At 60.9% G+C, this 226,888-nt stretch carries 216 protein-coding genes, 5 tRNA genes and 3 pseudogenes (2 of these 224 only partly in view); 103 read left to right on the top strand and 121 right to left on the bottom strand.

The window, feature by feature from the left end:
* From ABNP46_RS03635 to cysG, 4 genes are all read right to left on the bottom strand, one after another.
* Window positions 1-130 carry the 5' end (the start) of an SLC13 family permease gene (locus ABNP46_RS03635; protein WP_349921075.1) on the bottom strand. It extends 1,595 nt beyond the left edge of the window, so 130 of the gene's 1,725 nt are visible here — the first part of the coding sequence; its start codon is at window positions 128-130; its stop codon lies off the left edge, out of view.
* 4 nt (window positions 131-134) lie between these two features.
* The gene (cysN, locus tag ABNP46_RS03630) at window positions 135-1,562 is read right to left on the bottom strand and encodes a sulfate adenylyltransferase subunit CysN (protein WP_349921074.1); all 1,428 of its coding nucleotides are present in this window, start codon (window positions 1,560-1,562) and stop codon (window positions 135-137) included.
* An 11-nt stretch (window positions 1,563-1,573) separates the two neighbouring features.
* The gene (cysD, locus tag ABNP46_RS03625; protein WP_349921073.1) at window positions 1,574-2,482 is read right to left on the bottom strand and encodes a sulfate adenylyltransferase subunit CysD; all 909 of its coding nucleotides are present in this window, start codon (window positions 2,480-2,482) and stop codon (window positions 1,574-1,576) included.
* Between the two features lie 97 nt (window positions 2,483-2,579).
* A complete protein-coding gene (gene cysG / locus ABNP46_RS03620) occupies window positions 2,580-4,007 on the bottom strand; it encodes a siroheme synthase CysG (RefSeq protein ID WP_349921072.1) in 1,428 nt (475 codons plus the stop codon).
* A 198-nt stretch (window positions 4,008-4,205) separates the two neighbouring features.
* On the opposite strand from cysG, the gene ABNP46_RS03615 reads away from it, so the two are divergent.
* Window positions 4,206-5,123, top strand: coding sequence for an SPFH domain-containing protein (locus ABNP46_RS03615; protein ID WP_349921071.1), 918 nt, complete (start codon window positions 4,206-4,208; stop codon window positions 5,121-5,123).
* Window positions 5,120-5,575 carry an NfeD family protein gene (locus tag ABNP46_RS03610; RefSeq protein WP_349921070.1) on the top strand — a complete coding sequence of 152 codons (456 nt, stop codon included), beginning with the start codon at window positions 5,120-5,122 and terminating at the stop codon, window positions 5,573-5,575. Before ABNP46_RS03615 ends, ABNP46_RS03610 begins: the two co-directional genes overlap by 4 nt.
* A gap of 106 nt (window positions 5,576-5,681) precedes the next feature.
* Here ABNP46_RS03610 and ABNP46_RS03605 read toward each other — a convergent pair whose 3' ends face one another.
* The 3 genes from ABNP46_RS03605 to ABNP46_RS03595 form a co-directional block, all read right to left on the bottom strand.
* A complete protein-coding gene (locus tag ABNP46_RS03605) occupies window positions 5,682-5,927 on the bottom strand; it encodes a hypothetical protein (RefSeq protein WP_050719122.1) in 246 nt (81 codons plus the stop codon).
* A gap of 308 nt (window positions 5,928-6,235) precedes the next feature.
* Window positions 6,236-7,285 carry an oxidoreductase gene (locus ABNP46_RS03600; RefSeq protein WP_349921069.1) on the bottom strand — a complete coding sequence of 350 codons (1,050 nt, stop codon included), beginning with the start codon at window positions 7,283-7,285 and terminating at the stop codon, window positions 6,236-6,238.
* Between the two features lie 155 nt (window positions 7,286-7,440).
* Window positions 7,441-8,607 (bottom strand): multidrug effflux MFS transporter, encoded by a 1,167-nt coding sequence (locus tag ABNP46_RS03595; RefSeq protein WP_349921068.1) that lies wholly within the window; start codon window positions 8,605-8,607, stop codon window positions 7,441-7,443.
* Window positions 8,608-8,840: 233 nt separating this feature from the next.
* Here ABNP46_RS03595 and ABNP46_RS03590 point away from each other — a divergent pair, with 233 nt between their 5' ends.
* Both ABNP46_RS03590 and hemW read left to right on the top strand, forming a co-directional pair.
* Window positions 8,841-9,437 carry an XTP/dITP diphosphatase gene (locus ABNP46_RS03590; RefSeq protein WP_349921067.1) on the top strand — a complete coding sequence of 199 codons (597 nt, stop codon included), beginning with the start codon at window positions 8,841-8,843 and terminating at the stop codon, window positions 9,435-9,437.
* Between the two features lie 171 nt (window positions 9,438-9,608).
* A complete protein-coding gene (hemW, locus tag ABNP46_RS03585; protein WP_349921066.1) occupies window positions 9,609-10,754 on the top strand; it encodes a radical SAM family heme chaperone HemW in 1,146 nt (381 codons plus the stop codon).
* A 113-nt stretch (window positions 10,755-10,867) separates the two neighbouring features.
* Here the strand turns inward: hemW and ABNP46_RS03580 are convergent, their stop codons facing one another.
* Window positions 10,868-11,083, bottom strand: coding sequence for an alternative ribosome-rescue factor A (locus tag ABNP46_RS03580; RefSeq protein ID WP_349921065.1), 216 nt, complete (start codon window positions 11,081-11,083; stop codon window positions 10,868-10,870).
* A gap of 109 nt (window positions 11,084-11,192) precedes the next feature.
* Window positions 11,193-11,633: a Zn(2+)-responsive transcriptional regulator gene (zntR, locus tag ABNP46_RS03575; RefSeq protein WP_349922366.1), complete on the bottom strand. Its 441-nt coding sequence runs from the start codon at window positions 11,631-11,633 to the stop codon at window positions 11,193-11,195.
* Window positions 11,634-12,050: 417 nt separating this feature from the next.
* Between zntR and purH the strand changes: the two genes are divergently transcribed.
* From purH to ABNP46_RS03545, 6 genes are all read left to right on the top strand, one after another.
* Window positions 12,051-13,643 carry a bifunctional phosphoribosylaminoimidazolecarboxamide formyltransferase/IMP cyclohydrolase gene (gene purH / locus ABNP46_RS03570; RefSeq protein ID WP_349921064.1) on the top strand — a complete coding sequence of 531 codons (1,593 nt, stop codon included), beginning with the start codon at window positions 12,051-12,053 and terminating at the stop codon, window positions 13,641-13,643.
* 101 nt (window positions 13,644-13,744) lie between these two features.
* Complete coding sequence (gene purD, locus ABNP46_RS03565) at window positions 13,745-15,034, top strand: phosphoribosylamine--glycine ligase (RefSeq protein WP_349921063.1); 1,290 nt, start codon at window positions 13,745-13,747, stop codon at window positions 15,032-15,034.
* Window positions 15,035-15,293: 259 nt separating this feature from the next.
* The gene (locus tag ABNP46_RS03560) at window positions 15,294-15,668 is read left to right on the top strand and encodes a cytochrome b562 (protein ID WP_349921062.1); all 375 of its coding nucleotides are present in this window, start codon (window positions 15,294-15,296) and stop codon (window positions 15,666-15,668) included.
* Window positions 15,649-16,182 (top strand): cytochrome b/b6 domain-containing protein, encoded by a 534-nt coding sequence (locus ABNP46_RS03555; protein WP_349921061.1) that lies wholly within the window; start codon window positions 15,649-15,651, stop codon window positions 16,180-16,182. Before ABNP46_RS03560 ends, ABNP46_RS03555 begins: the two co-directional genes overlap by 20 nt.
* Before the next feature lie 680 nt (window positions 16,183-16,862).
* Window positions 16,863-17,552, top strand: coding sequence for a heavy metal response regulator transcription factor (locus tag ABNP46_RS03550; RefSeq protein WP_434476173.1), 690 nt, complete (start codon window positions 16,863-16,865; stop codon window positions 17,550-17,552).
* On the top strand, window positions 17,542-18,897 hold the full coding sequence (locus tag ABNP46_RS03545; RefSeq protein ID WP_349921060.1) for a heavy metal sensor histidine kinase: 1,356 nt from the start codon (window positions 17,542-17,544) through the stop codon (window positions 18,895-18,897). Before ABNP46_RS03550 ends, ABNP46_RS03545 begins: the two co-directional genes overlap by 11 nt.
* Window positions 18,898-19,103: 206 nt before the next feature.
* Here the strand turns inward: ABNP46_RS03545 and ABNP46_RS03540 are convergent, their stop codons facing one another.
* Entirely contained in the window at window positions 19,104-19,694 is a 591-nt protein-coding gene (locus ABNP46_RS03540) for a cupredoxin domain-containing protein (RefSeq protein WP_349921059.1), read from the bottom strand.
* A gap of 60 nt (window positions 19,695-19,754) precedes the next feature.
* Window positions 19,755-20,081: a hypothetical protein gene (locus ABNP46_RS03535; RefSeq protein ID WP_349921058.1), complete on the bottom strand. Its 327-nt coding sequence runs from the start codon at window positions 20,079-20,081 to the stop codon at window positions 19,755-19,757.
* Between the two features lie 401 nt (window positions 20,082-20,482).
* On the opposite strand from ABNP46_RS03535, the gene ABNP46_RS03530 reads away from it, so the two are divergent.
* From ABNP46_RS03530 to ABNP46_RS03460, 15 genes and pseudogenes are all read left to right on the top strand, one after another.
* Window positions 20,483-23,059 (top strand): alpha amylase C-terminal domain-containing protein, encoded by a 2,577-nt coding sequence (locus ABNP46_RS03530; protein ID WP_349921057.1) that lies wholly within the window; start codon window positions 20,483-20,485, stop codon window positions 23,057-23,059.
* 345 nt (window positions 23,060-23,404) lie between these two features.
* The gene (locus ABNP46_RS03525; protein ID WP_349921055.1) at window positions 23,405-24,859 is read left to right on the top strand and encodes a DASS family sodium-coupled anion symporter; all 1,455 of its coding nucleotides are present in this window, start codon (window positions 23,405-23,407) and stop codon (window positions 24,857-24,859) included.
* Window positions 24,860-25,020: 161 nt separating this feature from the next.
* On the top strand, window positions 25,021-25,491 hold the full coding sequence (locus ABNP46_RS03520; RefSeq protein WP_349921054.1) for a tetratricopeptide repeat protein: 471 nt from the start codon (window positions 25,021-25,023) through the stop codon (window positions 25,489-25,491).
* Window positions 25,492-26,004: 513 nt separating this feature from the next.
* On the top strand, window positions 26,005-27,432 hold the full coding sequence (locus ABNP46_RS03515) for a site-specific integrase (protein WP_349921052.1): 1,428 nt from the start codon (window positions 26,005-26,007) through the stop codon (window positions 27,430-27,432).
* A 15-nt stretch (window positions 27,433-27,447) separates the two neighbouring features.
* Window positions 27,448-28,389 carry a DUF6387 family protein gene (locus ABNP46_RS03510; protein ID WP_349921050.1) on the top strand — a complete coding sequence of 314 codons (942 nt, stop codon included), beginning with the start codon at window positions 27,448-27,450 and terminating at the stop codon, window positions 28,387-28,389.
* A 98-nt stretch (window positions 28,390-28,487) separates the two neighbouring features.
* A complete protein-coding gene (locus ABNP46_RS03505; protein ID WP_349921048.1) occupies window positions 28,488-28,718 on the top strand; it encodes a helix-turn-helix domain-containing protein in 231 nt (76 codons plus the stop codon).
* 17 nt (window positions 28,719-28,735) lie between these two features.
* A pseudogene (locus ABNP46_RS03500) lies at window positions 28,736-28,948 on the top strand (ogr/Delta-like zinc finger family protein); the annotation flags it as partial.
* Between the two features lie 104 nt (window positions 28,949-29,052).
* Window positions 29,053-29,691 carry a GPO family capsid scaffolding protein gene (locus ABNP46_RS03495; protein ID WP_349921046.1) on the top strand — a complete coding sequence of 213 codons (639 nt, stop codon included), beginning with the start codon at window positions 29,053-29,055 and terminating at the stop codon, window positions 29,689-29,691.
* A gap of 13 nt (window positions 29,692-29,704) precedes the next feature.
* Entirely contained in the window at window positions 29,705-30,670 is a 966-nt protein-coding gene (locus ABNP46_RS03490; RefSeq protein ID WP_349921045.1) for a P2 family phage major capsid protein, read from the top strand.
* Between the two features lie 4 nt (window positions 30,671-30,674).
* Window positions 30,675-31,388: a hypothetical protein gene (locus ABNP46_RS03485; RefSeq protein WP_349921044.1), complete on the top strand. Its 714-nt coding sequence runs from the start codon at window positions 30,675-30,677 to the stop codon at window positions 31,386-31,388.
* An 81-nt stretch (window positions 31,389-31,469) separates the two neighbouring features.
* Window positions 31,470-31,790, top strand: a pseudogene (locus ABNP46_RS03480) (ash family protein); the annotation flags it as partial.
* 36 nt (window positions 31,791-31,826) lie between these two features.
* Window positions 31,827-32,024: a host cell division inhibitor Icd-like protein gene (locus ABNP46_RS03475; RefSeq protein ID WP_349922610.1), complete on the top strand. Its 198-nt coding sequence runs from the start codon at window positions 31,827-31,829 to the stop codon at window positions 32,022-32,024.
* A complete protein-coding gene (locus ABNP46_RS03470) occupies window positions 32,021-32,371 on the top strand; it encodes a hypothetical protein (protein WP_349921042.1) in 351 nt (116 codons plus the stop codon). The genes ABNP46_RS03475 and ABNP46_RS03470 overlap by 4 nt, the downstream gene beginning before the upstream one ends.
* A complete protein-coding gene (locus ABNP46_RS03465) occupies window positions 32,368-32,619 on the top strand; it encodes a hypothetical protein (RefSeq protein ID WP_349921040.1) in 252 nt (83 codons plus the stop codon). The genes ABNP46_RS03470 and ABNP46_RS03465 overlap by 4 nt, the downstream gene beginning before the upstream one ends.
* Window positions 32,616-35,324: a DUF927 domain-containing protein gene (locus ABNP46_RS03460; protein ID WP_349921038.1), complete on the top strand. Its 2,709-nt coding sequence runs from the start codon at window positions 32,616-32,618 to the stop codon at window positions 35,322-35,324. Before ABNP46_RS03465 ends, ABNP46_RS03460 begins: the two co-directional genes overlap by 4 nt.
* Window positions 35,325-35,348: 24 nt before the next feature.
* Here the strand turns inward: ABNP46_RS03460 and ABNP46_RS03455 are convergent, their stop codons facing one another.
* From ABNP46_RS03455 to rpsU, 7 genes and pseudogenes are all read right to left on the bottom strand, one after another.
* Window positions 35,349-35,900 (bottom strand): hypothetical protein, encoded by a 552-nt coding sequence (locus ABNP46_RS03455; protein ID WP_349921036.1) that lies wholly within the window; start codon window positions 35,898-35,900, stop codon window positions 35,349-35,351.
* Window positions 35,897-36,829, bottom strand: coding sequence for a hypothetical protein (locus ABNP46_RS03450; protein WP_349921034.1), 933 nt, complete (start codon window positions 36,827-36,829; stop codon window positions 35,897-35,899). The genes ABNP46_RS03455 and ABNP46_RS03450 overlap by 4 nt, the downstream gene beginning before the upstream one ends.
* A gap of 1,383 nt (window positions 36,830-38,212) precedes the next feature.
* Window positions 38,213-38,289: transfer RNA gene (locus ABNP46_RS03445), tRNA-Ile, on the bottom strand.
* Between the two features lie 187 nt (window positions 38,290-38,476).
* Complete coding sequence (gene rpoD, locus ABNP46_RS03440) at window positions 38,477-40,330, bottom strand: RNA polymerase sigma factor RpoD (protein ID WP_349921033.1); 1,854 nt, start codon at window positions 40,328-40,330, stop codon at window positions 38,477-38,479.
* 222 nt (window positions 40,331-40,552) lie between these two features.
* Window positions 40,553-42,341, bottom strand: a pseudogene (gene dnaG / locus ABNP46_RS03435) (DNA primase).
* Between the two features lie 83 nt (window positions 42,342-42,424).
* Window positions 42,425-42,868 carry a GatB/YqeY domain-containing protein gene (locus tag ABNP46_RS03430; RefSeq protein ID WP_349921031.1) on the bottom strand — a complete coding sequence of 148 codons (444 nt, stop codon included), beginning with the start codon at window positions 42,866-42,868 and terminating at the stop codon, window positions 42,425-42,427.
* A gap of 15 nt (window positions 42,869-42,883) precedes the next feature.
* Complete coding sequence (rpsU, locus tag ABNP46_RS03425; RefSeq protein ID WP_005309452.1) at window positions 42,884-43,099, bottom strand: 30S ribosomal protein S21; 216 nt, start codon at window positions 43,097-43,099, stop codon at window positions 42,884-42,886.
* Window positions 43,100-43,278: 179 nt separating this feature from the next.
* Between rpsU and tsaD the strand changes: the two genes are divergently transcribed.
* On the top strand, window positions 43,279-44,292 hold the full coding sequence (gene tsaD, locus ABNP46_RS03420) for a tRNA (adenosine(37)-N6)-threonylcarbamoyltransferase complex transferase subunit TsaD (protein WP_349921029.1): 1,014 nt from the start codon (window positions 43,279-43,281) through the stop codon (window positions 44,290-44,292).
* A gap of 68 nt (window positions 44,293-44,360) precedes the next feature.
* Here the strand turns inward: tsaD and rpoS are convergent, their stop codons facing one another.
* The 14 genes from rpoS to rlmD all read right to left on the bottom strand — a co-directional run bounded on the left by rpoS (window position 44,361) and on the right by rlmD (window position 59,016).
* A complete protein-coding gene (gene rpoS / locus ABNP46_RS03415) occupies window positions 44,361-45,344 on the bottom strand; it encodes an RNA polymerase sigma factor RpoS (protein ID WP_349921027.1) in 984 nt (327 codons plus the stop codon).
* A 46-nt stretch (window positions 45,345-45,390) separates the two neighbouring features.
* Window positions 45,391-46,452, bottom strand: a complete 1,062-nt coding sequence (locus tag ABNP46_RS03410) for a LysM peptidoglycan-binding domain-containing protein (RefSeq protein WP_349921026.1) — start codon at window positions 46,450-46,452, stop codon at window positions 45,391-45,393.
* Window positions 46,453-46,461: 9 nt separating this feature from the next.
* Entirely contained in the window at window positions 46,462-47,043 is a 582-nt protein-coding gene (locus tag ABNP46_RS03405) for a YqaA family protein (RefSeq protein ID WP_349921025.1), read from the bottom strand.
* Entirely contained in the window at window positions 47,040-47,657 is a 618-nt protein-coding gene (locus tag ABNP46_RS03400; protein ID WP_349921024.1) for a protein-L-isoaspartate(D-aspartate) O-methyltransferase, read from the bottom strand. Before ABNP46_RS03400 ends, ABNP46_RS03405 begins: the two co-directional genes overlap by 4 nt.
* 4 nt (window positions 47,658-47,661) lie before the next feature.
* Entirely contained in the window at window positions 47,662-48,408 is a 747-nt protein-coding gene (gene surE / locus ABNP46_RS03395) for a 5'/3'-nucleotidase SurE (protein ID WP_349921022.1), read from the bottom strand.
* The gene (gene truD, locus ABNP46_RS03390; protein ID WP_349921021.1) at window positions 48,389-49,447 is read right to left on the bottom strand and encodes a tRNA pseudouridine(13) synthase TruD; all 1,059 of its coding nucleotides are present in this window, start codon (window positions 49,445-49,447) and stop codon (window positions 48,389-48,391) included. The genes surE and truD overlap by 20 nt, the downstream gene beginning before the upstream one ends.
* Window positions 49,447-49,923 (bottom strand): 2-C-methyl-D-erythritol 2,4-cyclodiphosphate synthase, encoded by a 477-nt coding sequence (gene ispF / locus ABNP46_RS03385; protein WP_349921020.1) that lies wholly within the window; start codon window positions 49,921-49,923, stop codon window positions 49,447-49,449. Before ispF ends, truD begins: the two co-directional genes overlap by 1 nt.
* A gap of 93 nt (window positions 49,924-50,016) precedes the next feature.
* The gene (gene ispD / locus ABNP46_RS03380) at window positions 50,017-50,724 is read right to left on the bottom strand and encodes a 2-C-methyl-D-erythritol 4-phosphate cytidylyltransferase (RefSeq protein WP_349921019.1); all 708 of its coding nucleotides are present in this window, start codon (window positions 50,722-50,724) and stop codon (window positions 50,017-50,019) included.
* Window positions 50,717-51,034: a cell division protein FtsB gene (ftsB, locus tag ABNP46_RS03375; RefSeq protein WP_349921018.1), complete on the bottom strand. Its 318-nt coding sequence runs from the start codon at window positions 51,032-51,034 to the stop codon at window positions 50,717-50,719. The genes ispD and ftsB overlap by 8 nt, the downstream gene beginning before the upstream one ends.
* 167 nt (window positions 51,035-51,201) lie before the next feature.
* On the bottom strand, window positions 51,202-52,503 hold the full coding sequence (gene eno, locus ABNP46_RS03370; protein ID WP_349921017.1) for a phosphopyruvate hydratase: 1,302 nt from the start codon (window positions 52,501-52,503) through the stop codon (window positions 51,202-51,204).
* A gap of 89 nt (window positions 52,504-52,592) precedes the next feature.
* Complete coding sequence (pyrG, locus tag ABNP46_RS03365) at window positions 52,593-54,230, bottom strand: glutamine hydrolyzing CTP synthase (protein ID WP_349921016.1); 1,638 nt, start codon at window positions 54,228-54,230, stop codon at window positions 52,593-52,595.
* Between the two features lie 141 nt (window positions 54,231-54,371).
* Entirely contained in the window at window positions 54,372-55,169 is a 798-nt protein-coding gene (gene mazG, locus ABNP46_RS03360; RefSeq protein WP_349921015.1) for a nucleoside triphosphate pyrophosphohydrolase, read from the bottom strand.
* Between the two features lie 65 nt (window positions 55,170-55,234).
* On the bottom strand, window positions 55,235-57,445 hold the full coding sequence (gene relA, locus ABNP46_RS03355; RefSeq protein WP_349921014.1) for a GTP diphosphokinase: 2,211 nt from the start codon (window positions 57,443-57,445) through the stop codon (window positions 55,235-55,237).
* 248 nt (window positions 57,446-57,693) lie between these two features.
* Complete coding sequence (gene rlmD / locus ABNP46_RS03350; protein ID WP_349921013.1) at window positions 57,694-59,016, bottom strand: 23S rRNA (uracil(1939)-C(5))-methyltransferase RlmD; 1,323 nt, start codon at window positions 59,014-59,016, stop codon at window positions 57,694-57,696.
* A 228-nt stretch (window positions 59,017-59,244) separates the two neighbouring features.
* Here rlmD and barA point away from each other — a divergent pair, with 228 nt between their 5' ends.
* The 3 genes from barA (at window position 59,245) to ABNP46_RS03335 (ending at window position 63,430) form a co-directional block, all read left to right on the top strand.
* On the top strand, window positions 59,245-61,992 hold the full coding sequence (gene barA, locus ABNP46_RS03345) for a two-component sensor histidine kinase BarA (RefSeq protein ID WP_349921012.1): 2,748 nt from the start codon (window positions 59,245-59,247) through the stop codon (window positions 61,990-61,992).
* 64 nt (window positions 61,993-62,056) lie between these two features.
* A complete protein-coding gene (locus ABNP46_RS03340; protein ID WP_349921010.1) occupies window positions 62,057-62,536 on the top strand; it encodes a DUF1456 family protein in 480 nt (159 codons plus the stop codon).
* Between the two features lie 21 nt (window positions 62,537-62,557).
* Window positions 62,558-63,430, top strand: coding sequence for an N-acetylmuramoyl-L-alanine amidase (locus ABNP46_RS03335; protein WP_349921008.1), 873 nt, complete (start codon window positions 62,558-62,560; stop codon window positions 63,428-63,430).
* Between the two features lie 160 nt (window positions 63,431-63,590).
* Here ABNP46_RS03335 and pdxJ read toward each other — a convergent pair whose 3' ends face one another.
* The 10 genes from pdxJ to rpoE form a co-directional block, all read right to left on the bottom strand.
* Window positions 63,591-64,328, bottom strand: a complete 738-nt coding sequence (gene pdxJ, locus ABNP46_RS03330) for a pyridoxine 5'-phosphate synthase (RefSeq protein WP_349921007.1) — start codon at window positions 64,326-64,328, stop codon at window positions 63,591-63,593.
* Between the two features lie 163 nt (window positions 64,329-64,491).
* A complete protein-coding gene (gene recO, locus ABNP46_RS03325) occupies window positions 64,492-65,202 on the bottom strand; it encodes a DNA repair protein RecO (protein WP_349921006.1) in 711 nt (236 codons plus the stop codon).
* A gap of 14 nt (window positions 65,203-65,216) precedes the next feature.
* The gene (era, locus tag ABNP46_RS03320; protein WP_011704750.1) at window positions 65,217-66,116 is read right to left on the bottom strand and encodes a GTPase Era; all 900 of its coding nucleotides are present in this window, start codon (window positions 66,114-66,116) and stop codon (window positions 65,217-65,219) included.
* Entirely contained in the window at window positions 66,113-66,784 is a 672-nt protein-coding gene (rnc, locus tag ABNP46_RS03315) for a ribonuclease III (RefSeq protein WP_349921005.1), read from the bottom strand. The genes era and rnc overlap by 4 nt, the downstream gene beginning before the upstream one ends.
* Entirely contained in the window at window positions 66,785-67,708 is a 924-nt protein-coding gene (lepB, locus tag ABNP46_RS03310; protein ID WP_349921004.1) for a signal peptidase I, read from the bottom strand. It lies immediately after the preceding gene.
* A gap of 3 nt (window positions 67,709-67,711) precedes the next feature.
* A complete protein-coding gene (gene lepA, locus ABNP46_RS03305) occupies window positions 67,712-69,505 on the bottom strand; it encodes a translation elongation factor 4 (protein WP_349921003.1) in 1,794 nt (597 codons plus the stop codon).
* A 162-nt stretch (window positions 69,506-69,667) separates the two neighbouring features.
* The gene (locus tag ABNP46_RS03300; RefSeq protein WP_349922363.1) at window positions 69,668-70,129 is read right to left on the bottom strand and encodes a SoxR reducing system RseC family protein; all 462 of its coding nucleotides are present in this window, start codon (window positions 70,127-70,129) and stop codon (window positions 69,668-69,670) included.
* A 102-nt stretch (window positions 70,130-70,231) separates the two neighbouring features.
* A complete protein-coding gene (locus tag ABNP46_RS03295) occupies window positions 70,232-71,212 on the bottom strand; it encodes a MucB/RseB C-terminal domain-containing protein (protein WP_349921002.1) in 981 nt (326 codons plus the stop codon).
* Between the two features lie 21 nt (window positions 71,213-71,233).
* Window positions 71,234-71,821 (bottom strand): sigma-E factor negative regulatory protein, encoded by a 588-nt coding sequence (locus ABNP46_RS03290; RefSeq protein ID WP_349921001.1) that lies wholly within the window; start codon window positions 71,819-71,821, stop codon window positions 71,234-71,236.
* Between the two features lie 23 nt (window positions 71,822-71,844).
* Window positions 71,845-72,426, bottom strand: a complete 582-nt coding sequence (gene rpoE / locus ABNP46_RS03285) for an RNA polymerase sigma factor RpoE (protein WP_349921000.1) — start codon at window positions 72,424-72,426, stop codon at window positions 71,845-71,847.
* A 181-nt stretch (window positions 72,427-72,607) separates the two neighbouring features.
* Here rpoE and nadB point away from each other — a divergent pair, with 181 nt between their 5' ends.
* Window positions 72,608-74,215 (top strand): L-aspartate oxidase, encoded by a 1,608-nt coding sequence (gene nadB, locus ABNP46_RS03280; RefSeq protein WP_349920999.1) that lies wholly within the window; start codon window positions 72,608-72,610, stop codon window positions 74,213-74,215.
* 165 nt (window positions 74,216-74,380) lie between these two features.
* On the opposite strand, the gene ABNP46_RS03275 is transcribed toward nadB, so the two are convergent.
* Window positions 74,381-74,776 (bottom strand): protein YgfX, encoded by a 396-nt coding sequence (locus ABNP46_RS03275; RefSeq protein ID WP_349922361.1) that lies wholly within the window; start codon window positions 74,774-74,776, stop codon window positions 74,381-74,383.
* Window positions 74,777-74,794: 18 nt separating this feature from the next.
* Window positions 74,795-75,064 (bottom strand): succinate dehydrogenase assembly factor 2, encoded by a 270-nt coding sequence (locus tag ABNP46_RS03270; RefSeq protein WP_349920998.1) that lies wholly within the window; start codon window positions 75,062-75,064, stop codon window positions 74,795-74,797.
* Window positions 75,065-75,183: 119 nt separating this feature from the next.
* Here ABNP46_RS03270 and ygfZ point away from each other — a divergent pair, with 119 nt between their 5' ends.
* A complete protein-coding gene (gene ygfZ, locus ABNP46_RS03265) occupies window positions 75,184-76,089 on the top strand; it encodes a tRNA-modifying protein YgfZ (RefSeq protein ID WP_349922359.1) in 906 nt (301 codons plus the stop codon).
* A 13-nt stretch (window positions 76,090-76,102) separates the two neighbouring features.
* Here the strand turns inward: ygfZ and ABNP46_RS03260 are convergent, their stop codons facing one another.
* Window positions 76,103-76,984: a LysR family transcriptional regulator gene (locus tag ABNP46_RS03260; protein ID WP_349920997.1), complete on the bottom strand. Its 882-nt coding sequence runs from the start codon at window positions 76,982-76,984 to the stop codon at window positions 76,103-76,105.
* A 114-nt stretch (window positions 76,985-77,098) separates the two neighbouring features.
* On the opposite strand from ABNP46_RS03260, the gene ABNP46_RS03255 reads away from it, so the two are divergent.
* Window positions 77,099-77,536 (top strand): PACE efflux transporter, encoded by a 438-nt coding sequence (locus ABNP46_RS03255; RefSeq protein WP_349920996.1) that lies wholly within the window; start codon window positions 77,099-77,101, stop codon window positions 77,534-77,536.
* Window positions 77,537-77,609: 73 nt separating this feature from the next.
* On the opposite strand, the gene ABNP46_RS03250 is transcribed toward ABNP46_RS03255, so the two are convergent.
* A complete protein-coding gene (locus ABNP46_RS03250) occupies window positions 77,610-77,951 on the bottom strand; it encodes a hypothetical protein (protein WP_349920995.1) in 342 nt (113 codons plus the stop codon).
* 195 nt (window positions 77,952-78,146) lie between these two features.
* Here ABNP46_RS03250 and cutA point away from each other — a divergent pair, with 195 nt between their 5' ends.
* The 4 genes from cutA to ABNP46_RS03230 all read left to right on the top strand — a co-directional run bounded on the left by cutA (window position 78,147) and on the right by ABNP46_RS03230 (window position 81,279).
* Complete coding sequence (cutA, locus tag ABNP46_RS03245; RefSeq protein WP_349920994.1) at window positions 78,147-78,464, top strand: divalent-cation tolerance protein CutA; 318 nt, start codon at window positions 78,147-78,149, stop codon at window positions 78,462-78,464.
* Window positions 78,461-80,236 (top strand): protein-disulfide reductase DsbD, encoded by a 1,776-nt coding sequence (locus tag ABNP46_RS03240; RefSeq protein ID WP_349920993.1) that lies wholly within the window; start codon window positions 78,461-78,463, stop codon window positions 80,234-80,236. Before cutA ends, ABNP46_RS03240 begins: the two co-directional genes overlap by 4 nt.
* Window positions 80,237-80,758 (top strand): GNAT family N-acetyltransferase, encoded by a 522-nt coding sequence (locus ABNP46_RS03235; RefSeq protein ID WP_349920992.1) that lies wholly within the window; start codon window positions 80,237-80,239, stop codon window positions 80,756-80,758.
* An 86-nt stretch (window positions 80,759-80,844) separates the two neighbouring features.
* Window positions 80,845-81,279: a hypothetical protein gene (locus tag ABNP46_RS03230; protein ID WP_349920991.1), complete on the top strand. Its 435-nt coding sequence runs from the start codon at window positions 80,845-80,847 to the stop codon at window positions 81,277-81,279.
* A gap of 6 nt (window positions 81,280-81,285) precedes the next feature.
* Here the strand turns inward: ABNP46_RS03230 and ABNP46_RS03225 are convergent, their stop codons facing one another.
* The 9 genes from ABNP46_RS03225 to ABNP46_RS03185 all read right to left on the bottom strand — a co-directional run bounded on the left by ABNP46_RS03225 (window position 81,286) and on the right by ABNP46_RS03185 (window position 91,168).
* Entirely contained in the window at window positions 81,286-82,587 is a 1,302-nt protein-coding gene (locus tag ABNP46_RS03225; RefSeq protein WP_349920990.1) for an NAD(P)/FAD-dependent oxidoreductase, read from the bottom strand.
* A 214-nt stretch (window positions 82,588-82,801) separates the two neighbouring features.
* Complete coding sequence (fbaA, locus tag ABNP46_RS03220; RefSeq protein WP_349920989.1) at window positions 82,802-83,881, bottom strand: class II fructose-bisphosphate aldolase; 1,080 nt, start codon at window positions 83,879-83,881, stop codon at window positions 82,802-82,804.
* Between the two features lie 114 nt (window positions 83,882-83,995).
* The gene (locus ABNP46_RS03215) at window positions 83,996-85,159 is read right to left on the bottom strand and encodes a phosphoglycerate kinase (RefSeq protein WP_349920988.1); all 1,164 of its coding nucleotides are present in this window, start codon (window positions 85,157-85,159) and stop codon (window positions 83,996-83,998) included.
* A gap of 63 nt (window positions 85,160-85,222) precedes the next feature.
* The gene (gene epd / locus ABNP46_RS03210) at window positions 85,223-86,233 is read right to left on the bottom strand and encodes an erythrose-4-phosphate dehydrogenase (RefSeq protein ID WP_349920987.1); all 1,011 of its coding nucleotides are present in this window, start codon (window positions 86,231-86,233) and stop codon (window positions 85,223-85,225) included.
* Window positions 86,234-86,279: 46 nt separating this feature from the next.
* The gene (locus tag ABNP46_RS03205; RefSeq protein WP_349920986.1) at window positions 86,280-87,209 is read right to left on the bottom strand and encodes an ROK family protein; all 930 of its coding nucleotides are present in this window, start codon (window positions 87,207-87,209) and stop codon (window positions 86,280-86,282) included.
* A 186-nt stretch (window positions 87,210-87,395) separates the two neighbouring features.
* On the bottom strand, window positions 87,396-88,463 hold the full coding sequence (gene hemE, locus ABNP46_RS03200; protein ID WP_349920984.1) for a uroporphyrinogen decarboxylase: 1,068 nt from the start codon (window positions 88,461-88,463) through the stop codon (window positions 87,396-87,398).
* A gap of 154 nt (window positions 88,464-88,617) precedes the next feature.
* Window positions 88,618-89,397, bottom strand: coding sequence for an NAD(+) diphosphatase (gene nudC, locus ABNP46_RS03195; RefSeq protein WP_349920983.1), 780 nt, complete (start codon window positions 89,395-89,397; stop codon window positions 88,618-88,620).
* 144 nt (window positions 89,398-89,541) lie between these two features.
* Complete coding sequence (locus ABNP46_RS03190; protein ID WP_349920982.1) at window positions 89,542-90,147, bottom strand: TIGR04211 family SH3 domain-containing protein; 606 nt, start codon at window positions 90,145-90,147, stop codon at window positions 89,542-89,544.
* Window positions 90,148-90,346: 199 nt separating this feature from the next.
* Complete coding sequence (locus tag ABNP46_RS03185; RefSeq protein ID WP_349920981.1) at window positions 90,347-91,168, bottom strand: potassium channel family protein; 822 nt, start codon at window positions 91,166-91,168, stop codon at window positions 90,347-90,349.
* Between the two features lie 31 nt (window positions 91,169-91,199).
* On the opposite strand from ABNP46_RS03185, the gene ABNP46_RS03180 reads away from it, so the two are divergent.
* The 3 genes from ABNP46_RS03180 to glnE all read left to right on the top strand — a co-directional run bounded on the left by ABNP46_RS03180 (window position 91,200) and on the right by glnE (window position 96,043).
* Window positions 91,200-92,450, top strand: coding sequence for a methyl-accepting chemotaxis protein (locus tag ABNP46_RS03180; RefSeq protein WP_349920980.1), 1,251 nt, complete (start codon window positions 91,200-91,202; stop codon window positions 92,448-92,450).
* 72 nt (window positions 92,451-92,522) lie between these two features.
* Complete coding sequence (locus ABNP46_RS03175) at window positions 92,523-92,966, top strand: GNAT family N-acetyltransferase (RefSeq protein ID WP_349920979.1); 444 nt, start codon at window positions 92,523-92,525, stop codon at window positions 92,964-92,966.
* Between the two features lie 194 nt (window positions 92,967-93,160).
* Window positions 93,161-96,043: a bifunctional [glutamate--ammonia ligase]-adenylyl-L-tyrosine phosphorylase/[glutamate--ammonia-ligase] adenylyltransferase gene (gene glnE, locus ABNP46_RS03170; protein ID WP_349920977.1), complete on the top strand. Its 2,883-nt coding sequence runs from the start codon at window positions 93,161-93,163 to the stop codon at window positions 96,041-96,043.
* Between the two features lie 73 nt (window positions 96,044-96,116).
* On the opposite strand, the gene ABNP46_RS03165 is transcribed toward glnE, so the two are convergent.
* A complete protein-coding gene (locus tag ABNP46_RS03165; RefSeq protein WP_349920976.1) occupies window positions 96,117-96,851 on the bottom strand; it encodes an SDR family oxidoreductase in 735 nt (244 codons plus the stop codon).
* Between the two features lie 366 nt (window positions 96,852-97,217).
* On the opposite strand from ABNP46_RS03165, the gene bufA2 reads away from it, so the two are divergent.
* The 3 genes from bufA2 (at window position 97,218) to ABNP46_RS03150 (ending at window position 99,217) form a co-directional block, all read left to right on the top strand.
* On the top strand, window positions 97,218-97,484 hold the full coding sequence (gene bufA2, locus ABNP46_RS03160; protein ID WP_349920975.1) for a BufA2 family periplasmic bufferin-type metallophore: 267 nt from the start codon (window positions 97,218-97,220) through the stop codon (window positions 97,482-97,484).
* A gap of 85 nt (window positions 97,485-97,569) precedes the next feature.
* A complete protein-coding gene (bufB, locus tag ABNP46_RS03155; protein ID WP_349920973.1) occupies window positions 97,570-98,448 on the top strand; it encodes an MNIO family bufferin maturase in 879 nt (292 codons plus the stop codon).
* Window positions 98,432-99,217: a DNA-binding domain-containing protein gene (locus ABNP46_RS03150; protein ID WP_349920971.1), complete on the top strand. Its 786-nt coding sequence runs from the start codon at window positions 98,432-98,434 to the stop codon at window positions 99,215-99,217. The genes bufB and ABNP46_RS03150 overlap by 17 nt, the downstream gene beginning before the upstream one ends.
* A 64-nt stretch (window positions 99,218-99,281) precedes the next feature.
* On the opposite strand, the gene ABNP46_RS03145 is transcribed toward ABNP46_RS03150, so the two are convergent.
* A complete protein-coding gene (locus tag ABNP46_RS03145) occupies window positions 99,282-101,420 on the bottom strand; it encodes an AsmA family protein (RefSeq protein WP_349922357.1) in 2,139 nt (712 codons plus the stop codon).
* 197 nt (window positions 101,421-101,617) lie between these two features.
* Entirely contained in the window at window positions 101,618-103,771 is a 2,154-nt protein-coding gene (locus ABNP46_RS03140) for a prolyl oligopeptidase family serine peptidase (protein ID WP_349920970.1), read from the bottom strand.
* Window positions 103,772-103,985: 214 nt separating this feature from the next.
* Here ABNP46_RS03140 and ABNP46_RS03135 point away from each other — a divergent pair, with 214 nt between their 5' ends.
* From ABNP46_RS03135 to ABNP46_RS03105, 7 genes are all read left to right on the top strand, one after another.
* Window positions 103,986-105,197, top strand: a complete 1,212-nt coding sequence (locus tag ABNP46_RS03135) for a threonine synthase (protein ID WP_349920969.1) — start codon at window positions 103,986-103,988, stop codon at window positions 105,195-105,197.
* The gene (locus ABNP46_RS03130; protein ID WP_349920968.1) at window positions 105,194-105,859 is read left to right on the top strand and encodes an amino acid ABC transporter permease; all 666 of its coding nucleotides are present in this window, start codon (window positions 105,194-105,196) and stop codon (window positions 105,857-105,859) included. Before ABNP46_RS03135 ends, ABNP46_RS03130 begins: the two co-directional genes overlap by 4 nt.
* Window positions 105,860-105,951: 92 nt before the next feature.
* The gene (locus tag ABNP46_RS03125; RefSeq protein ID WP_349922355.1) at window positions 105,952-106,614 is read left to right on the top strand and encodes an amino acid ABC transporter permease; all 663 of its coding nucleotides are present in this window, start codon (window positions 105,952-105,954) and stop codon (window positions 106,612-106,614) included.
* Entirely contained in the window at window positions 106,611-107,372 is a 762-nt protein-coding gene (locus ABNP46_RS03120; RefSeq protein WP_349920967.1) for an amino acid ABC transporter ATP-binding protein, read from the top strand. The genes ABNP46_RS03125 and ABNP46_RS03120 overlap by 4 nt, the downstream gene beginning before the upstream one ends.
* Window positions 107,369-108,205: a transporter substrate-binding domain-containing protein gene (locus tag ABNP46_RS03115; RefSeq protein WP_349920966.1), complete on the top strand. Its 837-nt coding sequence runs from the start codon at window positions 107,369-107,371 to the stop codon at window positions 108,203-108,205. The genes ABNP46_RS03120 and ABNP46_RS03115 overlap by 4 nt, the downstream gene beginning before the upstream one ends.
* Before the next feature lie 201 nt (window positions 108,206-108,406).
* A complete protein-coding gene (locus ABNP46_RS03110; protein ID WP_349920965.1) occupies window positions 108,407-108,994 on the top strand; it encodes a sugar O-acetyltransferase in 588 nt (195 codons plus the stop codon).
* Window positions 108,991-109,329 carry a DUF1294 domain-containing protein gene (locus ABNP46_RS03105; RefSeq protein ID WP_349920964.1) on the top strand — a complete coding sequence of 113 codons (339 nt, stop codon included), beginning with the start codon at window positions 108,991-108,993 and terminating at the stop codon, window positions 109,327-109,329. The genes ABNP46_RS03110 and ABNP46_RS03105 overlap by 4 nt, the downstream gene beginning before the upstream one ends.
* Before the next feature lie 383 nt (window positions 109,330-109,712).
* Here the strand turns inward: ABNP46_RS03105 and ABNP46_RS03100 are convergent, their stop codons facing one another.
* The 3 genes from ABNP46_RS03100 to ABNP46_RS03090 are packed head-to-tail and all read right to left on the bottom strand — an operon-like array spanning window position 109,713 to window position 114,327.
* Complete coding sequence (locus ABNP46_RS03100; protein ID WP_349920963.1) at window positions 109,713-111,197, bottom strand: GGDEF domain-containing protein; 1,485 nt, start codon at window positions 111,195-111,197, stop codon at window positions 109,713-109,715.
* 10 nt (window positions 111,198-111,207) lie between these two features.
* Window positions 111,208-112,671 (bottom strand): EAL domain-containing protein, encoded by a 1,464-nt coding sequence (locus ABNP46_RS03095; protein ID WP_349920962.1) that lies wholly within the window; start codon window positions 112,669-112,671, stop codon window positions 111,208-111,210.
* A gap of 3 nt (window positions 112,672-112,674) precedes the next feature.
* Window positions 112,675-114,327: a response regulator gene (locus tag ABNP46_RS03090; protein WP_349920961.1), complete on the bottom strand. Its 1,653-nt coding sequence runs from the start codon at window positions 114,325-114,327 to the stop codon at window positions 112,675-112,677.
* Between the two features lie 389 nt (window positions 114,328-114,716).
* Here ABNP46_RS03090 and ABNP46_RS03085 point away from each other — a divergent pair, with 389 nt between their 5' ends.
* The 3 genes from ABNP46_RS03085 to ABNP46_RS03075 all read left to right on the top strand — a co-directional run bounded on the left by ABNP46_RS03085 (window position 114,717) and on the right by ABNP46_RS03075 (window position 116,285).
* Window positions 114,717-115,406 carry a winged helix-turn-helix domain-containing protein gene (locus ABNP46_RS03085; protein WP_349920960.1) on the top strand — a complete coding sequence of 230 codons (690 nt, stop codon included), beginning with the start codon at window positions 114,717-114,719 and terminating at the stop codon, window positions 115,404-115,406.
* A 1-nt stretch (window position 115,407) separates the two neighbouring features.
* A complete protein-coding gene (locus tag ABNP46_RS03080; RefSeq protein WP_349920959.1) occupies window positions 115,408-115,866 on the top strand; it encodes a hypothetical protein in 459 nt (152 codons plus the stop codon).
* Between the two features lie 206 nt (window positions 115,867-116,072).
* Complete coding sequence (locus tag ABNP46_RS03075; protein WP_349920958.1) at window positions 116,073-116,285, top strand: hypothetical protein; 213 nt, start codon at window positions 116,073-116,075, stop codon at window positions 116,283-116,285.
* 114 nt (window positions 116,286-116,399) lie between these two features.
* On the opposite strand, the gene ABNP46_RS03070 is transcribed toward ABNP46_RS03075, so the two are convergent.
* The 6 genes from ABNP46_RS03070 to argC all read right to left on the bottom strand — a co-directional run bounded on the left by ABNP46_RS03070 (window position 116,400) and on the right by argC (window position 122,824).
* Entirely contained in the window at window positions 116,400-117,026 is a 627-nt protein-coding gene (locus tag ABNP46_RS03070; protein ID WP_349920957.1) for an FMN-binding negative transcriptional regulator, read from the bottom strand.
* Between the two features lie 127 nt (window positions 117,027-117,153).
* Window positions 117,154-118,536: an argininosuccinate lyase gene (gene argH, locus ABNP46_RS03065; protein WP_349920956.1), complete on the bottom strand. Its 1,383-nt coding sequence runs from the start codon at window positions 118,534-118,536 to the stop codon at window positions 117,154-117,156.
* Window positions 118,537-118,786: 250 nt separating this feature from the next.
* Window positions 118,787-120,022: an argininosuccinate synthase gene (locus tag ABNP46_RS03060; protein ID WP_349920955.1), complete on the bottom strand. Its 1,236-nt coding sequence runs from the start codon at window positions 120,020-120,022 to the stop codon at window positions 118,787-118,789.
* Between the two features lie 54 nt (window positions 120,023-120,076).
* Complete coding sequence (locus tag ABNP46_RS03055; protein ID WP_349920954.1) at window positions 120,077-120,988, bottom strand: ornithine carbamoyltransferase; 912 nt, start codon at window positions 120,986-120,988, stop codon at window positions 120,077-120,079.
* Window positions 120,989-121,013: 25 nt separating this feature from the next.
* Entirely contained in the window at window positions 121,014-121,793 is a 780-nt protein-coding gene (gene argB / locus ABNP46_RS03050) for an acetylglutamate kinase (RefSeq protein WP_349920953.1), read from the bottom strand.
* Window positions 121,794-121,816: 23 nt separating this feature from the next.
* Complete coding sequence (argC, locus tag ABNP46_RS03045) at window positions 121,817-122,824, bottom strand: N-acetyl-gamma-glutamyl-phosphate reductase (RefSeq protein WP_349920952.1); 1,008 nt, start codon at window positions 122,822-122,824, stop codon at window positions 121,817-121,819.
* 259 nt (window positions 122,825-123,083) lie between these two features.
* On the opposite strand from argC, the gene argE reads away from it, so the two are divergent.
* The 3 genes from argE (at window position 123,084) to ABNP46_RS03030 (ending at window position 128,932) form a co-directional block, all read left to right on the top strand.
* Complete coding sequence (gene argE / locus ABNP46_RS03040; protein WP_349920951.1) at window positions 123,084-124,229, top strand: acetylornithine deacetylase; 1,146 nt, start codon at window positions 123,084-123,086, stop codon at window positions 124,227-124,229.
* Between the two features lie 216 nt (window positions 124,230-124,445).
* Window positions 124,446-127,079, top strand: a complete 2,634-nt coding sequence (gene ppc, locus ABNP46_RS03035; RefSeq protein WP_349920950.1) for a phosphoenolpyruvate carboxylase — start codon at window positions 124,446-124,448, stop codon at window positions 127,077-127,079.
* A 305-nt stretch (window positions 127,080-127,384) separates the two neighbouring features.
* Window positions 127,385-128,932, top strand: coding sequence for an EAL domain-containing protein (locus ABNP46_RS03030; protein WP_349920949.1), 1,548 nt, complete (start codon window positions 127,385-127,387; stop codon window positions 128,930-128,932).
* Window positions 128,933-128,958: 26 nt separating this feature from the next.
* Here ABNP46_RS03030 and ABNP46_RS03025 read toward each other — a convergent pair whose 3' ends face one another.
* Complete coding sequence (locus ABNP46_RS03025; protein ID WP_349922353.1) at window positions 128,959-130,437, bottom strand: sensor domain-containing diguanylate cyclase; 1,479 nt, start codon at window positions 130,435-130,437, stop codon at window positions 128,959-128,961.
* A gap of 185 nt (window positions 130,438-130,622) precedes the next feature.
* On the opposite strand from ABNP46_RS03025, the gene ybaK reads away from it, so the two are divergent.
* Window positions 130,623-131,093 (top strand): Cys-tRNA(Pro) deacylase, encoded by a 471-nt coding sequence (gene ybaK, locus ABNP46_RS03020; RefSeq protein ID WP_349920948.1) that lies wholly within the window; start codon window positions 130,623-130,625, stop codon window positions 131,091-131,093.
* Window positions 131,094-131,173: 80 nt separating this feature from the next.
* Here ybaK and ABNP46_RS03015 read toward each other — a convergent pair whose 3' ends face one another.
* From ABNP46_RS03015 to ABNP46_RS03005, 3 genes are all read right to left on the bottom strand, one after another.
* On the bottom strand, window positions 131,174-131,902 hold the full coding sequence (locus ABNP46_RS03015; RefSeq protein ID WP_349920947.1) for a GNAT family N-acetyltransferase: 729 nt from the start codon (window positions 131,900-131,902) through the stop codon (window positions 131,174-131,176).
* Window positions 131,892-132,341, bottom strand: coding sequence for a rhodanese-like domain-containing protein (locus tag ABNP46_RS03010; RefSeq protein WP_349920946.1), 450 nt, complete (start codon window positions 132,339-132,341; stop codon window positions 131,892-131,894). The genes ABNP46_RS03015 and ABNP46_RS03010 overlap by 11 nt, the downstream gene beginning before the upstream one ends.
* 99 nt (window positions 132,342-132,440) lie before the next feature.
* On the bottom strand, window positions 132,441-132,908 hold the full coding sequence (locus ABNP46_RS03005) for an OsmC family protein (protein ID WP_349920944.1): 468 nt from the start codon (window positions 132,906-132,908) through the stop codon (window positions 132,441-132,443).
* A gap of 124 nt (window positions 132,909-133,032) precedes the next feature.
* Between ABNP46_RS03005 and ABNP46_RS03000 the strand changes: the two genes are divergently transcribed.
* Window positions 133,033-134,523, top strand: coding sequence for a PLP-dependent aminotransferase family protein (locus ABNP46_RS03000; protein WP_349920943.1), 1,491 nt, complete (start codon window positions 133,033-133,035; stop codon window positions 134,521-134,523).
* On the opposite strand, the gene ABNP46_RS02995 is transcribed toward ABNP46_RS03000, so the two are convergent.
* Window positions 134,510-135,403 (bottom strand): LysR family transcriptional regulator, encoded by an 894-nt coding sequence (locus ABNP46_RS02995; RefSeq protein WP_349922352.1) that lies wholly within the window; start codon window positions 135,401-135,403, stop codon window positions 134,510-134,512. The two genes, ABNP46_RS03000 and ABNP46_RS02995, sit on opposite strands and share 14 nt — an antisense overlap.
* Window positions 135,404-135,528: 125 nt before the next feature.
* Here ABNP46_RS02995 and ABNP46_RS02990 point away from each other — a divergent pair, with 125 nt between their 5' ends.
* Window positions 135,529-135,930, top strand: coding sequence for a CidA/LrgA family protein (locus ABNP46_RS02990; protein ID WP_349920942.1), 402 nt, complete (start codon window positions 135,529-135,531; stop codon window positions 135,928-135,930).
* Entirely contained in the window at window positions 135,923-136,612 is a 690-nt protein-coding gene (locus ABNP46_RS02985; protein ID WP_349920941.1) for an LrgB family protein, read from the top strand. Before ABNP46_RS02990 ends, ABNP46_RS02985 begins: the two co-directional genes overlap by 8 nt.
* 70 nt (window positions 136,613-136,682) lie before the next feature.
* On the opposite strand, the gene ABNP46_RS02980 is transcribed toward ABNP46_RS02985, so the two are convergent.
* Window positions 136,683-139,136, bottom strand: coding sequence for a bifunctional aspartate kinase/homoserine dehydrogenase II (locus ABNP46_RS02980; RefSeq protein WP_349920939.1), 2,454 nt, complete (start codon window positions 139,134-139,136; stop codon window positions 136,683-136,685).
* Complete coding sequence (gene metB, locus ABNP46_RS02975; protein WP_349920938.1) at window positions 139,137-140,306, bottom strand: cystathionine gamma-synthase; 1,170 nt, start codon at window positions 140,304-140,306, stop codon at window positions 139,137-139,139. It abuts the gene before it with no gap.
* A gap of 220 nt (window positions 140,307-140,526) precedes the next feature.
* Here metB and metJ point away from each other — a divergent pair, with 220 nt between their 5' ends.
* From metJ to ABNP46_RS02960, 3 genes are all read left to right on the top strand, one after another.
* On the top strand, window positions 140,527-140,850 hold the full coding sequence (gene metJ, locus ABNP46_RS02970; RefSeq protein WP_349920937.1) for a met regulon transcriptional regulator MetJ: 324 nt from the start codon (window positions 140,527-140,529) through the stop codon (window positions 140,848-140,850).
* Between the two features lie 36 nt (window positions 140,851-140,886).
* Window positions 140,887-141,630: an AraC family transcriptional regulator gene (locus ABNP46_RS02965; protein WP_349920936.1), complete on the top strand. Its 744-nt coding sequence runs from the start codon at window positions 140,887-140,889 to the stop codon at window positions 141,628-141,630.
* A gap of 83 nt (window positions 141,631-141,713) precedes the next feature.
* On the top strand, window positions 141,714-142,052 hold the full coding sequence (locus ABNP46_RS02960) for a tRNA-binding protein (RefSeq protein ID WP_349920935.1): 339 nt from the start codon (window positions 141,714-141,716) through the stop codon (window positions 142,050-142,052).
* Between the two features lie 104 nt (window positions 142,053-142,156).
* Here the strand turns inward: ABNP46_RS02960 and ABNP46_RS02955 are convergent, their stop codons facing one another.
* The 3 genes from ABNP46_RS02955 to nudE form a co-directional block, all read right to left on the bottom strand.
* Window positions 142,157-143,425 (bottom strand): aromatic amino acid transport family protein, encoded by a 1,269-nt coding sequence (locus tag ABNP46_RS02955; protein ID WP_349920934.1) that lies wholly within the window; start codon window positions 143,423-143,425, stop codon window positions 142,157-142,159.
* 412 nt (window positions 143,426-143,837) lie between these two features.
* Complete coding sequence (gene cysQ, locus ABNP46_RS02950) at window positions 143,838-144,650, bottom strand: 3'(2'),5'-bisphosphate nucleotidase CysQ (protein WP_349920933.1); 813 nt, start codon at window positions 144,648-144,650, stop codon at window positions 143,838-143,840.
* A gap of 31 nt (window positions 144,651-144,681) precedes the next feature.
* Window positions 144,682-145,299, bottom strand: coding sequence for an ADP compounds hydrolase NudE (gene nudE / locus ABNP46_RS02945; RefSeq protein WP_349920932.1), 618 nt, complete (start codon window positions 145,297-145,299; stop codon window positions 144,682-144,684).
* A 156-nt stretch (window positions 145,300-145,455) separates the two neighbouring features.
* On the opposite strand from nudE, the gene yrfG reads away from it, so the two are divergent.
* On the top strand, window positions 145,456-146,124 hold the full coding sequence (gene yrfG, locus ABNP46_RS02940; RefSeq protein ID WP_349920931.1) for a GMP/IMP nucleotidase: 669 nt from the start codon (window positions 145,456-145,458) through the stop codon (window positions 146,122-146,124).
* A 29-nt stretch (window positions 146,125-146,153) separates the two neighbouring features.
* Here the strand turns inward: yrfG and ABNP46_RS02935 are convergent, their stop codons facing one another.
* A complete protein-coding gene (locus ABNP46_RS02935; protein WP_349920930.1) occupies window positions 146,154-147,257 on the bottom strand; it encodes an NADH:flavin oxidoreductase in 1,104 nt (367 codons plus the stop codon).
* 115 nt (window positions 147,258-147,372) lie between these two features.
* On the opposite strand from ABNP46_RS02935, the gene ABNP46_RS02930 reads away from it, so the two are divergent.
* On the top strand, window positions 147,373-148,305 hold the full coding sequence (locus tag ABNP46_RS02930; protein ID WP_349920929.1) for a LysR family transcriptional regulator: 933 nt from the start codon (window positions 147,373-147,375) through the stop codon (window positions 148,303-148,305).
* 309 nt (window positions 148,306-148,614) lie between these two features.
* Here the strand turns inward: ABNP46_RS02930 and tyrS are convergent, their stop codons facing one another.
* Window positions 148,615-149,880 carry a tyrosine--tRNA ligase gene (tyrS, locus tag ABNP46_RS02925; protein ID WP_349920928.1) on the bottom strand — a complete coding sequence of 422 codons (1,266 nt, stop codon included), beginning with the start codon at window positions 149,878-149,880 and terminating at the stop codon, window positions 148,615-148,617.
* A 141-nt stretch (window positions 149,881-150,021) separates the two neighbouring features.
* Between tyrS and ABNP46_RS02920 the strand changes: the two genes are divergently transcribed.
* Entirely contained in the window at window positions 150,022-150,855 is an 834-nt protein-coding gene (locus tag ABNP46_RS02920) for a helix-turn-helix transcriptional regulator (protein ID WP_349920927.1), read from the top strand.
* Between the two features lie 44 nt (window positions 150,856-150,899).
* On the opposite strand, the gene exeN is transcribed toward ABNP46_RS02920, so the two are convergent.
* The 12 genes from exeN to exeC all read right to left on the bottom strand — a co-directional run bounded on the left by exeN (window position 150,900) and on the right by exeC (window position 162,455).
* Window positions 150,900-151,658 (bottom strand): GspN family type II secretion system protein ExeN, encoded by a 759-nt coding sequence (exeN, locus tag ABNP46_RS02915; protein WP_349920926.1) that lies wholly within the window; start codon window positions 151,656-151,658, stop codon window positions 150,900-150,902.
* Window positions 151,655-152,146, bottom strand: a complete 492-nt coding sequence (gene exeM, locus ABNP46_RS02910; RefSeq protein ID WP_349920924.1) for a GspM family type II secretion system protein ExeM — start codon at window positions 152,144-152,146, stop codon at window positions 151,655-151,657. The genes exeN and exeM overlap by 4 nt, the downstream gene beginning before the upstream one ends.
* Window positions 152,143-153,327: a GspL family type II secretion system protein ExeL gene (gene exeL / locus ABNP46_RS02905; protein ID WP_349920922.1), complete on the bottom strand. Its 1,185-nt coding sequence runs from the start codon at window positions 153,325-153,327 to the stop codon at window positions 152,143-152,145. Before exeL ends, exeM begins: the two co-directional genes overlap by 4 nt.
* Before the next feature lie 111 nt (window positions 153,328-153,438).
* On the bottom strand, window positions 153,439-154,449 hold the full coding sequence (gene exeK, locus ABNP46_RS02900) for a GspK family T2SS minor pseudopilin variant ExeK (protein ID WP_349920921.1): 1,011 nt from the start codon (window positions 154,447-154,449) through the stop codon (window positions 153,439-153,441).
* On the bottom strand, window positions 154,439-155,026 hold the full coding sequence (gene exeJ, locus ABNP46_RS02895; RefSeq protein ID WP_349922350.1) for a GspJ family T2SS minor pseudopilin variant ExeJ: 588 nt from the start codon (window positions 155,024-155,026) through the stop codon (window positions 154,439-154,441). Before exeJ ends, exeK begins: the two co-directional genes overlap by 11 nt.
* A 164-nt stretch (window positions 155,027-155,190) precedes the next feature.
* Window positions 155,191-155,517: a GspI family T2SS minor pseudopilin variant ExeI gene (exeI, locus tag ABNP46_RS02890; protein WP_349922348.1), complete on the bottom strand. Its 327-nt coding sequence runs from the start codon at window positions 155,515-155,517 to the stop codon at window positions 155,191-155,193.
* 44 nt (window positions 155,518-155,561) lie between these two features.
* A complete protein-coding gene (gene exeH, locus ABNP46_RS02885) occupies window positions 155,562-156,149 on the bottom strand; it encodes a GspH family T2SS minor pseudopilin variant ExeH (RefSeq protein ID WP_434476172.1) in 588 nt (195 codons plus the stop codon).
* A 125-nt stretch (window positions 156,150-156,274) separates the two neighbouring features.
* Window positions 156,275-156,706, bottom strand: a complete 432-nt coding sequence (gene exeG / locus ABNP46_RS02880; RefSeq protein ID WP_349920920.1) for a GspG family T2SS major pseudopilin variant ExeG — start codon at window positions 156,704-156,706, stop codon at window positions 156,275-156,277.
* 86 nt (window positions 156,707-156,792) lie between these two features.
* On the bottom strand, window positions 156,793-158,013 hold the full coding sequence (gene exeF, locus ABNP46_RS02875; RefSeq protein ID WP_349920919.1) for a GspF family T2SS innner membrane protein variant ExeF: 1,221 nt from the start codon (window positions 158,011-158,013) through the stop codon (window positions 156,793-156,795).
* 1 nt (window position 158,014) lies between these two features.
* On the bottom strand, window positions 158,015-159,520 hold the full coding sequence (gspE, locus tag ABNP46_RS02870; protein ID WP_349922344.1) for a type II secretion system ATPase GspE: 1,506 nt from the start codon (window positions 159,518-159,520) through the stop codon (window positions 158,015-158,017).
* The gene (gene exeD, locus ABNP46_RS02865) at window positions 159,517-161,580 is read right to left on the bottom strand and encodes a GspD family T2SS secretin variant ExeD (RefSeq protein WP_349920918.1); all 2,064 of its coding nucleotides are present in this window, start codon (window positions 161,578-161,580) and stop codon (window positions 159,517-159,519) included. Before exeD ends, gspE begins: the two co-directional genes overlap by 4 nt.
* A 20-nt stretch (window positions 161,581-161,600) precedes the next feature.
* Entirely contained in the window at window positions 161,601-162,455 is an 855-nt protein-coding gene (gene exeC / locus ABNP46_RS02860; protein ID WP_349920917.1) for a GspC family type II secretion system variant ExeC, read from the bottom strand.
* 212 nt (window positions 162,456-162,667) lie between these two features.
* Between exeC and hslR the strand changes: the two genes are divergently transcribed.
* From hslR to ABNP46_RS02820, 8 genes are all read left to right on the top strand, one after another.
* Window positions 162,668-163,066, top strand: coding sequence for a ribosome-associated heat shock protein Hsp15 (gene hslR / locus ABNP46_RS02855; protein WP_349920916.1), 399 nt, complete (start codon window positions 162,668-162,670; stop codon window positions 163,064-163,066).
* Between the two features lie 105 nt (window positions 163,067-163,171).
* The gene (hslO, locus tag ABNP46_RS02850; protein ID WP_349920915.1) at window positions 163,172-164,056 is read left to right on the top strand and encodes an Hsp33 family molecular chaperone HslO; all 885 of its coding nucleotides are present in this window, start codon (window positions 163,172-163,174) and stop codon (window positions 164,054-164,056) included.
* 149 nt (window positions 164,057-164,205) lie between these two features.
* Window positions 164,206-165,831, top strand: a complete 1,626-nt coding sequence (gene pckA, locus ABNP46_RS02845; protein WP_349920914.1) for a phosphoenolpyruvate carboxykinase (ATP) — start codon at window positions 164,206-164,208, stop codon at window positions 165,829-165,831.
* 171 nt (window positions 165,832-166,002) lie between these two features.
* The gene (locus ABNP46_RS02840; protein ID WP_349920913.1) at window positions 166,003-166,668 is read left to right on the top strand and encodes a GntR family transcriptional regulator; all 666 of its coding nucleotides are present in this window, start codon (window positions 166,003-166,005) and stop codon (window positions 166,666-166,668) included.
* A gap of 33 nt (window positions 166,669-166,701) precedes the next feature.
* Window positions 166,702-168,504: an aminopeptidase P family protein gene (locus ABNP46_RS02835; RefSeq protein ID WP_349920912.1), complete on the top strand. Its 1,803-nt coding sequence runs from the start codon at window positions 166,702-166,704 to the stop codon at window positions 168,502-168,504.
* A gap of 108 nt (window positions 168,505-168,612) precedes the next feature.
* Window positions 168,613-169,008: a nitrous oxide-stimulated promoter family protein gene (locus tag ABNP46_RS02830; protein WP_349920911.1), complete on the top strand. Its 396-nt coding sequence runs from the start codon at window positions 168,613-168,615 to the stop codon at window positions 169,006-169,008.
* A gap of 90 nt (window positions 169,009-169,098) precedes the next feature.
* Window positions 169,099-169,551, top strand: coding sequence for a GNAT family N-acetyltransferase (locus tag ABNP46_RS02825; protein WP_349920910.1), 453 nt, complete (start codon window positions 169,099-169,101; stop codon window positions 169,549-169,551).
* Window positions 169,552-169,679: 128 nt separating this feature from the next.
* A complete protein-coding gene (locus ABNP46_RS02820) occupies window positions 169,680-170,150 on the top strand; it encodes a glycine zipper 2TM domain-containing protein (protein WP_349920909.1) in 471 nt (156 codons plus the stop codon).
* A 92-nt stretch (window positions 170,151-170,242) separates the two neighbouring features.
* On the opposite strand, the gene ABNP46_RS02815 is transcribed toward ABNP46_RS02820, so the two are convergent.
* A complete protein-coding gene (locus ABNP46_RS02815) occupies window positions 170,243-171,205 on the bottom strand; it encodes an inorganic triphosphatase (protein ID WP_349920908.1) in 963 nt (320 codons plus the stop codon).
* Window positions 171,206-171,374: 169 nt separating this feature from the next.
* On the opposite strand from ABNP46_RS02815, the gene ABNP46_RS02810 reads away from it, so the two are divergent.
* Together ABNP46_RS02810 and ABNP46_RS02805 are read left to right on the top strand one after the other, a co-directional pair.
* Window positions 171,375-172,055, top strand: coding sequence for a TIGR00153 family protein (locus ABNP46_RS02810; RefSeq protein WP_349920907.1), 681 nt, complete (start codon window positions 171,375-171,377; stop codon window positions 172,053-172,055).
* 25 nt (window positions 172,056-172,080) lie between these two features.
* Window positions 172,081-173,346: an inorganic phosphate transporter gene (locus ABNP46_RS02805; protein ID WP_349920906.1), complete on the top strand. Its 1,266-nt coding sequence runs from the start codon at window positions 172,081-172,083 to the stop codon at window positions 173,344-173,346.
* Between the two features lie 107 nt (window positions 173,347-173,453).
* On the opposite strand, the gene ABNP46_RS02800 is transcribed toward ABNP46_RS02805, so the two are convergent.
* Window positions 173,454-174,692 carry a multifunctional CCA addition/repair protein gene (locus ABNP46_RS02800; protein WP_349920905.1) on the bottom strand — a complete coding sequence of 413 codons (1,239 nt, stop codon included), beginning with the start codon at window positions 174,690-174,692 and terminating at the stop codon, window positions 173,454-173,456.
* Between the two features lie 220 nt (window positions 174,693-174,912).
* Between ABNP46_RS02800 and ABNP46_RS02795 the strand changes: the two genes are divergently transcribed.
* The 5 genes from ABNP46_RS02795 to mltC all read left to right on the top strand — a co-directional run bounded on the left by ABNP46_RS02795 (window position 174,913) and on the right by mltC (window position 179,860).
* Complete coding sequence (locus ABNP46_RS02795) at window positions 174,913-176,532, top strand: ExeA family protein (protein WP_349920904.1); 1,620 nt, start codon at window positions 174,913-174,915, stop codon at window positions 176,530-176,532.
* Window positions 176,532-177,218: a GspB family T2SS assembly factor variant ExeB gene (gene exeB, locus ABNP46_RS02790; protein WP_349920903.1), complete on the top strand. Its 687-nt coding sequence runs from the start codon at window positions 176,532-176,534 to the stop codon at window positions 177,216-177,218. Before ABNP46_RS02795 ends, exeB begins: the two co-directional genes overlap by 1 nt.
* Window positions 177,219-177,289: 71 nt before the next feature.
* Complete coding sequence (mutY, locus tag ABNP46_RS02785) at window positions 177,290-178,351, top strand: A/G-specific adenine glycosylase (protein ID WP_349920902.1); 1,062 nt, start codon at window positions 177,290-177,292, stop codon at window positions 178,349-178,351.
* Between the two features lie 21 nt (window positions 178,352-178,372).
* Window positions 178,373-178,645, top strand: a complete 273-nt coding sequence (locus ABNP46_RS02780) for an oxidative damage protection protein (protein WP_139433930.1) — start codon at window positions 178,373-178,375, stop codon at window positions 178,643-178,645.
* A gap of 114 nt (window positions 178,646-178,759) precedes the next feature.
* Window positions 178,760-179,860: a membrane-bound lytic murein transglycosylase MltC gene (gene mltC / locus ABNP46_RS02775; RefSeq protein WP_349920901.1), complete on the top strand. Its 1,101-nt coding sequence runs from the start codon at window positions 178,760-178,762 to the stop codon at window positions 179,858-179,860.
* A gap of 63 nt (window positions 179,861-179,923) precedes the next feature.
* On the opposite strand, the gene ABNP46_RS02770 is transcribed toward mltC, so the two are convergent.
* Entirely contained in the window at window positions 179,924-180,304 is a 381-nt protein-coding gene (locus ABNP46_RS02770) for a YgiW/YdeI family stress tolerance OB fold protein (RefSeq protein WP_349920900.1), read from the bottom strand.
* 232 nt (window positions 180,305-180,536) lie between these two features.
* Between ABNP46_RS02770 and ABNP46_RS02765 the strand changes: the two genes are divergently transcribed.
* Both ABNP46_RS02765 and ompA read left to right on the top strand, forming a co-directional pair.
* Window positions 180,537-181,544, top strand: coding sequence for an SGNH/GDSL hydrolase family protein (locus tag ABNP46_RS02765; protein WP_349920899.1), 1,008 nt, complete (start codon window positions 180,537-180,539; stop codon window positions 181,542-181,544).
* Window positions 181,545-181,828: 284 nt separating this feature from the next.
* The gene (gene ompA, locus ABNP46_RS02760) at window positions 181,829-182,860 is read left to right on the top strand and encodes a porin OmpA (protein ID WP_349920898.1); all 1,032 of its coding nucleotides are present in this window, start codon (window positions 181,829-181,831) and stop codon (window positions 182,858-182,860) included.
* Between the two features lie 63 nt (window positions 182,861-182,923).
* Here the strand turns inward: ompA and ABNP46_RS02755 are convergent, their stop codons facing one another.
* From ABNP46_RS02755 to ABNP46_RS02745, 3 genes are read right to left on the bottom strand one after another with little or no spacing between them, the layout of a single operon-like run.
* Complete coding sequence (locus tag ABNP46_RS02755; protein WP_349920897.1) at window positions 182,924-183,493, bottom strand: PqiC family protein; 570 nt, start codon at window positions 183,491-183,493, stop codon at window positions 182,924-182,926.
* Complete coding sequence (gene pqiB, locus ABNP46_RS02750; protein ID WP_349920896.1) at window positions 183,493-185,139, bottom strand: intermembrane transport protein PqiB; 1,647 nt, start codon at window positions 185,137-185,139, stop codon at window positions 183,493-183,495. The genes ABNP46_RS02755 and pqiB overlap by 1 nt, the downstream gene beginning before the upstream one ends.
* Window positions 185,132-186,376, bottom strand: coding sequence for a PqiA/YebS family transporter subunit (locus tag ABNP46_RS02745; protein WP_434476171.1), 1,245 nt, complete (start codon window positions 186,374-186,376; stop codon window positions 185,132-185,134). The genes pqiB and ABNP46_RS02745 overlap by 8 nt, the downstream gene beginning before the upstream one ends.
* Window positions 186,377-186,578: 202 nt before the next feature.
* Between ABNP46_RS02745 and hfq the strand changes: the two genes are divergently transcribed.
* Window positions 186,579-186,938, top strand: coding sequence for an RNA chaperone Hfq (hfq, locus tag ABNP46_RS02740; protein WP_349920894.1), 360 nt, complete (start codon window positions 186,579-186,581; stop codon window positions 186,936-186,938).
* 135 nt (window positions 186,939-187,073) lie between these two features.
* Here hfq and ABNP46_RS02735 read toward each other — a convergent pair whose 3' ends face one another.
* The 3 genes from ABNP46_RS02735 to dapA form a co-directional block, all read right to left on the bottom strand.
* On the bottom strand, window positions 187,074-187,664 hold the full coding sequence (locus ABNP46_RS02735; protein WP_349920893.1) for an HAD family hydrolase: 591 nt from the start codon (window positions 187,662-187,664) through the stop codon (window positions 187,074-187,076).
* A 143-nt stretch (window positions 187,665-187,807) separates the two neighbouring features.
* Complete coding sequence (locus ABNP46_RS02730) at window positions 187,808-189,472, bottom strand: GGDEF domain-containing protein (RefSeq protein ID WP_349920892.1); 1,665 nt, start codon at window positions 189,470-189,472, stop codon at window positions 187,808-187,810.
* Window positions 189,473-189,566: 94 nt separating this feature from the next.
* Entirely contained in the window at window positions 189,567-190,439 is an 873-nt protein-coding gene (gene dapA / locus ABNP46_RS02725) for a 4-hydroxy-tetrahydrodipicolinate synthase (protein ID WP_349920891.1), read from the bottom strand.
* 275 nt (window positions 190,440-190,714) lie between these two features.
* On the opposite strand from dapA, the gene rsmC reads away from it, so the two are divergent.
* The 8 genes from rsmC (at window position 190,715) to ABNP46_RS02685 (ending at window position 195,547) form a co-directional block, all read left to right on the top strand.
* The gene (gene rsmC, locus ABNP46_RS02720; RefSeq protein ID WP_349920890.1) at window positions 190,715-191,743 is read left to right on the top strand and encodes a 16S rRNA (guanine(1207)-N(2))-methyltransferase RsmC; all 1,029 of its coding nucleotides are present in this window, start codon (window positions 190,715-190,717) and stop codon (window positions 191,741-191,743) included.
* Window positions 191,744-191,880: 137 nt separating this feature from the next.
* Window positions 191,881-193,098, top strand: coding sequence for a glucose-1-phosphate adenylyltransferase (gene glgC, locus ABNP46_RS02715; RefSeq protein WP_349920889.1), 1,218 nt, complete (start codon window positions 191,881-191,883; stop codon window positions 193,096-193,098).
* Window positions 193,088-194,554, top strand: coding sequence for a glycogen synthase GlgA (gene glgA, locus ABNP46_RS02710; RefSeq protein ID WP_349920888.1), 1,467 nt, complete (start codon window positions 193,088-193,090; stop codon window positions 194,552-194,554). The genes glgC and glgA overlap by 11 nt, the downstream gene beginning before the upstream one ends.
* A gap of 110 nt (window positions 194,555-194,664) precedes the next feature.
* Window positions 194,665-194,750: transfer RNA gene (locus ABNP46_RS02705), tRNA-Leu, on the top strand.
* A gap of 55 nt (window positions 194,751-194,805) precedes the next feature.
* Window positions 194,806-194,891: transfer RNA gene (locus ABNP46_RS02700), tRNA-Leu, on the top strand.
* A 45-nt stretch (window positions 194,892-194,936) separates the two neighbouring features.
* A tRNA-Leu gene (locus ABNP46_RS02695) sits at window positions 194,937-195,022 on the top strand.
* Window positions 195,023-195,092: 70 nt separating this feature from the next.
* Window positions 195,093-195,178, top strand: a tRNA-Leu gene (locus tag ABNP46_RS02690).
* 102 nt (window positions 195,179-195,280) lie between these two features.
* Window positions 195,281-195,547: a late competence development ComFB family protein gene (locus ABNP46_RS02685; RefSeq protein ID WP_349920887.1), complete on the top strand. Its 267-nt coding sequence runs from the start codon at window positions 195,281-195,283 to the stop codon at window positions 195,545-195,547.
* A 12-nt stretch (window positions 195,548-195,559) separates the two neighbouring features.
* Here the strand turns inward: ABNP46_RS02685 and ABNP46_RS02680 are convergent, their stop codons facing one another.
* Window positions 195,560-195,769, bottom strand: a complete 210-nt coding sequence (locus ABNP46_RS02680) for a hypothetical protein (protein ID WP_349920886.1) — start codon at window positions 195,767-195,769, stop codon at window positions 195,560-195,562.
* A gap of 302 nt (window positions 195,770-196,071) precedes the next feature.
* On the opposite strand from ABNP46_RS02680, the gene nhaC reads away from it, so the two are divergent.
* The 7 genes from nhaC to ABNP46_RS02645 all read left to right on the top strand — a co-directional run bounded on the left by nhaC (window position 196,072) and on the right by ABNP46_RS02645 (window position 204,368).
* Window positions 196,072-197,481, top strand: a complete 1,410-nt coding sequence (gene nhaC, locus ABNP46_RS02675) for a Na+/H+ antiporter NhaC (RefSeq protein WP_349920885.1) — start codon at window positions 196,072-196,074, stop codon at window positions 197,479-197,481.
* Between the two features lie 97 nt (window positions 197,482-197,578).
* Complete coding sequence (locus tag ABNP46_RS02670) at window positions 197,579-198,502, top strand: LysR family transcriptional regulator (RefSeq protein ID WP_349920884.1); 924 nt, start codon at window positions 197,579-197,581, stop codon at window positions 198,500-198,502.
* 177 nt (window positions 198,503-198,679) lie between these two features.
* The gene (locus tag ABNP46_RS02665; protein ID WP_349920883.1) at window positions 198,680-199,825 is read left to right on the top strand and encodes an ABC transporter substrate-binding protein; all 1,146 of its coding nucleotides are present in this window, start codon (window positions 198,680-198,682) and stop codon (window positions 199,823-199,825) included.
* Window positions 199,826-200,112: 287 nt separating this feature from the next.
* Window positions 200,113-201,120: an ABC transporter ATP-binding protein gene (locus tag ABNP46_RS02660; protein ID WP_349920882.1), complete on the top strand. Its 1,008-nt coding sequence runs from the start codon at window positions 200,113-200,115 to the stop codon at window positions 201,118-201,120.
* Window positions 201,117-202,085 carry an ABC transporter permease gene (locus tag ABNP46_RS02655; RefSeq protein WP_349920881.1) on the top strand — a complete coding sequence of 323 codons (969 nt, stop codon included), beginning with the start codon at window positions 201,117-201,119 and terminating at the stop codon, window positions 202,083-202,085. Before ABNP46_RS02660 ends, ABNP46_RS02655 begins: the two co-directional genes overlap by 4 nt.
* Entirely contained in the window at window positions 202,075-202,908 is an 834-nt protein-coding gene (locus tag ABNP46_RS02650) for an ABC transporter permease (RefSeq protein WP_349920880.1), read from the top strand. The genes ABNP46_RS02655 and ABNP46_RS02650 overlap by 11 nt, the downstream gene beginning before the upstream one ends.
* Window positions 202,909-202,937: 29 nt before the next feature.
* Complete coding sequence (locus ABNP46_RS02645; RefSeq protein WP_349920879.1) at window positions 202,938-204,368, top strand: gamma-aminobutyraldehyde dehydrogenase; 1,431 nt, start codon at window positions 202,938-202,940, stop codon at window positions 204,366-204,368.
* 81 nt (window positions 204,369-204,449) lie between these two features.
* On the opposite strand, the gene cyoE is transcribed toward ABNP46_RS02645, so the two are convergent.
* Genes cyoE through ABNP46_RS02625 form a run of 4 tightly spaced genes read right to left on the bottom strand, consistent with a single transcriptional unit; the run spans window position 204,450 to window position 207,641 of the window.
* Window positions 204,450-205,355, bottom strand: coding sequence for a heme o synthase (gene cyoE, locus ABNP46_RS02640; RefSeq protein ID WP_349920878.1), 906 nt, complete (start codon window positions 205,353-205,355; stop codon window positions 204,450-204,452).
* Window positions 205,352-206,362: a COX15/CtaA family protein gene (locus tag ABNP46_RS02635; protein ID WP_349920877.1), complete on the bottom strand. Its 1,011-nt coding sequence runs from the start codon at window positions 206,360-206,362 to the stop codon at window positions 205,352-205,354. Before ABNP46_RS02635 ends, cyoE begins: the two co-directional genes overlap by 4 nt.
* A complete protein-coding gene (locus ABNP46_RS02630; RefSeq protein ID WP_349920876.1) occupies window positions 206,359-206,844 on the bottom strand; it encodes a hypothetical protein in 486 nt (161 codons plus the stop codon). The genes ABNP46_RS02635 and ABNP46_RS02630 overlap by 4 nt, the downstream gene beginning before the upstream one ends.
* Window positions 206,841-207,641: an SURF1 family protein gene (locus tag ABNP46_RS02625; RefSeq protein ID WP_349920875.1), complete on the bottom strand. Its 801-nt coding sequence runs from the start codon at window positions 207,639-207,641 to the stop codon at window positions 206,841-206,843. Before ABNP46_RS02625 ends, ABNP46_RS02630 begins: the two co-directional genes overlap by 4 nt.
* On the opposite strand from ABNP46_RS02625, the gene ABNP46_RS02620 reads away from it, so the two are divergent.
* The gene (locus ABNP46_RS02620) at window positions 207,613-207,822 is read left to right on the top strand and encodes a DUF2909 domain-containing protein (RefSeq protein WP_349920874.1); all 210 of its coding nucleotides are present in this window, start codon (window positions 207,613-207,615) and stop codon (window positions 207,820-207,822) included. The genes ABNP46_RS02625 and ABNP46_RS02620 overlap by 29 nt on opposite strands.
* 8 nt (window positions 207,823-207,830) lie before the next feature.
* Here ABNP46_RS02620 and ABNP46_RS02615 read toward each other — a convergent pair whose 3' ends face one another.
* From ABNP46_RS02615 to ABNP46_RS02590, 6 genes are all read right to left on the bottom strand, one after another.
* Complete coding sequence (locus ABNP46_RS02615) at window positions 207,831-208,712, bottom strand: cytochrome c oxidase subunit 3 (RefSeq protein WP_349920873.1); 882 nt, start codon at window positions 208,710-208,712, stop codon at window positions 207,831-207,833.
* 2 nt (window positions 208,713-208,714) lie between these two features.
* On the bottom strand, window positions 208,715-209,269 hold the full coding sequence (locus ABNP46_RS02610; RefSeq protein ID WP_349920872.1) for a cytochrome c oxidase assembly protein: 555 nt from the start codon (window positions 209,267-209,269) through the stop codon (window positions 208,715-208,717).
* A 9-nt stretch (window positions 209,270-209,278) separates the two neighbouring features.
* The gene (ctaD, locus tag ABNP46_RS02605) at window positions 209,279-210,877 is read right to left on the bottom strand and encodes a cytochrome c oxidase subunit I (protein ID WP_349920871.1); all 1,599 of its coding nucleotides are present in this window, start codon (window positions 210,875-210,877) and stop codon (window positions 209,279-209,281) included.
* 9 nt (window positions 210,878-210,886) lie between these two features.
* Complete coding sequence (gene coxB, locus ABNP46_RS02600; protein WP_349920870.1) at window positions 210,887-211,948, bottom strand: cytochrome c oxidase subunit II; 1,062 nt, start codon at window positions 211,946-211,948, stop codon at window positions 210,887-210,889.
* A 499-nt stretch (window positions 211,949-212,447) separates the two neighbouring features.
* A complete protein-coding gene (locus ABNP46_RS02595; RefSeq protein ID WP_349920869.1) occupies window positions 212,448-214,517 on the bottom strand; it encodes a tRNA(Met) cytidine acetyltransferase TmcA in 2,070 nt (689 codons plus the stop codon).
* Window positions 214,514-214,828, bottom strand: coding sequence for an HlyU family transcriptional regulator (locus tag ABNP46_RS02590; RefSeq protein ID WP_349920868.1), 315 nt, complete (start codon window positions 214,826-214,828; stop codon window positions 214,514-214,516). The genes ABNP46_RS02595 and ABNP46_RS02590 overlap by 4 nt, the downstream gene beginning before the upstream one ends.
* Window positions 214,829-214,966: 138 nt before the next feature.
* On the opposite strand from ABNP46_RS02590, the gene ABNP46_RS02585 reads away from it, so the two are divergent.
* The 3 genes from ABNP46_RS02585 (at window position 214,967) to ABNP46_RS02575 (ending at window position 216,501) form a co-directional block, all read left to right on the top strand.
* The gene (locus tag ABNP46_RS02585) at window positions 214,967-215,173 is read left to right on the top strand and encodes a bacterioferritin-associated ferredoxin (protein WP_349920867.1); all 207 of its coding nucleotides are present in this window, start codon (window positions 214,967-214,969) and stop codon (window positions 215,171-215,173) included.
* Between the two features lie 142 nt (window positions 215,174-215,315).
* Window positions 215,316-215,795, top strand: coding sequence for a bacterioferritin (bfr, locus tag ABNP46_RS02580; protein WP_349920866.1), 480 nt, complete (start codon window positions 215,316-215,318; stop codon window positions 215,793-215,795).
* A gap of 247 nt (window positions 215,796-216,042) precedes the next feature.
* The gene (locus ABNP46_RS02575; protein WP_349920865.1) at window positions 216,043-216,501 is read left to right on the top strand and encodes a methylglyoxal synthase; all 459 of its coding nucleotides are present in this window, start codon (window positions 216,043-216,045) and stop codon (window positions 216,499-216,501) included.
* Window positions 216,502-216,561: 60 nt separating this feature from the next.
* On the opposite strand, the gene ABNP46_RS02570 is transcribed toward ABNP46_RS02575, so the two are convergent.
* The 10 genes from ABNP46_RS02570 to ABNP46_RS02525 all read right to left on the bottom strand — a co-directional run bounded on the left by ABNP46_RS02570 (window position 216,562) and on the right by ABNP46_RS02525 (window position 225,560).
* A complete protein-coding gene (locus ABNP46_RS02570; RefSeq protein ID WP_349920864.1) occupies window positions 216,562-217,149 on the bottom strand; it encodes a superinfection exclusion B family protein in 588 nt (195 codons plus the stop codon).
* A gap of 119 nt (window positions 217,150-217,268) precedes the next feature.
* The gene (gene ansB, locus ABNP46_RS02565) at window positions 217,269-218,327 is read right to left on the bottom strand and encodes an L-asparaginase 2 (protein WP_349920863.1); all 1,059 of its coding nucleotides are present in this window, start codon (window positions 218,325-218,327) and stop codon (window positions 217,269-217,271) included.
* A 128-nt stretch (window positions 218,328-218,455) separates the two neighbouring features.
* Window positions 218,456-218,650, bottom strand: a complete 195-nt coding sequence (locus ABNP46_RS02560) for a heavy-metal-associated domain-containing protein (RefSeq protein WP_349920862.1) — start codon at window positions 218,648-218,650, stop codon at window positions 218,456-218,458.
* Between the two features lie 63 nt (window positions 218,651-218,713).
* Window positions 218,714-219,676, bottom strand: coding sequence for a LacI family DNA-binding transcriptional regulator (locus ABNP46_RS02555; RefSeq protein WP_349920861.1), 963 nt, complete (start codon window positions 219,674-219,676; stop codon window positions 218,714-218,716).
* Between the two features lie 129 nt (window positions 219,677-219,805).
* Window positions 219,806-220,945 carry a carbohydrate porin gene (locus ABNP46_RS02550; protein ID WP_349920860.1) on the bottom strand — a complete coding sequence of 380 codons (1,140 nt, stop codon included), beginning with the start codon at window positions 220,943-220,945 and terminating at the stop codon, window positions 219,806-219,808.
* Window positions 220,946-221,146: 201 nt separating this feature from the next.
* Window positions 221,147-222,076 (bottom strand): ROK family protein, encoded by a 930-nt coding sequence (locus ABNP46_RS02545; RefSeq protein WP_349920859.1) that lies wholly within the window; start codon window positions 222,074-222,076, stop codon window positions 221,147-221,149.
* Between the two features lie 11 nt (window positions 222,077-222,087).
* Window positions 222,088-222,399, bottom strand: a complete 312-nt coding sequence (gene chbA, locus ABNP46_RS02540; RefSeq protein WP_042641204.1) for a PTS N,N'-diacetylchitobiose transporter subunit IIA — start codon at window positions 222,397-222,399, stop codon at window positions 222,088-222,090.
* A gap of 48 nt (window positions 222,400-222,447) precedes the next feature.
* Window positions 222,448-223,833: a glycoside hydrolase family 1 protein gene (locus ABNP46_RS02535; RefSeq protein WP_349920858.1), complete on the bottom strand. Its 1,386-nt coding sequence runs from the start codon at window positions 223,831-223,833 to the stop codon at window positions 222,448-222,450.
* 55 nt (window positions 223,834-223,888) lie between these two features.
* A complete protein-coding gene (locus tag ABNP46_RS02530; protein ID WP_349920857.1) occupies window positions 223,889-225,214 on the bottom strand; it encodes a PTS sugar transporter subunit IIC in 1,326 nt (441 codons plus the stop codon).
* 40 nt (window positions 225,215-225,254) lie between these two features.
* Entirely contained in the window at window positions 225,255-225,560 is a 306-nt protein-coding gene (locus ABNP46_RS02525) for a PTS sugar transporter subunit IIB (RefSeq protein ID WP_349920856.1), read from the bottom strand.
* A gap of 265 nt (window positions 225,561-225,825) precedes the next feature.
* On the opposite strand from ABNP46_RS02525, the gene ABNP46_RS02520 reads away from it, so the two are divergent.
* A protein-coding gene (locus tag ABNP46_RS02520) for a PTS sugar transporter subunit IIC (RefSeq protein WP_349920855.1) crosses the window boundary here: on the top strand, window positions 225,826-226,888 show its 5' portion. The gene runs 233 nt beyond the window's last position; 1,063 of the gene's 1,296 nt are visible here — the first part of the coding sequence; its start codon is at window positions 225,826-225,828; its stop codon lies off the right edge, out of view.

Genomic DNA, 226,888 nt, shown 5'->3' with positions numbered 1-226,888 from the left:
CCGCCAGCCCGCTCAGGTAGGTGATGAGCACGGCGCCCGAGAAGAGCAGCGCCGGACGGAGTTTGCCCTGGATCAGCAGGACCACGAGGGCAGCCAGCAGACCCAGCACCAGGGATTGTTGCCAGGTCATGGGCCTACTCCTTGCTTGTGTCGTTACCGATGGCAAGTGCCTGCCAGTGGGGGAAGTGCTTGCGCACCAGGGCGTTGAGCTCGATTTCAAACTCGCTGTACTGCCCTGCTACCACCTTGGCGGCCAGCCCTTGCACTATCATGCCGGCGCCGACGGTAACGTTGGAGAGACGGTCGATCAGGATGAAGCTGCCGGTGTCGCGGATCTCCTGATACGGGTCGAACGCCACCGGGTCGGTCAGGCTCAGCTCGCACAGACCGATCTCGTTGAGTTTGAGCTCGGAGGCTGGCAGCTCGTCCAGCTTGTTGATCTCGACGCGGTGGCGGATGGCTTCCACCTGGCCGCGGCTCTTCTTGGTGGCCAGCTTGACGTCATAGGCACGGCCCGGCTGCAGGGACTCCTCCCCCATCCAGACGATGTGAGCCAGCACGTTCTGGGTCACCTGGGGCTGATGGGCGGCATCCACCAGCAGATCGCCGCGGCTGATGTCGATCTCGTCGGCAAAGGTCACGGTAATGGCCTGACCCGGCAGGGCGTATTCCAGATCCCCGTCGAAGGTGACGATGCGGGTCACCGTGCTCTGCTTGCCGGACGGCAGCACCGCCAGCTTGTCACCCACCCGCAGCACGCCGGAGGCCAGCGTCCCCGCGAAACCGCGAAAATCCAGGTTAGGACGGTTCACGTACTGCACCGGCAGGCGCACCGGGTGGCGCTCCAGCTCGCGCTCCAGCTCGGCGGTCTCCAGCAAGGAGAGCAGGGTCTCACCCTGATACCAGGCCAGCTTGTCGCTCTGGTTGACCACGTTGTCCCCGTCCAGCGCCGAAACCGGCACGATGTGGATGGTGTCGACACTGAGCTTCTTGGCGAACTCACGGTATTCGGCACTGATGCGCTCGAACACGGCCTGGCTGAACTCCACCAGATCCATCTTGTTGACCGCCACCACGAACTGCTTGATACCGAGCAGGCTCGCGATAAAGCTGTGGCGACGGGTCTGATCCAGCACCCCCTTGCGGGCATCGATCAGGATGATGGCCAGATCGCAGGTAGAGGCGCCGGTGGCCATGTTGCGGGTGTACTGCTCATGGCCCGGGGTGTCCGAGATGATGAACTTGCGTTTCGCCGTAGAAAAATAGCGGTAGGCCACGTCGATGGTGATGCCCTGCTCGCGCTCGGCCTGCAGGCCGTCGACCAAGAGCGCCAGATCCAGCTTCTCGCCGGTGGTGCCGAGCTTCTGGCTGTCAGATTCCAGGGCTTTGAGCTGATCTTCATAGATCTGCTGGGAGTCGTGCAGCAGGCGGCCAATGAGCGTGCTCTTGCCGTCATCCACGCTGCCGCAGGTGAGAAAGCGCAGCAGGCTCTTGTGCTGCTGGGCGTGCAGGTAGGCTTCGATGCCCTGTTCCGTGATGGCGGTTTGAATGTGGTTGTTCATGTGTCGATTCCTTAGAAATATCCCTGACGCTTCTTCTGCTCCATGGAGCCCGCCTGATCGTGGTCAATCAATCGCCCCTGCCGCTCGCTGGAGGTGGTCACCAGCATCTCCTCGATGATCTCGGTCAGGGTGGTGGCATTGGATTCGATGGCCCCGGTCAGCGGGTAGCAGCCGAGGGTACGGAAGCGCACCAGCTCATGCTTCACCTCGTCTTCCGGCCCGATGGGCATGCGCTCATCGTCCACCATGATCTTGATGCCGCCTTTATCCACCACCGGGCGCATGGCCGCGAAGTAGAGGGGCACGATGTCGATGTTTTCCAGATAGATGTATTGCCAGATGTCGAGCTCGGTCCAGTTGGAGAGCGGGAACACCCGGATACTCTCCCCCTTGTTGACCTGGCCGTTGTAGACGCGCCACAGCTCGGGGCGCTGGTTCTTGGGATCCCAGCGGTGGGACTTGTCACGGAAGGAGTAGACCCGCTCCTTGGCGCGGGATTTTTCCTCGTCCCGGCGCGCGCCGCCGAAGGCGGCGTCGAAGCCGTATTTGTTCAGCGCCTGCTTGAGCCCCTCGGTCTTCATGATGTCGGTGTGCTTGCCGCTGCCGTGCACGAAGGGGTTGATGTTCATGGCCAGACCGTCCGGGTTCTTGTGGACGATGAGATCCAGCCCGTATTTCTTGGCGGTCTCGTCCCGGAACTTGATCATCTCCTTGAACTTCCAGTTGGTATCCACGTGCAGCAGCGGGAAGGGGATCTTGCCCGGGTAGAAGGCCTTGCGGGCCAGGTGCAGCATGACGGAGGAGTCCTTGCCGATGGAGTACATCATCACCGGGTTTTCAAATTCGGCAGCCACCTCGCGGATGATGTGGATGCTCTCGGCTTCCAGCTGCTGCAAATGCGTCAATCTTTCACGATCCATGTCTGGGTCCTCTGTCATTGCCAGCACGCCTCGGCGCGCTTCGGGTTCAGTGCGGCGCAGCCTGGGCTGCGCCAAAAAATCGATGGGGTGAGCGGCCTCAGGCCAGGCTCACCAGTTTCAAATCCGTGCTGCCGAACTCATCGCTCAGGGGGCTTCCCCCTTCGGCAAACCAGGCGAGCTGCTTGCGCAGGGCCACCACCTCGCCGATGACGATGAGAGACGGGCTCTGGGCCTGGCTCGCCAGGCTCGCCAGCTCATCCAGGGTGCCGGTCAGCACCCGCTGACTGGCCTGGGTGCCCCGCTCTATGATGGCGAGCGGGGTTGAGCCGCTGCGGCCATGGCTCACCAGCTGCTGTTGTATGTGCTCGGAGCGCATCAGCCCCATGTAGATGACCAGGGTCTGGTTGGTGGCGGCGAGTTGCTGCCAGTCCGGCTCCTTGCCCTCGCTCTGGCAGTGGCCGGTGATGAAGACGGCGCTCTGGGCATGGTCACGATGGGTGAGTGGAATGCCTGCATAGGCGGTGGCACCGGCGGCGGCCGTGATGCCGGGCACTACTGAGAAGGGGATGCCTTCCGCGGCCAGCACTTCCAGCTCCTCGCCACCGCGGCCGAACATGAAGGGATCGCCCCCCTTGAGGCGCACCACCCGGTTGCCTGCCTTGGCGTATTCCACCAGCAGGCGATTGGTCTCTTCCTGCGGCACGCTGTGGGCGCCCGCCTTCTTGCCGACCGACACCAGGGTGGCGTCACGGCGCACCAGATCCAGGATCTCGGGGGAGACCAGCTGGTCATAGAGCACCACTTCCGCCTGCTGGATCTGTTGCAGGGCCTTGAGGGTCAGCAGGCCCGGATCGCCGGGACCGGCACCGACCAGTACGACTTCGCCCAGCTCGCTCTGCGCCTTGTCCAGCCCCTCGTTCAGCCAGTGTTCTGCCCCCTGCCAGTCCTGCTTCTCCACCAGGCTGCCGAGGGTATTGGAGGCAAAGGCCCGCTCCCAGAAGCGGCGACGATCAGAGATAGACACCAACACCCGCTTGGCCTTGCTGCGCACCCGGCCGGAGAGTTCGGCCAGGCCGCCGAGATGGCGGGGCAGCAGGCTCTCGAGCCGCTCGCGCAGCAGGCGCACCAGCACCGGCGCCTTGCCGCCGCTGGAGACGGCCACCACGATGGGGCTGCGATCGATGATGGAGGGGAAGATGAAGCTGGAACGCTCGGGGTCATCCACCAGGTTGACGAAGAGCCCGCGCTGGTTGGCGCTCTGATAGACCAGGGCGTTGACCTCGGCATCATCGGTGGCGGCCACCACCAGTTGCTGGCCTGCCAGATGCTCGGGGCTGAAGCGCTCCGCCAGATGGGTGAAGCGGCCGTGGAATTCGTTGAAGGCGGCGTCGATGACCGGGGAGACCAGGGTCAGCCGGGCACCCGATGCCAGCAGCAGGCGCGCCTTGCGCAGGGCGACCTCGCCCCCGCCCACCAGCAGTACCGGGCGGCCTTCCAACTTGGCAAACATAGGTAAATAATCCATCTCGGCCCATTCCTCGGCATACGGCGACAACTGGGGCGACTATAGGCAGGCTGCTTATTCCTTCAAAATAATAAAAAATGCTCTTTAATGCGTTTTAGTAATTAGTAAACCTGCACAATGGCAAAGGCGAGTGAATGTCCTTGTGGTGCTGCGCACCAGACTCTAGGCTAGTGAAAGTGTTTCATAAGGAGCTTAATAATGAATGAGTCATTGATTGTATTGGGGATCTTCGTGTTCCTGGTGCTCGCGACCCTGAGCGCCGGCATCAAGATAGTGCCCCAGGGCTACAACTGGACGGTGGAGCGCTTCGGCCGCTATACCCGCACCCTATCCCCCGGCCTCAACCTGCTCATTCCCTACGTGGACAGGGTCGGCCACAAGATCATCATGATGGAGCAGGTGCTGGACATCCCGGCTCAGGAAGTGATCTCCCGGGACAACGCCAACGTCACCATCGACGCCATCAGCTTCGTGCAGGTGGTGGATGCGCGTAAAGCGGGCTACGAGGTCAACGATCTCACCAGCGCCATCCGCAACCTGACCATGACCAATATGCGGACCGTGCTCGGCGCCATGGAGCTGGACGAGATGCTCTCCCAGCGTGACACAATCAACGAGAAGCTGCTGCGCACCATGGACGCCGCCACCGCCCCCTGGGGCATCAAGGTGACCCGGATCGAGATCAAGGATGTGCGCCCGCCGATGGCGCTGATCGACGCCATGAACGCCCAGATGAAAGCCGAGCGCCAGAAACGGGCCGAAGTGCTGGAAGCCGAAGGGGTGCGTCAGTCACGGATCCTCAAGGCCGAAGGGGAGAAACAGTCCCAGATCCTCAAGGCCGAGGGTGAGCGTCAGGCCGCCTTCCTCGCCGCCGAGGCGCGGGAGCGGGCCGCCGAGGCGGAAGCCAAGGCGACCCATATGGTCTCAAGAGCTATCGCTGAAGGGGATATGCAGGCCATCAACTACTTCGTCGCCCAGAAATACACCGAGGCTCTCGCCCGCATCGGCGAAGGCCCGAACAGCAAGATCGTCATGATGCCGCTGGAGGCGGGCAGCCTGATAGGCTCGGTCGCCGGCATGGCCGAGCTGTTCAACAAGGCTGGCAAGCAACCATGAGCGCCCTGCTGGAGGGGCTGACCCACTGGCACTGGCTGGGGCTGGGCTTCGCCCTGCTGGCCATCGAGGTGATGGGGTCTGTGGGCTTTTTGCTCTGGACCGGCATTGCCGCCCTGGAAGTGGGCATACTGCTGCTGCTCTGGCCCTTCGGCTGGCAGGTACAACTGCTGCTGTTTGCGGTGCAGTCCCTGCTGACCACCTGGGCCTGGTGGCGCTGGCAGCACAGGCGGGATCGCTCACTGCAGGATGCCGCCGCCCCCATCAACGAGCGGATGCAGAGCTATCTGGGGCGGGAGCTCACCTTGCTCGACGAGGTGAGCCAGGGCATGAGTCGGGTCCATCTGGACGACACCGTCTGGACGGTGCGCTGTGCCCAGCCCTTGCCGGCAGGCAGCCGGGTCAAGGTCATCGGTGCCGACTCCCATATCCTGTTGGTGGAGCCGCTGGCCTGAGTCGATTCAGCGGGCTGATGCAGGCAACCTGCCACTTTTCAAAACACGGCCATAAAAAAACGGGCCCGACGCTAGCGTCGGGCCCGTTTTCAGATGAGGTGCAGGCTTAGTTGGCCTTGGCATCGCTCACTGCAGCGTCGACCTTGGTGGCCACGTCTTCGGCAGCTTTCTCTACGGTAGCAGAGGCTTCAGAAGCAGCCTTCTCTACGGTGGCAGAAGCGTCGGAAGCAGCCTTCTCAACGGTTGCAGCAACGTCGGCGGCCGGAGTAGCGGCCGGAGCGGCGGCTTCTTCTTTCTGACCACAAGCGGTCAACATCAGACCCAGGATACCGGCTACCAGTACTTTGTTCATGTACATATCCTCAAATAAAGATGGAGAGACGGCCGTCAGGGCCATCACTGTGCCCCTTGTCCCCGTGAAAAAACCATCAGAACGGGAGCCAAGAGACGCGCGAAATATAACGCCATACACAGCCGATGAAAACGCGTATCACAATGATATTTTCTCGTGGGCTGGATAAAAATAACTGCTATAGCGACAAAAATTAATATAAAAGCCAATTAAAAACGCAATTTGGCACAATAATCATCCAAAAAATGGCCGACCCACAGTGGTTGGCCGCTATTGAATACCATCGAATTCTGCGTGAAAGCCCGGGATCAGTCAGACAACTTCTGACAACTCAGCCGACGGCCCTGGCTGTCGCTCTCCCGGGCCAGATCCAGCAGCGCCATCACCGCCAGCGCCTCGTCGGCCGGCACCGGATTGCCTGCCTCGCCACGGATGGCCGCACAGACGCCGCTATAGTAGGTGCCGTAGTTGCCCGCCTCCCCCTTCACCGGCTCCTGCCCGGGCAGCCCTTCCACCATGCGGCTGATCTGGCCCGGCGCGGGATCCACTCCCCAACCCGCCACTGGAGGACGCAGGCCCTCTTTGAGCTGCGGCTCCTGCACATCCATGCCGAACTTTATGAAGGAGCCGCGGCTGCCGTGGATGACGAAGCGGGGCATGTCGGCAGAGACCAGGCAGCTGCCGTGCAGGATCACCCGCAGCGGCCCGTAGCCCAGCACCACGTGGAAGTAGTCATCGCTCAGGGCACCGGGACGCTGCGCCGCCAGATCGGCCTGGATCCACTCTGGCTGGCCGAACAGCTGCAGCGCCTGATCCAGGATGTGAGGGCCGAGATCGAACCACAGGCCCGAGCCCGGGCCGCCCGCCTCCCGCCAGCGCTGGCGCACCTCGGGACGATAACGGTCGAAGTGCGACTCGAACTGGGCGATCTGTCCCAGGGCATCTTCGGCGAGCAGGCGGCGCACCGTGAGGAAGTCCCCGTCCCAGCGCCGGTTGTGGAAGATGCTGAGCAGCCGCTGCTGCTTCTGCGCCAGCTCCACCAGCGCCTTCGCCTCGGCGAGATCCAGTGCGAACGGCTTGTCGATCACCACGTGCTTGCCGGCCAGCAGGGCCTGACGGGCGATGGGGGCATGGGTATCGTTCGGGGTGGCGATGACCACCAGATCCACGCTCTCATCGGCCAGCACCTGCTCCAGCGTCCCCACCTGGCTGCCCGGCAGCTCGGCGTGCACCTTGGCGGCATCCCGGCTCACCACCCAGCGCAGGGTGAGGCCCGGCGTGGTCACCAGGAAGGGGGCATGAAAGGTTTGGCCTGCATAGCCATAGCCCACCAGGGCGGCATTGATTGTCTGGCTCATCCGCTGTTCTCCGCTGAAGTCATCCGTATAAAGGGGCACAGACGAGTGCGTCCCAAGAAGAAAGGGGCCCAAGGCCCCCTGATTGTGCCCATCAGAGCACAGGATTTATCGCCAGTACAGGGGCCTTATCCATCACGGATGCACGCCCCCGGCACTCAAGGCTGCAGGCAGAGACGGCGGCCGTGGCGCGTCAGCAGCACCAGCAGGGGCGGCAGCAGCAGCCACATGTGCAGCGCCAGCTGATTGAGGGGATCCGCCACCAGGGCACCGGTGATCCCCACCAGGGCGCCGGCGCCGCTCATCTGGAACAGACCGAGCAGGGCTGCCGCCGTGCCGGCGCAGTGGCCGAAGGGCGCAAGCGCCATGCCGGCAGCCGCTCCCAGCACCATGGCGAAGCCGATGCTGGAGAGGAACACGGGGCCCATCATGGCGAGCGGGTGCTCGATGTGCTGCACCAGGGTCAGGGCGATGGCCGAGAGCGAAATCACCAGCAGGCCGATGCGCAGGGTGCGCCTTGGGCCAACCCTGGCAATGAAGCGCGGGGCCAGGAAGCAGGCCAGGATATTCAGTGCCGCATTGGCGGTGAACCAGTAGCTGAAGCCGTTCATGTCCAGACCCAGCTTCACCATCAGTTGCACGGGGGCCGCGGTGACATAGGCCAGGATCACCGCCATCGACAGCATGCAGAGGCCGGCGTTGAACAGGAAGCTGGGGGAGCGCAGCACCGGGCTGTAGCGGGACCAGCTGATGAGCGGACCGGCGCTGCTGGTCTCCTCCGGACGGGTCTCCGGCATGCGCCACAGCAGCCAGCTGCCGACGATGACGGCATAGCCCGCCATAAACCAGAAGTTGGCCGACCAGCCCGCCTTGGCGGTGAGCCAGCCACCGAGCAAGGGGGCCAGGGCGGGGATGAAGCAGATGGCACCGTTCAAGTAGGAGATCATCTGGCCGCTCTTCTTGGGGCCATAGCTGTCACGCACCACGGAGAAGGCCGCCACCGAGGTGGCGCAGGCGCCGAAGCCTTGCAGCACCCGGGCCAGCATCAGCTCCCCCAGACTGGCCGCGAAACCGGCGGCCAGGGCGCTCAGGCCGTAGAGCAGCACGCCGCCGAGCGCGATGGGTTTGCGACCGTAACGATCGGCGAGCGGCCCCACCAGCAACTGGCCCAGCCCCATGCTGAACAGGAACCAGGTGATAGTGCCCTGCATCAGGGTCACCTCGGCGCCGAGTTGCTCCGCCATCTGGGGGATGGCGGGCAGATAGATGTCGATGGCCAGCGGGCTGAACAACACCAGGAGTACGAGCAAAAGGATCAATGGCATCAGTTCACCTCAAGACCAGGGGATTGAATTGGTGCGCGAGTCTACTGACTCAGAGTAATGAATTGAAATGGCATTTAATCACTTTGGTTATTCCACTGAGGAAAGATGTATTTTTACCACAGCTCCGAGCAGCGCATCCCAGCCCCGGCCAGTTCCGACGGGAGCTAATCAGCGCTTTGCCTAAACGCCTGCCCCGCATAGAATGCGCAGATTAATTTTTGCGGAGGTGCGTGATGAGCAAGCTTGTCCTGGCAACAGGTAACCAGAAGAAGGTGAAGGAGTTGGCCGCCATGCTGGCCGATATGAAGATCCAGGTGATCCCCCAGAGCGAGTTCGCCGTCACCGATGCCGAGGAGACCGGCACCACCTTCGTCGAGAATGCCATCATCAAGGCCCGTCACGCCGCCCGCATCACCGGTCTGCCCGCCGTCGCCGACGACTCCGGTCTGGAGGTGGACTTGCTGCACGGCCGCCCCGGTGTCTACTCCGCCCGCTTCGCAGGCCCGGGTGCCAGCGACAAGGAGAACATCGACAAGCTGCTGGCAGAGCTTCAGGGTGCCCCCGACTACCTCAAGAGCGCCCGCTTCTGGTGCGTACTGGTCTACATGCGTCACGCCGACGACCCCACCCCCATCATCTGCCAGGCGAGCTGGGAGGGGATGATCCTGGACGAACCCCGCGGCCAGCACGGCTTTGGCTATGATCCCGTGTTCTTCGTGCCGGATCACGACTGCACCTCGGCCCAGATGCCGAGCGAGCTGAAAAACCAGCTCAGCCACCGGGGCCAGGCCCTGGCCAAGTTGAAGGCCGCCCTGGCCGCGGCCCACTGAGGCCACACCTGGCACCGGCATACGCCGCAGCGCGTTTCATCTACAATGGGGGCCATCGGCCCCCGTTTTGCTCATCGTTCCCAGCTTGTGCCACAACCATTGCCAGCGATGGCGGGGAACAGTAGAGTTGGCCCCCGTTTTGATCCCTGATTGCTGAACACTGGAATACCCATGCTGCAACTGCCGCCTCTCTCCCTCTATATCCACGTGCCCTGGTGCGTCCAGAAGTGCCCCTACTGCGACTTCAACTCCCACGCCCAGAAGGGAGAGCTGCCCCACCTCGAGTACGTGGCCGCCTTGCTGGAGGATCTGGAGCAGGATCTGCACTGGGCCCAGGGACGACCGCTCTCCTCCATCTTTATCGGTGGCGGCACCCCCAGCTTGCTGAGCGTGGAGGCCATGCAGGCCCTGCTGGACGGGGTGCGGGCGCGCATCCCCCTGACCCCGGACTGCGAGATCACCATGGAGGCGAACCCGGGTACCGTCGAGGCGGACAAGTTCGCCGGCTTCCAGAGTGCGGGCATCAACCGCATCTCCATCGGGGTGCAGAGCTTCCAGCAGGAGAAATTGACCAGACTCGGCCGCATCCACGGGCCAGAGGAGGCGCGCAAGGCCGCCGAGCTGGCTCACGCCATATCACTGCCCACCTTCAACCTGGATCTGATGCACGGCCTGCCGGATCAGAGCCTGGAGGATGCGCTCTATGACCTGCAGCAGGCCATCGACTGTGCGCCGCCGCATCTGTCCTGGTATCAGCTCACCATAGAGCCGAACACTGCATTCGCCTCCAAGCCCCCCACCCTGCCGGAGGATGACACCCTGTGGGACATCTACGAGCAGGGTCACGCCATGCTCACCGCCCAGGGCTACCAGCAGTACGAGATCTCGGCCTACGCCAAGGCGGGCTATCAGTGTCGTCACAACCTTAACTACTGGCGCTTCGGCGACTATCTCGGCATCGGCTGCGGCGCCCACGGCAAGGTGACGGATCTCGCCAGCCAGCAGATCCTGCGCACCGCCAAGGTGAAGCACCCCAAAGGCTACCTGGATCCCGCCCGCGCCTATCTGGACAGCCAGTGGACGGTGACCGAGGACGATCTGCCGCTCGAGTACTTCATGAACCGGTTCCGGCTGTTCGAGCCGGCCCCCAAGGCAGAATTCGAGGCCTATACCGGCCTGGCGCTGGAGCAGGTGGAGACCATGCTCGCCATCGCCCAGACCAAGGAGCTCATCCTGGATCTCGGCGACAGCTGGCAGCTGACCTCCCTCGGTCATCGCTATCTCAACGTCTTGCTCGAGCTTTTCATGGACGAGTGAGAAAGCGTTCACACATCTTGCAGCGAAGCCGTGAGCAAACGGCCGCTTTCGCAACAACAATCAGGGCGCCATGGGCGCCCTGATTGTTTTGAGATGAAGGGGTGGAAACCCGCTCAGCAGCAGACGCGTTGCATCCGCTGTTGGCCGGGCTCCCACCGCTTGCCGTGCTTGGCCTTGCGCTGATAGCTGCCCTTGCCCTTCTTGCTCGCCTCGACCCGCGCCTGGAACAGGGGGGAAGTCACCAGGGCTTTCAGATGATTGTCCTGGATGATGCCACGCTGATGATCGTGGGCCTGGTCGATGATATCGACCCGTCTCTTCTTGGCCATATAGACTCCTGCCTTGGTCATTAAATGTGGCGATAAAATCGCCACATGTGATAAAAACGCGCCGATTGTGCGCCTGTTTGGCTCCCGCCGCAAGGGGTCCGGGCCGGGTTTATGAGTGCTCGTGATCATGGTGCTCGTGGCGGGACGGCACCCCCGACTCCAGGGTCTCCAGGATGGCGCAGTGCTCGGCCGAGCGCGGCCCGCCGCAACAGATGTTGGAGAGCTGTTTCAGGTTCTCGCGAAAGCGGGTCAACTCGAGGATCTTCTGCTCCACCTGGGTGAGCTTGGCATCGGCCACCGCCTTGACCTCCTGGCAGGTGACCCTGGCCTTGTTGGTATCCAGATCCAGCAGCTCGCCGATGTCCGCCAGGGAAAAACCCACCGACTTGGCGCGGATGATGAACTCCAGCCGTCGCCGGTCCTGCTCGCCATAGACACGATAGCCGGAGTCGTTGCGCAGACCCGGCGAGAGCAGCCCGTTCTTCTCGTAAAAGCGCAGGGTATCCGCCTTCACCCCGCACGCCTTGGCCAGTTCCCCGATGCGATACATCATCACTCTCCTGCTGGAATGGGTACTCAATATAAACCGGCTCTCACTATCACCCCTTTGCTCACCGATTACCAGCCAAAGGCAGGAAAGGGGCAGACAAGGGGAGGCCGACGTGACTTTTCCTGCCAAAACACTGAAAAGACAAACGTTTCACACAATTTGACCAGAAAACGTTTAACACCGCGCCAGACAAGGGTTTGTGAATGTAAAAAATCCACCACGGCTCACATTTTTTGTGTAGAATACGCGCCCACAAGAGAGCGTCGCATCAAACGGGCATTTCCTAAAATGCTGTTGCCGGCCCAGGCCTGGCGAGAGTGGTTTGTGAAATCCCCCACTTCCATTTATTTGGGGACTCTCTGTGCTGAGCCTCGCCTCTCATGGACCTGTCCCCGTTATGCTGAGGACGATAGTGTGATGGAACAAGCTCGACCCATTCGCCGTGCACTGCTGAGTGTGTCTGACAAGACTGGCATCCTGGAATTTGCCAAGGCACTCAACGAGCGTGGCGTCGCCCTGCTCTCCACGGGCGGCACCGCCAAGCTGCTCGCCGAAGCGGGTCTGCCGGTGACCGAGGTCTCCGATTACACCGGATTCCCCGAGATGATGGATGGGCGCGTCAAGACCCTGCATCCCAAGGTACACGGCGGCATCCTCGGCCGTCGCGATCAGGATGACGCCATCATGGCCCAGCACGCTATCTCCCCCATCGACATGGTCGTCGTCAACCTCTACCCCTTCGCCGCCACCGTCGCCAAGCCGGGTTGCACCCTGGCCGATGCGGTCGAGAACATCGACATCGGCGGTCCGACCATGGTGCGCTCCGCCGCCAAGAACCACAAGGACGTCACCATCGTCGTCAAGGCCGCCGACTACGGTCGCGTCATCGCCGAGATGGACAGCAACGGCAACAGCCTGACTCTTGCCACCCGTTTCGATCTCGCCATCGCCGCCTTCGAGCACACCGCCGCCTACGACGGCATGATCGCCAACTACTTCGGTACTCTGGTGCCCTCCTACGGCGACAACAAGGAAGGAGACGAAGAGTCCCGCTTCCCGCGCACCTTCAACAGCCAGTTCATCAAGAAGCAGGACATGCGCTACGGCGAGAACAGCCATCAGGCTGCTGCCTTCTACGCCGAGGAACAGGCGGCCCCTGGCTCTGTCGCGAGCGCTATCCAGCTGCAGGGCAAGGCGCTCTCCTACAACAACATCGCCGACACCGACGCGGCGCAGGAATGCGTGAAGGAGTTCGATGAACCCGCCTGCGTCATCGTCAAGCACGCCAACCCCTGCGGTGTGGCCATCGGCAGCGATCTGCTCGGCGCCTACGAGCGCGCCTGGCAGACCGACCCCACCTCGGCGTTTGGCGGCATCATCGCCTTCAACCGCGAACTGGATGGCGCCACCGCCAAGGCCATCGTGGATCGCCAGTTCGTGGAAGTGATCATCGCCCCCAGTGTCAGCAAAGAGGCCCGCGAGGCCGTGGCCGCCAAGCAGAACGTGCGTCTGCTCGAATGCGGTCAGTGGACGGCACCGGCGCAAGGCTTTGATCTCAAACGCGTCAACGGCGGCCTGCTGGTGCAGGAGCGCGACCTTGGCATGGTTTCCCTCGGGGATCTCACCGTGGTCAGCAAGCGCCAGCCCACCGAGGCGGAACTGAAAGATCTGCTGTTCTGCTGGAAGGTCGCCAAGTTCGTCAAGTCCAACGCCATCGTCTACGCCAAGGCGGGCCAGACCATCGGCGTCGGCGCCGGTCAGATGAGCCGGGTCTATTCCGCCAAGATCGCCGGCATCAAGGCCGAGGATGAAGGGCTGGTGGTGGCGGGCTCCGTCATGGCCTCCGACGCCTTCTTCCCGTTCCGCGACGGCATCGATGCTGCCGCCGCCGCCGGTATCGCCTGCGTCATCCAGCCGGGTGGCTCCATGCGGGATCAGGAAGTGATCGACGCCGCCGACGAACACGGCATGTGCATGGTGTTCACCAACATGCGCCACTTCCGTCACTGATACCTGGGGCCGCGCCGTGCGGCCCTGCCTTCAACGGACTCTTTTCAACCGGCCGCCCCCACAGGCGCGGCCGGTCAGCACGAACAGCAGCGAGGAACAGGATGAAAGTACTGATCATCGGCAACGGCGGCCGTGAACACGCCCTGGCCTGGAAGGCCAAGCAATCCCCCCTGGTGACCCGGGTGTTCGTCGCCCCCGGCAATGCGGGCACAGCCCATGAAGGCAGCATCGAAAACGTGGCCATCGCCGCCACCGACGTGCCTGCCCTGCTGGCGTTTGCCAAGGAGCAGCACATCGGCCTCACCATCGTCGGTCCCGAAGCGCCGCTGGTGAAAGGGGTGGTGGATGCGTTCCGCGCCGAGGGGCTGGCCATCTTCGGCCCGACCGCCGCCGCCGCCCAGCTGGAGGGCTCCAAGGCCTTCGCCAAAGACTTCCTGGCCCGCCACGCCATCCCCACCGCCGAGTACCAGAACTTCACCGAGGTGGAACCGGCGCTCGCCTACCTGCGCGAGAAAGGCGCCCCCATCGTCATCAAGGCCGATGGCCTGGCCGCCGGCAAGGGGGTCATCGTCGCCATGACCCTGGTAGAGGCCGAGGAAGCGGTGCGGGACATGCTCTCCGGCAACGCCTTCGGTGACGCCGGTGCCCGGGTAGTGATCGAAGAGTTCCTCAGCGGCGAAGAGGCGAGCTTCATCGTCATGGTGGATGGCGAGCACGTGCTGCCCATGGCCACCAGCCAGGACCACAAGCGGGTCGGCGATGGCGATACCGGTCTCAACACCGGCGGCATGGGCGCCTACTCCCCCGCCCCCGTGGTGACCGATGCGGTACACCAGAAGGTGATGGAGCAGGTGATCATGCCCACCGTGCGTGGCATGGCCGCCGAGGGCAACGTCTACATCGGCTTCCTCTACGCCGGTCTGATGATCGACGAGCAGGGCAACCCCAAGGTCATCGAGTTCAACTGCCGCTTCGGCGACCCCGAGACCCAGCCCATCATGCTGCGCATGCGCTCCGATCTGGTGGAGCTGTGCCTGGCGGCCTGCGCCGGCAAACTGGATCAGAAAGAGGCCATCTACGATCCCCGTGTCGCCATCGGCATCGTGCTGGCGGCCGGCGGCTACCCCGGTGACTACCAGCAGGGCAAGGCCATCAGCGGTCTGCCGGTGGAAGAGGCAAGCGGCGAGAAGGTGTTCCACGCAGGCTCCCGCCTGGTGGGAGATACCGTGGTCACCGCCGGTGGCCGGGTACTGTGCGCCACCGCCCTGGGTCACACCGTCGCCGAGGCACAGAAGCGCGCCTACCAGCTGGCTGGCCGCATCCAGTGGGACGGGGTCTTCTATCGCAATGACATCGGCTGGCGCGCCATCGAGCGGGAACAGGCCCGCTAAGTCGGGCTCGTCACAGCCAATTTATCATCAGGGCCTGCGGGCCCTTTTTGCTGTTCATTCCCCGGGGATCCCGACCCTCCTCCCGCAGCACATCCTCACTGATTGGCTACATCTCGTCAGCACAATGGGCACATTTTGTCACAATTGGTCGCACTTTATTCATACAAGTGCCCCTTGAACGTGGCATCATGCTGTATGATAACGCACTCAAATGAGTGCCATAAGAACCCACAATGTCGTCGTTTCATAAGGAAATCCCATGTTGCAAACCGTGCGCCCCTTGCTGTTGCCCCTGATGTTCGGCCTGCTGACTCTGCCCGCCCTGGCCGGTGAGCTGGAGCAACCCATGAAGAAGATCGGCTTCAACTACAAACAGGCCCTCAAGGCCGATGATGCCGCCACCATGGAGAAGCACATCAAGGAGATGAAGGCCCAGCTCGACATCGCCAAAGAGAGGAAGATGCCGGAAGCCAAGAAGGCCAAGTTCCTGGAAGGCATGAACGAGGTGCAAGGTGAGCTGGACGCCAGCCTGGCGGCCCTGCAGGCCGGCGATCAGGAGAAGGCCCGCGCTCACCTCGCCAAGGTCAATGACCTGAAGAAGGAGTATCACACCTATGCCAAGCAGAAAGGCTGAACCCTTTCGCTGGGATAAGCTGGTCCGCCTCACCCACTGGGGTGTGGCGGCCGCCTGCGTCGCCAACCTCTGGTTCAACGAGGCGGGGGAAACCTGGCACGAGCGGCTCGGTTACCTGGCGATCATTCTGATCAGCGTCCGTCTCGGCTGGGGACTCTCCTTCGCCAGGGGTCACGCCCGCCTGAGCGCCCTCATCCCGAGGCGGGGTGAATTCGACCAGCAGGCCCGGGCCCTGCAAACCCGCGCGCCCGCCGCCCCCGGCCACCACGGCAGCGGCAAGCTGGCGGTCTGGGCACTCTGGCTCATCATCCTCGCCACCGCAGGCACCGGCTGGTTCCAGAATACCGAGATGGGCTTCGAGCTCGGCGCCGACGACTGGCACGAGTGGTGCACCTGGGCACTGCAGGCCATGATAGCCCTGCACCTGTGCGCCATCGTCCTCACCTCCTGGCGCCAGCGCAGCAACCTGGTGGCCCGCATGTTGCCCCACGGAACGCTTCGCAAGAGTGAATAAGATCATTTCATCTTCTTGAGATCAGAAAGCCACCAAACTCGGGTGGCTTTCTCATTGCTGCCCCGCTACCACGGGACCCTCCGATATCGGTGTCAAACCAGAACCCCACTCCCTCTTGGTGCGAGCGCTATCCATTCCCTGGATGACGTTTGAATGCCCTTCCCAGTCACAATGGCTGTAGACCGATTCATGGCGGACATCAGCGGTGCTTTGCCATGCATTCATCAGATCGCGGCAATAGCCATCTGGAGAGGCATGTCATCCATGACAGAAATGTAATTTTACTGGTGGCGTTATCCGGTGTTAAGGTTCACCGGGTGTTTGTCGGCGAGTTCACTGTCGGTATTGACAGCAAGAGCCTGCATTTTTTCACTGTGAATGTTTCATGGCTCAGCACAGACCATGACGTTCAAAATACATATCATGTATGACCGACTAGAAAAGTAATTCATGCCATGGTGTTTCATTCTTTTATTTCTTTCAAACAGGGTTGCAGACGACCGCTTATGGCACCATCAAGGCCGATGTATATTCTCATCGGAAACCAAGAGACAGCTCACGGCAACCTGGATACCAGGGTGACTGGTATCGACTCAGGCGGGAAAATTTCCATCCAATATACGATGGCGTAGAGTAGCAATGGATGGCATTGCCGATAACCTTGCCTTGTCGAGGGGGACATGATGAATATTCTGGTTGTCGAAGACGAGCCCAAAATTGGTGAGTATTTGAAGAAAGGTCTCATGGAGTCAGGCTATGTCGTGACGCTGGCGACCGATGGCATGGATGGCCAGTTTTATGCACTGAACCATGAATTTAATCTGATCATATTGGACATCATGCTGCCGGGGATGAATGGCTGGCAACTTCTTGAGGAAATAAGGCAGGTCAACAATCAGGTCCCCGTCATGTTTCTGACGGCAAAAGATGGCGTGGGGGATCGCGTAAAAGGATTGGAATCCGGTGCTGATGATTACCTTGCAAAGCCATTTTCATTCGCTGAATTACTGGCAAGAATAAAAAACCTGTTACGAAGAACCAAAGACAATCATATCGAAGAGATAATTGTCATCGCAGACATGGCCATCAATATCAAATCGAGGGTCGTCAGCCGTGCAGGTAAAAAACTGTATCTGACACCCAAGGAGTATTTGCTATTGGAGTTGCTGGCACGTCGCCGTGGAGAAGTCTTGCCTCGCAGCCTGATTGCCTCTCAGGTGTGGGATATGAATTTCGATAGCGATACCAATGTCATTGACGTAGCGATCAGGCGACTGCGAGCCAAGGTTGATGATGACCATCATGTGAAGCTCATCCATACGATACGCGGGATGGGATATAAGATGGAAGGAAACGGTGATGAGGGATAATGCATCCATCATTCTACGCACCATGCTGCTGGTCTCTGTCGCGATCACGCTCAGCATGATGGCGTTGCTTTTTTTGGTAGAGAGGTCGCTCAAAAACCATTTCATGGAGCTTGATGAGGATATCGTCAGCAACAAGGCATCCATCATCCTCTCTCTTTCCAAGCAGAAAGATGCCCTGTCAAAGATAATGGCCTGGGATGCAGCCAATTCTGATGAGGGATTTTATATAAAACTATTGGATGATGAGCGTCTTGTATATAAAAGCAGTCGTCGCCGACTCTCCCCCGGGAACAATGCCGGCACATTTATGTCCATATCAGAAACTGAGCCCCCGTCCAGCCATAACTATATCGTCAAGACAATCCATGTAGATATCGACAAGCAACGTTACTCCGTCATGATTTATCTCGATGCCAGTGTCCACTCTCATTTTCTTGCTGACTTCAGAGTCCAGTTATTGATCATTTTCTGCGGGGCATGGCTCATTATCATATTGTCGACTTACCTGGGTATAAAGAAAGGACATAACCCCATCTATTCATTGAGCAAGCATATGTCAACCATCCAGGCCGAAAAACTGGAGGCGACGCTGGCAGTCGATAAATACCCCGGCGAACTGAGGGAACTGGTCGAGTCATTCAACGGGATGCTGACCAAGTTGAATGGCAGCTTCATCAAATTGTCGGATTTCTCCAACGATGTGGCCCATGAACTGCGGACTCCCTTGACCAATATCATCATGCAGGCACAGGTTGGCTTGAGCCAGGAGCGCAGCATTCCAGAGTATCAGGAACTGATGTACTCGATATTGGAGGAGCTTGAGCAGCTGGCCAAAATGGTGGGTGACATGCTTTGGCTAGCCCGGACTGACAACGGACTTATTTCAGCGGATAAGGAGCCGTTGAGCCTGGCGAGCGAGCTTTCATCCTTATTGGACTTTTTCACCTACCTGGTGGAGGAGAAAGCATTAACGTTTGAGCTCATTAACAATGAAGACCACGTCATGGCGGATAAAATCATGTTTCGCAGAGCGATATCCAATGTCATTTCCAACGCCATCCGATATTCGGATCATGGCTCCCCCATCGGCATATCACTCTCCCGCGGCTCATCCCACGGCACCCTTGTTTCAGTCACAAACAGATGCACGGGTATATCGGGTGAGCCTATCTCCAGGATGTTCGATCGCTTGTATCGTGGGGATATATCACGCTCGGGTAGCAGTGATGGTGTTGGCCTGGGTCTTTCCATCGTCAAGTCGATAATCGAGGTTCATGGTGGAAAAGTGTGGAATGAGGTGGATGGTGAACACATCACATTCCATTTGTTATTCCCGGCGCGATGAATGGACTGGTTGTATTTTCATGGGCACTAAACATCTCATCCACTCGACTCTGTATATTTTGATGGCGATATAAAAGATCGGATAATTCACATGAAAGAAGATTGACCTGACAGTTTGGGGTCTGAATAAAAATGTCTGCCAGGTCAATTCCATTTAGAACATGGATAAACACTCATTCGTGTTTCAGGCAGGAGTGATAACCCGCATCATTGAACAACGATCTCACCAACCATACCCGCTTCCATATGCCCCGGGAGCAAGCAGGCAAATGACACAGTCCCGGCTTGATCAAATTTCCAGACCATATCGCTCTTCTTGCCTGGCGCAAGGGAGATCATATTGGGCATATCGTGCTCCATCTCCATTCCTTGTTGCTGCATCATGCCGGCATGTGCCTTCAACTCCGCAGGACTGCCCAGTACAAGTTCATGGGCAACCTTGCCGTCATTCTTTATTGAGAATCGCACCGTTTCACCCTGTTTGACGGCGATAACGTCGGGTGTGAACCGCATGGTATCATTCATGGCAATTTTCAGGGTGCGAGAGACATCCCCCGCCATGCCCGGAGAGCCCACCGCAACATGCTCCGATTGGGTGGCCTCCCCTTGATGGGCGTGCACCTGATGGTCTTTCTCTGATGCCGTGGCACCCCATGTCATCAACATAAAAACAGTCGCAATCATCTTTACTGCCATGTGCATTCCTCTTGCAAAATCAATAATACGTATCGGGTAAAAAATATAACCAGAGATAATAAGAATGAGCATCATCGCAACATATAGCATGATGCTCATCATCTCTTTCTATATTGCTCGGCAATGGTCTTTACCTGATGGCAAACAACCCTATCTGACGGTTTATCTGTTGCTACCACTGCCCATGCCATGTTGAAGCGATATCACATGGACATCACCGTTATAGTTCACATTCACAGCATTGATATTTTCCCCTGCAGGAAGTTGCAGTTGAGCCGTTTTACCCGGGATGGCCGTCATCATGCCCAGCTCGATACCATCGCTCGTGGAAATGGTCACTCTGTCGGTACTGCGTGCATCGGTGCTCCAATCCATGTAGATGATATTATGCCCAGCACGCACCGTATAAGGCGCAGCCGTTTGTGCAAAAGCCGAGAAACTGCCGACCATGAGTACACACGCCATAATGGCACCCGTATTGACCTTCATATACCACCTCTTCTTTTCATGATTGGGATGATATGAAGACTATAAGAGGCCGATGATTACCCCAGGCTGTCTTGAATATTACAAAATGGTCATCTAGGTACGGCAATGCCATGCCATCGAGCCGCCGACGCAGGTCACCAGCCCGAGCCATACACCAGGTTCGACGAGTTTTCGGTTCATCACTGACAGACTAATGCCCCCTCCTTTCCCCCCCCTCACTCGTGCCGACAGATTAGAAGGCCTTATATGAAAACATTTTCATTCACAATTCTTAATTAAATTCGCCTGTTCGATTTTCAACCACCTCGATTTCATCAATGCTACTGGCCGAACGAGGTTGTTTGTCGTCCGTTCGATAGCAGGCAGTGATAACCAATAACAACGTCGAAGGGAAAATCGTCATGCATCACACACTGTTGCGAACCGCCCTGCTCGCCGCGGCACTCGGCTCATTCAGCCAGAGTGCCAGCGCCGAAGGAGTCATGGTTCACCTGTTCCAATGGAAGTTCAACGATATCGCCAACGAGTGCGAAACCGTGCTCGGCCCCAAGGGCTTTGGCGGCGTCCAGATCACCCCACCGGCCGAACACAAGCAGGGCAGCGAGTACTGGTGGACCGTCTACCAGCCGGTCAGCTTCAAGAATTTCAACAGCTTCGGCGGTAGCGAGGCGGAACTCCGGAGCATGATCGCCCGCTGCAATGCCGCCGGGGTCAAGATTTACGCCGACGCCGTCTTCAACCAGCTCGCCTCCGGCAGCGGCACCGCCACAGGGGGCGGCAGCTACAACTCGGGCCAGTTCCAGTATCCCCAGTTCGGTTACAACGACTTCCATCACAACGGCGACATCACCAACTACGGCGACAGCTACAACGTCTGGAACGGCGCCCTCTACGGCATGCCGGATCTGAACACCGGCTCTGTCTATGTGCAGGACCAGATAGCGACCTACATGAAGACCCTGCTCGGCTGGGGGGTCGCCGGTTTTCGCATCGATGCGGCCAAACACATGGCGCCCGCCGAGGTGAAGGCGATCCTCGACAAGGCAGGCAACCCCAAGGCCTATCTGGAAGTGATCGGCGCCGGCGGTGAATCCGCCGACATCCAGCCCAATCGTTACACCTACATAGACCGGGTCACCGACTTCAAATACGGCACCGATTTGGCGGCCAACTTCAATGGCCAGATCAAAAACCTCAAGACCCTCGGCGAGAGCTGGGGCCTGCTCCCCACCGACAAGGCCTTCATCTTCGTGGTCAACCACGACCGCGAGCGCGGCCACGGGGGCGGCGGCATGCTCACCTTCATGAACGGCGCCCGCTATGAGCTGGCCAACACCTTCATGATGGCCTGGCCCTATGGCTGGAAGCAGGTGATGTCCGGCTACCGCTTCGCCGACATGGGCAAATACGAGACCGACAAGGGGGCACCGGCCAGCACACCCTGCTCCGACAGCCAGTGGAACTGCGAGCAGCGCCGCCCGACCATCATGAACATGGCCCTGTTCCACAACCGCACCGAGGGCACGGCGGTCAGCAACTGGTGGGACAACGGCAACAACCAGATAGCCTTCAGCCGGGGGGACAAAGGCTTCGTCGCCATCAACAACGAGAGCGGCAGCCTGGTCGCGGCGGTGCAGACCGGCCTGCCGGCCGGGGAGTATTGCAACATCCTGAGCGGCAACGACTACTGCAGCGGCGCCTATATCCAGGTCGATGGCAGTGGCAAGGCCAGCCTGAACCTGGCGGGCATGAAGGCCGCCGCCATCGTCGCCGGTTGTACCAAAGCCAGCCCCTGTGGTGGCACCACCCTGCCCGGCAACAAGTTCAGCAGCCTGAACATTCGCGGCACCCACAACGCCTGGGGCAACACCCCCATGCAGGTTGATGCCAACCGCGTCTGGTCCGCCACCCTCACCCTCAGCGGTGCCGGTGACGCAACGGGAGCCCAGCGCTTCAAGTTCGACGTCTTTGGCAACTGGGCCGAGAACTACGGCGACACCGAGGGAGATGGCATCGCCGACAAGGGCAGCAACAAGGACATCCTGGTCAGCGGCGTCGGCCAGTATCGCGTAACCCTGAACGAAAGCGATCTGCGCTACACCATCACCCCCCTCACCACCAATCAGGCACCGGTCGCCGTCCTCACCCCCAAGGCCATCACGGTCAAGCCGGGGGATAGCGTGGTGTTCGATGCCTCCGCCTCCCACGACGATGCCGACGGGCTCAGCTACGCCTGGTCCAGCGGGGGCAACGGCACGACGGAAACGGTGCAGTTCGATACCCTGGGCAGCCACACCATTACCCTCACCGTCACCGATGCCGAGGGGCTGACCGCCAGCGCCAGCGCGACCGTCACCGTCACCGACGGCAACGGCGCCTACGCCAGCGTGCTGCCGACCCTGAGCTTCCGCGGCATCCCCAATGGTTGGGGGGCACTGGCCATGACCCTGGTAGCCGACAACCAGTGGGAAGCGCAGGTCACCTTCGATGGGCAAGCCAACCAACGCTTCAAATTCGACGTCAAAGGGGACTGGAGCCAGAACTACGGCGACAACAATCAGGACGGGGTGGCCGAATCCGGGGGCAATGACATCACCACCACAGTGACCGGGCTCTATCGGGTGCGTTTCAACGACCTGACCCGGGCCTACAGCCTGACTCCGGTGAATGTCGGCTACGCACACACCTTCCCCAGTCTGCATCTGCGCGGTACCCCCAACAGCTGGGGCAGCGCGCCCATGGCGCTGGTGGGAGACCACCAATGGCAGGTCAGCGTCAACTTCAGCGGCGCCGGGGATGCCAGCGGCAGCCAGCGTTTCAAGTTCGACGTCAAGGGTGACTGGAGCCAGAACTACGGCGACACCAACAAGGACGGGGTGGCCGAATCCGGTGGGGCCGACATCACCACCACGCTGGTCGGTACCTATCTGGTGCGCTTCAACGACCAGACCCTGGCCTACAGCCTGAGCGCCCAATAGGAAATGACCCTGCCGGAGGTCAGGCAACCGGCAATCGTCATTCTGGCCTCCTGCCCGACTGGGTGGGAGGCCTTTTTCATGCCGGTGAAAATTGTGACCATTAAAACTTTATTCTCGCTGCATCGAGATATAACACCAACAAACACAAAAACTACGGAGCAATATTTCACCAACAAATAGATCCTCAATCACTACTACTGCCTCAGCCCGGAAAACATGCATATCGCTCACATGTTGACCGAAAACCTAACGTTTAAACCATTGATTAATATCAAGATGCTTTCCCCTCCTCGCCCCAAATATGAGTGCAGTCATTTCACTCTTCCTATTTCACAGGGCATCAGCATGAATGATCGAACCCAGACAATACCGGTACAACTGGCATTTCCCCTCTGGAAGGGGGTGCTCACTTTGCTATTTGGCGCCATTCTCTGGCTGATCCCCGCCCCTGACGGGCTCGCGGACAATGCCTGGCATATGTTTGCCATCTTCGCGACCACCATCTTCGCCATCATCATCAAAGTCATGCCGATGGGTGCCGTCACCATGATTGCCCTCATCGTCTCCGCCCTGACCGGCGTCACCCCGTTGAATGGCAAGGGCGATCAGGTCGCCGCGCTGTCGGGCTTTGCCAATGGCACCATCTGGCTCATCGGCATCGCCATGTTCATCTCCCGGGCCGTGATCAAGACAGGGCTCGGCAAGCGGGTCGCCCTCTGGTTCATCTCCAAGTTCGGATCCAACATGCTGGGGGTTGCCTACGGCCTGGCCCTCTCCGATCTGGTGCTTGGCCCGGGGATCCCGTCGGCCTCCGCCCGGGGCGGCGGCATCATGTACCCCATCACCCAGTCCATCGCCACCGCCTACCAGTCTGAACCCGGCCCCACCGCGAGACGGGCTGGTGCCTTCCTGATGCTGTGCGTCTCCCAGATCGATGCCATCGTCTGCACCATGTTCCTGACCGCCATGGCAGGCAACCCGCTGGTAGCTGAGCTGGCCAGAAGCCAGGGGGTCGACATCAGCTGGACCACCTGGTTTGTCGGTGCCATCGTACCGGGCATTGCCTCTTTGCTGCTGCTGCCTCTCGCCCTCTATTTCTTCTATCCCCCCGAGCTGAAGAAGACGCCGGCCATTCCCGGGCTCGCCCGCGAGCAGCTGCAGAAGATGGGCCCCATGTCCCTCGCCGAGAAGATCCTGGCGTTCGACTTCGTCTTGCTGATCCTGCTGTGGACCGTGGGCGATATGCTGTTCGCCATCCCGGCCACCCTCTCGGCCTTCATCGGTCTGGCGATCCTGCTCGTCTCCAACATCATGTCCTGGAAGAACATCATCGAAGAGCATACCGCCTGGGATACCATGTTCTGGTTTGCCGTGCTGGTGATGATGGCCAACGCCCTCAACAAATACGGCATGATCAACTGGATCTCGGGATATATCGTCAGCTATGTGGATCATCTGGACTGGCTGACGGTCTTCGCCATCCTGGTGCTGGTCTATTTCTATACCCGCTACTTCTTCGCCTCGGCCATGGCCCATATTTCCGCCATGTATCTGGCCTTCCTCGCCGTCGCCATCTCGGTCGGGGCGCCCCCCCTGTTCGCCGCCCTGGTGCTGGGTTATACCTCCAACCTCTCCATGGGGCTGACCCAGTACTCCGGCGGTCCGGGCCCGGCACTCTTCGGCTCTGGCTACAACAGCACGGGCCAATGGTGGGGCGTCAGCTTCCTCGTCTCCATCGTCTCCCTTCTCATCTGGATCGTGCTCGGCGGCGCCTGGATGAAGCTGGTCGGCTTCTGGTAAGCCAAGGGCTCGACCTGTCTGACAACGCGACCGGGCCCTGTGCCCGGTCGTGTTCTTTATTTCCCTGCATCGCACTCTTTCACCGACTCCCTCCTCATCTTTCATATCCCCGTCACCCGCGCACGGGCATACTGCATTTCGGATCCCATGCAGGAGCGCATATGAAACAACTGGAAGCCCTCAAGGCCGAGGGAAGGATTGAAGAGGCCAGACAGCACGGATTGCTGCAGATAGCGGAGCACCCGAAACACGCCGAACTGCATTACGAGGTGGCGGGTCTGCACGATCTGCTGGGGCGCGAGCAGCAGGCCATTCCCCTGTATCAGAGGGCCATCGCATTGGGACTGAGTGAGGATTCACTGCGCGGGGCCTGGCTCGGTCTTGGCAGCTCCTATCGCACGACGGGACATTATACCGAGGCGCTGGCCGCCTTCGAACAGGGCCTGGCCCGCTTCCCCCATGCCCACGAATTCAAGGTCTTCGGAGCCATGGCCCGCTACAACCTGGGGCAGCACAAGGAGGGGATGGAGACCCTGCTGGCGGTGCTGGCCGAGACAGTCACGGATCCCGCCATTGTTCCCTATAGACGTGCCATCGCCCTCTATGCCGAAGATCTGGACAGACGCTGGTGAGGCGCCAGAAACGACAAAGCCGCTCATGATGAGCGGCTTTGTTTTGAATGTGGTGGCCCCTGCCCGACTTGAACGGGCGACCAATCGATTATGAGCGTGGAAAAACGACATTTTACTGTGTTTTTGTACAGTATATGATGTTATATAAATCAACACGTTACATCACACCGGTCATTTTATGACCTTCCCTGTTCTTCCCCCATATTCTCCCTCTGGCGTATCCTATAGGAATCCTAGATCCGACCAATCGATTTACAGGATACCCGGATCGATTGGTCGGCCAAGAGCAGGCTAGCCAGGGAAAGGAGTGGCACACACCCCTCCCCCTTGGGCCAAAAAAGCTCGCATAGGGTTTCATTATTGAGGTTACAGAGGTTACAAGGTTACATCTCTCTACAGGCCCCGGTTTGACTGGGTTTGTTTGTAACCTCATCTGAAATAGTCAGAGGTTACAGGGGTTACAAGCCTGTCTTGCCTGCCCTTCCTCTGGCTAGCCGGTTTTGTGGGAGGAAAATGAAGACGTTCAAGTTCACCAAAGCCACGATCGATGCGCTGCCCCTTGCCCCAGAGGGAAAGCAGGTCGATTACTGTGATGCCATGGTGCAGGGGCTACGGCTCCGGGTCGGGGCCAGCGGCATCAAGTCGTTCTGCGTGGCCAAGAAGAAAGAGGGCCGCTTTATCCGGGCCACCCTAGGGCGCTATCCGGCCCTGACCATCGACATGGCCCGCGCCAAGGCGCTGGAGATCCTGGGCGATGTCGCCATGACCGGCCACAACCCCAACGTGATCCGCCGTGACCAGGACAAGCTGAAAGTAACCCTGGGCGAGGCCATTGATGCCTACCTGGCCAGCCGTGGCGACCGGATCAGGCAGGAGACCGCCAAGCACTACCGCGCCGATCTCACCAACTACACCGGGGACTGGATGACGATCCCCTTGCTCAAACTCACCCGGGAAAAGATCGAGGTACGGCACAAAGCCATCACCGAGGGGTTGCCCGGTGCCTGGCACGGAGCCGCCCGTGAGTTTCGCAAGGCAGGCACCGGCAAGGGGAGCAAAGCCCAGGCCGACCGCTGGGCGCGAACCCTGCGGGCCGTCTGGCGTTTTGCCCGCGACCACTATCGGGACGCCAATGATCGGGTCATGCTGCCTGAGCCACCGACCGAAGTCCTGAGCAGCAAGCGCCTCTGGCACAACACCCCCCGGCGCAACGACCGGATCCGTACCCACGAGCTCAGACGCTGGCTGGATGCCGTGGAGCAGGTTCGGCAACACGCCATCGACTGGCGGGACGACACCACGGCCACCGTCTGTGACGCCATCGACATGGCCCTGTTTACCGGTCTGCGCCGCGCCGAAGTGTTCCAACTGACCTGGGATCGGGTCAGCATGAGCGGCGGCTACTTCTGGATCGATCAGACCAAGAACGGCGACCCGCTGGAGCTGCCGATCACCGAAACTCTACTCGCCATCTTCCGCCGCCGCTGGCACTGGAACCTCAAGCAGAGCCAGTTCGTGTTTCCTGGCCGTGACCCCGACCGCCCAATCCATGAACCGCGCCGGGTCATTGCCAAGATCTGCGCCGCTACTGTTCCCCACCCGAACCCCGACGGCCTGCCGCCGCTGGAGTTCAAATGCCACGACGCCCGCCGCACCTTTGGCACTGTGGCCGAACTGGCCGAGGTCGGCCAGTACACCATCAAGCGCCTGATGAACCACCGCACCCTGCGCAGTGCCGACGTGACCCAGGGTTATATCCACTTCACGGCGGACGAGCTGCGTAAACCGGCGACCAGGATCGAGCGGGATATTTTGGAATATGCGGGGCGCCTGGGCAGTGAACAGAATGCCAATAGCAATTTGCTGACTATTTTTGCCACCTTGCCAGAAGAGGAGCAGCGTCGATTGCTTTTAAGCATTAGCAATACTCGCATTAATTAAAATAGGACTTAGATAATGACGATGATCATGGATATTGGTGAACTGATTCGGCAAGAAGAAAACAGCAATAGTAATAAAGGGTACAAAGAGATATTCCCAAGGATATATAAATCCGGTAAATACGAAAAGGTTGGCAATCTTAGCGCCTTGAATTTCATTATGCAGTTGCGCATGAGAGCTGACATTGTTGAAATGTTTGACATTGACTCTCCTTGCTTACCCCATTATCTGCCTAATTGGTTGGAGGTATATTTATCCGATGATATTTACATCACTGAACCAGAGGGACTACTTATTGATGTATCCTCAATGCTATCACCTACTGCGACATCAGAAATGGTAGAAAACGAGTTTTCATTTAACCCTAACACCCCTGGCGATAAATTATCATCGCTTGATAGCATCACCCCATTGAGCATTCGAAACATCATTGCCATGTCAGAAATAGCAAAGAGTGATGGTTTTAATGATAATGACTCTTACAGCCACAGGATGCCCAAGATGCCTTTAGCTAAGCTATTCTCTGATGCTTATAAAGAGATCATGCCAACGCTAGTAGCCTTAAACGTAAATATTGAGGATTTTACCGACAAAGAAATTCTCGACGACATGGCGAACCTGCTTAAAAAATGGCGTAACGAATTATCTATCCATCAGGAGGAAGACTGCAAAGGCGTTAGTTCAAATGCACTAAGGAAAGCCATAAACAATAAGTACCTACCGTTATTAGATGCCATTATTGCAAATAAAATATTTAATGGCGCAGTGAGTGATGCAATTATTTTGGATGCTCTCTATCCATCGCTTGATATTGAGCTGGATGCGCTGAGGAAAACATACAAACACCAAGCAATGAAATTTTCTGATGTTCGTCATGTCTCAGCTTGGAAGCGGATCCTGACTAAGTCCGGAGTGGCGCATCTAACAATAAAAGAGGCGATAACAAAAAAATTCTAATATCGCAAGGGTTGTTTACTGCTTGCCAGTTCTACCTTAATTTCTAATAGCCCCCCAGAGAAAATCAGCACCATCAAAGCAATACTGGGGGTGCCAAGATGAAATCCGCAATAAACCAGAACACACCGAAACGCCTCACCCGCCGTGAGGCTGCCGCCTATCTTGGGTTGTCAGAGAAGACCCTAGGGGTCTGGGCCAGCAATGGCCGCTATGAGATCCCGTACTACAAGCTAGGCAACCGTACCCTCTACGAACGCACCGATCTCGATGCGTTCCTCGCCTCCCGCAAGATGCTGCATTCCAGCAAACCAGCGAACCCCATCCAATAACCTTGGAGGAACTCCCTATGCGCGTGATGTGCACCGAGTGCGGCCAACTGGGCCGCATCACCAAGACCAATCGCATGACAGCGGGGGTCGCCAACCTCTATTGCCAATGCACCGATGCTCGCTGTGGGCATGCCTGGGTATCCACTCTGGCCTATAGCCACACCCTGAGCCCTTCGGCCAAACGGGCCAGTGACATGGCCATGAACCTCGCGCGGGGTCTGTCGCCGGAGGCGCACGGCTCGCTGTGCGAAAGCGTGAACGAGCGGCAGCAACAGCTGAACGTGCTGGCCGCGCAAGAGCTGGAGAAACCGGTTGTGACCGTGCGGAGGGCAGTATGAGCAGTCAGGTAAAAACAGGCTGGGTCTGTATCGCGACCTCGGGGCCCACCCTGGACGGGCGGAACATCAGCCCTGAGTTTTTGCACCAGATGGCGGAGGTCTACGACCCGAGTTTCTACGTGGCCAACCTCTGGCCGGAAGGTGTCCGCGCTCGCCCGCTTGGGTCTGTGGATGCGCTGAAGGTGCAAGAGGAAGGCGACCGCCTCAAGTTGCTGGCGGTGCTGTGCCCCACCCTGGAGCTGATTGACCTCAACACCAACGGCACTCACGGCTTTTGCACCATTGAAGCCTGCGAGAATTTCGCAGGCACGGGCAAGTGGTATCTGGCTGGCGTCACGGTCACTGACCAACCCTGTCTGACGGGGCTGACCAAACTGCAATTCAGTGCCAAGCCACCGAGTGCCCGCCCGTTGCTGGTGCCTGCCGCTGTGCCGACGCCAGCCCCCGCCAATCCGGCTTTCCGTACATCAAAACCGGAGCAGATGTTTAGTCAATTAGAGGCCCTGTCCGCTGGACTGACAGCGCTTAGCCAGAAGCTGGACAGCTTTACTCCCTATCACCCCAGTCAGCCGCCCGCACCCGCCGCTGACCATCGCGACGACCCCACTCACGCCAATCACTACCGTCCCCACTAAGGAGCCCCGCCCGATGAACTTATCTGACCTGCTGCGCGATGTACGCCTGAGCTTTACCCCTGTGCCCCAAGCCAGCTTTGGCAACCTGGACGAGGCCACGAGCATGGCCCTGACGGCAGCCCTGGTGCAGGCCGTCCCGTTTCTGTGGATGGTGTCCATTCAAGGGATAGATGACCCTACCGCGCCCCGCTTTGACCCACTCAAGCCAGGGCTGCGCAGTGGCCGCAAGGCGCAAGGGCGCTTCCTGGTACAAGCCGACCCGAGCAAGCGCCAACACGAGTATGAAGAGCTGGACAGCAGCGTGATGTGGACATGGCAACAGCTGGCCCAGATGTTGGCGGGGCTCGACCAGCGACAGGTCAACAACCTGCTCGAAGAGCTGGCGCTCGCCGCCTTTGGGGATGACCTGATTCGGGTCGGCTTCCATGGCCAATCTGCCGCCCCCAACACAGACCCCGTGGCCAACCCGAACGGGGAAGATGTGATGGTGGGCTGGCCCGCCCTGGCCAAGGCCGCTGACCCCGAGGGGCTGCGGGTGCTGCGCGATGCGGTCACCTTCGACCCGAGCGGCAAAGGTGATTACACCGACCTGGATGCGATGGTGTATTCCCTGGTTGAGAAGCTGCCAGAGAGTTACCGCCAAGACCCGCGCTTAATCGTGATGGTCGGCGGCGACCTGCTACGGGCTCACCAGCAAGCCCACCTCAAGCCAGGACAGGTACGGGACAAGCAGCAGCGCATGAAGATTGCCGACCAGCCCTTTATCTCGCACCAGCACATGCCCAGCACTTACTTGGCCATCACCCTGGTCGAGAACCTGCAAGTGCTCACCGTCAACCGCACCCACCGCCTCAACGCGGGGGACATTGATGACCTCGCCAGCTGGGGTATCCGCTACAACCGTGCCCAGTCCTATGCCTTGGGCATTCCCACCGCCTACGCCGCCTTTGATGCCATCACTATCGCCACCCAGGAGTAACCCCATGCAGCAGCAATCAACCTTGCAAGTCGTCCCCAATGCCCCCGTCGCCACCCGTGCCAGCCGCCTGGATGAACATGTGGCCCTGTTCCAAAGTGAGCACACCAAGTTGATGAAGCTCGATAGCGAGGTGCTGACCCTGCGCGAGCAGCGCAAAGCCATGTTGGCCCAAATCCCTGCCGCCAAAGCCCGCCGTGAAGAGCTACGCCAGGGGCGGATTAATCAGCTGATGGGCGGGGTGGTGTCACTGGAAGCGGCGCGGGAATACCGCGAGCTGACGGAGCTGATCGAAGACGCCAAGGAAGCTGCCACCCTGTCCGAGCGGCAAGAGCGGCGCTTGGCCATGCCGCTCTATCAGACCCAAATTGCCGTCAACAGCGCCCAGAGCATGGTGGCCGGAGGCTATGAAAGCTATCTCGAACACAAGGTGATGCCATCCATCCTCAAGCCGCTCAAGGGGCATCTTGTCGAGCTGGCGGCTCTGACCCGTGCCAAGGCCAGCCTGATGGGGTTGGAAGGTGCGCGCAAGTGGGCGCACAACGAGCTGGCTCATGCCCTCAAAGAGGCGATGAATGGTGAACTGGTCGCGCTAGAGGGCGACAACCCCGCCGCCCGTGAGGTGCTGGCCACCTCGACCCGCCCACAAGCGGCGGACTTGTTGGAGCTGTGTAACAGCCCAGGCAAGCGCCAGTGTTTGCAGCGAGAACTGGGAGAGTAGCCCACCCCAAAATACAAAAGGGAGCCTGCCAGGGCTCCCTATTTGCTTACCCCACCCCCACAATTCCAGAGGAGCAAGCCCATGCACCATAGCAAAGCCCCAGATCCCCGGCAAGAGTTGCATCCATGGATCAATTCGGATAGCCTTTGTATCGCAACGGCAAAATCCGTTGCCGGGATTGGAACCCCGAGATCGCATTCAGAGCCAATCCACGCTCTTGCGTGGTTTTTTGTTGGCACTCGACCCCCTTTTCTTGGGGCACTGCTGGCCTACCTGGTCGGCGGGGCCTACCGTGTAATGGTGGCTCGGGCGGGGCAGCCTTCGGGCTGGCCGGTTTCCTCTGGATGCGCCGGTAGTTCCAACCCCGCTCGGGCTACCGCCATGAGTTTGGAACCTCTGTGTGGTAGCGACAATCTATCGCATCCGGAGGCTGCCATCATGGCTACTATCCCCACCCCTGCTGTATCCAAAACTTATACTTTCCTGATCGCACAGCGCTCCTGCCGCTTGGCCACCCTGCGCCGACTTCGCACTGTTTCCACCATCGCCCATAGCGAAGCCGAGGCCCGCGCCCATCTGCCCGGCCTGCCGCTGGTGTTCCTCTCCCGTCGTCCGTCAGAGGAGGTGGCAGCATGAACCAACTCTCCCACCTGCTCACCCTGCAATGCACTGCCGGTAACCTGTCCTGTCAGCTCACTGCGCTGCAACAGCGTTGCAACTCCCCCCATATCCACGACCTGCCCGAACTGGTGGATCAGATCCTGACCCCCATAGCCCAGCAGATCGATGAGCTGGAAGTATTGAGCGCTGGAACGGCCCTAAACGAGCCACTCGAACAGGCCAACCGCTACACCACCACATTGCAGACCTTGCTGGCGAACTGCCCCAACACTCTGACCCCCGCCGAACTGGCTCCGATGCTGAGCCCCACGATCCGCCTGCTGACCGAGGTAGAGCACAAGACTATGGAGGTGGGGGCATGAGCAACCAACTGGATAATTCCCGCGAGCTCACCCGAGTGACTGCGGAGCTCGATAGCTCTGCCTGCGCCCTGAATACCCTTTCACGGCTGCTTACCCACAGCGTGGATTGGGAGCGTAAGAACCGCATAGACCATGAAGAGTTTACCTATGGCCTTTCTGGCCTGCTTCAAGCATTGGCTAAAGACCTGGACAGCAACTCGTGTCGTATCAGTGAGCTGAATGATCGGTTGCCAGGAGGTGAGTCATGACCTCTCTACGCATTGTCTCTGATGTATCCCTGGCTGCCCGTGGTCGGTGGCCCACCATCTTGACTGAACTTGGTCTATCCATTCCCAAACGTGGCCAACATGGCCCCTGCCCGGCCTGCGGTGGAAAAGACAGGTTTCGCCTGGATGACAAGGAAGGACGGGGCACCTGGATATGTTCGCAATGCGGGGCCGGTGATGGCTTAACTCTTCTGGCCAAGGCCACCCGCAAAAGCACCAAGGAGGCCGCCCAAGAGGTGGCCACCTTGCTCGGGTTATCCCCAGCGGGTTTGGATGCGCAAGAGGTAGCCGCCCGCCGACAGAACGCTGAGCAAGTAGCGACCAAAGCCAGACAGGACGAAGAGAAAGCCAACCGTAAAGCCTGCACCAGGGCCGCCTCAATCCTACGCGATTGCATCAAAGGGCATACCTCCTACCTAGCCAGCAAGCACTTACAAGATTGGCTGGCAGACACCAATCAGACCTTGCTCCGGGAGGCGCGGCATAACTTCCCCCCGGGCTCTCTGGTGATCCCGCTCACGGATGAAAATGATCAGCTGGTCAACGTCCAACTCATCGACTCCCAGGGGGAAAAGCGCTATTTGGCCGGCGGCCAGAAAGCAGGGGCATTTCACCGGTTAACCGGCGGCCTACAGGTGGCCATCTGTGAAGGCTATGCAACGGGCGTCTCTGTCCACTTGGCCACGGGGGCAACCGTCTATTGCGCCATGGATTCAAGCAACCTGCAGGCGGTGGCAGAGATTGCCCAACGCAGAGAAGGCAAAAGCCCAATCCTAATCGCAGGGGATAACGACCTCCACATTGATGGCAACCCCGGCCAAGCCAAAGCCCAACAAGCGGCAGCAGTGATCGGGGGGTTGGTCAGCCTCCCCCATGAAGCCGGTGACTGGAACGATTACCACCAAGCCCATGGGCTGCTCGATACCAAGAAGGCGATCATGATTTCCTACGCAGACACTAAGACACCAACAGAGCAGACCCCCACCGTCCAGGAGCTGCCGGACAACTACAGCATGAGCAAAGAGCGACTCTTTGCCATGGAATGGCGCGGCAAAGGAGAGGATGCCGAACGGGTGCCGGTGCCTATCTGTTCCCCGCTGCATGTCACAGCGATCACCCATACCGAGCAAGGACAGGGCTTTGGCCGCTTGTTGGAATGGCGGGATACCAACGGCAAGACCCGCCGTTGGGCGATGCCAATGCGAATGCTGGTTCACAAGGGTGGAGAGGAAGTATTCGGCCAGTTGGCAGAAAGCGGGCTCAGTTACATCAACATGAGCAAAAAGAACCTGCTGCGTGATTACCTGATGAGCTGCCAACCGCAAGCCAGGATCACCTGTGTCGAACGTACCGGCTGGCACAAACAGGCTTATGTGCTGCCAAACGGCAACCTGGGGCCGGACGCCAACGAGGTGATCTTGCAAACCACCGGCTATGTGAATAATGACTTCACCACGTCCGGCACCTTAGCCGAATGGCAAGCCCAAGTGGCCGCTCTTGCTGTCGGTAACAGCCGGTTAGCTTTTTCCCTGTCCTGTGCCTTTGCAGCCCCCCTACTCTCCCTGATTGGGGTCGAGGGGGGAGGCTTTCACCTGAAAGGCGAGAGTACCGACGGTAAGACCACCGTCATGATGGCCGCCGCCAGCGTGTACGGCCCCGAGGCATTCGCCCACACATGGCGGGCCACCGGTAACGCCATAGAAGGGATCGCCAGTCGCCGCAATGATGCCTTGCTTTGTCTGGATGAGATCAAGGAGGTGGATGGACGAGAAGCGGGTCTGGTGGCCTATATGCTGGCTAACGGACAGGGCAAGGGCCGAAGCCGCCAGGATGGTGAACTGCGTGAGCGCAAGCAGTGGCGCTTGCTGTTCCTCTCTACCGGTGAGCTTTCCCTGGAAGACCACGCCGAGCAGGCAGGCCAGCGTACCTTTGCCGGTATGGAGATCCGCACTATCCAGATCCCGAGTGATACCGGCAAGCACGGCGCGTTTGAGGAACTGCACGGCATGACCGATGGCCGCCAGTTCGCCGATACCCTGCGCGAACGCCTGCACTGCCAACACGGCACCGCTTTTCGCGCCTATGTCGATGCATTGGCCAATGACCTGAACGGGCACAGCGCATGGATGAAGGGCGAGATCCGCCGATTGATCACCACTATGACCCCCGAGGGCGCCGGTAATCAGGTAGGGCGCGCCATTAACCGCTTTGCCCTGGTCGCTGCGGCCGGTGAGTTGGCCACCCGTCTCGGGATCACTGGATGGGCTGCTGGAGAGGCAACCAAAGCCGCTCGAGCTTGCCTTGATGCGTGGCTGGCCGACCGCGGTCACCTAGGCAATCAGGAGGATGCTGCGACCCTACGCCAGATCCGTCAGTTCTTTACCGCTTACCAGTACAGCCGCTTTGCTGATTGGGACGATCCTAATCACCGGCCGACACAGATGGTGGGATATCGGAAGAACCCTAAAATGGGAAGTGATGAAGGGGTTTTGTTCTATATTTTGCCGGAAGGATGGCGAGAGATAAATAAAGGGCGTGATTACAAAAAGGCAACGCAGCTGATATTAAAAATGGAATGGCTTCATACATCATCAACCGGGAAAGTTCAGATGTTGGCAAGATTGCCAGGCATGAACCAAAAACCTAAACGAGTTTACATTTTAAACGATTTAGTCCTAGGCCAATAAAACTAAGCAGGGGGGATCCCCCCCTCACTTAGCAGTCAACAAAGTATGCATTCTTTTTATTATCATCAACAAAGTTAATATCACATGAGCAATCAGGAAGAAAACTAAAGGTGAAAGTATCCACCCATGAATTATTCTAACAAAAGCCCCAGATGCAATATCTATTGCAACAGGCCGTATCATTTGCTCTAAAAAACACGTTGCAACTAATGATACAGATATTATTGTTGCATAACATATGTTGGAAAATAGTTGACTAAGCACAGTTTGTTTTAGTAATAGCAATGTATTACTTGATTTTTCACTTAAGACTTTATCGTCAATTTTATTTCTTTGGTCGTAAACCAAAACTAAAACACTAAGCAATAAGGCGGTTATAATTGAGCCGAAGTTAACTAAAAGTCCAACTAGTTCATTTGTTAATTTTATATCAGAATAGAAAGAAAGTGCTGCAATCATAAATGGGATAACTACAAATGTAATCATGTCAGGAAATGAATATTTCCCGCTTACAGGATCTCGCAATGAGTCATAATGCTCTGAAATAACACAGCATATATTGATTTTTGAACTCATGGCAGATTCCCCATAGGTAGGCCAGGATAGAGATCTTTGACATATTCCTTAACCAAAACTCTAGCCCAGGCAACAACAGAATCAAGCTTCGGTACGCCTTCAGAATACTCTATATCTTCATCAAATTCAATTTCACATACGGTATTGGTTGCTTTACTGCCAACAGTAAACGTTCTTTTCTTTCCATCAATTTCAATTACAGTCTTTACTTGCGAACCAAATTCATTAAGTAGTTCTACCGATTCATGCTGTTTTGATGAAGTATCCAAATAATCCCTAAGCTTCCCCAATGAACCTTTGCGAGGAGGTTTTATAATTAACTCTTGTTCGTTATGTCCGAGCTTCTTAATTGCATCAGAAGGATCATTAAATCCAGAAAACTTTACAATCTTCACTTCTTTAGCTGCACCATCTAGCCAAGCCCTTACACCATTTTCATATGCAAGAGGGTTCATCTGCAAGCATAGCTTAGTTTTTTCATCAAAGTATTTACCCATCAGATTGTGAAAGAGTGTCTTTATTCCATTGCCTCTAAAAGCATGAGTGAAGACTAATCCTTCATTAAACCCCGTAGGGATGAAAAAATAAATGAAATGTTTAATTATTTCAGCATTTTTTTCTGCTTTTTCGAAGTCTACATCGCCAGTGTCAACATTTATGATGTCAGTTTTCATCCCATATGAACCAACATTAAAATATGCATAACCCTCGCGTGTCCGATCGTCAAAAAACATATGACTAAACATATATACTTGTTTTTCATTTTCCATAACAGTATATTTTTTAGAGTTATCCTCCATAAAGTCTGACAACATTTTAAAAAGATCATAGCCTTTTATATTATCGAGAGAGCTATATCTCTGCTCTCGTTTTTTAGCGGCACTATGCTGATTATAACATCTGAAAAGATAAGGAGATAGAGAATGCATATTTATTCACAAAATTGAGTTTTAATTAAAGTATTTTAGTATGCCCATATGGGTATGTATAGCGCTTTGAGGTACTCGATATGTGATGCACTCATGGAAATCTGACGAAAAGCCTATAAGGAGGTTGGCCACTCCACCTCAGGGAGCCCACACTTGCCTCTCACTGGTGCTACCGGTATTCGCTGCAAGTAGGTCTGCTCTTATCCAATTATGCTGCAGTGCTGTATAGACTATCCATTTTGCCGACATCAGCTGCCGAAAGAACTTTTTACTGTTTACTGAACGCCCCATAGATATCTGCCAATAGTTCCCAGAACGAAAATCTATACAGACAACGTCCTTATCCTTTAGACCATAGGAAAGAGCTACGGACAGAGTTACATCACGGAATCCGCGCTCATCCGCTCCCGCCTGCGGGCCGCGTTAAGAAAATATTTTGCAAAAATGGATTACCGCAGTTTCCTAGCTCTAGGCCGCGCCGTTCTTGGGGTTTGGGAGAACGGCAGGAATTGCACGAAGTGAAAGGAATTTCAGCTTTTTGCAAAAATACGCCCCATTCACGGGCCAAATATAAAACGTAACCATCTGATTTATAGATGAAAACCGTACTTTCCGTGGCCATTTCACCATCGCCCAGATTTTTATGTTTGCGGACTGAGATCACCTCTTCTCATTTAAAAACAATGACCTATGAGTATTTATCCGATTTATGGGATCTGACAAATTTCAGTTTCCTACTCGTGCTAGTGAGCATGCCCACCAAAGGGCCGCATACGGCCGCTAAACGCGTCCTGGCCTTCGCTGAGGGTCAAAGCACGCCCTCAAGGTGGGATAGGCACATGGAGCGATAGAGGCGCTGACCAAAGAGCGCTATTTGATGGGGGAGGAATCGGCGGGTTCCGCCCTGGGGTTACATGACAAGTTGTGGGACGCTGAGATTTGTAACCTCTCGGGGTTACAGGTTACACCATCACGAAAAATGGCTGTATCCCGCACCAGACAAGGGCTACAGGCTTGTAACCTCATTCCTTTTTCAGTGCGTGTAACCTCTACCCGCTTTTAGTGCACTGAGTGGGGTTACAGCGCAAAGCCGCGCCAATACTGGGCTAGAGCCGAGTTGTAACCTCGTAACCCGTGTAACCCCGGTTTTTTCGACATATAGAGATAAAAGGGAAAAAGTTGGGTCATGTGAGAGAGATCCAACAGTTGGCCTCAAATGTGTCTTTTAGAGAGAGCCAGGATCATTTTTCTAGGTGAGGGGGAAAAATTTATTCGGAGGGAGTCAGGGCTATTTTAGAGTGATTACTCTACCCTCTGCGGAATCCTATAGGAATCCTAGTGAAAAGAGGGTTGGCGAGTACTAACTCGCCAACCCTCTGGAATTGGTGGCCCCTGCCCGACTTGAACGGGCGACCAATCGATTATGAGTCGACTGCTCTAACCAACTGAGCTAAGGGGCCAGAATCTTGGTTTTGCGGCGTGGATTATAGGGGATGAGGCAGGGCTCGTCCATAGGCAGATCAACCACTTGCCGAGTTTTTGTCCAACCCTGGCCTCCCCTGTCTAGGCGCCGATCCCAGCCCGTCGCCCCTAAAACAAAGCCCCGCATGGCGGGGCTTTTGACAAGGTTTGTCGGCGACCTCAGGACTATTCGTCCAGGAAGCTGCGCAGCACTTCCGAGCGGCTCGGGTGGCGCAGCTTGCGCAGGGCCTTGGCTTCGATCTGACGAATACGCTCACGGGTGACGTCGAACTGCTTGCCCACTTCCTCGAGGGTGTGGTCAGTGTTCATGTCGATACCGAAACGCATGCGCAGTACCTTGGCTTCGCGGGCGGTCAGACCGGCCAGCACTTCGCGGGTGGCGTTGCGCAGGCTCTCGCTGGTAGCCGCATCCGCCGGCAGCGCCAGGGTGGTATCTTCGATGAAGTCGCCCAAGTGGGAGTCTTCATCATCACCGATGGGCGTCTCCATGGAGATGGGCTCTTTGGCGATCTTCAATACCTTGCGGATCTTGTCTTCCGGCATGCCCATGCGCATGGCCAGCTCTTCCGGGTTCGGTTCACGACCCATCTCCTGCAGCATCTGGCGGGAGATACGGTTGAGCTTGTTGATGGTCTCGATCATGTGCACCGGGATACGGATGGTACGGGCCTGATCCGCGATGGAGCGGGTAATGGCCTGACGGATCCACCAGGTGGCATAGGTCGAGAACTTGTAGCCACGACGGTATTCAAACTTGTCCACCGCCTTCATCAGACCGATGTTGCCCTCCTGGATCAGGTCCAGGAACTGCAAGCCGCGGTTGGTGTATTTCTTGGCGATGGAGATAACCAGACGCAGGTTTGCCTCGACCATCTCTTTCTTCGCACGGCGGGCCTTGGCCTCACCGATGCTCATGCGACGGTTGATGTCCTTGATCTGGGCAATGGAGAGGCCAGTCTCTTCTTCGATCTGTTGCAGTTTGCCGATGGCACGCAGCACGTCTTCGTCCATCTCCACCAGACGCGGTGACCACGCCTTGCCGGCCTGCTTCTGGTATTCAAACCAGGCAGTCTCGCACTCGTTGTTGGTGAAGGCCGCGACGAAGGTTTTCTTCGGCATCTTGGCCTGCTCAACGCAGAGTTTCATGATGATGCGTTCCTGCACACGGACCCGCTCCATCATTTCACGCATGTTGTTGACCAGGCGATCGAACTGCTTGGGCATCAGGCGGAATTGACGGAACACATCGGCCAGCTGGGCAATCGCGGCCTGGGTGTCGTCGTGGGCACGGCCATTCTTCTGAATGGAGAGACGGGTTACTTCGTACTGGGCACGCAGCTCGCCGAATTTCTCGCGGGCGACTTCGGGATCCGGACCACCGTCTCCGTCGTCATCGCTGTCGCCGTCTTCATCTTCGTCTTCGTCTTCGTCTTCATCTTCGTCAGCCAGGTCATCTTCGCTGAGCTCGGAACCGATGTGGGTGGCGGTCGGCGCCACATCGTCCGTTTCATTGGGATCGATAAAGCCGGAGATGATGTCAGACAGACGCAGCTGCTCGGCTTCGTACTTGTCGTACTGTTCGAGCAGGTAAGTGATGGCTTCAGGGTACTCGGCAACGGAGCTTTGTACCTGGTTGATACCGTCTTCGATCCGCTTGGCGATGTCGATTTCGCCTTCGCGGGTCAGCAGTTCGACGGTACCCATTTCCCGCATGTACATGCGGACGGGATCGGTCGTGCGACCAATCTCAGATTCAACAGATGCCAGAGCCTGGGCCGCTGCTTCGGCAGCGTCCTCATCGGCAGTACCACCTTCAGCCATGATCAGGTCATCGGCATCCGGGGCGTTTTCCACCACCTGGATACCCATATCGTTGATCATCTGGATGATGTCTTCGATCTGGTCGGAGTCGACGATGTCTTGCGGGAGGTGATCGTTCACCTCGGCATAGGTCAGGTAGCCCTGTTCTTTACCTTTGGCAACGAGGAGTTTAAGCTGAGACTGCGGGGTTTGCTCCATAGAACTCATCCGGTTGGTGTTGCTAGGTTGCGCGTACAGTGCGCTGCTGCGCAAATAGCCAATTCTAATAGAAAACCGCCAGACATGCTATGTCTGGTTGCGGCGTCGGTCATGAGAAACCCCTGCCCGCAGTATTGTCGGGGCCAGGCGGTTATAAAGTGTTTGCTTTTAATCCCGTCCATTCGGGCAACGGTATTTATATTGAGACTAATCACTCAAATATCAAGCCCCAGTCTCATTTCTTTTCTCCAATCTGCACCTCTCTGATCAGCATCATCAGCTCCTGGGTCTCTTCACTGCTGAGCCCTTGCTGGGCCACCTTGGCCTGCAGCTCCTCGATTCTCTGCTTGAGAAACTGGTTGATGAAGCCGACGAAGGTGTCCTGCAACTCCCCCAGAATGTCCGGTTCCTGATCGAGTTTGATCTCCTCGAACAGATCGTGCATCGCCAGTTGGGCAAGGATCTCTCCCTCCTTGGTGCCGCGCCAGTGCTCCAGCAGGATGCCGGTGGTGATCCCCGGTTGGGAGAGGATCTGCTGGTGCAGCTGCAACAGGAACTGGATGCCCTGTACCCGCAATCCGGCGAGCTCCGGCATGGCGGGCAGCTCGGCCGTGACCGCCGGGTATTGCAGCATCAGCGCCAACGCCCGGCGTATGGGGGTCAGCTTGGTAGCCTTGGGCTTGATGACTTCGGCCTTCGGCTGGCTGCCGCGGGCAAACAGCTCGGCAATACGCTGCTTGTTCTCTCCCCAGCGCATCATATTGGAGAGCCGGGTGATGAGTCCCTCCCGGGTGAAACCCTCCGGCACCCGGCGGATCAGCTCGGCCGCCTTGTTGGCCACCTCGAACTTGCCCGCTTCGCCGGAGAGCGCCGCATCCCGCCCGAGGCGCTCGAACATGAAGTCCGCAAAAGGCTGAGCCTCGTCCAGCAGAGCTTCGAAGCCCTCCTTGCCGATCTGGCGCACCAGGGAGTCCGGATCCTCGCCATCCGGCAGGAACACGAACTTGAGCTCGCGCCCGTCCTGCAGGTGAGAGAGCGCATTGTCCAGCGCGCGCCAGGCCGCCTCGCGACCGGCGTTGTCGCCGTCATAGCAGCACACCACCTCGGCCGTGGTGCGAAACAAGGTGTGGATATGGTCGCTGGTGGTCGCCGTGCCCAGCGCCGCCACCGCATAGTCGATGTCGTACTGGCCGAGTGCCACCACGTCCATGTAGCCTTCCACCACCAGGATCCGGCGCGGATCCTTGTGCGCCTGCTTCACCTCATAGAGGCCAAACAGCTCGCGTCCCTTGTGGAAGATGGGGGTCTCCGGCGAGTTCAGATACTTGGGGGTACCGTCCCCCAATACCCGGCCACCGAAACCGATGACGCGGCCACGCTTGTCACGAATGGGGAACATGATGCGATCGCGGAAACGATCATAGCTGCCAGGCCCGCTGTCACGGGGGATCAGCATGCCGCCCGAGATGAGCAGTTGCTCGTGCTCCCGGCTACCGCCAAAGCGTCGTCTGACCTGATCCCAGTCGCCCGGGGCATAACCGATGTTGAAGCGCCTGACCACTTCCCCAGTCAGACCGCGTCCCTTCAGGTAATCCACCGCCTGGGGAGCACTCTTGAGATTGCTCTCGTAGAAGCGGGCGATCTGGTTCATCAGTTCATAGAGATCCTTGCTGACGGCAGGTTGCGCCTTGTTGGCACCACCTGCGCTCTGTTCGCGGGGCACCTGCATCCCTTGCAGATTGGCCAGTTCTTCGATGGCATCGGGAAATTCGAGTCCGTCGTACTCCATGACAAAACCGATGGCATTGCCGTGGGCACCGCAACCGAAGCAGTGATAGAACTGCTTCTCCTGACTGACGGTGAAGGAGGGGGTTTTTTCGTTATGAAACGGGCAGCAAGCCTGATAGTTCTTGCCGGCTTTTTTCAACCGCACTCGCGAGTCGATCAGCTCGACGATGTCTGTGCGTACGAGCAGATCATCGATAAAGGATTGTGGGATCCTGCCTGCCATAACCGTCCTGTTTCATTGAAAATAAAAAAGCCGCGCATTCACAGGGAAGCACGGCTTCTTTCGACTAACAAGAGAAATGCCTGTTACGCCAAGCGGGTTTTCACCTGCGCACTGACGGCGCCGACATCGGCACGCCCCTGAATTTTCGGCTTCAAGACAGCCATGACTTTACCCATATCGCCCATGACGGCAGCCCCACTTTCAGTGATGGCTTGCTCGATCAGGCTGGCAACCTCGTCTGCGGTCAGTTGTTGTGGCAGGAATTCCTGCAGCACCTGGATCTCGGCAAACTCTTTGTCGGCAAGATCCTGACGACCGGCAGCTTCAAATTGGCTGATGGAATCACGGCGCTGTTTGACCATCTTGGTCACGACAGCGAGGATATCCTCATCATTGAGCTCGACACGGGTATCAATTTCACGCTGTTTGATTTCTGCCATCAACAAACGGATCGTCCCCAGTCTGGCCTTGTCTTTGGCCAGCATGGCGAGTTTTTGTTGATCCTTGAGTTGATCCTTCAGAGACACGGCATGATCCCCCGATTAGTACAGGCGGATACGACGTGCGTTTTCGCGGGACAGCTTCTTGGCGTGACGCTTGACGGCGGACGCTTTGGCGCGCTTGCGAATGGTAGTCGGCTTCTCGTAGAACTCACGGCTACGAACTTCAGACAGGATACCGGCCTTTTCGCAAGAACGCTTGAAGCGACGCAGAGCAACGTCAAACGGCTCATTTTCACGGACTTTGATTACTGGCATGTGCCTTTCACCTCAGTGATATTTGGTTAGCTGACCTTCAATCGATCAGCATGTCTTAAAATGGTGCGAAATTATACTCTGGACAGGGAATGAAAGTAAACCCGCAGAGATCGCTCTGGTTTAAAAAACCCGCGAAGGTTACCATAGCCGTCTCATTTTAGCAGTGAAATTTTTTAGCAATGCGTGTATTGGGCATAGAGACATCCTGTGACGAAACCGGGATCGCGATCTTCGACGATCAAAAAGGGATCCTTTCCCATCAGTTATACAGCCAGGTCAAGCTGCATGCGGACTACGGCGGCGTGGTTCCCGAGCTCGCCAGCCGGGATCATGTGCGCAAGACGATCCCCTTGATCCAGGCCGCCTTGAAGGAGGCCGGGCTCGGCAAGGATGACATCAACGGCATCGCCTATACCGCGGGCCCGGGCCTGGTTGGGGCCATCCTGGTGGGAGCCACCATAGGTCGCTCCCTGGCCATGGCATGGAACAAACCGGCGGTGGCCGTGCACCACATGGAGGGTCACCTGCTGGCCCCCATGCTGGAAGAGCGATCCCCCGCGTTTCCCTTCGTGGCGCTGCTGGTCTCCGGCGGCCACTCCATGCTGGTGCGGGTCGATGGCATCGGCAGCTATGAGCTGCTGGGGGAATCCATCGACGACGCCGCCGGCGAGGCCTTCGACAAGACCGCCAAGCTGATGGGGCTGGACTATCCGGGCGGCCCCCTGCTCTCCCGTCTGGCCGAGAAAGGCACCAAGGAGCGCTTCACCTTCCCCCGTCCCATGACCGACAGGCCGGGCCTCGACATGAGCTTCTCCGGTCTCAAGACCTTCGCCGCCAACACCATCGCCGCCAACGGTGACGACGAGCAGACCCGCGCCGACATCGCCCGCGCCTTCGAAGATGCCGTGGTCGATACCCTGGCCATCAAGTGTCGTCGCGCCTTGAAGGAGACCGGTCTCAACCGTCTGGTGGTGGCCGGCGGTGTCAGCGCCAACCGTCACCTGCGGGCCCAGTTGGCCGAGCTGATGGAGAGCCTGCATGGCGAAGTGTTCTATCCGCGTACCGAGTATTGCACCGACAACGGCGCCATGATCGCCTACGCCGGTATGCAGCGCCTGAAGGCGGGGGTATTCGAGCCCCTGGTGGTCAAGGCCGTGCCACGCTGGCCGCTGGACACCCTGGATCCGGTGTGATCCACAGGATCCGTTACCATATAAAAAAGGGGCCGATGGCCCCTTTTTGTTGCTTCTGACTGCTTTGATTAGTTGGTCCGGAACAAGGCCTCTATCGAAAGCCCCTGTCCCAGCAGGATCTCCCGCAGGCGGCGCAACCCCTCAACCTGGATTTGGCGCACCCGCTCCCGGGTCAGGCCTATCTCGGCACCCACGTCTTCCAGGGTCGCCGGCTCATAGCCGAGCAGGCCGAAGCGACGGGCCAACACTTCCCGCTGCTTGGGATTGAGCTCCTCCAGCCAGTGCACGATGCTGGCGCGCATGTCGTCGTCCTGGGATTCCAGCTCAGGGCCCATGCCGCGCTCGTCGGAGAGCACGTCCAGCAGCGCCTTGTCCCGATCGCCGCCGATGGGGGTATCCACCGAGGTGATCTTCTCGTTGAGCTTGAGCATGCGGTTCACGTCGTCCACCGAGCGATCCAGCGCATGGGCGATGTCTTCGGCGGTGGGCTCGTGATCGAGGCGGTGGGAGAGCTCCCGGGCGGTACGCAGGTAGACGTTCAGCTCCTTGACCACATGAATGGGCAGACGGATGGTGCGAGTCTGGTTCATGATGGCCCGCTCTATGGTCTGGCGGATCCACCAGGTGGCATAGGTGGAGAAACGGAAGCCGCGTTCCGGGTCGAACTTCTCGACCGCGCGGATAAGACCGAGGTTGCCCTCTTCGATGAGATCCAGCAGCACAAGGCCGCGATTGTTGTAGCGCCTGGCAATCTTTACCACTAGGCGCAGGTTGGATTCGATCATGCGCTTGCGGGCGGCTTTGTCACCCCGCAAGGCACGACGAGCGTAGTAGACTTCCTCTTCGGCCGTGAGCAAGGGGGAGAATCCTATCTCCCCCAGATAGAGCTGGGTGGCATCCATCACCTTGTTCAGTTCAGGTACCAGCAGCTCGTCGGAGATCGTCTCCTCGGCTTCTGCAGTCACCTCCTGAACCTCTTCTTCCTCCTGGGTTTCCAGCTCTTCGTCGAACTCTAACTCTGCATCCTGCATTACCAGTTGTTCTTGGCTCATGTTATGTCTCCCTGAACTGAACCAGAGTAAGACCTAGCTCTCTGGGTTAACGCTTTGGCAAATAACCCATCGGGTTGATTGACTTGCCTTTGTACCGGATTTCAAAGTGCAAGCGCACATCCGGTGCATCCGTGCTACCCATATTGGCGATGACGGCTCCGCCCTTGACGGAGTCTCCCTCCTTCACCCGCAACTCGTCGTTGTGGGCATAGGCAGAGAGGTAGTCATCGTTGTGCTTCAGAATGATCAGCTTGCCGTAACCTCGCAGTGCACTGCCCGCGTAAACCACCTTGCCACCGCTGGCGGCGTAGATGGGTTGCCCCTTCTGACCCGAGATGTCGATGCCCTTGTTGCCCTGTTCAGCCACAGAGAAGCCTTCGACGATTCTGCCTTGGGTCGGCCAGTGCCACGCGAGTGTCGACGAGGAACTGCTGGTTTTTTGTTCTTTCGGCTGAGCGTATGCTGTTGAAGATGCCGGAGCAATGCTTTTTTGCGAGATGAACGGAGTGGTCGTACCTGTTGGTGCCGTGGCCAGGGGTTTGGGTCCCGAACTGGTCACTGCCGTGCTGGCCACCATCTGGCTGCTGCCCGTGCTGGCGGCCGTCGGTACGCTCAGCACCTGACCGACATGGAGTCCGTACGGAGCCTGCAGATTGTTGCGCTGGGCCAGGGTCTGGTTGGAGACGTTGAACTGGCGGCCAATGCTGCTCAAGGTGTCGCCGCGACGCACCTCGTAGGTGCCGTTGCCGGTGGCAACCGGGCGGCTCACCGCCATGCCGGTGCTGGCCACGGCACCAGAGGAGCCATCCAGTCGCAGCTGCTGACCCGGATAGATGTTGTAGGGAGGACTGATGCCGTTGAGGCTGGTCAGCGATGCGACATCCATGCCGGAGCGGAAGGCGATGGAGTAGAGGGTATCCCCTCTGACCACAGTGTAACTGCTGCCCTGGATGCCCGGCTTGGCCATGGCCTGACGGGTCGGAATGGTCGAGGCAATGGGGTCATTGCCCAGACTCTGCACCGGAGCAGCTGTCTTGCTGGAAGAGCAGGCAAGCAGCAGCCATGACAACACGACGACACTGCTACCTTGCCAAACACGCGAACGCATAGTGGATCCTTAACGACTAAACCAGAAATAGGCCACAACGGCCAAACCAATACAGAGCCAGCCCAGCACATCCACATAGTGCATCAGCTTGCGCTCCATCTTCTCACCGCCCCAGCGCATCAGGCCCGCGACGAGGAAGAAGCGCATACCACGCCCGATCAGCGAGGTCAGGATGAAGGGCAACAGTGCCATGTGGAGCAGTCCCGCCGTGACGGTAAACACCTTGTAGGGGATCGGCGTGAAACTGGCAATAAAAATCACCCAGATCCCCCATTGCTCAAACCACAGCTCGGCCAGGGCAATCTTGTCCTCATAACCGACCGAGACCACCAGGGGCTGCACCACGGGATCCCAGAGGGCATAGCCCAGCAGATAACCAAACAGCGCCCCCAGCACGGAGAAGAAGGTCGCGAGGCCGGCGTAGTGCCAGGCCCGTTGCGGCTTGCCGAGCGCCATGGGCGCCAGCATCACATCCACCGGAATGGGCCAGAAGATGGATTCGATAAAGGCGGTGATGGAAAGATACCAGGGGGCATATTTGTGGCGAGCCCACTGCATCACCAATACATAGAGGCGGGAAAACAACTTCACTCAACATCTCCGTCGATAAGGGGAACAAAACGCACCGGCTCCAGGATCCGGCTGGTCAGCTGGGAGCCGGATCGCTCGATCAGTTGCAGGGTCTGCTGGCTGTCACCCACCGGCAGCACCAGTCGACCCCCCTCGGCCAGCTGATCGGTCAGGGCCTTTGGCACCTCGCTCGCCGCCGCCGTCACCAGAATGGCATCGAAGGGGCCCTTGTTGGGCCAGCCCAGCCAGCCGTTGCCATGCTTGGCCGACACATTGTGCAAGTCGAGCTGACGCAGCCGACGCCGGGCCTGGAACTGCAGCGACTTGATCCGCTCCACCGTGTAGACATGCTCCACCAGATTGGCCAGCACGGCAGTCTGATAACCCGAGCCAGTGCCGATCTCCAGCACATGGGCCGGATCGTTTTGCATCAGCAGCTCGGTCATCCGCGCCACCATGTAGGGCTGCGAGATGGTTTGGCCGTGGCCGATGGGCAGGGCCGTGTTGTCCCAGGCCTTGTGGGCCATGGCCTCATCCACGAACAGCTGGCGCGGCACCTTGGCGATCGCCGCGAGCACGCGAAAATCCCGCACATCCTGGGCGATCAGCTGATTTAACAAGCGCTGGACTATCACAGCATCAACCCTGCAAATCCAGCCAGGCGCCCAGACCGGCCAGACTGTTGTAGGCCGTCATGTCGATGGTCAGCGGGGTGATGGAGACATAACCCTGCTCGATGGCGGCGAAGTCCGTGCCCTCCCCCGCATCCTGCTGGCTGCCCGGTGGGCCAATCCAGTAGATGGGCTGGCCACGGGGATCCTCGGTGCGGATCACCGATTCGGCGCGGTGGCGATTGCCAAGGCGGGTCACCTTGATGCCCTTGATCTGCGCCAGGGGCAGATCCGGCACATTGACGTTGAGGATCTGATCCGCCGGCAGGGGGTGCACCATCAGGCCCCGCACCAGCTGGGCCGCATAGTGGGCAGCGCTGGCGAAATGAGTCTTGCCCACCAGGGAGATGGCGATGGACGGGAAGCCCAGATGACGCCCCTCTGTCGCCGCCGCGACCGTGCCGGAGTAGATGACATCATCCCCCAGATTGGCGCCGTGGTTGATGCCGGCCACCACCATGTCGGGCTCCGGGCGCACCAGTTCGTTGACCGCCAGGTGCACGCAGTCCGTCGGCGTCCCCTTGACCGCATAATACCCGGTCTCGCTGATGCGGGTGACCCGCAACGGCACTTCCAGCGTCAGGGAGTGACTCGCCCCGCTGCGGTTGCGATCCGGCGCCACCACGATGACCTCGGCACAGGCCGCCAGCGCAGTGCTGAGGGCACGAATGCCCTCGGCGTGTACTCCATCGTCATTACTGACCAGAATTCGCATCGGTTGAATCCCTGAAACCGTGATCGGCCTCTTCGGCCTGCATTAACTCGCGCACCAGGCTGGTCGCAAAGGCGCCAGCCGGCAGGAAGAATGACAGGGTCAGCACCCCGGCTTCCTGCGTCCATTCCATCGCCTCTGGCTTGAGCAGCAGCGGACGCCTGTCCTGATCCAGCCCGGCTTTCTCGAGCCCCTCGCACCACTCGCGATAGGGGGCCAGCACGGATTGCTCGAACTCGGCGGCGGCGCCCTGGCTCGCCAGCCGGCCACGCCCCCACTGGGGCGCGGTGAGCTGCACATCGCCGGAGGCAAGACGCGCCTCAAGCTCCGGGGTCAGCGTCTCTTCGCTGAAGATGGAGTGGCTGCCTTTTAGCATCACGCAGTCACCGGCCAGCAGCTGATGGGCCAGGCCCTGCTCGATGCGGGCGCTGACGATGGCGTTGAACAGCATGCTGCGGGCGGCGGAGAGATACAAAGAACGCTTGTTGCGATCCTTGATCCGCTTGCCGCCAAACATCGCCTTGGCCGCCTCCAGGTTGTTGCCGCCCCGACCGAAACGCTGCTCGCCATAGTAGTTCGGCACCCCCTGGGTGGCGATGGCGTGCAGCCGGGACTCCAGCCCCTCGGAGTGCTCCAGCCCGGTGAGACGCAGGCGGAAGTGGTTGCCCTTGAGGTAGCCGACCCTAAGTTTCTTGTTGTGGCGCCTGGCTTGCAGGATCTGGATGCTGTCGCTCTCGATGACCGACAGGTCCGGCTCCCCCTTGCCCGGCAGGTGGATGCCGAACCACTGCTCGGTCACCGCGTGGCGATCTTTCAGCCCCGCCCAGGTCACCGCATGGCGGGCAACGCCGGCGGCATCCGCCAGCAGGCCCGCCACCCAGGCGGTGTTCTCGCCAGTCTTGCGCACCCGCACGAAGATGTGTTCCCCCTCGCCGCAAGGCTCGAAACCGAGATCCTCGACCACCACGAAGTCACTGGCCTCGGCCTTGAGAATACCGCGGGCGGTCGGCGCCCCGTGCAGATAGCTAAGCTGTTCCAGCATCATTGTTTCACCAGTAAGACGACGGCTTCGGTGGCGATCCCTTCCTTGCGCCCCGTGAACCCAAGCTGTTCCGTGGTGGTCGCCTTGACATTCACCCGGTTCAAATCACATTGCAGATCCGCCGCCAGCACGGCGCACATGGCCTCGATATGGGGGGCCATCTTGGGGGCCTGGGCGATGATGGTCACGTCCAGGTTGCCGATGGCATAACCCGATTTCAGCACCCGGGCATAGACGTCCCGCAGCAGGATGCGGCTATCGATCCCCTTGAACTCGGCGGCGGTATCGGGGAAATGGCGGCCGATGTCGCCGGCACCGATGGCCCCCAGCAGGGCGTCGCTCACCGCGTGCAGCACCACGTCTCCGTCGGAGTGAGCCAGCAGACCCTGTTCATAGGGCACGGCGACCCCTCCCAGCATGCAGGGGCCGACACCACCAAACTTGTGTACATCAAACCCGTGTCCAATCCGCATCATGTCCGGCTTTCCCTCATGTCACAAAAATCGGTTTCATCACTACTTGTCCAACGAGGAGCCTGTCGGCGCTCATTGGGTGAATCTGCTTGCCCGCTAGGGCGCAGCCTGTTGCTGCAGGAAGAGCCTGGCCAGGGCGAGATCCTCGGGCCGGGTCACCTTGATGTTGTCGGCCCGCCCTTCCACCATGCGCACCGTGAAACCGGCACGCTCCATGGCGGAGGCCTCGTCGGTGATGGCCGCCCCCAGGGCCAGCCCCTCTTCCAGCGCCCGCGTCAGGGGGGCGGTGGGGAACATCTGGGGCGTCAGGGCATGCCAGAGCTGCTCGCGCTCCACCGTCGCCAGAATGTTGCCGGCGGCGTCGGTGCGCTTCATGGTATCCCGCACCCGACTGCCGAGGATGGCGCCATCACACGTCAGCGCGCAGGCGATCAGGGCATCGAGATCCTCATGGCGCAGGCAGGGGCGAGCGGCATCGTGCACCAGTACCCAGGGGGTCTTGACGACTCGCAGGGCATTGAGCACCGAGAAGGCGCGCTCGGCCCCCCCTTCGACGCGCAGGATGCGGGGATCCGCCGCCACCGGCAGTCGTTCGAACCACTCATCCCCGGGTGAAACAGCGACAATAACCTGTTCAATCGCAGGATGGCACAATAAAACACCAAGGGTATGCTCGAATATGGTCTTGTCTGCCAGCGGCAGGTATTGCTTGGGGCAGTCGGCACCCATCCGGCTGCCGACACCGGCGGCCGGCACGATCGCCGTCAGGCCGCTGACGCTCAGCTCCTGAGGCAGATCAGTCATCGTAGGGCACTCCGTCCGGTTCCGTGACCTGGTCTTTTTCCTTGGGAATGATCCGGTAGAAGGTTTCGCCCTGTTTGATGTAACCCAGATCGTTGCGAGAGAGCTCCTCGATGGCCTCGAGGCCCGAGGTCAGATCGTCGATCTCGCGGTAAATCAGGTTGTTGCGGTCCTTGAGAACCAGGTTGTCCTGCTGCTGCCGATCGATGGCGCCGGAGAGTTCCCGATAGTCGGAGAGGCCGTTCTTCCCCAGCCAGAAGTCATATTGCAGCCCTCCCAACAGGAGGAGCAGGATTAGAGTGAGTAGCCGCATGCACTGAGTCTCCTTCAAGCGGCCTAGTTTCCCATATTCGCAGGCAAGACAAAAGAAAGCCGAAGCGCCAGATGGGCAAGGGAAATGAAAAATAGCGGGCTCGCCGCCGGATATGAAAAAGCCCCGCCAGATGGCGGGGCTTTCAACAGCACAAGTGCAGTCAGGCATTAAGCCTGGTTCTTCACTTCTTTCAGACCGCGGAACGGAGCCTTGGCACCCAGGGCTTCTTCGATACGGATCAGCTGGTTGTACTTGGCAACACGGTCAGAACGGCTCATGGAACCGGTCTTGATCTGGCCAGCAGCGGTACCCACGGCCAGGTCGGCGATGGTCGCATCTTCGGTCTCACCGGAGCGGTGGGAGATGACGGCGGTGTAGCCAGCGTCTTTGGCCATCTTGATGGCGTTCAGGGTTTCGGTCAGGGAACCGATCTGGTTGAACTTGATCAGGATGGAGTTGGCGATGCCGTTGTCGATGCCGCGCTTCAGGATCTTGGTGTTGGTTACGAACAGGTCGTCACCCACGATCTGGATCTTGCTGCCCAGTTCCTTGGTCTGGTAGGCGAAGCCTTCCCAGTCGGATTCGTCCAGGCCATCTTCGATGGAGACGATCGGGAACTTGGTGGTCAGGTCGGCCAGGTAGTCAGAGAACTCGTTGGAGGTAAAGGTACGACCCTCGCCCTTCAGGTTGTACTCTTTCTTCTCGGCGTCGTAGAACTCGGACGCGGCGCAGTCCATGGCCAGGGTGATGTCGGTGCCCAGCTTGTAACCGGCAGCGGCAACGGCTTCGGCGATCACTTCCAGCGCTTCGGCGTTGGACTTCAGGTTCGGCGCGAAGCCACCTTCGTCGCCCACGGCGGTAGCGTAGCCCTTGGCCTTCAGAACCTTGGCCAGGTTGTGGAACACTTCGGCACCCATGCGGATGGCTTCTTTCAGGGTCTTGGCGCCAACCGGCTGGATCATGAACTCCTGGATGTCGACGTTGTTGTCGGCGTGCTCACCACCGTTGATGATGTTCATCATGGGCAGCGGCATGGAGTAGACGCCCGGGGTACCGTTCAGCTCGGCGATGTGAGCGTACAGCGGCAGGCCCTTGGAGGCAGCGGCAGCCTTGGCGGCAGCCAGGGAAACGGCCAGGATGGCGTTGGCGCCGAACTTGGATTTGTTCTCGGTACCGTCCAGATCGATCATGATCTGGTCCAGAGCGGCCTGTTCCTTGGCATCTTTGCCCAGCAGAGCCTGAGCGATCGGGCCGTTGACGGCTTCGACGGCTTTCAGCACGCCTTTACCCAGGAAACGGCTCTTGTCGCCGTCACGCAGTTCCAGCGCTTCGCGGGAACCGGTGGACGCGCCAGACGGAGCGGCTGCCATACCAACAAAACCACCTTCCAGGTGAACTTCGGCCTCAACGGTCGGGTTACCACGGGAGTCGATGATTTCACGACCGATCACTTTAACGATCTTGGACATGTGTATTTCCTCAGGTTTCGTAAAAAAACAACAAAAATATGCCAAAAAAAGCGGCTGCGGCACAGGGCCTCAACCGCATTTATTTTCAATTACTTCAGATTGCGCTTCTGGTACTCACCGGCAGCCTTCACAAAACCGGCAAACAGGGCGTGTCCATCACGAGGAGTCGAGGTGAACTCCGGGTGGAACTGCGCGGCAACAAACCAAGGGTGATCCGGGATCTCGATAATTTCCACCAGTTTCTTGTCGGCGGAGAGACCGGTCACCTGCAAACCGGCTGCTTCAATTTGCGGCAGCAGCTTGTTGTTCACCTCATAGCGGTGACGGTGACGCTCGTAAATGGTCGGGGAACCGTACATCTGGCGCACCTTGGAGCCTTCCACCAGGTGGCAGAGCTGGGAGCCCAGACGCATGGTGCCGCCCAGATCGGACTTCTCGCTGCGGGTCTCGACGTTGCCTTCCTCATCCACCCATTCGGTGATGAGACCGACTACCGGGTACGGAGAGTCTTTCTTGAATTCGGAGGAGTGGGCGCCAGTCATGCCCGCCACGTTGCGGGCGAATTCGATCATGGCAACCTGCATGCCGAGGCAGATACCCAGGTAGGGGATCTTGTTCTCACGGGCATACTGGGCGGCCTGGATCTTGCCTTCCACGCCACGCTCGCCGAAGCCACCCGGTACCAGGATCGCATCCAGACCTTCCAGCAGCTCGGCGCCACGGGTCTCGATGTCCTGGGAATCGATGTACTTGATGTTGACGGACAGACGGGTCTTGAGGCCACCGTGCTTCAAGGCTTCGTTGACGGACTTGTAGGCATCCGGCAGGGAGACATACTTGCCCACCATGCCGATGGTCACTTCCGCGGTCGGGTTGGCCTCTTCGTAGACCACCTGTTCCCACTCGGACAGATCTGCCTCTTTGCACTCCAGGCCGAAACGGGCGATGAAGTAGTCATCCAGATTCTGGGACTTGAGCAGGGCCGGGATCTTGTAGATGGAGTCTACGTCCTTCATGGAGATGACGGCGCGCTCCGGCACGTTGCAGAACAGGGCGATCTTGGCGCGCTCAACGGCCGGGATGGCGCGATCGGAGCGGCAGATCAGCACGTCCGGCTGGATCCCGATGGAGAGCAGCTCCTTCACGGAGTGCTGGGTCGGCTTGGTCTTCACTTCGCCGGCGGCAGCCAGGTAGGGAACCAGGGTCAGGTGCATGAACATGGCATTGTCGCGGCTCACTTCGGCGGCCAGCTGACGAATGGCTTCGAGGAACGGCAGGGACTCGATGTCGCCCACGGTACCGCCCACTTCGACGATGGCCACCTGATGGCCTTCGGCACCGGCAATCACCCGCTCCTTGATGGCGTTGGTGATGTGCGGGATCACCTGGATGGTGGCGCCCAGGTAGTCACCACGACGCTCCTTGCGCAGTACGTCGGCGTAGATGCGGCCGGTGGTGAAGTTGTTGCGGCGGGTCATCTTGGTGCGGATGAAACGCTCGTAGTGACCCAGATCCAGATCGGTCTCGGCCCCGTCCTCGGTAACGAACACTTCACCATGCTGGGTCGGGCTCATGGTGCCCGGATCCACGTTGATATAGGGGTCCAGTTTCATGATGGTCACATCCAGACCACGGGCTTCCAGAATGGCTGCCAGAGAAGCTGCGGCAATGCCTTTGCCGAGGGATGAAACAACGCCACCAGTCACAAAAATATATTTGGTCGTCATGCTGAACCTGAAAGAAGTTTAGGGAATTTTAAGGGGTGCTTCGGGGATGAAGCAGGACGGGGAAACAGTATACCAAAACCCCCACTCCCAAACAATGAACAAAAATCTATCAGGCTCCCCGCCCCCCCGTCTTGCGCCAAATCAACTTTGTTCGGTTTCTTTGGCCCTGTCCCAGGCGGCGTCGAGCTTCTCCAATGAGCAATCGGTCATTTTCAGCCCTTCGGCGGCAATAAACTGCTCAACCTGTCGAAAACGACGTTCGAACTTGGCATTGGCGGCCCGCAGTACCTGCTCCGGATCCTTGCCGAGATGGCGCACCAGATTGACGGTGGCAAACAGCAGATCGCCAAGCTCATCGCTCACCCGCTCCTCGTTCACATCCACCATCAACGCCTCCTCCATCACCTCGTCGATCTCCTCGTGGATCTTGTCCACCACAGGGCCGAGGGTCTTCCAGTCAAAGCCGACGGTGGCGCAGCGCTTCTGGATCTTAGCCGCCCGGGTCAGGGCAGGCAGCGCCAGCGGAATGTCATCCAGCACGCTCTCCTTGTCCAGCGCCGCCCGCTCCTTGGCCTTTTCCGCCTCCCAGTTCACCTTGACCGCCTGCTCGTCATCGAGGTCGGCATCGGAAAACACATGGGGATGACGGCGAATGAGCTTCTCGCTCACGGTGTCGACGATGTCGGCGAAATCGAACAGCCCCTGCTCCTTGCCGAGCTGGGCGTAGAACACCACCTGGAACAGCAGATCCCCGAGCTCCCCCTTCAACCCTTCCCAATCCTGAGTCTCGATGGCATCGGCCACCTCGTAGGCCTCCTCCAGGGTGTGGGGCACTATGGTCTGGAAGCTCTGTTTCAGGTCCCAGGGGCAACCCCCGTCCGGATCCCGCAATTGGGCCATGATGTCGAGCAGCTTGGGGAGGTCATAAGGTTGGGTCATGGTCGTGTCACTTCATCAAATGGGGTCATCAAGAACAACCGGCCACAGGGGCCGGTTGGTGTGTATCACAGGCGCTTGGCGCTGATCACGTCGTTGAGCTGGCTGAGCTTGGCGAGCGCCCGGTTGAAGGCGTTGATGTTGTAGATCTCCAGCTCCATGTCGATTTCGGCGGTCTGTTCGCGCACGTTGGAGCGTGAACGCACCCCCATGACGTTGATCTTCTCGTTGGCGAGCACGGTGGTGATATCCCGCAGCAGACCGGATCTGTCGTTGGAGAGGATGCGGATGGTGAGGCCATAGCCGCCGGAGTAGTTCTCCCCCCAGACCGCTTCGATGAGCCGCTCCGGGTTGCGACGGGAGAGCTCCTTGAGCTGCTCGCAATCGTCCCTGTGGATGGAGACGCCGCGCCCCATGGTGATGAAGCCCTGGATGCTGTCCCCCGGGATGGGCTGGCAGCAGCGGGCGATGTGGGTCATCAGGTTGCCGACCCCTTCCACCACGATGTGATCCTTGGGTTTGGGGCGGAACGGCACGTTGGCCTTCTGCTCCAGCTTCTCCAGCAGGCGGCGGTCTTCCTCCTCCGCCGTCGGCTTGTTGTAGCGGGTATCCAGGTAGTTCAGCAGCTGGTTGATGCGGATGTCGCCACTGCCGATGCCCGCCAGCAGATCCTCGAGCTCCTCCGCGTGGAAGCGCTCCAGCACCACCTTGTCCACCTTGGCGAGGGTGAGGTTGTGCCTGTCCAGTTCCTTTTCCAGCAGCTCCTTGCCGGCGGCGATGTTCTTGTCCCGATCCAGCTTCCTGAACCAGGTGGCCACCTTGGCCCGCGCCCGGCTGGAGCGCAGGAAACCGGCGTTGGGGTTCATCCAGTCGCGGCTCGGGTTCGGCTCCTTCTGGGTGATCACCTCCACCTGGTCACCGGTCTGCAGGGTGTAGGTGAAGGGGACGATGCGGCCGTCTATCTTGGTGCCGATGCAGCGGTGGCCGATCATGCTGTGAACGTGATAGGCGAAGTCCAGCGGGGTGGCGCCGGCAGGCAGATCGATCACATCCCCCTTGGGAGTGAAGACATAGACTCTGTCCTCGAACACCTGACTGCGCAGATCGTCCAGCAAGGAGCCACTTTCCGACAGATCCTCCTGCCAGGCGAGGAGCTTGCGCAGCCACTCGATCTTGTCCTCGAAGGTGTTGGTCTTGGCTGCGGCCTGGGCCCCTTCCTTGTAGCGCCAGTGGGCGGCGACGCCGAGCTCCGCATCCTGATGCATCTGCTCGGTGCGGATCTGGATCTCTACCGTCTTGCCCTCTTCCCCCACCACCACGGTGTGGATGGACTGGTAGCCGTTGGGCTTGGGGTTGGCGACATAGTCGTCGAATTCACGGGGAATGTGGTGGAAGTGGGTGTGGACGATGCCGAGGGCCGCGTAGCAATCCTGCAGCCGCTTGGTCACCACCCGCACCGCGCGCACGTCGAACAACTCGTTGAATTCGAGGTGCTTCTTCTGCATCTTGCGCCAGATGCTGTAGATGTGTTTCGGTCGGCCATAGACCTCGGCCTCGACTCCTGCCTCCGCCAGCGCATCGCGCAGGGATTGCACGAACTCGCGGATATAACGCTCCCGATCGAGACGCTTCTCGTCGAGCTGCTTGGCAATCTGCTTGTAGGTATCCGGGTGCAGGTAGCGGAAGGCGAGATCCTCGAGCTCCCACTTGAGCTGACCGATGCCGAGCCGGTTGGCCAGCGGTGCATAGATGTTGGAGATCTCCTGGGCCATCAGCACCCGGGTCTCTTCATCCGCCTTCTTGGCTTCCCGCAGGCAGGCGATCCGCTCCGCCAGCTTGATCACCACGGCGCGCACGTCCTCGACCATGGCGAGCAGCATGCGACGCACATTGTCGACCTGCTCCGGCGAGGTCTCGCTGCGATGCAGGGTCTGCAGGGAGCGGATGGCCTCCATCTCCAGCACCCCTTCCACCAGCTTGGCGATCTTGGGGCCGAAGTCCTCCTCCACCTTCTCCTGCTTGATGAGACCGGCTTCGACGAAGGGGTAGAGGATGGCGGCCTTGAGGGTGGCGAGATCCATGCTGAGCATCAGCAGTATGCCCACCATCTCGACACCGCGAACCAGCAGGCGGTTGGTGAGGGCCTCATCACCCAGGGTCAGGCAAAACTGGTAGACGGTTCGCAGCTGATTCTTGTCGCTTTCACTCAGACCGAGTGAATTGACCCACTCTTCGAGGGTGAAGTTGTCCTTCAAATGAATATCGCGTACCGCAACCATGGTATCAATCCTTAAAAAGTGTGGGGCCAGGAGCCGTCGCTCCCGCCCCTCATCAGCTGACGATTGCCTCAAATGGGGATAAATGGTCGACTTTTCAAGGCGTATCACCCATCAGGGCAACAGGAGCCTCCCACCTGTCCGGCCAATTTTCGACGCTCTAGATTACCCTAATCACCCTGCACACACAGCATCCGGCATTCAGGAACAGGGAGATAAGTCTGCCTGCCCCCCTTCCCGAATAACGTCGCTCAGCCTCGCTCAAACAGCGCCATGGACTCCAGATGGCCGGTGTGAGGGAACATGTCCAGCATGCCCAGGCGGGTCAGTCGATAACCCTGCTTCACCAGCACCTGGCTGTCACGGGCCAGGGTGACCGGGTTACAGGAGACATAGACCACCCGCTTCGGGGAAAGTGCCGCCACGTGGCTCATCACTTCCAGGGCGCCGGGGCGAGCCGGATCCAGCAGTACCAGATCGAAGCCTTCCCGCGCCCAGGACATGCCTTTGATGTCACCACTCAAGTCCGCCTTGAAGAAACGGGCGTTGTCGATGCCGTTGCGACGGGCGTTTTCCTGGGCCCGGGCCACCATGGCGAGATCCCCTTCAACCCCCACCACTTCCCGGGCCTGACGGGCCAGGGGCAGGGTGAAGTTGCCGATGCCGCAGAACAGATCCAGCACCTTGTCATCCGGGGTGGCACCGAGCCAGTTCAGGGCCTGATTGACCATGGCCTGGTTGATGGGGCCGTTGACCTGGATGAAGTCCCCCGGGGCAAATGCAAGAGACAGGCCATCGAGAGAGTAGCTCGGCTGGAATTGTTGACGCAGGGGTTCTATCTGTTCGTCCGCGGCCTGCAGGTAGAGATCGATCCCCTGATCTTGCGCGAATTCGATCAGCATGGCCCGGTCGGTCTCGTTCGGCCGGCCGGTGTGGCGCAGCAGCATCAGGATCCCCTGCTCCGCCTGAATGAGCTCCGCATGGCCCAGTTCACGCTGGCTCTTGAGGCGATTGAGGCAGTCGCGCAGCGGGTTGATGAGGGCGGAGAGAGGCTCGGCCAGCACGGGACAGCCCTGGATTTCCACCAGGTCGCTGGACTGGCGGCGACGGAAACCGACCCGGGTACAGCGGCCATTCTTGTCAAACTTGATGGCCAGCCGGCAGACCCGGCGGTATGAGCGGGACTCCCCGTTGAGAGCGGGTTCGAGGGGCGGCGGCTGGATGTTGCCGAGACGTTCGAACAGGCTGACCAGGCCGGCCTCCTTGGCCCCTTGCTGATCCGCCTCGGACAGGTGCTGGGCGCTGCAACCACCGCATTCCCGGTAATGAGCGCAGAAGGGGTCGATCCGATTGGCCGCCGGGGTGACGATCTGCTGCAGGGCACCGTGGGCGTACTGCTTCTTGTCATCCAGGATGCGAACCTTGACCCGTTCACCGGGCAGCGCCCCTTCGACGAAGATCGCCTTGCCCTGATGACGGCCGACGCCAACACAGTGATGGTCCAGACTGTCTACCGTAAATTCAATACGTTGGGGCTGGGTGGATTTCTTTTGGGGCTTGAAAAACTGGGCCATAAAACTTGGTGCCTATAGGTGGCTATGTCATGATTGTGAGGTCTGCAGCAGGTCATTGTCCCACAAGAATAATAGTATGACCAAATGCGGCCTCGGGGCCCGTGCTGTCATGACCTCACCCTATGTCAGTCCTCTTCGTCGGCGGTTTATCAGCATGACCAGATATGGCCTTCACGCCAGTGCGGCAATGACCCTCGTATCCGCCCTCATCCCCAACGGGTTATCAGCATGACCAGATATGGCCTCAGAGCCAGGGTGCTGGCCTTCACCATCTTGCCCACCCTCATCATCGGCGGTCTGATTGCCGGTTATTTCACCTTCCACCGCTACCAGCAGTTGGAAAGCAGCCTGATCGATCAGGGCATCAACATCATAGAACCCCTGGCGATTGCCAGTGAGTACGGGATGACCCAGCACAGTCGCGAATCCCTCAAGCGGCTGATCGGGCTCACCCATCGCAAGAATTCCCCCTTCATCAAGTCCATCGCCGTCTTCACCCAGGACAACCAGCTGTTCGTCACCTCCAACTACCACAGGGACTTCGGCCAGCTGCGCCTGCCCGATGGCAGCGCCATCCCGGAGCTCACCAGCGTCTCCTTCAACGGCGATGACATCATACTGCGCACCCCCATCCAGGCGGAGACCAGCCTAGACGGCTTCCCGCTGCCGAGCGATCTGGAGCCGCCGGTGATCGGCTACATCTCCATGCAGCTTGCCACTGACAGGGCCATCGTCCTGCAATATCGCGATGCCTTCTTCGCCGTGGTCATGGTGCTCATCGGCCTGGCCATCAGCACCCTGTTCGGGTTCAGACTGGTCAAGAGCGTGACCCAACCCATCACCGACATGGTGCAAGCGGTGCACCGGATCAGGGAGGGGCGACTCGATACCCGGGTCAGCGGCCAGCTCACCGGCGAGCTGGACATGCTGAAAAACGGCATCAATGCCATGGCCAAGGCGCTCTCCGAATATCACGAGGAGATGCAGCAGAACATCGACCAGGCCACCTCGGATCTGCGGGAGACCCTGGAGCAGATAGAGATCCAGAACGTCGAGCTCGACATGGCGAAAAAACGTGCCCAGGAGGCCGCCAGGGTCAAATCCGAATTCCTGGCCAACATGTCCCACGAGCTGCGCACCCCCTTGAACGGCGTCATCGGCTTCACCCGTCAGCTGCTCAAGACCAGCCTGACCCCGAGTCAGACCGACTACATGCAGACCATCGAGAAGTCGGCCCGCAACCTGCTCGGCATCATCAACGACATCCTCGACTTCTCCAAACTGGAGGCGGGCAAGCTGCAGCTCGAGCATATCCCGTTCAGCCTGCGCGACACCCTGAACGAGACCATGCACCTGCTGGGCCCGAGCGCCCACGACAAGCAGCTGGAACTCTCCCTGCAGGTGGATGCCGAGGTGCCGGACTACCTCACCGGCGACCCCATGCGACTGCAGCAGGTGCTGACCAACCTCACCGGCAACGCCATCAAGTTCACCGAGCGCGGCAACGTGGATGTCCGCATCGAGCAGCTCGAGGCCGGCAATGGCCTCCATGCCGGCAAGAAGGTGCGGCTCCGGGTGCTGATCCACGATACCGGCATCGGCATCTCGGAGGAGCAGCAGCGCCAGCTGTTCCAGGCGTTCAACCAGGCCGACTCCTCCATCTCCCGCCGCTATGGCGGCACCGGCCTCGGCCTCGTCATCACCCAGAAGCTGGTGCAGCAGATGGGGGGGCAGATCCGCTTCGAATCCGAACTTGGCAAGGGTTCCATCTTCTCCTTCAACCTGGAACTCGACGTCTCTCCCCTGCCCCAGACCGAGCGGCTGCCACTGGATCGCATCCAGGGCAAACGGGTCTGGCTGCTGGAGCCGGATCCCTTCGCCCACGCCTCCCTGCACGCCCTGCTGGCCGAATGGCAGCTGGATGTGCACTCCCTCGGCATGGACGACGACTGGCCCGACATGAGCCGCCAGGATGTGGTGATCATCGGCAGCAGCACCCAGCATCCTCCCCAGCAGGTGATCGCCCGCCTCGATGGCCTCGGCGATGCCCAGAACACCATAGTGGTGCTGAGCAGCCACGAACCCGCCCTGTATGACGCCATGCAGGCTCACGGTGCCCAGCACTGCCTCTCCAAGCCCATCAACCATCGCAAGTTGCTGCACGCCCTGCTCTCCCCCGAGACCGCCAGAGACGCCCGGCTGCCCGTCCCCGTCACGCCTCCCGAGCCGGCTATCAAGGTGCAGGAGGTCAAGGTACTGGCGGTGGATGACAATGCCGCCAACCTCAAGCTCATCGCCGCCATGCTCAAGGAGATGGTGAGCCAGGTGGTGGTGTGCAAGAACGGCAAGGAGGCGGTCAGCCTGGCCCAGAGCCAGCCGTTCGACATCATCTTCATGGACATACAGATGCCGATCATGGATGGCATCAGCGCCACCCAGGCCATTCGTCGCCACTCCCTCAACATGGAGACCCCCATAGTCGCGGTCACCGCCCACGCCATCCCGGGGGAGCGGGAGCGCTTGATCCGCCAGGGCATGGATGACTATCTGGCCAAGCCCATCGACGAGAGCATGCTGGCCCAGCTCATTACCGACTTCGCCCATCGTCGCCACCAGAATCACGGGGACGAGCAGATAGACTGGGCCCTCGCCGTGCGCCAGGCCGCCGGCAAGACGGAGCTGGCCCAGGAGATGCTGACCATGCTGCTGGCCAGCTTCGACGAGGTGGAGCCCCTGCTGGAGTCCGCCCTCGCGGGGCAGGCCGACGATGCCGAGGTGCTGGCCCAGTTGCATCGCCTCAACGGTGGTTGCGCCTACTCCGGCGTCCCCGGCCTGCAGCGCCTGCTCTCCCAGCTGGAGCAGCAGTTGCGGGACGGTGTGCCGGTGAGCGAGCTGGAGCCCGAATTGCTGGAATTGCAGGATGCGCTGGCGCAGGTGCGTCAGGAGGCGCCACGCTATCTCGATGCGAGCGAATGACGCGCTTTTTCTGACGCACAGCCCGGTAAATGGTAGAGTTGCGCCGTTTTTTACAGGAGTCAGCATGACCAACAACGATATTCTGCGCCGTCTGCGCTACGCCCTCACCATCAGCAACGATCAGATGGTCGAGATGTTTGCCAAGGGCAACCTGACCGTCACCCATGCCCAGTTGCACGGCTGGCTGCTGAAAGAGGCGGCGGAAGGCGAAGCGCAAGAGCCGGGCTTCATGGCCTGTCCGGATTCGGCGCTGAGCCAGTTCCTCGACGGTTTCATCGCCCTGCGTCGCGGCGTGCGCGAGGATGCACCGCCCCAGGTGATCCCGAACCGGATCAACAACAACCTGATCCTGCGCAAACTGCGCATCGGCCTGAACTACAAGGAAGAGGACATGCTGGGCACCCTCAAGCTCGCCAACTTCAACCTCTCCAAGTCCGAGCTGAGCGCCCTGTTCCGCGCCAAGGATCACAAGCACTATCAGGATTGCGGGGATCAGATCCTGCGCAACTTCCTGATTGGCCTCACCGCCAAGCATCGCGCTTGACATAGCTGCCACGCCTGAGCCATGGACCAGCGCCTCCGCTCACCCTCAGCCCTCATCAGGATGGCCGGTGAGCTGCGCTGGTCGCTCTGCCTGCTGCTTCTACTGCTGACCGCCTGTCAGCCCGCCCCCTACCATCTCGATACCCGCCATACCAGCGCCAGCCAGAATGGCCGCATCGCCTTTCTTATCCTGCACTACACGGACGAGGACGATGCCCACTCCCTGCGCCTGCTGACGGAACCTCAATACAAGGTGAGTGCCCACTATCTGGTGCCACGGGATATCGAACAGAGCCCGCTGCCGGTCTACCAGCTGGTGCCCGACGATAGGCGTGCCTGGCATGCCGGTCGCAGCCGCTGGCACCAGTATGCCGGCCTCAATGCCAGCTCGCTCGGCATCGAGATCGTGAACCTCGGCTATGACGAAAAAGAGGCCGCGCTCCCCGCGCACCTGCGCCACTGGCAGCCCTTCACCCGGGCCCAGATCGCCGCCGTCGGCGCCCTGGCGCGGGATCTGGTGACGCACCATCAGATCCCGCCGACCCAGGTACTGGCCCACAGCGACATCGCCCCCGATCGCAAGCAGGATCCCGGCCCCCTCTTTCCCTGGCGCGAGCTCGCCCTGGACTACGGGGTCGGCGCCTGGCCAGACGAAGCCAGGGTCACCGCCCTGCGCCAGAGCGCCCTGCCAGCCTGGGGTGCTCTCCAGTGGCAACAGCAGCTCGCCCGCTACGGCTATGGCATTGCCCCCAGCGGTGACTGGGATGAGCAGAGCCAGGCCGTGCTGCGCGCCTTCCAGCTCCACTTTCGCCCGACGTTGGTGACCGGCGAGCCGGATGCCGAGTCTCAGGCCATTCTGATGGCGCTGCTGGAGCGTTACTTCCCGTCCCCCTGAATCCTCCTTCCCCCTCACCGGATGCAGAGTGCCAGCGAAATGCCTGATGGCATTGCGAAAACCTGACTTTCCGATGTTCGGGATCCCACCCAACGCCGCGCCAAAAAACGACAAGGGACGCCGTGGCGTCCCTCGTTGATCCCGCTCTGGCGAGCAGACATCAGATCCCCTGACGGGCTTCCTGCATCAGCAGACGCATGTCGCTGACCGCCTTGGCCAGACCGTCGAAAGCGGCGCGGCCGATGATGGCGTGGCCGATGTTGAGCTCATAGAGCTCGGGGATGGCGGCGATGGCCTTGACGTTGTGATAGTGCAGGCCGTGGCCGGCATTCACCTTCAAGCCCTTGCCGACGGCATAGGAGGCACCGGCGGCGATCCGTTTGAACTCGGCGTTGCGCTCCGCATCCGTGGTGGCGTCGGCGTAACGGCCGGTGTGGATCTCGATGAAGGGAGCCCCGCTCGCGGCGGCGGCATCGATCTGCAGATAATCCGCATCGATGAACAGGGAGACCTTGGCACCGACGGCGGCCAGGCGCGTGGCCGCATCGGTCACCTTGTCCAGCTGACCGGCCACGTCCAGCCCCCCTTCCGTGGTCACCTCGGTACGCTTCTCCGGTACCAGGCAGACGAACTGGGGCTGGATGCGGCAGGCGATGCCGATCATCTCTTCGGTCACCGCCATCTCCAGGTTCATCCTGGTCTGGATGGTCTGACGCAGGATCTCCACGTCACGGTCGGTGATGTGGCGGCGATCTTCCCGCAGGTGAACCGTGATGCCATCGGCACCGGCCTGCTCGGCCACGAAGGCGGCCTGTACCGGATCCGGGTACTGGGTGCCGCGGGCATTGCGCAGGGTGGCGATGTGATCGATGTTCACGCCCAGGTAGATCTCGCTCATTGCATACTCCTTGATACAGGTCATCTGTTCATTGTGGGTTGGCGCCAGCGCCAGTCCCGGTTGTCCATGAGCCACCGGATGCGGGTTTTCCCTCCCATGTGGCAGCGATATATTCTTTAAAATTCAGACAGGCCTACAGTAACTATCGAGAATATCGAATTTGTTAGCCTGAAATACTGCCCCTGCGCTTTAAAAACAGCTCCCGGCTCTTCAGCTGACGCTTGCCCAGATAGGGTTGCAACGCCAGTCGGCTGAAACGCTTGGCCGCCTGCAGCAAGGGAGGGGTGTCGAAGCGCCCTTCGGCGAAGGCCAGCAGGTGAGCGCCGAGGAACAGGGTACGGGGATCCGGCGCCCGCTCGCAAGCCACAAAGCCGAGCTCCCGCTCGAAGCCGTACAGCAGCTCGGGTTGAATGGGAGACTCGTCGTCGGCGGCATACTCGAAATCCACCGCATAGCCGAGCGCCTGCAGCAGCAGGAACTCGAAACGGCGCAGGGGCAGCTCCGGGGTTTCACCATCCGCCAGCGCCATGATGGCGCGGGCATAGGCGTCGAACACCTCGGGGAAAGGGGTATGGGCTTCCAGCAGGTAGTAGACCAGCTCGTTGAGATAGAGGCCGTAGAACAGCCGATCGCCACCGAGCCGCAGGGAGTGATCCGGGCACTCCACCTGGGTGAGATTCTTGAGATCCCCCTTGCCACGCCAGGCGATGGTAAGCAGGGAGAAAGGCTGCAACAGCCCCTTCAGAGGGGAGCGTGGCCCGCGAGAACCGCGAGCCACCAGGGTAAAGCGACCACTATCCTGGGTGAAAACCTCGACCAGCTGGCTGGTCTCCCGATAGGGCCGGCTGTGGATGACGAAAGCCGGGCTCAGCAACCGCTCGGCACCACTTAATCGTCGCCATAGCCGAGACTGCGCAGGGCGCGCTCGTCATCGGCCCAGCCGGATTTGACCTTGACCCAGAGCTCCAGGTGCACCTTGTTCTGGAACAGGCGTTCCATGTCGAGGCGTGCCTCGGTGCCTATAGTCTTGATCTTCTCGCCCTTGTTGCCGATGACCATCTTCTTCTGGCCATCGCGCTCCACCAGGATCAGGCCGTGGATGTGGTACAGACCGTTCTCCTCCACCTTGAAGCGCTCGATCTCCACGGTCACCGAGTAGGGCAGCTCCTCACCGGTGAAACGCATCAGCTTCTCGCGGATGATCTCGGAGGCCATGAAGCGGGAGGAGCGGTCGGTCACGTAATCTTCCGGGAAGAAGTGGACGTTTTCCGGCAGCAGATCCTTGGCCCACTCGCGGATCTTCTCCACGTTGGTGCCCTTCTCGGCGCTGATGGGCAGGATATGGGCGAAGTTCATCTGCTGGCCCAGCCACTCGAGGTGGGGGAGCAAGTCTTCCTTCTCCTTGACGTTGTCGATCTTGTTGACCGCCAGCACCACGGGGCACTTGAGGTGGCGCAACTTGCCGAGCACCATCTCGTCGTCCTTGGTCCAGTGGGTACCGTCCACCATGAACACCACCATGGCCACGTCCCCGAGGGAGCTGGTGGCGGCGCGGTTCATCAGGCGGTTGATGGCCCGTTTCTCTTCGATGTGCAGACCCGGGGTGTCCACGTAGATGGTCTGGTAGTTCTCCTCGGTGTCGATCCCCAAAATCCGGTGACGGGTGGTCTGGGGTTTCTTCGAGGTGATGCTGACCTTCTGGCCAAGCAGCTTGTTGAGCAGGGTGGACTTGCCCACGTTGGGGCGGCCCACGATGGCGACGAAGCCGCAGTAAGTGGTATCTGTCATGACAATCTTTCCAATGCTTGCTGCGCGGCGGCTTGTTCAGCCTTGCGGCGGCTGGTGCCGATCCCGACCAGGGGACCATCCAGGCCATCCACCTCGCACTGGACGGTGAACTCCTGATTGTGGGCCTCGCCCTTGACGTTGGTCACCGTGTAGGTCGGCAGGGATTTACGGCTTCCCTGCAAAATTTCCTGCAGCCGGGTCTTGGGATCCTTCTGCTCGATGCCGGGCTTGATCTCCTCCAGGCGGCTGGCGTACCAGCCGAGCAACAGGGTTCGCACCGTCTCCAGATTGGTATCCAGATAGATGGCGCCGATCACCGCCTCGACCGTGTCGGCCAGGATCGACTCGCGGCGAAAACCGCCGCTTTTCAGCTCACCCGGCCCCAGGATCAGGTGATCCCCGAGATCGAACTCCCGGCCGAGTTCGGCCAGGGTCTTCTCCCGCACCAGGGTGGCGCGCATCCGGCTGAGATCCCCTTCCGCCGCTTGCGGGAAGCGGTGGAAGAGGTCATCGGCAATCACCAGACTCAGGATGGAGTCACCCAGGAATTCCAGTCGCTCGTTGTGACGGGAGCCGGCGCTGCGGTGAGTCAGCGCCCGGGTCAGTCGTTCTTGATCCTGAAAGACATGCCCGAGACGGGACTGCAGTCTGTTCATCTTGATATTCATTTACTTGATTCCGCCAATGCGGTTGAAGCGCACACCGGTCGGCACCCAGCCTGGCAAGCTGGAACCTTCCTCGCGCTCGAATTCGAAACTGATCCAGATGGCGACCGCCTTGCCCACCAGGTTCTCCTCGGGCACGAAGCCCCAGAAGCGACTGTCGGTGCTGTTGTCGCGGTTGTCACCCATCACGAAGTAGTGGCCTTCCGGCACCACCCACTCATCGGGGTAGGTACCCGGCTGACGATAGTAGCGATCCACCAGATCCGGCATGAGCGGATTGCGCAGGGTCTCGTGAGAGACATCGCCCAACTGCTCGGTATAGCGATCCAGCGGGATCCCCATCTGGCTGAACTCACCACGTTGTTCAAACTTGACGTCGAGCTTCTTGAAGCCCGGGCACGTTTTCCCTGCCTGCTCGTCACACTTGGGCCGGATCATCAGCTCCTTGTTGCGATAGATGACCCTGTCTCCGGGCATGCCGACCACACGCTTGATGTAGTCGACCCGGGTATCCAGCGGATACTTGAACACCACCACATCCCCGCGCTTGGGAGAGCCAGTCTCGAGGAACTTGGTGTTGCTCACCGGATCCTTGAGGCCATAGGCAAACTTCTCCACCAGGATGAAGTCTCCCACCAGCAGGGTGGGCATCATGGAACCGGAGGGGATCTGGAACGGCTCGAAGATGAAGGAGCGCAGGATCAGCACCAGGGCAATGACCGGGAAGACCCCGCCGGTCTGTTCGATCCAGACCGGCATGGGGGCCACCTTGGCCAAGGTTTTCTCATCCACATTCGGGCCGGCATTGGCACGGGCAGCCGCTATCTTGGCCGCCCGTTGCTTGGACCAGACCAGCTTGTCGACGGTCCAGATGATGCCGGTCAGCAGGGTGACGACAACGAGGATCAGGGAAAAGGTGCTTGCCATCGATTAGTCCTTGCCTACGTGGAGAATCGCGAGGAAGGCCTCTTGCGGCACGTCGACACGGCCGAGAGACTTCATCCGCTTCTTGCCTTCTTTCTGCTTGTTCAGCAGCTTCTTCTTACGGCTCACGTCACCACCGTAACACTTGGCAGTCACGTCCTTGCGCAGGGCCTTGACCGTGCTGCGGGCGATGATCTGGTTGCCGATGGAAGCCTGGATGGCGATGTCGAACATCTGGCGCGGGATCAGCTCACGCATCTTCTCCACCACCTGGCGACCGCGGAACTGGGCGTTCTCCTTGTGGGTGATGATGGCCAGGGCGTCGACCCGCTCACCGTTGATCATGATATCCAGACGGACCATGTCGGAAGTTTCGAAGCGCTTGAAGCCGTAATCCAGAGAGGCGTAGCCGCGGCTGGTGGACTTCAGGCGGTCGAAGAAGTCGAGCACCACTTCCGCCATCGGGATTTCATAGGTCAGCGCCACCTGCTTGCCGTGATAGACCATGTTGGTCTGCACGCCACGCTTCTCGATGCAGAGGGTGATGACGTTGCCCATGTACTCCTGCGGCAGCAGGATGTGACACTCGGCGATGGGCTCGCGCATCTCTTTGATGTTGTTGACCGCCGGCATCTGGGCCGGGCTGTCGATGTGGATGGTCTCGCCGTTGTTCAGCTCGATCTGGTAGACCACGGTCGGCGCCGTGGTGATGAGGTCCAGATCGTACTCCCGCTCCAGCCGCTCCTGGATGATCTCCATGTGCAGCATGCCGAGGAAGCCACAGCGGAAGCCAAAGCCGAGCGCCGTGGAGCTTTCCGGCTCGAAGAACAGGGATGCATCGTTCAGGGAGAGCTTGTCCAGCGCGTCACGGAAGGACTCGTAGTCGTCGCTGGAGATGGGGAACAGGCCCGCATAGACCTGCGGCTTCACCTTCTTGAAACCTGCCAGCGCCTTGTCGGCACCGTGCTTGGCCTGGGTCAGGGTATCGCCCACCGGCGCGCCGTGAATGTCCTTGATGCCGCAGACGACCCAACCTACCTCGCCACAACCCAGGCCCTGGGTATCCACCTGCTTGGGGGTGAAGATACCGATGCGATCCACGCCCCACACCTGACCGGTGCTCATGACCTTGATCTTGTCGTTCTTCTTGAGAGAACCGTTCTTGATCCGCACCAGGGAGACGACGCCGAGATAAGAGTCGAACCAGGAGTCGATGATCAGCGCCTGCAGCGGTGCATCGGGATCCCCTTCCGGCGACGGGATACGGGCCACGATCTCTTCGAGCACCAGATCCACACCGAGACCGGTCTTGGCGGAGCAGCGTACCGCGTCCATGGCATCGATGCCGACGATGTCTTCGATCTCTTCGGCGACACGCTCGGGTTCGGCTGCCGGCAGGTCGATCTTGTTCAGGACCGGTACCACTTCCAGATCCATTTCCATGGCGGTGTAGCAGTTGGCCAGAGTCTGTGCCTCAACCCCCTGACCGGCATCCACCACCAGCAGCGCCCCTTCACAGGCAGCCAGGGAGCGAGAAACCTCGTAGGAGAAATCCACGTGGCCCGGGGTGTCGATAAAGTTCAGCTGATAGGTGTTACCGTCTTGTGCCTGGTAGTTCAGGGTCACACTCTGTGCCTTGATGGTAATGCCGCGCTCGCGCTCCAAATCCATGGAGTCCAGCACCTGAGCCTGCATCTCGCGGTCGGACAGGCCGCCACAAGTCTGGATCAGACGGTCCGACAGGGTCGATTTACCGTGGTCGATGTGCGCAATAATCGAGAAGTTACGAATGTGTTTCATCGAGCAAGAATCACTCAAAATTAAGTTAGGGTCGGATATGAGGGCAGGATTTTACTGGATAACCCGGTCGACGGCCAATCTTTAGTCGACACAGGCCCGGAAATAGCGCCCTGGCGGCCATTTATCGCGCCAGGACCTGTATCTGCAGTAATCTCTTGCCAGTCAGGAGAGATGGCGGGTGCTCAGCACCACACCGAGCATGCGGGGGCCATACTCCCCCTGCTCAAGCCTTGCGGAAAAGTAACGAACCAGTAAAAAGCCCAGAGAGCCCCCCAGCAGGCAGCTGAGGATGGTGACCCCTTCCCCCGCCGAGAGCAGCGGCGCCAGCCAGAGCTGGCCGAGCAGGGCACCGAGCAGCAGGCAGAACAGCGGCAGCACATAGACCAAAGCGGCTCCCCGCAGAATGCTCGCCTGGGGAATGCCGAGGCGGATCTGCTGACCCACCCTCACCTCGCCATTGAGGGCCACCTTCAATCGCTGGGACTTCATGGGAAACGCCTTGGCCACGGTGCCGGTACCGCAGTTGGACTGCTGGTGACAACCGCTGCAGGCAGAGTGCCGTTCACACTCCACCCAGGCGTAATCCCCTTCGATGGCCACGACAGTCGCCAGCTCTTCACTCATGTTACTCACCTGACGACTCCAGATTAACAGCCATGGATTTATGCAATCTGAACACGCCCGCCTCGCCTCGGCAAGGGGAATGAGCACGGCTCGCCATGGGGATTACTGCACGGCCTCGTTGCGGGCCAGGGGTTGCACCGACTCGGCGATGCGTTTGGCGGTTTCGGCCGGCACCTCGCCCACGACGGTGATCTCGACCCCGACTTCGTTGACATAACTCACCAGGGAAGTGGCCCCTTGCCGAATAAGCTGCTGGCGCACCGTCTGCTTGGGGTCGACCCGGGCGACGTAGACGGAGAGATCCACCACGCCGTCTGACAACATCATGTAATCCACCGGCAGGCCGGTACTGACCAGCTGGTGCCTGTCCTGAGAGAGCACTTTAAAGCCGCTCGGCAGCCAGGTGAGGTGCCAGGCCAGGGTCTGCTGGGGGGTGGGGTAGGCATCCTCCAGGGTCAGTGCCTCCGGCAACTTGCTGTTGGCCAAGGCCACCAGCCAGGGGGCCGGCGCCGACTGCCTGTCCAGATCCACCCCCAGCACCTGTTCTACCAGGTTGCCTTCCCGATCGACCATGTCGATGCGCAGCAGCAGGTGGCTCTGCTCGTCAATCCAGAGCACGAAGCCGTACTTGTCAGCTTCTTTCGGGACCAGTCTCACCACCTGAGCCACCAGACCGGCGACCCGGCTGCGACCCGCCAGCACGGGATCATAGCTCTCCAGCACTCGGGTCAGCGGCATCTTCACCAGGGTTGACCAGACACCGGGGAAGCGGGCGCCTTTCAGGGTGTAGGGCTCGTGGGTGTTCTCGAAGAAGGTGTATTCATTCTGGCGCTGCAGGTACTCCACCGTCTTGCCGTCGAGGTAGCTCAGATGGGCGACCTCCTTGCCATCGATGACCCCATGGCTGATGCGGATGGGTTCGAGACGCCCCTGGCGGGCCTTGACCATGGATAACTCAAAATTCTGTTGTGAAACGGCACTCTGCATCTGCTGCAACAAGGCCTCGGCCGACAGATCGTCGGCCGAGGCCTTGGCACAAATCAACAGAAGAGAGGCCAGCAGGATACGGCTGGACTGGCGCACGGTCTGATCCCTAAAAATGCGTTATTCCTGAATCTGCTTGTCTTGCAGCAGACGTTGTTGCAACTGGTGATCACGCAGGAAGGCGTTGACCCGTTCGCGCTGCTCTTGCATCTGTTGCTCGTTCAAGCCTTGCTGGCGAGCCGTGGCGCGGTTGCCCTCTTGCGGATAGTGAACACTTACGGGAGCGGCGCTGCCACCGACGGGTATGGTATTGAGTACCGGATTGCTCGGCACACCGTCCTGACCCTGATACTGCTGTACCCCGAAGATGACGGCGGCAGCCACGGATGCAGCGATGGCATATTGCCCCACCTGCTGGCCGAAGCGGCGGATAAGCGGTATCACCTTGGCACCGGTTTTCACCTCGATAACGGTCGATGGTGTCGGCACGGGAGCCAGTATGGTGGGCTCATCTTCCAGCGCCAGCATGATGCTGTCGCTGAGATCCAGTTGCAGATTGACCGGCAGGTCACCCCGCATGGCATCACCGATCAGATGGTAACGAGACCAGGTGTCCTGCATGGAGGGATCCGTTCCCAGCTCATTCAGTACCTTTATCTCGCTCAGGTCGCCATCCATCAGGGCTGAGATTTGCTCTTTATTTGCCATAAGTTTGCCTGTCTTTCCCCAGTTTAATTCTCGATCAGAGGTTGCAGCTTTTTATCGATTGCTTCCCTCGCCCGGAAGATACGGGATCTCACCGTTCCAACCGGACAATCCATGATCTCTGCAATCTCTTCGTAGCTCAGCCCTTCCAGTTCACGAAGGGTGATCGCTGTTCTCAAGTCTTCCGGCAAGGCTTCTATGGCGGTAAACACGGTGCGCTTGATCTCATCAGTCAGCGTCAGGTTTTCCGGGGTGGCCACCTCTTGCAAGGCTTCGCCCCCACCATAGTATTCAGCCTCATCGGCTTCGACATCACTGCTGGGCGGTCTGCGCCCCTGTGAGGTCAGGTAATTTTTGGCCGTATTGACGGCGATCCGGTACAACCAGGTGTAAAACGCGCTCTCGCCACGGAATGTCGGCAACGCACGGTAAGCCTTGATGAAAGCCTCCTGCGCCACATCCGGCACATCGCCCGGATTGTTGACATACCTGGCCACCAGATTGACCACCTTATGCTGGTATTTTTTTACCAACAGGTTGAATGCATTTTTATCGCCACGCTGGACCCGTTCAACCAGCTGTTCGTCCAGTAGATTCTGGTCGCTCATCAGAGCCGTAAAACCCCCATCAGGTTATCGTTTTTCTTTTCCGGCCCTTTCTAAGCGCACAAGTTCAGACAGGAGGAATCAGAGAAAGTTCGCTTGTATCGAAAAAAATGTGATGCGGGCTGCATCACAACCCCCCTTGGGCTACCATGGGGCCAGTTCTTAATCCAGGCCAATGATACTTATGAAAGCAAGTGTTGAATACCTTTGCGACGTACTCATCATTGGCAGCGGTGCCGCCGGTTTGTCCCTCGCATTGCGATTGGCAGACCAGGCCAAAGTCCTGGTTCTGAGCAAGGGGCCCATCAGTGAGGGGGCCACTCTCTATGCGCAAGGAGGCATCGCTGCCGTGTTCGACGAGACCGACAGCATCGAATCCCACGTGAGCGACACGCTCAACGCCGGGGCCGGGTTGTGTGATCCGGCCGTGGTCGAGTTCACCGCCCGCAACGCCCGCGAATCCATCCAGTGGCTGATCCAGCAAGGGGTTCCCTTCGATCAGGAAGAGGATGCCGAAGGGGAATCCCACTACCACCTGACCCGGGAGGGGGGCCACAGCCATCGCCGCATCTTCCACGCGGCCGATGCCACCGGCAAGGCGGTCCAGCTCACCCTGATCGATCAGGTCCGCGCTCACCCCAACATCCAGTTGATGGAGCGCTTCAACGCGGTGGATCTCATCACCACCCGCAAGCTCGGCCTGCCGGGCAACAAGGTGCTCGGTGCCTATGTCTGGAACCGCAACGTCGAACAGGTCGAGGTGATCCGCGCCCGCTTCGTGGCGCTGGCCACCGGCGGCGCTTCCAAGGTCTATCAATACACCTCCAACCCGGATGTGAGCTCGGGCGACGGCATCGCCATGGCCTGGCGCGCCGGCTGCCGGGTGGCGAATCTGGAGTTCAACCAGTTCCACCCCACCAGCCTGTTCCACCCGGACGATCCCAACTTCCTGCTGACCGAAGCCCTGCGCGGTGAAGGGGCCTATCTGCGTCGCCCGGATGGCAGCCGCTTCATGCCGGACTTCGACGAGCGGGCGGAGCTGGCCCCCCGCGACATCGTTGCCCGCGCCATCGACCACGAGATGAAGCGTCTGGGTGCCGACTGCATGTATCTGGACATCAGTCACAAGCCGGCGGACTTCATCATCAAGCATTTCCCGACCATCCATGAGCGCTGCCTCGCGGTGGGCATCGACATCACCAAGGAGGCCATGCCCATCGTGCCGGCGGCCCACTACACCTGCGGTGGCGTGATGATCGATGGCAACGGCCAGACCGATATCCCGGGCCTCTACGCCATCGGCGAGGTGACCTACACCGGCCTGCACGGCGCCAACCGCATGGCCTCCAACTCCCTGCTCGAATGCGTAGTCTTCGCCCATCAGGCGGGGGCCGACATCCTGGCCAAGCTGCCCATGAGCGTGGCGCCACCGCGGCTGCCGGCCTGGGACGAGAGCCAGGTGGACGACTCGGACGAGCAGGTGGTGATCCAGCACAACTGGCACGAGCTGCGGCTGATGATGTGGGACTACGTGGGCATAGTGCGCACCAACAAGCGCCTCGCCCGTGCCAAGCGCCGCATCGATCTGCTCAAGCAGGAAGTACAGGAGTACTACGCGAACTTCCGGGTCTCCAACAACCTGCTGGAGCTGCGCAACCTGTTGCAGGTGGCCGAGCTCATCGTCAACTGTGCCCTGCAGCGCAAGGAGTCCCGCGGTCTGCACTACAACCTGGACTACCCGGACATGCAGCCGGACTCCAAGCCGACGGTGCTGACCCCGGAACGGGACTGACTCTGCGTTTCTGATGAGCCAAAACAGAGCCCGCGGACTGCACCTCTTATCCCGGACGACCCGGGACATGCAACCGGACTCCAAGCCGACGGTGCTGACCCCGGAGCGGGACTGAATTCCCACTCGTGCCCATCCAGATGACCCCGCCCCGGCGGGGTCATCTGTTTATGGTCGCCGGGTTGTGCCCTTATCGGAGGGAGTGAGGTGGATGGCGCGGGCCAGGATACGATAGTGTTCGGGAGCCAGGGCATCGGCGAAAAGCCAGAGCCGGGTGGCGGGCGCCCCTTCTGCAGTGAGGTAAAGCCCAAGCACCCCGGGCAGGATGCGGCTACGAGGATCGAGCCGATAGCGACGGCCCCGCCACTCCAGCCATTCCCCATCGTGGATCACTTCACCACAGACGGCACTGGCTCGCCCCCGGGCGAGCCAGAACCCCAGCAGCCAGCAAGGCAGGAACAGCCCCCACTGCCAGCCCTGAACAAGGCTGGCGGCAGGCCAGAGCAGCAACAAAAAGAGAAGGGACAGCAGGCGCAGCTGCTGGCGGGAGACGAGCACGGGCATGCTCACCCGCATGGAGGATCAGCCCTGGCGGTCGTGGCGGGCCTGGTTGCGCTCCAGGATCAGCGGGATCATGGCGGCGAAGGCAGGATCTTCCGGCACCCCGTGACCCATGCTCCAGCGAAACAGCTCGGGATCCTCGCGCTCCAGCAGGCGGATGAAGGTCTGCTGCTGCTCGTCACTCAGGCTGTCGAACTCGTGTTCAAAAAAGGGCATAAAGATGACGTCCAGCTCGAGCATGCCACGGCGGCAGGCCCACTTCAGGCGGGACTTTTCAATTGGGCTCAACATGGAACTCTCCTTACAAAGACTCGGGAATGGTAGCAGCTGGATTTTCCGGCTGACAAACATTCCTTACGTCTTTACCATGCAGGTCACATACTTTATGCCTTTGGACCACCACCGTGAGCCTGCTGACCCCTGTTCTGCCTGCCGAACCCAGCCTTTTCTCCTTGAGCGATCTCGCCATCACCCGTTTACGCGGCACGGATCGCGCCAAGTATCTGCAAGGCCAGGTCACCTGCGACGTCAACGCCTTGCAACCGGGCCAGAGCACCCTCGGCGGTCACTGCGATCCCAAGGGCAAGCTATGGAGCGATTTTCGCCTGCTCTGCCTGGAAGAGTCCCTGCTGCTGCTGACCAAGCCCTCGGTACTGGCACGCCAGTTGCCGGAGCTCAAGAAGTTTGCGGTCTTCGCCAAGGTGGAGATCGACGACTACCCGGGCAAGACGGTGGGCGTTGCGGGTCTGGGCAGCGATGCGTGGATCTCGGCCCAGTACGGCCTGCAGGAGACCGGCCTCATCGAGGGTGGCATGGCGGTGCGTGTGGAGGCCGATCGCTGGTTGCTGGTGAGCGAGCAACCCCTCGCCATCGCCCTGCCTGCGGCCGACGAGGCCCTCTGGTGGGGGCTGGATGTCAAGGCGGGGATCCCCCATCTGGAAGCCGTGCATCAAGGGGAATACATCCCCCAGATGTTGAACCTGCAGGCACTGGATGGCATCTGTTTCACCAAGGGCTGCTACATGGGCCAGGAAATTGTGGCCCGCGCCAAGTACCGCGGCGCCAACAACCGCGCCCTCTTCGTGCTGGCAGGCACCGCCACCGGCCCGGTCGCCAGCGGCGATACCCTGGAGATCCGGCTCGGTGACAACTGGCGCCGTAGCGGCATGGTGTTGAACGCCTGGCAGCAAGGTGGCCAGCTCTGGCTCACCGCCGTGCTGCCCAAGGACACCGAGGCCGATGCCGAGTTTCGCCTCAAGCAGGATGAGAGCGCTCATCTCACCCTGCAACCCCTGCCCTACTCCCTCGCCGACTGAGCCGCCATCCTGATCAACGGGGCACGCGCGCCAGCAGTGCCTCTTTGAGCCAAGCCCCCGCCTGCCCCAGCGGGCGGGCGCGATGCCACTGCAGCTCCAGCATCAACTCGGTCTGGCTGGCGAAATCCGGCTGCAACACCACCACTTCTCCCCGTGCCAGCGGCCGATGCAGCAGGAAGTCCGGTACGGATGCCCACCCCAGCCCCAGCTTGACCAACTCCAGGATCCCCAGATCCCCCTCGACCCACCACACCTGGGAAGAGAGACGGAAGCGGTTGCGCTCCGTCCCTTCTCGCCGCCCGGTCACCATCAGCTGGCGCGCCCCCTGCAAATCGCTCTCCCGCAGCGGCTCCTTGTGGGCAAGGGGGTGATCCGGGGAGACCACCAGCGGCATGCTGACCGCCCCCAGGGATCGTGCCACCAGTTCCCGCGCCGGCTGCATCTGTTGATAGCAGATGCCGAGCTGGGCCCGCCCGCTCTTGAGCAGTTCGGTCACATCATCCATCAGGGGAAACAGCAGCTCCAGCTCCACCGCCGGGTAGCGAGTGGCAAACTCCTCCAGCACGGCGCCGAGCCAGGGCAGGTGGGAGTCATCGTCGATGGCCAGGGTGAGGCGCGATTCGATGCCCACCGCCAGCTCGCCGGCGATGGCTTGCAGCCGCTCGCTCTGGGCCAGCAGGATCAATGCCTCCTGCTGGACCCGGCGGCCCGCCTCCGTCAGCACCGGGTAGCGGCCGCTGCGATCGAACAACTCGAGCCCCAGATCGATCTCCAGATTGGCGATGGCGGTGCTCACCACGGATTGGGCCTTGCCCAGACGACGGGCGGCACCGGAAAACGACCCCGTTTCCACCGCTGCCAACAGTGCCTTGAGTTGCTCCAGGGAGAGATTCATCAGCTTATGCCCTCATTCATCTATCTGTTTTAGCGATAGATACCAACGAGCATCCATGGCTTTTAGCGATTATAGTCGCCGTCATCATCTCAACCAACACAGAGGGACACACTCATGCGCAACACTCGCGATCGCCTTCGTCACGCCATCGGCTTCGAATTGATCGGCCTGTTGATCGCCGCCCCCCTGGCAAGCTGGGTCACCGGGGTCGGTCTCAACCACATGGGGCCCCTGGCCCTGTTCTTCTCGGTGGTCGCCACCGTCTGGAACTATGTCTACAACATAGGGGTGGATAAATTACTGCTGCGTTATCAAGGCCATACCCACAAGGTACTGTGGCAGCGAGTCCTGCATACGCTGGGTTTCGAGGGGGGATTGCTGACCGTGGCCCTGCCGGTGATGTGCTGGTGGCTCGACATCGGGCTGCTGGAGGCGCTGGTACTGGATATGGGCTTCGTGCTGTTCTACCTGGTCTATGCCTTCGTCTACAACTGGAGCTATGACAAGGTGTTCCCCATTCCGGGCCAACCGGCGCAGCGGGTACTGAACTAAAGAAGGGATTGAAAAGAAGTGACGAGGCACCATCATGCGGCAGGCATGATGGTGCTGATGGGGAGGTTGGGGCTCAGGCCCCGGCCTTTGCCTCTTCGACGGGTGTTTCGTCTTCCCCCGCTTCCTGTTTCAGCATGGCCTCGAGATCGCTCTGGTACTGGGTCAGCATGCGCTGGGCAGCCGTCATGTCGCCCTTGTGCAGGCGCTCAAACAGATGATGTTGCACCACACCACTCAGATACTCCACCGTGATGGGCAGTTCCAGAGCCCCCAGCAGCTCTTCTTTCTCCAGCTCGGCGTTGATCTCATCGGCACTGGTACGCAGCAGACCGGACAGTTGCACCAGCATGCGGCGCTCGCCCTCACGCAACAGGCTCAACATCCGGTTTCTCTGCTGCTCATTCTGTTGGGTCATACATTTCCTTACGTAAAAATGGGAATAAGCCAGCCCATTTTGCCCTCTCCTTTTCACAGCGTCTATCTCGGGCGCACCACTAATTTTCGTCCCCGGCGAAAGAGGCATGGCGGGTGCTATTTATCCCGGCGCTAGGTATAGTAGCCCTCTGGTTTATGGGCCTGTTTCACCCCTTTATGACGAGATTTTCACGCCATGACCGACGCTATTTTAGTGCTCTGCACCTGTCCAGATGAGGCCGCTGCCGATCTCATCTGCGATCAACTGCTAAGCCGGCGCCTCGCCGCCTGCATCAATCAATTGCCGGGACTCACCTCTGTCTATCGCTGGCAGGGGCAGATTGAACGAGCCCGGGAGATCCAGCTCATCATCAAGTCCAGCGCCGCCCTGTTCGAGCCCCTGCGCGAGTGCATCCTCGCACTGCATCCCTACGAGGTGCCGGAGATCCTGGCGCTGCCGGTCAGTCTCGGCCATCAGCCCTATCTCGACTGGCTCGCCGGGGAGACCGCATGAGACTGACCGCCCTGTTTACCCCTCTGCTGCTCCTGCTCAGCCTGCTGGCCAGCCCGGCGCAGGCCGCCAGCCAGGATCTGCTGAGCAGCCTCGGCATCGACACCGGCAGCCAGCCCCAGTTTCTGAAAGTCGATGAGGCCTTTCGTCTCGAGAGCAGCCAGCAGGGCAACCAGCTACGGCTGATCCTGCGCATCGCCGATGGCTACTACCTCTACCGCCACCGTTTCAGCTTCAAGGGAGAAAATCTCAGCTTCCAGCAACCCGGACTGCCCGCCGGCACCGAGCACGAGGACAACTTCTTCGGCAAGACCCGGGTCTATTACCAGGAGGTGCAGATCCCGCTTACCCTGACTGAGGTGGGCCAGGGGGCCAGCCTCACCATCAGCTATCAGGGTTGTACCGAGGGTCTCTGCTACCCGCCGACCGACAAGCGGGTCGAGATACAACCCCTCGTGAGCGAGGCCCCTCAAGATGGCATCAGGGACACCAGCCCCGCCGTCGACCAGCCCGCCAGCCAGCAGGATCAGCTGGCGGCCGCCCTTGGCAGCCAGGGTTTCTGGCTCAGCATCGCCGCCTTCTTCGCCCTGGGGCTGGGGCTCGCTTTCACTCCCTGCGTCTTCCCCATGTACCCCATACTGACCGGGATCATCGCCGGTGTCGGTGAACGCCTCTCCACCCGGCGCGCCTTTTTGCTCTCCTTCGTCTACGTACAGGGCATGGCCATCACCTACACCCTGCTTGGCCTAGTGGTCGCCTCGGCGGGACTGAAATTCCAGGCAGCCCTGCAGCACCCCTATGTGCTGATCGGTCTCTCGGTCATGTTCGTGCTGCTGGCCCTCTCCATGTTCGGGCTCTATACCCTGCAGCTCCCAAGCGGCCTGCAGACCCGGATCGTAGGACTCTCCAACCGCCAGCAAGGGGGCTCGGTAGTCGGGGTCGGCATCATGGGCATGATCTCCGGCCTGGTCTGCTCCCCCTGCACCACGGCCCCCCTCTCCGGCGCCCTCATCTACGTGGCCCAGAGCGGTGACCTCTGGCTCGGTGGCGCGGCCCTCTATGCCCTCTCCTTAGGGATGGGGCTGCCCCTGCTGCTGATCGGCACCTCGGGGGGCAAGCTGCTGCCCAGAGCCGGTGCCTGGATGGATGTGATCAAGCAGCTGTTCGGCTTTGCGCTCTTGGCAGTGCCCCTGCTGCTGCTCTCCCGACTGTGGAGCGACGAGACCAGCACCCTGGCCTGGCTGGTATGGGGACTGGCGCTATGCGCCTACCTCTATCACCACAACCAGCATCGCACCCATTCGCTGGGCAAGAGCCTGTGTGGCTTCGCCCTGCTGCTCGCCATGATGGGAGCCGTGGTGGTGGCAAAGGATCTGCTGTTGCCGAGCCAGGATGCCGCCGCGAGCACCCAGCGCGAAGTACCGCAGTTTATCCGCATCAAGACCCTGGATGATCTCAAGATCCAGCTCGCCGCCGCCCGCGGCAAGCCGGTGCTGCTGGATCTCTATGCCGACTGGTGTGTGGCCTGCAAGGAGTTCGAGCACAAGACCTTCAGCGACCCGGCGGTGCGTGCCCGCTTCGCCGACATGGTGCTGCTGCAGGCGGATGTCACCGCCAATGACGATGCCGACGTTGCGCTGCTCAACGGCCTCAACGTGCTGGGGCTGCCGACCCTCATCTTCTTTGACCGGGATGGCAACGAAGTGAACGGCCAGCGGGTGACCGGCTTTATGGGCCCAGCGGAATTCCTGGGTCAGCTGGACAAGCTGCGCTAGATGGAGTTGCGCCGCCTGTCACCGACGAACCCAGACCACCGTCAGTGGCTGGAAGAGGTCGTGCTGGCGACGCCCGCCTACAGCTGGCTGACCGAGGGCAAGGCACCCGACCCTGCGGATGCCCTGGCGATCCTCAAGGTCTGCCCACCCGGCATCTGGGAAGACGACAAGTTTGTACTCGCCGTGCTGGAGGGAGAGGAGCTGCTTGGCTGCGTCGATCTTGTCCGCGGTTATCCGGATGCGCAGACGGCCTACCTCGGCCTGCTGCTGTTGAAGGAGTGCTGGCAGGGACAAGGGATCGGCAGCAAACTGGTCGCACGGCTCATGGAAAGGGCGGCCGGCTGGGGTTGCAGCGCCATGCGGCTCGGGGTCATCGAAACCAACCTGCCCGCCCTGCATTTTTGGTCCAGGCACGGCTTCCAGCAGGTGAATCGCAAGCGGATCTCCGGGTTCAGCGGCGATACCCTGGTCATGAGCCGCACCGTCAGCCATCCCTGCCCCCTCTCCTCAGGCCAGCCATAGCGCGCTGATTTTTCTGAGCATCCCTTGTATCTCGCCCTCACCGTGGCAAACTTTGCCCCTTGTGTCTCGTATCATCCGGAGTTTCGATGAAAAAGTGGTTCATCCCCCTGCTCGCCTGCTGGCTCTATGGCTGTGATGCAGGCCCTGGTGAAGAGGCCATCCAGCGTCAGGTCACCGCCAAACTCCAGTCAGATGCGGACGCCAATCTGTTTGATATCAGTGACTTCGCCGTACTTGGCAAGGAAGAGCGGATGGAAGGGGTCTATCTGGTCAAGGTCGGCTACCAGCTGCATTTCAAGCAGGGACTGGCACAACTCCAGATCCTGCACGACGAAGATCTCGTCTATGACAGAGTCGGTCCCTTTCAGCAGGAAATGGGGCTGATGGAGCTGGAGCGCAAATACGGCGAGTTCGAAGCCGGTCAGGCGCTGGCGCAGGAGCGCGAAGTCTGGATGATGAAAACGGAGCAGGGCTGGCGCCTGGCCGAGCCCGGCCAGCCTCAGGACAGCCCCGCCTCCTGATCCCCCTTACAGCAGGTCTTTCAACCGATACCACAACATCCCCAGCGCCAGCAGGGGTGAACGTAAGGACGGCCCGCCCGGGAAGGTGATGTGGGGCACCTGGCTGAACAGATCGAATCCCCGACTCTCCCCCCTGATCGCCTCCGCCACCAGCTTGGCCGCCATGTGAGTGGCATTGAGACCGTGCCCCGAATAGGCCTGGGCGTAGAACACATTGGGGTGACCCGGCAGGCGCCCTATCTGGGGCAGTCGATTCGCCCCTATGCCTATCATGCCCCCCCACTGGAACTCGATGGCGGTGCCCGCAAGCTCCGGGAACACCCGCAGCAGCTTGGGCAGCATAAAGGCCTTGATGTCCTTAGGGTCACGACCGGAATAGTTGCAGGCGCCACCGAACAGCAGACGACCATCGGCGGAGAGCCGGTAGTAATCGAGCGCCACGTTCTGATCGCACACCGCCATATTCCGGGGCAGCAGGCGCTGACGCAGCCGCTTCTCCAGCACCTCGGTGGCGAGGATGTAAGAGCCCGCTGGCAGCACCTTGCCCCCCAGTTCCGGGTTGAGATCATTGAGATAGGCGTTGCAGCCGATCACCAGATAGCTGGCACGGCAGCGACCATGGGCCGTGGTGACCTGCACCTTGTCCCCATAATCGATGTTGAGCACTCTGGACTGCTCGAACAGAGAGACGCCGAGGCTGGCAGCGGCGCGCGCCTCCCCCAGGGCCAGGTTGAGAGGATGCAGGTGGCCCGAGCCCATGTCGATCATGCCGCCGATGTAGCGGTCCGATCCCACCACCGAGTGCATTTCATCCTTTGGCACCAGCCTGGTCTCATGCTGGTAACCCAGGCTCGCCAGATGGGCCAGCTCCTCCTCGAAGTCTGCCAGATGGCGCGCCTTGGTGGCGAGATCGCAATAGCCCCAGCGCAGATCGCAGTCGATATTGAAGTGCTCGACGCGATCACGCACCAGTTGCACCGCCTCCAGCCCCATCAGATCCAGCTCCCGGACCCCCTCCTCCCCGATCCAGCGGGCAAACTGGCTGGTGTCATGGCCGATGCCGCGAATGAGCTGACCACCGTTGCGTCCCGAAGCCCCCCAACCGATACGGTTCGCCTCCAGCAGCACCACCTTGTAGCCCGCCTCGGCCAGGTTGATGGCGGTGTTGAGGCCGGTGAAGCCGCCACCGATGATGCAGACATCGGCATCCAGCTCGCCGCCGAGTTCGGGCCACTGCTGATGATCGTTGCGGGTCGCCGCGTAATAGGAGGCCACGTGCTCCTGATGTCCATGTCTTCCTGTCTGCATGCTCAGCATCCTGCCTTGGTTGCATTCGTTTACTAAATTAAACGTTTCGTCATCGATAATACCCAGCCCCAGGATGCCATGCCAGCCCGCCCGGATCACAGAAATGCAAAAGGTGTCCCGAAGGACACCTTTGTGCGAGGCCGGCGATCCGCCCTGCCAGCCGCGCAATAAAAAAGGCGCCATGAGGCGCCTTTTTCTGCGATCTCGGTACTGATTACAGTACGTTGATGGCGTTCAGGTCGGAGAAGGCTTTCTCCAGACGCGCGATCATGGAAGTCTGACCGGCACGCAGCCATACGCGCGGATCGTAGAACTTCTTGTTCGGCTTGTCGGCGCCTTCCGGGTTGCCCAGCTGGCCCTGCAGGTAGGCTTCGTTGGTCTTGTAGAAGCCCAGAATACCTTCCCAGGTCGCCCACTGGGTGTCGGTGTCGATGTTCATCTTCACCACGCCGTAGGAGATGGATTCGCGGATCTCTTCCAGGGTGGAACCTGAGCCACCGTGGAATACGAAGTCCAGGGACTTGGCCGGCAGACCGAACTTCTCGGAAACGTATTTCTGGGAAGCGTCCAGAATGGACGGGGTCAGCTTGACGTTACCCGGCTTGTAGACACCGTGCACGTTGCCGAAGGAGGCAGCGATGGTGAAGCGCGGGCTGATCTTGGACAGACGCTCGTAGGCGTAAGCCACGTCTTCCGGCTGGGTGTACAGGGCGGATTGATCCATGTGGCTGTTGTCCACACCATCTTCTTCGCCACCGGTGCAACCCAGTTCCAGCTCCAGAGTCATGTTCATCTTGGCCATGCGTACCAGGTACTCACAGCAGATGTCGATGTTCTCTTCCAGAGACTCTTCGGACAGATCCAGCATGTGGGAGGAGAACAGCGGCTTGCCGGTCTCGGCGAAGTGCTTCTCACCGGCGTCCAGCAGGCCGTCGATCCACGGCAGCAGCTTCTTGGCAGCGTGGTCGGTGTGCAGGATCACGGGAACACCGTAGGCTTCGGCCACGGCGTGTACGTGCTTGGCACCGGAGATGGCACCCAGGATGGCAGCTTGCTGGCCTTCCAGCTTCAGGCCCTTACCGGCAGTGAACACGGCACCACCGTTGGAGAACTGAACGATGACCGGCGCTTTTACCTTGGCGGCCGCTTCCAGTACAGCGTTGACGGAGTCGGTACCGACGCAGTTGACGGCTGGCAGAGCGAAGCCGTTCTCTTTAGCGATGGCGAACACTTTTTGTACGTCATCACCGGTCAGTACGCCGGGTTTTACGAAGTCGAAAATTTTCTTAGACATGTTAAATCGTCCTGTTCTCGTATGCCGTTAATAAAAATGGGGGTTCATCACGAACCGGCACAGCGGTCACATGATAAACGAAACGGGAGGCTTTTGCCCCCCGCTTCGGGTCAATTAGGCTTTGGCGCGCTGTTCCAGAATCGCCACGGCCGGCAGTACCTTGCCTTCTACGAACTCCAGGAAGGCGCCGCCGCCGGTGGAGATGTAGGAGACCTTGTCGGCGATGCCGAACTTGTCGATGGCGGCCAGGGTGTCACCACCACCAGCGATGGAGAAGGCCGGGGAAGCGGCGATGGCTTCGGCGATCACCTTGGTGCCTGCGGCGAACTGGTCGAACTCGAACACGCCGACCGGGCCGTTCCACAGGATGGTCTTGGCGTTCATGATGATGTCGGCCAGGGCCTTGGCGGAATCCGGGCCGATATCGAAGATCATGTCGCCATCAGTCACGTCTGCGACAGATTTGATGGTGGCAGGGGTGGATTCAGAGAATTCTGCACCAACAACCACGTCGGTGGTCACCGGAATGTTGGTCTCGGCAGCCAGCTTCTTGGCGGTGTCGATCAGGTCGTGCTCGCACAGGGACTTGCCGACGTTGTGACCGGCAGCAGCGATGAAGGTGTTGGCGATGCCACCACCGACTACCAGCTGGTCAGCGATCTTGGAGAGGGATTCCAGCACGGTCAGCTTGGTGGAGACTTTGGAGCCGCCGACGATGGCAACCATGGGGCGCTCAGGCTTCAGCATGGCCTTGCCGAGGGCTTCCAGTTCACCGGCCAGCAGGGGACCAGCACAGGCAACGGGGGCAAACTGGGCCACACCATAGGTGGAACCTTCGGCGCGGTGAGCGGTACCGAACGCATCCATCACGAAGACGTCACACAGGGCGGCGTATTTTTTGGCCAGCTCTTCGGTGTTTTTCTTCTCGCCCTTGTTGAAGCGGCAGTTTTCCAGCACAACCAGCTCACCGGCGGCGACGTCGACGCCATCCAGGTAGTCTTTGGCCAGACGGACCGGGCAGGACAGTGCGTCTTTCAGATAGTTGACAACCGGAGCCAGGGAGAATTCTTCGTTGTATTCGCCCTCGGTCGGACGACCCAGGTGGGAGGTGATCATCAGCTTGGCGCCCTTTTCCAGAGCCAGCTTGATGGTCGGCAGGGTAGCGACGATACGTGCATCGGAAGTGACCTTGCCGTCTTTTACCGGCACGTTCAGGTCAGCACGGATCAGGACGCGTTTACCCGCCAGATCCAGGTCGGTCATCTTGATAACAGACATATTCAGTCCTCTATATTTTCAGGTAATGTTAAAAAAACAGTAACCTTGCACCCGTGCAGGCTCTCAGCCTGCGGCCATCATGGCCCGGGTGGTATCCAGCATCCGATTCGCGAAGCCCCATTCGTTATCACACCACATCAGCATCTTGACGAGGTTGGCATCGCTCACTCGAGTCTGGGTACCATCAATGATGCAGGAGTGTGCATCATGATTAAAGTCTACGGAAACCAATGGCTCTTCCGTGTAATCCAGAATACCGCTTAATGTACCTCTGGATGCCCGTTGCAGGGCTTGATTTACGTCACTAACTGTCACTTTTTTACGAACAGTGATGCTGAGATCCATCGCCGTGACGTTAATGGTCGGCACCCGCACCGCGATCGCCTCGAACTTGCCGGCGAAGTGGGGAAGGATACGCTCCAACCCCTTTGCCAGCTTGGTGTCCACCGGGATGATGGACTGGCTCGCCGCTCGCGTTCTGCGCAAGTCACTGTGGTAGGCATCGATGACTTGCTGATCGTGCATGGCCGAATGAATTGTCGTAATAGTACCACAATTGATCTCGAATTCTCGATGCAATGTTTCGATGACGGGCACCACGCAGTTGGTGGTGCAGGAGGCATTGGAGACGATCCGCTCCCGCCCCGTCAGGGTCTGGTGATTCACCCCGTAGACGATGGTGGCATCCACATCCGCATCCGCCGGGTGGGAGAACAGTACCTTGCCCGCCCCCGCCGCCAGATGCAGCTCCGCATCGGCCCGTGAACCGAACACCCCGGTACAATCGAGCACCACGTCCACCCCCAGCGCCCGCCAGGGCAGCCTGGCCGGATCCCGCTCGGCGAACAGGGGGATGAGATCCTCCCCCACCAGCATGCTGTTGCCCGCAAGCTGTACCGGATGGTGGAAGCGGCCGTGGCTGGTGTCGAAGCGGGTGAGGTGCACCATGGCCTCGGGGGCCGCCAGCTCGTTGATGGCCACTATCTTGATGTTGTTGTCGCGGCCGCTCTCGTAGAGGGCACGCAGCACGTTGCGGCCGATGCGGCCATATCCGTTGATGGCAATCTTGATCATGAAAACTCCGTGTCCTTGACGACAGGGGATGGGGTCGATGGCTGGCTCACGACAGCAGGGCATCCTTGAAGACGCCGCGAGCCAGCAGCGCCGCCCCGAACACCCCGGCGCTGTCCCCGAGGGAGGGCGCGATGATGGGGGTGGCGAAGCGGGGGTTGAACAGGAAGGGCAAGACGGTCTCTCGTCCGGCGGTATAGAGGCTCTGCACGTTGCCCACCCCGCCACCGATGACGATGACGTCCGGATCCAGAATGTTGACCACGTTGGCCAGCGCCTTGCCAAACAGCAGGTGCAGCCGGTCTATGGTGAGCTTGGCCACGTGATCGTGGGCGGTTGCCGCCGCAATCTGGGCCAGCGACAGGTGGCGCCTGGCCTTGGCCTCGTACCAGGCCTCCAGGGCCGGGCCGCTGATGAAGGTCTCGACGCAGCCACGCTTGCCGCAGTAGCACTCGGGGCCGTCCGGCGAGAGCACGTTGTGACCCCACTCCCCGGCGATGCCGTGGTGGCCGTTGAGGATCTGGCCGTTGATGACGATGCCGGAGCCCACCCCCGTCCCCATGATGATGCCGAACACGACTCTCGCATTCGGGTGGTGCTGGCGCACGGCGCCGAGGTGGGTCTCCGCCAGGGCGAAGCAGTTGGCGTCGTTGGCGATGAGCACGGGCACGCCCAGCCTGCGTTCCAGATCTTCCTTGAACGGCTTGTCGTTGAGTTCGGTGGTGTTGCAGTTCTTCATCAGCCCGGTCTGGGGATCCCGCGCCCCTGGCGTGCCCATGCCGATGATGCTGGGGCGTTGACCGAGTTTCTCGGCACATTCATCCACCAGCTTGGCAATCTGGCCGATCATGTGCTGATAGCCACCGCGACGCTCGGTGGGGATGCGATGTCGCAGCAGCACCTCGTCACCGTCCAGCACCACGCACTCACACTTGGTCCCGCCAAGGTCGATGCCCCAATCCCAAGAACCCTTGCTCATTCTGCCTCCTGCCATGGCCCGGCCCCCATTCAGGGCTCGCCGGCTGTCTTGTGTGTGACCCAGGGTCACCGATGGCGCAGTGTAACCCGAGCCAGGGCCCGGGTGTAATCCCCACGCATGACGGCGCCCAGTCGCGGATAGCAAAACGGGGCCAGCAGGCCCCGTCGTCATACGCATGTGACGGCCTCAGCGGCCGTGATACTGGGCAGAGAGCTCGTGCACCGCGTTCACAAAGACGCCGGCGTGCTCGGGATCCACGTCCTGGTGGATGCCGTGACCCAGGTTGAAGACGTGGCCGTTGCCCTGACCGAAACCGGCCAGGATGGTGGCCACCTCTTCACGGATGCGTTCGGGGGCGGCGTAGAGCATGGAGGGATCCATGTTGCCCTGCAGCGCCACCTTGTCACCGACCCGGCGCTTGGCGTCGGCAATGTCGGTGGTCCAGTCCAGACCCAGCGCATCACAGCCGGTAGCGGCGATCTGCTCCAGCCACTGGCCGCCGTTCTTGGTGAACAGGGTGACCGGTACCCGGCGACCGTCATGCTCGCGGATGAGGCCATCGACAATCTTGTGCATGTACTGCAGGGAGAAGTCGCGGTAATCCCGCGGGGTCAGCACGCCACCCCAGGTGTCGAACACCATGACCGACTGGGCGCCGGCCTTGATCTGGGCGTTGAGATACGCGATCACGCTGTCCGCCAGCTTGTCCAGCAGGAGGTGCAGGGTCATGGGTTCGGCGTACATCATCTGCTTGATCTTGGTGAACGCCTTGGAGCTGCCGCCCTCCACCATGTAGGTGGCCAGGGTCCAGGGGCTGCCGGAGAAACCGATGAGGGGCACTTCCCCCTTGAGCTCACGGCGAATGGTGCGCACCGCATTCATCACGTAGCCGAGCTCGTCTTCCGGATCCGGGATGGGCAGGGCCTGCACATCCGCCATGGACTTGATGGGGCGCTCGAAGCGCGGGCCTTCGCCGTGCTCGAAGTAGAGGCCGAGCCCCATGGCGTCGGGCACGGTCAGGATGTCGGAGAAGAGGATGGCGGCATCGAGCGGATAGCGGCGCAGGGGCTGCAGGGTGACCTCGCAGGCCAGCTCGGCGTTGCGGCACAGGGACATGAAATCCCCCGCCACGGCGCGGGTCGCCTTGTATTCCGGCAGATAACGGCCGGCCTGACGCATCATCCACACCGGGGTCATGTCCACTTCCTGGCGCAGCAGGGCACGCAGGTATCGATCGTTTTTCAGCTCTTTCATCCCAGTTCCTGAGTCATATCCAGCATAAAATGGCGGATATGATACCACTTTGTGTGGGGCTTAGGGCGGCTCAAACACAGAGTGGGGCCATCGGTGCACAAAGATGTGAAGGGGCGCAAACAAGCGCCCCTCATCCTCTTGGTCCGGACGTCGGTCAGGCGTCGCCGGCGAGGCACTGCTCAATCAGGCTGCGCGCTATGGTGCCGTGAGGGGGCAGGCGGGGCAGGCGGTCGGCTTCGAAGAAGTCGGCGGCCACCAGCTCCTCGTCCTGCACCTTGATCTCGCCGCTCTGGTAATCGGCGGTGAAGCCCATCATCAGGCTGTGGGGGAAGGGCCAAGGCTGGCTCGCCACATAGCGCACATTGTGCACCCTGATGCCGCTCTCCTCGAATACCTCCCGCGCCACGCACTGCTCCAGGTTTTCACCGGCCTCGACGAAACCGGCGAGCACCGTATACATGGGATCCTCCGCCTGATAGTGACGACGGTGGGCCGCCAGCAGGATGGCCGCTCCCTTGCGCACCGCCACTATGATGCAGGGGGAGATGCGCGGATAGACCACGTGCCCCTGCCCGCAGGCCATGGCCCACTCCCCCGCCTTCGGGACCATGGCGGCGCCGCACTCGCCGCAGAAGCGATGGCTGCGGCGGAAGGTGGCGAGCTGCCAGGCGCGACCCGCGAGGCGAAAGCCCTCCTCGTCCCCGGCCACCATCAGCTGGCGCAGGCCCGTCATGGCCGAGGTGTCGGCCTCTTCCCCCAGATCCAGCAGGTGGCAGGGCAGGCCCTCCCAGTGATCAAAGGGCTCGAAAGGGGCGTCCTGCAGCTCGGCGGGCAGCTGGCTACGACAACCCTGTGGGATCTGCCCCTGCCCGTCCAGCAGGACGAGGTGATCGCCCCCCAGCACGAACCAGCGGGCCTGTTCGGTCGATGACATAAGATGAAGACTCTCGTTGAGAAGAAGGTGCAGGGCACGGACGCATGCGCTCCATCTTACGGCCGCCCATCCCCGCTGGCGACCCGCCCCTTGAAAAAAGAGGGCCGCTTTCGCGGCCCTCTTTCATCCAACCCATGATGGTCGTCAGTTCATCCAGCGTTCGCTGCTCTTGCGACGACGGGGCAACATGGGGAGCAGAATGCCCAGCAGGATGCCGCCGCCCACCATGGCGCCGCCACGGATGAACCAGTCCATCTGCATGTCGTGCTCCTGGTTGTCGTAGCTCTGGGTCAGGGCCTCGTTCTGCTCCTTGAGGTTCCCCATCTCGTCACCCTGGCTGGCCAGCTGGGCCTTCAGGGTGGCGATCTCCTGGGTCTGCTCGGCAAGCTTGCCATCTTTTTCGGCGAAGCGGCGCTCGTTGTCGCCATTGAGGTTCAGCAGACGGGCCTTGGCCTCTTCCAGCTCCTTCTCCACCTGGGGCAGGCGCTCGCGCAGGCTGATCTGGCTCTGCAGCTCGCTGTTCTTGATCCAGCCCTCACGGCCACGACCGTCCACTATCTGGGTGAAGCCGGCCTCATTGTTGACCGTCTTGACCTCCAGGGACTCACCGGCCTTGACGCTGCCGAGGATCCGGTACTGGGTACCCGGGCCGTTGTGGATATAGGTAAAGATGTTGTCTGAAACATAACGGGTGTCGGCCAGTGCCTGTTGGGCACACAAGCAGATCAAAATCCCGAGAAGGGCGCGCATGGTCGATCGATTCTCTTCGTTGAGTTAGGTGACAGGCGGAATGTTAAGCTGCTGGCGGGTCAAAGGACAAGCAAAGAAAGATACCCTCCCCCGCCCTGAGCGCTGGCTCGCATCTTGTGCCTAACCCCACGCGACCATTCCAGACGCCGCCCCGGGGGTCGAACCGGGATCCGCCCCCCATTGGCTTCAATGGGGCCGCCTAGCGTTGCTGCAGCGCCTTTACCTCTTCCCGCAATGCCTTGATCTCTTGCAGCAACTGCTCCTGCTGCTCGTGCTGCCTGCGCCGCCACTGGCTGTCGTCCTCGCTGGTGCGGCCCGGATGAACAAACAGGCTGGCCATGAAACCACTGATGGCACCGAACAACCCGACCCCGAACAGGATCAGCAGGCTGGCGACGAAACGCCCCTCCTCGGTCTTGGGGACCAGGTCCCCGTAGCCCACGGTAGATAACGTGACGAGCGTCCACCAGAAGGCGTCATAGGGCGTCTCTATCTGGCTGCCGGGATGGCCCGACTCCAGCCAGAACATGACGCCAGAGCCGACCCCCAGCAACAGGAAGAACAGAAACAGAATACCGGAGATCGTCGTCTCGTTGCGCTCGCGGCGGAACATGCCGAGCAAATCTGGCCCGTCACGCAGCAGTTGATAAACGCGCCACAGCTGGATCAGCCGCGCCCAGCGCAGTTGCTCCACCATGGGCAGGCTGCCCGGCAGATAGAACCAGTTGGCCTTGAAGAAGGCCATCCGATCGGATGCCCGCACCCAGCCATAGGCAAAATGGGCGAGGAAGAAGTAGCAGATCAGGCTGTCGAGGTCATAGAAGAGTTGTCGGGTCTGGGGGCTCAGCTCCCCATACCCCCACCAGCGGGCGCCCACCAGGATGACGGAGATCACCGACAGAAACGCCATCAGCAGATCCGTGGCGCGCAGGTGACTTAAGTGATGTCGCATACATTTTCCAACTTTAAACGCAGTACCAAGTAACAAAAAGGAAGATAATGCCGATAGCCATGATGACAAAGGAAAAATGGACGTTGAAAGGAGAAAGATTATGCAGTTGAACTCGCTGGAACGGCGCATGAGCAATATCCGTCTGGTGCCCAAAGTGGTCCTGCTCATGGTGTTCAGCACCCTGTTGTTGCTGGTCAAACTCTGGTTCGATGCCAGCAACCTGGAGGCCACCCTGCTGGCCGAAGGCATCGAGGCCGCCAAGGCCAATGCCATCTCCGATCGCCTGCTCTGGACCGGCCTGATGGAGACGGCCCTGATGGGGGTGATCTTCGTCATCCTGCTGCTGACCGGCTCCCGCCTCATGGTCAAACAGGTGCACTACCTGGTGGGGCTGCTCGAGCGCTTCGCCCGCAAGGATCTCAGCCACAGCGTGCTGCTCAAGTCCCGCGACGAATTCGGTGACATCGCCAAGGCGGTGGCCCACTCCCAGGAGAATCTCAAGGAGGTGTTCGGCACCCAGCGTGTCGCCTGCAAGGAGCTCAACGACATCGCCTCCCAGGTGACCCTCTGCATGGAAGAGGCCAACGAGGCGATCAACGAGGAGTTCACCCAGATTGAACAGCTGGCGAGCGCCATGAGCCAGATGGTCGGCGCCATTCGCGAGGTGGCCGCCCATGCGGAGCAGGCCTCCCATGCCACCTCCGATGCCAGTGCCCTGGCCGAGGAGGGCAGCCGCTGCGTGGCCGCCACCGTCAGCACCATCGATACCCTGTCCGACAACATCCAGCGCTCCTCCACCGTGGTCAACGAGGTGGAGCACGGGGTGGATCGTATCGGCTCAGTAGTGGACACCATCCGCAGCATCTCGGAGCAGACCAACCTGCTGGCCCTGAACGCCGCCATCGAGGCCGCCCGCGCCGGTGAGGCGGGACGCGGCTTCGCCGTGGTCGCCTCCGAGGTGCGGGAGCTCGCCAACCGGGCCCAGGCCGCCACCGTCGAGATCCAGAAGATGATCGAGCAGTTGCAAGGCAATGCCCGCCAGGCCGTCGGCCTGATGGCCCAGAGCGTGCAGCAGGCGGACAAGGGGGTGGAGCAGGTGACCCAGGCTGGCGATCAGCTCGCCACCATAGTGCAGCGGGTACAGGGCGTGGCCGACATGAACCGCCAGATCGCCGCCGCCTCCGAGCAGCAGAGCTCGGTGGCCGAGGAGATGAGCGCCAACCTGGAGCAGGTCAAACAGGTGGTGGAAGGATCCGTGGTGGTGCTGCGGGAGCTGAAAGATGCCTCCGAACTGGTGGAGCACCACAGCCAGACGCTGGACAACCATATCCAGGCCTTCAAACTTGCCTGACCGGCACATGCTGGTATGTTGAGAGGCTCCGCAAGGAGCCTTCTTTTTTGAACGCCACGGCAAGGAGCCAGGATGCAACTCTGCGACAAGACCAGACTGGAGATCAGCGACGACAAGGGGCGGCTCGACGTGCCGCTGATCCACCGCTTCCTGTCCGAAGAGGCTTACTGGAGCCCCGGCATTCCGTTTGCCACCGTGCAGCGGGCCATCAACCATTCCCTCTGCTTCGGCGGCTACCTGGACGGTCAGCAGGTCGCCTTCGCCCGGGTGATCACGGATCGGGCCACTTTCGGCTATCTCTCTGACGTGTTCGTGCTACCGGCCCATCGCGGTCAGGGCCACAGCAAGACGCTGATCGCCGCCATCCTCGCCCATCCCGAGTTGCAGGGGCTGCGCCGTCTCATGCTGGCCACCGCCGATGCCCACGGACTCTACGCCGGCTTCGGCTTCACCGCACCAGCCCGGCCAGAGAGCCTGATGGAGCAATACGACCCCGATATCTACCGGCGCCCCTGAGCTCCGCGGACTGCGGTTTCTCACCGGTCAACATCTCTTGCCCCCGACCGGTGACGGTACGTCACCGCGACACCGGATGGGATCGCCGGCACGCCGATCGCCCATCCCACTGTGCCGAGCCCCGCGGCGATGATAGATTGGCTGCCGGCGTTTCCCTTTTCTTCGCAGACCCGTTAATCACAAGGACGGCAACCGTGGCCCAGCATGATTCTCTCTCTCCCGCGTCTCTCCCCTCTCTCCCGCCCCTGCTGCACGAGCAGGCCAGCCGCCAGTGGCAGCGGCTGCTCGCCCTGGTGCCGGCCTACGGGGAGCTGCCCGCCGGGCAGCAGCAAACACTGCTTGTCTTGCTCGGGCTCTCGGATTTCATCGCCGATTCCCTTATCCAGCAGCCGAGTCTGCTAAAAGAGACCCTGGAGAGCGGCGATCTTGCCAAGGCCGAACGCTGGCCCGCCTACGAGGGGGATCTCGCCTCCCTGCTCGCCGAGATCCAGGACGAGGAGGCGCTCAAACGGGTGCTGCGCCAATTCAGGCGCAGCCGCATGCTGGTGATCGCCTGGCGCGAGCTGCTGGGGCTGGCGGCGGTGGAGGAGAGCTTCATCCATCTGACCAAACTGGCGGATGCCCTCATCTGCTCGGCCCGCGACTTGCTCTATGCCAAGCAGTGCAGCGAGCTCGGCACCCCGGTGGATGGCAACGGGGATCCCCAGCCCCTGCTCATCCTCGGCATGGGCAAGCTCGGCGGCGGCGAGCTGAACTTCAGCTCCGACATCGACCTTATCTTCACCTTCCCGGAGAACGGCTACACGGTCGGCGGACGGCGGGAACTCGCCAACCAGCAGTTCTTCATCAAGCTCGGCCAGCGCCTCATCAACGCCCTGCACCAGCCGACCCAGGACGGCCAGGTGTTTCGGGTCGACATGCGGCTGCGCCCCTTCGGCGAGGCGGGGCCACTGGCCATCTCCTTTGCCGCCATGGAGGATTACTACCAGCACCACGGCCGCAACTGGGAGCGCTACGCCATGGTCAAGGCGCGGGTGCTAGGGCCCCAATGCGAGCATGCCCAGGCCCTCACCGAGCTGCTGCGCCCCTTCGTGTTCCGCCGCTACATCGACTTCGGGGTCATCGACGGCCTGCGCCAGATGAAGGCGATGATCGCCGCCGAGGTGCGCCGCAAGGGGCTGGAGGGCAACATCAAGCTCGGCGCCGGCGGCATTCGCGAGGTGGAGTTCATCGCCCAGGCGTTGCAGCTCATCCGCGGCGGCCGTGAGCCCGCCCTGCGGGTGCGCCACCTGCCCGAGGCGCTGGCTGCCATCGCCCAGGGGGGAGCCCTGGAGCCCGAGCGCACCGAGCGCCTGCTCGGCGCCTATCGCTTCCTGCGCCGGGTCGAGAACATCCTGCAGGAGATTGGCGATCAACAGACCCAGACCCTGCCCACCGAGGAGCGGGATCGGCTGCGGCTGATCACCTCTCTGGGGTTTGATGACTGGGCCGCCTTCATGGCGCACCTGGACGAGGAGATGGCCGCCGTTCACCTGGAGTTCGTCGCCGTAGTAGGGGAGGAAAAAGAGGCGCCCGCCCATCTGGAGCAGCTCTGGCTCGATCTCTGGCGCACCGAGCTGGACGCAACCGAGCTGGCGAGCCTGCTGACCGGCCAGGGAGTGAGCGAGCCAGCCCCCCTCTGCGCCGCCCTGCTGCGTTTCAAGGAGGAATACAAACGCCGCCAAGTCGGCCCCCAGGGGCGGATCGCCCTGGACTGGCTGATGCCCGAGCTGCTGCGGCTGGTAGTGGCAAGCCAGGAGCCCGCCCGCCTGTTCGAGCGGGTCTGCACCCTGCTCACCCGCATCTTCACCCGCAGCGCCTATCTGCAGTTGCTGGCGGAAAACCCCGCCGCCCTGCGCCAGCTGGTGCGGCTGTGCGACGCCAGCCACCTGGTGAGCGAACAGCTCGCCCGCTACCCCATCTTGCTGGACGAGCTGCTGGATCCCCAGCACCTCTACCACCCCACCCCGCTGGATCAGTACAAGCCCCAGCTGCGCCAGTTCCTGCTGCGCATTCCCGAGGAGGATGTGGAGCAGCAGATGGAAGCCCTGCGCCAGTTCAAGCAGGTGCAACTCTTGCGCATCGTGGCGGCCGATATCGCCGGTGCCCTGCCGCTGATGAAGGTGAGCGATCACCTCACCTGGCTGGCGGAGGCCATCACCGAGGAGGTGGTCAATCAGGCCTGGGTCCAGATGAGCGAGCGCTATGGCGTGCCCCCCGAGGTCACCAGTGACCGGCGCGGCTTCGCCGTGGTGGCGTACGGCAAGCTCGGCGGCATCGAGCTCGGCTATGGCTCGGATCTGGATCTCGTCTTCCTGCACGGCGGCGATCCCAACGGCTATACCGATGGCCGCAAGCCCATCGACAGCCGCCAGTTCTACCTGCGCCTGGCCCAACGCATCCTGCACCTGTTCAGCACCCGCACCCCGTCCGGCATCCTCTACGAAATAGACATGCGGCTGCGCCCGTCCGGCGATTCGGGGTTGCTGGTCTCCTCCCTCGCCGCCTTCGAGCAGTATCAGCAGCAGGAGGCGTGGACCTGGGAACATCAGGCCCTGGTGCGGGCCCGCCCCATCTACGGGGATGACGCCGTGGTCGCCGAATTCGTCCGCATCCGCCGGGCCGTACTCGCCAGGGAGCGGGATCTGCCCACCCTGGCCAGGGAGGTGCGCGAGATGCGCCACAAGATGCGGGATCACCTGCTCAAGGCCAGCGAGGGGGAGTTCGACCTCAAGCAATCCCCCGGCGGCATGGTGGACATCGAGTTCATCGCCCAGTACCTGGTGCTGGCCCACGCCAGCGGCGAGCCGGACGCCCTGACCCGCTGGTCCGATAACGTGCGCATCTTCGACGAGTGCGTCATGGCGGGGGTGCTGACCCTGGAGCAGGCGGAGGGGCTCAAGCACGCCTATCTGGAGATCCGCAACCTCGGCCATCGCCTCAACCTCTCGGAGATCTCCCGCAAGGTCAGTGACGACCAGTTGCTGCCAGAACGCAGCCTGGTCGAGGCCGTCTGGCAACAACTGCTGGGGGAGTGAACGTCATGTCTGCACTGCAAAGAGGGGCGCCATGGCGCCCCTCTTTTGCGATTCTCCGCCAGCGACCGCCGACTCAACGCCCACCGGCCACATCGATAAAGGTGCCGGTGGCGTAAGAAGCCTCATCCGACAATAGCCAGGCGATGGCGGCAGCAACTTCTGCTGGCTGACCACCTCGTTGCAGCGGAATATTCCCCTTGATGCGATCGACGCGGCCGGGTTCGCCACCGTCGGCGTGCATCTCGGTATAAATGAACCCGGGCCGCACCCCGTTGACCCGAATCCCCAGTGCCGCCACCTCCAGCGACAGCCCCCGGGTCAGCACGTCGATGGCCCCCTTGGAGGCGGCATAGTCCACATACTCACCGGCGGAGCCCAGACGGGCGGCGGCGGAGGAGACGTTGACGATGGCCCCTCCGGCCGTCATCCGGCGCACCGCCTCCCGGCAACAGAGGAAATAGCTGGTCACATTGGTGCTCATAGTTTTGTTGATGCGCTCGGCGCTCATCTCCAGCACTTTCATCTGGGGCTGCAGGATGCCGGCGTTGTTGACCAGATGGGTGAGGGGGCCAAGTCGCGCGTCCATCTCCTCGAACAACCGCACCACCTCGGCCTCCTGACTGACATCCGCCTGCACGGCGATGCAGGGGACGCCGCAACGCTCGCCAAGCTCCGCCGCCAGCGCCTCGGCGGCGGCACGATTGCGATGATAATTGAGGCAGAGCCCATAACCCTGCTCCGCCAGATGGCGGGCCGTCGCGGCCCCTATCCCCCGGCTCGCGCCGGTGATCAATACCTTGCCTCTCATTCCCCCTCCCTGTTCATTGATGGCCATCCGGCCTGTGATACTACTCCATGAAGCTGTAGCGGCAAGGGAAACACCGCCCTTCCTGGGGATCCGGCGCTGCTCGTCAGCCCAGTACTGGCGGGGCCTGCAGGATTTTTTTCAAAAAAGATGCATGTTGCCTGAATGTAAATGGCGCTCGCCACGGTCTTGTTCAATGAGCGTCGTCATCGCGACCCCAGTGATCCAGGCATGAGAACCGGATCGTAATGAAGGGTCAGTGAGCCACTCCTCCAAAACACAGTACCGGAGGCCGCGCCTCACCAGATGACGTCACACGGACACTCGGCCAATACGGGCAGAGTGACGGCATGACCCAAGGAGAACGACATGCACGCAACCCGCAAAACCCTCAACTGTCTGGCCGGCGCCGCACTGGCCATGGCCGCCGTCTCCCTCTCTGGCACCGCCATGGCTGCCAATACCGGGCAACACGGTGAAGACCAGGTGCACTGCTGGGGAGTGAACAGCTGCAAGGGCCACAACGATTGCAAGACTGCCAAGAACAGCTGCAAGGGGCAAGGATCCTGCAAGGGCCAAGGCTTCCTCAGCATGACCCGGGAAGAGTGCAACGCCAAGGGTGGAAAAGTCCGCTAAGCTGACCACACGCTCTTGCCATGGCCGGCCCCTGTAAAGGGTTACCGGCCTGTTTTTTAACGGCCTTTTCGCCCAAGGAGTCTGGATGGATCACTTTCCCTGGCTAGGTTTTGGTCTGGGCCTCAGACCCCCTCACTTTCAGGATGTGCTGGATGGCGCCAGGGGCGTCGACTGGTTCGAGATCCTGTCCGAAAATTTCATGGTGGCGGGGGGCAAGCCCCGTCACTATCTCGATCGCGTGCGCGCCGACTACCCCATCGTCATGCACGGGGTTTCCATGAACATCGGCTCGGCGGATCCCCTCGACATGGATTACCTCGCCCGTCTGCGGGAGCTGATGCGCAGCGTGGAGCCCGTCTGGCTGTCGGATCACCTCTGCTGGACCGGCGCGGGCGGCCAGAGCAGCCATGACCTGCTGCCCCTGCCCCTGACGGACGCAGTGCTGACCCATCTGCTCGATCGCATCGATGCGGTGCAAAACTACCTCGGCCGCTCCCTGGTGCTGGAGAACGCCTCCACCTATCTCGCCTTCCCGGGGGACGAGTATCTGGAGCAGGACTTTCTCAACCAGCTCAGCCGCCAGAGCGGATGCAAACTGCTGCTCGACATCAACAACATCTATGTGAGCAGCCGCAACCACGGCTTCGATGCCAACGCCTATCTGGACGAGATAGATACCGAGGCCGTGGTGCAGTTCCACCTCGCCGGTCACAGCGATTACGGGGACTACGTGATAGACACTCACGACCACCCCATCGTCGACCCGGTCTGGGCCCTCTACGAGCGGGCGGTGCGCCGCTTCGGCCCCGTCAGCACCATGATAGAGCGCGACGATCACATTCCCCCCTTCAGTGATCTGGTGGCGGAGCTGAACCAGGCGAGGGCCATCGCCGCCCCCCACTGGCCCGCTGCCAGCCAGGCGGCATCAGCCCGTGCCGAGGTGCCCCATGCCGGTGCCCGCTGAACTGCAAGCCCTGCAACTGGCCTTCATGCAAGGCCTGCAGCAGCAGCCGGAATCCGCCCCCGTCCCCCTGGTCGAAGGGCATCTGCCCACCTCGCTGCGCTGGCACATCTATGCCAACGCCTACCAGAGCCGGCTGCTGGAGTGCCTGCAAGAAGACTTCGAACAGACCTGGGCCTATGTGGGGGATGACCTGTTCGAGCAGTGCTGCCTCGGCTATCTGACCCAGCATCCGCCCCACGGCTGGACCCTGCGCACACTCGGCGCCGGCTTCCCCCACTATCTCGAGCAGGTCCTCGACGAGCATCGCCAGGTGGCGGAGCTCGCCGAGTTCGAATGGCGGCTGCGGGCCGCCTTCGACGCCGCCGATACCGCCCCCCTGACCCTGACCGACATCCAGCAACAGCCTGCCGAGTCCTGGCCCGGCATGCGTTTCGTGCCGGTGCCTTCAGCCGACCTGCACCCCCAGTACTTCAACACCCTGGCGGTGTGGAAGGCGCTCAAGGCGGAGCAGGCCCCGCCCCCCCCTGGTCGTCAGGAGCAGGCGAGTCTCTGCCTCATCTGGCGGGACGGCGAGCGCCTCAGCCGCTACCGCAGCCTGGAGCCCGATGAGGCGGCGGCGGTGCAGGATCTGTTCCGAATAGCGACCTTTGCCGATCTCTGCCTCCACCTTGGGGAGCGGCTGGGGGAGGAGGTCGCCGCCTTTCGGGCGGGTTGCTTCCTGCAGCTCTGGCTCGCCGAGGGGCTGATCGGCGGGTATCGGCAGGACTGAGCTGCGCAGACAAAAAAACGGGCCCACTGGGCCCGTTTTCGTGATCGTCAGATGAAACAAGAGGTTACTTGAACAAGCCCTTGAGCAGCTGATCCGCCGCACCCTTGATCCCTTCGTCGCCGGCCTTGTCTCCCAGCAGTTTCTTGAGACCCCGCTCGGCCTCTTTCCTGGCCTTCTCTTCCAGTACCTTGTTGTTGCTGAGCAGCGCCTTCACATCGAGCTGGTAGCTCGGCGCCTGCCAGTGGCCGCCGATGCGCACCGGTATGGTGATGTCTTTGAGCTCATCCACCGTCTTGCCCCCCTGCCCCTTGCTGCTCTCCACCACCGAGGTGAGGAACAGGAAGTCGAGGGTCTCGGGCACCAGGGCGGTCTGCCCCTGCCCCTTCACCCGCAGCGCCGGGGCCGCCAGCTGGATGTCGTTGCTGCTGGCGATGCCGTTCGCTATCTGGAAGCGGGCGCTAAGGTCGCTAAAGTCGGTCTTGCGCACCTCCTTGACCTGCTCGGCGCCCTTGCCGGTCAGGGTGGCCCGCGCCTCGCGGATCATCTGGGCGAGGTTGATGCCATGCAAGGCACCATCGCTCAGCTTCAGGCTCACCGTGCCCTGCATCTGGCTGCGCAGGGCCTGCTCGGAGAGGCCGCGCCCCTGCACCTGGATCTCCAGATCCCCCTTGCCCTCCAGCTTGTCGTTCTGGGCCAGGGTCTGCAGCAGCGGGCGTATTTCCACCCCCTGGATCTGCTTGTGTACCCGGTAGCTGGCGGGTTGCTGACGGGCATCGACCACCCCTTCCGCACTGACCTTGCCTCCGGCCACTCCGGCGACGAAGCGCTTGAGAGTGAGTTGACCACCATTGAGGGCCAGTTGCAGATCGACGGCGCTCAGATCCAGCCCTTTCACCTTCAGACCGTCCAATTGCAGCTCACCGGCCAGATCCACCTTCTTGAGGGCACTCAAATCAGGCTCTGCACTGGAGAGGGCCCCCTTGGCGGCCCCGCTGCTGGCAGCTGGCGCCGGTGCAGCGGCAGTGGCAGTGGCCGCAGCCGGTTTGGCGCCCTGCGGCTGACCCAGCCAGGCATCGAGATCCAGCTTGTTGCCCTTGAGATCAAAATCGACGTTGGGCACAGCCCCCAGCCTGACCGTCCCGTTGCCGCTCAGCAGCAGATCATCGGCACCCATCACCAGGTTGCTCAGGGTCACCGTCTGCTTGTCCAGCTCGGCGCGGGCAAAGCCAGCCAGCTTGAGAGAGAGAGGCGCACGGGGCAGGCCTTCCCCGTCCAGCTTGGCGGACAACACCGCATCCGACACCTCCACCAGCTGGAGGCTCTGGTCGACCTTCGCCTTGAGGGTCCCCTCGAGAGAGCCTGCCAACGTTGGTTTGGCCGCCTCTCCCTGGGCGCCGTTCAGGCTCAGGGTCAGACTGCTCCACTCACCCAGTGCCACTCTGTCGGCCTTGAGATTGAAGGCATCGAGCCGCTGGCCGGGAGCCCCTAGGCTGCCGCTCAGCGCCAGCCCCTTGAGTTCGCTCTCCTTCTCATCCTGCGCCAGCTTGATCTCGGCCTGTCCCTTGATGTCGAAGAGCAGATCACCGCGCGCGCCCTTGGCGGCCAGGGTCACCGGGACCCATTGCCCCAGGGTCAGCTGACCCAGGGTGAGATCCAGCCGTTCCAGACGGGAGACGAGGCCGTTGCGATCATCCTGCACCAGGGCGCTGGCCTGCTCGAGGGAGACCCCCTTGAGGGAGACCTGCCAGGGGGTAGCGGCATCAGCAGGGCTGGCGGAGACCGCCTCGTTTGCCGGCGCTGCTTTGCGTTCATCCTTGACCAGATCCGTCAGGTTGCTGCTGCCGTCAGCCTTGGTCTGGATGAAGAGGTGGGCACCATTGAGCGTCACCTCACCGATGTCGAGCCGATTGGAGAGCAGAGGCAGCAGGGCGACCGAGGCTTCTCCCTGCGCCACCCGCACCAGATCCGGCTCGGCAAAACCGGCGGGATTACGCAGGGCCACCCGCTCGAAACTGAGACCGAGACTCGGCCAGAAGCGCCAGCCGATGTCCCCTTCCATCACCAGTTCGCGGCCCGTGTTCTTGCGTACCTGTTCAGCCAGCTGGGGCTTGAACTGGTTCGGGTCGATCAGGCTGACCAGGGCGACGATGGCCACCAGGGCGGCCAGCGCCAACCCCAGCACTATGTAGATGATCTTCTTCACCATGATGTCCTCAATGCAGATCCTGTCGCCGACTATACCATCGGGGGGATAACAGAGGGCAAGGCGGAACCAAAACCGGCAAATGGCGAGACAGGGATGGTCGCGCCCGCCCGCTTGGTGGAGCCCACGCAACGAAAAGGGCCCCGCAGGGCCCTTGGTCATGGTCGGCGCGGCGGATGCCCGCCCTCTCACCCTGCTCAGGGTTGCAACGGCAGCTGCCGGTAACCCATCTCATAGAGAGTGAAGGCATAGAGATCCGCGCTCTGCTCGATGAGCTTGGTGACCGGCGTGCCCGCCCCGTGCCCCGCATTGCTCTCGATGCGAATGAGCTGGGGGTGAGGGCCCTCGTTGTCCGCCTGCAAGGTGGCGGCGAACTTGAAGGAGTGGGCCGGCACCACACGATCGTCGTGATCCGCCGTGGTCACCAGGGTCGAGGGATAACTCACCCCCTTGCGCAGATTGTGCAGGGGGGAGTAGCCCTTCAGGTACGTGAACATGGCCTCGCTGTCGGCGCTGGTGCCGTAGTCATAGGCCCAACCCGCCCCGGCGGTGAAGGTGTGGTAGCGCAGCATATCGAGCACCCCCACCGCCGGCAGGGCGACCCGCATCAGATCCGGGCGCTGGGTCATGACGGCGCCCACCAGCAGGCCACCGTTGGAGCCGCCACGCACCGCCAGCTTGTCGGTACTGGTGTAGCCCTCGGCCTTCAGGTATTCGGCCGCCGCGATGAAGTCGTCGAACACGTTCTGCTTGTTCATCTGGGTGCCCGCCAGATGCCAGGCCTGACCGTACTCGCCGCCACCGCGCAGGTTCGCCACCGCGTAGATACCCCCCAGGTCCAGCCAGCTCGCCACCGAGACGCTGAAGCTCGGAGTCAGGCTCACATCGAAACCGCCGTAGCCATAGAGGATGGCGGGGTTGCTACCGTCGAGTTTGAGCCCCTTGCGATAACTGATGATGAGCGGCACCCGGGTGCCATCCTTGCTCTGGTAGAAACGCTGCTCCGAGACATAATCCGCGGGATTGAACGGCGCCGCCGAGGCGCGGTAGAGGCTGATGTCACCGCTCCTGGGGGCCAGTCGGTAGAGGGTCGGCGGCTGGGCATAGTTCTCGAAGCCGAAGTAGATCTCCGGGTCATCGTGCTTGCCGTTGAAACCGCTGACGCTACCGGGGCCAGGCAGTGCAATATCCCGCACCTTGTTGCCGTCATGGTCGAACTGCTCGACCCGGGCAGTGGCATCCACCATATATTCCGCAAAGAGATAGCCGGCGCCGCTGTGCACCGTCAGCACCTGGGGCCGCTCGGGGATGAGGTCACGCCACTGTTGGGGTCCCGGGTTGCTCGCATCCACCGTCACCAGCCGGCCATTGGGGGCGCCGCGGTTGGTCTGCAGATAAAGCGTGCTGCCCTTGTTGTCCACCAGGCTCACATCCGCATCCAGCTCCCCCTGCACGGTCAGGAGCGGGGCATTGTCCTGGGTCAGATCCTTCACATAGAGGCGATTGCCCGAGGTGGAGTTCGCCGCCGAGATGAGCAGGTAGCGGTCATCCTCGGTGACGCTGGCCCCCACGTAGCGGTGCTTTTGGGCCGGGATGGCGCCAAACACCAGCCGATCATCTTCCTGGGCCGTGCCGAGGCGATGGAAGTAGACCTTGTGCTGATCCGTTTTGGCCGACAGCTCGCTGCCGTCCGGCTTGTCATAGCTCGAATAGAAGAAGCCCTCGTTGCCAAGCCAGCTGATTCCGCTGAACTTCACGTCCTTGAGGGGCGCCTCCAGGGGCTGCTTGCTCTCCACGTCCATCAGGTGGATCTCGCGCCAGTCGCTGCCGGCGAGTGACAGGGAGTAGGCCAGCCGCTTGCCATCCCGGGAGAAGCTCAGCTGATCCAGCGCCGTGGTGCCGTCGGTGCTGAGGGTATTGGGATCGAGGAATACCTCGGCGGGCTTGCCCGGTGCCTGGCGCCACAAGACGTTCTGGTTCTGCAGGCCATCGTTCTTGAAGAAGTAGTGGTAGCGCCCCTCACGAAACGGCGCCCCCTCCTTGGCATAGTTCCAGGAGGCGGCGAGCTTGTTCTTTATCGCCTCCCGAAACGGGATCCGGGCCAGATAGTCCTGGGTCACCGCGTTCTGGGCCTTGACCCAGGCCTCGGTCTCGGGGCTGCGGTCATCCTCCAGCCAGCGATAGGGGTCGGCCACGGCCTGACCGAAATAGTGATCCACCTGATCGCTCTGGCGGGTGACGGGGTAGTGAAGGCGCGCTTTCCCTGACATGGCATCCTCTTGAGTGGGGTCAGACTGGCCACTGCAACCGGCGAGCAGTGACAGGGCCAGCAGACTGACGATGGATCGCATCGAGGCAACTCCCTGCTGTTCGAATGAAACAGGCAGGTTAGCAAAGAGTGGCGGCAGCCCCAACCCCCCAGACCCGCATAACGGCCATGCCAGTTCGGCGCGCCTCATAGCCATCTTTTCACTTTGGTTTGCCGCTTTATTTTGTTTGTTATCCGGCACTTGGGTCACAGGATGGCATAACAGACCACGCCAGACGACCCGCTCAGGATAATCCATGCCCTATAGCTATCTCTCACATCTGCGTTGCAGCAAGACAGGCGAAATCCATGATGCCGACCAGCCCCAGCAACTGAGCCGGGTCGGGGCCCCGCTGCTCGCCAGCTACGATCTCGATGCCCTGAAAAAGGCCTGGCACCCGGCCGCCCTGCTCGGCCGCCCCGCCAGCCTGTGGCGCTACCACGAGCTGCTGCCGGTGCGCGATCCCGCCCAGGTAGTAACCCTGGGGGAGGGCTTCACTCCTCTGCTGCCCCTGCCGACCCTCGGCAAGCAAATCGGCATCCCGGATCTCTGGATGAAGGATGAGAGCATCATCCCCACCGGCTCCTTCAAGGCCCGCGGCGCCGCGGTCGGCCTCTCCCGTGCCCGCGAGCTCGGCATCGCCCATTTCGCCATGCCCACCAACGGCAACGCCGGCGCGGCCTGGGCCCTGTACGGTGCCCGCGCCGGCCTGCGCAGCACCATCGTCATGCCCCAGGCGGCCCCCGCCATTACCAGGCTGGAGACCTCGCTGGCCGGTGCCCGCCTCTATCTGGTGGATGGCCTCATCAGCGACGCCGGCCGCCAGGTGGCCCAGGCGGTGGCGGAACAGTCCCTGTTCGACGCCTCCACCCTGAAGGAGCCCTATCGCATCGAGGGCAAGAAGACCATGGGGCTGGAGATCGCCGAGCAGCTCGGCTGGACCCTGCCGGATGCCATCCTCTACCCCACCGGTGGCGGCGTCGGCCTCATCGGCATCTACAAGGCGCTGCGGGAATTGCAGGAGCTGGGCTGGGTTCAGGGCCCCCTCCCCCGACTGGTGGCGGTGCAATCGAGCGGCTGCGCCCCCATCGTCCAGGCTTGGCAGCAGGGAGCGTCAGAATCGACCTTCTGGCCCGACTCCCAGACCCTGGCCTTTGGCATCAATGTGCCCAAGGCACTAGGGGACTTTCTGGTGCTCGACGCCCTCTATCGCACCGAGGGTTGCGCCATCGCGGTGGACGACAGAGCCATCCAGAGCGAGATCCGCCAGCTCGCCGCCCAGGAGGGCAGCTTCGTCTGCCCGGAGGGGGCCGCCGCCTTCGCCGCCGCCCGCCAGCTGCGGGAATCGGGCTGGATAAAAGGAGGGGAGCGGGTGGTGGTGCTCAACACCGGCGCCGGTATCAAGTACCCGGACGCCATTACCGTGGTGCCCCAGCGGCTGCGCCGTGACGGGAGGATCCCCACATGACCTTCGACTGGGCCTTTGTCGTCTCCACCCTGCCTGCCTTTGGCAAATCGGTCTGGGTCACCTTGCAACTCGGCGCCATCGTCATCGTCACCGCCCTCGCGGTGGCCCTGATCAACGTGGCGCTGCTCGGCCTGCACAAACTCTGGTTGAACGGGGTGATCCGCGGCTATGTGGAGCTGGCCCGCAACACGCCGCTGCTGATCCAGCTGTTCTTTCTCTACTTCGGGCTGCCTGCGCTCGGGCTCTCCCTCTCCGGCTTCACCACGGCGGTGATCGCCATGACTTTCTTGGGCGGTGGCTACCTCACAGAGGCGCTGCGAGCCGGGGTGCAGGCGGTGCCTCCGAGTCAGCTGGAGGCGGGCCAGGCCATCGGCCTCTCCCGCTGGCAACTGCTGCGCCACGTGCAGTTGCCCCAGGCCTGGCTCGCCAGCCTGCCGGCGCTCTTTGCCAACTTCATCTTCCTGCTCAAAGAGACGACCGTGGCCTCGGCGGTAGCGGTGCCCGAGCTGCTCTACACCACCAAGAACTACATCGCCCTCTACTACAAGACCTACGAGATGCTGGCGGTGCTGACACTGATGTGCGTGCTGATCTTCCTGCCGCTGTCCCTCGCCCTGCGCGCCCTGGAGAGGAGGCTGCAACATGGTCAGTTCGGTCACTGAATCGCTGATGCAGGCGCGGATCCCTATGTGGGCACGGATCTTTCTGCCGCTGCCGTCACCAGCCCTGCATGCATTGGAAGGGAGGGATGACTGTGACCACTCCGGTTTCTGAGTTGCTGGGCCAGGCCCTGCCTCTGCTCATCGTCGGCGCGGGCCAGACCCTCGCCATCTCGTTGCTCGCCATCCTGTTCGCCACCCTGGGTGGCCTGGGTTACGGCGTGCTGGCCCAGCAGGAGAGTCGGCTGACCCAGGGCGTACTACGGGTCTATCTGGAACTGTTTCGGGTGGTGCCCGTGCTGGTGTGGCTCTATCTGTTCTTCTTCGGGCTACCCATCGTCTTCGGCCTCGATATCCCGGCCTTCTGGTGCGCCGTGCTGGTGCTCTCCCTCTGGGGGGCGAGCGAGGTGGGGGAAGTGGTGCGCGGCGGTCTGAGATCTCTCGCCCGTGGTCAGCAGGAGGCCGGACTGGCCCTTGGCCTCTCCCGCTGGCAGCTCTATCGCTACGTTTTGCTGCCCCAGGCGTTGCAACGGCTGACGCCGCCGACCATCAACATTCACACCCGTATCATCAAGACCAGCTCGCTGGCGGTGCTGATCGGGGTGGTGGAGATGATCAAGGTGGGCCAGCAGATCATCGAGCGCACCTATGCCTCCGTGCTCATCTACGGCCTGCTGTTCCTGTTCTTCTTTTTGGTCTGCTATCCGCTCTCGCTCGCCTCGCGCCGGCTGGAGCAAAAATGGGGTAATGCGGTATGACACCTCTGCTTGAACTCAATGCCATCAGCAAACAATTTGGCCAGCACCGGGTGCTGGACGGGGTCAGCCTCACCGTGAACCCCGGCGAGGTGATCGTCATCCTGGGGCCGAGCGGCTGCGGCAAGAGCACCCTGCTGCGCACCCTCAACGGCCTCGAGTCCATCGGGAGCGGCGAGATCCGCTTCGACGGCGAGGCTCTCGATACCCACACCGACTGGCAGCGGCTGCGCCAGCGCATCGGCATGGTGTTCCAGAGCTATCACCTCTTCCCGAATCTGACCGTGCAGGAGAACGTATTGCTCGGGCCCCTCCGGGTGCAGAGGCGGGAACGGGCCGAGGCCCTGCTGCAGGTGGAGCAACTGCTGAACCGAGTGGGCCTGTGGGAGAAGCGCCACGCCTATCCGCGCGAGCTCTCCGGCGGCCAGCAGCAGCGCATCGCCATAGTTCGGGCCCTGTGCATGAACCCTCAGGTGATGCTGTTCGACGAGGTCACCGCCGCCCTGGATCCCGAGATGGTGCAGGAGGTGCTGGCGGTCATCCGGGATCTCGCCGGCAGCGGCATGACCCTGCTCATCGTCACCCACGAGCTGGCGTTCGCCCGGGCGGTGGCGGATCGCATCGTCTTCATGGACGGCGGCCACATCCTGGAGCAGGCCGCCCCCCAGCAATTCTTCGAGAATCCGAGGAGCCAGCGTGCCCGCCAGTTCCTCGACAAGTTTTCTTATACCCATGTCATCAAGCGAAAGGAGTCAGCATGAAAAAAATCACCTCTGTTCTGCTCAGCGCCCTCATTGGGCTCGGGATCGCCAGCGGCACCTCCCAGGCGGCGGACGGTTCCCTCGACAAGATCAAGGCCCGCGACAAACTCATCGTCGGGGTCTTCACCGACAAGCCCCCCTTCGGGTATGTGGACGAGAAGGGCAACTACGTCGGCTTCGATACCGATCTCGGCCGCCGTTTCGCCAAGGATCTCTTGGGGGACGAAAACAAGGTCGAATTCGTGGCGGTGGAACCCGCCAGCCGCATCCCCTTCCTGCAGAGTGACAAGGTGGATCTCATCCTCGCCAACATGACGGTGACCCCGGAGCGGCGCGAGGTGGTGGACTTCACCAACCCGAACCTCAAGGTCGCGGTACAGGTGTTGGTACCCGAAAAGAGCGCCGCCAAGGGGCTGGATGATCTGGCGGACAAGACCCTGATCGTCACCACCGGCACCACCGCCGACATCTGGCTGACCCGCAATCACCCGGACTGGAAGGTGATCAAGTTCGAGAAGAACTCCGAATCCCTGCAGGCCCTGGCCCAGGGTCGTGGTGACGCCTACGCCCAGGACAACCTGGTGCTGTTCAGCTGGGCCAAGGAGAACCCGGGTTATCGGGTGCTGCCCGAGAAGCTGGGCTCGGAAGACCCAATCGCACCGGCGGTGAAGAAGGGCAACGTCGAGCTGCGTGACTGGGTGAACGCTCGCCTCGCCAAGCTGGGGGAGGAGAAATACCTGCTCAAACTCTATGACCAGTACGTGCGAGATCGCCTGAGCGCCGATACCGATCCCAACGACGTGATAGTGGAAGGAGGCAAGTGGCAGGGTTGACCCCCGCCATCCCGAAGAAGTACTGAGTGTGTGTGATCTTTGGTTCCGTTGGTCCTCAAACCGCAAGGTTTGGCTTTGCAGGCGCCCCCCTCCGGTGGCGCCTTTTTTTGTGAGCGCGTCCCTCAAGCCAGGGCGAGCCCCCTGACGCCTCCTGGCAACTTGCGTATACTGGCGCCTCTTGGCACATGAGGAGATAAGAGCATGGCAAGCGACTGGGACGATATTCTGGCGGGTGGCCCCCTCACCCAGACCGAGGAGATAGCGGGCGATCGCATTCGCGGCCAGGCCCTGCTGGCCAGGTTCAACGCCACCCCGGCAGGGGATCACGACGCCAGGCAGACGCTCTGCCGCGAACTGTTCGCCACCTGCCCGGATACCTGCTGGATCAGCTCCCCCTTCACCTGCGAGTTTGGCCGCAACATCCACATCGGCGAGAAGACCTTCTTCAACTTCAACGTCACCATCCTCGACGTGGGCGAAGTACACATAGGCAACAACGTCTTGCTGGCCCCCAATGTGCAGATCTACACCGCCACCCACAGCCTGAACCACCTGGAGCGCCGCAACTGGACCGCCTACAACAAGCCGGTCCACATCGGCGATGACTGCTGGATTGGCGGCGGCGCCATCATCTGCCCCGGCGTCACCATAGGGGCGCGCTCCATCATCGGAGCCGGCGCCGTGGTCACCCGCGACATCCCGGCCGATTCCCTCGCCGTCGGCAACCCGGCCAAAGTCATTCGCACCTTGAACCCGGACGAGCCGCGAGATCTGGAACTGACATCATGATCTGGCTCGCCCTTCTGCCCCTGCTGTGGGGCAGCTGGCTCGGTATGGTGGACGCCAACTGGTGGCCACTCGCCCTCATCACCACCATGAGCTTGTTGACTGCCCTGGCCTACGCCCACGACAAGCGCCAGGCGGTGCGCGGCGGTTGGCGTGTGCCGGAAGCCCGTCTGCATCTGCTGGAACTGCTCGGTGGCTGGCCCGGCGCCCTGCTCGCCCGCCACTGGCTGCGACACAAGACCCAGAAAGGAAGCTACCGGCGGGTGTTCTGGGCCATCGTCTGGGGTCAGCTGATACTGCTCGGGATCTGGGTGAGCCGCCCGCTCTGGCTGACCTGACCCCAACCTGACGCCAAAAGAGAAATGAAGGTGGCCGAAGCCACAACCCGCTAACTGCCTCGCCGCCACGCCCGGCACCTAGACCTTCAGCGCCACTGACATCTCGGTCTTGATGCTATCGGATCGAGTGCCAGAGATGGCGCGTCAGTGGTTACCCAGGGCCAGCACACCCGGGTCTGGCCAATTCACGGACTCTTTATAATCAGATGCCGACACACTGGCGCCAACCTCTCCGATCACCGGGCAAGACTTCCCCGTGTCACAAGCAAACCCCACCAGGTATCGCCCAGTACAGCGAGTGGTGCCGCTAAGGTCGGAAGGGGAAAGGCTGAATGACGGGCCCAGGTCCAGAATCAGTTGCCATGGCAAGGCAGAGGCCCCGGCTAGCCGCTATGGCCATATCCATGACAAAGGAGGGGCTCTGTACAAACCATGCTGCTGCCTGTACAGGCCGGTGGCCCTGCGAGGGATTTGGCCATCAATAGCGAATGCTCACCATTGATCTCCAGCATGACGTTGTTCTTGCCGTTTCGCTTCACCTGATAAAGCAGCCGATCGGCGACATTGATACTACTGGAAATATCTTTGCCCATTCTGACCAGACCACCGGAAAACGTGATATTCAGAGTAGAATCCAGGATCGTCACGGGCGAAGACCACAGTCGCCTGACAATATCCAGCATGCAGTTTTCATCTGCCCCCGTACGATACATCACCACGAACTCTTCCCCTCCCCAACGGCACAAGAGATCATCACTTCTGGTGTGTTTCCTGAGATGATTAGCGAATGCAACCAGTACTTTGTCGCCAATATCATGACCGTAGGTATCATTGATTGCCTTGAAGTTGTCTATGTCCATCATCAGAACATATGAATATCGTCCATGGCGTTTTACATTATAAATAGCCTTACGGCTATAAACCCCAGTCAAGCCATCTCGGGACTGACTGTCACCCCAGAGAGTTATAAGGAAATAAATAAATGACATCAAAACCAGCATAACCTGGAATGTATAAATGAATCGATGGGTTGATACAATAGCTTGTATAAAATCAACATAATTGTACTCCCAGAACAGAGTGAAATGCCTTGAATCCAGCAATGATATTTCTTTATTGAAACAGATTGTGTATCCATTACAGGCTACATTCATATCCGTAATTTTGAAACTTGTCGGTTTAATAACATCTTTGGTGTCAAAAAAACGTTCAAAGAGGATCTTGGTCCTTATATCAAAGCCAATAACCCCGAAAAACTGGTTGTTTAATTTGTAGGGGAACAATAATGTAATAATGTCATCTTTTGATAACATGTCAGTATACTGGTTTGTCACATAGGGATTGGTGCTGCACTCTGAGCCAGGGTCTGGATTGAAACATGCACTAAAACTTTCCCAATACTCAGTTTTTTTGACATCTTTATCCAATGGATGAAGATGGACCGGGACTGAAAGTTGCTGCTCTGTCAATCCAATGATCTTGTAGTCATTGGTAATCAAGTAAATACTGCTGACAAGGCTGCTATTCAATAACATCCCATATGGTGCGAGCCATTGCGCCTCCCTTATATGCAGCACCCGATTAGACTCCAACTCGCCACTGTCATTGTTATTGTTATAGACGAAATACTGGTAATTACCTTTTTCGTTAGCATATTTTTTAAAGAAAATGTTCTGATCTTTATATGCATCAACATCTTTTATATCATTCCCATGTAACAGAGAGTCGAGATCGAATGCTGCCATATCAAAGTACAAATATTCAACAACATCAAAGTCGAATTTCGCATGGGCATTAAATATGGTTCTCACATATAAATAAGATAACCAAGAAGATACAATGAACGCTATGATAAAACTAGCGAACATGTAATTTCTTTTAAGATTTTTGTGCATGGGTGAGTCTCGGTAAAGATATTACATCAGATATAGGTATAGCCTTGCTCCACAGCCAACCTTGCTGAAAATGTACACCGGACAACGCAAGCAATTTAGCCTGCTCAGCTGTCTCGACACCCTCTGCGACTGTCTTTGCATTAATGCTCACCGCCAGTGAAATTATATTTATTAATATATCTCTGCTTATCTTGTCGGTAGCGGCAAGTGCAACAAATGATTTATCTATCTTAATGTAATCAAAAGGGATTTTTTGAATATTTTGCAATGTTGAATTACCGGTGCCATAGTCATCTATCGCCAGTTCTATGCCAGCCTGGCGTAACCCGGCAATATTGGTATATACCCTATCGGTATAAACAATAGCTTCCTGCTCCGTTATCTCCAGCACCATCACTATGCTGCCCGGTTCGAATGCATCGATGAAATCAGCACAGTCCTGCACCAGTTCGGGATCTCCGAGATGAGTGGCACTAATATTGAAGCCAACCTTGAATCCACTTGGTAGATGCGGGACAATCTCAAGCAGCTCATTTTTCACCCGCTCGAATAACTGCTTGGTAATGGGAACGATCAATCCAGAACGTTCCGCAACACAGATGAAATCAGCTGGGTAAACAATGCCTTTCTTGGGGTGAATCCATCGCAGCAAGACCTCCCCGCCAATGATACGGCCATCTGTTGATGAGACAACCGGTTGCATATACGGCTTCAGTTCATGATGGATGATCGCTTTCTTCAACAAGTATTTCTTGAAGACATACTCAATCTGAGGTTGGCCGCCATGCATAAATAAGTAGATGCTCATCAGCGTAGACAAAATTAGCAACCCCATGATTGGGCTTGAAAAGATGAGCCTATGGCGGGACTCACTGCCGAGCTGAAGATCAATATATGGGCTAACCAGATTAGAATGGTCATGGGGGTGACTGACATTGAGATGGTCATGAAGATATTCGTTGCCATCCCCTTTCACCACCATGAATGCCAACAAATAATGATGAGTGAGCACTTGGTGAACAAGGGACTTCATCTCGGCTTGGATTGTGAATTCCTCGTCAATATTGATATAGCTCAGCACTTTACCGATATTTTTATCCGCTAAGCCAGTGGAAACGTCTACCGAATACGATTCATCACCATGATGTGATGAACAGTAGGGTTGATTATTCTTGAGTAACGTCAAACTATACAAAAGAGAATGTTTCATCACCGTGGCGAGCAACTCTGACTTCATCGATGGATCGCAGTTTCCATCCACTTTACTGCCGAGAACATTAAAGACATCTGTCATCAACAGCATCTGTTCACGCAACATGGCCTCATAATCTCTTTCCGAAAGGGTAGATATTGGGTGAGGTTTATTCGCAATAAAAATGCATATCATCAATGCCAAAGATAGCGTAATGAACAGCATGAATTTCCTGTTATCGATAGAGAGCTTCATACCCTATGCCCTTTTATTCTCTGTATGTTGCTTGGCAGCCGACAATGTTCCTTGATAATTATTATGTTGTTGCTGTGACAATGACATGATAGTGGATACAGTGTTGTCACAGGATTCAATGAGGCTTAACACCTCCATCTTGTTAAGCATTCTTGGCCATATCATCCCAAGCAGTTCAATTATTCTGATGGCAACTTGCTGCAGATATGGGTTCATTTGATGAAGCTGTATCAAAGCAGCAAGTTCTTTTTGGGGGTGCTGCACACGATGCAATAGAGATGCATCATATTTCTCCTGATAAAGCCTCTTCTGGCAGGCATGGTTCATATCTAATGAGTGCAGCATGATCATGCAACTCTTCGATACAAGCAGATTATCCATCTTCAAAGACATCTCGGATGCTATTTGAAAGTTCTCTTTATATCGAGCATCAAACATTAACAGACTGCATATTCTGCATAAGTGATAACGGGAATAGAAATCGATATTAGCCACGACACTCATCACTTTATAAAATAGCAGCATGGCTTTTCCCAACTCGCCACGTAGAATTCTGGAGTGAATGTATAATATTTCCACACTCACTTTCTCATCTGCTGATGAGGCTGCACTGTATAATGTGAAAATAAAAGATTCTATCTTTCTAAGATCGTTGTCCCGGGCGGCGTTATAATCCTCTTCTTCGATTGATAACAACATGCCCCTGACGACATTGATAGAGGATGTCAGATCATCCCTAAAAGTTCCTTTGCAGCATGCCCGATAAATTGAGTATCGACGCTCCGCATTGGTGTAATCACTTTCAGAAAGACACAGATTTGCAATGACTAACTCTCTATCAGGGTTTCCTGGAGCAAGGCTGGATGCTAGTGTGAGATGAGAAATTGCTTCTGGAATATTATCTTTATATATTTCAAGCTTACTCATCACAGTCAATTCTGGCAGCGATGACACTGAAATGTCATTGCTCATATGAGCCATGATGGATTCCACTTCATCATAATCCCCCAGCTCGACAAGAACATTGCAAAGTTCGATCTTGATCCATGCATCGGCATGCTTCTTATCAAGCTCCCAATATAAATTTTGTGCCTCGTCATACTTCCGTAATGACTGCAAAAACTGACCTTTAAATTGATTGACCAACAATTGATCGACACTTTCATTACAGAGCAACTCATTGCACAGGGCAATACCGGCAGCAGCATCATGCTGATGGTCTATTTCATAAAGTGCGCGATACTGACTTCTTTTACTCAACGCAACCCTCAATCTTCGTTGCAATTGTTGTTGGTTAAATGGTTTCAAAATATAATCATCCGGTCTTAGTTCTATTATTGAACGGACAATCGTCTTGGATGACTCCCCAGTTATCATGATGAAGACACTATCAGGCCCTAATAACTTCCCATGCCTTATTTCGTCCAAAAGTTGTCTTCCGTTGAGGCCGTCACCCAAGTTGTAATCACATATAATGACATCATATTTTTTTAATTTGATGCAGTTGAGCGCAGACTTTCCTTCTTTGGCATAATCAATGCAGTTATCCGAAAAGCCCATGGCTCTCAACATGCTTCTCACTACCGAGATAACTGCCTGTGCATCATCAATGATGAGTACATTACGCTGTGAGAATGTTAAGGTGTATGCGCCCATATCAAAGTTCCAAATATCAAGTCATACATATTAATTTCATTTATATAAAATTAATCCACAGCAGATTTATTAATCATATGAAATTTTACCCATAGCATGGATTGCTGTCATAGGTGATGCTAACATCAGGCAACTCCTCCCCTATAAACAAGTAGGGATAAATAGTAACTACTAGCAAACTGGCATTTCCCCTGTCACTATTTGTTACTAAACCCCCTATTTACATGACCAATAGTCATGCCTATCTCCTGCAGTAAAGGTGGAAACTATATATACTAAGCCATTCATATCATGAGTGATTTCCTTATCATGGTTAATCCTTGGTAATCACAGAGTTAAATATTGGCGTCTATAGATAACGCAATGTATCTATGATTTGGTGTAATGACATGAACCCATCATCTGAATTTTCACTGGATGCGAATGGCAACAACATCATGGTTATCGGCCCTGCTGGTGATCTGCTTTTTGATGTAACGTTGTCCATCGCGGAAGTGAGAATCGTTTCTGCACTTTTCGCAAAAAAAGGTACCGTCATTGAGAAGGAACAACTTATATCGATAGGCTGGTCTGGCAAACCTGTCAGTTCAAGTGCACTGACGGTGGCAATTAGCAACATCAGGAGTGCGCTGAAAGGCGCAGGTATTGAAATAAAAAACATCCCCAGGCTAGGCTATATCATGAACCTTGCCAATGTTCATGTCGCGCGAGAGGAGGCAACTAAAGAGGAGGAAGAAGAAAGTCATAACGCAGGCCCAGAACTTGTTTTAGGTGAAGAACATAATGATCAGCAATCCACAGGACATGTGGGTATGCTGCATGGCATCTCATCTCGACTATGGATGTGGCAGTTCAAGCCGTTCATAAGAAACCTGATGTGGTTTTTACTATTGTCGGCTGCAGCTGCATTCATCATATCAACCATGATGGTTTATTTATATGAAACCTCACCAACCATCTGCGTTTCAAAACAAGATGTCATTGTTTGCACCAGTGATGATCCCGATTTCTATTTTTCTAGCACGCCCATAGAATTCGATATCGAAGCGTTCATTCATCATTTATTTGAGGAGTCATAAATTGACAACCAAATTTATCAAGGTTTTCTCCATCCTGGCCATGATGTCCATTTCATTGCTGCTGTTTGGTATTGCGAATGGCGCAGGCTGTAATTACAAAGTGGAAGGTATCGATGAGCAAAATGGGCGAGCATACAAGGGAAGTTGTCAGCAAGGAATTCTGACATATTATGCATTGGACAAATATGAACGACGTCTTACGAAAGGACTTCAGATCAGTTTTATGAATAGCATTGTCATCTTTAAATTCTATCAGGACACGATGCCCCTGATGAACAAACCTCACCACCTGTCAATGCCGAGAACCAATATACTGCAGCAGTTTCGTGTTTCTGATCTGCACGTTTTGATGAATGGGAGGCGAGTCATGGTATTTACGTCATCCTTCCCGGAGAGAAAATTGCTCAAGGTTAAAATAAATGGCCATCTCAGTTTCTCAGACCGCCTTAATATAGCGTAAGGAATAGGCTATCCCCGACTGGTGGCAAGCATAGATCCATGAAAACATCTATGTCGCTTTATTGTATATTGTTCAATATGGCAGTTTTAAAACCCAACCCTTAAGTAGAGTGATATTTTCATATTCCGTGGATTCTGTTGATATGACAGCGTGGGGTGTCGATAATGCTCATTGAACATCATGATTGAAGCAACAGGGAATGATTCATGAATCTGTGGACAGGCATAGTCCTGATCGTCTTTCTCAGTCTGCTGTTTGGCTATCTCGGCAAGCGCGCCCGCTACAAGCTGGGGGATGGTCGCATCACCGACCGTCTCGGCAAACAGGACATGATCATCAAGGAGCTGCAGGAGCGGGTCGCCAACCTGGAGGCCATCGTCATCGAGGAAGAGAAACGCCGGCCATTCAAGGAGCTATAAACCCTGCTGGCCGACGACATTCCGTCCATGGGCAGTTCGACACGCTGCTTGATGGATGTTCTGTAGATTTATATTTCACTTAACAACAAAAAGAAGTGATTATCACTACCTCTATCAAACAGGCCGGCGCTGCATGGCCGCTGCCAGCGCCCCCTTCCCGCGTTCCTGCAAGGCATCGACAACCCCTTGCCTATCCGCCGCCTCCTTGTTCTGACTCAGCTTGAACTTGCCCACCAGGGCGCTTATCTCGATTTCGATGCCGACCACGGCTGCCACCATGGCCTCGACATAGTCTCGCGGTGCGTCCGCCATCTTCCAGGGGCTGGGCTCGGTCGCCTCGTGGCACCTAGTCAAGCTCGCCAGCAGGCGGCGCACGAAACGGGCATCGTCGCGCACCCGGATGCGACCGTGGGCGTGGACCACGGCGTAGTTCCAGGTCGGCACCTGTTGGTGGTGCTCCTGCTTGCTCGGATACCAGTTCGGGGAGACATAGCCGTCGGCGGCCTTGAAGATCACCAGCACCTCCTGCCCGTCCGTCACTTCCTGCCAGAGCGGGTTGTTGCGCGCCACATGGGCGCGCAGGACCCCATGCTCTCCCTCCCCGGCATAGAACTCGAACGGTAGATGATTGGCATCCAGCCCCGACTCGCCATGAGTGATCAGGGCCCCCAGTGGATGGGCCCGCATCAGCGCGTGCAGGGCCTCGGGATCGGTGGCGGCAAAATGGGTTGGCAGATACATAAGGGCTCCTTGGTCGATGGTGACGCATCCGTGCGAAGGCCCATTCTTGCGCAATCGAAGTTGGCTGGCGATGGCGCAGCAATAAAAAAGAGGGCCTGAGCCCTCTTCATTTTCTCTCGCTCGGCCATCAGCCGCGTTTGGCCAGCCAGGCTTCGGCGGCCACCAGGGCGCCTTCGATCTGCTCCCGGGCGACGCCGCCTTTGGCGACCCGCTTGGCGAGGGTCGCTTCCAGCTCCAGATTGGGGTAGACGTCGAACTCGATCACCGGGCTGAAGCGCTGGAACTCGCCGATGGTCAGCTCCTCCAGCGGCTTCTTCACACCGATCGCATAGACCACTGTCTCGCCGACGATATGGTGCGCCTCGCGGAACGGGATACCCTTGGCCACCAGATAGTCAGCCAGCTCGGTGGCATTGGCATAGCCACCCTGGGCCGCCGCCTTGGTGCGCTCGCCGTTGACCTTCAAGTCGATCAGCACCAGGGCCGCCATGTCGAGGCAGTCGTGCCAGGTGTCCAGGGCATCGAACAGCCCTTCCTTGTCTTCCTGCATGTCCTTGTTATAGGCCAGCGGCAATGCTTTCAAGCTCATCAGCATGCCCATCTGGGCGCCGACCACCCGGCCGGTCTTGCCACGAATGAGCTCGAGCGCATCCGGGTTCTTCTTCTGGGGCATCAGCGACGACCCCGAGGTGACCGCGTCAGACAGCTCGACGAAACCTGCCTCGCCGGTGTTGTAGAAGATAAGATCCTCGGCAAAACGCGACAGGTGCGCCATGGAGAGCGACGCCACGTGCATCAGCTCCACCACGTGATCCCGGTCCGACACCGAATCCAGGCTGTTGCGGGTCGCGCCGCCAAAGCCCATGTCGAGCGCCAAGGCTTCCCGGTCGATGGCGTAGGCGGTGCCCGCCAGCGCGCCGCAGCCGAGCGGGCTGGTGTCGAGGCGCTTCAATGCATCCTGCAGACGGGAATAGTCCCGCTCCAGCATCTCCACATAGGCCAAGGCCCAGTGGGCGTAGGTGACCGGCTGGGCACGCTGCAAATGGGTATAACCGGGCAGCACGGCTGCCTGATTGGCACGGGCCGAATCGACCAGCCCCTGCTGCAGGGCCGTGATGGAGGAAAGCAGCAGCTCCCCTTGCGCCTTGCACCAGAGTTTGAGGTCGGTCGCGACCTGATCATTGCGGGAACGCCCGGTGTGCAGCTTCTTGCCGAGGGTCCCGACGGCGTCGATAAGCTTCCCTTCGACCCAGGAGTGGATGTCTTCGGCGTCCGAGCTCAGGATCTGTCGGGGATCCTGCTGCACCGAGGCCTGCAGCACTTCCATCGCCTGTTGCAGCTGTGCCTGTTCGTCACTGGTCAATACGCCGACCTTGACCAGGGCGCGGGCCCAGGCCATGGAGCCCTGAATATCCTGCTCCGCCAGGCGGTAATCGAAGCGCAGGGAGTCGTTGAACTGCTTGAACCTGCTGTCTACGCCCTGACTGAAGCGTCCACCCCAAAGTGCCATACTGCTCTCCTTGAATGCGTTGCCGGCGGCGCCTTTGCACCTGCCGTACTGGCGCGGCCATTGGCCTGCGCGCTGAAATCCTGCCTTGTCTGGCTGCGAGTCTCTTGTCTGACAGAGACTTATCTCACAGCCGCGGCCAAGGCGCTGCCGCTTTCGTCACATACCGCCGCTTATGAGTGAGGGGCCAAGCCGCCATCTATAAGCGAGGGGGCCAAGCCCCCTCACCGGTCATAGCGGTCACCGCGCTGGATTAGCCGTGGGTGTGATCCCCACCGATGGCCTGATGCTGCTCCTTCATGGCGCGGATCCGGCTCGCCAGGGTGTAGAGACGGATGAAGCCTTCGGCATGGCTCTGGTCGTACACCTCGTCGGCACCGAAGGTGGCGAAGTCTTCGGAGTAGAGGCTGTTCGGCGACTTCTTCTGCACCGCGGTGACCTGACCCTTGTACATCTTCAGCACCACTTCACCGTCGAGATCTTCGGCGATGGCGTTGGCGGAGGCGACGATGGCCTTGCACAGCGGGGTGAACCAGCGACCGTCATAGACCAGGTGGGAGAACTCGGCACCGAGTTTTTCCCGCCAGGCGCGGGTCGGGCGGTCCAGCACCAGCTCTTCCACGGCGCGCAACGCGGCAACCATGACGGTACCGCCCGGGGTCTCGTAACAGCCGCGGGACTTCATGCCCACCATCCGGTTCTCGGTGATGTCGATACGGCCGACGCCGTGCTTGCCGGCGCGCTCGTTCAGGGTCATCAGGATCTGATGCGGGCTCAGCGGCTGGTCATCCACCGCCACCACTTCACCCTGGGCCACGGTCAGCTTGACGTATTCCGGCTCGTTCGGTGCCTGCTCGGCGGAGACGGTCCACTGCCAGACCGCTTCGGACGGCTCGTTCCAGGTGCTCTCCAGCTCGCCACCCTCGGTGGAGATGTGCCAGGCGTTGGCGTCGCGGCTGTAGATCTTCTTCAGGGTCGCCTTGCAGGGGATGTCGCGGGCTTCCAGGTAGGCCAGCAGATCCTCACGGGAGCGCATGTCCCACAGACGCCAGGGGGCGATCACCTTCAACTGGGGCGCCAGGGCGGCCACGGCCCCTTCGAAACGCACCTGATCGTTGCCCTTGCCGGTGCAACCGTGGGAGATGGCGTCGGCCCCTTCCGCCAGCGCCGCTTCCACCATGGCCTTGGCGATGATCGGACGGGCCATGGAGGTGCCCAGCAGATAGGTGCCCTCATAGACGGCGCCGGTCTTCAGGGTCGGGTAGACGTACTCTTTGACGAACTCTTCGCGCAGGTCCTTGACGATGCACTTGGTGGCGCCGGAGGCGATGGCCTTCTGCTCGATCCCTTCCAGATCGTCACGCTCCTGACCCACGTCGGCGACGAAGGCGACGATCTCCGCATCGTAGTTTTCTTTCAGCCAGGGAATGATGGCCGAAGTATCCAGTCCGCCCGAGTAAGCCAGTACTATCTTGTTGATTCCGCTCATTTACTTCTCTCCGTGATGATTCGATAAGATGTTGATTCAGGGTCGGTCGCCGCGTTACTTGTGACCCAGCAGGGTCAACAGCACGGCATTCTGGATATGCATCCGGTTTTCTGCCTCATCCAGAATGAGGGAGGCTGGGCCGTCCATCACCTGGGAGGTGATCTCCAGCTCCCGGTGCGCCGGCTGGCAGTGCAGCACGTGCTGGATACCGGTCCGGTCGAGCAGGGCCTGGTTGATCTGATAAGGCATGAAGATATCTTTTACCTGCTCCATTGGCGTGTTGTCACCCATGGAGACCCAGGTGTCGGTATAAACCACGTCGAAGCCCTCGATGGCGCCCACGTCATCGCTGATGTGGATGTGCGCGCCGGACTGGGCGGCCAGGGCCTGAGCCTGCAGGAAGATCTGGGTGTCCGGGCCATGGCCTTTCGGGCAGACCAGGGTCACGTCGGTGCCCAGGGTCGCCCCCAGCAGCAGCAGGGAGTGGCTGACGTTGTTGCCATCGCCGAGATAGGCGAGCTTCACCTTCGACAAATCGCTGTAATGCTCGGCAATGGTCATGAAGTCCGCCAGCCCCTGGCAGGGGTGGTAAAGGTTGCACAGGCTGTTCACCACCGGCACGCTGCCGTGCTCCGCGAGTCCAACAAGCGTCTGATGATCGAACACCCGGGCGACGATGGCGTCACACCAGCGCGACAGGTTGGCGGCGAAATCCTGCACGGATTCCCGCTTGCCGAGCGCCCCATTCTGCTGATCCAGGTAGACGCTGTGACCGCCGAGGCGGGCGATGCCGATATCGAAGGTGACCCGGGTGCGCAGGGAGGGTTTCTCGAACAGGGTCACCACGCTCTTGCCCGCCAGGGCCTGGCCGTATTTCTTCGGATCGGCCTTGACCGATTTGCCCAGCGCAATCAGCGCCTCGATCTGGGCCTTGTTTAAATCACTGTCTTTCAGAAGGTGTTGCATCGGATTGTCCTTGTCCCGGTGAATGTCAGAGGCAGACCTGGGTGCCGACGGCGCCGCCCGCCAGCAGCTTGAGCAGTTGATCCGGGTAGCGCCAGCTGGCGACGCAGACCGGCTTGCCCAGGGTTTCGGCGGCGTGCAGCGCCGCCTTCACCTTGACCGCCATGCCATCCCGGATGACCCCCTTCTCCATCAGATCCAGGGCGCTCTGCTTGTCCAGTTGCGGCACCAGCTTGCCCTTGCCATCCAGGATGCCGCTCACGTCGGAGAGCATCACCAGATCGGCCCCCAGGGCCTCGGCGATGGCGGTGGCCGCCTGATCCGCGTTGACGTTCATCAGCTGACCCTCGGCGGTGATGCCGATGGAGCTCACCACGGGCAGGAAGTTCTGGCTCAGGATCCCCTGCACCAGCGCCGGGTTGCCCGGCTGGCAGTCACCGACCGCGCCGAGATCCGGGTCGAGCTGGGTCACCTGGCAGAGGCCGCCGTCGGCGAGGCAGAGCCCCACCGCCGGAGTACCGGTGGCGATGGCCTTGGCCATCATCATCTTGTTGGCGGTCCCCGCCAGGGCACCGGCGATGAAGGGGATCTGGTCGAACGGGGTCACCCGCAGACCGTTCTTCTTGGTGGAGGTGAGCCCCAGCCCCTTGAGCAGGTCATCCACCAGGCAGCCGCCGCCGTGCACCAGCACCAGGGGACGGTGCTGTTCATCCAGGAAGGTCTTCAGGGTGGCGAACAGGGCGGTCAGCGCCTCGTCGTTCTCGATCAATGCCCCACCCAACTTGATTACCAGAGTCTGCTTGTCCATCGTCACAATCCTTCCTTAAGTCCTTAAATCAGGCCGGTGGCCGGTTCAAACCCGAATTTGATATTTATGCACTGCATGGCCTGGGAGGCGGCACCCTTGAGCAGGTTGTCGATGGCAGAGACCACCACCAGCATGTTGCCCTGCTGTTGCCAGGCGATGTCGCAGTAAGGGGTGTTCGCCACCCCGCGAATGGAGGGCATCTGGCCGGTGAGCCGCACCAGAGGCTTGCCTTCATACGCCTTGAGGTAGGCCTGACCCACCTGGGTGCCGGTCACGCCATCCGCGAGCTGTACATAGATGGTGGCCAGGATGCCGCGCACATAGTTGCCAAGGTGAGGCTGGAACAGCACCCCCTTGCCGAGGTGATGGCTGATCTCCGGCTGGTGTCTGTGATTGAAGGTGCCGTAAGGGTTCAGGCTCACCTCGCAGAAGCTGGTATTGATGGCCGCCTTGCGACCGGCACCAGACACGCCGGAGACCGCGTTGATGATGGGCTGCCACTCCTTGGCGATGAGGCCCGCCTGTTGCAGCGGCTTGAGGGCACACAGGGATGCAGTCGGGTAGCAGCCGGGCACGGCAATGAGCTGGGCGCTGTGGATGGCATCGGCATTCCACTCCGCCAGGCCGTAGACCGCCTGATCCAGCCACTGCTGGCTCTGGTGGGTGAAACCGTAGAAGGAGGCGTAGAATCCCTGATCCTTGACCCGGAAGGCGCCGGAGAGATCGAACACCGGCAGCCCCTTGGCCAGGAACTTGGGTGCGAGCTCGGCGCTCACCTCGTGGGCGGTCGCCAGCAGCACCAGATCGGCCTGGGTCAGGATCCGGGTCATGCCATCCTCGTCCAGGGGCAGCAACGGCTGATCCAGCGCGCCAACCCACTGGGGATGGAGGGAGGAGAAGCGCTTGTGCGCATCCTGGCTGCCGGCGGAGACGTAGAGGCCGAACAGCTTGAGTTGTGGATGGTTCTGGACCAGTGCGGCCAGTTCGGCTCCCGCGTAGCCACTGGCACCGACGATAACGGTGTTAAGCATTGTTGAGTATTCCAAGTCTGGGTTTGAAGTTCACAGCGCGATGCTGTGGTGCAAAGGGTCAGCTATCGCCCCTTTGGCACCGTGTGCGGAGGGGCAATTCAGGCGGGTGTGTGTCGTCGGTTACAGATCAGGTGACAGAACATTAACTTTCCCTTACAACTAGAAGCCTTGTCGATGAGCACTCGAAAAGAATATTCATGCACTCACTTTGCATTTGTATTTTCTAACAGAAACATTCCGGGGACGCAAGGAGGAGCTGATGGCCAATCTGGATTTTTTTTCACTTTATAAGAATATTATTGCGATTCCCTCCATCAGCAGCACGGATCCCCGCTGGGATCAGAGCAACGAGGGGGTGATCCGTCTGCTGGCTGACTGGTTCGGTCAGTTGGGCTTTCATTGCGAGGTGACGGCGCTGCCGGATCTGCCGGGCAAGTTCAACCTGGTGGCGACCATGGGTCAGGGTGAAGGAGGCCTGCTGCTGGCAGGCCATACGGATACGGTGCCCTTCGATGAGGGGGCCTGGCGCAAGGATCCTTTCAAGGTGACCGAGGAGGGCAACCGCCTGTACGGGCTCGGCACCATCGACATGAAGGGCTTCTTCGCCTTCATCGTGGAGGCGCTCAAGGAGATCGATCTCAAGACCCTGAACAAGCCTTTGCGCATTCTCGCCACGGCGGACGAAGAGACCACCATGGCGGGGGCCCGCGCCATCGCTGCGGCCGCCGAGCTCAAACCGGATTATGCGGTGATAGGCGAACCCACCGGCCTGGTGCCCGTGGTCGCCCACAAGGGCCACATGTCGGAGGCCATTCGCATCACCGGCAGGAGCGGCCACAGCTCGGATCCCACCAACGGGGTCAACGCCATGGAGATCATGCACAAAGCCATGGGCCAGGTGCTGAAACTGCAGCAAGATCTGAAGGACAAGTACGCGGATCATCGCTTCGCCGTGCCCCAGCCCACCCTGAACCTAGGTTACATCCAGGGGGGGGACAGCCCGAACCGCATCTGCGGCTGCTGCGAGCTGCACATCGACATGAGGCCCACCCCCCAGGTCGGGCCGGACGAGCTGATGGGCATGCTCAAAGAAGCGCTTTCCCCCATCGAAATCCACCAGCCGGGCTGCCTGCACCTGCAGCACCTGCACGAGCCCATCCCCGCCTATGCCTGCACCGATGACTCGGATCTGGTGCGCGAGGCCGAGAAGGCGAGCGGCCAGGCCGCGCAATCCGTGAACTATTGCACCGAGGCCCCCTTCATCCAGCAGCTCGGTTGTGAAACCATAGTGCTGGGCCCAGGCCATATCGCCCAGGCCCACCAACCGGATGAGTATCTGGATCTGTCGTTCGTCAAACCGACCACGGCGGTGCTGCAACATCTGATCCGGCGTTTCTGCGTCTGACGGGAGCGGAATGTAAGTAAGTTACATGACATGCCGAGGCGGGACAGGTGAGGGAAATACATGTTCTGAATCGGCTTGTTATTTGACCTTGCGCAGACAATCTGGGTAGATTGTCCCCCTAAGATGACGGAGCATATGTTGTAATCGCACAACAATAAATGGGGCAGCCTCTCACCTAGGAAGGTCAGGAGGCACCAACAAAAATAAGGATGTGGAATGAACGAAAAGTACGCCGCTCTACGCGCCAACGTAGGCATGCTGGGCCAGTTGCTGGGCAAGTCCATCAAAGATCATCAGGGACAAGCCTTCCTCGACAAGATCGAAACCATTCGTCAACTGGCCAAATCCTCTCGCAAGGGCAATGAGGCAGACAGGGAGCGCCTGCTCGAGACCCTGCGCACCCTCTCCGACGACGAGCTGCTGCCCGTGGCCCGCGCCTTCAGCCAGTTCCTCAATCTGGCCAACGTGGCGGAGCAGTTCCACACCATCTCCCGCCGCTGCGAAGAGCAGGAGTGCACCCCGGATCCCCTGGAGCAGATGTTCGCCAAGCTGAAAGCGTCCAACCTGTCCCAGGAAGCCATCATCCAGGCCGTGCGCGAGCTGGACATCGATCTGGTACTGACCGCTCACCCCACCGAGGTGACCCGTCGCACCCTGATCCACAAGCACGTGCAGCTCAACGACTGTCTGGAAGCACTGGAGCTGTCCGATCTGCTGCCCCGTGAGCGGGACAAGATCCTCAATCGCATCGAACAGCTGGTCAATCAGGCCTGGCACACCAACGAGATCCGCGAGCAGCGTCCCACCCCGGTGGACGAGGCCAAGTGGGGCTTCGCCGTGGTGGAAAACAGCCTCTGGCCCGCCATTCCCGAATTCATGCGCAATCTGGACGAGCGCCTGCAACACCACCTGGGTGTGCGGCTGCCCCTGGATGCGGCGCCGGTCAAGTTCACCTCCTGGATGGGCGGTGATCGCGACGGCAACCCCTTCGTCACCGCCAAGGTGACTGCCGAAGTACTGGAGCTGGGCCGCTGGATGGCGGTGAACCTCTTCTACCGCGACATCAAGGAGCTCACCTCCGAGCTCTCCATGGCCGACTGCACCGAGGAGCTGCGCAAACAGGTAGGTGACAACCCCGAGCCCTATCGCGCCCTGGTGCGCGAGCTGCGCGAACAGCTGCGCGAGACTCAGGAGTACCTGACCGCCAAGGTGCAGGGCCAGGTGAGCGAGAGCCGGGATCTGGTCAAGACCACGGCCCAGCTGCGCGAGCCCCTTGAGCTCTGCTACCACTCCCTGCACGCCTGCGGCATGGGCAACATCGCCGACGGCATGCTCTTGGACGTGCTGCGCAAGCTCGCCTGCTTCGGCATCCATCTGGTCAAGCTCGACATCCGCCAGGACGGCGAGCGTCACGGCCAAGTCTTCTCCGAGCTGACCCGCTATCTGGGCATGGGGGATTACGCCGAGTGGAGCGAGGATGACAAGCAGGCCTTCCTGCTCAATGAACTGAACTCCCGCCGCCCGCTGATCCCGACCGACTGGGAGCCGAGTGCCGATACCCGCGAGACCATCGATACCTGCCGGGTGATCGCAGAGCATGATCCGGATGCATTCGGCATCTACATCATCTCCATGGCCGGCGCCCCCTCCGACGTGCTGGCGGTGCAGCTGCTGCTCAAAGAGGCCGGTTGCAAGTTCCGCATGCCGGTGGCGCCGCTGTTCGAAACCCAGGAAGATCTGATGGCGGGCACCGCCGTGATGGAGCGCCTGCTGTCCGTTGACTGGTATCGCGGCTACATCCAGGGCCGTCAGTACGTGATGATCGGCTACTCGGATTCCGCCAAGGACGCGGGCATGATGGCCGCGGGCTGGGCCCAGTACGCCGCCATGGAATCCCTGGTGGCGCTGGCTGAATCCAACAATCTGCGACTGACCCTGTTCCACGGCCGTGGCGGCACCGTCGGTCGCGGCGGTGCCCCCGCCCACCAGGCGATCCTGTCCCAACCGCCGGGATCCCTGCGCGGCGGCCTGCGAGTGACCGAGCAAGGGGAGATGATCCGCTTCAAGTTTGGACTGCCCAAGGTCGCCATCAATAGCTTGAATCTCTACACCAGCGCCGTTCTGGAGGGGAATCTGCTGCCACCGCCGAAGCCGAAAGAGAGTTGGCGTGCCGTGATCGAGCAGGTCGCCGAGTCCTCCTGCGAGCACTACCGCTCTATCGTGCGTGGCCACCAGGACTTCGTGCCCTACTTCCGCGCCGCCACCCCGGAGATGGAGCTCGGCAAATTGCCGCTGGGTTCCCGTCCCGCCAAGCGCAAGCCGAACGGCGGCGTCGAGAGCCTGCGCGCCATCCCCTGGATCTTCGCCTGGACCCAGAACCGGCTGATGCTGCCAGCCTGGCTCGGTGCCCACAAGGGGCTGCAGCAGGCCATCGATGACGGTCACAAGGCGGTGCTGGACGAGATGAGCCGCCAGTGGCCCTTCTTCCGCACCCGTCTCGAGATGCTGGAGATGGTGTTCCTCAAGGCCGACCTCTGGCTGGCGGAGTACTACGACACCCGTCTGGTCCCCACCGAGTTGTGGGCCCTGGGCAAACAGCTGCGCCAGGAGCTCTCCGACTCCATTCAGGTGGTACTGGAGCTGCGTCCCCAGGGCGATCTGCTGGATGATCAGCCCTGGATCCAGGAGTCCATCAAGCTGCGCAACCCCTACACGGATCCCCTCAACGTGCTGCAGGTCGAGCTGCTGGGGCGCTCGCGCAACCACGCCGAGACCCTGCATCCCGAGCTGGATCAGGCGCTGATGGTCACCATCGCCGGTATCGCCGCCGGCATGCGCAACACGGGTTGAGAACGCGCTGTCGACCTCACTCCCATCAGATTGAGAGGGCGCCCACGGGCGCCCTCTTTATATGCCTCAAACCAGCCTGTCCCTCCGGCCGCGAAGATCCCCTGATCCACTGACAGGAGCCAACCGCTCACCACGGCATCATGCCCCACCAGCAAGGCGAGGATGAAGTCATACGAAGCCTTTCATCAACAGCTCGGAGCAATAACCCGCCTCGGGGAAAATTTGCTTGTATCACAAGCCGTTACAAGCTGAACTCAGGCTGATATATTGGACTCTGGGTGTCAAAAGGGATGGCTGGGCTTTATATGTTAAAGTCGGTAGCGAGCAATAAATGGATCTATCTCGGCAGCATTCTTTCCCTGCTGTTTTTTGTCGCCATCGGCCATTACTTGGCCTTATCCAACCAGAGACAGCAACAACTGGATTTTTCCCGGCTGGTCCTCGACAACTCGGAGAGAATATCGCAACAGTTGGCCGATTCACTGCGGGCGGTGAATCAGGCTGGACTCGTCGAGTGCACAAAACCCGTTCTGGATAAAATAAGGGTCATTGCTTCCCGATTTCCCTATGTGGGGGATATCGGCATCATCCAGGATGAAAAACTGGCTTGCAGCGCAGACTGGGGAATATTGGTAAACCCGGAGTCTCTGCCCCGCCATAGTTTCCTGACCACCTCGGGTTTTGAAATTTACATTAAACCCACCTCACTGCTGCCATCCAATGTGGTCAGGGACATGACCCGTCTGGGCAATGCCGTCGCCTTCACCTCCGAATTGCTCACTCATCAGGTCTACCAGGGGCCGGAGGGCGTCACCTATGAACTGGTCACCCAGGATGGGAAGAACGCCTTCTTCAAGTTGCTCGACATGCCTGCCGGCGGCAATAGTCTGACCACCCTGTCCACCAGGCTGTGCAGCGAGCAGTATGATTTTTGTGTCATCACCCACAATGAACGTGCCGGCCTGCTGGCTTACAAGGCGGCCCCCCTCACCTTCTACATACTCTTCTCCCTGTGCCTCGGGGGGCTCATCGCCTTTGCCACAACCAGTTTTCAGGAAGAGAAAAAATCCCTCGAATTCAGGCTCAAACGGGCAATACAGCGCAACGAGCTCTATCTGGAATACCAACCCGTGGTGCATGCCCACCAGCACAATATCGTTGGCATGGAAGCCCTGTTGAGGTGGAAGGATGATCTGTATGGTCAGGTCTCACCCGAGTTATTTATTCCGGTCGCCACCAAGCTCGATATCTATGGGAAAATATCCACCTTCATTGTCAGCAGGGCGCTGGCTGAGGTGCATGAGCTGCTTGAAAAAGATGAAAAATTGACGATTTCATTGAATGTCAGCACCTATGAAATCAACGCCCCGGATTATCTCGACCGGTTGCAGGCCCAGGCTCTCCGATATGATCTGAAACCCACCCAGATAAAGCTGGAGATCACCGAGCGCATCAATGAATACCATCAAAAAATAGCGGACTTCACCACCTCGGCACGAGAGAAAGGGTTCAAGATATCGCTGGATGACTTTGGTACCGGCTCATCCAATATTCTCTGGCTGACCGCCATCGACTTCGATGAAATCAAGCTGGACAAGATCTTCATTAATGGCCTGCACGAGGAACTGAAGAAAGATCTCTTCACCTCCATGCTGCAAGGCATCACCAAATTGAACAAGCAGATCGTCTTTGAGGGGGTCGAGAGCCCCCACGAATTGAGGCTGATCGAGTCATTCGACAGACATGCCCTGATCCAGGGCTGGGTGTTCTACAAAGCAATGCCTGTCAAGCGACTCGCCCAGGCCATCCAGGAACGCAACCACCCCGGCCACGTGGCATCCCGTATCGGCTGACGATGACCATCCACCAGACGGGGAGGCTATGACACCCGGTTGCGCCCCCGCCGCTTGGACTCATAGAGGTGCTGGTCCACGCACTGGATCCAGTCATCCATGGAGTGATAATCGGGCAGGAAGGGGGACAGACCGATGCTGATGGTCACCGGGATACCCATCCCCTTATAGCGAAAAGCGTGTTGCTCTATCTGCATGCGCAGATGCTCCATGAGAGACGTCGCCTCCTGGAGAGCCACGTTACGCAGCAGCAAGATGAACTCCTCCCCACCGAAACGGGCCGCCAGATCCTTGTCTTTGGCCTCCTGCATCAGCAGCCGGGCCAGCTCCCGCAACACGGCATCGCCGGCAAGATGCCCGAACTCGTCATTGATCTGCTTGAAGAAGTCGATATCGATCAGGGCCAGGCAGCAGTTTCTTTCTTCCGCATGCGCCAGAAGATGGGCCAGCAGTTGCTTCCCTTGATTGAAGAAATGACTGCGATTGGGCAGATGGGTCAGGAAGTCGTGCTCGGCGTTGAAGCGCAGCTCCTGCTCCATCCGGCTGCGCTCCTCCTCCAGGTTGCGCGCATGGATAAGGGTACCCAGGGCCGTGGTGAGGGGCTCGAGCAGGCTCACCAGACTCTCATCGAAGCCGCCGGGCCGGTTGGCCAGGGCGATCATGCCGATGGCCTCTCCCTTGTGGCGAATGGGAATGCCGAGAAAGCTGTACAGGTGGGGATGGCCGCGGGGGGACGAGCCGCGACTGGCCGGGTGACTCGGCAGATCGTTGCAACACACTAGCGTGTTGTGGGTCACCACATGGCCAAACAGGTTGTCGAGCTTGTTGAAGATGAGCCCTCCCCGGCTCTGGCGCTGCTGCTCATACCAGGCATGGGTGGCCTCGTCCCAGGAGAGATTGGAGATGGAAGGCACATAGAGGCTGGGTTGTCCCTCCTCGTGCTGGACGATGCCGATGAAGCCGTAGGCACTCATGCTCACGCTCAGCAACCGCTCGAAGATGGTGTCGCAGGCCGAGCCCAGATTGCGATCCAGCAGAAAGCTCTGATGGGCTGCCACTATGATGTCGAACATCTGGCTCTGCAACGCCACACGCTGCTCCGCCAGCACCTCCTGGGTGATGTCGTGGATAAGCTTGATCACCCCGAGCGGGGTCCCCCTCTCATCGGTGATCGGCGTATAGGTGGCGTGGATCCAGAGGCTGCTGCCGTCTCGCAGAACCCGGCGAAAGGCCCCGCCGTGGATCTCGCCCCCCAGCACCCCCTGCCAGAAGGCCTCATGGCCCTCCTGCAACTCGGCGGGCACCAGCAGCCGGTGAGATTGGCCGATCAGCTCCTTCAAGCTGTAGCCCAGGATGGCACAAAACAAGGGATTGGCTGACACCATGCGCCCATCGAGATCGAACTCGACGATGCCATAGGCACGATCGAGAGCGGTCAAACGCGCCTGGTCATCGTGACGACCGAAGGGCTCTGCATTGGGGAGATTCATCACTGAACTATTCATCACGGGCCGGGATTCCTTTCGCTCGCAAGGATTGCAACTCTTCCAGTATAGGCATCAGAGCCCGGCGGAGATGCGGGACGGCATTCCCGCACTCACCCGGCATGGCGGTGAATTGACCTGACCCCTTGCCATGCCGACATCTCGGGCGCAGACTGTCTGGCCTTGTCCCGGCTCGAGGAACCCCGATGACCCCCGCTATCAACCTGCTGAAAAAGCTCAAGATCCCCCACAAGCTCTACCCCTACGAGTGCGAGGCCCACGACGACTTTGGCAAACATGCCGCGACCCAGCTCGGCCTGCCGGAGGCGCAGGTGTTCAAGACCCTGATCGCCCACCACGACAAGCAGGCGGTGGTGGCCATTGTCCCCTCATCGGGCATGTGCAGCCTCAAGCAACTCGCCAAGGCGGCGGGGCTCAAGAAGGTGGAGATGATGAAACCGGCGGAGGCCGAGAAGCTGACCGGTTACAAGGTGGGCGGCATCAGCCCCTTGGCCCAGAAGAAGCTGCTGCCCACCGTGCTGGATGACTCCGCCATGCTGTATGACGAGATCCTGGTGAGCGGCGGCAAGCGCGGCCTCTCGGTGGGGGTAGCGCCTCAGGACATGCTGACCCTGATGAAGTGGATTGCCGCCCCCATCGGCGAGCATCACGACTAGATCAAGGCGTGAATGAAGAGAGGCCCCGATATCGGGGCCTCTCTCGTGTCATCACCAACCACGCTGATAGCTCTGGATGCCTATTGGTCGCCGTTTCGTACGGCGGCCGTGAGATCGGAGAGGCGCACTCTCTGGTGCCCCGCTTCGTCGAAGTTCTCATCCGCCAGCCAGCGCTCGAAAGCCGTTTTCAGGACCGGCCATTCGCCGTCGATCACCGAGAACCAGGCGGTATCGCGGGAGCGCCCCTTGTCCACCCGCGCCTGACGGAAGGTGCCCTCATAGCTGAAGCCAAGGCGCAGCGCCGCATGACGGGAGGGCCAGTTGAGATCGTTGCACTTCCACTCGTAGCGCCGGTAGCCGAGCGCGAAGGCGTTGCCCATCATCAGCGCCATGGCGGCGGTGGAGAGTCGGGTGCGCTGCATGGCGGGGGAGAAGTGCAGCCAACCCACCTCTATGCTGCCAGCGGCCGGGTCGATGCGCAGATAGCTGGCCAGCCCCAGCGCCTTGCCGCTCTCCTCGTCCACAATGGCGTAGAACTGGGGATCCGCCTTGGCGGCGCTCTGTTGCAGCCAGGCCAGCATGGCCGCCTCATCCTCGAAGGGACCGCTGGTAAGATAGGTCCACATGGCCCCGCTGTCGGCAGCAAATGCCTGCCAGAGCGAGCCACAGTGACGCGCGGGATCCAGCGGCTCAAGGCGGCAACCCCAGCCGCGCATCACCGCCTTGGGGGGGAACTCGGCTCCCGCCCAGCCCGGCACCAGGGCGCCAACGGGCTGATCGAATTCGTTCAGAAATGGCTCAGCAGGCACAGGCAATCCCTCCTTCCAACAAGACACCGGCCTCGCTGCCGGTGGCGACGGCGAAGCCGTCCTGACGCCACCAGTGCAGACCACCGATCAGCTCTTTGACCTGAAAGCCCAGCGCCGCCAGCTTGTAGGCTCCCTGAGTCGAGCCGTTGCAACCGATGCCGTCGCAATAGCAGACATAGACCTTGTCCCTCGGCAGGTCGGCCGTGCTGGCGGCGTTCATGGTGCGATGGGGGAAAGAGACGGCTCCCGGAATGTGCCCTTCGGCGTAGTGGGCGGGGGAGCGGGTGTCGATGACCACTATCTTCCCCTCCTCACCCGCCTCCCCGCTCAGCAGATCCGCGGCCAGGTCCGCCGGATCGGTGCGGTATTTCAACTGTGCCTCGAAAAACGCACTGGCCTCCATCGGGCTCGCGACCCCGGTACTCATTACCTGACTCATACTGCCTGCTCCTTGCGACTCGTGTCTGATCCCGGCCATGACGGCTGCCCGCGCCGACCAGGTTTTGATCTCTGTGGTAACGGTGGTTCTCACCGCCGATTAACGCCTGATCTCGGTGGTCACGACGGTGCGCACCGAGTTTGCGATAAAACACTCCTCGTGGGCCTGGTGATGCAACTGCTCCAGCTCGGGCATACCCGGCTGTCGCTCGCCACCGAAGACGATGAGCGGACGCAGCCTGACCCGGGTGACGGACTGGCGACCGCGCTCGTCCGCTGCCATGATGCCGATCGCCTCGTCCTGATAGCTCTCCACCCGATAGCCCGCCCTGGCCGCCAGCCAGAGGAAGGTGAGCATATGACAGCTGGAGAGCGCCGCGACGAAGGCCTCCTCGGGGTCGACATTGTCCGCCACCGAATAGGGCAAGGGCACCACATGGGGAGAGGAGGAAGCGGGCACCCGCACGCCGCCGTCAAACTCCCAGCTGTGGGCCCGACTGTAACGCTGATCCACGAAGGCTTCATCCTCCCCCCGCTGCCAGCTGATGATGGCGCCAAACTCCGACATAACGACTCCCTATGGTGGCTGATATCCCGATGATGGTTCCAATGTAGCGGCACAATGGCCTTGCCACCCCGACCAATTTTGCCAATATAAGCAGACCAATTTCGATCGCTAGCTGGAGCCCGCCATGACGGTCCTGCCAACCTTGTTCGCTCACCATCGCCATGGGGATCTGCCGCTTCATGAGCAGCTGGTGCGCACCCTGCGAGAAGCCATCCTCGCGGGCCACCTGCCACAGCACAGCCGACTGCCCGCGAGCCGGTTGCTGGCGAGCGATCTCGGCATCTCCCGCAGCACGGTGGAGCTCGCCTACGGCCGGCTGGAATCGGAGGGTTATCTGGTACGCAGGGTCGGGGCTGGCAGCTTCGTGGCGCTGGCGGCAGTGAGACCCACCCCGCGCCCGCCCCAGTCGGCAGCGGGGCTCTCGCGCCGGGGCCAGGAGATGGCCGCAGGCAGCGCCTGCCCGGAGGTGCCGGAGGTGGGCAGCTCCTTTGCCTCCAGCCAGCCGGATCCCCGTCTCTTTCCCCAGGCTCTCTGGGGCCGTCTGATGCAGCAGCAATGGCGCCAGCGGGCCGGCGACTGGATGAACTACGGGGAGCCGCAGGGCCTGCCGGAGCTGCGCGCCGCCATCAGCAGCTATCTGGTGCAGTCAAGGGGCGTGGTGTGCGAGGCGGATCAGATCCTGATCCTCACCAGCTCCCAGCAGGGGATCATGTTGGCAACCCAGTTGCTGATCGACGCAGGAGAGTGCGTCTGGATGGAGGATCCCGGCTACCCGGGGGCGCGCACCGCCATGGAGAGCGCCGGCGCCCGCATCCACCCTGTGCCGGTGGATGAAGAAGGGATGAATCCAATCGGAGAACACCCCAGACCCAGGCTTATCTACTGCACCCCCGCCCACCAGTATCCCCTGGGGGTGCCCATGAGCCTGACGCGGCGCATGGCGCTATTGGCCGAAGCCGAGCGGCAGGGAGCCTGGGTGCTGGAGGACGATTACGACGGGGAGTATCAGTACGATCAGCGCCCGCTCCCCGCCCTGCAGGGGCTGGATGGACAGGGGCGGGTCATCTATGTGGGCACCTTCAGCAAGGTGCTGTTCGGTTCCCTGCGTCTCGCCTATCTGGTGCTGCCGCGTCCGCTGATGGAGGCCTTCAGCCGGGCCCGCGCCGCCATCGATGGCCATAGCAACCAGTTGCAGCAGGCGGTCACGGCTGATTTCATCCGCGCCGGTCACTTCGCCGCCCACCTGCGCCAGAGTCGGCTCGTCTACCAGAGTCGGCGGGATCTGCTGCTGCGCGAGCTCGCCGAGCATTGCCCCACCCTCACCCCCATCCACAGTGGTGCCGGCCTGCAGTGCGCCGTACTGCTGCCCGCCGGTGGCGAGGCGCGCTGGACAGACGCCGCCAATGCCCTGGGGCTGGGCGTTCGCCCCTTGGGCCAGTTTCACCTCGGGGCCCCCAGCCGGGAAGGCTGGCTGCTCGGTTTCGGTTGTCTCGACAACCAGACCCTGCGTCGGCTCTGTCGCCGGTTGGGGGAGCTGATGAGGGCCAATCCGCTCCCGACACTGGCGAGCACTCTCCCCCGTCCACCCCGAGCCGACAGACTCAGGGAGTCGTGATCTGCTCCTGACTCTCCCGGCACAATTCGAGCCAGGCCTCGGCGGTGCGGGAGAGGTAACGCCTGGCGGGCCAGATAACCCCGAGCCGCCAGCTGAGTTCAGGCTTCAGGGGCCGCAGCACCAGGCCGTCCGGGGTCAGCCGACGGCAGATGGGTTCGGGCAGGAAGGCGACCCCCATGCCGCTTCGCACCATGGCGGTAAGGAAATCCCACTGGCTGCTGCGCGCCGCCACCTGGGGAGTGAAGCCCGCCTGCAGGCAGGCCTGCTCCAGCCGTTCGCTCAGGGTGAAGGCCTGGGTGTAGAGCAGGAAGGGTTCTTCTCTCAAGTCCCCCAGCCGGATTTCGGCCCGCGCCCGCCAGCGAGGGACGTCCGGCAGCACCACCTGGATGGGATAGCAATCCAGTTCCAGGGTGCTCAGGGTTCCCTCCTCCTTGGTCGGCAGCATGGTGATGGCGAGATCCAGCTCCCCCTCCAGCACCGCCTGCTCGATGCGCCGTCCGCCGTACTCCACGATGGAGAGCTCCACCTTGGGGTAACGGCTGCGATAGGCGCGGATGAGATCCGCATAGACGTGGCCCACCATGGGGGGGATGCCGAGGGCGAGGCGACCGTGCTGCAGACTCTGCAAGTCGGCGAGTTCCGCCTCCATCTGCTGCATCTGGGCCAGCACCAGCTGACCATGGGTGAACAGCACCTGGCCGCTGTCGGTGAGGGTGAAGCTGTGCCCCGAGCGACTCAGCAGGGGCTGGCCCAGCTCCTCCTCCATGTTGCGGATCATCTTGCTGATGGTGGGTTGGGTGACGAACAGCTTCTCGGAGGCGCGGGTGAAACTCTGCTCACGCACCAGTTCGACGAAGTAACGCAGGGCTCGGATATCCATGGCGGGGCTCGAGATGATGACGTTCAAACAATGCCAATATGGCATGTTTTTCATGATTTAAATTCATTTTTTGCAGGTTTGTCTCCCTCTTATACTGTGATCAAGTTCACAGACAGACATCCATCATGAAAACCTTCTGCCTTCGCTGGTTGCAAACGCCCTTCCAGATTGCCCTGCTCGCCGCCATCTGGCTGCTGGCGGATACCGCGGTTCGCACCCTGCATCTGCCCTTGCCCGCCAACCTCACCGGCATGCTGCTGTTGCTTGTCTGCATTCTGCTGGGCGTGGTCAAGGCCCAGTGGTTCAGCGCCGGCGCCCGCTGGTTGCTGGCGGAGATGCTGCTGTTCTTCGTGCCCGCCGTGGTGGCCGTGGTCAACTATCAGGATCTGCTGCTTGAAGAGGGGTGGCGCATCATGGTCGTGCTGGTGATCAGCACCATTTTGGTGCTTGGTACTACCGCATTGGTGGTGGACAGAGTCTATCGCTTCGAACTCATGCTGGCCCGCCGGAGTCGCCGCCATGTCTGATACCCTGCTCGGCCTGCTCTGCTTCGCCCTCACCCTGCTGTTCTACTACGCCAGCAAGTGGCTCTATGCCCGCAAACGCATACTGCCGCTGATGCCCCTGCTGCTGGCCCCCGCCCTGCTGGTGGCCGTGGTCATGCTGTTCCACATCCCCTATCAGGACTACATGGCCGAATCCCACTGGTTGCTCTGGCTGCTGGGACCTGCCACCGTCGCCTTCGCGGTGCCCGTCTACGAGAACCGCCAGCTGATGCGCCGCCACTGGCTGTCGCTGTCGGTGGGGGTCATCGCCTCCGTCATCATGGCGGTGGGCAGTACCGTGCTGCTGGCCCGCTGGCTGAACCTGTCCGAGCTGCTGCAACGCAGCATGGCCATGCGCTCCATCACCACCCCCTTCGCGGTGGAGGCGACCCGCTCCGTGGGAGGCAATGCCGATCTCACCGCCCTGTTCGTGGTGCTGACCGGGGTGATCGGCATGGCGGTCGGCGAGAGCGTGCTGGCGGTGCTCGCCATTCGCAGCCGCCTCGGCAAGGGGGCAGGCTTCGGTGCCTCCGCCCATGGTGCCGGCACCGCCCGGGCCTATCAGATGGGCAACGAGGAGGGCGTGGTCTCCAGCATGGTGATGATGATCGCCGGCATGGCGACCGTGCTGCTCGCCCCCCTGTTGGGCAGGCTGTTCTGGTAATACGGCCACGCTTGCGACATGAAACGAGAAGAGGCGCCCTTGGGCGCCTCTTCTTCATTGCTGCTGGCCGTCACAAGCTGGCGCAGATCTGCCACAGATCGTACTGGATGGCCGCCGCCGTCACCTCGCGCCCCGCCCCCGGCCCCTGAATGACCAGGGGATTGGTGCGGTAACTGTCGCTCTCGATGGCGAACACGTTGTCACAGGGCAGCAGGTTCGCAAACGGGTGATGGGGCTCCAGCGCCTCCAGCCCGACCCGCGCCTTGCCATCGTGCTCGAAGCGGGCCACGTAACGCAGCACCTTGCCGACCCGGCGCGCCCCCTCAAACGCCGTCTGGATAGGGGCATCCAGCTCCTGAAGGCGGTCCATGAACTGATCCGTGGTCACCTTGCGCAGGGGAACGGGCACCAGGTTCTCCAGCTCGATGTCGGCGGAGTCGAGTTCAAAACCCGCCTCACGGGCCAGGATCAAGAGCTTTCTGCGCACATCCTGGCCGGAGAGATCCTCGCGGGGATCCGGCTCGGTCAGGCCGTGCTGCCAGGCCTCGTCCACCAGCTCGGAGAAGGGGCGGCTGCCGTCGTACTGCTGGAACAGCCAGGAGAGGGTGCCGGAGAAGATGCCGGAGACCCCCTGGATGCGATCGCCGCTCTGGCGCAGCATCTGGATGCTGGACTGGATGGGCAGGCCCGCCCCGACGGTGGCGTTGTAACGCCACTGCACCTGATGATCCCGGCAGCTCTGCTTGATGCGCTGGTAGAACTCGCTCTCCGCCGAACCGGCAAACTTGTTGGCGGCGATGATGTGGATGCCGAGCTGGGCAAAATCCGGGTAGTAGCGGCTCACCGTCTCGCTCGCCGTCATGTCCAGCGCGATCAGGGCATCGAAGCCGTGCTGCTCCAGCTGGCCCAGCAGCTCGGGCCAGATGAGGGGCTTGGGATCAAACTTGTCCCGCACCTTGAGGGGATCCAGCCCCTCCTCGTCCAGCAGGCCCCCCTTGGAGTCGAAGACCCCATAGAGGGTGATCGCCAAGTTGAGCTCATGCTCGAGACGCGCCTTCTCCCGGGCGTAGAGGCTAAGCCAGTGGCCGCCTATGTTGCCCTTGCCGAACACCACCAGACCGACCCGGGTCGGGCGGCTGAACAAGGCGCTGTGCAGGGCGATGAGCAGAGGCTCCAGCACCACCTGGCGCAGCACGGCCACCAGACTCAGCCCATCTCTGGCCACCTGCACGAACTCCAGGGGCTGATCCGCCAGCAGCTGATAGAAGCGGTGACACTGTTCGGCGTTGTCGGTCACCCCGGCTCCCACCAGGGCCACCAGGCTGTAGCCCTCCTTCTGGATGAGGCCGGTGAAGTTGCCCTGCAGCTGGAAGTCCCGCAGCACCTCGAAGGCCCCCTCGGCCACCTCCAGGGTGTAGGCGAGGCGCAGCACCCGCCGATCCGGCTGGCGTTGCAGGGTGAGAGGGTGCAGGCGATGGCGGGCCAGATGGGCCTCGATGGCCGCCACCGTCTGGTCATAGCCGGTCTGGGGCAGCACCTTCAGTTCGATCAGCGCAATCTGATCCACCGAGGAGACGATGCGGGCCCCGCCGGAGCGCGGCGCACGGCGCAATATGTGGGTGCACCCCTCATCCGGGTTGTAGCTGCAGCGCAGAGTGAGGCGCTGGCGGCTGTCCGCCACCGGCTGCAGGGTGCGCGAATGCAGCACGGAGGAGCCGAGACGGGCCAGCTCGTTGGCCTCGGCCAGGCTCAGACGCTCCAGCAGGCGCGCCTCCTTCACCCGGCGCGGATCCGCGCTGTAGACCCCGGCCACGTCACTCCAGATGGTGGTGGACTCGCCGTCCGCCAGCGCTGCCAGCAGGCTGGCGCTGTAGTCGGAACCGTTGCGGCCGAGCAGCAGGGAGCGCCCCTCCAGGTCGGCGGCGATGAAACCGGTCACCACGATGCGACCGGCGTGCTCCGCCAGACGAGCCTTGAGCAGTTCGCTGGAGAGCGCCGTATCCACCTTGACCAGGGCGCCGTCCTCGGCCCGCAGGAAGCTGCGGGCATCGAGCCAGATGGCCGGTTCGCCACGGCTGCTGAGCAGGGCGGCCAGCAGACGCGCGGACCACACCTCGCCGAAGGCGAGCAGGCCGTTGCGCTCGAAGCGATCGAACTGCCCCTCCAGGGTCTTGGCGATCAGTTGCAGATCATCGGCAAGCTGCTTGCTCAGGGAGAGTTGCAGCTCGCCCTCCAGCAGGCCGTCGATCAGGCTCTGCTGATAGGCGTGCAGGGCGGTGATGGCTTCCCCGGCGGCCTCATCCCCCGCTTCAGCCAGCTCCACCAGCTGGATCAGCCGGTTGGTGGTCTTGCCGGCGGCGGAAACCACCACCAGTTCATGACCGCCCGTCTGCTGCTCGACGATGCTGGCCACCCGGCGATAACAGACCGGATCCGCCAGGCTGCTTCCGCCGAACTTGTGCACATGACGCCGCTTCAACGCTGCTTCTGCTGCCACCGCTACCTCTCCTTGCTGCTGTTCCATTTACTTCACCTGCTCTGCCAATGCTGCTTGTTCAAATGCCCGGGCCAGATCGGCCACCAGGTCTTCACCGTGTTCTATGCCAACCGACAGGCGCAGCAGCTGGGCGCTGATGCCCGCCGCCTGCTGCGCCGCCAGGGTCATGGCCCTGTGGGTCATGCTGGCGGGGTGAGCCACCAGGCTTTCCACCCCGCCAAGGGATTCCGCCACCGAGAAGAAGGTCAGCGCATCCAGGAAGGCACGCAGGCCTGCTTCGCTGCAATCGAGTTCAAAACTTAGCATGGCGCCGAAACCGGACTGTTGACGGCGCGCAATCTCGTGACCGGGGTGACTCGGCAGGCTGGGGTGATAAATGGTCTTCACCAGGGGCTGCTGCTGCAGGAAGGCGAGGATCCGGTCCGTGTTCTCCTGATGGGCGCGCAGGCGCGGCGCCAGGGTGCGCAGGCCCCGCAGGGTGAGGTAGGAATCAAACGCCCCCGAGGTCAGCCCCAGGCAGTTGGCCCACCACACCAGGGAGTCGGCAAGGGCGGCCTCCTTGGCGATCGCCACCCCACCCACCACGTCGGAGTGGCCGTTGATGTATTTGGTGGTCGAGTGCACCACCAGGTCGGCGCCGAGGGCCAGGGGTTGCTGCAACAGCGGCGAGAGGAAGGTGTTGTCCACCACCACCTTGGCCCCCACCTCGTGAGACGCGGTGGCGATGGCGGCCACATCCACCACCCGCAGCAGCGGGTTGGAGGGGGTCTCCACCCACACCAGCGCCGGTTTCTGGGCCAGCGCCTCGGCCAGGGCGACGGCATCTCCCTGATCCACGAACAGCACCCGGTAGTGGCCCTTGGCCGCCAGGTATTCGAACAGGCGCCAGGTGCCGCCGTAGCAGTCATGGGGGGCGATCAGCAGGTCGCCGGCCTTGAGCAGGGCCGTGGTCACCAGGTGAACGGCGCCCATGCCGGTACCCGTCACCACGGCGCCGGCGCCCCCTTCCAGGGCAGCCAGGGCATCCGCCAGGTTGGTGCGGGTCGGGTTGCCGGAGCGGGCGTAATCGTAGGTGCGCGGCTCGCCGAAATCGGCGAAGGTGTAGTTGCTGGAGAGATAGATGGGCGGCACCACGGCGCCGTGCTGGGTGTCTGTCTCAATGCCGGTACGTACCGCCAGGGTGGCCTTGTGGGTCATGTCACTCTCCATTTGATCTGTCTGGGGACCGTGCTGGCGGTCAGTCGCCCACGTCATCCCTCTCGGTCGGCCATAGCGAAGGCCCATGGTGAACCACAGTACGCCAGCTTAAAAAAGCCGTCAACACTTCTGGACGTCTAAATGGCTTTGCTGTTGGATTGCCATTGATTTCCTTAAGGGTTAAAATCCGCGCTCACGGCCAAATGAGAACAGGTGGATCATGGGAACAGAGTGGAACGGCGACTACGTCAGCCCCTACGCGGAACACGGCAAGAAGAGCGAACAGGTCAAGAAGATTACCGTCTCGATCCCGCTCAAGGTGCTGAAGGTGCTGACCGATGAGCGCACCCGTCGCCAGGTGAACAACCTGCGTCATGCGACCAACAGTGAGCTGCTCTGTGAAGCCTTCCTGCACGCCTTTACCGGCCAGCCGCTGCCCGGTGACGAGGATCTGCGCAAGGATCACCCGGACAGCGTCCCTGCCGAGGCGCGCGCCATCATGGAAGCGCTCGGCAAGGAGATCGAAGACTTCGACGCCGAATAAGCTTGCGAGCAGATGGCAAAGAGCACTTCCCCCTCAATGACGCGGCCCCTGGCCGCGTCATTGTCATCGGCCAGTCCCTTCAGCCTGCGCCGCTACCAGTCTGATATCAGCAGCCACAGCCACGACTTCGCCCAGTTGGTGATCCCCCTGGACGGCCCCATCGAGATAGAAGTGCAGGGCCGGGGTCGACACCTCACCCCCGGCTTTGCCTGCGTCATCGCCCCCGGTGAGCGTCACGATTACGCCGCCGACCCGGCTCTCTCCTTCCTGGTGCAGGAGAGCCCCTGGCTGCCGGGCCGCCTGGGCGAGCGCCCCTTTATCGAGCTGGATGCCGCCCAGCGCCACTATCTTGCCTTCCTGCGCCAGATGGTGGCCGAAGATCGCCACGTGGCGGGGATGGATCAGATCTGGCTGAACCTGCTGGCGGAGCCTCAGAGCATCGCCGTCCCCATCCCCCCGCGCATCGTCAGGGTCCAGCGCCATATCGAGACCCACCTCGCCGAGCCCCTCACCAACGCGCGCCTCGCCGCCCTCGCCTGCCTCGGTCAGAGCCAGTTCAAGCACGCCTTTCGCCAGCAGCTCGGCATGAGCGTCTCCCACTACATCCGGCAGCGGCGCATGGCGCTGGCCCGCAACCTGTTGGCCCACACTTCCCTGCCCATCGGCGAGATAGCCTGCCGCTGCGGCTACCGGGATCAGGGGGCCTTCGCCGAGCGCTTCCTCACCGAGACCGGCCTGACCCCGTCCCTCTGGCGCCAGCAAAACGGCCAGTTGCCATAACGGATCGGCTCTGCGCCGAAGACAATGCCGGGCTCATGAGGCATGCTGGCAGGCAGATGGAGCAGGCGATACGAGGAGCCAAGATGCAGACCATAAGCTGGCAGGATTTCGAGATGGTGGAGCTCCGGGTGGGCACCCTGGTGCGGGTCGAGCCCTTCCCCGAGGCGCGCAAACCCGCCTACAAGGTGTGGGCGGATTTCGGCCCCGAGATCGGGGTGCGCAAGAGCAGCGCCCAGATCACCGACCTCTATCAACCGGACGATCTGGTGGGCCGCCAGATAGTGGCGGTGGTGAACTTCCCCACCAAGCAGATAGGCCCCTTCCAGTCGGAATTTCTGCTCACCGGTTTCTACCGGCCGGACGGCGCCGTGGTGATGGCCATCCCGGAGCAGGCGGTGGAAAACGGCGCCAAGCTGGGATAAATCCCCCGCCGTGAGCAGAAGGCTCAGCCAGACGAAACAAGAGAGGCGACCCCGGGGTCGCCTCTCTTTTCATTATTTTCCGTTACCCGGATTTTGCAGTCGGCTTATCCCAGCAGGCTGAACAGCAGCGCCGACACCGCGAGCGATCCGGTCAGCAGGATGAAACCGTTGACCCAGCCCTGACGAAAACGGGCCAGCGCCTCCACCTTGTAGATGGCCACCACCGGCATGATGAACAGGATCATGGCGATGACGGGGCCGGAGAGGGTCTCCATCAGGCCGAGGATGCCGGGGTTGATGACCGCCGCCCCCCAGATGGCGAAGAACATCAGGGCGATGCCGACCTTGTCCGCCCTCCCGAGCGACAGGCCGGTGGGCTTAGCGATCAGGCTCTTGAGGCTCTCGCGGGCCCCGAGGAAATGGCCGAGGAAGGAGGAGCTGATGGCGATGAAGGCGATGAGCGGCCCCAGGGTGATGATCACCGGGTTGTCGGTGATGTTGGCAAGATAGGAGAGCACGGAGACGTTCTGGGCCTTGGCCTCGGCCAGCTGGGCCGGGGAGAGGCTCAGCACGCAGGAGAAGACGAAGAACAGCACGAAGCCCACCAGCATGACGGTGGTGTTGCGCAGGATGAGGCCGCTCTTGGCCTCCGCCTGCTCGCCGTATTCCCGGCGCTGCACGTTGGCAAAGCCCGAGATGGCGGCGGCGTGGCTGAAGGCAAATACCGTCACCGGCAGCGCCAGCCAGACGGTGTTGAGAAAGCTCCCCCCTTCAAATGCCACCATCTGTGGCCAGTGCCACTGGGGAATGAGGTAGAAAGAGAGTGCCGCCAGAATGGCCGCCAGCGGATAAACCATGAAGGCGAAGGCCCGCAGCATGGCCTTCTCACCGGCCAGCATCACGGCGATCATGGCGAACACCAGCACACCGGAGAGCATCACCCGGTTTGGGGTAAGCATGCCGAGCTGATTCACCATGAAGCTCTCCACCGTGTTGGTCAGCCCGACGCCGTAGATGAGCAGGATCGGGAAGATGGAGAGGAAATAGAGCATGGAGATGAGCCGACCGGCCATCTTGCCGAAATGCTCCTCCGCCACCTCGGTGAAATCCGCCTGGGGGCGGGAGGAGGAGAGCACGAAGCGCGCCAGCCCACGGTGGGCCAGGAAGGTCATGGGACCGGCCAGCACGGCGACGATGACCAGGGGCCAGATCCCGCCGAGCCCCAGATTGATGGGCAGGAACAGGATGCCGGCACCGACCGCGGTGCCAAACAGGCTGATGACCCAGTGGGTATCGTGACGGCGCCAGCCGGTGTGGGCGACGACAGCTTGGGAACCGGACAGCTCCGCGGTGACCTCTGCAGATAAACTCATCGATAATTCACTTATTGTCAGTATTTAAAACTGCAACGATTGTGCTCTTTCAGAATTTAATTCTCAAAAAAGGTGGCTGGCAGATCTCACTACCAAAGCGCGACCTAGCCAGTGTGATTGGGAAGGGGGAAGCGGCCTTGATGTTCAAGAAATACCGACCAAGATAGATTTGGCGATATATAAAACCAAAATTATAGATAAATTTGATTTTTTACTTTGATAAATCAGTGGATTGCAGAATTACATGAAATGACAGACCAGACAATCATGGCTTGTTGTGATGATCCACTGCCATTCACGCCAATGGCTAGCGTATATCCCTGTTTAACATGCATGAAGGCAGATGATTGCGCTAACGCAAAGGGCGACCCTGAGGTCGCCCTTTGCGATGTTGGCAGCGGGATCCCGCCCCTCAGCTGACCAGGATCTTGCCCCAGGCAAGATCCGGATCCCCCATCACGATGAAGTCCGGGTTCTCCAGCGACTCCGTCTCGTTATAGCTGAGAGGCTGCAGCGCCAGGCTGAGGATGCGTCCCCCGGCCGCCTCGACGATGCACTGGGCGGCGGCGGTGTCCCACTCGCCGGTGGGGCCGAGGCGCACGTAGCAGTCGGCGGCCCCCTCCGCCACCAGGCAGGATTTGAGCGAACTGGAGCCGAGCGGGATCAGCTCATAGTTGATGGCCGGGTTGAGACGGCGGGTCAGTCGCTCCAGCTTCTGGCGACGGCTGATGGCCACCACCAGGGCATCCGGCTGATCGTGCTCGTGGTGCATGGCGCTGATGGGATAGACCTCACCCCCCGTCTCCTTGAAGGCACCGTGGCCACGCACCGCCCAGTAGAGCACGTCGGATTCGGGGGCATAAATGACCCCGAGCACGGGCACGTTGTCCCGCACCAGGGCGATCAGGGTGGCGAAGTCACCGCTGCCGGCGATGAACTCGCCGGTGCCGTCCAAAGGGTCCACCAGCCAGTATTGCCGCCAGGCGGCCCGCAGGCTGAAGGGAACGTCGGCTGCTTCTTCGGTCAGCACGGGGATATGGGGAGTCAGCGCCGACAGCGCTTCCTTGAGGTAGGCATCGGCAGCAAGGTCGGCACTGGTGACCGGGGTCGCATCCTCCTTCAGCTGACGCTCGAATTGACCGCCGTGATAGATTTCGTGAAGGATCCTGCCTGCTTCGCGGGCAATCTCCTTGACCCCAGGCACCCAGGACAACAGCTCCTGCATCTCGCTACCTCTACTTTCCAAACTCTGCGCCTCAGGGGCGCTCGTTTCCCTGCTCTGCCAGCCACTTGCGGGCCAGCAGCAGGGCGCTGATGCTGCGCGACTCGGTAAAGTCGGGTCGCGCCAACAATTCATCGATCTGATCGAGGGGCCAGGGGATCACCTCGAGGGGCTCCGGCTCGTCGCCGACGCGCTGCTCGGGGTAGAGCTCCCGTGCCAGCAGGATGTCCATCCGGCTGGAGAAGTAGCCGGGGGCGAGGGAGACCTGCTTGAGGGACACCAGATCCCGGGCCCCGAAGCCCGCTTCCTCCATCAACTCCCGGTTGCCCGCCTCGAAGGCGTTCTCGCCGGGATCGATCAGCCCCTTGGGGAAGCCCAGTTCATAGGAGTGGGTGCCCGCCGCGTATTCCCGCACCAGCAGCAGGGTATGCGCATCGAGCAGGGGCACCACCATGACGGCCCCCCGGTTGCCGCCGCGCATCCGCTCGTAGACCCGCTCCTCCCCGTTGGAAAACTGGAGGTGCAGGGATTCCACCTTGAACAACCGGCTCTCGGCCACGATCTCGGCCTTGAGGATCGCCGGTTTGACCTTGTCCTGCGCCAGGGCATCGACACTGAGGTGTACGGGGTTGCACTTGTGACTGTCACTCATCGGGGCTGGCTGCTCATCAAAAATCGTGCTTCAAGAGTAAACGACTCACCGAATGAACACCACGGGGCAAGTGTGCTAAAGGTGTCTGAAAAATCCGTTATAATCCCGCCCTTTCCACTCCACTCTCCCTCGCTACGCGATACGAAAGGATGATGCATGCCCGCTTCCCTCCCCTGGCACCAGATTGATACCGTTTTGCTCGACATGGATGGCACCCTGATCGACCTGCAGTTTGACAGCCACCTGTGGCAGATCCTGGTGCCGGCACGCTATGCCGAACGCCACCATCTCGCACCGGACGAAGCGAAGCGGCGCATCGACGCCCACTACGAGGCGGTAGCGGGGACCCTCGACTGGTACTGCGTGGACTACTGGAGCCAGACACTGGGGCTCGACATCCGGGGGATGAAGCAGGAGATCCTGGGGAAAATTCAGTGGCGCCCCAATGCCGTCGCGTTTCTCGCCGCCCTCAAGGCCGCCGGCAAGCGCCGGGTTCTCTTCACCAACGCCCATCCCGCCAGCCTGGCGGTCAAGATCGAACGGCTTGGGCTCGATGAGCATCTCGACGAGATCGTCAGCACCCATGATCTCGGCTGGTCGAAGGAGAGCCAGCACTGCTGGCAGGCGCTGGCCGAACGCCTGCCCTTCGATCCCGCCCGCACCCTCTTCATCGACGACAGCGAGCGGATCCTGACGGCCTCCGCCGACTACGGCATCGCCCACCAGCTTGGCATCCACCAGCCCGACAGCGCCATGCCACCCCTGCGGTTCCAGCGCTTCCCGGCTCTCAAGGATTACGCCGACCTGCTGCCCCTCACGGCCTGACCTCCCTCGCCGGGCGCCCGGCCTTCACCTCAAGAGGCTTGGGCGACCAGACCGGGAAAGCTGCGCAGGTAATCCTGGGCCCGGGGGGTGAAGCCGGACGTCGTCAGCCGGGCTGTCTCGAAGGGGGGTTGCTCCAGGGGAAGATCGCAGTTCACCCTCTTCGGCCAGTCCGGATTGCCGATGGCCGCCGACCCTATGGCCACCAGATCCGCCCCGCCCGCCAGGGCCTGCCTGGCGGACTCGGCATCCCAGATCTTGCCCGCCACCATGAGAGGCACCCGCCCCGCGACTCCGGCGCGCACCGCGGCCAGCAGGGAACCCCCGGCGGGATCCTCGCTCGCCGCCTTGAAGCTGTCCCCCATGGAGAAGTGCAGGTAGTCGACATCCTCCTCCACCAGCAACTCGACCAGCGCCAGCTGGTTGGCGAGCTGGATGCCCTCTATGTGGGCATAGCTCTCCGGCGAGAGCCGCACCCCGATGAGGAAGCTTCTCGGCAGACGCTCCCGGATGCCCCGCACTATGGCCAGCAGCATGCGTGCCCGCCCGGCCAGACTCCCTCCCCAGCCATCTTCCCGCCGGTTCAGCAGGGGATTGAGGAAGTTGCAGAGCAGGAAGTTGTGGGCGGCGTGCAGCTCAATGCCGTGCAGACCGGCGCCATGGGCACGCTCGGCGGCCAGTACGAAGGCGTCGATCAGTTGCAGGATCTGCGGCCCCGTCAGTGCCGATACTCCGAGCGGATAACGTCCCCCCGGGGGAATGGCGCCGGGGCCCACCGGGGCCGTGCCGTTCAGCTCGGGCTGGGCGCGGACCCCGCCGTGGTGAAGCTGGATCAGCGCCAGGGCGCCGTTTTCCTCGGCGCTCTGCGTCAGCTTTGCAAAGGCCGATTGCTGGGCATCCGTCATCAGGGCCGGTTGGCCGGGCCAGCAGCGCCCCCCAGCCTGTACCTGGGTGGCGGCGCCGATGAGCAGACCAAAGCCCCCCTCGGCGCAGCGGGCCAGCCAGTCGAGCTCGGCCCGGCCGGGATCCCCGTTCTCCTCGCTCATGTTGTGGGTCAACGGGGCCAGTACGGCGCGATTCTTGAGCCGCAGCCCGGCCCGCACAAAGTGGAACTCGTCATTCAACATCGGGATCATGGTCTTTCTCCTGGCATCTGTGCCTCGTTGACGCCACTATAATCCCAGCCCGACAAGACATAATCAGACCTGAAAGAAAGACACTCATTCCCAACAGGACGCAATAAAGAACCCCATGGACAACCACAAACTCGATACCCTCTACCTGATGCGGCTGCTGCTCGCCATCGCCCGCTTCGGCTCCTTCGCCGCGGCCGCCAGCCACCTCGGCATCACCCCGAGCAAGGCCTCCAAGGATCTGCGCCACCTTGAACAGAATCTGGGGGCCGTGCTGCTCAGCCGCACCACCCGCCGGGTGCAACTGACGGATGCAGGCAAGCTGGCCTGCCAGCAGGCCGACCAGATGATAGCCCTGCACGAAGAACTGCTCGACGGTTTGCAACGGCGTCGCCATAGCCTCTGCGGTGAGCTCAGGATCACGGCGCCGGATCTCTGGGGGGAGGTGGTGCTGGCCCCGGTGTTGCTACGGTTTCGCGCCAGTCACCCCGAGGTGCGGATCATCGCCGACTTCTCCAACGAGGTCGCCGATCTGCTGCGGGACAACCTGCACGTCGCCTTTCGCAGCACGATATTGCACAGTGAACCCTATCTGGCGCGCCCCATCGCCCCTGACGATCTGGTGCTCTGCGCGAGCGAGGCCTACCTGGCCGCGCATCCGCCCCTCACGCAGCCCCAGGATCTGCTGCGCCACAGCCTCATCACCCGCAGCCAGGATTATGCCCGCCACGACACCTGGCCCTTGCTCCACCAGGGTCGAGAAATTCCCCTCGAGGTGACGGGTGAGCTCGCCTTCAGCAGCAAGAAGTCGATCCAGATGGCGATGTGCCAGGGATTCGGCATCGCCCGCCTGCCCCGCTATCTGGTGGCCGAGGATCTGGCGGCAGGCACTGTGTGCGAGGTGCTGCCCGCCTATCGGCCCAAGGGTGCGCACTTCTACGCCCTCTATACCCAGCGGCGGGCGGACTCGGCGCTCATCACCCACTTCCTCGACTACGTGATCCGCGAACTCGGCGGGCCTTCGGCATCACCGGAACAATCAGCCTCCTGACGCATGGACCGGTGTCGCGCCTACCCGGCCCTCGTCACACGCGCCCTCGATTACGTGATCCGTGAACTCGGCGGGCCTTCGGCATCACCGGAACAATCAGACCCCTGACGCATTGACCGGGTGTCGCGCCTACCCGGCCCTCGTCACACGCGCCCTCGACTACGTGATCCGCGAACTCGGCGGACCCTCGGCATCATCGGAACAATCAGCCACCTGACGCTTTGACCGGCGTCGCGCCTACCCGGCCCTCGTCACGCACACCCTAGACAACATGCTCCACGAGCAAGCCGGACATGAGGCATCCCACCATCAGGATTGCAGTACCAGGTGGTACTGCTTCTTGCCCCGGCGCAGCAGCAGGTAGCGGCCAAAACGCCAGTCGGTCTCGGCGAGTTCCACCCCCTCGGCCAGCCGGCCGTTGAGGCTGATGGCACCGGCCGCCAGCAGTTCGCGGGCGATCCGCCGGGAAGCGGCGAGTCCACTCGTCACCAGCAGCGCCACCAGATCGTCCTCGGGCTGCCGGGTCGAGGTCGGCAGGCCACCGGCGGCGAGTTGTGCAAGTTGCGCCTCGCCCAGTTCTGCCACCCGACCGCTGAACAGCTGCTCACTGATGACCTGCGCCTGCGCGAGCGCGGCCTCACCGTGCACCAGGGCGGTCAGTTCGTCCGCCAGCACCTGGGGTGCCCGCTTGCGACCCTGACGCCCCGCATCCTCCGCCTCCAGCGCCGCGATGACTGAGAGCGGCATAAAGCTGTAGTAGCGCAGGAAGCGGTACACATCCTCATCCGCGGTGCCGAGCCAGAACTGGTAGAAGGCGTAAGGGGAAGTAAGTGCCGGATCCAGCCAGATGGCCCCCCCTTCCGTCTTGCCGAACTTGGTGCCATCGGCCTTGGTGATGAGGGGCAGGGTCATGCCAAACACCTGGGCCCGGTGCAGGCGGCGGGTGAGATCCATGCCGCTGGTGATGTTGCCCCACTGATCGTTGCCGCCTATCTGCAGGGTGCAGCCGAGCCGCTCGTGCAGCACGGCGAAGTCCTGGGATTGCAGCAGGGCGTAGGCAAACTCGGTGAAGGAGATGCCCTGATCCGGGCGGGCGAGGCGCTGGCGTACCGACTCCCGTGCCAGCATGGCGTTGACGGAGAAGTGTTTGCCCACGTCCCGCAAGAAATCCAGGGCCGACATCTGCCCCATCCAGTCGGCGTTGTTGACCAGTTGCGGCGCCGCCAAGCCGTCACTGGCCGGCAGCAGAGCGGCTATCTGGGCCGACAGACTGGCGACCCAGCCCTGCACGGTTTCACCGCTGTTGAGGGTGCGCTCGGTCGCCTTGAAGCTGGGATCCCCGATGAGGCCGGTGGCCCCCCCCACCAGGGCCACCGGCCTGTGGCCAGCGAGCTGGAAGCGGCGTAGCATCAGGAGCGGTACCAGATGGCCGATGTGCAGGCTGCCGGCGGTGGGATCGAAGCCGCAATAGAGAGTGCGCGGCGTTGCCAGGTGAGCGGCCAGGGCCTCGGGATCGGAATTTTGGGCGATGAGCCCGCGGGCCATCAGATCATCGAGCAGGTGGGGGTCTGTCATGGGTGCTCCAGCGGCAGAGGAAAAGCCCCTATCCTCCCTCCGCCGCCTTCCCGCGGATATGTCCCTCTGGGGACAGTTTTATCACTGCCGTGCTAGCATGGGGCCTATCGGGCCCAGCCCCTGCAGAGATCCCGTCCTCAGATGAACAGCGCCGCCCATACCCTCGCCCTGACCCAGACTGTCGAGTCCCTTCATGGCCCGGCCTTTCCGGCCGCCCTGGTGCGTCTCATCCAGCAGCGGGTGGCATTCGACTGCGCCCTGTTGCTCGGGGTGGGCAGGCGGCCCGTCTACCTCTACGACAACCTGAGCCATCAGCGGGCACTGCTGTTCGATCGCTACCTCGCCGGCCACTTCGGCCAGGATCCCTTCATGCAGGCACTGGAAAACGGGCTCGGCGCCGGGGTCTGGACCCTGGCCGAGGTCACCCGTGGCCCGCTGGATCCCGACTATCGCCAGCGCTTCTACGAGGCGACCGGCTGGCAGGAGGAGGTGGGGCTGATCATGCCCATCCGTCCCAATCTCACCCTGGTGCTGTTTCTCGGCCGGCTCGCCAAGCGCCGGGCGCTGAGTACCGGGGAGCGGGCCAGGCTGAACGAGCTCTTCCCCCTGCTGCATGCCCTCTGTCGCCAGCACTGGCGGCAAGCTGCCCCCTTGCTGGCACAGGACGCCACCAAGGACGATGGTGCCAGGCTGGACGGGGCCCGCCTCAGGCAGGTGATCGATGAGGGGATGCAGAGTCTGGGAGCCGAGCTGCTGACCCGGCGGGAGCGGCAGGTGGCCGAACTGCTGCTGCAGGGCCAGGATGCCGAGGCCATCGCCGCCACGCTCGGGATAGGCAGCGGCACGGTGAAGAATCACCGCAAGCACCTCTACGGCAAGCTGCGCATCGGCTCACAGGCGGAGCTGTTCGGTTACTTCCTCAATCACCTGATCACGACCCCGACACCGGATACCGACGCCTCTTCCCCCCCATAACAGAACACCCCGCCGTGGCGGGGTGTTCTGCATCGAGCAAAGAGTCAGATCCTGCCCTGGTAGCGCAGGGGGAAGCGCCCCTGACCATCGGGCTGGCCGAGGAAGGGCAGCCCCTGTTTCATCTGATCCGGCAGCTCAGGCCCCGGCTTGAGACTGCCCTGGAACAGGTACTGGCGATTGGCCTGCAGCTCCAGCTTGCCCATCACCTGGACCGCCTCCGACCCCTGCTTGAGCTCGGCCACCAAGTGCGAATCCAGGCAGGTCAGCTTGGCCTCGGGATCCCCCAGCGCCAGCTTGCCCGCCGGGGTGTCGGCCTCGGCCCCATACCAGTAGAGATTGCCATAGAGCTGTTCGCACCAGGGGTTGCCCTGGGCAAACTGATCCACCTTGAGCTGCAACTGGCCCGCCGCCGTCAACGGGAAGGGCAGCCGCATGGGCAGCCGTTCCAGCAGCCAGGGGGCCGGCGCGTTGAGGGTTATGTCGCGGCCAAAAGCGGCGCCATTCCAGCCGACGATCCCCTGACCGTTGAAACCGGCCCTGTCCCCGAAGCGCACCGAAACCTCGGGGGCGAATCGCAACAAGGACCAGCCGTTGAGGTCCCAGCGCAACTGGGTCAGGGATTCACTGGCGTATTGCAGCCTGGCTATCTGGCCGCTCCAGAGGGTGCCGCTCACCCCCTCCAGCCGCACCAGGTTGGCGGGCAGAGGCAGGTAACGGACCACCAGGGTAGCGGGCAGTTGCACCAGTAAAAAGACGAGATAAGTCACCAAAAAAATGACTGGGATTAGAACTCTATGCTTCATTCGGGACGACTCAACTGTAAACGTCTCACCTTGACCAGACCCGGCGCCAGATTCTCCCGCGCCACCTCGATGATCTGCACCTGGACCCCGTGCTGATCCGACAGGGTCGCGAGCCAGAGCAGCAGATCGTCAAAAGGCACGGTGTCGATCCACACCTGCAACTCCTGCCCTTGTGGCTGCAGGCGAGCGATCTTGATCTTCTGGTTGAAGGCGGTGCGGTTCACCACCCCGTCCAGGGTGCCGCTGGTGTCTATCTGACGACCCTGGCTACCCTGCATCGCCAGCACCTCCTGACCCTTCTCCTTGAGCCAGGCCAGGGTCTGCTGCTGGTTGATCACCTGCCGCTCGCGCTCGGCGATGCGGTTGGCCACGGGTTGCCAGATGGCCCAGTAACAGAGCCCGATCAGCAAGATGCCGCCCCCCACCGCCACCAGCCGCTGTTCACGGGTGCTGATGCCACGCCACCAGCCTTGCAGTTTGTCCATCATGATGATTTACCCTTGAGCACCAGTGCCCCTTCGACCTTGCCTTCGGTGCTGCGCACCTCTCCCTGCTGCACCTCGAAGCGCTTGCCCGCCAGCTCGCGAAAACGCTCTATCTCGGTGAAACCGGGTGCGGTGACCTGCAGCCTGAGCTCGCCCCTGGCCGCATCGAAACGCATGACTTCGGGCTTGAGACCGGGCACCTCGGCAAACACCGGGGCCAGCTCGGTCAACAGCAGCAGGACCCCGTCCTGGGGCGCCTGTCCCAGCAGCTTGAGGTGCTGGGTCATCTGGCTGCGCACGTTGACGATCCGGCTCTCCCCCGGGAAGATCCGGGTATAGACCTGCCGGATCTCGGCCTTGAGCGCCTTGTCCTGCTCCGCCAGCTGATACAGGTGTACGCCACGCTGGGTCAGGGCCACCAGCAGCAGCAAACCGGCCACCACGGCCACCTTGCGCCACTGCAACCAGTGACGGGCGTATTCGGTCTGGGGACGGTACTTCCCCTGCAGCAGGTTCGCCTGGCAGCCAAGGGCCCCCTTGGCCAGCAGCAGCATGGGCAGTTCGGGATCCGCCGGCAGCCAGTTGGAACCGGCCATGGCCGGTGGCGGCGTGTGGCTGTGGATGGTCACGGGCTCAGCCTGGGTGGCCAGCAACATGGCCAACAGGGGCTCCTCCGCCACTATGCCCTGACGAGACCCCTGGCGCAGCAGCCACTCCTCCCCCAGTTGCAGGGCGGACCAGCCCTCGGTGGCCAGCGGCAGGGTCAGCACGTCCGGCAGCAGTTGCAGGGTCTTGAGTCCTGCCTGTTGCAGCCAGCCGAGCCAGGCCTGCATCTTGGCCTTGTCCACCGCCATCAGATCCACCTCGTTGCCCTGATGGCCGAGCACCACCAGGTGCAGGGCGTCCACATCGGAGGCGATCTGTTCCTCCAGCAGATAGGGCAGCGCCGCCGCACTCTGGCGGTTGTATTTGCCCGGCAGGCTGACCCGCCGGAAGATGAGATCGCTGCCGGGCACCAGGGTTACCACGGGGCGGCCACCGGCACGCTCCTGCAACTCGCCGAGGGCATGGGCCGAGGCCAGGGTGCCGGAGGCAATGATCTCCTGCTCCTGTGTCGACCACACCAGCCAGTGTACCGGCTGCTGCGCATTGGTCCCCAGACGGATGACCAGACTCTCGCTCACTAATCGTTCTCCTGCCATGCCCGCCATCGTCGTCGATGGGCGGGAACGCAGCCTGGGCTGCGGTATCGATACGGGGTCGGGACGGACGACGCCAGTGGTCGCCCGTCCCGGTTATTCTGCGCCGTCGCTCAGACGTCGCAACATGACCAGCTTGTTGTCCTTGCCGCGCTGGAACACCGTCTTGAGCCGGGCCCGCGCGTCCCCCACCTCGGCCAGCAGGCTGGCTTCGAAGTAGCTGCTCTTGATGTCCAGGGCAGCGTCGAGACCGCTGACGGCACCCGGCTGCACCGGCAACTGATCCGTCATGGCCTTCTTCTCTTTCCAGCCCTTCTTGGGTCGGCTGGTCAACACCTGCTTGGCATCGTCCAGCCCAATCTTGCCCTGATAGAGGCCCACCAGCAGGGCCGCCCGCTCGGGCTTGATGGTGTTGATGTTCACCACCAGCTTGTCGTTGGGCAGGGTGCAGACATAGGGGGCCAGCCTTGCATAGAGCGCCCCCGTCATGCCCCGCACCGCCCGCAACTCATCCGTGCCCAGCATCCACTGGTTGGCCACCAGATAAGGGGGCTGGAGCCCCTCGTAGTAGGCATCTTCGGCCCCGTAGCTCGACACCAGCTGGGTATCCTTGTCGGTCCAGTCCCGGATGGCATCGGTCAGCTGCACCGCCTCATATTCCTCGACCTCCAGCGCCTCCAGCAGGGCGCGGAACGCCTTCACCGCATAGGGCTGAGACTCCAGGTTGTCCCCGTCTTCACCCTCTTTCTTCGCCACACTCAGGCTGTTGAGGTTGAAGCAGGACTGCAGATCCCGTACCCGGCCGGCTAGGGTGCCATCATCCACCGGGAAGACCCCGTCCTCACGCGCCCAGTTCTGCCCCAGGTTCACCACATCGGGATCGTCCTTGAAGTCCTGGTTGAGCACCTTGATCACCAGGGCCTCCGCCGACATGGCGTACCACCAGGCCTGCTTGCCGATGGTGAGGTTGCTGGTGCGACGCAATTCCAGCTGCAAGCGGCCGCTCATGTTGCTGGCGATGATCACCATCACCGACAGGATAAGCAGCACCACCAGCAGGGCCATGCCCCCCTGGCGAGTGGGCGAAGCGCGACGCTTAGTTGCCATTCTCAGCCCTCTGACCACCGGCTCCGATGAGGAACTGTCTGCGAATGGTGCCGTAATCCTCCAGATCCAGCTCCACCGCCAGCCCATGGGGCAGCAGGTCTCGCTGGGTCCACTCCTCCTTCCACATCCCCTTGTCGTAGAAGTAGAGGCGCAGCGCCGTCACCCCCTTGAGCACGGGCTGGATGCGCGGCTCGGTGCCTATCACGGGATCCGGGTAGAGGTAGCTCAGCCGCTCCAGGGTCTGATCCTTGAGACGCCAGCCCACCCGTTGCAAACCGGAGCGTGGCAGTATGCCATCCGGATTGAGCCAGCCGCCGTGGATGAAGGCCATGCCCCAGTCATCGCTCTGCTGGCCAAAGCGGGACGCCGCCAGCAGCACCTTGTTGTTTTCCCCGTCGATGCGCCCGCTGCGGGGCACCATCTGACTGACATCCCGCTCCAGCAGGCTGAAGGCCAGCTGCAGCTCCGCAAGCCGGGTCTCTTTTTTCTTCGCCACCTCGTCGCTGGTAAGCACCCCCTGCAGCACCTGATAGGCGCCAAGGCTCAGCGTGGCGAAGATGGCGATGGCCACCAGCATCTCCAGCAAGGTGAAGCCGCGCGCCCTCAAAACAGCGCGGCACCGTCTGGCCGATGGCACCGTCGACGCCTCCCGCCGGGTGACACCGCCATGGCGGGGGTGGGTCACAAGGGACGTCCTTCGCCGATCCTGGCTCGGGCTCCTCTGGATTCGTTGAGTCCCGCTCATCGGCTGATATAGGTCCTGATCGTGGCCACCGGGCTCTCGGCCCTGGGCGCGGTGCGCACCTCCATGTCCAGCGCCTTGAAGTTGGCATCGCTGGTGGCGACGCCGCGATAGCGCCAGTACCAGGTCTGACCGGCCAGCTCCTCGTCCCCTTCCACCCAGCTGTCGCCGGGCCACTTGGCTTCGAGCTTCTGCTGCACCAGCTGGTTCTCCACCACCCAGGTCGCCAGGGTCTTCTCTTCCAGATAGTTGAGACCGGAGAGATGCTCGCTGGCGGTCTTCATCACGGCGAGGCCGGCGATGGCAAATACCGCCAGCGCCACCATGACCTCCAGCAACGTAATGCCGCGCACCCTGGGAGCCTGGCGCCTCACTCCTCTTCCTCTTCGTCTTCTTGCAGGGAGAGACGACCGAACTCGTCCCCCTTGACGGTGCGCAGATATTTCTCGTCATCCACCTGCTGGCTCAGGGTCAGCACGAAGGGGGTGAGTTCTCCCCCCGGGAAGATGAGGATCTGGGGCGTGCGCTCCCGCTCGTCGCGATTCTGCTCCGTCTTGTCATCGGTGTCGGTACGCCAGCTGAATCCCTCCAGTTCAATGGTCAGGACCATCTCCTCGGGCAGTTGTACCGGCCCCAGGATCTTGTCGCCCTCCAGCGCCTGCCACTTGCGATCCTTCGGGTTACGGGACATGAACTGCCAGCCGTTGGCCTCGGTCCGCAGTCCCAGCAGCCGGCCATCCATCACCGAATACTCCTGTGCCTGCTGCAGGGTCGCCATGAAGCGGCGGGCCTGCTTGTCCAGCTCCCTGTCTCCGCGGGCGCCCCCCATGCTGAGGGTGACGGCGGTGGCGACAAGCCCCATCAACATGGCGACCAGCAAGACTTCCAGCAGGGTGAACCCCGATTGGTGACGGCGCCTCACCAGCTGTCCCCCATCAAGATGGCGGCACTCCGGCACAGAGACTCCTGACTGATGACGGCATGTCACGAGCACTACCTCCATGGTCGGGCCATGGCGGATGAACGAGACAAGGCCTGCCCGATGGCGGCAGGCCCGACAGGCATCAGGGCGCCTTCAAACACTTATTGGAAGTCCTTCAGGTTCCAGTTGCCGATGTCGTCATCGGTACCGGCTTCCCCATCCAGCCCCATGCTGAAGATGTCGATCTTGCCAAACTGGCCCGGACTCAGCAGCTGGTACTGGTTACCCCAGGGATCCTGCGGCAGGCGCTTGATGTAGCCCCCTTCCCGGTAGCTGCGCGGCTCCGGGGAAGCGGTCGGCTTGTTGACCAGGGCATCCAGCCCCTGCTCGGTGGTGGGGTAGCGGTTGTTGTCCAGCTTGTACATGTCCAGCGCATTCTCCAGCGCGACGATATCGGACACCGCCTTCTGCTGATCCGCCTTCTCCTTGTTGCCCATCAGGTTAGGCACCACCAGGCTGGCCAGGATCCCCAGGATCACGATGACCACCATGACTTCCAGCAGGGTGAAACCCCGTTGACGACGACTGTGCATTGCTATGACTCCCTAACGAATAAGATGGCCAGCGCCATCGATGATTAACCTTGTTGTGGCATTCAAACCGGCGGGTCACGCCGGCATCAGAGATTCACCATGTTGTTGAGCTCGAGGATCGGCTGCAGGATCGACATCACGATAAACAGCACCACCCCGGCCATGGAGACCACCAGCATGGGCTCGAACACCCCGAGTGCGATATTCACCTGGGTTTCGAACTCCCTGTCCTGGTTGTCCGCCGCCCGCTCCAGCATGCTGTCGAGCTCGCCGCTCTGCTCGCCCGAGGCGATCATGTGCAGCATCATGGGCGGAAAAATCTTGGTTTCATCCAGCGCCTTGCGCAGGCTGGTCCCCTCTCGCACCCGCTCGGTGGCCTCGCCGATGCGGTGGCGGGCAAAGTCGTTGGAGAGCACTTCACCGGCGATCTTCATCCCCTCCAGCAGGGGCACGGCGCTGGCGTTGAGGATGCTCAAGGTGCGGGCGAAACGGGCGGTGTTGAGGCCGCGGCTGACCCGACCGATGACCGGCAGACGCAGCAGCACGGCGTGCCAGTGGCGACGGCGGGTCGCATCCCCCAACCACCAGCGCCAGATCAGACCGCCAATGAACAGCAGCAGCAGGAACCAGAGCCCGTAGTGCTGCAGCAACTCGCTGGTACCGATGAGAAAACGGGTGGTGCCGGGCAGTTGTTGACCCATGTGTTCGAACTGGGCCACCACCTTGGGCACCACGGCGGTGAGCAGTATGGAGATGACTCCCACCGCCACCAACGTGAGGACGATGGGATAGATCATCGCCTGCAGCAGCTTGGTGCGCATGTGCTGGCGCTGCTCGGTGTAATCCGCAAGCCGGTTCAGCACCTTCTCCAGGTGACCGGATTTCTCCCCGGCCGCCACCATGGAGCGGAACAGCTGGTCAAACACATGGGGGAAGGCGCCGAGGGAGTCGGCAAGGGAGTAACCCTCCACCACCTTGCTGCGCACCGTCGCTACCAGACTGCGCAGGTGGGCCTTCTCGCACTGCTCGGCCACCGCCTTGAGGGCTTCCTCGATGGTGAGACCGGCCCCCACCAGGGTCGCCAGCTGGCGGGTGATGAGGGCCAGCTCTGAGGTGGAGGCCCCGCGGCGAAACAGCACGAAGCGATTGGCTTCCCGCTTCGCCTTCTCGGTGGTTTCGTTCACCTCGAGCGGGGTCAGCCCCTGCTCGCGCAGCAGCTGGCGCACCTGGCGGGCGGAGTCGCCCTCCAACACACCGTTCTTGTTGCGTCCCTTGCTGTCGAGAGCCTTGTATTCGAACGCAGCCATCTCAGTCTTCCCGGGTCACGCGCAGCACTTCTTCGAGGCTGGTCTGCCCCAGCAGCACCTTGTCGATGCCATCCCGGCGGATGCTGGGGGTATGACCCCGGATCAGCCGCTCGATGGCGAGCTCGCCGCTGGCGCCGTGGATGGCCTCGCGCACGGCGTCGTCGATCACCACCAGTTCGTGGATCCCGGTCCGGCCGCGATAACCGGTGTGGTTGCACTGCTCGCATCCCACCGGGCGCCAGATCTGCTGATCCGGCGGCAGTGACATGCCCATGGCGAGCCGTTCCTGCTCGCTGATGGGATGGGGTGCACGGCAATCCGGGCAGAGGGTGCGCACCAGCCGCTGGGCCAATACCGCCAGCAGGGAGGAGGAGAGCAGGAAGGGCTCTATGCCCATATCCCGCATCCGGGTGATGGCGCCGATGGCGGTGTTGGTGTGCAGGGTCGACATCACCAGGTGACCGGTGAGGGAGGCCTGCACCGCGATCTGGGCGGTCTCGAGGTCACGAATCTCCCCCACCATCACCACGTCCGGATCCTGACGCAAAATGGCGCGCAGGCCGCGGGCGAAGGTCATATCCACCTTGCTGTTGACCTGGGTCTGCCCCACCCCTTCCAGGTCATATTCAATGGGATCTTCGACGGTGAGGATGTTGCGATCCCGGGAGTTGATCTCCGAGAGCGCCGCATAGAGGGTGGTGGACTTGCCCGAACCGGTCGGCCCGGTCACCAGGATGATGCCGTGGGGTTTGCGGATGAGTTCGCTGATGACGTTGCGATTGGCCAGCGTCATGCCGAGCTGCTTGAGCTCGAGGCGCACGTTGTTCTTGTCCAGCAGTCGCAACACCACCCGCTCGCCGTAGCTGGACGGCATGGTGGAGACCCGCACGTCGACGGCCCGGCCGCCGATGCGCAGGGAGATGCGGCCATCCTGGGGTACCCGCTTCTCGGCGATGTCCATGCGGGACATGACCTTGATGCGCGACACCAAGAGCGATGCAAGCTTGCGATGGGGACGCAGTATCTCCCGCAGCACGCCATCGATGCGAAAACGAATGACCAGGGCCCGCTCGAAGGTTTCGATATGGATGTCGGACGCCTCCTCCTTGATCGCCTCGCTCAACATGGCGTTGATGAGGCGGATGATGGGGGCGTCGTCATCCGCATCCAGCAAGTCTTCACTCTGGGGCAGCTCCTCGGCCAGGGCGAAGAAGTCCATCTCGTTGCCGAGGTCCTCCATCAGCTGGCGTGCCTCGGAGGAGTCGCGCTGATAGTGGGCCATCAGCAGGGTTTCGAATTCGTCGTTGCCAAGCTGCTCGACGGCAAAACCACAACCGGCCACCCGCCGCACCTCCAGCAGGGTCTGGGGGCTGATCCCCTGACGGCAGAGCAGCAGGGGCTTTCCCTGACGCTCGGTCAGGATGGCCCCGAAGTTGCGGGCGAAGGCGAACGGCAACTCCGGCAGTTCAGCCGGCAGTTCGCTGTTGTCCAGTTGATACGCCATCAGGGCTTGCTCTGCACGAAGGGTTGGCTCTGGGGCTGCTGCACCTGGGTTCTGACGCCGGTGGCGGTCGCCTGCTGCTGCGCCTTCATCCGCTCGATCTGCTGTTGTACCTCGGGGGACATCATCACATCCTGGCCGTAGGCAGGCAGCACCTGGCGAGCCGGCGAGGTGGCATAGCCTTCATCGGCGGCGCGGTTCAGCTGCTCGGCCCTGAACAGGGTGTACTTGTTGCTGGAGACGCCGGAGTAGACGTTGGCATCGCGCAAGATGGTCGGGCGGATGAAGACCATGAGGTTGCGCTTGGAGGTCGAGGTCTTGGAGGAGCGGAACAGGTAGCCCAGCACGGGGATGTCCCCGAGCAGCGGCACCTTGGAGATCTGCTCCTGGGTCTGCTCATCCATCAAGCCCCCCAGCACCACGGTTTCGCCGCTTTTCACCAGCACGGCATTCTTCACGGTACGGGTGTCGAAGGTGGGACCCAGGTTCGCGGTACCGGTCGCCTGCTTCTGGGCGACACTCGAGACTTCCTGCTCGATGTTGAGCAGTACCGAGTCCCCTTCGTTGATCTGGGGCGTCACCACCAGCTTGGTGCCCACCGTCTTGCGCTCTATGGTGTTGAACACCTGATCGCTGGTGGTGGAGCTCTGGGAGCCGCTCTGCACCGGCACTTCCTGGCCGACGTTGAAGGAGGCTTCCTTGTTGTCCATGGTGACGATGCTCGGAGTCGAGAGAATGTCGTTCTTGCTGTTGGTGGAGAGGGCCGTCACCAGCATGGCCCAGTCTCCCTTGTAGAAACCGGCCGCCATACCGCTGAAGTTGCTGGCAAGCGACGCGAGACCGTCGGTGTTGCCATTGTCATCGTAATCCTTGGCAGCGATGGCGAGGGAACCGATGGGCAGGCCGGTATCGGTGAACTGGGTGCCGCCACCGTTGGTATTGGCCCACTGCACGCCGAGGTTCATGCCGTCACCGTCGGAGACTTCGACGATGATCGCCTCCACCAGCACCTGGGCACGACGGATGTCGAGCTTGGCGATGACCTGCTCCAGCTCGGCCATGACGTCCGGCTGGGCGGTGATCACCAGGGCATTGGTGGTCTCGTCCGCCGAGATGGCAAGCTGGCCGCCACCGATGCTGGCACCGCCGCCGGTCGCCGCCGCACCGCCCCCTTTCTTGTCCGCCTCAATGCTGGAGCTGACCCCCTTGAGCACGTCCACCAGGTCCTTGGCCTTGCCGTACTTAAGGTAGAAGACCCGGGTATTGCCCTGGCTCTGCAGATCCCGATCGAGCTGACGCACCATCTGGATGATGCGGGCACGGGCCTTGGGCTCACCGCTGATCACCACGGAGTTGGTCCGCTCATCCGCCACCACCTTGGGGGAGAGCAGCAGGGGGGCATTGCCACCCTGGTTGTTGCCATCCTTGTTGAGGTTGGTCACCAGCCGTACCATCTCGCCGGCGGAAGCATATTTCAGCTTGATGACGTCCATGTCCTGGTCACCGGCCTTGTCCACCCGGCGCACCACCTCCACCAAGCGGTTGACCACGGCGGCACGGCCGGTGATGAGCAGCACGTTGGAGGGCTCGTAGTGCACCACGTTGCCGCCACCGGCGTTGTCGTTGAGCTGGCGCAGCAGCGGGGCCAGTTCGCGCACCGAGACGTTGCGCACCGGCACCACCCGGGTCACCATCTCGTCCCCAATGCCGGGGTTGCTATCGTCCACCACCGGAATGGCGGAGGTCTTGGCATCCTTGGAGCGCACAACCTTGAGCACCCCGTTGTTCATGGGCACCACGGCGAAGCCATAGACGTCGAGCACGCTCAGGAAGAACTGGTAGTACTGCTCTTCGTTGAGCAGGTCGTAACTGCGGACGTTGATCTTGCCGCGCACCGAGGGCTCGATGATGATGGTCTTGTTCAGGTTCTTGCCGACCGTGTTGATGAACTCTTCGATGTCGGCATTCTTGAAACTGGCGGAATACTCGGTGGCCCAGGCAGAGCCTGCCATCATCAAGGCTGCCGCGACCGTGGCCAGACGCCAGCCTTTCCCTTTATTTCTCATTCTTGGTGCTACTCCAATCATTATTCTGACAAGCCGACATACACGTCGTAGAGCTGTCCTTGCCGCTCGACGGTGACGGTCATTTCAGTGGCGCCCGCCACTTGCTGCATAGCCTGCATGGCCTGTGCGTTGTCCCGCAGATCCAGGCCATTGATGCTGACCGCCAGATCGTTGGCGACCAGCCCGAGTTGGTTGAACATTTCCGGGTTGCTGCCCGGATTGAGGCGATAGCCGACCATGCGGCCATCCACCCGTACCGGGGAAATATTGAGGTAATCGGTGATCTTGCCGGGGTTGCTCATCAGCTCGCTGCGTACCGTGGAGAGCTTGCTCTGGGGCTGGGTTGCTTTGGGCAAGGGTTTGCCGTACTCCTCCCCGTCCAGCATCAGGGTCTCATCACGACCATCCCGGGCGATGATGACCCGATCCGCAAAGACCTGACGGATCCTGGCCTGGGTGCCATCGATGTAATCACCGATGCCGTAAGAATTCTGCAACCCGTTATGGGCGATGATGGCGATGGACTTGGCGGGATCAGAACTCGCCAGCACACCGTTGAGTTGGGCATTGAGTTGGGTTTTGGGGGCATCGGCCGCGACCGTCTGGGCCACTTGGCCAGCATTGGCCGGGGGGGCCTTGCCAAACAGGGAAAGGCGGCTGACCCCGCTGATATCGAGACGCGCCGACCCTGCTCCCTGGCTCGCGGTGACCGAGGGCTGCCAGGGCTGGGAGTTAATTGGTTGAGTCAGGCCGAACAGACGCCAGGTAAGGCCGGCACACTGTTGGGCCAGCAATAGCAGCAGCAGCCAGAACAGAGGCTGGCTCAAACGAGCGAGTGGCACCGTCTTGCAACGGGCCAGAAGGGAGTTCAACAAGTCATCCCTAGGCGGTAGCGTCATCGTGATCAAAATTTTCTGACATCCAAATCGGTTGGCTATTGTGTACGGCAATGGACCCAGAGACAACCGACCGGATGAGGTGAAGCGGTGAAAATACAGATCCCGTCACACCAAGGCGTCCCCTGTTTCTACCCCAGGGCTCCCCTCTGGTATAATCAGGCACCCTTTTAGCCATCCGGAGCCGATTCATGTCGAACCCAGCACAAACCGGCACTCAGGTTCGCCTCGACAAGTGGCTGTGGGCTGCGCGCTTCTACAAGACCCGCAGTCTGGCGCGGGACCAGATAGACGGCGGCAAGGTGCACTACAACGGCCAGCGCAGTAAACCGGGCAAGCAGGTCGAGGTCGGCGCCCTCATCCGCTTCTGGCAGGGCCAGGACGAGCGGGAGGTGCGAGTGCTCGAGGTGAGCGAGCAGCGCAAATCTGCTCCGCTGGCCCAACTGCTCTACGAAGAGACCGCCGAGAGCCTGAAACGACGCGCCGACAACAGCGAGGCCCGGCGTTTCAACAGCCAGTTTGCCCCAAGCCCGGAGCGCCGTCCCGACAAACAGGAACGACGCCAGCTGATCAAGGTCAAACAATACTAATCAGCCCTTGTGGCCCTTTTATGACGACAGGCGGAGGAATTAGTTCCTAACCGGCTGTTTAACAATGTTTTTGTTCATATCCCCAAGAAAACCCAGGAATGCATGATGAGTAACCAAGATCTCCTGTATCGCTATCTGTTCGAAGAGTACGAAGTCCGCGGGGAGCTGGTCCAGCTGGACAGCACCTACCGCCACATCGTGGAAGCCCAGAGCTATCCGGTGCAGGTGCAAACGCTGTTGGGTGAACTGCTGGTCGCCACCAGCCTGCTGACCGCCACCCTCAAGTTTGAAGGCTCCATCACGGTGCAACTGCAAGGGGACGGCCCGGTGCGCCTGGCGGTGATCAACGGCGATCACAACCAGCAACTGCGCGGCGTGGCCCGTTATGAAGGGAAGTTGCCGGAGGATGGCAAGCTGCAGAGCCTGATCGGCAACGGCCAGCTGGTGATCACCATCACCCCGGATCAGGGTGAGCGCTATCAGGGCATCATTGCCCTCGAGGCCGACACCCTGGCAGGCTGCCTCGAGCAGTACTTCGCCCAATCCGAGCAGCTCGCCACCCGGCTCTGGATCCGCACCGGCCATCACGAAGGCCAGCCCCGCGCCGCCGGGATCCTGCTGCAGGAACTGCCGGCCCAGAGCGAGGATCACAGCGCCGATTTCGAGCATCTGGAACAGCTCACCAGCACCATCAAGGATGAAGAGCTGCTTGGTCTGGAAGCCGAGGAGATCCTCTATCGCCTCTATCACCAGGACAAGGTACGGGTGTTCGATCCCCAGGCCATCGAGTTCCGCTGCACCTGCTCCCGTGCCCGTTGTGAAGGGGCCTTGCTGCAGATCGGTAAAGAGGAGGCGATGGCCATGGTGCAGGATCTCGGCAAGATCGACATGCACTGTGACTATTGCGGCGCCGAGTACCCATTCGATGGGATCGACGTCGAAACCCTGTTCAGCAGGGCTCCCGGTAATGATGCAAACAAGTTACACTAAATGAAGGCGGGCAAAACCCGCCTTTAACTTAAATAACAAAAAAATACCCTATTTTATAAAGTTTGATGGCGATCGCTAAACTCTACCACCTAGGTGGTAGCATGATCGTCAGATAGAACCCTACAAACCTCTGACCCCAGGAGAATATAATGACTATCGTGGCAGAACCCACCCTGGCCCAACAACTGAAACTGGACCAGTACGGTATCAAAAACAGCCAAGAAATCGTTCGCAACCCCTCTTATGAGCAGCTCTTCGCCGAAGAGACCCGCCCAGACCTGGAAGGATTCGAACGTGGCGTCGTCACCGAGCTGGGCGCCGTCAACGTCAATACCGGCATCTTCACCGGTCGTTCCCCGAAAGATAAATATATCGTCAAAGACGGCACTACCCAGAATACTGTGTGGTGGTCTGACCAGGGTAAGAACGATAACAAGGCCATTACCCCGGAAGTGTGGTCACATCTGAAATCCCTGGTGACCCAACAGCTCTCCGGCAAGCGCCTGTTCGTGGTGGACGGTTATTGCGGCGCCAACCCGGACACCCGTCTGGCAGTGCGCATCATCACCGAGGTGGCCTGGCAGGCACACTTCGTGAAGAACATGTTCATTCGCCCGAGTGAGGAAGAACTCAAGACCTTCAAGCCGGACTTCGTGGTGATGAACGGTGCCAAGTGCACCAACCCGAATTGGAAAGAACAGGGCCTCAACTCCGAGAACTTCGTCGCCTTCAACATGACCGAGAAGATGCAGCTCATCGGTGGCACCTGGTACGGTGGCGAGATGAAGAAGGGCATGTTCTCCATGATGAACTACTTCCTGCCCCTGCGCGGCATCGCCTCCATGCACTGCTCCGCCAACGTGGGTCAGGACGGCGATGTGGCCATCTTCTTCGGCCTGTCCGGCACCGGCAAGACCACCCTCTCCACCGATCCCAAGCGCCAGCTGATCGGCGATGACGAGCACGGCTGGGACGACAACGGCGTGTTCAACTTCGAGGGGGGCTGCTACGCCAAGACCATCAAGCTCTCCGAAGAGGCTGAGCCGGACATCTACCACGCCATCCGTCGCGATGCGCTGCTGGAGAACGTGACGGTCGCGGCCGACGGCACCATCGACTTCGACGACGGCTCCCGCACCGAGAACACCCGGGTCTCCTACCCCATCTACCACATCGAGAACATTGTCAAGCCGGTCTCCAAGGCAGGTCACGCCACCAAGGTGATCTTCCTGACCGCCGATGCCTTCGGGGTACTGCCCCCGGTCGCCAAGCTTACCAAGGAGCAGACCAAGTACCACTTCCTGTCCGGCTTCACTGCCAAGCTGGCGGGCACCGAGCGTGGCATCACAGAGCCGACGCCGACCTTCTCCTCCTGCTTCGGCGCAGCCTTCCTCAGCCTGCACCCGACCAAGTACGGTCAGGAGCTGGTGAAGCGGATGGAAGCGGCAGGGGCCGAGGCCTACTTGGTCAACACCGGCTGGAACGGCACCGGCAAGCGCATCTCCATCAAGGACACCCGCGCCATCATCGACGCCATCCTTGACGGTTCCATCGAGCAGGCGCAGACCAAGGTGCTGCCAATCTTCAACCTGGAGGTGCCGACCGCACTGCCGGGGGTGAACACCGAGATCCTCGACCCGCGCGATACCTACGCGAATAAGGCCGACTGGGATACCAAGGCGGTGGATCTGGCAGGGCGCTTCATCAAGAACTTCGAACGCTTCACCGACAACGACGAAGGCAAGCGTCTGGTGGCGGCGGGTCCGCAGCTGTAACGACCAGCCACTTTCCAGGATTGCATACCGGTCAGCCCAGCTGGCCGGTATTTTTTTGGCCAAACCGCAGCGTTTGACTCCTGCGAAGCCTTGCCAGCGGGACGATGGCGCGTTAGATTCAGCCAAACTTTATACAATATACAATTTTGCAACCTGCCCCGTGACCCCAGCATGAGCCCACCCTACAAGACCCGCACCCAGATGGTGATGGAGAACCTGCGCGGCCGGATCCTGCGCGGCGAGTTCCCCGCCGGCGCCCCCCTGCGCCAGGACGCCATCGCCAGGGAGCTGGCGGTGAGCCGGATCCCGGTGCGAGAAGCCCTGATGCAGCTGGAAGCCCAGGGGTTGGTGAAGTTCGAGGCCCATCGCGGCGCCGTGGTGACCATGCTGGACGCCTCGGCCATCGACGAGCTCTTTTATTTGCGAGCCCTGCTGGAAGCCGATACCCTGTTCCACGCCGTCGACATGATGACGGAGGAGACCTTCGCCAAGGCGCAAGCCATCCTGGCCCAGTTCGATCTGGCGCTGGAGTCCGGTACCCAGGTCGAGCACTGGGCCGAGTTGAACCACAGTTTTCACGCCACCCTCTATCAGGCCGCCAATCGCCCCCAGGCGCTGGAGCTCATCGCCCAGATCAACCTGAGCTGCGATCGCTACGTGCGCTTCGAGCTGCTGTTTGCCCAGGGTGGCGTGGACAAGGCCGAGCGCGAGCACGCCCAGTTGCTGGCGCTGTGTCGCGAACGCCGCAAGCACGAGGCGGTCGTCCTGCTCAGGCAACATATCGAGGCGGCTGGCCAGTCGATCAAACAGATCCTGGCGAGCAGTCAATCCCAGTGAACACTCACATCACCACAATCTGGCAGTAACGACATGAATCATTTCGAGATTATTGAAACCCGCGTCGCCCAGCTCAGGACCACCCTGGCCACCCAGGAACTGGACGCCTTCATCGTCCCTCACGATGACGAGCACCTGGGGGAGTACATCCCCGCCCATGCCGAGCGGCTGGACTGGATCACGGGTTTCAACGGCTCCGCCGGCCTCGCCATCATCCTGGCGCAGCGGGCGGCCCTGTTCATCGACGGTCGTTACACTGTGCAGGCCCGCATGCAGGCACCCGCCGAACTGTTTGAATTCCTCCATCTGAATGAGGATCCCCACGTACAGTGGCTGGCGGAGCAACTGCCGGCCGGCGCCCGGGTCGGCTTCGACGCCCGCCTGCACAGCCTGGCCTGGTACCAGAACGCCAAGGCGGTGCTGGCGGATCGTGGCATCGAACTGGTGCGGGTGGACGAGAATCCCATCGACCCGCTCTGGATCGATCGCCCGGTGCCCGCCAAGAGCCCGGTCATCCTCTACAGCGAGGCGCTGGCGGGCCAGTCGAGCCAGTCCAAGCGCGAACAGCTGGCGATGGATCTACGCAAGCGCGGACTGGACGCAGTGCTGCTGACTCAAGCCGAGCCCATCAATTGGCTGCTCAACCTGCGTGGCCGCGACGTGGAGCGTCTGCCCGTGGTACTGGGCTTCGCGGTGCTCTACGCCAACGCCACCATGGATTTCTTCGTCGATACCGACAAGATCGACTGCATCGCCTTCAGCCAGCACGTGGGGCAGGATGTCTCCGTCTACCCCATCGACAAGCTGGGTGACGTGCTGCAGCGCATCGGGGAAGATCAACAGAAGGTGCTGGCCGACCCGAATACCGCCAACGCCTGGACCCAACTCGTGATGGAAGAAGCCGGTGCCATCCTGGTGGCCGGTCAGGATCCCACCATGCTGCCCAAGGCCTGCAAGAACGCCGTGGAGCTGGCCGGCATGCGCGCCGCCCACCTGCGCGATGGCGTCGCCGTTACCCGCTTCCTCGCCTGGCTGGACCGTCTGGTCGCCAGCGGTGAGTTCGAGGGCGTCGATGAAGGTACCCTGGCGGATCAGCTGGAGTCCTTCCGCAAGGAGCAGGATCACTATGTGGAGCCGAGCTTCGACACCATCTCGGCCCTTGGCCCCAACGCCGCCATGTGCCATTACCGCCACACCAACGGTGTGCCGCGCCCCTTCGGCCAGGACAGCATCTATCTGGTAGACTCCGGCGCCCAGTATCTGGACGGCACCACAGACATCACGCGCACCCTGCGGGTGGGCGAGGTGACCGAGGAGCACAAGGCCATGTTCACCCGGGTGCTGCAGGGCCACATCGCCCTGGATCAGGCCCGCTTCCCTCGCGGCACCGCCGGCATCCAGCTCGACGTGCTGGCCCGCATGCCCCTGTGGCAAGCCGGTTACAACTATGACCACGGTACCGGTCACGGGGTCGGCCACTTCCTGAGTGTGCATGAGGGTCCCCAGCGCATCGCGCCCAAGGGCAGCCTGGTGGCGCTGCAACCAGGCATGGTGCTCTCCAACGAACCGGGCTACTACCGCGAGGACGCCTTCGGCATTCGCTGCGAGAACCTGGTGGTGGTGACCGAGCTGGAGGCGCGGGGCGAGCTGCCGATGCTGGGCTTCGAGCGACTGACCTATGTGCCGTTCGACATCCGCCTCATCGATCGCAGCCTGCTGAGCCAGGATGAGTTCCGCTGGATCAACGACTACCACGTGGAAGTCTTCCGCCGTCTGAGCCCGCTGCTGGAAGGTGAAGATCTCGTCTGGCTGGAGCAGGCGACCAGTCTCATCTGATCGAGGCAATCGAGATACACTGATGACACAGGGCCCAAGGGCCCTGTTTTTCATTCCCGCCTTGACCTGTATCAAGACCCCGGCCGCCCTGGTCAGGACAATGGCGCCATGAACTCCGAACAGCCAGGCACTCGTCGCAGTGCCCGTGCCAGCCAGGCACCCGATCACCCCAGGCTCAGACGGGAGCAGTTGACGGTCAGCGCCATGATCCGCCTCTACTGCAACCACCATCATCAGGATCCCGACTGCCGGCATTGCCGCCAGCTGCGGGAGTTCGCCCACCAGCGGCTGCGTCGCTGCCGTTATGGTCAGGGCCACAAACCCACCTGCGCCAAGTGCGATATCCACTGTTATGCCCCCGCCATGCGCAAGCAGATCCAGCAGATCATGAAATGGAGCGGCCCCCGTATGCTGTGGCATCACCCCTGGCTCGCCCTGCGCCACCTGCTGGACAGCCGCCGCAAGGCACCCAGGCGTCCCCATGGCAGGCCACTGCCACCGTAAATCCCCTGCCCCTTGCATCGCACCGGCTGGCTCACTACCCTGTGGCTCTTTTTTTGACTGCCGCCCGGCAGCAAGTCCCAAGGAGTCAGGATGCACCAGCCCCCCCTATTGAGAGTGGCTCGCCACACCGACATGCACGCCATCGGGCGGCTCGACGTCGAGGTCTTTGGAGAAGATGTCTACCCTCCCTTCTTCTTTCGCCAGGCCATGGACTTGTGGCCGGATCTGCTGATCGTGGCCGAGCGGGATGGCAAGCTGCTGGGTTATGCCCTGGGCGGACTTGGACAGGATCGGTCGCAGGGCTGGTTGCTCTCTCTGGCCGTGCTGCCGGAAGCTCGTGGCTTCGGGCTCGCCGAACGGATGATGGTGCGAGTCGAACAGGGGCTGGCGGCACTGGCAGCGACAGGAGTCAGGCTGACCGTGGATCCGGCCAACCCGGCCCAGCGTCTCTACTTTCGTCTCGGCTACCAGCAGCTGGCAGAGGAGCCCGGCTATTTCGGCCCGGGGGAGGATCGCCTGCTGCTGGAGAAGCCCCTGCCATGAGGAGATAGCGTGGCAGCGGGCCCTCGGCACATAAATGGTTACATTTTGCCAGTTTCATGCGCGATTAGCTTGGCGTAAAGTTAAGCTCAACGAAGAGATCAACCCGATGCTCGCCCAGGAGGCTCATCATGTTCAAACGTATCGCCATCGTCACCCTGCTGGCCGCGACCACCGCCCTCACTGGTTGTGCCAACAGCGACGTTTACTCCGGTGACGTCTACACCAAGGATCGCGCCAAGCAGGTCCAGACCGTCAGCTACGGCACCATACAGTCCACCCGCCCGGTCAAGATCCAGGCCGATGAGAACTCGGTACTCGGCACCATAGGTGGCGCCGTGGTCGGCGGCCTGCTAGGCAGCACCATAGGTGGCGGCCGGGGCAGCGACATCGCCGCCGCCGGTGGCGCCATCGCGGGCGCCGCGGCCGGCAAGGCGGCTGGCGACAAACTCAATCAGGTCGATGGGGTGGAACTCGAGATCAAGAAAGAGAACGGGGAATCCATCGTCGTGGTGCAAAAAGCCAGCCCCACCTTTGTGCCGGGGGCCCGTGTTCGCATGACCCAGGGCAACGGCAGCATCAACGTGGCCGTGGTGAACTGACCTCAGGGCAGCCCGACTGAAACGAAAAAAGGTGAGCCAAGGCTCACCTTTTTGCTGCTTGTGTCATCACGAACCCATATCGCGAGCGGCCCTCAAGCCCCCAGATGCAGCCAGGCCGAGATGGCCAGTTGCAGCCGCACATAGTCGGCGCTGTGAACTCGGGCAAGGAGTGCGTCCTCTTCTCCCCCCCATTGCGCCAACCAGGCGTGCTGGGTCAGCAGGGCTGGCAACCAGGCGGGGGATCCCACCAAGGTGGCTGCCGCATCCTTCAGCAGGGTAACCCCCTCCAGAAGACCGGACAGGGCCTGCGCCTTGGCCGTGCCGTCAGACTCCAGCCAGAGCTGCTCGTGATGTTGCCAGTGCTGCAACCCGAGAGCGATGCGCGCCTCGGCATCCCGGCCCTCCAGATCCGGCAGAGATTGCGGCGCCATCGCCTTGCCGAGCCCCGCCAACCGGTAGCCACGCTGGGCCTTGGACTGGGCCCCCAACCGGATGCCCCCCAACCCGGCCAGCTCGGCTGCCAGGGCGAACAGGGTACTCGCCTCGCCGGACTTGAGCTCAAGCTCCAGCTCATCGATGACGCTGCGTCCCTGCTCCCCTACTATCTCTCCCCGATCCCAGGCCAGCTCGATCTCGGCAGCCTGGCCCGCCGTCTCAAACGCGATCAACCAGTGACGACGCACGAAATCCGTTTTGAACTGGGCCACTAGCCGGGACTGGATGCCATCACGATGGGCGAGATCCGGCCAGATCTCGTCGGGGAAGGTTGCCAGGGTCGGCAACTCCCCGCTGACCGGGGCATTGTACTCGGGGCGGGCATGCAACCCCCCGATCGCCTGACCCCGGCACTTGATGGTCTGTTCGGAGAAATCGTCGCTGCGGCGGATGCGCAGTCCCATGTCGAGCCTGCGCAGGGCAAGCTTTGGCGTATCGAAGTAGACGTTGCCGAGGCTAGCGCTGCTTGCGGAGATAATATCGAGTTTATTCAGCAGGTTGGAGAGTTGTTCCTGGATGTCCGTGGCGACGAAAAATTTTATCTCGATCTCAGTTTGCATAGTCATTCCGGGCTGGCTGGCAACTTTGGGGGGCATGATCCCCGCCACGAAGATATAATGCCAGCGAAACATCAGGATTAATTCACGGTTTTATTGAGGGCATAGTTCGGTTACCATGCGCCCCTCATGAAATAGTATCGAGTGTTTTTTCACCGACACAGGTTTGGCCATGCCAGTAAATACTATCCTGGGACTTTTCGCGAAGTCCCCCATCAAGCCGCTGCAGAAGCATATCGTCAAGGTTCACGTGTGCTGTGAGCAGCTGATTCCGTTCTTTGATGCCGTTGCCGAAGACCGCTGGGAAGATGCCGAGAAGATCCGGCAGCAAATTGCCCAGCTGGAGAAAGAAGCGGACATTCTCAAACGTGAAATCCGTCTCAAGCTGCCCCGCGGCCTGTTCCTGCCGGTCGCCCGTACCGACCTGCTGGAGATGCTGACCCAGCAGGACAAGATTGCCAACCGTGCCAAGGATATCTCCGGCCGCATGCTTGGCCGTAAAATGGAATTCCCCTCCGAGATGCGTGCCGATTTCATGGCCTATCTCAAACGTTGTATCGATGCGACCGCCCAAGCCGAAAAAGCCATCGGAGAACTCGATGAGCTGCTCGAAACCGGCTTTAAAGGACGTGAAGTTGAAATGGTTGCCGAGATGATCCACCAGCTGGATCTCATCGAGGACGATACTGACACCATGCAGATCGGGCTTCGCCAACAGCTGCAAGCCGTTGAGCACAAATACAATCCGATCGACGTTATGTTCCTCTACAAGATCCTCGAATGGGTAGGTGACCTGGCTGATCAGGCCGAGCGCGTTGGCGCCCGTCTGGAATTGATGCTGGCTCGTTCGTAATCGACTGACAGGGTAAACACTACTAATGGACATTATCGCAAATTACGGCACCACCCTGGTGCTCGTGGCGGCCTTGTTCGGCTTTTTGATGGCCTGGGGGATTGGTGCGAATGACGTCGCCAATGCCATGGGTACATCGGTCGGTACCAAATCCCTGACCATCCGTCAGGCGATCATCATCGCCATGATCTTCGAGTTTGCCGGTGCCTATCTGGCCGGTGGCGAAGTGACGGCTACCATCCGCAACGGCATCATCGACAGCAACGCCTTTGCCGACACGCCGGATCTGCTGGTGCTTGGCATGATTGCCTCCCTGCTGGCGGCGGGTCTGTGGCTGATCCTGGCCTCCTACTTCGGCTGGCCCGTCTCCACCACCCACTCCATCATCGGTGCCATCGTCGGCTTCGCCGTGGTGAGCATTGGCCCGGAAGCGGTGCAGTGGAACAAGTTCGGTGGCATCGTCGGCTCCTGGGTGGTGACACCCGCCATCTCGGGGGTGATCGCCTACTTCATGTTCATCAGCGTGCAGAAGCTCATCTTCAACACCGATGATCCCCTCAACAACGCCAAGCGTTATGTCCCCTTCTACATGTTCCTGACGGCCCTGGTCATCTGCCTGGTCACCATCAAGAAGGGGCTGACCCACGTCGGCCTGCACCTGAGCAATGGCGAGGGGATCCTGCTCTCCATCGCCATCTCCATCGCCGTGGCCTTTGCCGGCTGGCTCTACATTCGCGGTCAGAAGTACAACCCGCAGGATGACAGCAAGATGCACTTCGCCAACGTGGAGAAGGTGTTCGGCATCCTGATGATCATCACCGCCTGTGCCATGGCCTTCGCCCACGGTTCCAACGACGTGGCCAACGCCATCGGCCCGCTCTCCGCGGTCGCCTCCATCGTGGCGGCAGGCGGCGAGATCGGCGGCAGCTCCCACATCGCCTGGTGGATCCTGCCCCTTGGCGGCATAGGCATCGTCATCGGTCTGGCCACCATGGGTGAGAAGGTGATGGCGACCGTCGGCACCGGCATCACCCACCTGACCCCGAGCCGTGGCTTCGCCGCCCAGCTGGCCACCGCCGCCACCGTGGTGATCGCCTCCGGCACCGGCCTGCCCATCTCCACCACCCAGACCCTGGTGGGTGCCGTGATGGGGGTGGGTCTTGCCCGCGGCATTGCGGCCCTGAACCTCGGCGTACTGCGCAACATCGTGGTCTCCTGGGTCATCACCCTGCCCGCTGGCGCCATCCTGGCCATCGCCATCTTCTACGTGCTGCAGGCCTGCTTCTCTTAAGGCGCCTCGCAGCAAAAAGCCCGGGTCAGTGACCCGGGCTTTTTTATATCTCCATTGTCTCGAACAACCGTTCAGGCTTGGCCCATCGAGCCGCCGAAGGGATCTCATCACTCGTCGATAAAGGTCCACTCGTCCCGCACCCGGCTGATGGCATCGAGCCGCCGTTTGCCGAGCTGCTCGCGGATCGCCTCCCCCTTGAAGCCTGCCGCCACTATCTCCTTGACCGGCACGGCCTGGGCCGCCGTCAGTGCCTGGGCCACATAGTCCGGCTCGGCATAGACCCGCTCCTCGAAGCCGGTGCGACCGTGGAAGTCGGCGCGGCAGGTGTCCAGCAGCTGGGCGAAGCGCTCGGGCCTGCGCCAGGCATCCGCCTTGTCGAACAGCTTGAGCAGGGTGGCGGGTTTGAGTTCAAACGCGATGTGGATATGAGTGTGCAGATCGCTCACCAGCAGCGCCAGATCCCGGCAATCGTTCGGCACCCGAAAACGCTCGCAGAAATCCCGGATGAGGGGCAGCCCCTTCTGGCCATGGCCGTGGTGGCTCGGCCAGAATTCGGGGGGCGTCAGCCCCTTGCCAAAGTCGTGGCACAGCGCCGCGAAGCGCACCACCAGCTCGGGAGAGCGCTGGCAGGCCTGGGTCAGTACCATCATGGTGTGGATGCCGGTGTCGATCTCCGGGTGCCACTTGGCCGGGGCCGGCACCCCGAACAGGGCATCCAGCTCGGGGAACAACGCCTTGAGAGCGCCGCATTCGCGCAGCACCTCGAAGAAGACGGCGGGGGTCGGCCCCAGCAACACCTTCTCCAGCTCCTTCCAGACCCGCTCCGGGGTCAGGTGGGCCAGCTCTCCCGCCGCCGTCATCTGCTGCATCAGAGCCTGGGTCTGTGGGGCCACCACGAACCCCTGGGCATGGAAGCGCGCGGCGAAGCGGGCCACCCGCAGAATGCGCAGGGGATCCTCGGCGAAGGCCGGGGAGACGTGGCGCAGCACCCGGGCCTTCAGGTCCTGCAGACCGCCATAGGGGTCGTGCAGCTGGCCGCTCTCATCCTCGGCGATGGCGTTGATGGTGAGATCCCGGCGCAGCAAATCTTGTTCTAGCGTGACGTCCGGCGCGGCATGGCAGACAAAGCCGGTATAGCCCTGCCCCTGTTTGCGCTCGGTGCGGGCAAGAGCGTACTCCTGCTGGGTCTTGGGATGCAGGAACACCGGAAAATCGCGGCCAACCTGAGTGAAGCCGAGACCCAGCATCTGCTCCACGGTCGCACCGACCACCAGGTGATCCCTGTCCCCCTGCGGCAAGCCCAACAGGCGGTCCCGTACCGCTCCCCCAACCAGATAAGTCTGCACGCGTACTCTCCTCAATAAACCTGCCTCGATGATACCGCTTTTGCGGCGGGGAGACGACGTCCCCGATTCCGGCATCTCCGTCAGCGGGTGTGATAATTCGACCCCGATCAACCTCGCCATTTGAGCCACCGGGTAGGATGACCCTCTTATGGTATCCGGGTCTTTGACATCCCCGGGGGGAGGCTTTAACCTGCCGCCCATAACAATGGAATGGATCCTTATGTACACACAGTTCTTCGGTCTGTCGGAGCCCCCGTTCTCCATCTCGCCCAACCCCAAATATCTCTATATGAGCGAACGCCATGGGGAGGCTCTGGCCCACCTCAACTACGGGTTGCAGGATGGGGGGGGCTTCGTGCTGCTCACCGGAGAAGTGGGAACGGGCAAGACCACGGTCTCCCGCTGCCTGTTGCAGCAGTTGCCGGTCGACACCGAGATCGCCTACATCCTCAATCCCTCCCTGACCGAGCGGGATCTGCTGGCGGCCATCTGCGACGAGTTCCAGCTGTCCTATGAGAAAGACGCGGGCCTCAAGCCGTTGTTCGACCTCATCCGCGATCACCTGCTGGCCAACCTGGCGGCAGGCAAACGCACTGTAGTATTGGTGGATGAGGCGCAGCATCTGCTGCCAGGCGTGCTGGAACAGCTACGTCTGCTCACCAATCTCGAAACTGACGAGAAGAAACTGCTGCAGGTCGTACTCATCGGCCAGCCCGAACTGCAACAAATGTTGCGCCAGCCCCTGCTGCGTCAGCTGGCCCAGCGCATCACCGCCCGCTACCACCTGCTGCCGCTGTCGCGCCAGGATGTGGATGCCTATGTGCGCTTCCGCCTGCAGGTGGCCGGCTGCATCCAGCCCATCTTCACTCCCAGGGCCATCCAGACCCTGCACCGCCTCTCCGGCGGCATCCCGCGCCTCATCAACCTCATCTGCGATCGCGCCCTCATCGCCGCCTTCGCCCGTGGCAGCCACAAGATAGTCCATGGCGACATCAGCCAGGCGGCCTTCGAGGTGAGCGGCATTCGTGATGAGGGAAGCTGGCAGTCCGGCCTGACCGTGGCGCTGGTCGGCGCCCTGCTGGTCGCGACCGGCTGGTGGGGTTGGCAGTTCATCGGCATCTTCCCCACCCGTCCCGTGGTCAAGGTGGAGATCCCGGTCAAGGTGGACGACACGCCGGAGCAGCAGGAGCAACTGACCCGGGCCATCAATCAGGCGATCGAGCCCGATGTGGCCATGCAGAATCTCTACAAGGTTTGGGGCTACCAGGCCGAGCTGGAGGAGGCGACCTGTGACAACGCCCCTCGCGCCGGTCTGCGCTGCCAGGAGGGGGATGCCACCCTGGCGGAGCTGCAAGCCTTGCAACATCCGGCCCTCATCAGCCTGACCGATGCGACCGGCGGTCTCTACTACGCCACCCTGGTGAATCTGGGTCCGGACAAGGCCTCCCTGCTCATCGGCAACCAGAGCTGGCAGGTAGACCGCCAGTGGCTCGCCGATGCCTGGGGAGGGAGTTACACCCTGCTGTGGCGCATGCCCAAGGGAGGCGTGTCGCTCATCGGCAGCAACGCCGGCCCAACCCAGGTGCAATGGCTGGACAATGCCCTCAGCCGCGCCATGCAACAACCGGATCGCAAGGTGAGCCGCTTCGATGCCGAGCTCAAGAACAAGTTGCAGCAGTTCCAGCGCGAGCAGGGGCTGACCCCGGACGGGATTGCTGGCAGCAACACCCTGCTGCGCCTGAACGTGCAGGCGGGTGAACCCATGCCCAAGCTCGAGGACGATACCTTGCGCGCCGATGTCCCGGTGAAACTGGATGAAATGATGGAGGAGGCCTCCTGATGTCGACCCTGCTCAAAGCCCTGCGCCGGGCCGATCAACCCCAATTCACCCCGCACATGCCGCTCATGGGGCTGCCCGTGAGCCAGGATGAAGAGCCCAACCGCCGCTGGATCTGGTGGCTGCTGGCGCCGCTCGCCCTCGTCATGGGGGCGGGCGCCAACTATGGCTGGCATCTCTATCACCTCAAGCCCATCGAGCAGCAGATCGAAGTGAAAGAGGTGGTGACGCCGCCCTTCGTGCGGGTCGAGCCCAAGCCGATGATCACCCGCCCCCTGCCGCCCCCGCTGCCGGAACCCGTGGTGCAACCCAAGGCGGCCCCGGCCCCCAAGGCAACGGCCAGCGCCACCAACAATGGCCAGAGTCTGGCGGAGCGCATCATGATGGCCCTCAACAACACTCCGCTGGTGGAAGAGTCGACGCCCCAGATCGAGCGTTCGGCCGGGGCCATTCCCCTCGGTGCCCTGCCCGCGGCCATCAAGCAGCAGGTGCCACCGCTGACCTATGGTGCCCACAACTACTCCTCCGATCCGGCCAAGCGGGCCGTGGTGCTCAACGGGCGAGAACTGCATGAAGGGAGCGAGATTGCCCCCGGAGTCACCCTGATCGCCATCGCCCAGGATGATATAGTGCTGCAGGTCGGCGGCCAGCATGCCAGCCTCAAGGCGCTGCAGGATTGGCGCGGATAACCCCGCCATATCGACAGACCACAAGAGGGAGCCCGAGAGCTCCCCTTTTTAATCAATAAGATGAGCATATCGTGAGCAACCCAGACAACACCTCCTTCGCCACCCGGATCCTGGACTGGTACCAGATCCATGGCCGCAAGACCCTGCCCTGGCAGCAGGACAAGACCCCCTACCGGGTCTGGATCTCCGAGATCATGCTGCAACAGACCCAGGTTGCGACGGTCATTCCGTATTATCAGCGCTTTATGGAACGCTTCCCCGATGTGCTGGCCCTGGCCGATGCCCCCATCGACGAAGTGCTGCACCACTGGACCGGACTCGGCTACTACGCCCGCGCCCGCAACCTGCACAAGGCGGCCCAGACTATCCGCGACCTGCACGGCGGCCTGTTCCCGGAACGGCTGGAGGAGGTAATGGCCCTGCCAGGGATCGGCCGCTCCACCGCCGGCGCCGTACTCTCCCTGTCGCTCGGTCAGCCCCACGCCATTCTGGACGGCAACGTGAAGCGGGTACTCACCCGCTGGCTGGCGCTGCCGGGCTGGCCCGGGCAGAAGACGGTGGAGAACACCCTCTGGGATCTGGCGACTCGCCTCACTCCCAGGCTCGGCGTCGCCCAGTACAACCAGGCCATGATGGACATGGGGGCCACCGTCTGTACCCGCAGCAAGCCCGCCTGCGGGCGCTGTCCGGTCCAAAGCGATTGCCAGGGGCTGTCGCAAGGCAACCCCACCGCCTACCCCAACAGCAAGCCCAAGCAGAGCATCCCCGCCCGCACCGGCATCATGCTGATCATCCGCAACGGCGATCAGTTGTTGCTGGAGAAGCGCCCTCCCCAGGGGATCTGGGGCGGGCTCTACTGCTTCCCGCAGGTGGAGGCACTGCCCGAGGTGGAAGCCCGTTTGCAGGCATTGGGACTGCAGGGCGCCGGCTACCGGGAACTGACTGGTTTTCGTCACACCTTCAGTCACTTCCACCTGGATATCCAGCCTCTGCTGATCGAACTGACTGCCCCGCCGCCCCCGCTGCTCATGGAAGCGGATTCCCGACTCTGGTATAACTTACGCCATCCTGCCGAGGTGGGGTTGGCGGCCGCTACGGCCCGCCTGCTCGCCTACCCGGACTTACAATCCTGAGTTGCAACCACAGAGGTCAACATGAGCCGTACCGTATTCTGCCAGCGTCTGAAGAAAGAGGCGCCGGGTCTCGATTTCCAACTCTACCCCGGCGAGCTCGGCAAGCGGATCTTCGACAACATCAGCAAGGAAGCCTGGACCGAATGGCAGAAAAAGCAGGTGATGCTGATCAACGAGAAAAAACTGAACATGATGAACCTCGAGCATCGTCAGCTGCTGGAAAAAGAGATGGTGAGCTACCTGTTCGAAGCGGGTGAAGTGGCCATCGACGGCTACACCCCTCCCAGCCAGTAACAATTAGCCCTGGGCAGGGGTTCGCCTTCCAGCATCGGGCCGTCGACGGCCACCTCCCTCCTTGCTCAGAGTTCATGAATGACGGGTGGCCCGGCCACCTTGCTTGAGGATTTTATGGGTCGACTTTTTTGGCTGCTGTGCGCCGTGCTGTTTCTCTCTGCCTGCTCCTCCTCCCCCGCCCCCCGCGAAGATGACGAGGATCTGGTCAACGGCAAGGACATACGTGGCTTCGAGCACATGATCAGTGCCCTCTCTCACAACGTGAACGAGATCTGGGGGCGAGAGGCCTTGTTTGCGGGCAAGTTTGACTACGTCAAATACACGGATCAATACAAGAGCCGGGCCCACATCGACTTCTCCAGCGGCCACATCATGGTGGAGACCGTCTCCGGACTGGATCCCCGCGCCCACCTGCGCCGCGCCATCATCGAAACCCTGATGACACCGGACGATCCGGCGGAAGTGGATCTTTACTCCGACCGGGAGATCATGCCCGGCGGCGAGCCCTTCCTCTACGGTCAGGTGCTGGACAACCAGGGCCAGCCGATCCGCTCCAGCTGGCGCGCAGAGCGCTATGCGGACTACCTGCTCAACACCGCCATGAAGAAGCGCACCCTCGGTATTCGCAACATCTTCTTCATCGACATCCCCATGGTGGCGAACCATGAGGACAAGCGCGGCTACAAGTACGCCAGCATCATCCGCGACGCCTCCCGCAAGTACGGGGTCGCCGAGAGCCTGATCTACGCGGTGATCAAGACCGAGAGCAGCTTCAACCCCTATGCGGTCAGCCATGCCAACGCCTATGGCCTGATGCAGGTGATCCCGGCCACGGCGGGGCGCGACGTCTATGTGCGGGTCAAGGGCAAGAACGGCCAGCCGACCCGGGAGGACTTGTTCAACCCGGCCTACAACATCGACGTGGGCACCGCCTATCTGCACCTGCTGCAGACCGTCTATCTGGCGGATATCCAGGATCCCCAGTCGAGGCGCTATGCGGTGATCTCTGCCTACAACGGCGGGGCCGGCGGGGTGCTCAACACCTTCTCCAGCGACCGCAAGGCGGCCCCCGGCATGATAAACCGGCTCTCCCCCGAGGCGGTCTATCAGGTGCTGACCGAGCAGCATCCCAAAGCGGAGGCCCGTCGCTACCTCTACAAGGTCAATCAGGCCGAGAAGGGATTCAAACGCAGCGTGCCCAGCCGGGCCGGCTGACGACCACCCAAAACAGGAAGGGCGCTCATGGAGCGCCCTTCTCGTTGAAGCGGCTTCCGCCGCTTACTTGGTGATGAACCCCCCCTTGCTCGGGGCCGCTGCGCCGACTTTTTCCAGGCGTTCCACCTCGACCTCGGTCTTGTCCCAGCTGTGATCCACTTCGCCACGGATGCGGATCAGATCGTTCGGGCCCACTTCGATGCCACGCCACACATCCCCATCCACTTCCACCTCAACCTCGCCGCTGGCATCGCGGAACATGTAGTTCTCGCCACCCAGGTGCTTGGTCAGCTTGCCTTCCAGGGTCACCCAGCTATCGTCACGCTGATCCTTCAACTGGGCAACGGTGATGACATTCTGCTCCTGCGGGCCAGTGTAAGCCGCCATGGCGAAAGAGGATACGGACATCAGGGCCACCAGGCCGATTACGCTTGCTTTGTTCATCTCATGCTCCTGTCGTTGCGGTATGAGGCTATCTTGCCCCCCTGACCGTGAAACAAACGTGAAGCTTCCCCCATGTGGGGGAGCCGAGTGTGACCGAAATCGATTTAATTATACCCCATGGATGCGAAATTAAATTCGGCCAAATACCCTGCGGTGTGGCAAACGGGTCCCCAGCCCGGCGCCATCGAGGAAAAGCCCGCAGGCAAGGCCTGCATCCAATGAGAAAGACGACATGAAAAAATGGTTTCTGTGTTTATTGGGACTCTGCGCACTGACGGCCCAGGCCGCTGAGCCGCGTCCCGCCTTCTCCCGCATCGTCATGTTCGGTGACAGCCTCTCCGACACCGGCAAGATGTACGGCAAGATGCGCGGTTACCTCCCCTCCAGCCCTCCTTATTATCAGGGCCGTTTCTCCAACGGTCCGGTCTGGCTGGAGCAGCTGACCCAGCAGTTCCCGGGGCTGACGATCGCCAACGAGGCCGAAGGGGGCGCCACCGCGGTGGCCTACAACAAGATCTCCTGGAACCCCAAGTATCAGGTCATCAACAACCTGGACTACGAGATCACCCAGTTCCTGGAGAAAGACAGCTTCAAGCCTGACGATCTGGTGATCCTCTGGGTCGGCGCCAACGATTATCTGGCCTATGGCTGGAACACCGAGCAGGATGCCAAGCGGGTACGGGATGTCATCAGCGACTCGGCGAATCGCATGGTGCTCAACGGCGCCAAGCAGATCCTGCTGTTCAACCTGCCGGATCTCGGTCAGAACCCCTCGGCACGCAGCCAGAATGTAGTGAAAGCCGCAAGTCATGTCTCGGCCTACCATAACGAGCTGCTGTTGAATCTGGCACGCCAGCTGGCGCCCACCGGCCTGGTGAAGCTGTTCGAGATAGACAAGCAGTTCGCCGAGATGCTGCGTGAGCCGCAGAACTTCGGTCTGAGCGACACCGAGCATGCCTGCTACGGCGGCGGCTATGTGTGGAAGCCATTCGCCTCTCGCAGCGTGGCCAGCAGCAACCAGCTCGCGGCTTTCAGCGAGCCAGAGCGTCTCGCCATCGCCGGCAACCCCTTGCTGGCGCAGGCCGTCGCCTCCCCCATGGCACGCCGCAGCGCAAGCGAGCTCAACTGCGAGGGCAAGATGTTCTGGGATCAGGTGCACCCCACCACGGCCGTGCATGCGGCCCTGAGCGAGCGGGCTGGCGCCTTCATCGAGCAGCAGTACGAGTTCATCCCCCAGTGAGGGTGCCAAGGCCGACAGCATGTCGGCCTTTTTTGTGTCGGCCCGCTTGAGCAGCCTCCAAGCAACTCATATGACCCCTGTCACAAATCGGAGCCATACTGGCCCTCTTCCCGAATAACTCCCCTATGATGGGCATAGTTATCACAATATGTTTTATATCAGTTGCTTGAGGTTCAAAAAAAACGGGCTACGTTTAAACATGTTGTGGCCGGCCACTGGCCCAACCCATACGGCGAGGCGATACGGATCCTGCCTCCCGACAAACAAAATTGCAGAGGCTTCACATGAAAAAAACACTGATTACCTTGCTGGTTTCAGGCTTGCTTGCGGCCAACGCTCAGGCAGCCGGACAAGACAATACCTGGTATGGCGGTGCCAAATTGGGTTGGTCCAACTTCTACAACTTCGACGAAAGCAACACCATCACCACCACGGACAAGGATGACGACGAAGTCGGCGCCGGTGCCTTCGTGGGTTACCAGATCAACCGAAATCTGGGGGTCGAACTGGGTTACGACTATCTGGGCAAATACAAATACAGCGGTACCCGCAACGGCGCGGCCTTCAACGATGCCGTCGAGGCCCAGATGGCCCAGCTCTCTCTAAAACTCGGCTTCCCGGTCACCGAGAGCCTGGATCTCTATGGCCGCGTCGGGGGTGGCTATGGCTGGAGCAGCAGCGACGAGCTGGACAATGACAGCCGTGGCATCTTCGTCGGCGCCCTCGGGGCCGAATATGCCCTCAACCTGGACTGGGCCGCCCGCCTCGAATACCAGTACAGCACCCCCTATGGCAGCCGAGATGACACCGGCCTGCGCATGGACAACGGCCTGCTCTCCGTGGCCGCCGTCTATCGCTTCGGTCAGGTCGCACCGGCCCTGCCGGTCGCCGCCCCGGCCCCGGCACCCGAGCCGGTCGTGGTGGACAAGCAGTTCACCCTGAGCTCGGATGTGCTGTTTGACTTCAACAAGGCCACCCTCAAGCCGGAAGCCGGCCAGGCGCTGGACACCCTCTACAACCAGATTGAGGAAGCCAGACCCAAAGATGGTTCTGCCACCGTCATCGGTTACACCGACCGCATCGGTTCCGATGCCTACAACCAGAAGCTCTCCGAGCAGCGGGCGCAGACCGTGGCCAACTACCTGATCGGCAAGGGCCTGCCTGCTGGCAAGGTGAACGTGGAAGGTCATGGCAAGAACTCCCCGGTCACCGGCGACAGCTGCACCAGCAAGTCCAAGCGTGAGCTGATCGTCTGCCTGGCCCCGGATCGCCGGGTCGAGGTCAAGGTGCAAGGGGTCTCCGAGGTCCAGCAGTAACCTCGTCCGTTTCTGCCAGAAAACAAAACGGGAGGCCTTGGCCTCCCGTTTTTCATGCCGGTCTCAACCGGCTTTGCGCACCTCTGTCGCGATCTGGTCCAGCAACTGCTGCCAACCCTGTCCCAGCTCGTCGACCAGGGTGCCATAACCATCGGCTGGCAGTACCCGCACCTGCTGGAAGGGCACGTCCCGCAGCACCACACCGTCCTCCGTCAACAAGCGCCAGCGGCCACTCAGCAAGGCGCGGCCGTCGTGACGACCCTGGAAGCGCTCCACCGAGATGCTCAGTACCGGACCCTTGCGGGCCCCGTCCTGACGCACCACCCAGCCAGGCAACCGGCTGGAGAGGCCGCTCAGGGCCAACTGGTTCAGCTGGGCATCCAGCGAGCCCGCCCAGCGGTGGTATTCGGCAAAGTGCAGCTCGTTGCCCTCCAACTGATAGACCAGGCTCACGCGATCCAGCTGCCCCGCCAGGGCGACAGGGCGCAGCACCAGTTGATGCTGGGGTTTAGTCGCCATCAGCGGTGCGGGCTGGCTGCCCGTATCGAGCGAGTAGTAGTGCAGGCTGGCAGGGGCCGAGCTGCAACCCGCCAGCAGGCCCAGCAAGGCCAGGGTCATCATCCTTTTTTTCATCATTTTCCTCGCTTGGGCTCAGGATCCTGGGGGCGAGAGCGATCGAAGATCAGTGAACTCGGTTGCTCGTTCAGGGAATGTACCAGGGGCTGCAATTCGCCCATCAGCTGGTTGAGGGATTGCACCGACTGACGCAACTCCTGATTGGTCTGGGAGCTGGCATCGTAGGTTTGCAGCGTCTCCTGCAACTGCTTGAGGCTCTCATTGAGCGAGGCCGGCAACTGCTGGGTCGAGTCCTGACCGGTAAACTGCTCCAGATTGGCACTCACGGCGCTGACGTGCTTGAGGGTCTTGTCCAGAGTCGCCAGGGTGCTGTTGACCTGTGTGAGCGTGGTGGTCATGTCCATGTCGACGAACTTGTCGAGGATGAGGTTCACCTTGCGCTCTATCTGATCCAGCCCGGCCTGCACGGTCGGGAACACTTGGTAACCCGCCACCTTGACCGATTTGTAGGCCGGCACATCCGGGTAGAAGTTGAGATCCACCACCTTGCCACCAGTCAGCAGGTTCGAGGTCTTGAGGGATGCCCGCAAGCCTTCCTTGAACTGCTTGCTGAACAGGGCGCGCCACTGTTCCTTCTCCGCATTGGCATAGCGATGGGAAAGCCGCTGCACCTCGATGCGGGCCAGCACCGGGATCTCGCGATTCTTGAACAGCTGCACGCCCTTGTCATCGATGAGATAGGGGGCCGAGATCACGGTACCCACCCGGATGCCGCGATATTGCACCGCCGCACCGGGATGCAGGCCACCCACGTTGTCCTCGAACAGGAAGACGTAATCGATGAACTGATCCAGGCTACCGGCCAGCACGCTCGCCTCGTCCTGGAACAGCACGAACTCGTCATGCTGTTTGGCTGGTTCACCGGGGTACCAGCCAGGCGGCAGCCCCATGGTGATGCCGCCATCGAGCAACGTCTCCAGCGAGTCCATCTTGACCTTCATGCCCTCGCTGCTCATGGAGACCTCGAAGCCCGGGGTCAACCAGAAGCGGGAGTTGCTGCTTACCAGAGTGTCATAGGGTGCATTGATGAAGAGCTGATACTCCATCTCGCTCTTCTCTGGCAGGAACTTGGCCTCTTCCACCTGACCGATGGTGAAGCCCTGGTAGTTGATGGGCGATCCCACCCCCAGGGCACGCGCATCGCGGCTACTGAGGGAGAGCCGCAGCCCCTTGGCATCCAGCGAGGCCAGAGGCGGCCTGTCCAGCATGGCATAGGTGTTGAGCGCCTTGCCCTTCTTGCCGGGGGAGAGCTCGATATAGGCGCCGGAGAGCAGGGTACCGAGGCCGGAGACCCCTTCCCGCCCAACCCTGGGCTTGACCACCCAGAACTGGCTGTCTTTCTTGAGCATGCCAGCGGCGGCATTGCTCAGCCGCCCCTTGAGCACGGCGTGACTGTAGTCATCGCTCAGCTCCACCGCTTCGATGCGGCCCACCTCCACCTCGCGGGAACGGATCACCGTCTTGCCCGCGACTATGCCCTCGGCCGTGGCCACGGTCAGGGTGAAGCTGGGGCCTTGCGAATACCAATGCTGGAACAGCATCCAAACACCGATGAACAGCGCCAGCAGCGGTACCATCCAGATAGCGGCAGCCGAGCTCAGAAAGTCCGAGCCGGGTTTCCACCTTGTCTTACGCTCACTCACGTTCGCGCTCTCCTTGTTGTAAATCCCAGATCAGACGGGAATCGAAACTCATGGCGGCCACCATGGTGATCAGCACGACGCCGGCAAAGGCGACGGCGGCGGGGCCAGGATAGATGGACATCAGATTATCGAGCCGGATGAGACCGGCCAGGATGGCCACCACGAAGACGTCGATCATCGACCAACGTCCCACAAATTCAGTCATGCGATAGAGCTTGAGCTTGCGCAGGGGCGAGGCGCCCTGCCCTCGCTGCACCACAAAGCAGAGCCACAACAGCGCCAGGATCTTCACCAGGGGGATGACCACGCTGGCGAAGAAGATGACGGCGGCGATGGGATAGGAACCCAGCGCCCACAGCAGCAGCACCCCGCCCAGGATGGTCGAGGGGCTGTCGTCCCCCAGAAACACCGTGTCCATGATGGGATAGACGTTGGCGGGAATGTAGAGGATCACCGAGGTGATCAGCAGCGCCCAGGTCCGGTTCAGACCACCTGGCTTGCGCGCATGGAGGTGATCGCCGCAGCGCGGGCAGCGGTCGGTGCCGGCCTCGCTCAGGGCGCCGCAGATGTGGCAGCCAACCAGCCCGGATGCCATGGCGCTCGCCTCGGGATCCAGTTCCCTCGGCTCGGTCTGGCCAAACAGCCGTTGCCACAGCCACATCCTGTCCAGCGATGACATCATCTTGATGAGCAGCAGCGTATAGCCGACGAAGGCCCAGAACGACAGCCCCATCTTGATGTCCGCCATGCCCATCAGCTTGACCAGGGAGATGAGCACCCCGATCAGGAAGACATCCACCATCAGCCAGGGCCGGATCCGGCACAGCAAACGGCCGAGGGAGCGCAGTGCACGGCTGTGCATATCCTTGTCGATGCGCCACAGCACCAGCATGATGGAGCCCACATAGACCAGAGGCAGACCGATCAGGGTCAGGCTCAACACGGCGCCGAGGAACAGATAGCCTTGCTCCACCAGGGTGGTGATGCACTGCAGGAAGGTCATCTCCTGCCCCAGCCCGTTGGATGAGAACGACATGAAGGTGAAGGTGTTGGAGAGCACGAACATGATGAGGGCGGCAAAACCATAGGCCAGCGGCCTGCGCTCCTGCTCGGGCAGGTGTCGGCTCAGGGTGTGACCGCAACGGGGGCAACTGCTCGTCTCCCCCACCGCGAGGGGGGTGGCCGGGACCAGCAGATCGCACTCTTCACAGGCCGTCGCGTCATGGGTATAAGTCATTGGATTTGAAACCGGATGCAAGATAGGATCCCAGCGGAGGCCTGTCACGGCCAGAGCGGTCAATTATCGCAGCCGCCGCCCTGAACCACCAGCCCTGTTCTTTGGGGCATTAAGCCCTCATCTAGGAAAAGAGAATGGCTTTGACAAGCCTGTAACCATTTAGCACAATCAAACGCCACTTTTCTTCGCGGGACAATAATTTATGACAACTGAATCCCCAAGCTACTCCACGATTGAGCAAGCATTCTCACTTGGAAATGGGCAGGATTCCGCCCTCAACTGGTTGCGCAAAAATCGCAGTCAGGTCGCCATCTTCCTGGTGAGCGGCATCAAGCTGGAGGGGACCATCAGCGGCTTCGACCAGTACAGCGTGCTGTTGACCGATGCCCATGGCAACCAGCAGCTGGTTTACAAGGCCAAGATCTCCACCATCGCCATGCACTCCGGTCGCCCGGCCGTGAGCATCCAGCGTGCCCGCAAGCCCCGCGTCTCCATGGCGCCGCGCGCCCACGGTGCACCGAGTCGCTATGACGACAATCAGGGCGGCAGCAGCGAGCAATAAGGCTCGCTCTTTTCCTGCCCCGCGCTTCGCCACGTCATCTCCTGGCGCAAATGACCGTCCACTCTCATGTTTATCGCCTGTCCCGTATGAGAGTGGACGTTTTACCCCGGGTGGCCAGACCCGATCCCTCCCGACTCAGTAGCTCAATCCGACCGGTTTTCCTGCCTTGACCATGCACACCTGCATGCCCGCCGCCTGACCGGCCTGGGCACCGATGCCCGTGTCTTCGAATACCAGACATTGACCCGGCTCGACCCCGAGGCGACGCGCCACCAGCAGGAAGGTGTCCGGATGGGGTTTGTGCAGCTCGACATCGTCGGCGGTGACCACCACCGGGAAGTAACGATCCAATCCGGTATTGCGCAGCACGGCCTCGGCATTGACCCGGGGAGACCCTGTCCCGATCCCCATGGGAATGAGGCCATGATAGCGCTCCACCAGTTCCAGCATGGCCGGGAAAGGCGTCGCCTTGTGCAGGTTGGCCACATAGTGCTCCGTCTTGCAGCGGGTCACGATCAGAGGATCCAGCGCAATCTGCTGCTCCTCGGCCACCAGCAGCGCGATCTTGCGGCTCGGCATGCCCCCCAGCTCATAAAACCACTCCCCATCGAAGCGGAAGCCAAATTCCCGTGCGGTATGTTCCCATGCGGCCAGGTGCAGCGGCATGGAATCCACCAGGGTTCCGTCGAGGTCGAAAACCAGGCCTTTAAATCCGGAGAGGGTCATGATGCGGGATCTGTCGTTGAAAAATGGGCCCCCATTCTAGCCAGAGCCAGGGCATCTCGCCATGCGCCCGAGGACGAGAAACGCTTGCGGCCCCATTTATGATGCTGGGATCACACTCGTCGAAGCCCGTGAGCCAGGCGGGCTCAATGGGGAGCGACGAGAGAGTCCACCCGATAGGCCAGGGTACAGGCCCGCCCTCGGGACTTGGCATGATAGAGCGCCTGATCCGCCTGCTCGGTGAGGGTCTGCCACCCCTTGTCCGCTGAGGGAATGAGATAGCTGAAACCGATGCTGACCGTGAGATGCGACTCCACCCGGGAGGCGGGATGGGGGATCCGCAGCCTGTTGAGCCCCTGGTGGATCTGCTCCGCCAGCCGCTCCGCCTCTCCCGCCTGCGGCGCGCACAGCAGGATGACAAACTCCTCCCCGCCATAACGGGCCACCAGGTTGGTCCGCCGTCGCTCCGTCTCCTGCAGCAGCGCCGCCACCTGCTGCAAGCATTGGTCGCCCTTGCCGTGGCCGAAGTGATCGTTGTAGGACTTGAACTCGTCCACATCGATCATCAGCACCGCCAATACCCCCTGATGACGGCGGGCCCGCTCCCACTCCCGTTCCATGGTGATGTCCCACTGGCGACGATTGGCGATCCCGGTCAAGGGATCTTCCAGGGACAATAGGGAGAGGCGCCGATTGGCCTCCTCCAGCGCCCTGTTGGTATCGGCCAGCTGCCGGGTGCGCTCCTGCACCCTCTGCTCCAGCTCCCGATTGAAACGCTCAAGTGCCGACTGGGTACGTTGGCGGATCAGCAACTGGGAGAGCATGGCGGCGTATTGCTTGAAGATCTCGCTCTGATAGGCCTTGAGGGGCCGGCGCCAGAGCAGGTTGTCGGCGGCGATCCAGCCGATGGGGGTGGCCCCGTCCCACAGCGAGACCATGGCGTTCCAGCCCCGTCCCACCTCCTGCTGCTCGTAATAGAGGGGGGCATCCTCCAGCACCAGCACATAGTCCTTGCGCCGCAGCGCCTCCTGCACCGTGGGGTGCTCCGGGATGGGGGTGACGAAATGGCGCTCGTTGGTGAGCTCTCCCGCCTCGTTGGTGCCCCAGGTGCCGTGCATGGTCTTGCGGTCGTTGTCGATGAGAAAGATGGCGACCCGATCGAACTGCAAATCCTCCCGGGCGAGCACCACGGCGTCGTGCAGCAGTTGATCCTCGCTGTCGCAGCGAGAGAGCCTGACCCCGACCTCATGCAGGGCCTGCAGCAGATGGAGGAAGGCATCCTGCAGGGCTTGGCTGCGAACGAGATCCGCCTGCGTGTTGAGGCGCTGATCCCGCTCCCTGTCCACTTGGCTGGCGAGCCTTCTTCCTTCCAGTTCTGCTGCCAGATAATGCATAAGCAGCTGAATACTCTGTTTCTTTTGATTTGACAGGCGATCTATGCGGCGGCGGGTTTCCAGATAGACCACGGCCTCCAGTCCCTGATGGCGTTTGAGGGGGAAACTGACCCGCAGGCGCGGCGCCTCGGGTTCGACGCTCTCCCAGATCCCATGGGTCGGTGCCACGGGTTCCACCAGCAGCTGGCCAAGCGCCAGGGAGCGTTCGATGAAGGAAACGGGCAACGGGAGGGTCGACAGGGCGTCGGCAGCCAGGCACAGCAAGCCCGACTCCGGCCGGTAACAGTAGAGCTGGGGCACGGGTGCCCGCAGCCACAGATAGATCTGCTCGGCTTCGGTCTTCTCGCTGACCGCCGCCAGGGTCACTTCACAGAGATGTTCAAAGCTGGTGAAGTGCTCCGGATCCCATTCTTGCATGCCCACTCATCCTTGAAATGTATCCAAGCGAGTATATCGACAAAGTCAGCGGCTAACTGACTTGGCAATCAAAAGCGCGATCCAGAGCCCATTTTTACAGCAGGTCCAGTGCTTGCATGGCGCTGCGAATACGCTCTCGGGTCGCCTCGGACAGAGGCATCACCGGCAACCGGCACTCTTCGCTGCACAACCCCAGCAAGGAGACCGCATATTTGGCACCGGCGGGGCTGGGTTCGGCGAACATGGCCTGATGCAGCGGAATGAGTTTGTCCTGCAACTCGCGAGCCGCCTGCCACTCACCGGCCAGGGCCAGGTTCTGCACCTCGGCCACCAGTTTGGGCGCCACGTTGGCGGTCACCGAGATACAGCCCTGGCCGCCACCTATGTTGTAGGCGACCGCGGTCGCATCTTCACCGGAGAGCCAGGCGAAGGGCTTCTTGATGAGCTGGCGCTCGGTCCAGGGGCGGGCCAGATCGCCGGTGGCGTCCTTCACCCCGGCAATGCGCGGCAATTCGGCCAGCCGGGCCAGGGTCGCCGGCTGCACATCGACGATGGCGCGGGGCGGGATGTTGTAGACGATGATGGGCTTGGTGGTGGCGTCATGCACCGCCTTGAAGTGATGATACAACCCCTCCTGATTCGGGCGGTTGTAGTAACCGGCCACGTGCAGGGTGGCGTCAGCCCCCGCCTGCTCGGCGTGACGGGTGTACTCGATGGCCTCCACCGGGTTGTTGGAGCCGGCACCGGCGATGACGGGCACCCGACCGGCCACCTGCTTCACCACCAGTTCCACCACCCGGCAATGCTCGTCGTGGGTCAGGGTCGGGCTCTCCCCCGTGGTACCGACCGGCACTATGCCATGGGTCCCCTGCGCTATGTGCCACTCCACCAGACGGACCAGCGCGGCTTCATCCAGTTGGCCCTGTTTGAAAGGGGTGATCAGGGCAACTATCGAACCTTGAAACATGGATTTCCTTCTCCTGACTGAATTAATGGGTCAATAAAAAGCCCCGGTACGAGGGTCGCTACCGGGGCTGGAATCGTCTCAGGGATGAGAGGTTACGCGCGCACGTCAGCAGGCCCGGGGATCAGGCTGTGTTTATGCTTTCGTTTCGATACGCGCTGGCGCATGGCTCATCTCTGGATATATAAGGTGTCTGGCATATTTCGGGAAGGCGGCATAAATGTCAAGGCGAAAGCAGCCATGTATAATGGCCGCCCAAAATTGCGTGGAGAAAACCAATGAGCCGTCCTGTCAGTGCCGTCAGCCAGATGCTGGAACGTAACCAAGCCCTCTTCGTCGGCAAGCGGCTGCTCGTCTGCGGCGCCCTGGAGGATGACTATCCGCGCCAGCTGGCCGAACTGACTGACTCCCTGACGGTCTTCACCACCGACTACTGCTACTACCTCAGCCAGCAGGCCGCCCTCGGCGACGCCATACTGTTCGATCACCAGCTTGGCGGCGCCCCCCGCTTCGATGCCCTGCTGCTGCTGATGCCCAAGGCCAAGGCCGAGGCCCAGTACCTGCTGGCCATGATGGCCCCCTTGCTGGAGGCGGGTGCCGATCTGCTGCTGGCGGGGGAGAACAGAGGGGGGATCAACGGGGCCGACAAGCTGCTGGCCGCTTATGGGGAGAAACCGGTCAAGCGGGATTCGGCGCGCCGCTGCTCCCTCTATCACGGGGAGCTCAGCAAGCCGGTCACCCCGTTTGAGCTGGATGCCTGGTTCAGCCGCTATGAATGCCAGGCCGGGGACACCTCGTTGACGGTGATGGCCCTGCCCGGGGTATTCAGCGCAGACGGCCTGGATCTCGGCAGCCAGATGCTGCTGGCGAGTCTCCCCCCCATGACGGGCAAGCTGCTGGACTTTGGCTGCGGGGCCGGCGTCATCGGCGCCACGCTGGCCAAGCGCAATCCCGAGCTGCAAGTGCACCTGGTGGACATCAGCGCCCTGGCACTGGAATCCAGCCGCCGCACCTTGGCCGCCAACGGTCTGCAGGGGAAGGTGCACGCCTCCGATGTCTACTCCGACATTGAGGGGAAATTCCAGCATATCGTCTCGAATCCCCCCTTCCATGCGGGCCTCAAGACCTTCTACGCCGCCACCGAAACCTTCCTGGAAAAAGCCCCCGCCTACCTCAGCGCCAACGGCTCGCTGACCATAGTCGCCAACGCCTTCCTGCGATACCTGCCTATACTGGAGGCTCACTTTAAACAGACCGAGATCATCGGCAGCGATACCAAATTCAAGGTCTATCTGAGCAAACTGTAAATAAATGTAAGTGCTTAATAAAACCTGTAGAGAGTGCCAGACGGGATCTGTTAAGGTGACTGAAAACGATTTCCACCCCTTTTGGGGTGTTTTTTCGCAGCAAATTGAAAACCTTTTCATGCAGAGAGAAAAATACAATGGCAGGCATTTTGACCATGATCCTGGCCGGAGGAGAAGGAACCCGTCTCCAGCCACTGACCACGACTCGCAGCAAACCCTCGGTGCCCTTTGGCGGTAGTTACCGGCTGATCGACTTCGTCCTCAACAACTTCGTCAACGCCGACTTCCTGCGCATCTATGTGCTGACCCAGTTCAAATCCCAGTCTCTCTATCTACACATGAAGAAGGGCTGGAACATCGTCGGCATCACGGATCGCTTCATCGATCCCATCCCGGCCCAGATGCGGATGGGCAAGCGCTGGTACGACGGCACCGCGGACGCCATCTACCAGAACCTGCGCTTCATCGAGACCTCGGATCCCGAGCATGTCTGCATCTTCGGCTCCGACCACATCTACAAGATGGACGTGAGCCAGATGGTCAGCTTCCACAAGCAGAAGGCCGCGGCCATGACGGTCGCCGCCCTGCGCATGCCCATCGAGGAGGCGAGTGCCTTCGGGGTGATCGAAGTGGATCAGGAAGGACGGATGATAGGCTTTGAGGAAAAACCCAAGCATCCCAAGCACATCCCCGGGGATCCGACCCAGGCCCTGGTTTCCATGGGCAACTACATCTTCGAGACCGAGACCCTCTATCGGGAGCTGAAGCGGGATGCCGCGGAGGAGAACTCCAGCCATGACTTTGGCAAAGACATCATCCCCAGCCTCTATCCGCGCACCCCTGTCTATGTCTATGACTACAGCGGCAACGTGATCCCAGGGGAGAAGCCCAATGTCTACTGGCGTGACGTGGGGACGCTGGATGCCTATTGGCAGGCCCACATGGACCTGGTGGCCGACGACGCCCCCTTCTCCCTCTACAACCGCAAATGGCCGTTGCATACCCACTACCCGCCCCTGCCCCCCGCCACCTTCATCGACACCGATGACTGCAAGGTGAAGATCGCCAACTCCCTGATCTCCGGTGGTTGCTTCATCCAGGGCAGCCAGATCCAGCGATCCATTCTGGGCTTTAGCTGCAACGTCGGCCCCTGCAGTCACATTAGTGAATCCGTGCTGCTGGGGGATGTGAAGATCGGGGAAGGCAGCTCCATTCGACGCGCCATCATCGACAAAAACGTTGAAATTGCACCCGGCACCGTGATCGGTGAGAATCTGGACCATGACAGAGAGAGGTTTACCGTGTCCGAAGGCGGTATCGTCGTGGTACCTAAGGGAGCAAGAGTTGGTTACTAGCCCGTTGAAAATTCTGTTTGTTGCCTCTGAGGTCGAGGGGTTGGTCAAGACCGGGGGCCTGGCGGATGTCGCCAGAGCCCTGCCACTGAATCTCGCCCGCCAGGGCCACGACGTTCGCATCATCCTACCCTTCTACCAAACCCTCAAACGCCGGGACGAGGCGAAACTCATCGCCTCGCGCTGGCTGCCGACCCCGCCGGATCGGGCTGACATCAGCTATCGCATCTATCAGCTGGAGCTGGACGGGGTCTGCGTCTACCTGCTCGATTGTCCGCAGTATTTCGAACGGCCCCAGCTCTACGCGGAAAACAACCAGGCCTATCCCGACAACGGCGAGCGGTTCGCCTTCTTTTGCGCCGCCGCCCTGCACGCCTGCGAGCAGCAGGGTTTCGCCCCCGACATCGCCCACTGCAACGACTGGCATACCGGCCTGCTGCCCCTGCTGCTCAAGACCCGCTATGCCGGCAACCCCTTCTTCCAGCACACCCGTTCGGTCATCAGCATCCACAATGCGGCCTTTCAGGGGGTGTTTGACCGCCCGCAGTTCTGGGCCCTGCCCGAGATCACCGACTACGAGCGGCGCATCAACTACGACTACGGCCACATCAACCTGCTCAAATGCGGGGTGCTCTATGCGGACAAGATCAATGCGGTCAGCCCCAACTATGCCAACGAGCTGCTGACCCACCTGGGGGCCCACGGCATGGCCAGCGTGTTCCAGCAGCGGGCGAGCGATCTGTGCGGCATCCTCAACGGCTGCGACTATCAGGACTGGGATCCCGCCAGCGACAGCTATCTGCCCGCGACCTATGATGCCGATCACCTGGACGGCAAGCGTCTGTGCAAGCAGACGCTGCAACAGGAGGCAGGGCTTCCCACTGCTGACTTGCCAATTTATGGCATGGTATGTCGCCTGACCGAGCAAAAAGGGGTACATCTGCTGATCCCGACCCTGACCAAGTTCCTGCAACATCAGGTCCAGCTGGTCATCGTCGGCTCAGGCGATCCTTCGCTGGCCGCCCAGCTGCAGGCCATCGCCCAGCAACATGCCGACAAGTTCGCCTTCATCAACGCCTATGACGACCGGCTGGCCCACCTGGTGGAGGCGGGCGCCGACTTCTTCCTGATGCCCTCCCTGTTCGAACCCTGCGGCCTCAACCAGATGTACAGCCTGGCCTATGGCACCCTGCCGCTGGTCCGCGCCGTCGGCGGCCTCAAGGATACCGTGGTGGACTGGGATGCTGACCCTGCGCGGGCCACCGGCTTTTGCTTCAACGATCCCACCGCCAGCACCCTGCTGGACGCCATGCGCCGCAGTCTGCTGCACTACCTGCAAGAACCGGAGCGTTTCGCCAAGGTGCAACGCACGGCCATGCAGACCCGCTTCAACTGGGCCGACTCCGTGACCCAATACGAACAGATGTATCGGGATGCACTGGCCAGGGGCAAGCACTGATTGCTGAAGTTTTGTGCCCTTAGCGCAGCTTTATCCGTCAACAGCGAAAAAAGTCCCCTTTGGCTGTTGACGCCCCCCCAAAACTCTATAGAATCCCCCACCGCAGTGATGCGAAGGTGGCGGAATTGGTAGACGCGCTAGCTTCAGGTGTTAGTGTCCCACGGATGTGAGGGTTCGAGTCCCTCTCTTCGCACCATACTGCAACATGCTCTTATCAGACGGCATGTAAATCCAGACTGATAACCCGATGTGCGAAGGTGGCGGAATTGGTAGACGCGCTAGCTTCAGGTGTTAGTGCCCCCCGGGTGTGAGGGTTCGAGTCCCTCTCTTCGCACCATGCTTTCATCAGACAGCATGTAAATCCAGACTGATGACCCGATGTGCGAAGGTGGCGGAATTGGTAGACGCGCTAGCTTCAGGTGTTAGTGCCCCCCGGGTGTGAGGGTTCGAGTCCCTCTCTTCGCACCATGCTTCTGACATGTAAAACCAGAGAATGCGCTCCAACCGCATTTAAAAACCAGCTGGAGAAAATCAGTGTGCGAAGGTGGCGGAATTGGTAGACGCGCTAGCTTCAGGTGTTAGTGTCCCACGGATGTGAGGGTTCGAGTCCCTCTCTTCGCACCATCTATTCTGCAAAAGGCCCATCACGCGAGTGTTGGGCCTTTTGTCTTTTCATGCTGCGCGGCTATGCTGTTGAGACTTCAACGCCATGGAAGGGAATGCCCGATGATCCTGGATGCCGACATTCACAATTTTTACGAGCACCTGGTGCTCAAGGAGATAGAGAAACAGGGGCTGGAACAGACGCTAAGCCCCCCGCAACTGGCCGATCTCTGCTGCCTCACCCTGAATCAACTGCCCGCCCACTACATCCGCCACAACGTCGACATGATCTACTTCACCACGGAAGTCGAGCGCACCGAGATGGAGCAGAAGGTCATGGCAGCACTGCGCCTGGCCCATGACAGGATCCTGGCCGTCCCCTCTCGCTGACTCGCTCGTCTGCTAGAGCCAGCTCTGCTGCCAGATCAGGGCGACAACCCCGGTCATGCCGGCCACCGGCAACAGGATCAATGCAGGCCTCAGTCTGGGCTCCAGCATGACCCAGGCCGCCAGCAGAAATCCCAGACTCCAGATGCCATAAGCCTTGTCCTGTCCCCAACCCCACACAGCCAATCCCCCTATCAACAGCAGGCAACGCACTATCCAGATCATGATGAAACCTCCACGGCACCAATTTGATAATAATTATCATTTGTATTTTAGGAGGGTGCAATCGGACTTTCCTATGGGTCTTGGTCATTTGAGTGGCATCGACCAAACACTCAAAAAATGCTTGCGAGATCAACTAATGGAGATGTTTTTCAATCATTAATGCATTTTTGCTAAATAAGTTGGGATTTTAGGCCTTGGGTTTGTGGTAGATTGCGCCCTCTTTTTGGGTTGGCTCCTCGGGATACAAGTATCCACAGGACGAGAGGCGCCCACCTTGGCGAGCAAGAGTTTAGGAAGTATCTATGCAAAACCAACAAAACCACATCCGACTACCGAGCATGCTGCAGGTGTTTGCCTGTCTGGCCATTTTCCTGGCCCTGGCCTTCTCCTTCACCAGCGTGCTCGACCTGCCGATCCAGCTGGCACTGTTCATCGCCTGGTTCGTCATCATGGGGCTCGGCATCAAACTCGGCCACGATTACAAATCCCTGGAGCAGGCCGCCGTTGACGGCGTCGCCAAGGGGATGGGGGCCATCCTGATACTGGTCTCCGTCGGTGCCCTGGTCGGCACCTGGATCGCCGGCGGCATAGTCCCCAGCATCATCTACTTCGGCCTCAAGGTGATACACCCGTCCATCTTCCTGCTGGCAACCCTGATCATCTGCTCCCTCACCTCGCTGGCAACCGGCACCTCCTGGGGCTCCGCTGCCACCGCGGGTATCGCCATGATGGGCATAGGCCACAGCCTGGGGGTGCCTGCGCCCCTGGTGGCGGGAGCCGTGCTCTCCGGCGTCTACTTCGGTGACAAGCTCTCCCCCCTCTCCGACTCGGTCGTTCTGGCATCCACCATGTCCAACGTCGACGTGGTGGAACACATCAAGGGCATGCTGCCCATCAGCCTGTTCTCCTACGTCATCACCGCCACCCTGTTCACCGTGGTCGGCATGCAGTACTCCGGCAATGTCAGCCTGGAGCAGGTCAATCTGGTGATGGGGGCCCTCGACAAGCAGTTCAACATCACCCCGCTGGCCATAGTGCCGGTGGTGCTGGTATTGGGCCTGCTGGCCAATCGCAAGCCCGCCTTCCCGGTCATCAGCTTCGGCGCCCTGCTGGGGCTAGTCTGGGCCATCGCCTTCCAGGACATGGATCCGGTCAAGGCGATGCACTCCGCCTACAGCCCGTTCGCCATCGTCTCCGGCGTGGACTTCATCGACAACATCCTGGGTCGCGGCGGCATGGAATCCATGCTGGGCTCGGTGGCCGTCATCATCTTCGGTCTGGGCTTTGGCGGCCTGCTGGAAAAGGTCGGCATCCTGGCGGTCATCGCCAACGCCTTCGAAAAGCGGATCCAGGGGGTGGGCAGCCTGACCACCCACACCATTGGCACCGCCTTCCTGGCCAACGTGTTCGGCTCGGCCATGTATGTGTCGCTCATCCTGACGCCCAAGATCATGGCCAAGAACTACGACCGGCTGGGGCTGGCACGCAAGAACCTCTCCCGCAACGCCGAGTTCGGCGGCACCCTCACCTGCGGCATGGTGCCCTGGAGCGACAATGGCATCTTCATGGCCGGGGTATTGGGAGTCGCGACCCTCGACTACCTGCCCTACATGTGGCTCAGCTTCACCTGCATCATTGTGACCATCACCCTCGCCTATCTGGGCAAGGCCGTGAACCGGGTACCGGTGATCGAGGCGGCCAGCTCCCGCTAAGTCCGCAAAAAACAATGATAAAGGCGCCTGCGGGCGCCTTTCGTTTGGATGCTGTTCGCGGTTAAGCTGATGGCTCACCCAGTGGCAGGATGCCCAGATGAACTTCACCTTTCGCCAGATCCGTTACTTCGTCGCCGTGGCCGACAGCTTCTCGGTGAGCCGTGCCGCCGCCGAGCTGCACATCTCCCAGTCTGCCGTCACCAGCGCCATCCGTGAGCTGGAAACTGAACTCGGCGCCGCCTTGTTCGAGCGCAACCCACGCGGGGTCAGCCTCACCGCCCAGGGCCACCAGTTTCTGCTCCATGCCAGGCGGATCCTCGGCGCCATGACGGAGGCAGGCCAGTCCCTCAAGGCGGTGGCGCAACAGGATCAGGGCCAGCTCACCATAGGGGTAACGACCCTGGTGGCGGGCTACTACCTGTCGGAGGCCCTCGGCCGTTTTCGCCGCGCCTTCCCGGCGGTACGCATCGAAGTGAAGGAGGACGAGCAACCCTATCTCGAACACCAGATCGTCAACGGCGAGGTGGATGTGGGGATATTGATGACCAACCGCACCATCCGTCAGGAGGCGTTCGATACCGAACTGCTGACCCGTTCCCCGTTGCGGCTCTGGCTCGCCGCCAACCACCCCCTCTGCGCCGAGTCCAGCCTTTCCCTCAAGGCCCTGGCCGAGGAGCCCATGATCTCCCTCACCGCCGATCAGCTGGATCAGATCATCGGCTCCGGCCTGCGCCGCTACGGCGTCTCTCCCCGCATCGTGCTGCGCACCGCCTCGGTGGAAGCGGTGCGCAGTCTGGTGGCCAGCCAGCTCGGTGCTGCCCTGCTGCCGGATTTTGCCTACCGTCCCTGGTCACTGGAGCAGGAACGGGTGGAGGCCCGTCCCATCAAGGAACCCGTCCCCGCCATCGATATCGGCCTGGTGTGGCGTCGGGGTTCCCAGCTAGGCTGGACCGCCCGGGAATTCATCGACATAGTGCGGGACCAGAGCCGGCTACGGGCTCGCCAAGCCACCTTCCGTTAAAAGCCTCCCCACAAGAAATACAGATTCATCTGCGCTCGATATCGATTTCCCAGATACCTTGGCGGTTAAAAATTGAAATTTTCATTACTCGCGCCTTCTCCTACGCTCATGTCTGGTTAACAGGATGTTAATGCCATGGCGTGGCGCCATGATGTTCGATCATGCAAGGAGTGCGAGATGAAACTGACCCCCCTGACCCTGGCCCTGCTCCCCGCCCTGTTGGCAGGCCAGACCCAGGCCGCCCCCACCGAACTCGGCAAGGGTGAAGGCCAGCTCAACATAGTGGCCTGGGCCGGCTATGTGGAGCGCGGCGAGACCGACAAGAACTACGACTGGGTAACCGGCTTCGAACAGGAGACCGGCTGCAAGGTCAGCGTCAAGACCGCCGCCACCTCGGATGAGATGGTGGCGCTGATGAACGAAGGTGGCTTCGATCTGGTGACCGCCTCCGGCGACGCCAGCCTTCGCCTCATCGCCGGCGGCAAGGTACAGGTCCTGAACCTTGCACTCATCCCAAGCTACGGCAAGATAGATCCCCGTCTGCAGAGCGCGCCCTGGCACACGGTGGACGGCAAACACTACGGCGTGCCCTATCAGTGGGGCGGCAACATCCTGATGTACAACACCAAGACCTTCCCCAAGGCCCCCGACTCCTGGAGTGTGGTGTTCGAAGAACAGACCCTGCTGGATGGCAAGTCCAACAAGGGGCGGGTGCAGGCATTCGACGGCCCCATCCACATCGCCGATGCCGCCCTCTACCTGATGACCCACCAGCCAGCGCTCGGCATCAAGGATCCCTATGAGTTGAACGAGGATCAGTACAAGGCCTCCCTTGAGCTGCTGCGCAAGCAGCGCCAGCTGGTGGGTCGCTACTGGCACGATGCCTTCGTCCAGATCGATGACTTCAAGAATGAGGGGGTGGTCGCCTCCGACTCCTGGCCCTTCCAGGCCAACACCCTGATCGCCGACAAGCAGCCCATCGCCACTACTGTGCCCAAGGAAGGGGTCACCGGCTGGGCCGATACCACCATGGTGCACAGCGAAGCCAAGAACCTGACCTGCGCCTACAAGTGGCTGGAACACTCCCTCAACAGCAAGTTGCAGGGGGATCTCGCCTCTTGGTTCGGCTCGGTCCCCGTGGTGCCCGCCGCCTGCGAGGGCAACGCTCTGCTCGGGGCTGAAGGATGCAAGACTAACGGCATCGACAACTTCGACCGGGTTCACTTCTGGCGCACGCCGGTTTCCCAGTGCAAGAGCCAGGGAACCTGTGTGCCTTACTATCGCTGGGTCTCGGACTATATCGCCATCCTGGGTGGTCGCTGAGCCGGTTTGACACAAAGCAAGTCCGCGGCCCGAGCCAAAGCACTGTGTGACCTTTACCTACCGCTGGGTCTCGGACTATATCGCCATCCTGGGTGGTCGCTGAGCCGGTTTGACACAAAGCGAGTCCGCGGCCCGAGCCAAAGCACTGCGTGACCTTTACCTACCGCTGGGTCTCGGACTATATCGCCATCCTGGGTGGTCGCTGAGCCCCTTCAGGCAAGCAACCCCTGACACAGCCCTCTGCGGGCCGGACAGGAGTCCGGCCCGGTCGATGACAAGGACGTACCATGACAGCCGTACAATTTGACCGGGTCAGCCGCCACTATGGCGAGGTGAGGGCGGTCGACGACATCTCCTTCCAGATCCCGGCCGGTGAGTTTTTTACCCTGCTGGGGCCGAGCGGCTCTGGCAAGACCACCTGCCTGCGAATGATCGCGGGTTTCGAATATCCGAGCGACGGCGAGATCCGGCTGTTCGGGGAACCCTGCTCCCGGGTTCCCCCCTATGATCGCAACCTCAACACCGTGTTTCAGGACTATGCCCTCTTCCCCAACATGGATGTGCGCGACAACATTGGCTACGGCTTGATGCTAAAGGGAGTCTCCAAGGCTGAGCGCTACCGCAAGGTAGACGAGATGCTGGAGCTGGTGCGCCTCCCCGGGGTGGGCAACCGCAAGCCCGGCCAGCTCTCCGGCGGCCAGCGTCAACGCATCGCCATCGCCCGGGCGCTGATCAATCAGCCGCGCATCCTGCTGCTGGATGAGCCGCTCGGCGCACTGGATCTCAAGCTGCGCGAGCAGATGCAGCTCGAACTGAAAGCATTGCAACGCCAGCTCGGCATCACGTTCATCTTCGTCACCCACGACCAGCAGGAGGCGCTCTCCATGAGCGACCGCATCTGCATCTTCAATCAAGGCAGGATCGAACAGATCGCCCCGCCAGATGCCATCTACGATGCACCGGACACCCCTTTCGTCGCCCGCTTCGTCGGTACCGTCAACCTGTTCGAGGGAGAGCAGGCCAAACGCCTGTGTGGCGACAGCCAGCAGATGATGGTACGCCCGGAGCGGATCCGGCTCAGCGACGCCGGCAGCCCGGGTTGGTCGGGCGAGATCCGCGAGGTGGAGTATCTGGGCGCCTTCGTTCGCTATCGGGTGGACTTGGGGGAGCAGATCGAGATCCTCGTCAACCACCCCAACGAGGGGCAAGCACGCCTCCCCCGCGGCGCCCGGGTCAGCCTCAGCTGGCCGGAGCAGGCCATCCACCGTCTGACCGATCATGAGGCTCGACCATGAGCCTCCCCCAGAGTGCGAGTCTCCCCATGATCCAAGCCCCCACCACCTCCACATTCAGACCGCTGCGGCGCCTCTCCACCCTGCTCTACGGCCGCCCCGGCCTGTTGCTGGGGGTGTTGCTCGGCCCGCCACTGATCTGGCTTGGTATCATCTACGTCGGCTCCTTGCTGATGCTGCTCTCCAACGCCTTCTTCGGGCTGGATGAGTTCAGCGGACAGATACGCCACGAACTGGGGCTGCAAAACTTCACTGCCCTGCTGCGAGCAGAGAACCTCGACGTCATCCTGCGCACGCTCGGCATGGCGCTGCTGGTGACCCTGGCCTGCGCCCTGCTCGGCTTTCCCATCGCCTACTACATGGCCCGCTACACCAGCGGCAAGACTCGCGCCCTGTTCTATCTCGGCATCATGTTGCCACTCTGGTCCAGCTATCTGGTGCGGGTCTACGCCTGGAAGCTGATCCTGGCCAAGGAGGGGGTCATCAGCTGGCTGGCGGGGAGCCTCGGGCTGGACTGGCTGCTGGACGCCATCCTCTCCCTGCCGGTAATCGGAGGCCCCTCGCTGTCGTTCTCTCGCCTCGGTACTTTCATCGTCTTCGTCTACGTCTGGCTGCCCTTCATGATCCTGCCGATCCAGGCCGCGGTGGAGCGGATCCCCCGCTCTCTGCTGGAGGCGAGTGGCGACCTCGGTGCCACCCCGGCCCAGACTTTCCGCACCCTGATCCTGCCGCTGGCGTTGCCGGGGGTAGTGGCAGGCTCCATTTTCACCTTCTCGCTGACACTCGGGGACTACATCATCCCCGGCATCATCGGCAACTCGACCCTGTACATCGGCCAGGTGGTCTATATCCAGCAAGGCACGGCGGGCAATCTGCCATTCGCCGCCGCCTTCTCCCTGGTACCCATCCTCATCATCGCCATCTATCTGGCGATAGCAAAACGACTGGGGGCCTTCGATGCGCTCTAATCCCGCGGTGAATCAGGGGTATGGCCAGCGCCCATCCGGGCTGCTGAAATACGCCGCCATCGGAGGCTTGCTGTTCCTGCATATCCCCATCCTGTTCATCTTCCTCTACGCCTTCACCAGCGAGAGCAAGAGCTACCAGTTCCCGCCCCCCGGGCTCACCTTCAAGTGGTTCGAGGTGACGCTGAACCGGCCCGATGTGTGGCGCGCCATCCAGCTGTCGCTGGAGGTGGCCGGGCTCGCGACCCTCGCGGCCATGGTGCTTGGCACCCTGGCGGCAGGGGCCATCGCCCGCAGCCGCTTCTTCGGCCAGGAGGTGGTGTCACTCCTGCTGGTGCTGCCCATCGCCCTGCCCGGTATCGTCACCGGCATAGCGCTGCGCTCTGCCTACGGCCTGATGGAGATCCCGTTCAGCTTCTGGACCATCGTCATCGGCCACGCCACCTTCTGTGTAGTGGTGGTCTACAACAATGCCCTGGCACGCTTTCGCCGCACCAATCGGTCGCTGATCGAAGCCTCCATGGATCTCGGGGCCGATGGCTTCCAGACCCTGCGCTACGTGATCCTGCCAAATCTCGCCACCGCCCTGCTGGCGGGGGGCATGTTGGCGTTCGCCCTGAGTTTTGACGAGGTGATCGTCACCACCTTCACCGCGGGCCAACAGACCACATTGCCCATCTGGATGTATCAGGAGCTGATCCGCCCGCGCGATCGGCCCGTCACCAACGTGGTGGCCCTCATCATAGTGGCCTTCACCACCATCCCCATTCTGCTTGCCTACTACCTCACCCGCGACGGCCAGGACGTCGCCGGCAGTGGCAAATAACGACTCAACGCGTGCGCAAGGATGCAACCATGAAGCTCAATACCCAACTCTTGATCGACGGCCAGTTTGTCACCGGTGACGGTCCGGCCGAGCCCGTCCTCAACCCGGCCACCGGCGAACTCATCGCTTCGGTGCCCGAAGCCTCGTTCGAACAGGTAAGCAGGGCGGTCAACGGTGCCCAACGCGCCTTCGCCCAGTGGAGCCGCACCACCCCGGCCCAGCGCAGCAACCTGCTGCTGCGCCTCGCGGATGCCATCGAACGTCACGCCGAGGAGTTCGCGGCGCTGGAGTCCCTCAACTGTGGCAAACCCTATCTGGCGGTACTGAACGACGAGCTGCCTGCCGTGGTGGACTGCTTCCGCTTCTTCGCGGGCGCGGCCCGCTGCCTGCAAGGACCGCTCGCCGGAGAATACATCGAGGGACACACCAGCATGATCCGCCGGGATCCCGTCGGCGTGGTGGGCAGCATAGCCCCCTGGAACTATCCGTTGATGATGGCGGCCTGGAAGATGGCGCCGGTGCTCGCCGCCGGCAATACGGTGGTGCTCAAGCCTTCGGAGCAGACGCCGTTGACCGCCCTGCGCCTCGCCGAGTTCGCCAGCGAGCTGTTTCCCCGTGGGGTCATCAACATCATCTGTGGCCGGGGCGAGAGTGTGGGTGCCCCGCTGGTGGAACACCCGCTGGTGCGCATGGTGTCCCTCACCGGGGACATCGCCACCGGTCAGAAGATCCTGCAGAGCGCCGCCCGCACCATGAAGCGCACCCACTTGGAATTGGGTGGCAAGGCCCCCGTCATCATCTTTGATGACGCTGACCTGGAAGCCGTGGTGGAGGGCATTCGCACCTTCGGCTTCTACAACGCAGGCCAGGACTGCACCGCCGCCTGTCGCATCTACGCCCAGGGCAAGATCTATGACAAGTTCGTCGCCGCCATGACGGACGCCGTTGCCTCTATCAAGGTGGGAGATCCCCACGAGGAGGGGGTGGAGATGGGCCCCCTCATCTCGGACCGCCAGCGCAACCGGGTCGCCAGCTTCGTGGAGCGGGCCCAGAGCAGCGGCCACGTGGAGGTAACCGCCGGCGGCAAGATCCGCCCGGGCAACGGCTTCTTCTTCGAACCAACCCTGATCGTCGGCGCCCGCCAGGAGGATGAGATCGTACGGCGCGAGGTGTTCGGCCCTGTGGTATCGGTGACCCGCTTCAACGATGCCGAACAGGTAGTGCAGTGGGCCAACGACTCGGACTATGGCCTTGCCTCCTCGGTCTGGACCCGGGATCTCGGCCTTGCCAGCAAGGTGGCGAGCCACCTGCAGTACGGCTGTACCTGGATCAACACCCACTTCATGCTCTGCTCGGAGATGCCCCACGGCGGCATGAAGATGTCAGGTTATGGCAAGGATCTCTCCCTCTACGCACTGGAGGACTATACGGTGCCGCGCCACATCATGGTCAAACTCTGAAAGCAGCAAGGCTGGCCCCAAGCCAGCCTTGCTGCTACATCTAATCCCTATTGCCCCTTCAACCGCGCCATCCCCCTTCGGTTATGACAGTCGCCACAACCAGTGGTGATCCAGGATCAACAGGCCGAACAGCAACATCAGATGATAAATGGAGAAGCGGAAGGTGCGCATCGCCTGAACCGAGGAGGTCGATCGCTTCAATAACCAGCCGTGCCAGCAGAACCAGAAGTTCAGCCCCAGGCTACCAACCAGATAGATGATCCCCGACATGCCGATGAGGTAAGGCAGCAGACAGATCAGGGTCAGCATCAGCAGATAGAACAGGATGGCGGTCTTGGTGAACTCGATGCCATGGGTGACCGGCAGCATGGGGATCCTGGCGTTCGCATACTCATCCCGTCGGTGAATGGCCAGAGCCCAGAAATGAGGGGGAGTCCAGGCGAAGATGATCATCACCAGCAGCCAGGGCTCGGCCGAGAGCTGCCCGGTGATACTGGTCCAACCCAGCAACGGCGGCATGGCCCCCGCCAGCCCGCCGATGACGATGTTCTGGGGTGTCGCCTTCTTCAGTAGCAGGGTGTAGACAATGGCATAGCCAAACAGGCTGGCCAGGGTCAGCCAGGCGGTTAGCGGATTCACCCCGAGATAGAGCATGCAAAAACCCGCAACCGCCAACCAGAGCGCGAAGATCATGGCCGCCCGCGCGCTGATCCGCCCCCTCGCCACTGGTCGCCAGCGTGTCCTGCGCATCTGGGTATCGATACCGCTCTCCAGACTGTGATTCATGGCCGCCGCCGCAGACGCCAATAGCCCTATCCCCGCGAGCCCCAGCCCCATGTGCCCAAGGGAGGCCAACGTCGGTTCAGCCAGCAACATGCCGACCCAGGCCGTCAGCAGCAACAGGGCCACCACTCTCGGCTTGGTCAGCTGGTAATAGTCCCGCAGCAACTGAGGGTCGAACGACTGAACCTGCGGCTTGCCATTCATGTCCGGCTCCTGATCATCAGGGGAGATAATGAGGGAGATGTGACGGCATGGGAGAGACGCCAACGAGCCAGCACACACACCACCAGCAGATGTGCGCCCACCAGGTTGTGGGCGAGGGCATTGGCTAGAGGTAGAGCCAGATGCACATTGGTCAGGCCTAGGGCAATCTGTGTCAACAACAGAGTAAGAAGCAGCGCACCGAGCACTCTCAGAAGCACCCCATGGCGGATCAACGCGATGGCAAAGCCGCCCACCAGCAGGGCCGTGGCCATCGCCCCCAGTCGGTGAGCAATGTGGATGGTCTGACGTGCCTCCTTGCTGAGTACACCGAACTCGTAGCTGGCATGGCCGAGCGGTAGATGAAAAGCCTCATCCCAGTCGAGCTGCTGTTGCCAACCCGAGTGGCACAGGGGCAGCTCGGCACAGGCCATGGCGGCATAGTTGGATGAGGTCCATCCCCCCAGGGCTATCTGGATCAAGAGCATGCCGCAGGCGAGATTGCCCAGCAGGGTCAGCCCCTGACCACCGACAACGACCTGGTTGCCACATGTCGACTCACAACGATAGAGCCACAGCAGGGTCAGGATGGCAAAGCCGCCGAGCAGATGGGTCGTCACCACCAGAGGGTGTAATGCCAGCGTCACCGTCCACATGCCAAGCAACGCCTGCCCAAGCACCAGCAGGAGCAACCCGCTCGCAAGATGGCGCAGACGCCCCCCTTGCCGCCAGCTCAATACAAACAGGAGGGCGATGAGACAGCCCAACATACCGGCCAAGTAGCGATGCACCATCTCACTGCGGGCCTTGTGAGGTACTAGCGGGGTATCCGGATAGAGCATGGCCGCCTGCTCGGCTTGAGCCAAATGAGGGATGGCCAGAGAGCCATAGCAACCGGGCCAATCAGGGCAGGCAAGGCCCGCATCGGTCAGCCGGGTATAGGCACCGAGCAGAATGACCAGCACGGCCAGGGCAATGGCGATCGAGGCGAGCCTCTTCTGTAGTTTCATTGCACGCCTCGCTGGTACTTGAGCAGTTGCTGCAAATCCGACAGCACTGCCTTGCCAAACAGAGGCCACTGCGTGCTGTTGTCTGGCACCTCGTAACGCAATATGGCCAGCCCCTGGGGGTCCACCAGCATCAGCTCTCCCGCCTGCAACCCTTCACCGGATCCGAGAGATGTCAACCTGAGCGGCATCAACGCCAGCTTGTCCCCATTGCGCCCCAGGGCACTCTGTATCCGCGCCATCAAGATGGGAACCTGCTGGCACTGCGCCGCACAACGATCTGCCTCCAGATAGACCAGGCGCCACTGGCTCTGATGAGCCGAGAGTGGCGGCAGCAGATAAATTTCCCTCTTCAACCACTGCCCTTTGCTGCGGGTGCCGGCCTCATACCAACCCTGGTGCAGGGTCAGCGCCGCCAGCAGCACGGGCAACAGGATCACCAACACAAAGGCGACCGGTACCTTCCATCTAGCCCATTCATTCATGATGAGACTCTCCTTGCCAGCACCAGCCCCCCCACCAGCATTACCACTGCCAGCCCCAACCATTGCAGTGCATAGGCTCTGTGCTTCTCTGGGGGCATGACGTTGTGCTGGTAGTGGTAGCAAAACGGGGAATTTTTTTGGTAAAAAACGGCATCGACGAGGGGCAAGCCCGTCTCTTCACTCAAACTGGCAACCCTGACGGACTGGATCCGGTTCGGGTATGGGCCGCCCTCTATGTTTTGGCCAAGCAGCAGGCCACCCGGTCTGGTACGCAGCAGCCCATCCAGCTCCAGCAATGGTGGGATCACTGGGGCAGGCAACTGATCCCGGCTGGCTGGCGCCGCGATCCAACCCAAATTGACCAAGAGAAGAGGCTCCTTCGACGAAGAGGTGCCAGCCAAAGCTGTATCGTCATTGGCGCGAACCGGGATGATGACGTCATAGCCTATTTCCCCCTCCACAGTCTGGTTATCCAGCAGCCAGACGTAGGGCCGAAACCAGGCCGCTCGCCCACTCAGCACTGCGCCATCCAACTTGTCCAGTTCACGCCAGTCGAGCCGAACCAGCATCAGAGGTGCCACCTGCTGAGCCGCAGCCACCTGCTCCAGCCACGCCTCTTTTTCTGCCGCCCGTTGCCATTGCCAGAGTGCCAGCTTGCACAAACCAGCCGAGACACCCAGAGTGAATAACAGCACCAGCCAGCGTCGCCGATGGAGAGCCCGTTGCTTGTGCCATGTCGCCGCGTCACCCATATCACGAGGCCCCCACATGTTGATCAAAGTCGTGCTGGTATTCATGTTGCTGCTCATCATCGGACAGCTATTCCACGCCCTCTGGCTGATGATGACCACGAAGCAAGCGACCAGAAGGATGTCGGCTCCCCTGGGTAGGCGGGTATTCTTCTCCCTGCTGGTGGTCGCCATCCTGCTGTTCTCGCTGATGATGGGCTGGCTGGAACCCAATCCCCGTCCTTACTGAAACCGGGCTCACAACAGGTAGACAAAGACGAAGAGGCAGAGCCAGACCACGTCAACGAAGTGCCAGTACCAGGCCGCGGCCTGAAAGGCGAAGTGGCGCTCGGGCGTGAAGTGATCCCTCAGCACGATGCGCAACCAGATGATCCCGAGGAACAGGGTACCCAGGGTGACGTGCAGGCCATGAAAGCCGGTCAGAATGAAGAAAGTATTGCCATAGATGCCCGAATCCAGCCGCAGGCCCAGATCCCGATAGGCATGAATATATTCATAGCCCTGCAACCACAAAAAGCCTCCCCCCAGCAGCAATGTGGCAAGCAGCATCAACTTGAGACGAGTGCGACGCCCGCTCTCCAGCCCCGTATGAGCAAACAGCAGAGTCACGGAAGATGCCAGCAAGATCAGGGTGTTGATTAGTGGGATCCCGTGCCAAGGCATCGCCTGGGTTGTCGTGCCCCCCGGGGTCTTCAGCATGGGCCAGTGAGCCGAGAAGTCCGGCCACAGCAGTTGCGCCGTCATCGCCTTGTTGCCAGCTCCATCCAGCCAGGGCATGGCCAGCTGCCGCGCATAGAACAGCACCCCAAAGAAGGCCAGGAAGAACATCACCTCGGAAAAAATGAACCAGACCATGCCCTGTCTGAAGGATCTGTCCATCTGGGGGCTGTAGAGCCCGGTCATGGACTCCTGAATGATGTGACGAAACCAGCCAAACAGCATGAAGACCAACAGGGCCACGCCCCCGAGTATCAGATAACGCCCTATCCCCACCTGCTTGCTGGCGATCTCGTTGACCAGATGGCCAGCCCCGAAGGCCAGCAGGAACAGAGCCAAGGCTCCTATGATGGGCCAGCGGCTCTGTTCGGGGACATAGTAATTCTGGGTCACCTTGGCCATGGTCAATTCCTCTGTGCAATAGCCGGAGCCGGCTTGGACTCTGTGATGTCATAAAGTGAATAGGAGAGCGTGATGGTATTGATGTCATCGGGCAGGGCCGGGTCAATGTAAAACTTGAGAGGCATCAACTTGCTCTCTCCTGCCTTCAGCTCCTGGCGGTTGAAGCAGAAGCACTCCACCTTCTTGAGATAGGCTGCTGCCGTGCCCGGTGAGACCGATGGCACCGCCTGACCTACCATGGTGTCTTTTGTCGGATTGAACACCTTGAAGTTGATCTGCTTCATCTCGCCGGGTTTCACCGACAGGCGATCGGTTTCCCCGTTGAACTGCCAGGGCATCCGGGTATCGGCATGAGCCAGAAACTCGATTTGTATGGTTCGCTTGTCATCAACCACGGCGCGCTCGGTCGTGGCAGGTTGCCCAGCCGTCTTGCCATTGAGTCCGGTGATCCTGCAGAAGACGTCATACAGGGGAACCAGAGCGAAGGCGAAGGCGAACATGAGAACGATGATCAGGGCCAGCTTCCTGAGCAGCGGTCCATGATTGACCTGATTCATAAGTCCTCTCTAGTGCTCATCCGGCCGAACCTCGGGCGGAACCTTGAAGCTGTGATAAGGTGGGGGAGATGACAGGGTCCACTCCAGCCCCTCTGCCCCCTCCCACACCTGGCCAGTGGCCCGCTCCCCTCCCCTGATGCACTTGATCACGCCCCAGACGAAAAGCAACTGTGACAACCCGAAGGCAAAGCCCCCCAGGCTGATGAACATATTGAAGTCGGCAAACTGCAGGGCATAGTCAGGGATACGCCTGGGCATGCCCGCCAGCCCGACGAAGTGCATGGGGAAGAACAACATGTTCACCGAGATGAGAGAGCACCAGAAATGCCACTGCCCCAGCCGTTCGTCATACATGCGCCCTGTCCACTTCGGCAGCCAGTAGTAGGCAGCAGCCAGGATAGAAAAAACGGCGCCGGTCACCAGCACATAGTGAAAGTGAGCTACCACGAAGTAGGTGTCGTGATATTGGAAGTCTGCCGGCGTCATGGCCAGCATCAACCCCGAGAAGCCGCCTATGGTAAACAGGGTGATGAAGGCGATGGCAAACAACATGGGTGTCTCGAAGGTCAGGGAACCGCGCCACATGGTGGCTATCCAGTTGAATACCTTCACCCCGGTCGGCACCGCTATCAGCATGGTGGTGTACATGAAGAACAGCTCGGCCACCACCGGCAGACCCGTGGTGAACATGTGGTGGGCCCACACCATGAAGGAGAGCAGGGCTATGCTGCTGGTGGCATAGACCATGGAGCGATAGCCAAACAGCTTCTTGCGGGAAAAGGTCGGGATAATGCTGGAGACGATCCCGAATGCCGGCAATATCATGATGTAGACCTCGGGATGACCGAAGAACCAGAAGATATGCTGGAACATCACGGGATCCCCGCCCCCCGCCGCATCGAAGAAGCTGGTGCCAAAATACTTGTCCGTCAGCACCATGGTCACCGCCGCCGCCAGCACCGGCATGACGGCAATAAGCAGGAAAGCGGTGATAAGCCAGGTCCAGACAAACAGCGGCATCCTCATCCAGCCCATGCCCGGTGCCCGCAGGTTGAAGATGGTAACGATGACGTTGATGGCTCCCATGATGGAGGAGATCCCCATGATGTGGATGGCGAACACGAACAGCGCCGTGCTGTTGCCGCTGTACTTGGTCGACAGGGGAGCATAGAAGGTCCAGCCCGAACTTGGGCCTCCACCCTCCATGAACAGGCTCGACAACAATATCATGAAGGCGAACGGCAGGATCCAGAAGCTCCAGTTGTTCATCCTGGGCAAGGCCATGTCCGGCGCCCCTATCATCATGGGGATCAGCCAGTTGGCGAGGCCGGTGAAGGCCGGCATCACGGCGCCAAACACCATGATGAGGCCGTGTACCGTGGTCATCTGGTTGAAGAACAGGGGCTCGACCAGTTGCAAACCTGGCTGGAACAGCTCGGCCCGGATCACCATGGCCATGGCGCCACCGGTGAAGAACATGGTCAACGCGAACAGCAGATAGAGGGTGCCGATATCCTTGTGATTTGTGGTATATAGCCAGCGCCTCAGACCCGTCGCCGGCTGATGGGCGTGCTCACCGTGGGGGGTATCCATGATTCCATCACTCATGCCGACGCCTCACTTGTCCTGTTTCAAGATGGACTGCACCTCGGCAGCCTGTACCACGTCGCCGGTATTGTTGCCCCAGGCATTACGCTCGTAAGTCACCACCGCGGCTACTTCTTGCAGGCTGAGCTGCTTGCCAAAGCCGAGCATGGCCGTCCCACTCTTACCATGGAGCACCAGATCCAGATGATGGGCCCGGTTTTCAGCCATCGTGGTGACCTTGCTGCCCTTGAGGGCGGGGAAAATGCCGGGCAGCCCGGTTCCGGTCGGCTGGTGACAGGCGGCGCAGTGGCCGAGGAATACCTTCTCGCCGATCTCCATGGCCTGGGGCAGGGTCATGGTCTGACTCGCCAGATCCTGCTGTTGCGCCTTGGCGGCGGCTTGCTCCCCTGCCGTCTTGGCAATCCAGCCATCAAACTCCTCGGCAGTTTTCGCCACCACGACGATGGGCATGAAGCCGTGATCCTTGCCGCACAGCTCGGCGCACTGGCCCCGGTAGGTGCCGGGTTGGTCTATCCGGGTCCAGGATTCATTGATGTAGCCTGGGTTGGCGTCCCGCTTCACCGCGAAGGCGGGAACCCACCAGGAGTGAATGACGTCGTCCGAGGTCATCAGGAAGCGGATCTTCTTGCCGACGGGCAGTACCAGCGGCTGATCGACCTCCAGCAAGTAGTGGTCCCCCTTGGGCTGCTCACCCTTGATCTGCTTCCTGTCAGTCGCCAGCAGGGAGTAGAACTCCACCGGGTGCTCGAGATATTTGTAGTGCCACTTCCATTGGGAACCCGTGACCAGCACCGTCAGGTCAGCTTTAGAGGTGTCCTCCATCTTCAGCAGGGTCGAGGTGGCGGGCACCGCCATGGCCACCAGGATCAACACAGGGATGGCGGTCCATAACAGTTCGATACGGGTGCTTTCGTGAAATTGGGCCACCTTGGCGCCACGGGATTTTCGATGACGGATGATGGACCAGAGCATGGCGCCGAACACCAGCAGGCCGATCAGGCAACAGATGTAGAAGATGGTCATGTGCAGGTCGTAGACCTGCTGGCTGATGGCGGTAGCACCGCGTGTCATGTTGAACGTCAGGTCGCTGGCAGATGCCGTGCCGCCAACGAGGCAGAACATCCATGAGCCATGGCTGGTTGCATTTTTTCCCACATTGCACTCCCTGTGCACGTTAGAAAAGATGGCAAACATTAACCAATGATAATGCTAACCACCTGAAAATAATGCAGTTATTAAAATCATCACCACCATCAAGTATTAGACCATATTCGGGAAAAGCCAAAATGATACGGGCCCATGGGAAACTCATCCGAGCAGTGATGCGGTGAAGAGATTCAATGCGAGGAACGAACGGGGAGCATGGATATCAAGAGGGTCTGGCCGAAATAGTGTCGGCCGACGGGAGCAGCGCTTTCATCCAGGGTTGTACTACAGCGGGATAGCTATTACTCGACTGACCAATCAACAAGGGACCCGCAGGTCCCTATCAGATGACTCGATAACGTCGCTGTCCAGGCATCAGACTGACTGCTGATATAGCTAGACAGGGTGGCACTTTACCAAGTTTTCACCCCGCCTTGGCGCCCTCACCCAGCAGGCGAGCCAGCAGGTTGCGCAATGTCTTGATGATCGCGGGTTTGCCAGCCAGCCCCAGAGCCTTGGCCAGCCCGTCCCAGGGGGCATACTGCCATATGGTCGCGATAAGCAGACGCCGCTCACCCGGCTCCAGTCCACCTAGGGCCTGCGTCTGGCCCATCAGCCAGCGCTGCAGGCTGGGCTGGCACAACTCGAACGGCTTGTGATGGTGAGCAAAGCACTCCAGCTCCTCGCGCTCGAACTCATCCAGTGCGGTAACCCTGGCGACATCATCGTGCAGACATTGCCAGACGAGCTCGGGATCCAGCGATTTGAGCTCCCCCGCCAGCAGGGTCGGCAACTGTTGTGCGAATCGCTGACGCCATTGGGCCAGCTCGGGCTCCCACTCCACTTTCAGTGCCTTGAGCAACAGAGCTGCGTGACAGCCGCTGGCGGCATCCCGCTGCAAGCCGATACGCAAGGTCTTGAGTCCGGCCTTGTGCCAGAACGGCAGCAGATCCGCGCTGGCGGAGAAGGCTGACCCCAGATAGTCGACGCCCAGAGCCCGATAATGCGCCTCCAGCTTGCCCAGCAGCACGGAGCCCAACCCATGACGATGCAGGCTCGGATGGATGGCGATACGCATCACCCTGGCGTAGCTGCGCTCCCCCGCCGTCGTGAATCCGGCATGTGCCAGCAGCGACTGGGGCAGCAGATGACCTCGGGGACGTCGCCGCCCCGCCCAGATATCGCGAGTCAAGGCAGGGGCTATCTTGCCCTCGCGTACCACCAGCGCCACACCGAGTAAGCTCTGACCCTGCTCCAGCAGATGGATGTCGAGATCCGGACTCTCCAGCAGGTATCGCAGATCGCTCGGGGTCGTCTGGTAGTGGGCCAGCACCAGCAGGCCGAATACCTGCCCGAGCAGCACGTCATCCACGGCCAGCCTCTCTTGCCCAATCAACTGCCACTCGGGCGTCGTCGGCTGGGGTGGCACCTGGACATCCGTATCGAGACCAAGCAGGCGGAACACCAGGGGCTCCAGCGGATCGTGCCGGCTCCAGCGGATAGGCTCGCTCAGGTGCAGCTCCTGCCAACCCGGGGTTTGCGCATCCAGAATACGCTTGAAGCGCAGGTGAAAACCGCGTCCGGTTCCCTCATAGCCATGTTCCGTGGTGGCGAAGACGATACGGCTGTGACGGGCCAGCATGGCCTCCAACAGCGGAGTCGGGATGGCGGCAGCTTCGTCCACCAGCAGCAGATCCGGCTGCAGATCTTCGTGCACCAGCCGATCCGGCGACACATAAACCAACCCCGTCAGTTCTGCCTCACAGACAGGCAACCCGGCCCTGGCGTGAGCGAAGAGGGTGGCAACAGTCCCCTGTGAAGGAGCCGTCACCACTATCTTCAAATCCGGATTCTGACGCAGCAAATTGGCCGCAGCGAGCCCCAACACGGCACTCTTGCCCCGACCCCGGTCAGCGCTCAGCACCAGAGGGCGACGGCGGTGGCCGTGGAGCACCCTGTGGATGGCAGACAAGGCATGAGCCTGGTCCTTGCTCAGCAGACGCTCCGGCCCCAGCGGCTGCCAACGAACATTCTTTCCAATAAAGGCAAGTGAAGTAGCGGGATCTGCCGCCAGCAGCCGCACCAGGCGGGCAATAAAACCATGGCCGGCCTTGCTCGCCTCCTCCGGCTGGGCGACCAGCCGCAACCTGTCCGGATCCCCATAGGCGGGCCACCGTTCCCTCGGGGGTGTTAGCAGCAGCAGCAAACCACCAGCGCGCAGGGTCCCCGCCAGGGCGCCAAAAGCATCGGGGTGAAAACCGCTGAAGGCATTGAAAACAAGCGTGTCGCACTCCTGGCCTAGCCGTTGCAGCGCCTTGGCGGCCGGCATAGGTGCATGGCAGGCAGGCCCATCACCCAGCCAGAAGACAACCTCTCCCAGCCAGGGTTCGGTCCGGGCGATACAATCGGCCTCCTCTCCCTCCAGCCAGATCAGGCGCCGCTCGCCACAAAGCGCAAGGGTGCGGCGTAGCTCGCTTACCTCTGATGGACTCATGAGGCGGCCGGATCACCGCTCTTGACGCGAGGCTCGAACATCTTCTCCCCCATCTGATCGATGAAGGTATGGGCTTTTTGCACCATGAAGCGCTCGGCATCCGCCGGGTTGACGAACAGATCGGAGCGGATGAACCTGTGAGTCAGCACCTCCCCATCCACCTCCCTGGTGATGCGTCCGGCCAGGCGGTACTGCCCCCCTTCCGCCATGGGCTCGGGATAGATGAGATAACCGGCGTACTCGGTCGGGGTCACCTCGACGGCGGGGGCCAGCTGGCTGTTGAACAGGGCACTGAACAGTTTCTTGAGCATCGTCGTCTCCTTTCTGATGGCCGCATTGTCCCCAAGGGGAGAATGGCTGGCAAGCGAGGGAGCTTATTACCAATCGGTATTTGCACTACGAACCATTCTCATTTAGATTTCCTCTCATTCCAGTATGAGGTCAGTAATATGTACGTGTGTTTGTGCCGCGGCATCACAGATACCCAGATCCGCAAGGCGGTGCAGACAGGCAAGACCGAATTCAGACAGCTGAAAGAGTCGCTGGAAGTGGGTGCCCAATGTGGCAAGTGTGTACGCATGGCCATGGAGATCATCGCCACCGAACGCAGCAAGATAGAATCGGATCAGGCTCCGCTCTACTACGAAGTGGCTTGATACCTGATTCCTCCCCTCTCTGATCCGTCAGCCGGATCCCTATACCCTCAGGCGAGTAAAATCGCCGGTTCTTCTATTGTCACTTTTCTGGACTAAGCTCTAGTGATCGCTGCCACTGGCACGAACATAAGGAGTAATGTCGATGAAAGGAGATCCCAAGATCATTGCCCACCTCAACAAGGTGCTGGCCAATGAGTTGGTGGCCATCAACCAGTATTTCCTCCATGCCCGCATCTATGATGACTGGGGCCTCAAGGGTCTTGGGCACAAGGAATACCACGAGTCCATCGATGAGATGAAGCATGCCGACGAACTGGTCAAGCGGGTACTGTTTCTGGAAGGACTGCCCAATTTGCAAGACCTGGGCAAGCTGCGCATCGGTGAGACGGTCGACGAGATGTTGCGTTGCGATCTCTCGCTGGAGATGGATGCCATCCCCGACCTGAAGGTGGCCATCACCTATGCCGAATCTGTCCATGACTACGTCAGCCGTGACCTGTTCCAGAAGATCCTGGAAGACGAGGAAGATCATGTGGACTGGCTGGAGACCCAGCTTGATCTCATCGATCGCATCGGTCTGGAAAACTACCAGCAATCCCAGCTGCACTCGGAGTCATCCTGAAGTGGAGATGGCATGACGCCGCGTCCCAACCCGCTTCGGCGGGTTTTTTCTCGCCTGTATCAGCACGGAATGCATGCCTCCGACGCAGCGGACAGGGCCATCATTGCGCGGCCCGCTGCTGGCAATACGTCGATATCCCAGGTCGCAAGCGTCGAGAAGATCACAGTTACGGTGCACGGCAAGACAGCGGGCGCCGCTTTCGATTAGGATACAGCCCTATTCCCATCACTTTGCTACGGATGACCCCATGGAACTGATCGCACGTGAGATGGCGCCCCACAAACGGGTAGCCCTGGTGGCTCACGACAACATGAAGGCCCCCTTGCTGAACTGGGTGCTGAGACGCAAGGAGGAGCTCAAGCTCCACCATCTCTATGCGACCGGCACCACCGGCACCCTGCTCGGCAAGCAGGCACAACTGCCCATCACCTGCCTCTTCTCCGGCCCCATGGGCGGCGATCAGCAGCTCGGCGCCCTGATCGCCGAAGGCAAGATCGACGTGATGATCTTCTTCTGGGATCCCCTCAACGCCGCGGCTCACGATCCGGATGTGAAGGCCCTGCTGCGCCTCGCGGCGGTGTGGAACATTCCGGTCGCCACCAACGAAGCGACCGCGGACTTCATCATGGACAGCCCGCACATGCAGCGCGCCTTCAGCGTGCAGGTGCCGGACTACGCTGGCTACCTCAAGGCAAGAACCGAGTAAGCGCCCCAGACAGCAAAAAGCCGGACAGTGTCCGGCTTTTTTATTCAAGATGCGTGAAACTCAGCGCTGGAAGCTCTTCTGGGCGAACTTGGGTCTGGCATTCATGATCTGCTCCACCTGCTCATCGCTCATCTTGCCGCGAGACAACCCCAGTACCTTGTAGGTGAGCAGCGGCCGTGCCGGCAGCGCGATCATCAGGGCGCGGATCTGGTTCTCGTCATCCTTCTCCCGCACCGGCTTGCCATAGGCATAGGTCAGCACCCCGGCATCCATCAGATTTTTGACGGCGGGCTCGGTGATCGGCAGGTTTATGACGCTCTTGCGCTGCAATACGAACTCGCGCAGTACCGCCTTCTCGTTGAAGTCGAGGAAGCCGATCATCTGGGCCAGTTGATCCTGCTGGCGGCGGGACTGCCACTCGTCACAGGCCCACTCCCAGAAGATCAGGAAACCCTGGCTGCAGAAATAGGAGATGGCGATCAGCATGCCGACTCCGAGCCAGGCCGCATGGGCCGTGGCCCACTGGCTGACGGCTCCTTTCATCAATCCCGCCGGGAACAGCAGGATGATGCTGCAGCAGAGCAGCAGCCAGACCATGAGCCAGTTGAGGCGGTTCAGCTGATAGAAATGTTGGATCCACCGTTTCATCGTTCATCCTTCCCAGAGCATTGTGGACAGTGGTCTACCCATAGCAATGACTGTGCCAAGGCTTGGAAATGAAAACGGGAGGCCTGAGCCTCCCGTTGAATCCATCTGAAAAAATGCGCTTAGAACTCCTGGAACCAGCGCTGGATCTGCTTGGGATCCTTGCTCTGGGTCAGGGAGAGCATCAGCAGGATGCGCGCCTTCTGCGGATTCAGGGTGCCGGCGGCCACGAAGCCGTACTTGGCATCGTCGATCTCCGCATCCAGAGTGGTGGCGCCGGTCGGCACGCGGGCGGAGCGCACCACCCGGATGCCGTCCTCGCTCGCCTTGGCCAGGGTATCGAACAGGGTGTGATAGAGGTTGCCGTTGCCCACCCCGGCGCTGACGATGCCGTCAAACTTGGCGTCCACCATGGCTTTAGCGGGCAGGTCGGTGGCATTGGCATAGTTGTAGACGATGCCGACCTGGGGCAGCTTGTCCAGCTTGCTCACGTCGAACGGGGTCTTGCTGGTGTGCAGGCGGGCCGGGCTGCGTTGATAGTCGATCTTGCCGTTGTGGATGTAGCCGAGCGGGCCGAAGTTCGGGGCGGCAAAGGTCTGCACCCCAGTGGTATTGGTCTTGGTGACGTCACGGGCATCCAGCACGGTATCGTTCATGGCGACCATGACGCCACGCCCCCTGGAGCTTGGGTCCGAGGCGGTGACCACGGCGTTGTAGAGGTTCAGCGGACCGTCGGCACTCATGGCGGTGGAGGGACGCATGGCGCCGACCAGCACCACCGGCTTGTCGCTCTTGACGGTGAGATTCAGGAAGTAGGCGGTCTCTTCCATGGTATCGGTGCCGTGGGTGATGACGATGCCATCCACATCATCCTTGGCCAGCAGCTCGTTCACCCGCTTGGCCAGCTTGAGCCACACCTCGTCGTTCATGTCCTGGGAACCGATCTTCACCACCTGCTCCCCCTGCACCTCGGCCACGTTCTTCATCTCGGGCACGGCGGCGATCAGGGTCTCGATGGCCACCTTGCCGGCCTCGTAGTTGGACTGGGTGGCAGACTGGCCCGCCCCGGCGATGGTGCCACCGGTCGCCAGTATGTGCACGCTGGGCAGGGCCATGGCCAGGGGGGAAAGGGTCAGGCCGAGTACGGCGGCGAGCAGGGTCTTGCGGATAGGGAGGGTCATGCTGCAATCCTTCTGATGGGTTGATTGCAGCATTTTTATGCTTTTTAAAACGGATTTAAGTGATCATTCTCACCAATAAAAACAAGTAAACAGAATATTGGTCTGTTTTATACCTATATAGCGTTAGTTCACTCTACCGAGAAACCCTTGGCCTCGATCAGCGCGATGATCTCGGCCTTGCTGAGGGTGCTCTCCACCACGGCCTTGCTGCTGTCGAAGTCGACCTTGGCCTGCGTTACCGCGCTCTGGGCCAGCAGGGCTTTTTGCAGGCTGGCGGCGCAACCGCCACAGGACATGCCGGATACGGTGAGTTCAATAGCCATATTCTCTCTCCTCTCGTGAATGTGATCCCAGCCTAAAGCTGCCGCCAGCGGCAAGGTCAAGCGTCAGCGCGCGACTACGGATTCACGCACCAGCAGGCGGCCGTGGAACTTCAACTGCTCGTCTGCGGGGAGCAGGCGCTGGGCCAGCTGGGCCTGCAGCAGACGTACGCACTCCTGCGCCAGACGTTCGCTCGGGTACTCGATACAGGTGAGCGGCGGGGTCAGCTGATCCGCCAATGGGGATCCCTCCAGGCTCATCACGGAAACGTCCTGCGGAATGCTGAGGTTGAACTCTCGCAGCAGGCGCATGGCATCGGCGGCCAGGGTATCGCGCTGCACGATGAGTGCGGTGAAGGGCAGATAGCGGTTGAGCAGACCGAGCAGGGCTTGCTGGTTGCCGGTGCCGTCGATCACCAACTGGCTGTTGTAGGGCAGAGACTGCTGTTGCAGCGCCTGCTGATAGCCCTGGATGGCATGCTTTCCGGCGGGTGAGTGTTTGTCATCGAGCATCAGCACCAGCTGACGATGCCCCTTGCCGAGCAGGAAACGGCAGGCGCTCTCGGTGGCGAAAGTCAGGTCATAGCAGAGATTGAGGTTGTCCGAATCGGTGACACCATCGAGCTGGATCAGTCGCTCATCCGCTTGCAGCGCCTCTTTGGCACCGATCACCAGCACGCCGTCACAGCGGCCTCCCAGCAGCTCGTCGACCGCTTGCTGCTGTTGGGACAGCCCTTCGGCGAAACGCACCAGCATGCTCTTGCCGGCCTCAGTGAGAAATCCGTCGATCAGGGGCAACATGCTGGCCAGATGGCCGCCCAACTGGGGCGAGAGGATGACGCCGATGCAGTCGGTCGCCTGGGTGGCGAGGGAGCGAGCGGTCGCATTGGGGCGAAAGTTCAGTTGCTCCGCCGCCTGCAACACGGCCAGCCGGCTCTCTTCACGCACCCCGCGCGAACCGCTCAGGACACGGGAAACGGTGGCTTTTGATACATTCGCGAGGCGCGAGACATCGGTAATATTGGCCATGGCTTCATCAACGGTAACCGGTTAACAGGTTTCCATCCTAGCACAAACCGACGCCAGCCGGTAAGGGTTGCCTCGTTGCACCAACGGAAAAGGGGAGCCAGGGCTCCCCTCTGTCACGCAGGCTTGTTATCAGAAGTAGTATTTGAAACGCACCCGGCCACCGTAGCGATCCATGTTGTCCACCTCGCCGCTGTCGACGTTCAGCTGCGACCAGTAGGCCCCCAGATAGATGTCGAAGTTGCTGAGATCCAGCACGCTGGGGATCTTGTAGGAGGCATAGACGGTGTTGATGGTGTGCTTGCCGATCATCTTGCTGAAGTCGGCACTGGTGTTGTTCAGGTTGGCGTTCGTGATGTCGTTGATGGCATAGATGTAGCCCAGACCCGCGTTGTACCAGACGAGGTTGGCACCCAAAGTGGTATCGGTTTCATCTTCGGCGTCCATACGGGCCGCACTGGCGTTGATGACCAGGGCATCCTGGGTCCAGCTGGTGGTGATGCCGTAGCCCAGACGATCGGAGACGGAAACGTCGTCACTGGTGACGATGGCGTCATTGATCACGTTGCCTTCGGCCCCCAGTGCCACCTTCAAATTCTGCCCCTTCCAGGCGATGACGGGGCGCACCATGATGGAATCCTTGGCCTTGGTCAGCTCGTAGCCATGGTACTGCTGACCGGCGAACAGGTTGGTCCTGTCCCCGATCAGGGTAGAGAGTTCCAGATACCAGTTGCCCGTCTCCTTGTTGAGCAGCAGTTGCCCCCCCTTGCTGGCCCGGCCGCGCCCTTCCTTGAGCATATAGACGTAGCCATTGCCGTCGACGTAGAGATCGTTGGCGCTGTCGCCGGAGTGTTCGACAAAGATGTCCTGTCCCAGCGGGAACATGTCATAGGCCTCGAAGCGGCCGACCTTCATGCCCCAGTTGTTGCGCTGACCGAAGCCGAGATACGCATCGTCGGCGCCGGCACCACCATTGGTGCCTATGGTCGGCTGGATCTGGATCTGGCCATAACGCCCATCTTCCAGCTCCCGCACACCGAGGAAATTCAGCAACAGACGGCCGTCCTCATCCCAGCGATCATCCCGGGTCTCGCTGGTCTGGCCCAGCACGTTGTTGCGGTTGGTGTTGGAGGCGTTGAGGTTGATCTCGGCATCCCCTCCCAGGCTCAGGCGCCCGAAGTCCGTGTTGGTTTCCACCACGGCACTGGCCATGAAGGGAGTGCCCAGGGCCAGGATGGCCAGCAGTTGGACGGACAGGTTTGTCAGTTTCATTATTATCATTCCTTGAGTTTTATGAATTTGATTTATAAGTGTTTCTTTATTTGTCTCTCCGCAGAGAGGGCAAATTCGGGCATGCCTTTCCCCCATCGCGAGGCAATGTGAGGCAAGGAACATGGGTAGTACGGGTGAGCGCCTTGGCCCGGCCCCGCGTCTTAATTCATGGCGAACATGGGCGTCTTCCCCCGCCAGGGATCAGATGGACCAGGTCGCGACCTCTTCGCTGCAACTGGGCAACCAGGCGGCGCCGCGCACACCGCTGCTGTCCCCATAACGGGCGGGCAGCAATCGGGTGATGCAGCTGTCCGAGAACAGATAAGGCGCCAGGGCCGCGGGCAGATCCCGATAGAGGGCATCCAGGTTGGAGAGGCCGCCGCCAAACACGATGACGTCCGGATCCAGCACGTTGATCAGGCTGGCCACGCTGCGGCCGAGGGCACCGATGAAGTGCCGGTAGTGGGCCTGGGCCTCCGGATTGTCCAGAGCCGCTGCCGCCATGATCTCCGGGGTGCTCATGCTCACCCCATGGGCCTGGTTGAAGCGGGCGCTGAAACCGGTACCAGAGATGAACCGCTCGATGCAGTTGTCGCGGCCGCAATAACAGGGCTGGGTGGGGCCATCCAGAGCCGGGTCGTAACCGGGCAAGGGATTGTGACCCCACTCCCCCGTGATGGCATTGGGGCCGACGATGAGCTGACGGTTGACCACCAGACCGCCGCCGCAACCGGTGCCGAGTATGATGCCAAACACCAGCCGCCCCGCCTCCCCGGCTCCGTCGACCGCCTCCGACAGGGTGAAGCAATCGGCGTCATTGGCGATGGCAACCGGCTGACCCAGCGCCTGGGTCAGATCGCCCTTGAGATCCTGACCATTCAGGAACAGGCAGTTGGCATTCTTGATACGACCCGTGTGGGGATCCATGGCCCCAGGCAACCCGATGCCGATGCTGAAGGGGCGATCCAGCTCCTGGCGTATGCCTTCCACCCACTGCGTGATGGTGACGAGGAATTCACCATAGCCACTGGTCGGGGTGGCGATGCGCTTGCGCAGCAGGCTCACCCCCTGACCATCGAGCAGTTGTGCCTCTATCTTGGTGCCCCCGATGTCGAGTCCGAGTCGCAACATGATGATCTCCCTCAGGCGGCCAGCTTGCGGTGCAGCTCGATGAGCTCGGTGACCAGCTCCCGGGCCAGCATGGCGGTCATCAGGTGATCCTGGGCGTGTACCAGGATCAACTTGACCGGGATCTTGCCCTCCCCCTCGTCCGCCTCGATCAGCCGGGTCTGCACCGCATGGGCTGCGTTGGCGGCCTCGGCGGCCTGACGCAGCAGATCGTCGGCCTCGGTAAACTGGCCGGCCCTGGCCTGGCGCAATGCCTCGAAACAGAGGCTGCGGCTCATGCCGGCGTTGATGATGAGACCCATGACTGTCTCTTCCAGATCGAACATATGTACTCCTTGATGAGGGCCGACGCGGGCCGACCCCGTGGCAGACAATCAGTTGAAGCCGTTTTCGCGCGCGGCGGTAGCGAACCACTCCCCGCTCTTCTTGATGCGGCGAGTCTGGCTACCCAGCTCCAGTTCGATGAAGCCGTAGCGGTTCTTGTAGGCATTGCTCCAGGACCAGTTGTCGATGAAGGTCCAGAGGTGATAGCCCAGGCACTGGCAGCCTTCCTCCAGCCCCTTGTGCAGCCAGATGAGGTGATCCCGAATGAAGCCGATACGGTAGTCATCCTGGATCTGGCCATCCTCTCCCTTGAACTTGGCCTCCCCCTCGACTCCCATGCCGTTCTCCGAGATGTAGCTCGGGATGTTGCCGTAGTGATCGCGCAGGTTGGTGAGGATGTCGTAAATGCCTTTTTCGTAGATCTCCCAGCCCCGATGCGGGTTCATCTTGCGACCCGGCATCTCGTAATGGTCGAAGAACCACTCCGGCATGAAGGGGCTGGCAGGATTGACCGCGTTGCTGCGTGCCTTGACCCGGCGCGGCTGGTAATAGTTGACCCCGAGCAAGTCGATCTTGCCGGCCGCCAGCAGGGCCTTGTCCCCCGGCCCGCAGGCGGGCAGCTGGTCATGTTCCGCGAGCAGGGCCACCAGCTCAGCCGGGTATTCCCCCTTGACCGCCGGATCCAGGAAGCTGCGGTTGAACAGCAGATCCGCGATGTTGGCCGCCTTCAGGTCCGCCGGGTGCTGCGAACGTGGATAGGAGGGGGTGAGGTTCAGGATGATGCCTATCTGGCCATCCTGACCGAGGATGCGGTAACGCTGCACCGCCGCGGCATGGGCCAGCATGGTGTGGTAGGCCACGGTGGCGGCGCGGCGAAAATCCACCACGTTCGGGTAGTGGAAGTCGTAGAGATACCCCCCCTCCACCGGCACGATCGGTTCGTTGAAGGTGAACCAGTGTTTGACCTTGTGACCGAACAGCCGGAAGCAGGTGTCGGCGAACTCGGCGTAGGCGGCGACCACCTCCCGGCTCTCCCAGCCCCCCAGCTCCTGCATGCTCATGGGCATGTCGAAGTGGAACAGGCAGATGAAGGGCTCTATCCCTTGCGCCGCCAGTTCATCGAGCATGGCGTCGTAGAAGGCGACGGCCTGCGGATTCGGTTCGCCACGCCCGGCGGGGATCAGCCGCGACCAGGCGATGGAGGTGCGAAAGCTGTTGTGACCAAGCTGCTTCAACAGGCCAATGTCATCGCGAAAATGCTCATAGAAACCGGATGTCTGCGCCGGCCCAATCTGCTGATGGAAACGGTTGGGGGATTGCTCGAACCAGTGATCCCAGATGGTGGGTGCCTTGCCATCTTGCTGGCTGGCGCCTTCCGCCTGGGCGGCGGAGGAGGCACTGCCCCACCAGAACTGTTCAGGAAAACGGTATTGCATCTCGTGTTACTCCAGGCTTTGAAAAAAGAGGCCGCCAGGCGGCCCCAGCAGGCAATCAACGGCTGGCAACGGCCGCCAGTGTCGGTTCTTTCGTGTCAGTCTGTTCTTCCTGCTTGAGCAGGGTGCGCTCATAGGCTTTCAGGAAGGGGTAATACATGGCCGCGGCGGAGCACATGCACAACAGGCTCAGGATCATGGGGCTGATGGCCCAGTTGGCGGCCCAGGAGGCACCGATGGGGCCCGGTGTGGTCCAGGGAGTGAGCGACACCACCCGCTCGACCAGGCCGAAGTCCAGGGCAAACCAGGCCAGGGTGGCGTTGATCATCGGCACCAGGATGAAGGGCAGGAAGAAGACCGGGTTCATGACGATGGGGGCGCCGAACAGTATGGGTTCGTTGATGTTGAACAGACCCGGTACCACGCCCATCTTGCCGATGGATCTCAGGTGCGCCGCCTTGCTGCGCAGCAGCAGGAAGGCCAGTGGCAGAGTGGAACCAACACCGCCGATCAGCAGATAGTGATCCCAGAAGCCCTGCAGGAAGATGTGGGGCAGCGCCTCACCCGCCGCCATGGCGGCCTGGTTGTTGGCGAGGTTCGCCATCCAGAACGGGTTCATGATGCCGGTGACGATCAGGGCGCCGTGGATCCCGGCGAACCAGAGGATCTGGCACACCAGCACGGCCAGCAGCATGGCGGGCAATGAATCCGATGCCGCCACCAGCGGCTTGACCAGGGACATGATGGCTTCCGGCAAGATCATGCCGGTAGCCCCTTCCAATATCAGGTTGAGGGGATGCAGGGTCAGGATGATCACCAGCACCGGGATCAGCACCTCGAAGGAGCGAGCCACACCGGTCGGCACCTGGGGTGGCAGCTTGATGGTGATGTTGTTGCGCTTGAGGAAGGCGTAGACCTCGGCCGCATAGATGGCGGTGATCAGGGCCGTGAAGATCCCCTGGCCGGAGAAGTACTGCATGGAGATGGCGCCATCCTTGACCGGCGCGGCCACCAGCATGAAGGACATCAGGCAGAGCAGACCCGTGGTGACCGGATCCAGTCCGTTCTGACGGGCCAGGCTGGCCCCTATCCCCACCGAGATGAACAGGGTCATCAGTCCCATGCTCAGCTGGAACGGCAGCAACAACTGGGGTTGATAGGTGGCCGAGAAATCGAGCCAGGCGCGGGCGAAGCCCCACTGGGTCTGGGGCGAGAAGGGGGGGAAGATGAACACCAGCATGAAGCTGCCGACGATCATGAAGGGCAAGGCGGCGATGAAGCCATCACGGATGGCCTGCACATATTTCTGCTGACCAATCCGCCCGGCCAGGGGGCTGACCCGGTTTTCGATGGTACTGACAAAGCGTTCGTAAAGGGTGTTCATGAAGGTTTCCTTGTGACTGTCACTGGTTTGGGTCTGCTCATCAGCCGATCAGGGCGAGGGCGTGGTCGAGGACCTTGTCACCCCGCTGCATGCCGTAATCCATCATGTTGATGGTCTCGACCGGTACGCCGTGAGCGGCAGCCCGCTGCTGCAACTCGGCCAGCATGTATTTGACCTGGGGCCCCAGCAGCACCACCTGGTAATGGGGCATCTGCAGATCGAACTCCGCCGCTCCGAAGGCCTGTATCTCGGCGCTCAATCCCCGCTTGTCCGCTTCCTCTTTCATCTTCTTGACCAGCAGGCTGGTAGACATGCCCGAGGAGCAGCACAACATGATTTTTTTCATTTCCCGATTCTCCAGACGTTCATAACGGACGACGCATTCTTGATCGAACGGATTTAACTTGGAAACCGGTTTCCATTTCAAATCCATTGATGTGTGAGCGGGATCGGCAATTTCCGGTAAAAAGCGGTGGGAAGTGTGAGCGACCTAATGAAATGGCAAAATGGTTGCGGATATTACGGAAACAAAAACCCAAAGCCGTCAATATGGAGCCCAAGCCCCATGACAAAAAGGGGCAATGGACACACAAGGGACGGAACAAAACCTGATGAACCTGCAATGGATGGCAATGCTGGTCGGCATGATCGAGCAACGCATGGTACCGTTTGCCAATTGGCTGACACGCAGTCGCCATGTGCTCTCGCTACGAGATGGTTTCCAACTGGCGATGCCCTTCGTCATCGTCGGCAGCCTGCTGGTGCCGATCCTGTTTCCGCCCGTCTCCCCCGATACCCCGCACGCACTCGGGCAGTGGCTGCACTGGCTGTCGCGAGCGCTGCATCCCTTCCTGTTTCCGGTCTATTCCCACACCCTGGGGCTGGTGGCGCTGATCATCGCCTTCGGCTCGGCCTCCAGCCTCGCCAAGGCCTATGAGATGCCGGAGCGGCTGTGTGGTCTGGGGGGCTGCATGGCGTTTCTGATGCTGATCGACTTTCGTTCGCTGCAACCCGGGGTGTTTGGCTATCTGGGGGGAGCCGGGATCTTCACGGCCTTGCTGATGGCCTTCTACTCGGTGGAGGTGACGCGCTTCTTCTATCGCCGTGGCTGGTATATCCATATGCCGGAGGAGGTGCCGGTGATGACCCGCCGCGGCTTCCAGCTAATCGTGCCACTGCTGTTCATCATGCTCTCGCTGAGCCTGCTGCGGCTCTGGTTGCAGCAACAGTTCGGTATCAGCCTGCCAGACTTCATGGCCTCCCTATTCCGACCCCTGATCGTGGGGGCCGACACCCTGCCGGCCCTGCTGATCACCCTGCTCATCGCACACCTGCTCTGGTTCATGGGGATCCACGGTGCCCTGATCGTCACCGGTTTGCTGTCACCGTTCTGGATGGCCGGGGTGAGCGCCAACCAGGCGGCACTGATGGCGGGCGAGCCCCTGCCCCACATCTTCCTGCAGGGTTTCTGGGACTATTACCTGTTGATCGGTGGCATAGGCACCACGCTGCCGTTGGTGTTCATGGCCATGCGCAGCCGCTGCCACTACATCCAGTCGGTGGGCAAGCTGGGCTTCATTCCCTCCATGTTCAACATCAACGAGCCCCTGCTGTTTGGCTTCCCCATCATAATGAACCCCTTGTTTTTCCTGCCCTTCATCAGCGTCCCCCTGA

The sequence above is a fragment of the Aeromonas veronii genome, assembly GCF_040215105.1.
GTDB classification, from domain to species: Bacteria; Pseudomonadota; Gammaproteobacteria; order Enterobacterales; family Aeromonadaceae; genus Aeromonas; species Aeromonas veronii_G.
This window is presented reverse-complemented; position numbering and strand designations above follow the sequence as displayed.

Excerpts from the sequence above, each read along its gene's own strand:
- argE (WP_349920951.1), top strand. The coding sequence starts at position 123,084 with ATGGCCAATCTGGATTTTTTTTCACTTTATAAGAATATTATTGCGATT.
- ispD (WP_349921019.1), bottom strand. The coding sequence starts at position 50,724 with ATGACTGATCTGCCTCAGGAGCTGAGCGTCAGCGGCCTGACGGCGATC.
- ABNP46_RS03510 (WP_349921050.1), top strand. The coding sequence starts at position 27,448 with ATGACGATGATCATGGATATTGGTGAACTGATTCGGCAAGAAGAAAAC.
- ABNP46_RS02555 (WP_349920861.1), bottom strand. The coding sequence starts at position 219,676 with ATGGCCAATATTACCGATGTCTCGCGCCTCGCGAATGTATCAAAAGCC.
- hslR (WP_349920916.1), top strand. The coding sequence starts at position 162,668 with ATGTCGAACCCAGCACAAACCGGCACTCAGGTTCGCCTCGACAAGTGG.
- ABNP46_RS02645 (WP_349920879.1), top strand. The coding sequence starts at position 202,938 with ATGAAGCTCAATACCCAACTCTTGATCGACGGCCAGTTTGTCACCGGT.
- ABNP46_RS03075 (WP_349920958.1), top strand. The coding sequence starts at position 116,073 with ATGAATCTGTGGACAGGCATAGTCCTGATCGTCTTTCTCAGTCTGCTG.
- truD (WP_349921021.1), bottom strand. The coding sequence starts at position 49,447 with ATGCTGGAACAGCTTAGCTATCTGCACGGGGCGCCGACCGCCCGCGGT.
- bufB (WP_349920973.1), top strand. The coding sequence starts at position 97,570 with ATGGATCACTTTCCCTGGCTAGGTTTTGGTCTGGGCCTCAGACCCCCT.
- ABNP46_RS03070 (WP_349920957.1), bottom strand. The coding sequence starts at position 117,026 with ATGTATCTGCCAACCCATTTTGCCGCCACCGATCCCGAGGCCCTGCAC.
- bufA2 (WP_349920975.1), top strand. The coding sequence starts at position 97,218 with ATGCACGCAACCCGCAAAACCCTCAACTGTCTGGCCGGCGCCGCACTG.
- ABNP46_RS02585 (WP_349920867.1), top strand. The coding sequence starts at position 214,967 with ATGTACGTGTGTTTGTGCCGCGGCATCACAGATACCCAGATCCGCAAG.
- eno (WP_349921017.1), bottom strand. The coding sequence starts at position 52,503 with ATGTCCAAGATCGTTAAAGTGATCGGTCGTGAAATCATCGACTCCCGT.
- ABNP46_RS02525 (WP_349920856.1), bottom strand. The coding sequence starts at position 225,560 with ATGAAAAAAATCATGTTGTGCTGCTCCTCGGGCATGTCTACCAGCCTG.
- lepB (WP_349921004.1), bottom strand. The coding sequence starts at position 67,708 with ATGGCAAGCACCTTTTCCCTGATCCTCGTTGTCGTCACCCTGCTGACC.
- rlmD (WP_349921013.1), bottom strand. The coding sequence starts at position 59,016 with ATGGCCCAGTTTTTCAAGCCCCAAAAGAAATCCACCCAGCCCCAACGT.
- ABNP46_RS03095 (WP_349920962.1), bottom strand. The coding sequence starts at position 112,671 with ATGAAGCTCTCTATCGATAACAGGAAATTCATGCTGTTCATTACGCTA.
- ABNP46_RS03215 (WP_349920988.1), bottom strand. The coding sequence starts at position 85,159 with ATGTCTGTTATCAAGATGACCGACCTGGATCTGGCGGGTAAACGCGTC.
- ABNP46_RS02560 (WP_349920862.1), bottom strand. The coding sequence starts at position 218,650 with ATGGCTATTGAACTCACCGTATCCGGCATGTCCTGTGGCGGTTGCGCC.
- rsmC (WP_349920890.1), top strand. The coding sequence starts at position 190,715 with ATGAGCCGTCCTGTCAGTGCCGTCAGCCAGATGCTGGAACGTAACCAA.
- ABNP46_RS03150 (WP_349920971.1), top strand. The coding sequence starts at position 98,432 with ATGCCGGTGCCCGCTGAACTGCAAGCCCTGCAACTGGCCTTCATGCAA.
- cyoE (WP_349920878.1), bottom strand. The coding sequence starts at position 205,355 with ATGAATGGCAAGCCGCAGGTTCAGTCGTTCGACCCTCAGTTGCTGCGG.
- ABNP46_RS02920 (WP_349920927.1), top strand. The coding sequence starts at position 150,022 with ATGAACAGCGCCGCCCATACCCTCGCCCTGACCCAGACTGTCGAGTCC.
- mltC (WP_349920901.1), top strand. The coding sequence starts at position 178,760 with ATGGGTCGACTTTTTTGGCTGCTGTGCGCCGTGCTGTTTCTCTCTGCC.
- ABNP46_RS03255 (WP_349920996.1), top strand. The coding sequence starts at position 77,099 with ATGCGCAACACTCGCGATCGCCTTCGTCACGCCATCGGCTTCGAATTG.
- relA (WP_349921014.1), bottom strand. The coding sequence starts at position 57,445 with ATGGTTGCGGTACGCGATATTCATTTGAAGGACAACTTCACCCTCGAA.
- ABNP46_RS02835 (WP_349920912.1), top strand. The coding sequence starts at position 166,702 with ATGAATCATTTCGAGATTATTGAAACCCGCGTCGCCCAGCTCAGGACC.
- metB (WP_349920938.1), bottom strand. The coding sequence starts at position 140,306 with ATGACCCACAAGGCCACCCTGGCGGTACGTACCGGCATTGAGACAGAC.
- ABNP46_RS02995 (WP_349922352.1), bottom strand. The coding sequence starts at position 135,403 with ATGGATATCCGAGCCCTGCGTTACTTCGTCGAACTGGTGCGTGAGCAG.
- ABNP46_RS02965 (WP_349920936.1), top strand. The coding sequence starts at position 140,887 with ATGACGCGGCCCCTGGCCGCGTCATTGTCATCGGCCAGTCCCTTCAGC.
- epd (WP_349920987.1), bottom strand. The coding sequence starts at position 86,233 with ATGATCAAGATTGCCATCAACGGATATGGCCGCATCGGCCGCAACGTG.
- ABNP46_RS02650 (WP_349920880.1), top strand. The coding sequence starts at position 202,075 with ATGCGCTCTAATCCCGCGGTGAATCAGGGGTATGGCCAGCGCCCATCC.
- tsaD (WP_349921029.1), top strand. The coding sequence starts at position 43,279 with ATGCGTGTATTGGGCATAGAGACATCCTGTGACGAAACCGGGATCGCG.
- ABNP46_RS02590 (WP_349920868.1), bottom strand. The coding sequence starts at position 214,828 with ATGCTCAAGAAACTGTTCAGTGCCCTGTTCAACAGCCAGCTGGCCCCC.
- ompA (WP_349920898.1), top strand. The coding sequence starts at position 181,829 with ATGAAAAAAACACTGATTACCTTGCTGGTTTCAGGCTTGCTTGCGGCC.
- ABNP46_RS02935 (WP_349920930.1), bottom strand. The coding sequence starts at position 147,257 with ATGATCCCGATGTTGAATGACGAGTTCCACTTTGTGCGGGCCGGGCTG.
- ABNP46_RS02805 (WP_349920906.1), top strand. The coding sequence starts at position 172,081 with ATGGACATTATCGCAAATTACGGCACCACCCTGGTGCTCGTGGCGGCC.
- ABNP46_RS02980 (WP_349920939.1), bottom strand. The coding sequence starts at position 139,136 with ATGGAACAGCAGCAAGGAGAGGTAGCGGTGGCAGCAGAAGCAGCGTTG.
- ABNP46_RS03450 (WP_349921034.1), bottom strand. The coding sequence starts at position 36,829 with ATGCATTCTCTATCTCCTTATCTTTTCAGATGTTATAATCAGCATAGT.
- ABNP46_RS03055 (WP_349920954.1), bottom strand. The coding sequence starts at position 120,988 with ATGCAACACCTTCTGAAAGACAGTGATTTAAACAAGGCCCAGATCGAG.
- ABNP46_RS03605 (WP_050719122.1), bottom strand. The coding sequence starts at position 5,927 with ATGAACAAAGTACTGGTAGCCGGTATCCTGGGTCTGATGTTGACCGCT.
- hfq (WP_349920894.1), top strand. The coding sequence starts at position 186,579 with ATGACAACTGAATCCCCAAGCTACTCCACGATTGAGCAAGCATTCTCA.
- ABNP46_RS03085 (WP_349920960.1), top strand. The coding sequence starts at position 114,717 with ATGAACCCATCATCTGAATTTTCACTGGATGCGAATGGCAACAACATC.
- ABNP46_RS03005 (WP_349920944.1), bottom strand. The coding sequence starts at position 132,908 with ATGTCGGAGTTTGGCGCCATCATCAGCTGGCAGCGGGGGGAGGATGAA.
- ABNP46_RS02660 (WP_349920882.1), top strand. The coding sequence starts at position 200,113 with ATGACAGCCGTACAATTTGACCGGGTCAGCCGCCACTATGGCGAGGTG.
- exeK (WP_349920921.1), bottom strand. The coding sequence starts at position 154,449 with ATGGCAACTAAGCGTCGCGCTTCGCCCACTCGCCAGGGGGGCATGGCC.
- rnc (WP_349921005.1), bottom strand. The coding sequence starts at position 66,784 with ATGAATATCAAGATGAACAGACTGCAGTCCCGTCTCGGGCATGTCTTT.
- ABNP46_RS03190 (WP_349920982.1), bottom strand. The coding sequence starts at position 90,147 with ATGCGCGCCCTTCTCGGGATTTTGATCTGCTTGTGTGCCCAACAGGCA.
- ABNP46_RS03290 (WP_349921001.1), bottom strand. The coding sequence starts at position 71,821 with ATGGCAAATAAAGAGCAAATCTCAGCCCTGATGGATGGCGACCTGAGC.
- ctaD (WP_349920871.1), bottom strand. The coding sequence starts at position 210,877 with ATGAGTGATGGAATCATGGATACCCCCCACGGTGAGCACGCCCATCAG.
- exeG (WP_349920920.1), bottom strand. The coding sequence starts at position 156,706 with ATGCACAGTCGTCGTCAACGGGGTTTCACCCTGCTGGAAGTCATGGTG.
- ABNP46_RS03090 (WP_349920961.1), bottom strand. The coding sequence starts at position 114,327 with ATGGGCGCATACACCTTAACATTCTCACAGCGTAATGTACTCATCATT.
- ABNP46_RS03270 (WP_349920998.1), bottom strand. The coding sequence starts at position 75,064 with ATGTTGAGCCCAATTGAAAAGTCCCGCCTGAAGTGGGCCTGCCGCCGT.
- exeD (WP_349920918.1), bottom strand. The coding sequence starts at position 161,580 with ATGAGAAATAAAGGGAAAGGCTGGCGTCTGGCCACGGTCGCGGCAGCC.
- nadB (WP_349920999.1), top strand. The coding sequence starts at position 72,608 with ATGAAAGCAAGTGTTGAATACCTTTGCGACGTACTCATCATTGGCAGC.
- ABNP46_RS02685 (WP_349920887.1), top strand. The coding sequence starts at position 195,281 with ATGATCCTGGATGCCGACATTCACAATTTTTACGAGCACCTGGTGCTC.
- ABNP46_RS03455 (WP_349921036.1), bottom strand. The coding sequence starts at position 35,900 with ATGAGTTCAAAAATCAATATATGCTGTGTTATTTCAGAGCATTATGAC.
- exeF (WP_349920919.1), bottom strand. The coding sequence starts at position 158,013 with ATGGCTGCGTTCGAATACAAGGCTCTCGACAGCAAGGGACGCAACAAG.
- ABNP46_RS03595 (WP_349921068.1), bottom strand. The coding sequence starts at position 8,607 with ATGCCATTGATCCTTTTGCTCGTACTCCTGGTGTTGTTCAGCCCGCTG.
- ABNP46_RS02620 (WP_349920874.1), top strand. The coding sequence starts at position 207,613 with ATGTTGATCAAAGTCGTGCTGGTATTCATGTTGCTGCTCATCATCGGA.
- pdxJ (WP_349921007.1), bottom strand. The coding sequence starts at position 64,328 with ATGAGCGAGATCTACCTGGGCGTGAACATCGATCACATCGCCACCCTG.
- ABNP46_RS03410 (WP_349921026.1), bottom strand. The coding sequence starts at position 46,452 with ATGCGTTCGCGTGTTTGGCAAGGTAGCAGTGTCGTCGTGTTGTCATGG.
- ABNP46_RS02625 (WP_349920875.1), bottom strand. The coding sequence starts at position 207,641 with ATGAATACCAGCACGACTTTGATCAACATGTGGGGGCCTCGTGATATG.
- rpoD (WP_349921033.1), bottom strand. The coding sequence starts at position 40,330 with ATGGAGCAAACCCCGCAGTCTCAGCTTAAACTCCTCGTTGCCAAAGGT.
- ABNP46_RS03260 (WP_349920997.1), bottom strand. The coding sequence starts at position 76,984 with ATGAATCTCTCCCTGGAGCAACTCAAGGCACTGTTGGCAGCGGTGGAA.
- hslO (WP_349920915.1), top strand. The coding sequence starts at position 163,172 with ATGAGTAACCAAGATCTCCTGTATCGCTATCTGTTCGAAGAGTACGAA.
- ABNP46_RS03610 (WP_349921070.1), top strand. The coding sequence starts at position 5,120 with ATGAGCGCCCTGCTGGAGGGGCTGACCCACTGGCACTGGCTGGGGCTG.
- ABNP46_RS02615 (WP_349920873.1), bottom strand. The coding sequence starts at position 208,712 with ATGGCCAAGGTGACCCAGAATTACTATGTCCCCGAACAGAGCCGCTGG.
- ABNP46_RS03135 (WP_349920969.1), top strand. The coding sequence starts at position 103,986 with ATGCCCTATAGCTATCTCTCACATCTGCGTTGCAGCAAGACAGGCGAA.
- rpoS (WP_349921027.1), bottom strand. The coding sequence starts at position 45,344 with ATGAGCCAAGAACAACTGGTAATGCAGGATGCAGAGTTAGAGTTCGAC.
- ABNP46_RS03165 (WP_349920976.1), bottom strand. The coding sequence starts at position 96,851 with ATGAGAGGCAAGGTATTGATCACCGGCGCGAGCCGGGGGATAGGGGCC.
- ABNP46_RS02840 (WP_349920913.1), top strand. The coding sequence starts at position 166,003 with ATGAGCCCACCCTACAAGACCCGCACCCAGATGGTGATGGAGAACCTG.
- ABNP46_RS02960 (WP_349920935.1), top strand. The coding sequence starts at position 141,714 with ATGCAGACCATAAGCTGGCAGGATTTCGAGATGGTGGAGCTCCGGGTG.
- ABNP46_RS03115 (WP_349920966.1), top strand. The coding sequence starts at position 107,369 with ATGAAAAAAATCACCTCTGTTCTGCTCAGCGCCCTCATTGGGCTCGGG.
- exeN (WP_349920926.1), bottom strand. The coding sequence starts at position 151,658 with ATGAAGCATAGAGTTCTAATCCCAGTCATTTTTTTGGTGACTTATCTC.
- purD (WP_349921063.1), top strand. The coding sequence starts at position 13,745 with ATGAAAGTACTGATCATCGGCAACGGCGGCCGTGAACACGCCCTGGCC.
- ABNP46_RS02535 (WP_349920858.1), bottom strand. The coding sequence starts at position 223,833 with ATGCAATACCGTTTTCCTGAACAGTTCTGGTGGGGCAGTGCCTCCTCC.
- nudE (WP_349920932.1), bottom strand. The coding sequence starts at position 145,299 with ATGAGTGACAGTCACAAGTGCAACCCCGTACACCTCAGTGTCGATGCC.
- ABNP46_RS02985 (WP_349920941.1), top strand. The coding sequence starts at position 135,923 with ATGTCTGATACCCTGCTCGGCCTGCTCTGCTTCGCCCTCACCCTGCTG.
- cutA (WP_349920994.1), top strand. The coding sequence starts at position 78,147 with ATGACCGACGCTATTTTAGTGCTCTGCACCTGTCCAGATGAGGCCGCT.
- ABNP46_RS02955 (WP_349920934.1), bottom strand. The coding sequence starts at position 143,425 with ATGAGTTTATCTGCAGAGGTCACCGCGGAGCTGTCCGGTTCCCAAGCT.
- ABNP46_RS02595 (WP_349920869.1), bottom strand. The coding sequence starts at position 214,517 with ATGAGTCCATCAGAGGTAAGCGAGCTACGCCGCACCCTTGCGCTTTGT.
- ABNP46_RS03590 (WP_349921067.1), top strand. The coding sequence starts at position 8,841 with ATGAGCAAGCTTGTCCTGGCAACAGGTAACCAGAAGAAGGTGAAGGAG.
- ABNP46_RS02730 (WP_349920892.1), bottom strand. The coding sequence starts at position 189,472 with ATGCAAGAATGGGATCCGGAGCACTTCACCAGCTTTGAACATCTCTGT.
- exeJ (WP_349922350.1), bottom strand. The coding sequence starts at position 155,026 with ATGCTGGTGGCCATCGCCATCTTCGCCACGCTGAGCCTTGGCGCCTAT.
- ABNP46_RS02610 (WP_349920872.1), bottom strand. The coding sequence starts at position 209,269 with ATGAATCAGGTCAATCATGGACCGCTGCTCAGGAAGCTGGCCCTGATC.
- ABNP46_RS03600 (WP_349921069.1), bottom strand. The coding sequence starts at position 7,285 with ATGAGCCAGACAATCAATGCCGCCCTGGTGGGCTATGGCTATGCAGGC.
- ABNP46_RS02815 (WP_349920908.1), bottom strand. The coding sequence starts at position 171,205 with ATGCAAACTGAGATCGAGATAAAATTTTTCGTCGCCACGGACATCCAG.
- era (WP_011704750.1), bottom strand. The coding sequence starts at position 66,116 with ATGACAGATACCACTTACTGCGGCTTCGTCGCCATCGTGGGCCGCCCC.
- ABNP46_RS02795 (WP_349920904.1), top strand. The coding sequence starts at position 174,913 with ATGTACACACAGTTCTTCGGTCTGTCGGAGCCCCCGTTCTCCATCTCG.
- lepA (WP_349921003.1), bottom strand. The coding sequence starts at position 69,505 with ATGAAACACATTCGTAACTTCTCGATTATTGCGCACATCGACCACGGT.
- nhaC (WP_349920885.1), top strand. The coding sequence starts at position 196,072 with ATGCAAAACCAACAAAACCACATCCGACTACCGAGCATGCTGCAGGTG.
- cysD (WP_349921073.1), bottom strand. The coding sequence starts at position 2,482 with ATGGATCGTGAAAGATTGACGCATTTGCAGCAGCTGGAAGCCGAGAGC.
- ABNP46_RS03230 (WP_349920991.1), top strand. The coding sequence starts at position 80,845 with ATGAAAAAGTGGTTCATCCCCCTGCTCGCCTGCTGGCTCTATGGCTGT.
- ABNP46_RS03495 (WP_349921046.1), top strand. The coding sequence starts at position 29,053 with ATGAGCAGTCAGGTAAAAACAGGCTGGGTCTGTATCGCGACCTCGGGG.
- argH (WP_349920956.1), bottom strand. The coding sequence starts at position 118,536 with ATGGCACTTTGGGGTGGACGCTTCAGTCAGGGCGTAGACAGCAGGTTC.
- ftsB (WP_349921018.1), bottom strand. The coding sequence starts at position 51,034 with ATGCGGCTACTCACTCTAATCCTGCTCCTCCTGTTGGGAGGGCTGCAA.
- ABNP46_RS02635 (WP_349920877.1), bottom strand. The coding sequence starts at position 206,362 with ATGAAACTACAGAAGAGGCTCGCCTCGATCGCCATTGCCCTGGCCGTG.
- ABNP46_RS03300 (WP_349922363.1), bottom strand. The coding sequence starts at position 70,129 with ATGAGTGAAGAGCTGGCGACTGTCGTGGCCATCGAAGGGGATTACGCC.
- ABNP46_RS03030 (WP_349920949.1), top strand. The coding sequence starts at position 127,385 with ATGTTAAAGTCGGTAGCGAGCAATAAATGGATCTATCTCGGCAGCATT.
- exeB (WP_349920903.1), top strand. The coding sequence starts at position 176,532 with ATGTCGACCCTGCTCAAAGCCCTGCGCCGGGCCGATCAACCCCAATTC.
- ABNP46_RS03175 (WP_349920979.1), top strand. The coding sequence starts at position 92,523 with ATGCAACTCTGCGACAAGACCAGACTGGAGATCAGCGACGACAAGGGG.
- ABNP46_RS02990 (WP_349920942.1), top strand. The coding sequence starts at position 135,529 with ATGAAAACCTTCTGCCTTCGCTGGTTGCAAACGCCCTTCCAGATTGCC.
- ABNP46_RS03535 (WP_349921058.1), bottom strand. The coding sequence starts at position 20,081 with ATGAAGGTCAATACGGGTGCCATTATGGCGTGTGTACTCATGGTCGGC.
- ABNP46_RS02820 (WP_349920909.1), top strand. The coding sequence starts at position 169,680 with ATGTTCAAACGTATCGCCATCGTCACCCTGCTGGCCGCGACCACCGCC.
- pyrG (WP_349921016.1), bottom strand. The coding sequence starts at position 54,230 with ATGACGACCAAATATATTTTTGTGACTGGTGGCGTTGTTTCATCCCTC.
- ABNP46_RS03555 (WP_349921061.1), top strand. The coding sequence starts at position 15,649 with ATGCCAAGCAGAAAGGCTGAACCCTTTCGCTGGGATAAGCTGGTCCGC.
- rpsU (WP_005309452.1), bottom strand. The coding sequence starts at position 43,099 with ATGCCAGTAATCAAAGTCCGTGAAAATGAGCCGTTTGACGTTGCTCTG.
- ABNP46_RS02830 (WP_349920911.1), top strand. The coding sequence starts at position 168,613 with ATGAACTCCGAACAGCCAGGCACTCGTCGCAGTGCCCGTGCCAGCCAG.
- nudC (WP_349920983.1), bottom strand. The coding sequence starts at position 89,397 with ATGTCATCGACCGAACAGGCCCGCTGGTTCGTGCTGGGGGGCGATCAC.
- ABNP46_RS02735 (WP_349920893.1), bottom strand. The coding sequence starts at position 187,664 with ATGACCCTCTCCGGATTTAAAGGCCTGGTTTTCGACCTCGACGGAACC.
- chbA (WP_042641204.1), bottom strand. The coding sequence starts at position 222,399 with ATGTTCGATCTGGAAGAGACAGTCATGGGTCTCATCATCAACGCCGGC.
- ABNP46_RS03140 (WP_349920970.1), bottom strand. The coding sequence starts at position 103,771 with ATGCGATCCATCGTCAGTCTGCTGGCCCTGTCACTGCTCGCCGGTTGC.
- mazG (WP_349921015.1), bottom strand. The coding sequence starts at position 55,169 with ATGACCCAACCTTATGACCTCCCCAAGCTGCTCGACATCATGGCCCAA.
- ABNP46_RS03100 (WP_349920963.1), bottom strand. The coding sequence starts at position 111,197 with ATGTTCGCTAGTTTTATCATAGCGTTCATTGTATCTTCTTGGTTATCT.
- tyrS (WP_349920928.1), bottom strand. The coding sequence starts at position 149,880 with ATGACAGACCCCCACCTGCTCGATGATCTGATGGCCCGCGGGCTCATC.
- ABNP46_RS02545 (WP_349920859.1), bottom strand. The coding sequence starts at position 222,076 with ATGTTGCGACTCGGACTCGACATCGGGGGCACCAAGATAGAGGCACAA.
- ABNP46_RS03340 (WP_349921010.1), top strand. The coding sequence starts at position 62,057 with ATGACCAACAACGATATTCTGCGCCGTCTGCGCTACGCCCTCACCATC.
- ABNP46_RS02770 (WP_349920900.1), bottom strand. The coding sequence starts at position 180,304 with ATGAACAAAGCAAGCGTAATCGGCCTGGTGGCCCTGATGTCCGTATCC.
- ABNP46_RS03225 (WP_349920990.1), bottom strand. The coding sequence starts at position 82,587 with ATGCAGACAGGAAGACATGGACATCAGGAGCACGTGGCCTCCTATTAC.
- metJ (WP_349920937.1), top strand. The coding sequence starts at position 140,527 with ATGGGAACAGAGTGGAACGGCGACTACGTCAGCCCCTACGCGGAACAC.
- cysN (WP_349921074.1), bottom strand. The coding sequence starts at position 1,562 with ATGAACAACCACATTCAAACCGCCATCACGGAACAGGGCATCGAAGCC.
- ABNP46_RS02745 (WP_434476171.1), bottom strand. The coding sequence starts at position 186,376 with ATGACTTATACCCATGACGCGACGGCCTGTGAAGAGTGCGATCTGCTG.
- zntR (WP_349922366.1), bottom strand. The coding sequence starts at position 11,633 with ATGTATCGCATCGGGGAACTGGCCAAGGCGTGCGGGGTGAAGGCGGAT.
- ABNP46_RS03580 (WP_349921065.1), bottom strand. The coding sequence starts at position 11,083 with ATGGCCAAGAAGAGACGGGTCGATATCATCGACCAGGCCCACGATCAT.
- ABNP46_RS02665 (WP_349920883.1), top strand. The coding sequence starts at position 198,680 with ATGAAACTGACCCCCCTGACCCTGGCCCTGCTCCCCGCCCTGTTGGCA.
- fbaA (WP_349920989.1), bottom strand. The coding sequence starts at position 83,881 with ATGTCTAAGAAAATTTTCGACTTCGTAAAACCCGGCGTACTGACCGGT.
- ABNP46_RS03180 (WP_349920980.1), top strand. The coding sequence starts at position 91,200 with ATGCAGTTGAACTCGCTGGAACGGCGCATGAGCAATATCCGTCTGGTG.
- argC (WP_349920952.1), bottom strand. The coding sequence starts at position 122,824 with ATGCTTAACACCGTTATCGTCGGTGCCAGTGGCTACGCGGGAGCCGAA.
- ppc (WP_349920950.1), top strand. The coding sequence starts at position 124,446 with ATGAACGAAAAGTACGCCGCTCTACGCGCCAACGTAGGCATGCTGGGC.
- ABNP46_RS03250 (WP_349920995.1), bottom strand. The coding sequence starts at position 77,951 with ATGACCCAACAGAATGAGCAGCAGAGAAACCGGATGTTGAGCCTGTTG.
- ansB (WP_349920863.1), bottom strand. The coding sequence starts at position 218,327 with ATGACCCTCCCTATCCGCAAGACCCTGCTCGCCGCCGTACTCGGCCTG.
- bfr (WP_349920866.1), top strand. The coding sequence starts at position 215,316 with ATGAAAGGAGATCCCAAGATCATTGCCCACCTCAACAAGGTGCTGGCC.
- ABNP46_RS02810 (WP_349920907.1), top strand. The coding sequence starts at position 171,375 with ATGCCAGTAAATACTATCCTGGGACTTTTCGCGAAGTCCCCCATCAAG.
- ABNP46_RS03105 (WP_349920964.1), top strand. The coding sequence starts at position 108,991 with ATGATCTGGCTCGCCCTTCTGCCCCTGCTGTGGGGCAGCTGGCTCGGT.
- ybaK (WP_349920948.1), top strand. The coding sequence starts at position 130,623 with ATGACCCCCGCTATCAACCTGCTGAAAAAGCTCAAGATCCCCCACAAG.
- ABNP46_RS03530 (WP_349921057.1), top strand. The coding sequence starts at position 20,483 with ATGCATCACACACTGTTGCGAACCGCCCTGCTCGCCGCGGCACTCGGC.
- ABNP46_RS03025 (WP_349922353.1), bottom strand. The coding sequence starts at position 130,437 with ATGAATAGTTCAGTGATGAATCTCCCCAATGCAGAGCCCTTCGGTCGT.
- yrfG (WP_349920931.1), top strand. The coding sequence starts at position 145,456 with ATGCCCGCTTCCCTCCCCTGGCACCAGATTGATACCGTTTTGCTCGAC.
- ABNP46_RS03205 (WP_349920986.1), bottom strand. The coding sequence starts at position 87,209 with ATGAGCAAGGGTTCTTGGGATTGGGGCATCGACCTTGGCGGGACCAAG.
- hemE (WP_349920984.1), bottom strand. The coding sequence starts at position 88,463 with ATGAAAGAGCTGAAAAACGATCGATACCTGCGTGCCCTGCTGCGCCAG.
- ABNP46_RS03010 (WP_349920946.1), bottom strand. The coding sequence starts at position 132,341 with ATGAGTCAGGTAATGAGTACCGGGGTCGCGAGCCCGATGGAGGCCAGT.
- ABNP46_RS02755 (WP_349920897.1), bottom strand. The coding sequence starts at position 183,493 with ATGAAAAAAAGGATGATGACCCTGGCCTTGCTGGGCCTGCTGGCGGGT.
- hemW (WP_349921066.1), top strand. The coding sequence starts at position 9,609 with ATGCTGCAACTGCCGCCTCTCTCCCTCTATATCCACGTGCCCTGGTGC.
- dapA (WP_349920891.1), bottom strand. The coding sequence starts at position 190,439 with ATGTTTCAAGGTTCGATAGTTGCCCTGATCACCCCTTTCAAACAGGGC.
- ABNP46_RS03520 (WP_349921054.1), top strand. The coding sequence starts at position 25,021 with ATGAAACAACTGGAAGCCCTCAAGGCCGAGGGAAGGATTGAAGAGGCC.
- ABNP46_RS03525 (WP_349921055.1), top strand. The coding sequence starts at position 23,405 with ATGAATGATCGAACCCAGACAATACCGGTACAACTGGCATTTCCCCTC.
- ABNP46_RS02765 (WP_349920899.1), top strand. The coding sequence starts at position 180,537 with ATGAAAAAATGGTTTCTGTGTTTATTGGGACTCTGCGCACTGACGGCC.
- ABNP46_RS03490 (WP_349921045.1), top strand. The coding sequence starts at position 29,705 with ATGAACTTATCTGACCTGCTGCGCGATGTACGCCTGAGCTTTACCCCT.
- ABNP46_RS03515 (WP_349921052.1), top strand. The coding sequence starts at position 26,005 with ATGAAGACGTTCAAGTTCACCAAAGCCACGATCGATGCGCTGCCCCTT.
- ABNP46_RS03615 (WP_349921071.1), top strand. The coding sequence starts at position 4,206 with ATGAATGAGTCATTGATTGTATTGGGGATCTTCGTGTTCCTGGTGCTC.
- exeM (WP_349920924.1), bottom strand. The coding sequence starts at position 152,146 with ATGATGGACAAACTGCAAGGCTGGTGGCGTGGCATCAGCACCCGTGAA.
- ABNP46_RS03465 (WP_349921040.1), top strand. The coding sequence starts at position 32,368 with ATGAGCAACCAACTGGATAATTCCCGCGAGCTCACCCGAGTGACTGCG.
- coxB (WP_349920870.1), bottom strand. The coding sequence starts at position 211,948 with ATGACACGCGGTGCTACCGCCATCAGCCAGCAGGTCTACGACCTGCAC.
- ABNP46_RS03060 (WP_349920955.1), bottom strand. The coding sequence starts at position 120,022 with ATGAGCGGAATCAACAAGATAGTACTGGCTTACTCGGGCGGACTGGAT.
- ABNP46_RS03235 (WP_349920992.1), top strand. The coding sequence starts at position 80,237 with ATGGAGTTGCGCCGCCTGTCACCGACGAACCCAGACCACCGTCAGTGG.
- ABNP46_RS03550 (WP_434476173.1), top strand. The coding sequence starts at position 16,863 with ATGATGAATATTCTGGTTGTCGAAGACGAGCCCAAAATTGGTGAGTAT.
- ABNP46_RS03335 (WP_349921008.1), top strand. The coding sequence starts at position 62,558 with ATGGACCAGCGCCTCCGCTCACCCTCAGCCCTCATCAGGATGGCCGGT.
- argB (WP_349920953.1), bottom strand. The coding sequence starts at position 121,793 with ATGGACAAGCAGACTCTGGTAATCAAGTTGGGTGGGGCATTGATCGAG.
- ABNP46_RS02570 (WP_349920864.1), bottom strand. The coding sequence starts at position 217,149 with ATGAAACGGTGGATCCAACATTTCTATCAGCTGAACCGCCTCAACTGG.
- ABNP46_RS03460 (WP_349921038.1), top strand. The coding sequence starts at position 32,616 with ATGACCTCTCTACGCATTGTCTCTGATGTATCCCTGGCTGCCCGTGGT.
- ABNP46_RS03505 (WP_349921048.1), top strand. The coding sequence starts at position 28,488 with ATGAAATCCGCAATAAACCAGAACACACCGAAACGCCTCACCCGCCGT.
- cysQ (WP_349920933.1), bottom strand. The coding sequence starts at position 144,650 with ATGCAGGAGCTGTTGTCCTGGGTGCCTGGGGTCAAGGAGATTGCCCGC.
- ABNP46_RS03120 (WP_349920967.1), top strand. The coding sequence starts at position 106,611 with ATGACACCTCTGCTTGAACTCAATGCCATCAGCAAACAATTTGGCCAG.
- rpoE (WP_349921000.1), bottom strand. The coding sequence starts at position 72,426 with ATGAGCGACCAGAATCTACTGGACGAACAGCTGGTTGAACGGGTCCAG.
- barA (WP_349921012.1), top strand. The coding sequence starts at position 59,245 with ATGACCAGATATGGCCTCAGAGCCAGGGTGCTGGCCTTCACCATCTTG.
- ABNP46_RS02825 (WP_349920910.1), top strand. The coding sequence starts at position 169,099 with ATGCACCAGCCCCCCCTATTGAGAGTGGCTCGCCACACCGACATGCAC.
- ABNP46_RS02680 (WP_349920886.1), bottom strand. The coding sequence starts at position 195,769 with ATGATCTGGATAGTGCGTTGCCTGCTGTTGATAGGGGGATTGGCTGTG.
- glgC (WP_349920889.1), top strand. The coding sequence starts at position 191,881 with ATGGCAGGCATTTTGACCATGATCCTGGCCGGAGGAGAAGGAACCCGT.
- ABNP46_RS02780 (WP_139433930.1), top strand. The coding sequence starts at position 178,373 with ATGAGCCGTACCGTATTCTGCCAGCGTCTGAAGAAAGAGGCGCCGGGT.
- ABNP46_RS02630 (WP_349920876.1), bottom strand. The coding sequence starts at position 206,844 with ATGAATGAATGGGCTAGATGGAAGGTACCGGTCGCCTTTGTGTTGGTG.
- ABNP46_RS03000 (WP_349920943.1), top strand. The coding sequence starts at position 133,033 with ATGACGGTCCTGCCAACCTTGTTCGCTCACCATCGCCATGGGGATCTG.
- ABNP46_RS02670 (WP_349920884.1), top strand. The coding sequence starts at position 197,579 with ATGAACTTCACCTTTCGCCAGATCCGTTACTTCGTCGCCGTGGCCGAC.
- ispF (WP_349921020.1), bottom strand. The coding sequence starts at position 49,923 with ATGATGCGGATTGGACACGGGTTTGATGTACACAAGTTTGGTGGTGTC.
- ABNP46_RS02930 (WP_349920929.1), top strand. The coding sequence starts at position 147,373 with ATGGACAACCACAAACTCGATACCCTCTACCTGATGCGGCTGCTGCTC.
- ABNP46_RS03240 (WP_349920993.1), top strand. The coding sequence starts at position 78,461 with ATGAGACTGACCGCCCTGTTTACCCCTCTGCTGCTCCTGCTCAGCCTG.
- surE (WP_349921022.1), bottom strand. The coding sequence starts at position 48,408 with ATGCGAATTCTGGTCAGTAATGACGATGGAGTACACGCCGAGGGCATT.
- ABNP46_RS02550 (WP_349920860.1), bottom strand. The coding sequence starts at position 220,945 with ATGAAACTGACAAACCTGTCCGTCCAACTGCTGGCCATCCTGGCCCTG.
- ABNP46_RS02655 (WP_349920881.1), top strand. The coding sequence starts at position 201,117 with ATGAGCCTCCCCCAGAGTGCGAGTCTCCCCATGATCCAAGCCCCCACC.
- ABNP46_RS03275 (WP_349922361.1), bottom strand. The coding sequence starts at position 74,776 with ATGCCCGTGCTCGTCTCCCGCCAGCAGCTGCGCCTGCTGTCCCTTCTC.
- ABNP46_RS03545 (WP_349921060.1), top strand. The coding sequence starts at position 17,542 with ATGAGGGATAATGCATCCATCATTCTACGCACCATGCTGCTGGTCTCT.
- cysG (WP_349921072.1), bottom strand. The coding sequence starts at position 4,007 with ATGGATTATTTACCTATGTTTGCCAAGTTGGAAGGCCGCCCGGTACTG.
- ABNP46_RS03110 (WP_349920965.1), top strand. The coding sequence starts at position 108,407 with ATGGCAAGCGACTGGGACGATATTCTGGCGGGTGGCCCCCTCACCCAG.
- ABNP46_RS02530 (WP_349920857.1), bottom strand. The coding sequence starts at position 225,214 with ATGAACACCCTTTACGAACGCTTTGTCAGTACCATCGAAAACCGGGTC.
- ABNP46_RS02575 (WP_349920865.1), top strand. The coding sequence starts at position 216,043 with ATGGAACTGATCGCACGTGAGATGGCGCCCCACAAACGGGTAGCCCTG.
- purH (WP_349921064.1), top strand. The coding sequence starts at position 12,051 with ATGGAACAAGCTCGACCCATTCGCCGTGCACTGCTGAGTGTGTCTGAC.
- exeI (WP_349922348.1), bottom strand. The coding sequence starts at position 155,517 with ATGGTGGCGCTGGCGGTATTTGCCATCGCCGGCCTCGCCGTGATGAAG.
- ABNP46_RS03560 (WP_349921062.1), top strand. The coding sequence starts at position 15,294 with ATGTTGCAAACCGTGCGCCCCTTGCTGTTGCCCCTGATGTTCGGCCTG.
- ABNP46_RS03540 (WP_349921059.1), bottom strand. The coding sequence starts at position 19,694 with ATGATGAGCATCATGCTATATGTTGCGATGATGCTCATTCTTATTATC.
- ABNP46_RS03130 (WP_349920968.1), top strand. The coding sequence starts at position 105,194 with ATGACCTTCGACTGGGCCTTTGTCGTCTCCACCCTGCCTGCCTTTGGC.
- ABNP46_RS03475 (WP_349922610.1), top strand. The coding sequence starts at position 31,827 with ATGGCTACTATCCCCACCCCTGCTGTATCCAAAACTTATACTTTCCTG.
- ABNP46_RS03485 (WP_349921044.1), top strand. The coding sequence starts at position 30,675 with ATGCAGCAGCAATCAACCTTGCAAGTCGTCCCCAATGCCCCCGTCGCC.
- pckA (WP_349920914.1), top strand. The coding sequence starts at position 164,206 with ATGACTATCGTGGCAGAACCCACCCTGGCCCAACAACTGAAACTGGAC.
- ABNP46_RS03470 (WP_349921042.1), top strand. The coding sequence starts at position 32,021 with ATGAACCAACTCTCCCACCTGCTCACCCTGCAATGCACTGCCGGTAAC.